The sequence below is a fragment of the Parahaliea mediterranea genome, assembly GCF_003402235.1.
Taxonomy (GTDB): domain Bacteria; phylum Pseudomonadota; class Gammaproteobacteria; order Pseudomonadales; family Halieaceae; genus Parahaliea; species Parahaliea mediterranea.
Window position 1 is genome coordinate 1 of sequence record NZ_QEWO01000004.1, and the last position, 230686, is coordinate 230686.

189 protein-coding genes and 1 pseudogene (1 of these 190 cut by a window edge) are annotated in these 230686 nt (G+C 63.0%); 72 read left to right on the forward strand and 118 right to left on the reverse strand.

Annotated elements, in window-relative coordinates:
• Positions 1-132: 132 nt before the first annotated feature.
• The 5 genes and pseudogenes from DDZ17_RS12410 to lnt form a co-directional block, all read left to right on the forward strand.
• Positions 133-792, forward strand: a pseudogene (locus DDZ17_RS12410) (TRAM domain-containing protein); the annotation flags it as partial.
• 64 nt (positions 793-856) lie between these two features.
• The gene (locus tag DDZ17_RS12415) at positions 857-1888 is read left to right on the forward strand and encodes a PhoH family protein (protein WP_116367283.1); all 1032 of its coding nucleotides are present in this window, start codon (positions 857-859) and stop codon (positions 1886-1888) included.
• Entirely contained in the window at positions 1885-2445 is a 561-nt protein-coding gene (gene ybeY / locus DDZ17_RS12420; RefSeq protein ID WP_116367284.1) for an rRNA maturation RNase YbeY, read from the forward strand. Before DDZ17_RS12415 ends, ybeY begins: the two co-directional genes overlap by 4 nt.
• Complete coding sequence (locus DDZ17_RS12425) at positions 2442-3287, forward strand: HlyC/CorC family transporter (protein WP_116367285.1); 846 nt, start codon at positions 2442-2444, stop codon at positions 3285-3287. The genes ybeY and DDZ17_RS12425 overlap by 4 nt, the downstream gene beginning before the upstream one ends.
• A 3-nt stretch (positions 3288-3290) precedes the next feature.
• Positions 3291-4841, forward strand: coding sequence for an apolipoprotein N-acyltransferase (gene lnt / locus DDZ17_RS12430; RefSeq protein ID WP_116367286.1), 1551 nt, complete (start codon positions 3291-3293; stop codon positions 4839-4841).
• Here lnt and DDZ17_RS12435 read toward each other — a convergent pair.
• From DDZ17_RS12435 to DDZ17_RS12445, 3 genes are read right to left on the reverse strand one after another with little or no spacing between them, the layout of a single operon-like run.
• Positions 4838-5773 (reverse strand): hydroxymethylglutaryl-CoA lyase, encoded by a 936-nt coding sequence (locus DDZ17_RS12435; RefSeq protein ID WP_116367287.1) that lies wholly within the window; start codon positions 5771-5773, stop codon positions 4838-4840. The two genes, lnt and DDZ17_RS12435, sit on opposite strands and share 4 nt — an antisense overlap.
• A gap of 3 nt (positions 5774-5776) precedes the next feature.
• Positions 5777-6931 carry an acyl-CoA dehydrogenase family protein gene (locus DDZ17_RS12440; protein ID WP_116367288.1) on the reverse strand — a complete coding sequence of 385 codons (1155 nt, stop codon included), beginning with the start codon at positions 6929-6931 and terminating at the stop codon, positions 5777-5779.
• A gap of 39 nt (positions 6932-6970) precedes the next feature.
• Positions 6971-8320 (reverse strand): spinster family MFS transporter, encoded by a 1350-nt coding sequence (locus DDZ17_RS12445; RefSeq protein WP_157976614.1) that lies wholly within the window; start codon positions 8318-8320, stop codon positions 6971-6973.
• Between the two features lie 344 nt (positions 8321-8664).
• On the opposite strand from DDZ17_RS12445, the gene DDZ17_RS12450 reads away from it, so the two are divergent.
• The 6 genes from DDZ17_RS12450 to DDZ17_RS12475 all read left to right on the forward strand — a co-directional run bounded on the left by DDZ17_RS12450 (position 8665) and on the right by DDZ17_RS12475 (position 13952).
• Positions 8665-9873: an acyl-CoA dehydrogenase family protein gene (locus DDZ17_RS12450; RefSeq protein WP_116367290.1), complete on the forward strand. Its 1209-nt coding sequence runs from the start codon at positions 8665-8667 to the stop codon at positions 9871-9873.
• A 9-nt stretch (positions 9874-9882) separates the two neighbouring features.
• Positions 9883-10875, forward strand: a complete 993-nt coding sequence (locus DDZ17_RS12455; RefSeq protein ID WP_116367291.1) for a phosphotransferase family protein — start codon at positions 9883-9885, stop codon at positions 10873-10875.
• 19 nt (positions 10876-10894) lie between these two features.
• A complete protein-coding gene (locus tag DDZ17_RS12460; protein WP_116367292.1) occupies positions 10895-11290 on the forward strand; it encodes a DUF6285 domain-containing protein in 396 nt (131 codons plus the stop codon).
• Between the two features lie 28 nt (positions 11291-11318).
• Entirely contained in the window at positions 11319-11882 is a 564-nt protein-coding gene (locus DDZ17_RS12465; protein WP_116367293.1) for a cytochrome b, read from the forward strand.
• A 100-nt stretch (positions 11883-11982) separates the two neighbouring features.
• The gene (locus DDZ17_RS12470) at positions 11983-12762 is read left to right on the forward strand and encodes an SDR family NAD(P)-dependent oxidoreductase (protein WP_116367294.1); all 780 of its coding nucleotides are present in this window, start codon (positions 11983-11985) and stop codon (positions 12760-12762) included.
• A gap of 41 nt (positions 12763-12803) precedes the next feature.
• Positions 12804-13952 carry a CaiB/BaiF CoA transferase family protein gene (locus tag DDZ17_RS12475; RefSeq protein ID WP_116367295.1) on the forward strand — a complete coding sequence of 383 codons (1149 nt, stop codon included), beginning with the start codon at positions 12804-12806 and terminating at the stop codon, positions 13950-13952.
• Between the two features lie 12 nt (positions 13953-13964).
• Here the strand turns inward: DDZ17_RS12475 and DDZ17_RS12480 are convergent, their stop codons facing one another.
• The 6 genes from DDZ17_RS12480 to DDZ17_RS12505 all read right to left on the reverse strand — a co-directional run bounded on the left by DDZ17_RS12480 (position 13965) and on the right by DDZ17_RS12505 (position 19749).
• Positions 13965-14843, reverse strand: coding sequence for an NmrA family NAD(P)-binding protein (locus DDZ17_RS12480; RefSeq protein WP_157976615.1), 879 nt, complete (start codon positions 14841-14843; stop codon positions 13965-13967).
• Between the two features lie 7 nt (positions 14844-14850).
• Positions 14851-15747 carry an AEC family transporter gene (locus tag DDZ17_RS12485; protein ID WP_116367297.1) on the reverse strand — a complete coding sequence of 299 codons (897 nt, stop codon included), beginning with the start codon at positions 15745-15747 and terminating at the stop codon, positions 14851-14853.
• Between the two features lie 14 nt (positions 15748-15761).
• A complete protein-coding gene (locus tag DDZ17_RS12490) occupies positions 15762-16703 on the reverse strand; it encodes a 2-hydroxyacid dehydrogenase (RefSeq protein WP_206613542.1) in 942 nt (313 codons plus the stop codon).
• 3 nt (positions 16704-16706) lie between these two features.
• Positions 16707-17372 (reverse strand): GntR family transcriptional regulator, encoded by a 666-nt coding sequence (locus DDZ17_RS12495; RefSeq protein WP_170150210.1) that lies wholly within the window; start codon positions 17370-17372, stop codon positions 16707-16709.
• Complete coding sequence (eno, locus tag DDZ17_RS12500) at positions 17362-18654, reverse strand: phosphopyruvate hydratase (RefSeq protein WP_116367299.1); 1293 nt, start codon at positions 18652-18654, stop codon at positions 17362-17364. The genes DDZ17_RS12495 and eno overlap by 11 nt, the downstream gene beginning before the upstream one ends.
• Before the next feature lie 78 nt (positions 18655-18732).
• Positions 18733-19749 (reverse strand): phosphotransferase family protein, encoded by a 1017-nt coding sequence (locus DDZ17_RS12505; protein WP_206613543.1) that lies wholly within the window; start codon positions 19747-19749, stop codon positions 18733-18735.
• A gap of 103 nt (positions 19750-19852) precedes the next feature.
• On the opposite strand from DDZ17_RS12505, the gene DDZ17_RS12510 reads away from it, so the two are divergent.
• Positions 19853-20530: an RraA family protein gene (locus tag DDZ17_RS12510; RefSeq protein WP_157976616.1), complete on the forward strand. Its 678-nt coding sequence runs from the start codon at positions 19853-19855 to the stop codon at positions 20528-20530.
• Between the two features lie 16 nt (positions 20531-20546).
• Here DDZ17_RS12510 and DDZ17_RS12515 read toward each other — a convergent pair whose 3' ends face one another.
• Positions 20547-21314, reverse strand: a complete 768-nt coding sequence (locus DDZ17_RS12515) for an SDR family NAD(P)-dependent oxidoreductase (protein ID WP_116367302.1) — start codon at positions 21312-21314, stop codon at positions 20547-20549.
• A gap of 274 nt (positions 21315-21588) precedes the next feature.
• Between DDZ17_RS12515 and DDZ17_RS12520 the strand changes: the two genes are divergently transcribed.
• The 6 genes from DDZ17_RS12520 to DDZ17_RS12545 all read left to right on the forward strand — a co-directional run bounded on the left by DDZ17_RS12520 (position 21589) and on the right by DDZ17_RS12545 (position 29326).
• Positions 21589-23361: a DUF3604 domain-containing protein gene (locus DDZ17_RS12520; RefSeq protein ID WP_116367303.1), complete on the forward strand. Its 1773-nt coding sequence runs from the start codon at positions 21589-21591 to the stop codon at positions 23359-23361.
• 30 nt (positions 23362-23391) lie between these two features.
• Positions 23392-24567, forward strand: coding sequence for an alpha/beta fold hydrolase domain-containing protein (locus DDZ17_RS12525; RefSeq protein WP_116367304.1), 1176 nt, complete (start codon positions 23392-23394; stop codon positions 24565-24567).
• A 24-nt stretch (positions 24568-24591) separates the two neighbouring features.
• A complete protein-coding gene (locus tag DDZ17_RS12530) occupies positions 24592-26145 on the forward strand; it encodes a long-chain-fatty-acid--CoA ligase (protein WP_157976617.1) in 1554 nt (517 codons plus the stop codon).
• A 167-nt stretch (positions 26146-26312) separates the two neighbouring features.
• Positions 26313-26927: a TetR/AcrR family transcriptional regulator gene (locus tag DDZ17_RS12535; RefSeq protein ID WP_116367306.1), complete on the forward strand. Its 615-nt coding sequence runs from the start codon at positions 26313-26315 to the stop codon at positions 26925-26927.
• Positions 26928-27168: 241 nt separating this feature from the next.
• Positions 27169-28764 (forward strand): class I adenylate-forming enzyme family protein, encoded by a 1596-nt coding sequence (locus DDZ17_RS12540; protein ID WP_116367307.1) that lies wholly within the window; start codon positions 27169-27171, stop codon positions 28762-28764.
• Positions 28757-29326, forward strand: a complete 570-nt coding sequence (locus tag DDZ17_RS12545) for a VOC family protein (protein WP_116367308.1) — start codon at positions 28757-28759, stop codon at positions 29324-29326. Before DDZ17_RS12540 ends, DDZ17_RS12545 begins: the two co-directional genes overlap by 8 nt.
• An 11-nt stretch (positions 29327-29337) precedes the next feature.
• Here DDZ17_RS12545 and DDZ17_RS12550 read toward each other — a convergent pair whose 3' ends face one another.
• Together DDZ17_RS12550 and DDZ17_RS12555 are read right to left on the reverse strand one after the other, a co-directional pair.
• Positions 29338-29742 (reverse strand): nuclear transport factor 2 family protein, encoded by a 405-nt coding sequence (locus DDZ17_RS12550; protein ID WP_116367309.1) that lies wholly within the window; start codon positions 29740-29742, stop codon positions 29338-29340.
• 138 nt (positions 29743-29880) lie between these two features.
• Entirely contained in the window at positions 29881-32103 is a 2223-nt protein-coding gene (locus DDZ17_RS12555; protein WP_116367310.1) for a TonB-dependent receptor, read from the reverse strand.
• 606 nt (positions 32104-32709) lie between these two features.
• Between DDZ17_RS12555 and DDZ17_RS12560 the strand changes: the two genes are divergently transcribed.
• The 3 genes from DDZ17_RS12560 (at position 32710) to DDZ17_RS12570 (ending at position 38820) form a co-directional block, all read left to right on the forward strand.
• Entirely contained in the window at positions 32710-35133 is a 2424-nt protein-coding gene (locus DDZ17_RS12560) for a TonB-dependent receptor (protein ID WP_116367311.1), read from the forward strand.
• A 304-nt stretch (positions 35134-35437) separates the two neighbouring features.
• Positions 35438-36610 (forward strand): acyl-CoA dehydrogenase family protein, encoded by a 1173-nt coding sequence (locus DDZ17_RS12565; RefSeq protein WP_116367312.1) that lies wholly within the window; start codon positions 35438-35440, stop codon positions 36608-36610.
• 50 nt (positions 36611-36660) lie between these two features.
• Positions 36661-38820, forward strand: a complete 2160-nt coding sequence (locus DDZ17_RS12570) for a TonB-dependent receptor (RefSeq protein ID WP_116367313.1) — start codon at positions 36661-36663, stop codon at positions 38818-38820.
• 122 nt (positions 38821-38942) lie between these two features.
• Here DDZ17_RS12570 and DDZ17_RS12575 read toward each other — a convergent pair whose 3' ends face one another.
• Positions 38943-40481, reverse strand: a complete 1539-nt coding sequence (locus tag DDZ17_RS12575; RefSeq protein WP_116367314.1) for a long-chain-fatty-acid--CoA ligase — start codon at positions 40479-40481, stop codon at positions 38943-38945.
• Between the two features lie 207 nt (positions 40482-40688).
• Here DDZ17_RS12575 and DDZ17_RS12580 point away from each other — a divergent pair, with 207 nt between their 5' ends.
• The 4 genes from DDZ17_RS12580 (at position 40689) to DDZ17_RS12595 (ending at position 42869) form a co-directional block, all read left to right on the forward strand.
• Positions 40689-41216 (forward strand): hypothetical protein, encoded by a 528-nt coding sequence (locus DDZ17_RS12580; RefSeq protein ID WP_116367315.1) that lies wholly within the window; start codon positions 40689-40691, stop codon positions 41214-41216.
• A 27-nt stretch (positions 41217-41243) separates the two neighbouring features.
• Positions 41244-41555 (forward strand): hypothetical protein, encoded by a 312-nt coding sequence (locus DDZ17_RS12585; protein ID WP_116367316.1) that lies wholly within the window; start codon positions 41244-41246, stop codon positions 41553-41555.
• Positions 41552-42202: an FMN-dependent NADH-azoreductase gene (locus DDZ17_RS12590; RefSeq protein WP_116367317.1), complete on the forward strand. Its 651-nt coding sequence runs from the start codon at positions 41552-41554 to the stop codon at positions 42200-42202. Before DDZ17_RS12585 ends, DDZ17_RS12590 begins: the two co-directional genes overlap by 4 nt.
• A gap of 163 nt (positions 42203-42365) precedes the next feature.
• On the forward strand, positions 42366-42869 hold the full coding sequence (locus DDZ17_RS12595) for a MarR family winged helix-turn-helix transcriptional regulator (RefSeq protein ID WP_116367318.1): 504 nt from the start codon (positions 42366-42368) through the stop codon (positions 42867-42869).
• Between the two features lie 3 nt (positions 42870-42872).
• On the opposite strand, the gene DDZ17_RS12600 is transcribed toward DDZ17_RS12595, so the two are convergent.
• The 3 genes from DDZ17_RS12600 to DDZ17_RS12610 all read right to left on the reverse strand — a co-directional run bounded on the left by DDZ17_RS12600 (position 42873) and on the right by DDZ17_RS12610 (position 46277).
• On the reverse strand, positions 42873-43787 hold the full coding sequence (locus DDZ17_RS12600; RefSeq protein ID WP_116367319.1) for an SMP-30/gluconolactonase/LRE family protein: 915 nt from the start codon (positions 43785-43787) through the stop codon (positions 42873-42875).
• Positions 43787-44992, reverse strand: a complete 1206-nt coding sequence (locus DDZ17_RS12605; protein ID WP_116367320.1) for a CaiB/BaiF CoA transferase family protein — start codon at positions 44990-44992, stop codon at positions 43787-43789. Before DDZ17_RS12605 ends, DDZ17_RS12600 begins: the two co-directional genes overlap by 1 nt.
• Before the next feature lie 184 nt (positions 44993-45176).
• A complete protein-coding gene (locus tag DDZ17_RS12610) occupies positions 45177-46277 on the reverse strand; it encodes a PQQ-dependent sugar dehydrogenase (RefSeq protein ID WP_116367321.1) in 1101 nt (366 codons plus the stop codon).
• A gap of 390 nt (positions 46278-46667) precedes the next feature.
• Between DDZ17_RS12610 and leuS the strand changes: the two genes are divergently transcribed.
• The 5 genes from leuS to DDZ17_RS12635 all read left to right on the forward strand — a co-directional run bounded on the left by leuS (position 46668) and on the right by DDZ17_RS12635 (position 52015).
• Positions 46668-49157: a leucine--tRNA ligase gene (leuS, locus tag DDZ17_RS12615; protein WP_116367322.1), complete on the forward strand. Its 2490-nt coding sequence runs from the start codon at positions 46668-46670 to the stop codon at positions 49155-49157.
• 15 nt (positions 49158-49172) lie between these two features.
• Complete coding sequence (locus tag DDZ17_RS12620) at positions 49173-49721, forward strand: LPS-assembly lipoprotein LptE (protein ID WP_116367323.1); 549 nt, start codon at positions 49173-49175, stop codon at positions 49719-49721.
• A gap of 7 nt (positions 49722-49728) precedes the next feature.
• Positions 49729-50742: a DNA polymerase III subunit delta gene (holA, locus tag DDZ17_RS12625; protein WP_116367324.1), complete on the forward strand. Its 1014-nt coding sequence runs from the start codon at positions 49729-49731 to the stop codon at positions 50740-50742.
• Between the two features lie 297 nt (positions 50743-51039).
• A complete protein-coding gene (gene imuA, locus DDZ17_RS12630; protein ID WP_116367325.1) occupies positions 51040-51744 on the forward strand; it encodes a translesion DNA synthesis-associated protein ImuA in 705 nt (234 codons plus the stop codon).
• 58 nt (positions 51745-51802) lie between these two features.
• Positions 51803-52015 (forward strand): DUF2788 domain-containing protein, encoded by a 213-nt coding sequence (locus tag DDZ17_RS12635; RefSeq protein WP_116367326.1) that lies wholly within the window; start codon positions 51803-51805, stop codon positions 52013-52015.
• A 107-nt stretch (positions 52016-52122) separates the two neighbouring features.
• Here the strand turns inward: DDZ17_RS12635 and lysM are convergent, their stop codons facing one another.
• Positions 52123-52662: a peptidoglycan-binding protein LysM gene (lysM, locus tag DDZ17_RS12640; RefSeq protein ID WP_116367327.1), complete on the reverse strand. Its 540-nt coding sequence runs from the start codon at positions 52660-52662 to the stop codon at positions 52123-52125.
• Between the two features lie 117 nt (positions 52663-52779).
• Here lysM and DDZ17_RS12645 point away from each other — a divergent pair, with 117 nt between their 5' ends.
• The gene (locus tag DDZ17_RS12645; protein ID WP_116367328.1) at positions 52780-53292 is read left to right on the forward strand and encodes an O-acetyl-ADP-ribose deacetylase; all 513 of its coding nucleotides are present in this window, start codon (positions 52780-52782) and stop codon (positions 53290-53292) included.
• A 3-nt stretch (positions 53293-53295) separates the two neighbouring features.
• Here DDZ17_RS12645 and DDZ17_RS12650 read toward each other — a convergent pair whose 3' ends face one another.
• Positions 53296-55176 (reverse strand): DUF885 domain-containing protein, encoded by a 1881-nt coding sequence (locus DDZ17_RS12650; protein WP_241505875.1) that lies wholly within the window; start codon positions 55174-55176, stop codon positions 53296-53298.
• A gap of 451 nt (positions 55177-55627) precedes the next feature.
• On the opposite strand from DDZ17_RS12650, the gene DDZ17_RS12660 reads away from it, so the two are divergent.
• Positions 55628-55963 carry a hypothetical protein gene (locus DDZ17_RS12660; protein WP_116367331.1) on the forward strand — a complete coding sequence of 112 codons (336 nt, stop codon included), beginning with the start codon at positions 55628-55630 and terminating at the stop codon, positions 55961-55963.
• A gap of 60 nt (positions 55964-56023) precedes the next feature.
• Here the strand turns inward: DDZ17_RS12660 and DDZ17_RS12665 are convergent, their stop codons facing one another.
• The 8 genes from DDZ17_RS12665 to DDZ17_RS12700 all read right to left on the reverse strand — a co-directional run bounded on the left by DDZ17_RS12665 (position 56024) and on the right by DDZ17_RS12700 (position 65476).
• On the reverse strand, positions 56024-56371 hold the full coding sequence (locus tag DDZ17_RS12665; RefSeq protein ID WP_116367332.1) for a YidH family protein: 348 nt from the start codon (positions 56369-56371) through the stop codon (positions 56024-56026).
• 9 nt (positions 56372-56380) lie between these two features.
• Positions 56381-57298: a 30S ribosomal protein S6--L-glutamate ligase gene (gene rimK / locus DDZ17_RS12670; protein WP_116367333.1), complete on the reverse strand. Its 918-nt coding sequence runs from the start codon at positions 57296-57298 to the stop codon at positions 56381-56383.
• 244 nt (positions 57299-57542) lie between these two features.
• Entirely contained in the window at positions 57543-57995 is a 453-nt protein-coding gene (locus DDZ17_RS12675) for a protein tyrosine phosphatase family protein (protein ID WP_116367334.1), read from the reverse strand.
• Between the two features lie 54 nt (positions 57996-58049).
• Complete coding sequence (locus tag DDZ17_RS12680; RefSeq protein ID WP_116367335.1) at positions 58050-58745, reverse strand: aspartate/glutamate racemase family protein; 696 nt, start codon at positions 58743-58745, stop codon at positions 58050-58052.
• Between the two features lie 78 nt (positions 58746-58823).
• The gene (locus DDZ17_RS12685) at positions 58824-60074 is read right to left on the reverse strand and encodes a porin (protein WP_157976618.1); all 1251 of its coding nucleotides are present in this window, start codon (positions 60072-60074) and stop codon (positions 58824-58826) included.
• 49 nt (positions 60075-60123) lie between these two features.
• Positions 60124-60555 (reverse strand): CBS domain-containing protein, encoded by a 432-nt coding sequence (locus DDZ17_RS12690; protein ID WP_241505876.1) that lies wholly within the window; start codon positions 60553-60555, stop codon positions 60124-60126.
• A gap of 38 nt (positions 60556-60593) precedes the next feature.
• Complete coding sequence (locus DDZ17_RS12695; RefSeq protein ID WP_193940599.1) at positions 60594-62735, reverse strand: prolyl oligopeptidase family serine peptidase; 2142 nt, start codon at positions 62733-62735, stop codon at positions 60594-60596.
• Positions 62736-62788: 53 nt separating this feature from the next.
• A complete protein-coding gene (locus DDZ17_RS12700; protein ID WP_116367337.1) occupies positions 62789-65476 on the reverse strand; it encodes a bifunctional acetate--CoA ligase family protein/GNAT family N-acetyltransferase in 2688 nt (895 codons plus the stop codon).
• Positions 65477-65588: 112 nt separating this feature from the next.
• Between DDZ17_RS12700 and DDZ17_RS12705 the strand changes: the two genes are divergently transcribed.
• The 3 genes from DDZ17_RS12705 to DDZ17_RS12715 all read left to right on the forward strand — a co-directional run bounded on the left by DDZ17_RS12705 (position 65589) and on the right by DDZ17_RS12715 (position 70155).
• Positions 65589-66515, forward strand: coding sequence for a histone deacetylase family protein (locus DDZ17_RS12705; protein ID WP_116367338.1), 927 nt, complete (start codon positions 65589-65591; stop codon positions 66513-66515).
• 209 nt (positions 66516-66724) lie between these two features.
• Positions 66725-68527, forward strand: a complete 1803-nt coding sequence (locus tag DDZ17_RS12710) for an N-acyl-D-amino-acid deacylase family protein (protein WP_157976620.1) — start codon at positions 66725-66727, stop codon at positions 68525-68527.
• Positions 68528-68688: 161 nt separating this feature from the next.
• Positions 68689-70155: a RimK family protein gene (locus tag DDZ17_RS12715; RefSeq protein WP_116367340.1), complete on the forward strand. Its 1467-nt coding sequence runs from the start codon at positions 68689-68691 to the stop codon at positions 70153-70155.
• A gap of 46 nt (positions 70156-70201) precedes the next feature.
• On the opposite strand, the gene DDZ17_RS12720 is transcribed toward DDZ17_RS12715, so the two are convergent.
• The 3 genes from DDZ17_RS12720 to DDZ17_RS12730 all read right to left on the reverse strand — a co-directional run bounded on the left by DDZ17_RS12720 (position 70202) and on the right by DDZ17_RS12730 (position 72944).
• Positions 70202-70588, reverse strand: coding sequence for a RidA family protein (locus tag DDZ17_RS12720; RefSeq protein ID WP_116367341.1), 387 nt, complete (start codon positions 70586-70588; stop codon positions 70202-70204).
• A gap of 113 nt (positions 70589-70701) precedes the next feature.
• On the reverse strand, positions 70702-71196 hold the full coding sequence (gene ilvN, locus DDZ17_RS12725; protein ID WP_116367342.1) for an acetolactate synthase small subunit: 495 nt from the start codon (positions 71194-71196) through the stop codon (positions 70702-70704).
• Positions 71197-71198: 2 nt separating this feature from the next.
• Positions 71199-72944 (reverse strand): acetolactate synthase 3 large subunit, encoded by a 1746-nt coding sequence (locus DDZ17_RS12730; protein WP_116367343.1) that lies wholly within the window; start codon positions 72942-72944, stop codon positions 71199-71201.
• A 612-nt stretch (positions 72945-73556) separates the two neighbouring features.
• On the opposite strand from DDZ17_RS12730, the gene DDZ17_RS12735 reads away from it, so the two are divergent.
• The 4 genes from DDZ17_RS12735 to DDZ17_RS12750 are packed head-to-tail and all read left to right on the forward strand — an operon-like array spanning position 73557 to position 78165.
• Positions 73557-74576, forward strand: coding sequence for a glycosyltransferase family 2 protein (locus DDZ17_RS12735; RefSeq protein WP_116367344.1), 1020 nt, complete (start codon positions 73557-73559; stop codon positions 74574-74576).
• Between the two features lie 17 nt (positions 74577-74593).
• Positions 74594-75565 (forward strand): lysylphosphatidylglycerol synthase transmembrane domain-containing protein, encoded by a 972-nt coding sequence (locus DDZ17_RS12740; RefSeq protein WP_157976622.1) that lies wholly within the window; start codon positions 74594-74596, stop codon positions 75563-75565.
• Entirely contained in the window at positions 75562-76881 is a 1320-nt protein-coding gene (locus DDZ17_RS12745; RefSeq protein ID WP_116367346.1) for an NAD(P)/FAD-dependent oxidoreductase, read from the forward strand. The genes DDZ17_RS12740 and DDZ17_RS12745 overlap by 4 nt, the downstream gene beginning before the upstream one ends.
• Before the next feature lie 3 nt (positions 76882-76884).
• Entirely contained in the window at positions 76885-78165 is a 1281-nt protein-coding gene (locus tag DDZ17_RS12750; RefSeq protein ID WP_157976624.1) for a UbiA family prenyltransferase, read from the forward strand.
• A 344-nt stretch (positions 78166-78509) separates the two neighbouring features.
• Here DDZ17_RS12750 and DDZ17_RS12755 read toward each other — a convergent pair whose 3' ends face one another.
• Positions 78510-80495, reverse strand: a complete 1986-nt coding sequence (locus DDZ17_RS12755) for a DUF2298 domain-containing protein (RefSeq protein WP_116367348.1) — start codon at positions 80493-80495, stop codon at positions 78510-78512.
• Complete coding sequence (locus DDZ17_RS12760; RefSeq protein ID WP_116367349.1) at positions 80492-82123, reverse strand: glycosyltransferase family 39 protein; 1632 nt, start codon at positions 82121-82123, stop codon at positions 80492-80494. The genes DDZ17_RS12755 and DDZ17_RS12760 overlap by 4 nt, the downstream gene beginning before the upstream one ends.
• 233 nt (positions 82124-82356) lie before the next feature.
• Between DDZ17_RS12760 and DDZ17_RS12765 the strand changes: the two genes are divergently transcribed.
• Positions 82357-83532, forward strand: a complete 1176-nt coding sequence (locus tag DDZ17_RS12765) for a glycosyltransferase family 4 protein (RefSeq protein WP_157976625.1) — start codon at positions 82357-82359, stop codon at positions 83530-83532.
• Here DDZ17_RS12765 and DDZ17_RS12770 read toward each other — a convergent pair.
• Complete coding sequence (locus tag DDZ17_RS12770; protein WP_116367351.1) at positions 83493-85238, reverse strand: glycosyltransferase family 39 protein; 1746 nt, start codon at positions 85236-85238, stop codon at positions 83493-83495. The two genes, DDZ17_RS12765 and DDZ17_RS12770, sit on opposite strands and share 40 nt — an antisense overlap.
• Positions 85239-85491: 253 nt before the next feature.
• Between DDZ17_RS12770 and DDZ17_RS12775 the strand changes: the two genes are divergently transcribed.
• Positions 85492-85947, forward strand: a complete 456-nt coding sequence (locus tag DDZ17_RS12775) for a DUF4124 domain-containing protein (protein ID WP_157976626.1) — start codon at positions 85492-85494, stop codon at positions 85945-85947.
• A 42-nt stretch (positions 85948-85989) separates the two neighbouring features.
• Here DDZ17_RS12775 and DDZ17_RS12780 read toward each other — a convergent pair whose 3' ends face one another.
• The 4 genes from DDZ17_RS12780 to DDZ17_RS12795 all read right to left on the reverse strand — a co-directional run bounded on the left by DDZ17_RS12780 (position 85990) and on the right by DDZ17_RS12795 (position 92182).
• Positions 85990-87084, reverse strand: coding sequence for a c-type cytochrome (locus DDZ17_RS12780; protein WP_116367353.1), 1095 nt, complete (start codon positions 87082-87084; stop codon positions 85990-85992).
• 107 nt (positions 87085-87191) lie between these two features.
• Entirely contained in the window at positions 87192-88223 is a 1032-nt protein-coding gene (locus DDZ17_RS12785) for a toll/interleukin-1 receptor domain-containing protein (protein ID WP_116367354.1), read from the reverse strand.
• Between the two features lie 88 nt (positions 88224-88311).
• A complete protein-coding gene (gene clpB / locus DDZ17_RS12790; RefSeq protein ID WP_116367355.1) occupies positions 88312-90888 on the reverse strand; it encodes an ATP-dependent chaperone ClpB in 2577 nt (858 codons plus the stop codon).
• A 499-nt stretch (positions 90889-91387) separates the two neighbouring features.
• On the reverse strand, positions 91388-92182 hold the full coding sequence (locus tag DDZ17_RS12795; protein ID WP_170150211.1) for a TetR/AcrR family transcriptional regulator: 795 nt from the start codon (positions 92180-92182) through the stop codon (positions 91388-91390).
• Positions 92183-92337: 155 nt separating this feature from the next.
• On the opposite strand from DDZ17_RS12795, the gene DDZ17_RS12800 reads away from it, so the two are divergent.
• From DDZ17_RS12800 to DDZ17_RS12815, 4 genes are all read left to right on the forward strand, one after another.
• Positions 92338-94068 (forward strand): alkyl sulfatase dimerization domain-containing protein, encoded by a 1731-nt coding sequence (locus DDZ17_RS12800; protein ID WP_116367357.1) that lies wholly within the window; start codon positions 92338-92340, stop codon positions 94066-94068.
• Positions 94069-94091: 23 nt separating this feature from the next.
• Positions 94092-95780 carry an acyl-CoA dehydrogenase family protein gene (locus tag DDZ17_RS12805; RefSeq protein ID WP_116367733.1) on the forward strand — a complete coding sequence of 563 codons (1689 nt, stop codon included), beginning with the start codon at positions 94092-94094 and terminating at the stop codon, positions 95778-95780.
• Between the two features lie 53 nt (positions 95781-95833).
• Positions 95834-98113 (forward strand): TonB-dependent receptor, encoded by a 2280-nt coding sequence (locus DDZ17_RS12810; protein WP_116367358.1) that lies wholly within the window; start codon positions 95834-95836, stop codon positions 98111-98113.
• Positions 98114-98188: 75 nt separating this feature from the next.
• Positions 98189-99703 carry a class I adenylate-forming enzyme family protein gene (locus DDZ17_RS12815; RefSeq protein ID WP_116367359.1) on the forward strand — a complete coding sequence of 505 codons (1515 nt, stop codon included), beginning with the start codon at positions 98189-98191 and terminating at the stop codon, positions 99701-99703.
• A 214-nt stretch (positions 99704-99917) separates the two neighbouring features.
• Here the strand turns inward: DDZ17_RS12815 and pgeF are convergent, their stop codons facing one another.
• Entirely contained in the window at positions 99918-100658 is a 741-nt protein-coding gene (pgeF, locus tag DDZ17_RS12820; RefSeq protein WP_241505877.1) for a peptidoglycan editing factor PgeF, read from the reverse strand.
• A 1-nt stretch (position 100659) separates the two neighbouring features.
• On the reverse strand, positions 100660-101634 hold the full coding sequence (gene rluD / locus DDZ17_RS12825; protein WP_116367361.1) for a 23S rRNA pseudouridine(1911/1915/1917) synthase RluD: 975 nt from the start codon (positions 101632-101634) through the stop codon (positions 100660-100662).
• A gap of 138 nt (positions 101635-101772) precedes the next feature.
• Here rluD and DDZ17_RS12830 point away from each other — a divergent pair, with 138 nt between their 5' ends.
• Positions 101773-102654 (forward strand): outer membrane protein assembly factor BamD, encoded by an 882-nt coding sequence (locus DDZ17_RS12830; RefSeq protein WP_116367362.1) that lies wholly within the window; start codon positions 101773-101775, stop codon positions 102652-102654.
• Between the two features lie 20 nt (positions 102655-102674).
• On the opposite strand, the gene DDZ17_RS12835 is transcribed toward DDZ17_RS12830, so the two are convergent.
• Entirely contained in the window at positions 102675-104306 is a 1632-nt protein-coding gene (locus DDZ17_RS12835) for an NAD+ synthase (RefSeq protein ID WP_116367363.1), read from the reverse strand.
• Positions 104307-104461: 155 nt separating this feature from the next.
• Here DDZ17_RS12835 and DDZ17_RS12840 point away from each other — a divergent pair, with 155 nt between their 5' ends.
• Together DDZ17_RS12840 and DDZ17_RS12845 are read left to right on the forward strand one after the other, a co-directional pair.
• The gene (locus DDZ17_RS12840) at positions 104462-106087 is read left to right on the forward strand and encodes a sensor histidine kinase (RefSeq protein ID WP_241505878.1); all 1626 of its coding nucleotides are present in this window, start codon (positions 104462-104464) and stop codon (positions 106085-106087) included.
• Positions 106088-106096: 9 nt separating this feature from the next.
• Positions 106097-107470, forward strand: a complete 1374-nt coding sequence (locus DDZ17_RS12845) for a sigma-54-dependent transcriptional regulator (protein WP_116367364.1) — start codon at positions 106097-106099, stop codon at positions 107468-107470.
• Between the two features lie 3 nt (positions 107471-107473).
• Here the strand turns inward: DDZ17_RS12845 and DDZ17_RS12850 are convergent, their stop codons facing one another.
• From DDZ17_RS12850 to DDZ17_RS12915, 14 genes are all read right to left on the reverse strand, one after another.
• Positions 107474-107941 carry a type IV pilin protein gene (locus DDZ17_RS12850; RefSeq protein ID WP_170150220.1) on the reverse strand — a complete coding sequence of 156 codons (468 nt, stop codon included), beginning with the start codon at positions 107939-107941 and terminating at the stop codon, positions 107474-107476.
• Positions 107931-110726 (reverse strand): pilus assembly protein, encoded by a 2796-nt coding sequence (locus DDZ17_RS12855; protein ID WP_116367366.1) that lies wholly within the window; start codon positions 110724-110726, stop codon positions 107931-107933. The genes DDZ17_RS12850 and DDZ17_RS12855 overlap by 11 nt, the downstream gene beginning before the upstream one ends.
• A gap of 98 nt (positions 110727-110824) precedes the next feature.
• Complete coding sequence (locus DDZ17_RS12860; RefSeq protein ID WP_116367367.1) at positions 110825-111367, reverse strand: hypothetical protein; 543 nt, start codon at positions 111365-111367, stop codon at positions 110825-110827.
• A 13-nt stretch (positions 111368-111380) separates the two neighbouring features.
• Complete coding sequence (locus DDZ17_RS12865; RefSeq protein WP_116367368.1) at positions 111381-112451, reverse strand: PilW family protein; 1071 nt, start codon at positions 112449-112451, stop codon at positions 111381-111383.
• Entirely contained in the window at positions 112435-113034 is a 600-nt protein-coding gene (gene pilV / locus DDZ17_RS12870; RefSeq protein WP_116367369.1) for a type IV pilus modification protein PilV, read from the reverse strand. Before pilV ends, DDZ17_RS12865 begins: the two co-directional genes overlap by 17 nt.
• Positions 113024-113536 carry a GspH/FimT family pseudopilin gene (locus tag DDZ17_RS12875; RefSeq protein ID WP_157976627.1) on the reverse strand — a complete coding sequence of 171 codons (513 nt, stop codon included), beginning with the start codon at positions 113534-113536 and terminating at the stop codon, positions 113024-113026. The genes pilV and DDZ17_RS12875 overlap by 11 nt, the downstream gene beginning before the upstream one ends.
• Before the next feature lie 207 nt (positions 113537-113743).
• A complete protein-coding gene (ispH, locus tag DDZ17_RS12880) occupies positions 113744-114694 on the reverse strand; it encodes a 4-hydroxy-3-methylbut-2-enyl diphosphate reductase (protein WP_116367371.1) in 951 nt (316 codons plus the stop codon).
• Between the two features lie 14 nt (positions 114695-114708).
• Positions 114709-115161 (reverse strand): FKBP-type peptidyl-prolyl cis-trans isomerase, encoded by a 453-nt coding sequence (locus DDZ17_RS12885; protein WP_206613556.1) that lies wholly within the window; start codon positions 115159-115161, stop codon positions 114709-114711.
• Entirely contained in the window at positions 115158-115655 is a 498-nt protein-coding gene (gene lspA, locus DDZ17_RS12890) for a signal peptidase II (RefSeq protein ID WP_116367373.1), read from the reverse strand. Before lspA ends, DDZ17_RS12885 begins: the two co-directional genes overlap by 4 nt.
• 10 nt (positions 115656-115665) lie before the next feature.
• Positions 115666-118470: an isoleucine--tRNA ligase gene (gene ileS, locus DDZ17_RS12895; protein ID WP_116367374.1), complete on the reverse strand. Its 2805-nt coding sequence runs from the start codon at positions 118468-118470 to the stop codon at positions 115666-115668.
• A 16-nt stretch (positions 118471-118486) separates the two neighbouring features.
• Complete coding sequence (gene ribF, locus DDZ17_RS12900) at positions 118487-119419, reverse strand: bifunctional riboflavin kinase/FAD synthetase (RefSeq protein WP_116367375.1); 933 nt, start codon at positions 119417-119419, stop codon at positions 118487-118489.
• A gap of 99 nt (positions 119420-119518) precedes the next feature.
• The gene (murJ, locus tag DDZ17_RS12905; RefSeq protein ID WP_116367376.1) at positions 119519-121123 is read right to left on the reverse strand and encodes a murein biosynthesis integral membrane protein MurJ; all 1605 of its coding nucleotides are present in this window, start codon (positions 121121-121123) and stop codon (positions 119519-119521) included.
• Between the two features lie 9 nt (positions 121124-121132).
• The gene (locus DDZ17_RS12910; RefSeq protein WP_116367377.1) at positions 121133-121750 is read right to left on the reverse strand and encodes an NUDIX domain-containing protein; all 618 of its coding nucleotides are present in this window, start codon (positions 121748-121750) and stop codon (positions 121133-121135) included.
• On the reverse strand, positions 121750-122763 hold the full coding sequence (locus DDZ17_RS12915) for an aspartate carbamoyltransferase (RefSeq protein WP_116367378.1): 1014 nt from the start codon (positions 122761-122763) through the stop codon (positions 121750-121752). Before DDZ17_RS12915 ends, DDZ17_RS12910 begins: the two co-directional genes overlap by 1 nt.
• Before the next feature lie 132 nt (positions 122764-122895).
• Between DDZ17_RS12915 and DDZ17_RS12920 the strand changes: the two genes are divergently transcribed.
• Both DDZ17_RS12920 and DDZ17_RS12925 read left to right on the forward strand, forming a co-directional pair.
• Positions 122896-123297: a hypothetical protein gene (locus DDZ17_RS12920; RefSeq protein WP_116367379.1), complete on the forward strand. Its 402-nt coding sequence runs from the start codon at positions 122896-122898 to the stop codon at positions 123295-123297.
• Positions 123290-123913, forward strand: a complete 624-nt coding sequence (locus tag DDZ17_RS12925) for a class I SAM-dependent methyltransferase (protein WP_116367380.1) — start codon at positions 123290-123292, stop codon at positions 123911-123913. The genes DDZ17_RS12920 and DDZ17_RS12925 overlap by 8 nt, the downstream gene beginning before the upstream one ends.
• A gap of 1 nt (position 123914) precedes the next feature.
• On the opposite strand, the gene sbcB is transcribed toward DDZ17_RS12925, so the two are convergent.
• The 8 genes from sbcB to DDZ17_RS12965 form a co-directional block, all read right to left on the reverse strand.
• A complete protein-coding gene (sbcB, locus tag DDZ17_RS12930; RefSeq protein ID WP_116367381.1) occupies positions 123915-125363 on the reverse strand; it encodes an exodeoxyribonuclease I in 1449 nt (482 codons plus the stop codon).
• Positions 125364-125373: 10 nt separating this feature from the next.
• Positions 125374-126897 carry a fumarate hydratase gene (locus tag DDZ17_RS12935; RefSeq protein ID WP_116367382.1) on the reverse strand — a complete coding sequence of 508 codons (1524 nt, stop codon included), beginning with the start codon at positions 126895-126897 and terminating at the stop codon, positions 125374-125376.
• Positions 126898-127040: 143 nt separating this feature from the next.
• Complete coding sequence (locus tag DDZ17_RS12940) at positions 127041-127850, reverse strand: coiled-coil domain-containing protein (RefSeq protein ID WP_241505879.1); 810 nt, start codon at positions 127848-127850, stop codon at positions 127041-127043.
• 150 nt (positions 127851-128000) lie between these two features.
• Positions 128001-128624 carry a urate hydroxylase PuuD gene (locus DDZ17_RS12945; RefSeq protein ID WP_116367383.1) on the reverse strand — a complete coding sequence of 208 codons (624 nt, stop codon included), beginning with the start codon at positions 128622-128624 and terminating at the stop codon, positions 128001-128003.
• 166 nt (positions 128625-128790) lie between these two features.
• Positions 128791-130437 carry a chaperonin GroEL gene (gene groL / locus DDZ17_RS12950; RefSeq protein ID WP_116367384.1) on the reverse strand — a complete coding sequence of 549 codons (1647 nt, stop codon included), beginning with the start codon at positions 130435-130437 and terminating at the stop codon, positions 128791-128793.
• A gap of 59 nt (positions 130438-130496) precedes the next feature.
• Positions 130497-130787 carry a co-chaperone GroES gene (locus tag DDZ17_RS12955; RefSeq protein ID WP_116367385.1) on the reverse strand — a complete coding sequence of 97 codons (291 nt, stop codon included), beginning with the start codon at positions 130785-130787 and terminating at the stop codon, positions 130497-130499.
• 214 nt (positions 130788-131001) lie between these two features.
• Entirely contained in the window at positions 131002-131418 is a 417-nt protein-coding gene (locus DDZ17_RS12960; protein ID WP_116367386.1) for an FxsA family protein, read from the reverse strand.
• Between the two features lie 49 nt (positions 131419-131467).
• Positions 131468-132502, reverse strand: coding sequence for a DUF481 domain-containing protein (locus DDZ17_RS12965; RefSeq protein ID WP_157976628.1), 1035 nt, complete (start codon positions 132500-132502; stop codon positions 131468-131470).
• Between the two features lie 100 nt (positions 132503-132602).
• On the opposite strand from DDZ17_RS12965, the gene DDZ17_RS12970 reads away from it, so the two are divergent.
• The 3 genes from DDZ17_RS12970 to DDZ17_RS12980 all read left to right on the forward strand — a co-directional run bounded on the left by DDZ17_RS12970 (position 132603) and on the right by DDZ17_RS12980 (position 135274).
• Positions 132603-132920 (forward strand): MGMT family protein, encoded by a 318-nt coding sequence (locus DDZ17_RS12970; RefSeq protein ID WP_116367388.1) that lies wholly within the window; start codon positions 132603-132605, stop codon positions 132918-132920.
• Positions 132921-132984: 64 nt separating this feature from the next.
• Positions 132985-134073: an acyltransferase family protein gene (locus DDZ17_RS12975; protein WP_157976629.1), complete on the forward strand. Its 1089-nt coding sequence runs from the start codon at positions 132985-132987 to the stop codon at positions 134071-134073.
• Positions 134066-135274 carry an acyltransferase family protein gene (locus DDZ17_RS12980; RefSeq protein ID WP_116367390.1) on the forward strand — a complete coding sequence of 403 codons (1209 nt, stop codon included), beginning with the start codon at positions 134066-134068 and terminating at the stop codon, positions 135272-135274. The genes DDZ17_RS12975 and DDZ17_RS12980 overlap by 8 nt, the downstream gene beginning before the upstream one ends.
• On the opposite strand, the gene DDZ17_RS12985 is transcribed toward DDZ17_RS12980, so the two are convergent.
• The 7 genes from DDZ17_RS12985 to DDZ17_RS13015 all read right to left on the reverse strand — a co-directional run bounded on the left by DDZ17_RS12985 (position 135271) and on the right by DDZ17_RS13015 (position 143277).
• On the reverse strand, positions 135271-136293 hold the full coding sequence (locus tag DDZ17_RS12985; RefSeq protein WP_116367391.1) for a phytanoyl-CoA dioxygenase family protein: 1023 nt from the start codon (positions 136291-136293) through the stop codon (positions 135271-135273). The two genes, DDZ17_RS12980 and DDZ17_RS12985, sit on opposite strands and share 4 nt — an antisense overlap.
• A gap of 32 nt (positions 136294-136325) precedes the next feature.
• Positions 136326-137255 carry a glycosyltransferase family 2 protein gene (locus DDZ17_RS12990; protein WP_116367392.1) on the reverse strand — a complete coding sequence of 310 codons (930 nt, stop codon included), beginning with the start codon at positions 137253-137255 and terminating at the stop codon, positions 136326-136328.
• Between the two features lie 33 nt (positions 137256-137288).
• Positions 137289-139148, reverse strand: coding sequence for a sulfatase-like hydrolase/transferase (locus tag DDZ17_RS12995; protein ID WP_116367393.1), 1860 nt, complete (start codon positions 139146-139148; stop codon positions 137289-137291).
• A 23-nt stretch (positions 139149-139171) separates the two neighbouring features.
• A complete protein-coding gene (locus tag DDZ17_RS13000; RefSeq protein WP_116367394.1) occupies positions 139172-139957 on the reverse strand; it encodes a class I SAM-dependent methyltransferase in 786 nt (261 codons plus the stop codon).
• A gap of 128 nt (positions 139958-140085) precedes the next feature.
• Positions 140086-141108 (reverse strand): glycosyltransferase family A protein, encoded by a 1023-nt coding sequence (locus DDZ17_RS13005; protein ID WP_116367395.1) that lies wholly within the window; start codon positions 141106-141108, stop codon positions 140086-140088.
• Complete coding sequence (locus tag DDZ17_RS13010; RefSeq protein WP_157976630.1) at positions 141102-141878, reverse strand: sulfotransferase; 777 nt, start codon at positions 141876-141878, stop codon at positions 141102-141104. The genes DDZ17_RS13005 and DDZ17_RS13010 overlap by 7 nt, the downstream gene beginning before the upstream one ends.
• 139 nt (positions 141879-142017) lie before the next feature.
• Positions 142018-143277, reverse strand: a complete 1260-nt coding sequence (locus DDZ17_RS13015) for an AmpG family muropeptide MFS transporter (RefSeq protein WP_116367397.1) — start codon at positions 143275-143277, stop codon at positions 142018-142020.
• Between the two features lie 161 nt (positions 143278-143438).
• Between DDZ17_RS13015 and DDZ17_RS13020 the strand changes: the two genes are divergently transcribed.
• Positions 143439-144305 carry a sulfotransferase gene (locus tag DDZ17_RS13020; RefSeq protein ID WP_116367398.1) on the forward strand — a complete coding sequence of 289 codons (867 nt, stop codon included), beginning with the start codon at positions 143439-143441 and terminating at the stop codon, positions 144303-144305.
• A gap of 3 nt (positions 144306-144308) precedes the next feature.
• Here DDZ17_RS13020 and DDZ17_RS13025 read toward each other — a convergent pair whose 3' ends face one another.
• Both DDZ17_RS13025 and DDZ17_RS13030 read right to left on the reverse strand, forming a co-directional pair.
• Complete coding sequence (locus tag DDZ17_RS13025) at positions 144309-145007, reverse strand: sulfotransferase family protein (protein ID WP_116367399.1); 699 nt, start codon at positions 145005-145007, stop codon at positions 144309-144311.
• Between the two features lie 75 nt (positions 145008-145082).
• Positions 145083-147452, reverse strand: a complete 2370-nt coding sequence (locus tag DDZ17_RS13030; RefSeq protein WP_157976631.1) for a sulfatase-like hydrolase/transferase — start codon at positions 147450-147452, stop codon at positions 145083-145085.
• A gap of 186 nt (positions 147453-147638) precedes the next feature.
• Here DDZ17_RS13030 and DDZ17_RS13035 point away from each other — a divergent pair, with 186 nt between their 5' ends.
• A complete protein-coding gene (locus tag DDZ17_RS13035) occupies positions 147639-148406 on the forward strand; it encodes a sulfotransferase family 2 domain-containing protein (RefSeq protein WP_157976632.1) in 768 nt (255 codons plus the stop codon).
• 69 nt (positions 148407-148475) lie between these two features.
• Here the strand turns inward: DDZ17_RS13035 and DDZ17_RS13040 are convergent, their stop codons facing one another.
• From DDZ17_RS13040 to DDZ17_RS13185, 30 genes are all read right to left on the reverse strand, one after another.
• A complete protein-coding gene (locus DDZ17_RS13040) occupies positions 148476-151916 on the reverse strand; it encodes a glycosyltransferase (protein WP_116367402.1) in 3441 nt (1146 codons plus the stop codon).
• 82 nt (positions 151917-151998) lie between these two features.
• Positions 151999-152934 carry a peptidylprolyl isomerase gene (locus tag DDZ17_RS13045; protein WP_116367403.1) on the reverse strand — a complete coding sequence of 312 codons (936 nt, stop codon included), beginning with the start codon at positions 152932-152934 and terminating at the stop codon, positions 151999-152001.
• Positions 152935-153121: 187 nt separating this feature from the next.
• Positions 153122-154732: a hypothetical protein gene (locus DDZ17_RS13050; RefSeq protein ID WP_116367404.1), complete on the reverse strand. Its 1611-nt coding sequence runs from the start codon at positions 154730-154732 to the stop codon at positions 153122-153124.
• 94 nt (positions 154733-154826) lie between these two features.
• Positions 154827-155300, reverse strand: coding sequence for a hypothetical protein (locus tag DDZ17_RS13055; RefSeq protein WP_206613545.1), 474 nt, complete (start codon positions 155298-155300; stop codon positions 154827-154829).
• Between the two features lie 89 nt (positions 155301-155389).
• The gene (gene gspD, locus DDZ17_RS13060; RefSeq protein WP_241505880.1) at positions 155390-157624 is read right to left on the reverse strand and encodes a type II secretion system secretin GspD; all 2235 of its coding nucleotides are present in this window, start codon (positions 157622-157624) and stop codon (positions 155390-155392) included.
• Between the two features lie 36 nt (positions 157625-157660).
• Entirely contained in the window at positions 157661-158323 is a 663-nt protein-coding gene (locus DDZ17_RS13065; protein ID WP_116367405.1) for a type II secretion system protein N, read from the reverse strand.
• The gene (gene gspM, locus DDZ17_RS13070) at positions 158320-158883 is read right to left on the reverse strand and encodes a type II secretion system protein GspM (RefSeq protein ID WP_116367406.1); all 564 of its coding nucleotides are present in this window, start codon (positions 158881-158883) and stop codon (positions 158320-158322) included. The genes DDZ17_RS13065 and gspM overlap by 4 nt, the downstream gene beginning before the upstream one ends.
• The gene (locus tag DDZ17_RS13075) at positions 158880-159899 is read right to left on the reverse strand and encodes a PilN domain-containing protein (RefSeq protein WP_116367407.1); all 1020 of its coding nucleotides are present in this window, start codon (positions 159897-159899) and stop codon (positions 158880-158882) included. Before DDZ17_RS13075 ends, gspM begins: the two co-directional genes overlap by 4 nt.
• A gap of 28 nt (positions 159900-159927) precedes the next feature.
• On the reverse strand, positions 159928-160710 hold the full coding sequence (locus DDZ17_RS13080; protein WP_157976633.1) for a general secretion pathway protein GspK: 783 nt from the start codon (positions 160708-160710) through the stop codon (positions 159928-159930).
• Positions 160711-160775: 65 nt separating this feature from the next.
• Positions 160776-161393: a prepilin-type N-terminal cleavage/methylation domain-containing protein gene (locus DDZ17_RS13085; RefSeq protein ID WP_116367409.1), complete on the reverse strand. Its 618-nt coding sequence runs from the start codon at positions 161391-161393 to the stop codon at positions 160776-160778.
• Positions 161390-161767, reverse strand: coding sequence for a type II secretion system protein (locus DDZ17_RS13090; protein WP_170150212.1), 378 nt, complete (start codon positions 161765-161767; stop codon positions 161390-161392). The genes DDZ17_RS13085 and DDZ17_RS13090 overlap by 4 nt, the downstream gene beginning before the upstream one ends.
• A gap of 22 nt (positions 161768-161789) precedes the next feature.
• Positions 161790-162242, reverse strand: a complete 453-nt coding sequence (locus tag DDZ17_RS13095) for a pilus assembly FimT family protein (protein WP_116367411.1) — start codon at positions 162240-162242, stop codon at positions 161790-161792.
• A gap of 46 nt (positions 162243-162288) precedes the next feature.
• Positions 162289-162723 carry a type II secretion system major pseudopilin GspG gene (gspG, locus tag DDZ17_RS13100; protein WP_116367412.1) on the reverse strand — a complete coding sequence of 145 codons (435 nt, stop codon included), beginning with the start codon at positions 162721-162723 and terminating at the stop codon, positions 162289-162291.
• Between the two features lie 63 nt (positions 162724-162786).
• A complete protein-coding gene (locus DDZ17_RS13105) occupies positions 162787-163992 on the reverse strand; it encodes a type II secretion system F family protein (protein ID WP_116367413.1) in 1206 nt (401 codons plus the stop codon).
• A 4-nt stretch (positions 163993-163996) separates the two neighbouring features.
• A complete protein-coding gene (locus DDZ17_RS13110; protein WP_116367414.1) occupies positions 163997-165754 on the reverse strand; it encodes a GspE/PulE family protein in 1758 nt (585 codons plus the stop codon).
• Positions 165755-165875: 121 nt separating this feature from the next.
• Positions 165876-167078, reverse strand: a complete 1203-nt coding sequence (locus tag DDZ17_RS13115; RefSeq protein WP_116367415.1) for an acetyl-CoA C-acyltransferase — start codon at positions 167076-167078, stop codon at positions 165876-165878.
• Between the two features lie 355 nt (positions 167079-167433).
• The gene (locus tag DDZ17_RS13120) at positions 167434-168225 is read right to left on the reverse strand and encodes an SDR family oxidoreductase (protein ID WP_206613546.1); all 792 of its coding nucleotides are present in this window, start codon (positions 168223-168225) and stop codon (positions 167434-167436) included.
• Between the two features lie 37 nt (positions 168226-168262).
• On the reverse strand, positions 168263-169450 hold the full coding sequence (locus DDZ17_RS13125; protein ID WP_116367416.1) for an acyl-CoA dehydrogenase family protein: 1188 nt from the start codon (positions 169448-169450) through the stop codon (positions 168263-168265).
• Positions 169447-170616 (reverse strand): acyl-CoA dehydrogenase family protein, encoded by a 1170-nt coding sequence (locus DDZ17_RS13130; protein ID WP_116367417.1) that lies wholly within the window; start codon positions 170614-170616, stop codon positions 169447-169449. The genes DDZ17_RS13125 and DDZ17_RS13130 overlap by 4 nt, the downstream gene beginning before the upstream one ends.
• Before the next feature lies 1 nt (position 170617).
• Complete coding sequence (locus tag DDZ17_RS13135) at positions 170618-171505, reverse strand: SDR family oxidoreductase (protein WP_116367418.1); 888 nt, start codon at positions 171503-171505, stop codon at positions 170618-170620.
• 44 nt (positions 171506-171549) lie between these two features.
• Positions 171550-172698 carry an acetyl-CoA C-acetyltransferase gene (locus DDZ17_RS13140; RefSeq protein ID WP_116367419.1) on the reverse strand — a complete coding sequence of 383 codons (1149 nt, stop codon included), beginning with the start codon at positions 172696-172698 and terminating at the stop codon, positions 171550-171552.
• Between the two features lie 15 nt (positions 172699-172713).
• A complete protein-coding gene (locus DDZ17_RS13145) occupies positions 172714-173754 on the reverse strand; it encodes an acyl-CoA dehydrogenase family protein (protein WP_116367420.1) in 1041 nt (346 codons plus the stop codon).
• A 31-nt stretch (positions 173755-173785) separates the two neighbouring features.
• Positions 173786-174949, reverse strand: coding sequence for an acyl-CoA dehydrogenase family protein (locus tag DDZ17_RS13150; protein ID WP_116367421.1), 1164 nt, complete (start codon positions 174947-174949; stop codon positions 173786-173788).
• Positions 174950-174958: 9 nt separating this feature from the next.
• Positions 174959-175711 (reverse strand): enoyl-CoA hydratase family protein, encoded by a 753-nt coding sequence (locus DDZ17_RS13155; RefSeq protein ID WP_116367422.1) that lies wholly within the window; start codon positions 175709-175711, stop codon positions 174959-174961.
• A 12-nt stretch (positions 175712-175723) separates the two neighbouring features.
• Positions 175724-176797 carry an NAD(P)H-dependent flavin oxidoreductase gene (locus DDZ17_RS13160; RefSeq protein ID WP_116367423.1) on the reverse strand — a complete coding sequence of 358 codons (1074 nt, stop codon included), beginning with the start codon at positions 176795-176797 and terminating at the stop codon, positions 175724-175726.
• 12 nt (positions 176798-176809) lie between these two features.
• Positions 176810-177610 carry a CoA-transferase subunit beta gene (locus DDZ17_RS13165; protein WP_116367424.1) on the reverse strand — a complete coding sequence of 267 codons (801 nt, stop codon included), beginning with the start codon at positions 177608-177610 and terminating at the stop codon, positions 176810-176812.
• Positions 177611-177631: 21 nt separating this feature from the next.
• The gene (locus tag DDZ17_RS13170) at positions 177632-178504 is read right to left on the reverse strand and encodes a CoA transferase subunit A (protein WP_116367425.1); all 873 of its coding nucleotides are present in this window, start codon (positions 178502-178504) and stop codon (positions 177632-177634) included.
• 107 nt (positions 178505-178611) lie between these two features.
• Complete coding sequence (locus DDZ17_RS13175) at positions 178612-179079, reverse strand: Lrp/AsnC family transcriptional regulator (RefSeq protein WP_116367426.1); 468 nt, start codon at positions 179077-179079, stop codon at positions 178612-178614.
• Positions 179076-179555 carry an Lrp/AsnC family transcriptional regulator gene (locus DDZ17_RS13180; protein WP_241505881.1) on the reverse strand — a complete coding sequence of 160 codons (480 nt, stop codon included), beginning with the start codon at positions 179553-179555 and terminating at the stop codon, positions 179076-179078. Before DDZ17_RS13180 ends, DDZ17_RS13175 begins: the two co-directional genes overlap by 4 nt.
• Complete coding sequence (locus DDZ17_RS13185; RefSeq protein ID WP_116367427.1) at positions 179552-181135, reverse strand: FadD3 family acyl-CoA ligase; 1584 nt, start codon at positions 181133-181135, stop codon at positions 179552-179554. Before DDZ17_RS13185 ends, DDZ17_RS13180 begins: the two co-directional genes overlap by 4 nt.
• A gap of 224 nt (positions 181136-181359) precedes the next feature.
• Between DDZ17_RS13185 and DDZ17_RS13190 the strand changes: the two genes are divergently transcribed.
• From DDZ17_RS13190 to DDZ17_RS13195, 3 genes are all read left to right on the forward strand, one after another.
• On the forward strand, positions 181360-183669 hold the full coding sequence (locus tag DDZ17_RS13190) for a TonB-dependent receptor (RefSeq protein WP_116367428.1): 2310 nt from the start codon (positions 181360-181362) through the stop codon (positions 183667-183669).
• A 311-nt stretch (positions 183670-183980) separates the two neighbouring features.
• On the forward strand, positions 183981-184667 hold the full coding sequence (locus tag DDZ17_RS22435; RefSeq protein WP_157976634.1) for a hypothetical protein: 687 nt from the start codon (positions 183981-183983) through the stop codon (positions 184665-184667).
• Between the two features lie 115 nt (positions 184668-184782).
• A complete protein-coding gene (locus DDZ17_RS13195; protein WP_116367429.1) occupies positions 184783-185592 on the forward strand; it encodes a class I SAM-dependent methyltransferase in 810 nt (269 codons plus the stop codon).
• Positions 185593-185916: 324 nt separating this feature from the next.
• Here DDZ17_RS13195 and DDZ17_RS13200 read toward each other — a convergent pair whose 3' ends face one another.
• The 8 genes from DDZ17_RS13200 to DDZ17_RS13235 form a co-directional block, all read right to left on the reverse strand.
• Positions 185917-187545, reverse strand: a complete 1629-nt coding sequence (locus tag DDZ17_RS13200) for a 3-(methylthio)propionyl-CoA ligase (RefSeq protein ID WP_116367430.1) — start codon at positions 187543-187545, stop codon at positions 185917-185919.
• A gap of 106 nt (positions 187546-187651) precedes the next feature.
• Positions 187652-188488 (reverse strand): MBL fold metallo-hydrolase, encoded by an 837-nt coding sequence (locus DDZ17_RS13205; RefSeq protein WP_241505882.1) that lies wholly within the window; start codon positions 188486-188488, stop codon positions 187652-187654.
• A gap of 5 nt (positions 188489-188493) precedes the next feature.
• The gene (gene fabV, locus DDZ17_RS13210; protein WP_116367431.1) at positions 188494-189684 is read right to left on the reverse strand and encodes an enoyl-ACP reductase FabV; all 1191 of its coding nucleotides are present in this window, start codon (positions 189682-189684) and stop codon (positions 188494-188496) included.
• Positions 189685-189822: 138 nt separating this feature from the next.
• Complete coding sequence (locus tag DDZ17_RS13215) at positions 189823-190866, reverse strand: hypothetical protein (RefSeq protein ID WP_116367432.1); 1044 nt, start codon at positions 190864-190866, stop codon at positions 189823-189825.
• 165 nt (positions 190867-191031) lie between these two features.
• A complete protein-coding gene (locus tag DDZ17_RS13220; protein ID WP_116367433.1) occupies positions 191032-192795 on the reverse strand; it encodes a sugar phosphorylase in 1764 nt (587 codons plus the stop codon).
• Between the two features lie 4 nt (positions 192796-192799).
• Positions 192800-194023, reverse strand: coding sequence for a glycosyltransferase family protein (locus DDZ17_RS13225; protein ID WP_116367434.1), 1224 nt, complete (start codon positions 194021-194023; stop codon positions 192800-192802).
• A gap of 12 nt (positions 194024-194035) precedes the next feature.
• On the reverse strand, positions 194036-194866 hold the full coding sequence (locus DDZ17_RS13230; protein WP_241505883.1) for an HAD-IIB family hydrolase: 831 nt from the start codon (positions 194864-194866) through the stop codon (positions 194036-194038).
• Entirely contained in the window at positions 194863-195831 is a 969-nt protein-coding gene (locus tag DDZ17_RS13235) for a kinase (RefSeq protein ID WP_116367435.1), read from the reverse strand. The genes DDZ17_RS13230 and DDZ17_RS13235 overlap by 4 nt, the downstream gene beginning before the upstream one ends.
• A gap of 163 nt (positions 195832-195994) precedes the next feature.
• Between DDZ17_RS13235 and DDZ17_RS13240 the strand changes: the two genes are divergently transcribed.
• Together DDZ17_RS13240 and DDZ17_RS13245 are read left to right on the forward strand one after the other, a co-directional pair.
• Positions 195995-196978: a diacylglycerol/lipid kinase family protein gene (locus tag DDZ17_RS13240; RefSeq protein ID WP_116367436.1), complete on the forward strand. Its 984-nt coding sequence runs from the start codon at positions 195995-195997 to the stop codon at positions 196976-196978.
• The gene (locus tag DDZ17_RS13245; RefSeq protein ID WP_116367437.1) at positions 196975-197802 is read left to right on the forward strand and encodes a metallophosphoesterase family protein; all 828 of its coding nucleotides are present in this window, start codon (positions 196975-196977) and stop codon (positions 197800-197802) included. Before DDZ17_RS13240 ends, DDZ17_RS13245 begins: the two co-directional genes overlap by 4 nt.
• Before the next feature lie 96 nt (positions 197803-197898).
• Here DDZ17_RS13245 and aceF read toward each other — a convergent pair whose 3' ends face one another.
• From aceF to DDZ17_RS13270, 5 genes are all read right to left on the reverse strand, one after another.
• Positions 197899-199662: a dihydrolipoyllysine-residue acetyltransferase gene (gene aceF / locus DDZ17_RS13250; protein ID WP_116367438.1), complete on the reverse strand. Its 1764-nt coding sequence runs from the start codon at positions 199660-199662 to the stop codon at positions 197899-197901.
• 32 nt (positions 199663-199694) lie between these two features.
• The gene (aceE, locus tag DDZ17_RS13255) at positions 199695-202346 is read right to left on the reverse strand and encodes a pyruvate dehydrogenase (acetyl-transferring), homodimeric type (protein ID WP_116367439.1); all 2652 of its coding nucleotides are present in this window, start codon (positions 202344-202346) and stop codon (positions 199695-199697) included.
• Between the two features lie 297 nt (positions 202347-202643).
• Complete coding sequence (locus tag DDZ17_RS13260) at positions 202644-205508, reverse strand: insulinase family protein (RefSeq protein ID WP_116367440.1); 2865 nt, start codon at positions 205506-205508, stop codon at positions 202644-202646.
• Between the two features lie 3 nt (positions 205509-205511).
• Positions 205512-206594 (reverse strand): AI-2E family transporter, encoded by a 1083-nt coding sequence (locus tag DDZ17_RS13265; protein WP_116367441.1) that lies wholly within the window; start codon positions 206592-206594, stop codon positions 205512-205514.
• Between the two features lie 4 nt (positions 206595-206598).
• Complete coding sequence (locus DDZ17_RS13270) at positions 206599-206832, reverse strand: sulfurtransferase TusA family protein (RefSeq protein ID WP_116367442.1); 234 nt, start codon at positions 206830-206832, stop codon at positions 206599-206601.
• A 169-nt stretch (positions 206833-207001) separates the two neighbouring features.
• Here DDZ17_RS13270 and DDZ17_RS13275 point away from each other — a divergent pair, with 169 nt between their 5' ends.
• Positions 207002-208495, forward strand: a complete 1494-nt coding sequence (locus tag DDZ17_RS13275; protein WP_116367443.1) for a M48 family metalloprotease — start codon at positions 207002-207004, stop codon at positions 208493-208495.
• Between the two features lie 44 nt (positions 208496-208539).
• Here the strand turns inward: DDZ17_RS13275 and nadA are convergent, their stop codons facing one another.
• Positions 208540-209613: a quinolinate synthase NadA gene (gene nadA / locus DDZ17_RS13280; RefSeq protein WP_116367444.1), complete on the reverse strand. Its 1074-nt coding sequence runs from the start codon at positions 209611-209613 to the stop codon at positions 208540-208542.
• 162 nt (positions 209614-209775) lie between these two features.
• Here nadA and DDZ17_RS13285 point away from each other — a divergent pair, with 162 nt between their 5' ends.
• The 8 genes from DDZ17_RS13285 to DDZ17_RS13320 all read left to right on the forward strand — a co-directional run bounded on the left by DDZ17_RS13285 (position 209776) and on the right by DDZ17_RS13320 (position 225524).
• On the forward strand, positions 209776-210276 hold the full coding sequence (locus tag DDZ17_RS13285; protein ID WP_116367445.1) for a nitroreductase family deazaflavin-dependent oxidoreductase: 501 nt from the start codon (positions 209776-209778) through the stop codon (positions 210274-210276).
• Positions 210277-210379: 103 nt separating this feature from the next.
• Entirely contained in the window at positions 210380-210769 is a 390-nt protein-coding gene (locus DDZ17_RS13290; RefSeq protein ID WP_116367446.1) for a DUF6746 family protein, read from the forward strand.
• A gap of 150 nt (positions 210770-210919) precedes the next feature.
• Positions 210920-212626 (forward strand): putative bifunctional diguanylate cyclase/phosphodiesterase, encoded by a 1707-nt coding sequence (locus DDZ17_RS13295; RefSeq protein WP_116367447.1) that lies wholly within the window; start codon positions 210920-210922, stop codon positions 212624-212626.
• A gap of 79 nt (positions 212627-212705) precedes the next feature.
• Positions 212706-214511 (forward strand): two-component system response regulator, encoded by a 1806-nt coding sequence (locus DDZ17_RS13300; RefSeq protein WP_116367448.1) that lies wholly within the window; start codon positions 212706-212708, stop codon positions 214509-214511.
• A 14-nt stretch (positions 214512-214525) separates the two neighbouring features.
• Positions 214526-216505: a S8 family peptidase gene (locus tag DDZ17_RS13305; protein ID WP_241505885.1), complete on the forward strand. Its 1980-nt coding sequence runs from the start codon at positions 214526-214528 to the stop codon at positions 216503-216505.
• Between the two features lie 423 nt (positions 216506-216928).
• Positions 216929-217693, forward strand: a complete 765-nt coding sequence (locus DDZ17_RS13310; protein ID WP_116367450.1) for a hypothetical protein — start codon at positions 216929-216931, stop codon at positions 217691-217693.
• A gap of 188 nt (positions 217694-217881) precedes the next feature.
• Complete coding sequence (locus DDZ17_RS13315) at positions 217882-222351, forward strand: hybrid sensor histidine kinase/response regulator (RefSeq protein WP_116367451.1); 4470 nt, start codon at positions 217882-217884, stop codon at positions 222349-222351.
• A gap of 20 nt (positions 222352-222371) precedes the next feature.
• Positions 222372-225524 (forward strand): triple tyrosine motif-containing protein, encoded by a 3153-nt coding sequence (locus DDZ17_RS13320; RefSeq protein ID WP_116367452.1) that lies wholly within the window; start codon positions 222372-222374, stop codon positions 225522-225524.
• A gap of 103 nt (positions 225525-225627) precedes the next feature.
• Here the strand turns inward: DDZ17_RS13320 and DDZ17_RS13325 are convergent, their stop codons facing one another.
• Positions 225628-226386 (reverse strand): enoyl-CoA hydratase/isomerase family protein, encoded by a 759-nt coding sequence (locus tag DDZ17_RS13325; RefSeq protein WP_116367453.1) that lies wholly within the window; start codon positions 226384-226386, stop codon positions 225628-225630.
• Positions 226387-226496: 110 nt separating this feature from the next.
• On the opposite strand from DDZ17_RS13325, the gene DDZ17_RS13330 reads away from it, so the two are divergent.
• The 3 genes from DDZ17_RS13330 (at position 226497) to DDZ17_RS13340 (ending at position 229347) form a co-directional block, all read left to right on the forward strand.
• On the forward strand, positions 226497-227084 hold the full coding sequence (locus tag DDZ17_RS13330) for a DNA-3-methyladenine glycosylase I (RefSeq protein WP_116367454.1): 588 nt from the start codon (positions 226497-226499) through the stop codon (positions 227082-227084).
• A gap of 94 nt (positions 227085-227178) precedes the next feature.
• The gene (locus DDZ17_RS13335; protein ID WP_116367455.1) at positions 227179-228453 is read left to right on the forward strand and encodes a TetR/AcrR family transcriptional regulator; all 1275 of its coding nucleotides are present in this window, start codon (positions 227179-227181) and stop codon (positions 228451-228453) included.
• 30 nt (positions 228454-228483) lie between these two features.
• Positions 228484-229347, forward strand: coding sequence for an acyl-CoA thioesterase (locus DDZ17_RS13340; RefSeq protein ID WP_193940601.1), 864 nt, complete (start codon positions 228484-228486; stop codon positions 229345-229347).
• Here DDZ17_RS13340 and DDZ17_RS13345 read toward each other — a convergent pair.
• The 3 genes in view from DDZ17_RS13345 to aceK are tightly spaced (each overlapping or abutting the next) and all read right to left on the reverse strand, a layout consistent with a single transcriptional unit that may run on beyond the window.
• Complete coding sequence (locus DDZ17_RS13345; RefSeq protein ID WP_116367457.1) at positions 229344-229898, reverse strand: histidine phosphatase family protein; 555 nt, start codon at positions 229896-229898, stop codon at positions 229344-229346. The genes DDZ17_RS13340 and DDZ17_RS13345 overlap by 4 nt on opposite strands.
• Positions 229895-230602: a histidine phosphatase family protein gene (locus DDZ17_RS13350; protein ID WP_116367458.1), complete on the reverse strand. Its 708-nt coding sequence runs from the start codon at positions 230600-230602 to the stop codon at positions 229895-229897. The genes DDZ17_RS13345 and DDZ17_RS13350 overlap by 4 nt, the downstream gene beginning before the upstream one ends.
• Positions 230602-230686 carry the 3' end of a bifunctional isocitrate dehydrogenase kinase/phosphatase gene (aceK, locus tag DDZ17_RS13355; protein ID WP_116367459.1) on the reverse strand. It continues 1694 nt past the right edge of the window, so only the last 85 of its 1779 coding nucleotides appear in the window; its start codon lies beyond the right edge, outside the window — the gene reads right to left on this strand; the stop codon is at positions 230602-230604. The genes DDZ17_RS13350 and aceK overlap by 1 nt, the downstream gene beginning before the upstream one ends.

Below are 230686 nucleotides of genomic sequence, written 5' to 3' on the forward strand. Positions count from 1 at the left end.
GCATATTCCAGGCGGCGCGTGCCAGAGCTCGGGGATATCGCAACACGGAGACGTTCATGACCATGATCTACCTGATTGCCAGCCCTGCGGGCTCGATCCTGAAATCCACATGAAATGACGAAGAACCACTTTGTGGCGCGCATTCCCGGCATCGAGCGCATCCGCTATACCACGTCCCACCCGGTGGAGTTTTCCGACGCCCTGATTGAGGCCTACGCCGACATTCCCCAGTTGGTGGACCACCTGCACCTGCCGGTGCAGAGTGGGTCAGACCGCATTCTGATGGCCATGAAGCGCGGCCACACGGCCCTGGAATACAAGTCCAAGATTCGCCACCTGCGCAAAATTCGCCCGGATATTTCCATTTCCTCGGACTTCATCATCGGCTTCCCGGGCGAGAGCGAGGCGGATTTCGCCGCCACCATGAAACTGGTGGAAGATATCGGCTTCGACACCTCCTTCAGCTTTGTGTACAGCGCCCGCCCCGGCACCCCGGCGGCGGAATTGCCCGACGATACCAGCGAAGACACCAAGAAGCAGCGCCTGCAAATCCTGCAGACCCGCATCAACCAGCACGCCCAGGACATCAGCCGGCGCATGGTGGGCAAGGCGCACCGGGTGCTGGTCACCGGCGTGTCCAAGAAGGACCCGGGCCAGTTGCAGGGGCGCACCGAGAACAACCGGGTGATCAATTTCGCCTGCGACGACCTGGCGCTGATCGGCCAGTTTGCCGACATTCTGGTGCACGAGGCCCTGCCCAACTCCCTGCGCGGCGAGTTGCTGCCTGGTTGACTGGGACAGATTCCGGGTTATCCTTTGAATTTCAATCTCTTGCCCCCTGTGGCCGACTAACGATTTGAACAGTGAATCCCCGACGCCTCCGAGCGAGGCGCCGACACAACAAAGCCTTTCCCTGGAACCCAATGACCCGCGCCACCTGGCCCTGCTCTGCGGCCAGCTGGACAGCCATCTGCGCCAGATCGAAAAGCGCCTGGGCATTACCATCAACAACCGGGGCAACCAATTCCTGCTGAGCGGGCCCGCCGACCAGGTGCGCGCCGGTGCCCGGCTGCTGCAGCACCTCTATGCCGAGGTCTGCCAGGGCGTGGGCCTGTCGCCGGAATCCCTGCACCTGCAACTGCAGCAGGCCGGCCTGGAATCGCTGCAGGAGTACAGCGCCGGCGAAGGCCAGGTAGAGGCCATCCAGGTCATTCGCACCAAGCGCGCCTCGGTCAAGCCCCGCGGCAAGAACCAGCAGGGCTACGTGCGCGCCATCAAGCACTGCGATATCAACTTCGGCATTGGCCCCGCCGGCACCGGCAAGACCTACCTGGCCGTGGCCTGCGCGGTGGAGGCCCTGCTGGAAGAAAAGGTGCGCCGCATCCTGCTGGTGCGCCCGGCGGTGGAAGCCGGCGAGAAACTGGGCTTTCTGCCTGGCGACCTGAGCCAGAAGATCGACCCCTACCTGCGCCCCCTGTACGACGCCCTCTACGAAATGCTGGGCTTTGAGACGGTCAACAAGTACATCGAGCGCAACGTGATCGAGGTAGCACCGCTGGCCTTCATGCGCGGGCGCACCCTGAACAACTCCTTCATTATTCTCGACGAGGCCCAGAACACGACCCGCGAGCAGATGAAGATGTTCCTGACCCGCATCGGCTTTGGCTCCACCGCCGTCATCACCGGCGATGCCACCCAGATCGACCTGCCCCGGGGCGCCCAGAGCGGCCTGACCCACGTCAGCAACATCCTCACCGACGTGGAGGGCATCAGCTTTACCTGGTTTGGCAACAAGGACGTGGTGCGCCACCCCCTGGTGCAGCGTATCGTCGAGGCCTACGACGCCGCCGAAGACCGCGCCACCCCCCTGGACAAGAGCCGACCGTGACCCTCACCGTGGATATCCAGCGCGCCACCGCCGAGCCTGTACCCGACGAGGACGACATACGACGCTGGATTGACGCCGCCCTCGCCGGCCACCGCGACGGCCAGGACACCGAAATCGCCCTGCGCCTGGTGGACCGGGAGGAAATGACCGCCCTCAACGGCCAGTACCGGGGCAAGCCGCGCCCCACCAATGTGCTGTCGTTTCCCTCCGACCTGCCCGCCGAGCTGGGCCTGCCCCTGCTGGGGGACATGGTCATCTGCGCGCCGGTGGTGGCCGAGGAGGCCCGGGCGCAACACAAGAGCGATGCGGCCCACTGGGCCCACCTGTGCGTGCACGGCACCCTGCACCTGCTGGGCTACGACCATATTGAAGACAGCGAGGCCGAGGCCATGGAAGCCCTGGAAACCCGGGTGCTGGCTGGCCTGGGCTATCCCTGCCCGTACACCGTCACCGACGCCAGCACCGACACCAATAACCGCACCGATACGGCACAACCACCCCGCCCGGACCGCTCGGGCACGACCGCAGACACCGCCAAGGAGCACAGCCCCCAATGAGCGAAGACCGCAACGGCAGCGAATCAGGCGACAAGTCCTGGCTCGAAAAGATCGCCCTGCTCTTTTCCTCGGACCCTCACAGCCGCAACGACCTGGAAGAGGTTCTCACCATTGCCGCTGAGAACGAGGTGATCGATGAGGACGCCCGCAGCATCATGGAAGGGGCGATGAAGGTCAGCGACATGCAGGCCCGGGACATCATGATCCCGCGGGCGCAGATGGTGGTGATCAAGGCGGAGTGCACGCTGGAGGAAATGCTGCCGCAGATCATCCGCTCCGCCCACTCGCGCTACCCGGTGGTGGGCGACAGCCCCGACGACGTGCTGGGCATTCTGCTGGCCAAGGACCTGCTGCCGCAGATTCTGGCCAAGGACAACGACAGCTTCCAGATTCGCGACCTGCTGCGCCCCACCGTGGTGGTGCCAGAGAGCAAGCGCCTCAACGTGCTGCTGCGGGAATTCCGCGAGAACCGCAACCACATGGCCATCGTCATTGACGAATACGGCGGTGTGGCCGGGCTGGTGACCATCGAGGACGTGCTGGAGGAAATCGTCGGCGACATCGAGGATGAAACCGACCACGAAGAAGACCAGTTCATCCGCAAAATCTCCGACGAAGACTACTTCATCAAGGCCCTGACGCCGATTGAAGACTTCAACGAGCACTTCAAGACGACCTTCAGCGACGAGGAATTCGACACCATCGGCGGCCTGGTCATCCAGGCCTTCGGTCACATGCCCGCGCGCAACGAGGTCACCACCATCGACAATTTTGAATTCAAGGTGATCAACGCCGACCAGCGCAAGATCCACAGCCTGCGCATGCGGCCCGTGGAAGACTGAGCGGTGCCGGCCCCCTTGCCGGTGGAGCGCCTGCCGCGCTGGGCGGCGGCGCTGGCCAGCCTGATCGCCGGCGCCCTGGTCACCCTGTCGCTGGCACCCTACAACCTGTGGCCGGCGGGCATTCTCTCCTGCCTGCTGCTGTGCGCCCTGCTGGATGGCACCAGTCTGCGCCAGGCCCTGTGGCGCGGCTGGCTGTACGGCTTGGGCTTCTTTGGCGCCGGCACGTCCTGGGTCTATGTCAGCATCCACGTCTACGGCTACGCCCCGGTGCCCCTGGCGCTGCTGCTCACCGTGCTGTTCTGCGCCGGCCTGGCCCTGTTCCAGCTGATCTTTGCCGGGTGCTACGTGCGCTGGGTGCGGGGCCTGCCGGCCGGGGTCCTGATGGGCTTTCCGGCCCTGTGGGTGCTCTCGGAATGGCTGCGCAGCTGGTTCCTCACCGGCTTTCCCTGGCTCTATCTGGGCTATGCCCATATCGACACCCCGCTGGCGGGCTGGGCGCCGGTAACCGGCGTGTACGGGCTGTCCTTCGCCTGCGCCCTCAGCGCCAGCGGCCTGTACATTGCCTGGCGCAAACGGCGCGCCTCGGTGTGGATTTCCGCCGCCACCGCCCTGCTCGTAACCTGGGTGGGCGGCGCTCTGCTAAAGCCCGTGGAATGGGTGGCGCCGGCCAACGAAACACCGCTGCAGATCGCCTTCTACCAGCCCAATATCCCCCAGCAGCTGAAATGGGAGCGCAGCTACCTGCCGCACATCCTGGGCCAGTACGGCGAGGTGATGGACCCGCTCTACGGCAAGGACATTGTGATCTGGCCCGAGTCCGCCGTGCCGCGCTACTACCAGGACATGCAAGCCTGGTTTGAGCCCCTCGCCCGGCGCGCCGCCAGCGGCGAGACCACCCTGATCAGCGGCGTTCCCTGGCGTGGCGAGCAGGGCGGCGAGTACTACAACAGCGTGGTGGCCCTGGGCAGTGGCGCGGGCGTGTACCACAAACAGCGGCTGGTGCCCTTTGGCGAATACGTGCCACTGGAGGACTGGCTGCGGGGGCTCATCGCCTTCTTCGACCTGCCCATGTCCGGCTTCAGCGCCGGCCACAGCGACCAGCCGCCCCTGCGCGCCGGGCCCTGGCGGGTGGCACCGCTGATCTGCTACGAAATCGCCTATCCCCAGCAGGCCGCCGTGGCGGCGCGCAACGCCGACCTGCTGCTGACAGTGAGCAACGACAGCTGGTTTGGCGATTCCATCGGCCCCCTGCAGCACCTGCAGATGGCCCAGATGCGGGCGCTGGAAAATGGCCGCTACGTGCTGCGCGGCACCAACAACGGCGTGTCGGCCATCATCAACCCCCAGGGCCACATCACCGCCGCCAGCGAGCAGTTTGTGGAAACCGTACTCAGCGGCGAAGCCCAGGTGATGCTGGGCCGCACGCCGTTTACCAGTTTTGGCGTATGGCCGATGGTGGGGGGCAGCGCCCTGGCGCTGCTGGTGATGGCCGCCATCTGGTACAGCCAGCCCGGAGAGCGGCGCCGCCAGCGCCAGGCTGGCACGCCGGGTTAGCGCACCACCTGCTCGCCCCGCAGGCGACCCTTCTCCTGCTGTAGGGTCAGCCAGCGCCAGGCGCGGCCGCCGACACAGGCGCCGGTCAACTCGCCAACCAGCTGCACACTGCGCAGCAGGGCGGATAGCTCAACGCCGGTGCTGAACCCCTCCTGCCCCAGCAGCAATACCAGATCCTCGGTGGCGATATTGCCGCTGGCGCCAGGGGCAAAGGGGCAGCCGCCCAGCCCGCCGATGGAGGCATCGAAGCGGCGAATGCCCGCCCCCAGGGCCGCGTAGGTGTTGGCCACCCCAAAAGCCCGGGTATCGTGGAAGTGGCAGGTGAGGCGCTCGCTGCCGAAGGCGTCAACCGCCTCGGCGGCCAGCGTCTCCACCGCACCGGGCGACGCCGCCCCGATGGTATCTGCCAGCACAATATTGGCTGCCCCGGCTTCCAGCAGGTCGCCGGACAGGCGCATGACTTCTGCGGCGGATACGGCGCCCTCGAAGGGGCACTCCCAGGCGGTTGCCACGTAGGCCTGCACTGCAATGCCCGCCTCACTCGCCCGGGCAAGTACGTCCCGGCTCACCGCCATCGCGTCCGCGGTCGACATGCGGATGTTTTTTTCGTTCATGGTGTTGCTGGCGGCCACCACCAGATTGACCGTGGTACAACCCGCTTCCCGGGCCAGCTCGTAACCGCGCAGGTTAGGCACCAGCACCGAGTAGTCCGCGGCGCCCGGCGGCAGTGCGGCGACCACCTCGTCGGTGCCCGCCATGGCGGGCACCGCCTTCGGCGACACGAAAGCGCCGACCTCCACCGCGCTGATGCCGGTGGCCAGCAGGCTTTCAATCAACTGCACACGCTGTGCCGGCGCCAGCACCCGCGCCTGGTTTTGCAGGCCGTCCCGCGGCCCAACCTCGTTGATTACCACCGATTCGCTGCGCGCCATCGCCTAACCTGCCTGCTCGGTCAAGCCGATGGAGCGGGCGATAATTTCCTTCATCACCTCCGAGGTGCCGCCAAAAATGCGGGTGATACGGGCATCGGCATAGGCCCGGCTGATGGGGTATTCATCCATGTAGCCGTAGCCGCCGAAGAATTGCAGGCACTCATCCACTACCCGCGCCTGCAACTCGCTGGAAAACAGCTTGATCTTGGCGGCGGCATCGCCGGTCAAGCGGCCGTCGTTGAGCAGGGTCACGCAGTGGTCCACATACACCTGGGCAATGTCGATTTCGGTGCGCATTTCCGCCATTTTGAAACGGGTGTTCTGCATGGCGCCGAGGCGCCGGCCAAAGAGTTGGCGCTCCTGGATGTAGTCCATGGTCCAGTCAAAGGCCGCCTGACACGACGCGACATTGGTGGCGGCGGCAATCAGGCGCTCTTCCGCCAGCCCGGCCATCAGGTAGTGGAAGCCCTTTGCCGGGTCACCCAAGACGTTGGCGGCGGGCACCACCACGTTGTCAAAGAACAGCTCGGATGTGTCCTGGCTGTGCATGCCCAGCTTCTTCAAATGACGGCCGCGCGCAAAGCCCGCCATCCCTCGCTCCACCAGGAACAGGCCGATTTCCCGCGGCTTTTGCGGGTTAGTCTTGGCCGCCACCACGACAATGTCCGCCAGCTGGCCATTGGAAATAAACGTTTTGGCGCCGTTGAGCACCCAGTCGTCGCCACGGCGCTCGGCCGTGGCCTTCATGCCGGCCAGGTCACTGCCGGCACCGGGTTCAGTCATGGCCACCGCCAGAATGCTCTCGCCGCGAATGCAGGGTGGCAACAGGCGCTGTTTCTGTTCCTCGCTGCCGTTATTGCCGATGTAGGGCGCCACCAGCGCGCTGTGCAGGGGCAGATAAAACCCGGTCTCACCAATGCGCATCAGTTCTTCGATCTGGATCTGGGTATAGCGAAAATCGCTGACACCCAGGCCGCCATAGGCCTCGTCCGCCCAGGGCAGAAGGTAGCCCTGCTCGCCGGCCTTCAACCACAGGTCGCGGGACACCATGCCCTGCTCCCGCCAGGCAGCCTGATGGGGCACTACCTCCCTCTCCAGGAAGAGGCGGAAGGCCTCGCGGAACATCTGGTGTTCCTCGGTGAAATTACGCTGCTCCATGTCTGTCTCCCGAAGGTGTTCTGATCTGCGCCGCTTCTGTCAGCTCCACTGCTGGGCCTCCAGAATGGCCTCCCGACGCGCCCTGGCACCGTAGAGCATCACCGCCAGCGCCAGCGGCACCAGCACCGCCGCCACCAGGGCGATGGACTTGCCAAGGGCAGCATCGCTCTGGAATACGTAGTCTGTGGTGGCGGCCACCACGGTTGGACCAAGGCCGAGCCCCAGCAGATTGGCGCCGAGGAAGTAGAGCGCCACCGCCTGGCCACGCATCTGGTTTGGGGTCATCAGCTGGATGACGCCACCGGAAATACCGCCCTGAAAGGCGGAGAAGAAAATAGCCAGAGACAGGCAGGCCACTGCCAGGGTCGGGTCGGTCACAAAACCCATGGCCACGGCAAAGGGCAGCAGGCAGGCAGCGGTTATCATGATGACCTGGCTGTAGGCGTCGCTGTTACCACGGGAGAACCAGCGATCGGCGATCAGGCCACCTGATAACAAGCCAACTGTACCGCCAATCATCATCGCCATGCCGGTGATCCAGCCGGCGGTGGAAGGCGCAAAGCCGAAGCCCCGCATCAGGTAGGTCGGCCCCCACACGTTGAGGCTGAACACCACCATGATGTAGGCGGACATGCCCAGAATATGGCAGAGAAAGGCCCGCTTTCTGGCGGCCACAAAGGCCACCACCTCGGCAACCGGAATGCCCTGCCCGGCCGATGCCAGCCCCCCTTTGCGCTCGGGTTCGCGCACCGTGGCCAGCATCAGAACGGCCACCAGCACACCTGGCAGGCCTACCGCCAGAAAGGTCGCCTGCCAGCCTTCGACCCTGCCAATCAGGGGAACAATCACTTCGCCGAGACTCTCCACATAAGCCACCACTTCGGCGCCAATCATGTAGGCAAGGCCGGACCCAATGGTCACCCCCACCGTATACAGGCTGAGGGCCCGGGCCAGCACCCCCCGGGGGAAATAATCGGTGATCATTGAATAAGCCGCCGGCGACAGGCTGGCCTCGCCCACACCGACCCCCACCCGGGCCAGGAACAGGCCCCAGAAACTTTGCGCCAGGCCACACAGGGCAGTCATCACGCTCCATACGGCAATGCCGATGGAAATCAGCCAGCGCCGGCTGTAACGGTCGGCGATGCGCGCCAGTGGCAGGCCCATCACTGCGTAGAACACGGCAAAGGCCATGCCCGCCAGCAGGCTGTACTGGGTGTCGCTGATACCAAAGCTGGCGCGTACCGGTTCTACCAGCAGCCCCATAATCATGCGATCGATGAAGGAGAAGGTCTGGGCCAGCATGAGCACCAGTACCACGTACCAGGGGTACCAGCCGGCGGTCGGCGGGGCCGCAGCCCCGGCCCTGTTATTGTGAATAGCTTCCACCGCCATTCTCCCCGTGTTTAGGATGCTGTCTGCCGCCGGCCTGTCCGGGCAGTTGCAGGCTCTGCCGCTGCCGGCAGAACTTAATGCAGAGAAAACTATTTTAATGATGATTAAATGTCAAGGCGCACTGGCTGCCGCAGCACTCATGGCGCCAGAAAGCGTCGGGCAGCGCTCCCGGCCTCCGCAACGCCACAACTGATGTGAGCCCTGCGGGCAATGCATACCGCCAAAAAATTAGCGCAAACAAAATTAGTTTAATATCTATTAAAATCGATCTACACTGCACAGCGGGCGGCACAACAGGCAAGCTGGCAATAACAACGTCACCACCACAGGATCGCGCAATGACCGACACGACACTGGACTGGGTAGAGGTTCGCTCCCGGGTCAAAACCTTCCTCGAAGAAAAAATCTATCCCGCCGAGCCGGTGCTGCAGGGCAGTGATCGCACCGCAGCCAACCTCGCCATGGCAGACCTGATAGAGCAGGCCAAGGCGGCAGGCTTATGGGCCCTGGGGCACCCGAAGGAGATTGGCGGCCAGGGCATGCCGTTTATGGAGTATGTCTACATCAACGAGGTGGTGGGCCGCTCGGAGTTTGCCCAGAAGGTGTTTGGCACCCTCAGCCACCAGGACTCCATCATGCTCAACGGCTACGCCAGCGAGAAATGGAAGGCCGAGTACCTGGCGCCCCTGGTGAACGGCGACATCTATCCCAGCTTCGCCATGACCGAACCGGATATCGCCTCCTCCGACCCCACCCAATTGCAGACACGGGCGGAGCTGGAAGACGGCCACTGGGTAATCAACGGCCGCAAGTGGTTCACCACCGGCGCCGACGAGGCCGCCTACACCACCATCATGTGCCGCACCGAACCCAATGCACCACCGCACAAGGCCTTCAGCATGATCGTGGTGCCCACCAACGTGCGCGGCTACAACATCCTGCGCGACACGCCGGTGCTGGGCCTGAACACTGGCCACTTTGAGGTGGCCTACGACAACATCCGGGTGCCCGAGGATCACCTGCTGGGCCGGCGCGGCGAAGGCTTTCTGATCGCCCAGAAGCGCCTGGGCCCAGGCCGCATCTTCCACTGTATGCGCTGGCTGGGGCAGGCCCAGCGCGCCTTCGACCTGATGTGCGAACGCCTGCACGAACGCAGCGCCTTCGGCGGTTCCCTGGCCGACAAGCAGCTGATGCAGAAGCACGTCTTCGACAGCCTGTCGGAAATTTCCGCCTGCCGGCAGCTCACCCTGCAGGCGGCGCAGCGCATCGACAGTGGCGACCCGGCCCGGGTCGAAATTGGCGTGATCAAGGTGGTGGGCGCGCAGATGCTGCACAACGTTATCGACCGCGCCATCCAGGTGTTTGGCGCCAAGGGCCTGACCGATGACACCCCTCTGTCGCGCATGTATCGCCACGCCCGCGAGGGCCGCATCTACGACGGGCCCGACGAGGTGCATGTGCAGTCCGTCGCGCGCCAGATTCTAAAGCGGTACACCGAAGGCGGCCCGGGCTGGGACTTTGGCGAACGCGACAGCGAACTGGTCTGACGCCAAACAATGGACAAAGCAACCGTACAGCAGCGACTCACCGGCGCCCTTGCCCGCAGTATCAGCGGCGACTACCACATCGACAGCCTGCGCCTGTTGACCGGTGGCTCCGCCGCCCAGACCTGGCGCTTCACCCTGCATCAGGGCGACGGCGCGGAGGATTTCATCCTGCGCCTGGCCCACGGCGGCGAGCCCTTCGAAATGGGCATCGACAAGCGCATGGAAGCCATCGTGCAATCCCACGCGGTAGCCCACGGCGTACTGGCACCGCAGATCATTCTGGTGATTGAGCCCGAGGACCAGTTGGGGGAAGGCTTTGTGATGAAACGGGTGGAGGGCGAGACCATCCCCCAGAAGATCCTGCGCCAGGAGCGGTTCGCCGCCGCCCGCGCGGGCATGGCCCGCCAGAGCGGCCAGTTGCTGGCCGACATCCACCGGGTGCCGGTGACGGCACTGGACTTTCTGCCGGACCTCAGCGTCGAGCCGCAACTGGCGGCGCTGGAGCGCTTTTACGCCGGCTTTGGCGAAGCCGTGCCCCTGTTCGACTACACTTTTCGCTGGCTGCAGCAAAACCGGCCCGCTGCCACACGTAAAACCCTGGTGCACGCCGACTTTCGCAACGGCAACCTGATGGTGGACGAGAGCGGCATTGTCTCCATTCTCGACTGGGAGCTGGCCCACCTGGGCGACCCGATGGAAGACCTCGGCTGGCTGTGCGTGAATTCCTGGCGCTTTGGCAACCGCTCACTGCCGGTAGGAGGCTTTGGCACCCGCGAGGATCTCTACCGCGGCTACCGCGAAACCGGCGGTGAACTGGACGAGGATGCGGTGTTCTTCTGGGAAGTGCTGGGCGTGCTGAAGTGGGGGCTGATCTGCCTCTACCAGACCGGCGTGCACCTGAAGGGCATCGACCGCTCGGTGAACCGCGCCGCCATCGGCCGCCGCGTTTCCGAGACGGAAATCGACCTGTTGTCCCTGCTCAGCGATGCGCGGGCGCGCTGAGCCCCACTGGAGATTCATCATGCCCACTAATCGACCGGATAGCAGCGAACTGATTGCCAGCGTACGGGAAATGCTGGAAACGCAGTTCCTGCCGAATCTCGACGACAAGAACCTGATCTACCAGAGCCGGGTGGCCATCAATATCCTGAATATCGTCGGCCGCGAACTGGCGAATGGCTCGGCCATGACCGGCGCCGAACAACAGCGGCTGGCGGCGCTGCTGGATCAGGCGGGCGATGCCGACTCACTCAATGCCGCGCTGATAGCACGTATCCGGGCCGGCGACTACGACCAGGGCCCGGAGGCGCTGATGGCGCACTTCCTGGCGACCACGCTGGACAAAATCGCCATCGACAACCCGGGCTACTCGACCTATCGCGAGTATCAGCAGAGCGGGCAATTCAACAATTACTGAGCACGGCGGCATACCACGGAACCTCGCTATGACATCACATCAACCCGGCTACGACCGCACCGCCCGCCTGTTGCACTGGTCGTCGGCGCTGTGCTTTCTGATCGCCCTGGGCATCGGGCTGTACTTCGGCACTCTCGACTACCGCAACAACAAAGCCGACTACGCCAAGTTCGGCGAGGTCATCTACTGGCACAAAACCTTCGGCACACTGGTGTTCGCGCTGGTGTTCTATCGCCTCTATCACCGCTTTCGCCACCCGCCGCCCGCATTGCCTGCCAGTATGCCCGGCTGGATGCGCAGCGCCTCTCACCTCAGCCACTGGAGCCTGTACGGGTTGATTGTGGTACTGGGGCTTTCCGGCCTGGTCGGCTCGGACATTGGCAACTATCCGGTGAAACTCTTCGAACTGTGGTATCTGCCACAGTTCGCCGGGGAGAATCGCCCTCTGGCAGACAGCATACTCAGGGTTCACATCTGGCTGGGCAATACTGCTGCCATACTGGTGGCCATCCATATCGGTGCCAGCCTGTACCACCACTGGATCGTCAAAGACGACGTGCTGCGGCGCATGTGGGCAGGCCCAGGGCGCTAACGCATGCCGATTGGATGATATAAACCGCTGCAGGCTCCTGGCCCTGCTATCACACAGCCAATTCGAACAGACACTCATTCCTCACACAAAGGACAATGTTATGCCACGCGTTAATCTTGAAGGAAGTTCCTCCATTGTTACCGGCGGTGCCTCCGGCATCGGCGAGGCCACCGCGCGCCAGTTGGCTGCCGCCGGCTCGCGGGTGGTCATCGCCGACCTGAACGAAGAGCGCGGCAGGCAGGTGGCGGCGGATATCGGCGGTGCCTTCGCCAGATGCGATGTAACCAGCACCAACGATGCCGATGCCGCCGTGGCCGCCGCCTGTGCCCTTGGCCCCCTGCGGGTCTGTGTCAATTCCGCCGGGCTCGGCGCGCCGGCGCGCACCATCGACCGCAACGGGGTGCCGCTGGACCTGGAGAATTTCACCTTTGTGATCAAGGTCAACCTGATCGGCACGTTCAACATGCTCAGCCGGGCCGCCGCGGCCATGTCCAAAACGGCGCCGATGGATGCCGACGGCAGCCGTGGCGTGATTGTGAACATGGCATCGGCGGCGGCCTTCGATGGCCAGATCGGCCAGGCCTCCTACTCAGCATCCAAGGGCGGCATTGTCGGCATGACCCTGCCCATCGCCCGCGACCTCAGCGCCATTGGCGTGCGAGTAAACACCATCGCCCCCGGCCTGATCGACACCCCGATCTACGGCGAAGGGGAGGCCGCCGAGGCATGGAAAGCCAAGCTGGGAGAGTCGGTGTTGTTTCCCAAACGCCTGGGCTCCGGCGAAGAGTTGGCCTTTGCCGTGATGGAATGCGTCACCAACCCCTACATGAATGCCGAGGTGATCCGCCTGGACGGCGGCATTCGCATGCCGCCGAAATAAGCGCCAATCACCAGCTCACCTCTATTTCAGGACACCAACCTATGGGCCCACTGCAGGGATTCAGAATTATCGAGCTGGCGGGTATTGGCCCCGGCCCCTTCTGCGGCATGCTGCTGTCGGACCTGGGCGCGGAAGTCATCAGCATCGAGCGCCCCACCCGCCATACCGGCAAACGCGATGACGCCGTGTGCATGCGCAACCGTCGCTCGCTGTGCGTGGACCTGAAAAAGCCGGAGGGCGTGGAACTAGTGCTGGATTTGTGCAGCGGCGCCGATGCCCTGTACGAGGGCTTTCGACCGGGAGTGGCAGAACGACTGGGCCTTGGGCCAGAGCCCTGCATGGCGCGCAACCCGGGCCTGGTCTACGGCCGTATCACCGGCTGGGGGCAGAGCGGCCCCCTGGCCCAGAGTGCTGGCCACGACATCAACTACATTGCCCTGTCCGGCGCCCTGCACGCCATTGGCCGGGCCGGTGAGCCGCCCCTGCCGCCCCTCAACCTGGCGGGGGACTACGGCGGTGGCGGCCTGTTCCTGGCGCTGGGCATACTGAGCGCGCTATTGGAAAAAAGCCGCTCCGGCCAGGGTCAGGTGGTGGACGCGTCCATGGTGGAAGGCTCCGCCGCGCTGATGGCCGTGTTCTACGGTCTGCACGGCATGGGCCGGCACAGTACCGAGCGCGGCAGCAACCTGCTCGATACCGGCGCGCCCTTCTACGAAGTCTACGAAACGCGTACCGAAGCCACCCAGGAGCCCCAGTACATTGCCATCGGCCCACTGGAACCGCAGTTCTACGAATTGCTCATCAAGGCCATCGGCGCCGACGAAACGCAGTTCTTCCCCCAGCACGACACCCAGGCCTGGGGCGACCGCAAAGCCCGGCTGGCGGCCATCTTTCGCCAGCGTAGTCGCGACCAATGGTGCCAGCTGCTGGAGGGCACCGATGCCTGCTTCGCCCCGGTACTGTCTCTCACCGAGGCCCCCGACCATCCACACAATATCGCCCGGGGCAGCTTTATTACCGTCGACGGCATTGTGCAGCCGGCGCCGGCACCAAAGTTCAGCCGCAGCCAGCCGGCCACGCCGCGCGCCTCAGCGGCGCCGGGCAGCGATACCGATGCCCTGCTGGCGGAGCTGGGCTACTCGGCGGAAAAATCCGCCGCGTTAAGGGCAGCCGGGGCCATCCCGGGCTGACGCGACAAACGACTAAGCACGCCACAACGCCGCCCGCCGGGCGGAAAATTCACTGAAACAGGTGGGCTCGCGCCCCAGCAACTGGCGCAGTGTCGCGGCGGGGCCGACACCGCCATCCGCCGCCAGGAAGCGATCCAGGCTGGCGAACACGTCCACTTCCCAGTCTGGCAGCCCCGCCCGCTGGTAGCCGGCACGGGCCCTGGCTTCTGAAATTGGCCGGTATTCGATGGCCCGGCCACTGGCGGCGCCGATAATTGCCACGGCCTGCCCATTGTCCAGCGCCTCGGGGCCGTGTAGGTCCAGCACGGTATTTGAGTAAGCTGCGGGTGATAGCAGGACTGTGGCAGCGGCGCGACCGATGCCCTCGGTGTCGATGAAGCAGCTGCGCCCTGCCCCCTGGGCCAGTGCCAATCGCCCGCGCAGCAGCATTGGCCGGTAGAGGCCGGCGAAGTTCTGCATGAAGCTGTTGCAGCGCAAAATGCAGTAGTCGATACCACTGCCGATGAGTTCGGCATCCACCGCGCCCTGCCAACGGCCCATGGCAGATGCGGAGTCCAGCCCCGCCGCCAGGCCCGACAAGCGCACAATGAAACCCACCCCCTGCTGGCGCGCCGCCTCTACAAAGCGGGCGCCGCGCTCCACCATCGCCGCGCCAAAGGGCACCATCAGAAAGGCGCGGTCCACCCCTTCCAGCGCACGCAGCAGTGCATCACTGTCATCCAGCGGCGCGCAGCGCAAGTCGCAGCCAGCCGGCAGCGCCCGGCTGCCGGAATGGGCGGCAATCACACGCACTTCCGCCCGGTTGACGCTGTCATCCAGCAGGCCCGCCAGCACCGCAGAGCCCACCTGCCCCCGCGCGCCCATCACCAGTAAGGTCGGTGCTGCCGCCATCATCGCCTCACCCCGTCAGTACAAAACGCAACAGCAGTGGCAGCGTGAGGAAAGACAGCAGCGTAGAAAGCACCACCATGCCGGCGGTGTCCTGGGGAGACTGCCGGTAACGGATGGCCAGCAGGTAATTGAAGACTGCCACCGGCATTGCCGCCTGCAGCAGCACCACGCCGCGCTCGGTGCCTTCCAGGCCGTAGAGGTTGACCACAGCCAGCCCCAATGCAAAGCCACCGCCCAAGCGCAGGCCCGATACCAGCAGGGCCCGCGGCAGGTTGCCCACCCGCAGCTGGGCCAGCGAGACACCCAGGGTCATCAGCATCAGGGGAATGGTCACACCGCCCATGAGGTTGAGGGTGTTGGCTGCCCATGCAGGCAGCTTGAAACCGAGTACCAGGCTGGTGACGGCGAATGCCGCGGCGTACAGGATGGGCTGGCGCAGCAGTTCCAGCAGGCGCTTGCGTGCCCCGCCAGAGGACTCATCGACAATCAGTATGCCAAGGCTGAACTGGCTGACGGTCATCGCCATGAAGATGCCAAGCCCGAGCGCCAGGCCGGTGTCGCCAAAGGCAAACATGCACAGTGAAAGCCCCATGTTGCCGTTGTTGGGAAACAGCAGGGGCGGCAGGTAAACGCGAACATCCAGCTGCAAAAGGCGCACCAGCACACCACCGACGACCAGCATGGCACCCATTACCGACAGTGCCGCCAGCACCACCCGAGCGAGATCGCCAGGCTGCACGGTGGCCCTGTCCAGCGCCGCAATAAACAGGCAGGGCGCCGCCACATTCATGATCAGGCGGGTGATGAACTGCGAAGGAAAGTCACTGCCGCTGCGCGCCCAGCCGTAACCCACCGCGGCCAGGCCGAATACCGGGGCGACAATGGCGAAGATATCCAGCAGCATGCCCAGCGACCTGTTCAGGCCACGCGAAACTCAAGCTCGCCACCGGCCACGGCGGCCAATGTGTTGCGCGCGGCGATCGACAGGCTGCGGGAGAGGGTCTCGTTGGTGAGCCAGGCCAGGTGGGGGGCAACCACCACGTTGTCCAGCGCCAGCAGGGGATGATCCGCGGCGACGGGTTCCTCGGCAAACACATCCAGCCCCGCCGCCGCCAGATGGCCACTGCCCAGGGCCGCCAGCAGTGCCGCTTCATCCACCAGGGCACCGCGAGCGGTGTTGACCAGCACGGCCCCCGCCTTCATGCGGGCGATACGCTCGGCATTGAGTAGTTGCGCCGATGCATCCGTCAGGGGCAAATGCAGCGACACGACATCGGCACGCGCCAGCAGCTGGTCAAGGCTGACACAGGGCCAGGGCACGTCCTTGGGCGAGCGGGCGGTGTAGATGACATCGGCCCCCAGGGCCTGCAGCACCGGCGCCAGCCGACGGGGCACTTCGCCAAAACCCACCAGGCCCACAGTGCGCCCAGCCAGCTCGCCAAAACCCTCAAGGTATTGCGGCGCCACCGACCAGGCGCCACTGCGGCAGGCCCTATCCAGGCGCACCTGCTGGCGCAGGGCAGACAGCATCAACAGCAGGGCCATCTCCGCCACCGCCTGGCTGTTGGTGCCGGGCATATTGCAAACGGCAATGCCCCGCTGCTGCGCTGCCGCCAAGTCGATGGTGTTTACTCCCACGCCGATTTTCTGTACCAGAGCAAGGCGCGGCGCGGCGGCCATCATCTGCGCCGTCACTGGCTGCAATACATGCCAGATGGCCTGCACATCGGCCAGCAGCGCATCCGGTGGCGCGCCGGCGCTCTCGGGATGCACCAGCACCTCGATGTCCTGCTGGCGAAAGCGGGCCAGTTCGGCCCGCAGGCGGGGCCCGGCATCGTACTGAAACAGTACACGCATCATGATCTAGCGCTCCAGTACGGCGCGGGTAAAGTCGTGGATGTAGTCCATATGGGCCTCCGATGCAGCGCTGGCGGCGGCGCCATCTGCCGCCGCCACGGCCCGGGCTATCGCGGCATGCAGCGCCGCCACCCGGGGCAGGTCTTGTTCGCGCCGGTAATAGTAGTGCCAGAAGCGCCGCGACAGGCCGTGCAGTTGACGCAGCATGGTAGCGGCAAATTCATTGTCGGCGGCGGCAATCAGGGATTCGTCGAGTTCATGATCCAGATGCAGGAAGGCCAGGTAATCGCGCTCGTCGCCGGCCAAATCGAGCGCATCGGCCAACGCTGCAAACTGGGTAAGCTGTTCGCGGCTGGCGCGCCGCGCTGCCATGCCGGCAACGTTCACTTCCAGCAAACGCCGCACTTCCAGCAGGCGCAACTGCTTGCCAATGTCGATCTCCGCCACCCGGATACCGCGCCGGGGCATGATCTCCACCAGGTGCTCGCCCGCCAGGCGCTGCAGTGCTTCTCGCACGGGCGTACGGCCAAGGCCCAGCTCCAGGGCCAGCTCGGCCTCCGACAGCAGGGCCCCTGGCGCCAGCGCCATGGTGACGATTTTTTCTTCCAGCCGGCGGTAGGCGATTTCGGTTTTCGACAACCGGGCGGCATCGGTTACGGCGTTATCGGCCAAAGGGCGCGCCTCCTGCATAGCATGCACGGGTGCCCAGCGCTTCTTCGATACGCAGGGCTTCATTCCACTTCGCCATGCGCTCGGAGCGGGCGAAGGACCCCACCTTCAGCTGGCGTATACCCCAGCCCAGGGCAAGGTGCACGATGGTAACATCCTCGGTTTCGCCGGAGCGGGCGGACACTACGGTGTTCCAGCCCGCCTCCCGGGCCATGGCGTGGGCGGCATAGGCCTCGCTGAGGGTGCCCACCTGGTTGGGCTTGCACAGCAGGGTATTACAGGCCTGCTGGCGCTGGCAGGCGAGAATATTGGCGGTATTGGTCACCAGCAGGTCGTCGCCAACCACCTGCACCCGCGCGCCAAACTCGGCTGTGAGCGCCGCGTGACTGGCCAGGTCACTTTCGACGAACGGATCCTCGATCATGCAAATCGGGTAGTTCGCCAGCCACTGCCCGAGTTGCTGGTACCACTGCCCGGTATCCAGGGTGCGGCTGTCCCGCTGCAGATGATAGCGCCCCTGGTGATAGAACTGGGTGGCGGCAATGTCCAGCGACAGGCCGACCTGGCTCTGCGGGCAGAATCCCGCCTGCTGCACCGCCTCGACCAGGGCGGCAATGGCGGCCTCGTTGCTGTCGAAGGCCGGCCAGTAGCCGCCCTCGTCCGCCACCCCGCAGCGTTTGTTGCGCCGATCCATCAGCTTGCCCGCGACGAGGTAAATCTCCGCCGTCCACTCCAGGGCCTCGCGAAAGCTGCCCGCGCCGAAGGGCACCACCATGAAGTCCTGCAGATCCATACAGCCCTCGGCGTGGGCACCGCCACCGAATATCTGGATTTCCGGCACCGGCAGGGTGCAGGCCTGACTATCGCCGCGCTGCCCGGCCAGGTAGCGCCACAGGGGCTCGCCGCAACCGGCCGCTGCTGCGTGGGCCACCGCCATCGAGGTGGCGATCATGGCGTTGCCGCCGAGCACCTGGCGGTTGCCGGTGCCATCGAGGCGCACCATGCTGGCGTCGATGGCCGCCTGATCGCTGGCATCGCAACCGACCAGTGCCGGTCCGATCACTTGATTAACAGCGTCCACCGCGCCATCCACGCCGTAGCCGCCCAGTCGCGTGCCGCCGTCACGGCGGTCCAGCGCTTCGCCACTGCCGGTGGACGCGCCGGCCGGCGCCATCGCCCGCCCCACTGCGCCGCAGGCCAGGTGGACCTCGGTTTCAACCGTGGGGCGGCCACGGCTGTCCCAAACGGATCGCCCTGTTACTTTGCTGATGGATAGTTCACTCATGGGTATTGATCGCTCTCTCGCGGGTTCGTCGGCTTTGCGCGGCGCGGCCGCGCGCGGTTGTCTGTTCACTGGCGCCGGTCACAGCGACTGGCGCCAGGCGTGTGCCAGCGCGGCCAGATCATCCGGCGGGTTGATAAGGTGGAACGTTGCGAACTGGCGCACCTGTTGCTGCTGCGCGCCCTGCAGGTACTCCACTGGCGATTTGCCATCGACCCGCGCCAGCAACAGCCCCGGCAGCAGGTGGGCGGCGCGGCTGGCCAGCGCGCTTGGTGGCTCCCAGTCCACCGCGGCCAGGTAATCCCGGCAAAGTCGCTGGTAGGCGGCCAGGTAGTCTGGCGTGCCAGCCGGCTGCCACAGACACTTCAACAGCAAGTGGTTAAGGCAGAAGGCGAGGTCGAAGGCGGGGTCACCGATGCAGGCACACTCGGCATCCAGCAGCACCACGCCGCCCTCGCCCACCAGGATGTTCTTCGGGCTGACATCGCCGTGTACCATCACCCGGCGCTCGCCGGATACCGCCTCGGCCAGCCGCAGCAGGTAGGGTGCCAGTGCCGGGTGCCGCTCCGCCGCACCGTGCAGATAGGGCTCAAGACGCAACTGGAAGAACAACTCGCCATTGTCGAAGCGACGCGCCAGGGTCGCATCCCCCGCAGTGGCGCTGTGAATCCGCGCCAACAGTGTGGCCAGTGACGCTACCGCAGGCAGCGCCACGCGCCCTGCGGCCAGTTCCTGCTTCCAGTTTCGATAGTGCTCGGGCGCAAAGTACTGCATGGCAAACACACCGGCCTCGGGGTCGTGACCCAGCACCCGGGGCACCGAGCCGGGTGCAATGGCGGCCGCCTGTTCCAACCAGGCCACTTCATAGGCATTGCGGTGGGTGGGCACCTGCCAGTCCCGCGCCACCCGCAACTGGGCCAGGGCGCGCTTCACACAGTAGTCATGCGGCCCGCTCTGCACCCGCCAGATGTCGGACGCAACGCCACCGGTCAGGGGCTGTGCCCGCACCGGCTCACCCGGCTCCAGCAACCCCATCCCCTGCAGGGCACTGCGCAGGCTGTCGGGCAGTTGTGCCCCGCTGTCATTCCCTTGCTGCACTGCCGCCTCCCTCGCGCGCGCCGTCGATATAGCCAAAAGAGTGGACACGGTAGCAGCCAACCCTGTTAATATGCAACTGATATATCACAACGGAGAGCGAGCAATGAACACCACCAACGCCCTGGTTGCACGGCTGCAGAAGCTGGAGTCGGCGGTTGTAGCCGATGTTATGGACACGATGGGGCTAGAACACCAGGTGCCAGCGCCGGGGCTGCTGCCGGTGCGCCGGCACAGCACCATGGCCGGGCCGGTCATCTGCGCGGCGGGTTCTGACACCGTCAGCGAAGGCCTGCCGACCTTTGCCCTGGACGATGCCATTTACCCCGGTGGCATTCTGGTGATCGACACCGACCAATGCAGCGGCGGTGCCATTATTGGAGACAACATGGTGACCAGCATGGTCAATCGCGGCGCGGCGGGCTTTATTGTTGATGGCGGCATTCGCGATGCGGCGGAATTCGAGCAACTAGAGCAGCCCGTCTTCTACCGCTACACCTCGCCCCTGAACGCACACAAGTACTGGCGACTGACGGCTGTGGAGCAGCCCATTACGTTGCCCGGTGTACGCGGGCCGGTGAACATCAACCCGGGCGACCTGCTGCTGGCCGACGCCGACGGCATCGTTGTACTGCCCATCGCGCACGCTGCACAGATCATCGCCGATGCGGAAATTCACCTGGCCACAGAGAACAGTATCAAGCAGGGGCTGGTGGCAGGGGGCGATCGCAAAACCGTCACCCAGGCCGCCGGGCGCCTGAAGCACGTGCAGCGGCTGGGGTGAGGACGAAACAAACGGGCTAAACAATCGGCAGTGACAGGCCGCCATCCACGGTAACGCAGGTGCCCGTCATATAAGCCGAGGCGTCCGAGGCTAGCAGCAGGATGGCCCCGGTAAGATCCACATACTCACCCAGGCGGCGCTGGGGAATCCGCGCCAGCAGCGCCTGGCCTTTGGGACTCTCAAGGAATTCGCCGGCAAGGTCTGTCACGTAATAGCCCGGCGCTATCGCGTTGACGGTGACACCATAGCGGGCCCACTCCACCGCCATATTGCGGGTCAGGTGCAACAGGGCCGCCTTGGACGCCGAATAGGGGCCGGTGCCCTTTTGTGCCGCCACCCCGAGAATGGACGCGATATTCACCACCCGCCCGGGCTTCTCCGCCGCCGCCAGTCGCCGCACCGCCTCGCGCGCCACCAGCCACGGCCCCTTCAGGTTGGCGGCCTGCACGCTGTCCCAGGTGTCCACGTCCACGTCCAGCAGCGAGGGTTTGGCCACCACTCCGGCGTTGTTGACCACGATGTCCACCACACCCTCGCCCACTGCGCCCTCGAAGGCTTCGCGCACACTGGCCTCCGATGTCACATCCATGGCGTGGGCCTCGGCCACGCCGCCGTCGGCCTGAACCGCCGCTACCGTTTCGGCCAGTTTTTCTACCCGCCGGGCGCACACGATGACGCGCGCGCCAGCCCCCGCCAGCACTTGCGCAAAATGGCGCCCAAGGCCGGTACCACCGCCGGTCACCAGGGCAGTTTTGCCGGTCAAATCAAAAAGAGTGTGAGTCATGGAATCTACCTTTTCTATCAAAGTGGCCTAGCCTAGCGGCTCGGTCAGGTGCAATGTCAGCTGTGGTTTTACGCAGGAAGGCGTCACAGCAAAGCGGTGCCATCTTACCCCGGAGACTGTCGCCAGCCGTCAAAAAAGTCCCGTCAAAAAAATTTTCTAATCTATACTAAAACTTTTTTGTTGATGCTAACATCATGCCATCAACCCCGCTACCTGCCCCGCAGGTCGAGGCGCATAAACACAACACAGCGCCACAGGAGGAGACAAACGCACCATGAAACCCGCAACACTCGGCCACTATGGCCTGCTGCTTGCCTGCCTGGCCGGCAGCACCGCCAGCCAGGCAGCCAACACCGGCCACTGCCCCGGTTACCAGAGCGGCCAGCGCAACCTGTACTGGGGCGACCTGCACGTCCACACCGCCTATTCCATGGATGCCTACGCCTTTGGCACCACCGCCAACCCGGCCGATGCCTTTGCCTTCGCCCGCGGAGCGCCGATCACCCTGGCCGATGGCAAAACCCGCCAGCAACTGCGCCGGCCGCTGGACTTTGCCGCGGTCACTGATCACGCAGAGACCTTTGACGTGATGCAACTGTGCACCGCCGGCCCCGAACAGCTGGACAACCCCTACTGCCGGGGCCTGCGCGCTGGCGCGGGTACCGATCTCAGCCAGTCCCGCAACATTTTTGTTAACTACCTGCTGCCGGTCATCGCCGGCGGCGAGCCCGCCCTGCCCGCCCTGTGTGAGGAGGAGGGTATAGACTGCGACAGCGCCCGCAGCGCCCTGTGGCAACAGAGCCAGCGTTTTGCCAATGACGCAGACAGCCCCTGCGAGTTCACCGCCTTTGTCGCCAACGAATGGTCCGCCACCCCCGGCAGCGCGCACTGGCACCGTAACCTGATTTACAGAAGCGCCGCCACCACCCCCACGGCCATCGATTATGTACGCTACCCAACACCGCTAAAGCTATGGCAGGCGCTGGATGAACAATGTCGCGCGCAGGACGGCTGCGACGTGGTGGCCATTCCCCACAACACCAACTTCGCCGAAGGTGGCGGCTTTGATGTTGAAGCCGAACAGCCCGACACCCTGCGCCTGCGCGCACGCTTTGAACGCCTGGTGGAAATTCACCAGAGCAAGGGCAACAGCGAGTGCATTGCAGAAAACTGGGACAACGCCGACAGCGACTGTGGCTTTGAAAAAGCCTTTCACTCTGCCGCCAGCAAAGAGCGCGCCGCCACGGACCCTGCCTACGTAAAGACCCTGAATCGCGCCTACGTACGGAACATTCTCAGCCGTGGCCTGCAGGCCTATATCGCCAGTGACAAGGCGGCACTCAACCCCTTGCAGCTGGGCTTTGTCGGCTCCACCGATGCCCACGCCGCCACCGCCGGTGCCACTGAGGAAGACGCCTACACCGGAGACGCCTGGGGCGGTGGTGGCTCCGACCCGCGCCGCATCCAGGGCCGGCCGGATTACAACCCGGGTGGACTGGTTGGCATCTGGGCCGCCGAGAATACCCGCGCCAGCCTGTTTGACGCACTGAAGCGCCGCGAAACCTACGCCACCAGTGGCACCCGCATTGCCCTGCGCTTTAGCGCCGACCGGGCGGATGCACCAGACGCCTGCAGCGCCGATTACGACTACAGCAACGCAACCGCCATGGGCGCAACACTTGGCAGCAGCGCAACAGACACGCCAGTGGCGGCGCCGCGCCTTACGGTGCTGGCCAATATGGATCGCACGCCCCTGCAGCGGGTGGAGATTATCAAGGGCACCCTGGATGGGAACGGCGACATCGTGCAGCAGGTCATCACCCTTGCCGACCTCAAGCCAGGCAGCCCAAGCACCTGCAACAGCTGGACCGACCCCGATTTCGACCCCGCCCGGCCCGCCTACTGGTATGCCCGGGTTAAAGAGCTGCCGACCGAGCGCTGGTCAAAGCGACTCTGCGAATCACTCGACAACTGCAATGACGTGCCCGGAGCCGACCGGCTGATCCAGGAAACCGCCTGGAGCTCACCGATCTGGTACCTGCCCTGACGCGCCACACCATCCAAGAAGGAGCCCACCATGTCCGACACCCGCAAGCGCTATACCTATACCCGCACCCCCCACCTGGTGGTTTACCAGGACAAATCCAACTTCAAGGATACCTACGCCGGCGAGATAGATGTGGTGGCCATTCAGTGCCACCTGCTGCGCCCGGATGACAAACCCTCCGACACCCTGGTGGTTTGGTCCCACCCGATTGGTGGCGGCTTTTACCTGCCGATGATGGCGGCCCTGGCCAAGGCCGGCGTGCACACCATGTACTGCGACACCCGCTACCGCGGCGTGGATACCGCCCTGATCATGGAGAAAGTGATCTGCGACCTTGGCGCCGCCATTCGCGATGCCAAGGAACGCCTGGGCTACAAGAAGATCATCCTGGGCGGCTGGAGCGGCGGCGGCTCCATGAGCCTGTTCTACCAGGCCGAGGCGGAGAACCCGACAGTGACCGCAACGCCTGCCGGCGACTCGCCGGACCTGACCAAGCGCAACCTCATTCCCGCCGATGGCATGATGCTGGTGGCCGCCCACCTGGCACGTCACCGCACCCTCACGGAGTGGCTGGACCCGTCGGTGACCGACGAGAACGACCCCGAGAACCGCGACCCGGAACTGGACATCTACAACCCCGACAACCCCAACCAGCCGCCCTACTCCGCGGAATTTCTGGCGCGTTTTCGCGCCGCACAGATCGAGCGCAACCGGCGCATTACGCGCTGGGTGAAGGAGAAGCTGGCCGAATACAAGGCCAACGGCCAGCCCAACCGTGAATACGGCTTTGTGGTACACCGCACCATGGCAGAACCCAAGTGGCTGGACCCGACCATTGACCCCAACGACCGCAAGCCCAACTGGTGCTTCCTGGGCGAACCGGAGGTGGTGAACGACAGTCCGGTGGGCCTGGCGCGCTTCTGCTCGCTGCGCTCTTGGCTGTCCCAGTGGAGTTGGGACGACGCCCGCGCCGACGGCCTTAGCTGCGCAGCCCGCATCTCGGTGCCGGCACTGGTCATTGGCAACACCGCCGACGACGGCATTACCCCCGAGCACACCCAGGGCCTGTACGAGGCCGTGCCTCACAGCAACAAAGAACTGAAATGGATCGAGGGCGCCAACCACTACTACTTCGGCCAGCCGGAAAAAGCCGCCGAAGCCGCCCACACCTGCGCCGACTGGCTGCAGGCCCAGGGCCTGGCGTAAGCCCCAGGCCGTGAGGAAACGATTGTGAGCGAACTCGACATCCGCACCCTGGCCGACATTCCCACCAGGCAGGCCGCGGCCCAGGCCCCGGCCACCGCACTGGAATTTGCCGGCAGCATTGTGACCTACGGCGAGCTTGAACAGCGCAGCAACCAGGTCGCCAACGCCTTTATCAATGACGGCGTAGCCCCCCAGACCAACATCGCCCTACTGGATCGCAACGCAGAGACCTTCTTCTACGTCCTGTTCGGGGCGGCCAAGGCCAACCTCTGCCTGGTGACGGTGAACTTCCGCCTCACCGCCGGCGAGGTGTCCTACATCCTGGAAGACTCCACCGCGCAAATTCTCTTTGTAAGCCGGGAATTCCTCGACATCGCCCGGGACTGCAAGGCCCGTCTGGCGCAGGTGGAAAAAATCGTGGTGCTGGATGGCGACGGCGAGCAGGACGGCGAAATCGGCCTGCGACGCTGGCTGCAGGGGCAGCCCGACACCGCGCCCGCCCACCGTGCACCCTCACCCACGGACCGGGCGGTACAGATGTACACCAGCGGCACCACCGGTCATCCCAAGGGAGTCATGCTCAGTCACCACAGCATGGTGTGCGCCGCCGCCGAGGGCCTGTCCGTGTGGCCGGTGATGCACGAGCCCGACGCCGCCGTGCTGGCCACCATGCCCCTGTTTCACATTGCCGCCGCCAACCTGTGCATTGCCGGCCTGTACGCCGGCGGCCGGGCGGTGATACTCAAGGAGGCCGTGCCGAAAGAAGTCGCCCGGCAACTGGCTGCGGCGCGCATTCGCATTGTGCCCCTGCCGCCGGCCCTGATTCACGCCCTCATCCGCCTACCGGATATCGGCAGCTACGACCTGTCACACCTGGATACCCTGCTGATTGCCGGCTCCGGCATCGCGGTGGAACTGCTGAAAGACGCCCAGGAGGTACTGAACTGTGGCTTTGCCCTGTCCTACGGCATGACAGAATGCTGTGGCGGCATTACCTACCTTGGCCCCAGGGACTGCGTGCACGATGCCGGCCATTTGCTGGCCTCTGCCGGCAAGCCTTTTGGCGGTAACCGGGTACGCATTGTAGACGCCCAGCGCCAGGATCTGCCGGTGGGCGAAATCGGCGAAATCGCCTGCCAGTCGGAACGCCTGATGAACGGCTACTGGCACCGCCCCGAGGCCACCGCCGAGGCCGTAGACGGCCAGTGGTACTACTCGGGCGATGCCGGCTATGTCGACGCCGACGGCTACCTCTACGTGGTCGACCGGATCAAGGACATGGTGGTCAGCGGCGGCGAGAATATCTACCCGGTGGAAATCGAGAACGCGTTGCTCAAACACCCGGCGGTGAGCGACGTGGCCGTCATCGGCGTGCCCGACGAAAAATGGGGCGAAGCCCTGCTGGCCAATGTCATTCTGGAGCCGGGCGCCGCGGTCAGCGGCAAAGCGCTGGTGGACTTTCTGCGCGACTCGCTGGCCGGCTACAAAATCCCCCGACGCTACGAATTTGTCGACGCCTTTCCGCGCAATGCCACCGGTAAAGTGCTGAAGCGGGAGCTGCGCGCGCAGTGGCGGTAAAGCCAATGTGCGGGCCGTCTTTTTAATGCACGCCAAGTTTTTCTATGCGCATTGTGCTACCATTTTGACCACCTACCACCGGCGCTGGCAGATCGCATTGCAGGGGCTTCCCGGCCCCGGGCTACCCACACTGAACGCACCTGCCTGCGCACCGAAAACGGACTCCTATGGCGACCTCTAGCGAAGCGAACTGGCACTTCAACAAAACGGAACAACGCCGACTCAAGCGCGACATTGTGCTGAAAGTCGCCGCCGAGTGCTTCAATGAAAAGGGCATCAGCGGTACCTCCCTCAAGGACGTTGCCCGCAAGCTGAACATTACCGATGCCGCCCTTTACTACTATGTAAAAAACAAGGAAGAGCTGGTCACCCTGTGCTACATGCGCGCTCTGGATCTGGGTGAGCGGGCCCTGGATCGCGCCATGGAAGAAGGCAACACCTGCCTGGAACAACTGCAACTCTACCTGCGCTACCAGCTGGAAGAAGTGTGCGGCGAGAACGGGCCAGTGGCCATCCTGAGCGAGATTCCCGCCCTCAAGCCGGAGCACCAGAAAACCATTCGCGCCCGCTCCAGCGCCCATACCAAGCGCATCACCCAGCTGCTGCTGGCCGGCATCAAGGAGGGCACTATCGCCACCGACGACCCGGCCATCACCTGCGATGCCATCCTCGGCGCCGTGAACTGGACCCCCAAATGGTTCAAGACCACCTCCGGCCCCAGTGGCGAGCAGATCGCCGACGCCTTCATCCAGACTTTTACCCAGGGTCTGCTGCCGCGCTGACCGCAACCTTCCCTCCCCGCCCTGACCCAGGCGGGCGCTTGGGACCGGCCCGCCACAACCCCTGCAACCAGTGAGATTGACCGCTTTCGGTGACAGAAAGTGGCTCGCCTTGCCTGCGCCCCCGCTGACTGCGCTAATGACTGGGCGCACAACCGCTTCAGGCCAAGATTTTAATGCACATTAAATCTGGTTAGTATATATTCAAGTTTTACAATAACAGCACCCACCGGAGGCCCACCGCATGACCTTCGACATCAAGCCCCCCCTGCTACCGGAACTGGTTGCCCTGCACGGGCGCTGGTACCCAAACAAGCTCGCCGTCATTGACGAGCACAGCAGCCTGACCTGGCACGAACTCGATCAGCGCTCCAATGCCGTAGCGAATGGCTTGCTGGCACAGGGCCTCGGCCGCGGCGACGGCGTAGCTATCCTGATGAGCAATCGCGTGGAATACGTGGAAGTGCTTTACGGCGTATTCAAAGCCGGCGCTGTAGCGGTACCGCTGAACCTTGCCGTGAGTGCCAAAGGCCTGGCCGGAATGATGTCCGATGCTGGGACCCGGGCGGCCTTCTTTACCGGACAGGAGTACGAAAAGGTCGCGACACAACTGTCAGGCTTGCCCCAGTTGCAAAGCCGACTGGTGCTGTCTGAAACAGACAGTGCAACGGCGCTCGCGGGCACCACTGACTATCGCGAATGGCGACGCTCTCAATCGACACAGGCACCCCGCGTCACTATCGGCGATGACGATCCCTGCAACATCATCTACAGCTCAGGCACTACCGGGGTTCCCAAAGGAATCAAGCACCTGCACCGGCGCCGCGCCCAGTCCATGTACGAGCTTGCGCTGGCCCACCGCTACCACTACGGCGCAGTGGCCATCTGCCCGATTGGGCTGTACTCCAATATCGCCTGGGCCTCCCTGTTCTGTTCGCTGATTGTTGGTGGCACCTGTGTGATTCAAAAAGCCTTCGATGCCAGCCAGTGGATAGATGCCGTGCGCGAGCACCAGGTAACCCACACTATGATGGTGCCGTTGATGTTCCAGCGCGTGCTGGAAGCCCGGAATTTCAGGCCTGAATCCGTGGCCAGTCTTCAGGCAATTATCTCCGGTGGCTCCCCACTGTATGAGCAACTCAAGCGCCAGGTGGCGGAACAGTTCCGCTGCGCAGTGATCGAACTCTACGGCCTCACTGAGGGCTTTATGACCACCCTGCAGCCCGAGGAAGCCGAGGGGCGGCTAGGCTCTGTGGGCAAGCCGGTGCGGGGCCACGACTATCTGATCGTCGATGACCACGACCAACCGCTACCCTGGGGTGCCACTGGCGAGATTTGCGTACGCTCGGTGCACTGGATGGTCGAGTATCACAACCGACCCGATGCGACCCAGGAAACCAATTACATCGACAACCAAGGTCGACAGTGGCTACGCACCGGCGATATCGGGCGGGTTGACGAAGAGGGCTATCTATACATAGTCGATCGCAAGAAGGACATGATTCTATCGGGTGGTCAAAACATCTACCCCGCCGATATCGAATCGGTGATGGTGACTCACCCGGCCGTGTCCGAGGTAGCCGTGATCGGCATCGCCGACGCTACCTGGGGCGAAACCCCTATCGCCCTGGTGGTGCTGCGCGCTGGCCAGAACTGCCCGGACGCCTCGACACTCACGACCTGGACCAACGAACGCGTGGGGCGCCGACAGAAAATTCGCACCGTCTACTTCCGCGATGATCTGCCCCGCAATCCCAACGGCAAGATTCTCAAGCGCGAGCTGCGCGCTGAGTACGAAACGCAATCCAGCACTGCCCAAAAGGAGCAAGAACATGCCTGATGCAAAACGCCCACTGAAAGCCATCAATAACGTTCACCACACCGCCTATGGCTGCCGCGACGCCGACCAGACCATCTGGTTCTACGAAGAAATCCTGGGACTGAAACTGGCCGCCGCCTTCAGCTCCGAGAATGAACCCGGCAGCGGCAACGAAAACCCCTTCCTGCACATCTTCTTTGAGATGCCCGATGGTAACTACGTGGCCTTCTTCGACGCCCCGGAGACCATTGAGAACGACTGGCTACAGCGCAAGCACAGTTTTGAAATGCATTTGGCCTTTGAAGTGGAAAGCGAAGAGGCCATGCTGGAATGGCAGGCCTACATCAACGCCAAGGGTAAATCCTGCCTGGGCCCGGTCGACCACGGCTTCGTGAAGTCGGTCTATATGTATGACCCTAACGGCATCCAGGTGGAAATCACCGCACGATCCGCGCGTTATGCCGAGTTAATGGCGCATGAGTTGGCCGAGTCCCGCGCCAATATTGAGGACTGGAATCGCAAAAAGCGCGCCTTTAAGGAAGAAAAGTTCGGCGCCGACAACCTCGACAAGCGCGCGGGTTAAACCGCCGCGGCTCAGACCCGCGGCGAATCCTGGGCCGTCATTGCACTTAGCATCTCAGCCATTTTCTGGTGCACGAGGTTGACGGCTTTCAAGGGCCGCAGCATCACCTTGAAGTCGTCTATCTCGCCACGGTTGTTCCAGTGAATGATATCCACGCCATTGATGACAATGCCGTCGATTTCCGTCTGGAATTCCAGCATCGCATCCTGCTCGCCACGAATCTCCCGCAGGTAGCGGAAGCTGTCGTTCCCAAGCACCACAAAGGCAGCCCCGAGGTAGGCTGCGGTCAGTGCCCGGCCGCGCTGGGGGCTGTGCACCACCGGTGAGTGAAACACTGCATCCTCCGCCAACAGAGTATTCAGGCCTTCAACATTCCCGGTTTCGAGCAGCCGGTGCCATTGATCGATAACGTGCATGGGACATTCCTCCTGTAACAAACTGCGAGGGTAGCAGAGATTGCCGGTACCTATCTGCGCAAGCCGAAACCGGCCCCAGCATAAAAAAACGCCGGCGGTGCCGGCGTCAAGCTCTCGGAGGGAGGGTGCAATCGTGCATCAGAAGTTGATGATCAGCTCCACCCCCAGCTCCCGCGGGGGCTGATAGAACTGGGTGATCGGGTTGGCACCGGTCACCACAGCGCCGGAGATGACTTCCTCGTCGGTCAGGTTTTTGCCATACACCGTCAGTTTGTAGCGCTCATCAGTGTCCGTGTAAGAAATGTTGGCGTTTACCAGCGCCACCTCGTCGCGGTAGAAGGCATCGTCCAACGCACGACCCCAGGTATTGTAACGGTCGGTATAGCGCACATCGCCGTGCAGGCTGAAGATGCCAATGCCGGTCACCAGGTCGTAATCCAGCAACAGACTGGCACTGAGCTCCGGTGCGTTGGGCAGTGGCAGGTCAGTCTGGTCTTCGGCGATCAGCCACTGACCGGGAGAAAACTCCAACTCAAAGCCGCCGCAGTTGGAGGGCATGTAGGCGGAAGCGCCATCCGTGTCATCGCAGAAATCATTGTACTCCGCATCCAGGTAGCCCACGTTAAAGCCCACCTGCAGGTTCTCCACCGGCAGTACCAGCAGCTCCAGCTCAACGCCGGCAATTTCCGCCTCGGCGACATTGGTGGTGATGCTTTCTGCCCGTACCGAACCGGGCCGTTGCACGCCCTGCTGCAGATCCTCGTATTCGTTGAGGAAGATGGCCCCATTCACACGCAGGCGCCGGTCCCACCAGTCGCTTTTGATACCCAGCTCATAGGCGGTTACCGTCTCTTCGTCGTAGGGGCCCACCAGTTCCGGCAGGGTGGCGCGGGAGTTGTAGCCACCGCCCTTGTAGCCCTGCGACACCGAGCCATACAGCAGTATGTCGTCCGACAGCTGGTATTCCAGGGCCACCTTGGGCGAGAAGTTGGTCCAGCTGTCGTCTTTCTCGGCAATGAACGATGACGTCACCACACCGTTGGTCAGCGAATCGCTTTCGAGCGTGTAGTTCTTCTCATCACGCGTGTAGCGGCCGCCGACGGTCAGCGTCCAGTCGTCCAGAAAGGTGTAGTCCGCCTGGGCGAATACTGCCGAGGATTCGGAATCCTGCGAGTTGGTGCCGAAGCTGCCGATCACAGCCGGGGCGGTGAACACGCCAACATCGTTCACCTGCTGCCACTTATCCTGGTTGTAATACAGCCCCACCACGTAGTGGAAGTCGTTGCCGATGGTGCTGTCCCAGCGCAGTTCAGCGCTCTGGGTGTCACCCTGGAAGTCACGCTGCACGTTCAGGTTCTGGTTGGGAATAACGCCCGGATTGTCGGTGCCGTCAAAGTCACCCCGGTTGTAATAGTCGAGGTTCCTGTTGCCGAGCACTGCGGTTATTTTGCCGGCGTCCAAGTGCCAATTGGCCTCAACGGTGGTGCCGGTGGTGGTGGTCTGGGTTTCGGGGTCGAAATTCAGCGCCGCCTTGTACACATCGCCCTGGATGGCCTCCACCGCCGTGCTGTGGCCACCCGGGCCAAGCACTTCGTCGTCGGTGTAATCGGCAATCACTGTCACATCAAAGGTGTCGCTGGGCTCGAACTTCAGCGCACCGCGCAGCGACTTAACCTCCTGTGCCATCAGTGTGGTTCCGGTGGTGATGTTCTCCATGTAGCCGTCGTAGTCGCGGTAGGCGCCAGCCAGTTTGGCGGAGAACATATCGTTGGCAAAGCGGTTGCTGTTGACCTGGAATTTGTAGTGCTGCAGGCCGTTCTCGCCGGCGGTGGCGCTCACCTTGCCGCCAAATTCACCAGTGGGGCGGGCGGTGGTGACGTTAATGGTACCCGCCAGGTTGTTTTTACCAAACAGGGTGCCCTGGGGGCCGCGGATCACCTCAATGCGGTCAATGTCGAACATATCCAGCATGGTGCCTGCAACAAAGGGCACATAGACCCCGTCGATAATCATGCTGGTTTTCGGGTCGCTGTTGGGGTCCGGATCGGAGTGGTTCATGCCGCGAATGGAGAACATGGGCACGTTTGGCACCAGGCCCTGGGTCTGCAGGATGATGTTGGGCGCAATGCCGTTGATGGTGGTGATGTCGGTACCGCCAACGCGCTCCACCATGTCGCCGGTAAAGGCCGCCATGGAGATGGGCACATCCTGGATGCTCTCCTCCCGCTTCTGGGCGGTAACAACAACTTCTTCGAGTGTGGGCGCCATCTGGGCCTGCGACTGGCTTGCTGTCAGAGTCAGCAGGGCTGTGGCCAGCAGTGTCAGCGAGTGGCGAGGGCAGAGAAGGACAGGGTAATCCATAGGGTGTACTCCCTTGATCGTTATGGTTATGCAACTGACAGGCCCGTGGGCAGGCCGCCATGACTTAATACTAAATTTATCTTGCGGTGATTAAAATGTATTTAATCCACATTAAATGTCAAGTATTCTTTTTCTCCACATCCCGGGGTCCGACGTCACCGGGCGCCCGAACGGAGGATAAAAATGACACCGGAGAGCACCCTGCGCCTGGCAGCGCGTTTTTTCGATTGCGTGGAAGCCGGGGATATTGATGGATTGATCAGTTGCTACGCCCATGTCGCCGAGTTTCGAAAGTTCGCGTGACGCTTTCACCCGGCATTCGCCGGCGCTTTTTCCTGATCCGGTCGCCTGAGGCCAGCGCTGTCCACTGCGCTGTTCATTGCACTTGTCACTGCGCTTGCCAGCACCCCGAAGGTGAGCTAACCTTCAATCAATTTAAGATATATTAAAATAATTGCGGGGGCCACAAAATCGCGCCATCGAAGCAGGCGGCAATACCCGATACCACCACGCCCACCTGCCTGTGCGCAGGCCGGCTCAACGCCCGGCCACGCCGGGCGGGGGCTCAGGCAAACCACTTTTCATAACGATAACAGGAGAGAAGTCATGCCCTACCCAACCCGCCCCGCCGCCCTTGGCGGGGGCCTCTGCGCCCTTGCCGCCGCCGTGCTGACCACCTCGTTACTACCCGCCCGGGCCGCGGCCCAGGACAGCGCCGGCAACGCCGAAGACCATCGCGTGATCGAGGAAGTGATCGTCAGCGTGCGCTACCGCGAGGAGAGCCTGCAAACGGTGCCAAGTGCGGTAACGGCCTTCGACACCGGCATGCTGGAGGACATTGTGGCACTGGACTTCCAGGACTTGAGCCGCCCGTCGCCGAACGTGAATATCCAGCAGGTGAACCAGTTTCCCAACGCCGCCGCTGTGCACATCCGCGGCATCGGCGACCAGCGCATTGAGTCCACCGAAGAGCCGCGTGCGGGTATCTCCATCGACGGCCTGTTCTTTACCCGGCCGGGTTCCAGCAACATCGACTTCTTTGACCTGGCCTCGGTGCAGATACTGCGCGGCCCCACCGGGGTGAATTTTGGCAAGAACAGCCTCGCTGGCGGCATGGCGGTGGAAACCATCCAGCCCAGCGGTGAACTCGGTGGCAAGGTCGATGTGAACATCGGCAACTACGGCCGCGAGGAATACCGGATGGCGGTGGACTCGCCAAAAATCGCCGATTGGGCCTTCCGCCTGTCCTACCTGTACAAGCAGTACGACGGCCACTTCAAAAACCGCTTTGACGGCACGCCACGCGGTGCCTTCGGTGTACCCGAGGACTTCACCCTGCCCATCGCCAAGGAACTGGGCGCCGAAGACGTCAGCTCCGGGCGCCTGCAGGGTTTGTGGACACCCAGCGACAATGTCGACCTGCGCCTGATCTACAACTGGGTGCGCGACAAGAGCGACCCGACCCCGGGCGATACCGCCTCCGACGACGGCTCAGACCCGCGTTTTCCCGCCCAGTTGGCCTGCATACTGCAGGAGGGTTGCCCGGAACCCGATGACGGCCCCTACCGCCTTGGCCGCGACTACTACTCGCGCTCCGACATTGACCAGGACGCCTTCACCGGCATCCTCAACTGGGACTTCGGCGGTGTGGCGATGACGGCCATCGCCGGCTATATCGAAACCGATGACCTGTTCCTGAACGACTTTGACCAGACCGAGTTTTTCTTCTTCCCGACCTCCCGCGACCAGACCCACGACCAGACCAGCTTCGAGCTGCGCTTTACCAACAGCGACGACAGCGGCAGGCTGGACTGGGTCGTGGGCGCCTTCTATATGGAGCAGGAACATGAACTGACCCAGAACTTCCCGACCCTTGGCTTTACCGCCGGTGATACCTTTTTCGCCACCGCCGACTACACCACCCAGAAAGCCGAGAGCCAGGCGCTGTTCGGCCAGGTGATCTACGCCATTAACGACCGTTTGAACCTGACCGCTGGCCTGCGCTACACCGATGAGCAAAAGGACTTCTACCGCGACCCAGCCATTTCCACACCCGCCATCACCTACGACCCCAACACTCACTTCAGCTACAGCGACGCCCGGGCACTGGCGCGGCAGGATCTGTCGGACGACATACTCAGCGACCTGGACACCGACCACACCGACTACAAACTGGCGCTGGACTACCAGCTGGGTGACAACGCCATGGTGTACGGGCAGGTGGCTACCGGCTTCAAGGCCGGCGAATTTGGCGCCCGCGCCAACTCACCGGAAACCGCCCTGCCCACCGATGACGAAGAGGCGATTTCCTACGAAATCGGCCTGAAGTCGGAACTGTGGGACAACCGGCTGCGCCTGAACCTGGCGGCCTTCTGGGCCAGTTACGAGAACCTGCAATTCGGGGTTTTTGTGCCCAGCGCCAACGTCACCGGCCAGGAGACCCTGAACCAGAACGTGGGCGAGGCCACCACCAAGGGCATTGAACTGGACCTCAGCGCCTCGCTGACCGATCGCCTGACCGTGAACCTCAACGCGGGCTACCTGGATGCCAGCTACGACGAGTTCTGCGCCGACCTCAACGGCGCCAGTGCCTATCCCACCCCGCCCACATCCAGCTGCGGCAGCGTAACCGCCCTGACCGACGGCACCTATCTAGTAGAAGAGGACCAGTCGGACCTGGAACTGTCCCGGGCCCCGAGCTACAACTACCACGTCAGCGGCGAGTACGACCTGCCGCTGCCCGATGGCTGGGGCGGCCTGGTGGCGCTGTTGTCCTACACCTACAGCGACGAGTACTTCTCTGACTCCACCATCAATCACCCCAAGGGCAAGACCGGTGGCTTTGGCACCTGGGACGGCAGCCTGGCCTGGAGCAACAGCAGCCGCGCCCTGCGGGTGGCCCTGTGGGGCAAAAACCTGACCGATGAGGAGGAGGTATCCGGGCTGACCCCCACCGCCAACTTCTTCAACCAGCGCTTCTGGTATCCGCCGCGCACCTACGGCGTGAACCTCAGCTACACCTTCGAGTAGGCACTACCACGTCCGGCAGTCAGCACTGCAGGCTGCCGGACTTCTCGCCCCCTACTTACTCTGCCCCACGCTCCCCTGCTGCCCTTTCGCAGCGGCGGCCCCGCACCAACGTCCACAACACCTGATGCCAGCACGCTCCAGTGTCGCCCACTCTGAAGAGGGAGCAGGAGCATCACCACCGACACCCGCTTGCCCAGCATTTTATTAGCCTATTTTTGTCAATCTAATTGACACACATAAAAAGCAGGCACAGAATCCGTTTATGTCAATCTAGTTGACGACAAACCCAGCCATCGGAGCCCCCATGCAGCCAGCCACCCAAGCCAGTACCAGCAACCTGCAGCAGCGGATAAAAGCCCTGGTTCCCATGATCGAAGCGCGCGCCGAGCAGGTAGAAGCGCAGCGCAAGCCCGACGACGACGTGATTGCCGCCCTCGCCGATACAGGCCTGTTCCGCGCCTTTGTGCCCGCCGCCTTCGGCGGCGACGAAATTGACACCGACACCTTTATCAACCTGGGCCTGCTGGTGTCCCGGGCCTGCACCTCCACCGGCTGGGTCAGCACGTTTTACATGGAACACAACTGGATGCTGGCGCACTTTCCCCGCTCTACCCAACGCGACGTGTTTGGCGGGCGCGGCTACCTGTTGGCGCCAGCCACCATCAGCCCGGGCGGCCACGCCGTTGCCTGTGACGGCGGCTACCGCATCAGCGGCCAGTGGAGTTGGGGCACCGGCATCATGCACGCGGACTACGCCATTCTGAACGCCGTGGTAGAGGGCGAAGAGGACGGCCCGCGCCTGTTCCTGCTGCCACGGGCGCAGGTGCAAGTGCTGGATACCTGGTACGCCGCCGGCATGGCAGGCACGGGCAGCAACGACATCAGGGCAGAGGACGTGTTTGTGCCCAGCGACTACACCTGCCCGCTCAAGGACATGGCCATCGGGCGCGGCGCTGGCCTGCCGGACAAGGGCGCTGCGCGCTATCGCCACCCCATGATGCCGCTGCTGTGTATCGCTGCCGCCATTCCCGCCCTCGGTGCCGCCCAGCGCGCCCTGGCGCTGTTTCGCGCACGGCTGGAAGGCCGCAAACTGTATGGCATGTCCGGCAAGCAGGTGGATCGCCCCTCGGCGCAAATCCTGTTTGGCGATGCCCACGCCCGGGTGCGCGCGGCAGAGCTGACACTGCGTGATGTCGGGCGCCGGCTCTCCGATTGGGGCGAGCGCGCCGACATCTGCCCCATGGAAGATCGCGCCGAGATGCGCCTGAGCGCTGCGCTGGCAGTGCGCGAGTGTCGCGACACGGTGCGCCGGCTGATGGATGCCAGCGGCGCCAGCGCACACCTCAGCGCCCACCCCATGCAACGCATTGCGCGGGACATCAACACGCTGTCCTGCCACACCGTCTTTGACGCCGACATCGGCGCCGAAAATTATGGCCGCCTGCTGCTCGGACTGAAGCCGGCGTCGCCTGTGTAAGCACCCCAACGGGCCCTGCGCCCACCCCTGTACACAAACGGAGAACCATAATGAAAGCCAACCTCCCGCTGTCCTCCCGTCGCCTGGCCCTGGCTGTCGGCGCCCTTGTCACCTGCAATACCACCTCCGCCGCTGTGCTGGAGGAAGTCGTTGTCACCGCGCAAAAGCGCGAGCAGAGCATGCAGGATGTGCCCATTTCCCTGTCGGTAGTTGGCGGTGATGAAATCGCCGACTTCGCACTGCGCGATTTCAGTGACCTGTCTTCGTCGATTCCAAACTTTTACGTCCAGGACACCCCAGGGAACTATTCCATTTTTATTCGCGGCATGGGTTCCACCGCTGGCAACCTCGCCTTTGAACAAACCGTCGGCCTGTTCGTCGATGGTGTCTATGCTGGCAAGGCACGACAGTTCCAGAGCCCTTTCCTCGACCTGGAACGCATCGAAGTATTGCGCGGCCCCCAGGGCGCACTGGTTGGCAAAAATACCAGCGCAGGCGCGGTGAACGTGATCACCGCCAGACCCACAGAGGACCCGGAGATCACCCTGAGCACCAGCTATGAATTCGAGGGCGAGACCGTCAACACCACTGGCATTCTGTCCGGCCCGTTGAGTGATGGACTGTACGGCCGTGTTGCCGCGAGCTACACCAATACTGACAGGGGCTTTACCGAAAACACCCATCTGGGCGGCCATGAAAAGCAGGTAGAAGATACCGTGGTGCGCGGCGTTGTGGCTTGGGACGCTTTGGACCGGCTCGAAGCTGTTGCAAAACTGGAGGTCGGCCGCTCACGTATCGACGGCAACTCCTACGAAACCCTATTGCCAGGCGAAAAACTGGACTACAAGCGCGCCACCGGAGGCTTCCCGGGCATGGGTAGCCGGGACTATAACGACACCGATTCCAACAATGCCTCGCTGACGCTGAACTACGATATCAACGAATTTACCCTCACATCGATCACCGGCTACTCCAGCTATGATTTCGAAAAGTTCGTAGATGCCGACTTCAGTTCGGCGGATCTATTCGGTTCCATCTTCGCCGAGGATTTCACACAAATCTCACAGGAAATACGCCTGACATCACCCGCCAGTGATACCCTGGACTATATCGTTGGTCTCTATTGGCACACCAGTGACTACGAACTCTACCAGTCCAGCGGGATTGATCTGGGACCTTTCGACGGCCGTTCCTACCGTTTTTTCGACCAAGATAACGATGTTTACTCGCTCTACGCCCAAGGTACTTGGTACGTCAGCGATAGCCTCCGCGTCAGCCTCGGCCTGCGCCAGACGGAAGACGACAAAGACGCCGATCAAAAGCGCAGCCTAACCGGCGTTACTCCATCCAGTTGGCTGGACAGCCCGCTTACCGGCAAGCGTGACGAGAGCGAATTCGACCCGTCAATCAACGTGCAATGGGATGCAACACAAGACATTATGATTTATGCCAGTTGGTCGGAAGGCTCCAAGGCCGGTGGTTTTGTCGGCGGCCAGTCGGTTACCGTTCAGAGTGACTTCGAGTTCGAACCGGAAGATGCTGAAACCTATGAGTTGGGCACAAAACTGGTGATGCTGGACAACAGCCTGACGATCAACGCCGCTTACTTCTATACCGAATACACCAATTTGCAGGTATCGAACTATTATGCCCCGACCAACTCTTTCATTACCGGCAACGCCGCATCAGCGACCACCGAAGGGGTGGAGATGGACTTCGCTTGGCTACCACTGGAAAATCTGACCGTTACTGGCTCCGCCTCGTATCTTGATGCCTACTACGACGATTACCCCGGCGCGGCCTGCCTCTGGAACAATCCCGACTGTGACGTTAGCAGTAACAATATTGGCGGCACCTACCTGCCACGTGCCAACCGGGTGAACGGCACACTGACCTTGAACCACGAACAGTTGCTGGGCAACATGCGCCTAGATTCACGCCTAGAACTGGTCTACAACGGGAAGAGGGCGCTGATTGAAACCCTGGCTCCGCAAGGTGTTCAGGGCGGCTTCACCAAAATTAACCTGCGTCTGGCGCTGTCGCCTGAAAGTGACCGCTGGACACTGGCACTGGTCGGTAAAAACCTCACCGACAAGACCACCTTTAGCCACGCCTTCTCAACGCCGCTCGCCTCGGTGCCAGACACCTTTTCAAAAATGGTAGATCCCCCCCGCACTGTGGCCCTACAGTTCGAGTATCGCTTCCTGTGACATGAGCACAGCCCAATAGAGAGCGGCGCGGCGTCTATGCGACACCGCGCCGTGTGTTGAACGGCAGATATCAGGGTCCGTCTAAAACACGGCGGCGGACGGGCTTTACATACTTCTACTTGCTAATGGCCACACCAATCATCGCGCAGCTTCTGCTTGAGAATTTTATTCATCGCGCTTACGGGCAGACTCTCATCGCGAAATTCCACGCTGCGCACGCACTTGTAGTTGGCCAGTTGCTTTCGGCAATGCTCAATGACGGCGGCTTCATCCAGTGAACAGCCTGGCTCGCTGTAGATCACCGCGTGGACCGTCTCCCCCCAGCGCTCGGAGGGAATGCCGATCACCGCGCATTGCAGCACACCCTTGAGCTGGTAGATCACGTTTTCCACTTCGCCGGCGAAGACGTTCTCACCACCGGTCACGATCATGTCCTTGAGCCGGTCGACGATGAACAGAAAGCCGTCGCTATCGAGGTAGCCCAAATCCCCGGTGTGCAGCCACCCCCCTTCGTAGAGCGCTGCGGTGTTCTCCGGCTGGCGCCAGTAGCCCGGTGTGCTGGCGGGGCTGCGCACGCAGATCTCCCCCACTTCGCCTGCCGGCAGGCATTGCCCGTCTGGCGCCAAGATGGCCACGCGGCAGCCGGCCACGGGCCTGCCGGCAGAGCGGCGCTTGGCGGCATTGGCACCGCGGGTGGTGTGATAGGCGTGGGGCAGGCAGGTCACGGTGCCGCAGCACTCCGTCTGGCCGTAAATCTGGATAAATTCCACGCCCGGCAGGGCCGCCTGGGCGCGCTCGAGAATGCCCTCGGGCATCGGCGCGCCACCGTAGCTGACCTTCTTCAGCGAGGTGATATCAAAGTCAGCAAAACGTTCGTGGCGAATCAGCATGTCGACCATCGCCGGTACCAGTGCGGTCTTGGTGATGCGCTGCGCTTGGATGGCGCGCAATGTCAGCTCGGCATCAAAGCGCGGCAGAATCACCAACTTGGCCGCCAGCACGGCAGCTGCAACGCAATTCATGCCGGCCACCAGGTGAAACATGGGCGCGGCAATCAGCAGGTTGTCCTCACTGGTGGTGCCGGTGGCGGCAATCCACTGCAGGGTGTTGAAAACCATGCCCTGGTGGGTCTGCATTACCCCTTTGGAACGGCCTGTGGTGCCGCCGGTATAGAACAGGGCGGCGACTTCCTGCTCGGCCAGGGCAGGGGGCGCAGCGTGGGCCGGTGCCAACAGCGGCAACAGGCCGCCGGGGCAGTCACCACGGCCAATGTAGAGGGTATGACGGATGTCCGGGCATTGTGCCCGGATCGTTTCGACACTGGCCAAAAAGTGCTCATCCACCAGCAGCACGGTGGCGCTGCAATCCTGTAACCAGTCGACAATCTCTGGCTGCGCCAGGCGGATGTTGATCGGCACGATGGTGGCGCCAAGCGCCGGGATGGCAAAGTACAGTGCGAAGTACAGGTCGCTGTTGTGCGCCAGTACCGCCACGCGCTGATCGGCGCCAACCGCCAGCGCGGCCAGCGCAGCCGCCTGCTCCGCCACCAACTGCTGCAGCGCAGACCAGCTCCAGATGCGGTCTTCGAACACCACGGCCTGCCGATCGGGATACAGGCCGGCCGCGCGGCCGAGTTGCTCGTTCAAGGAGAATTGATACATGCAGAGGCGCTCCGTCAGGTTCCCGGTTTCACCGGGTACCGGTTGATTATTATCGGCGGGAACAACGCTCCCCGCCTTTTGCAGACTCTGTCGACACGGTAGCGCTGCGCGGATTTTATGTCAATTTAATTGACATTTATTTGAAGGCGCTGCTAACGTAGCCAGCCATTGTCATATACCTTGGTGGCCGTGCAGGAGCTCAATCCAATGATCGACATTCTCAGGGAGTGGCTTGGCCCCTGGTACCTCTACATCAAGTTTGTCCACGTCACCTTTGTCATGGTCTGGGTGTGGAGCACCGCCCACGCCTACGCCTACTTTGTGGTGCCGGTATTCAAGGCCTGGCGCCGCCATCCCGACGACGACGCCGTCATTGTGCTGCGCGACTGGGTGATGGAGCGCTTTGATCACGGCGTGATCTACGAACATGTGGCCTACCCGATCATCCTGATTACCGGCCCCTTGCTGTACATTGCCGGCGGCTGGAGTACCGCCGCCGACTGGCTGGTGCTGAAACTGGCCCTGGTGGTATTGATCACCCTGCCCATCGAGGTGCTGGACTACCACCTGTCGCACTTCGGTGGCAACAAAGCGAAGATTCGCGCCACGGGCGATAGCGAAAAATACGAAGCCGCCATTCACCAGCACTGGTATTTCCTGCTCTACAGCTCGCCGATGATCATGCCCGCTGCGTTGCTGATCATCTTCCTCGCCATTACCAAAACCCACTTTTGAACACCGCTGACTTCAAGGAGCCAGGCTATGCGCGCACCGTTTTCCGGCAATCCCGCTCGCTACCGGCGGGCCGCCATCCTCATCTCCGCTTACTCGGTACTGTCGGTTTACACCGCCTTTGCACTGATGAAATGGCTGTTGCAGGGCGATACCTGGGTATTTGGCTGGAAACCGCTGCTACTGGTAGCGGTGTTGATACCGCTCTACGCACGCTTCTGCTACCGTTGGATCATGCGTACCGACGCCCAGTACGGGTCCGGCAGCCGCTGGCAACTCATCCCTGCGCAGGTCAAGCTTCCCGAATTCGACCCACATAAGCACAAGGCCAATAGCCCATGAACGTTCTCCATATCGAAGCCAGCCCCCGGGGCGAGCAGTCCAATTCCAGCCGTGTTGCCAATGCCTTTCTGGCGGCCTGCGCCGCGGCCAACCCCGGCCTGGTGGTCGACAGGCTCAATGTCTTTGATTGCAACCTGCCCGCCTTCGGCCGCGAAGGCGCCAGCCAGAAGATGGCCCATATCGCCAAGTTGATGGCGTCGGGCGAAGGTCTGGAAGCTGCCGGTGAATGGAGTGGGGTGCTAGCCGAAATCAAACGCCTGCAGGATGCCGACAAGGTGGTGATTTCCAGTGCCATGTGGAATTTTTCCATCCCCTACCCGCTCAAGCACTATATCGACCTGGTGTGCCAGCCGGGGCTGACCTTCGGCGTGAACGCCAAGGGCCAGTATGTGGGGTTGCTCAAGGGCAAGCCCCTGCAGCTGATTCTGTCCCGGGGCAGCGAGTACCGTACCGGCTTCCCCGGCGCCGACGATGGCATCAAGACCGACTACCAGAGCGCCTACCTGCGGCATATCGGCGCCTTTCTGGGTTTTGGTGAGGTCGGTGAAATCCAGATTCAGCCGACAGATGCCAAAGGACCCCAGCACGCCGCCGGGGTCATCGAGGCGGCCCTGGCCGAGGCCCGCGAGGCCGGCGCCCACTTCTAGCTGACACCCGTCTTCATGCGCCGGCCACGGCATCAGCGGTGAGTTGACCGGGAGCCACCCGGTCAGCTGTCATCTACGCAGCAGTCATCTGATAGTATCGCCTCAAGCAGTGCGTGCGCCGGCGGCGTGGGCGCGCAACGGTAACAAAAGGAGGCAAAGCACGGTGCAGAGCGAGAAAGAACCCAACAGCGGCGCCGGCAGTGGCAAGCAGGCGTATAAAAACAACCTGGCACAACTCATTCTGCGCGCTCTGTACTGGGTGGAAGACGGCATGCACACCAATTACCACCGCCGCGGTGGCGTTCAGCTCACCCACGCCCAGTCGCTGGTGATGATGAACATCGGCGAGGGCATCCGCCGCCCCTCGGCCATCGCGGAACGACTCGGTGTCAGTCGCCAGGCCGTGCATACCAGTATCCGCGAACTCGATCGCCTTGGCCTTATCGACCTTGTGCCGGATCCAGACGATGGCCGCGCCACCATCGCCACCCTCAATCGCAAGGGCGAGCCGGCCCGGGTGCTGGCGATTCAGGTGCTGGAAGAACTGGAAGAGGAACTGGGCCGGCGCATTGGCAAACGCGAGGTCGGCCAGTTTCGCCGGGCACTGGAGAAGGACTGGGGGGCGCCGCCGGAGTTTCCCCTGGAAGACGACAGCAGCAAACGCTGAGGCCTATCGGTTCAGAAAGTTGAGCGGCAGCCCCGCCACCGGCCAGGGCATGGACACCACTCGCCCGCTCGCCGACAGCGTGATGTAAGCCGTTTTCAGCCCTGGCCCACCGAAGCAGATATTGGTGGTGGCAATATCCCCGGTAGGGAAGTGATCAAGCACCCGACCGTCCGCCGCAAACCAGGTGATGCCGCCGTTGAGGATGGTTGCCACGCAGATATTGCCCTCGCCATCCACGGCCAGTGAATCGTAATGCTGCAGCCCCTGCGGGCTCGCCAGGCAATGGCCATTGTGGAAGCCCGCCGGCGGCGCCAGCTCACCCGGTGCGACGATATCGAACGCCCACAGGCGCGCGGCCGTGGTATCCGCCACGTAGAGAGTTTGCTCATCCGGCGACAGGCCGATGCCGTTGGGCGTATCCACCGGAAACGCCGCCTCAACAATCTCACTGCCATCGGGCAGTGCGTAGTAAATGGCGCCCCGGTCCTGCTGGCGGCCATAGCGCTGGCCGAGGTCGGTAAACCAGAAGCCGCCCTGGCGGTCGAACACAATATCGTTGGGGCCACTCAAGGGGTGGCCATTGCAGTGAGTATAGAGCGTGGTGACCGCACCGCTTTGCAGATCCACCCGCTGGATACTGCCGCCGCGATAATTTGCCGCGCGCCCCACCGGGAAGGGCGTACCGTCCACGTCTATCCAGTCGAAGCCGCCATTGTTGCAGACATACACCGCGCCATCGGGGCCAATGGCCGCGCCGTTCGGGCCACCGCCGAGTTCCGCCACCACTTCGACCACACCGCCCGTGGTGATGCGCGACAAGGTGCCGCGCTGGATCTCTACCAGCAGCAGCGACCCGTCCGCCAGGGCAATCGGCCCTTCCGGAAACTGCAGCCCGCTGGCGATTTCCGTAAATGCCATCAGACCACTCCCTCGGTGCGCAGGGCGTCGATCTCCGCCTCGTCCAGCCCCAGCAACTCGCCAAGCACTTCCTGGTTGTGGCTGCCAACGCCCTGCCCGGGCCAGTCGGTGCGCCCCGGCGTGTCCGCCAGCTTGGGCATGATGGCGGGGATGTGCAGCGGCTTGCCGTCGATCTCCACCTGTTCGAACATGCCGCGGGCGTTAAAGTGCGGGTCGCGCATCTGGTCTTCCACGTTGTACACCAGGCCCACTGGCACCCGCTGCGCCTCCAGAACCTCCACCACCTCGGCCGCCGTGCGCCCGGCGCACCAGTCGGCCAGGGCCTTGTCGATCACCTCCACATGGCGCACGCGGCCTTCGTTGTGGGCCATCTCCGGATTCTCCGCCATCTCGGGATGCCCGGCGGCCACCATCAGGCGCTTGAAGATGGAGTCGCCGTTGCCGCCGATAATCACAAACTTGCCGTCACCGCAGGTGTAGGTGTTGGTGGGCACAATGCCGGTGAGCGTTGTGCCGGATGCCTCGCGAATCACGCCGGCACCCGAGTATTCGGGCACCACGCCTTCCATCAGGTTGAACATGGATTCGTACAGGGCCACATCCACCACCTGGCCCTCGCCCGACTGACGCTGGCGCTGCAGCAGGGCCAGGCAGATACCCAGGGCGGCGTGAATGGCGGCGATGGTATCGCCGGTGCTGAGGTTGGGCCGCACCGGCGGCTCCCCCGGGAAGCCGTTGACATAACGAAAGCCACTGACCCCTTCCGTCACCGAGGCGTAGCCGGGCTTGGCGGCATAGGGGCCGGTCTGGCCATAGCCGGAGATACGGGCATAAACCACCCCCGGGTTGACCTGCTTGATGTCCTCCGGGCCCATGCCCCACTCCTCCACCACCCCCGGGCGGAAATTCTCCACCACCACGTCGGCACTGTGCATCAGCTTGCGCGCCAGTGCCCGGCCCTTCTCGCTTTTCAGGTCCAGCGTCACGCTCTTTTTGTTGCGCCCCAGGCTGCGATACCAATGGGACGTACCGTTTTCCACAATGCGCCAGCCCCGAATCGGATCGCCCTTGCCCGGGGGCTCGATCTTGATCACCTCTGCCCCGAAGTAGCCGAGAATAGTGCTGGTGAAGGGCCCGGCCAGCAGCTGGCCGAGTTCGATAACGCGAATGCCATCCAGCGGGCGCTGGGACGGGGTGCTGGACATACTGGTTCCTCCGAACGGGCGGCCTCAACCGAACAACGCCGCGCCAGCCCCGCAGGGGCCGGCAGACTTAGTTATTGCAAAATTATTTTAATATTGATTAAACGCAATACACAAGCCCGGGCTACGTGTTCTTTGTGGCTCCTTCAAAAAGGCTCTCCCGCCCGCCACACTCACTTGCACCCGCTCACAGGCCCACATAACTCACCCGATACACCACCCCGGCGTAATCGTCAGACAGCAACAGGCTGCCATCGGCCAGTGGCTGCAGATCCACCGGGCGGCCCCAGTAGGAGTCGTCCTCGTCGTTGTTCAGCCAGCCGTCGATAAAGGGCCGGTAAGCCACCACCTCGTTGCCCTGAAGCACCGCCATTTTCACCCGGTAGCCGATCTTCTCGCTGCGGTTCCAGGAGCCGTGCTCAACGATGAACAGGTGGCGATAGGCCGCCGGAAAAGACGCGCCTTCGTAAAAATGAACGGTCAGCGGCGCCACGTGGGGGCCGAGTTTTAACACTGGCGCGGTGTAATCCGCCGGGTTCCTGCCTTCGCCAAACTCCGGGTCGCGCACGTCACCGGCGTGGAAGTAGGGGTAGCCGAAGTGCTCTCCGGGCTCGCTCACCCGGTTCAGCTCGCAGTAGGGCACCTCGTCGCCCATCATGTCGCGGCCGTTGTCGCCAAACCACAGCTCGCCGCTGCCTGGGTGCCAGTCAAAGCCCACCGTATTGCGCACACCGCGGGCGTACACCTCGTAACTCTGGCCATCCTCTGCGTAGCGCAAAATGGTGGCATAGGGCTCTGGCTCGTCGCAGATGTTGCAGGGCGCCCCCACCGGCACGTAGAGGTGGCCGTCGGGGCCAAAATCAATGAACTTCCAGCCGTGACGCTTCGCCGTGGGCAGCCCGTCGACGAACTGCGTGTAGGCCAATTCCTTCCCGGAGGCCAGCTGTGCCTCGATATCCGCGTAGCGCCGCACGCTGCTGATCTGGGCCACGTACAGGTCGCCGTCCCGGTAGGCCACCCCGGAGGGCATCGTGAGCCCTGTTGCCATCACCCGCTTGGTATCCGGCCTGCCGTCGCCATCGCTGTCGCTGATGGCGTACACCTCGCCGGCGCTGCGGGTGCCGATAAACAGGGTGCCTTTGTCGCCCAGGGCCATCTGCCGGGCATTGGGCACATCATCCACATAAACCTCGATGGCAAAGCCATCCGGCAGGTTCAGCTGCTGTAGCGGCAGCTCCGCCGCCCCGGCGCCCACCGCAACGCCCGCCGCCATCACCAAACCCGTCATTGCCCCATACCCGCGCACTACAAACTCCTTGAAACCTCGGTGGCCCGGGGAATCCGGGCCGCAATGCCGACAGTATAGCGGCACACGCGCCGCTCCCCTTGCACGCACCCTTGCACACACCCTTGCAAACAGCCCAGCACAACCCCCAACATCGCCGCGCCGGGCAATAGCTGCTAGAATTTGCCGCTTGATTTTTACTCCCGGCCCCCACCCGACCAGTGCGCGCAGCCGGAACTCTCCCCGGAGGCCCCGCGCCCCCATGGACGGGTTCAGAGCCCACCCCGCTTTCATTGGTGGGGGCGGCGCATGCGCAAAGCCCTGCCCGGTTTGGTGCCGGACTGCAACAGGGTTCCCGCCCTACAAGACCGGTAGCGAGACAGCACTCCCACAATGGACCAGCACTACAACGCCCAGACCATCGAACAGTCCACCCAGCAGCACTGGCTGGACAACAACAGTTTCGCCGTCGCCCACGACGATGCCCGCGAAAAATTCTACTGCCTGGCCATGTTCCCCTACCCCAGCGGCCAGCTGCACATGGGTCATGTGCGCAACTACACCATTGCCGATGTGATCGCCCGCTACCAGCGCATGCTGGGCAAGAACGTGCTGCAGCCGATGGGCTGGGACGCCTTCGGCCTGCCGGCGGAAAACGCCGCCATCAAGAACAACGTGCCGCCGGCAAAGTGGACCGCCCAGAACATCGACTACATGCGCGAACAGCTGCGCCGGCTGGGCTTTGCCTACGACTGGGACCGGGAGATCGCCACCTGCAACCCCGAGTACTACCGCTGGGAGCAGTGGTTCTTCACCAGGCTGTTCGAGAAGGGCCTGGCCTACAAGAAAAAGGCCGAGGTGAACTGGTGCGAAACCGACCAGACCGTGCTCGCCAACGAACAGGTGGTGGATGGCTGCTGCTGGCGCTGCGACAACCCGGTGGAGCGCCGGGAGATCGACCAGTGGTTCATCAAGATCACCGATTACGCCCAGCAGCTGCTGGATGACCTGGACCAACTCGACCAGTGGCCGGAGCAGGTGCGCACCATGCAGCGCAACTGGATTGGCCGTTCAGAGGGCGTGAACCTGCGTTTTGGGCTGGCGGATGCAGCGGCCACCGAAGGCGGCGAGATCGAGGTGTACACCACTCGCCCCGACACCTTGATGGGCGCCACCTACCTGGCCGTTGCCCCCCAGCACCCGCTGGCAAAGGCCGCCGCCGAATCCAACCCGGAACTGGCCGCCTTCATTCGCGAGCAGGGCAATGTGAAAGTGGCCGAGGCCGACATGGCCACCATGGAAAAGCTCGGCATGGACACCGGCACAAAGGCCCTGCACCCGATCACCGGGGCTCAAGTGCCGGTGTGGGTCGCCAACTTCGTCTTGATGAGCTACGGCTCCGGCGCGGTGATGTCGGTGCCCGGCCACGATCAACGCGACTTCGAGTTTGCCCGCAAATACGGCCTGCCCATCGTGCAGGTGGTGGCCAAAGCCAGCGACGATGCCGACTACGATGCCAGCACCTGGCAGGACTGGTACGCCGACAAAGAGGGCACGGTGAGCATCAACTCCGGCGCCGGCTATGAAGCGTTCGACGGGCTGGACTGCAAGGCGGCCTTCGACGCCATCGCCAACCACCTGGAGGCCGCCGGCAAGGGCGAGCGCACGGTGAACTTCCGCCTGCGGGACTGGGGCGTGTCGCGCCAGCGCTACTGGGGCGCGCCGATTCCCATCATCAACTGCGCCAGCTGCGGCGCGGTGCCGGTGCCGGCGCAGGACCTGCCGGTGGTGCTGCCCACCGAGGTCGAGTTCCAGGGTGTGGGCTCGCCCATCAAGACAATGCCGGCGTTCTACGAGACCGCCTGCCCCCAATGCGGCGGCGCGGCCCAGCGCGAAACCGACACCTTCGACACCTTTATGGAATCGTCCTGGTACTACGCCCGCTACGCCTGCGCCCGCAACGACCAGCAGATGCTGGATGCCGAGGCCGACTACTGGGCGCCGGTGGACCAGTACGTGGGCGGTATCGAACACGCCATCCTGCACCTGCTGTATGCGCGCTTCTACCACAAGCTGATGCGTGACGAAGGCCTGGTGCACTCAGACGAGCCATTCACCCGCCTGCTGACCCAGGGCATGGTGTTGAAGGACGGTGCCAAAATGTCCAAGTCCAAGGGCAACACCGTGGATCCGCAGGCGCTGATCGACCGTTACGGCGCCGACACCGTGCGCCTGTTCTCCATGTTCGCGGCACCGCCGGAGCAGTCGCTGGAATGGTCCGACTCGGGGGTGGAAGGCGCCAACCGCTTCCTCAAACGCCTGTGGAAACTGGTGCAGGGGCATGTGGAGGCCGGCGCCGCACCGGCACTGGAGGCCGCCGCCCTCAACAACAACCAGAAGGCGGCCCGCCGCAAAACCCACGAGACCATTGCCAAGGTGGCCGACGACTACGGCCGCCGCCAGACCTTCAACACCGCCATTGCGGCGGTGATGGAGCTGTGCAACGAGCTGGGCAAGCTGGATGCCGAGCCCCAGAGCCGCGCGGTACTGGACGAGGGCCTGCGCGCGGTGGTGCTGATGCTGAACCCCATCGTGCCCCACATCTGCCACGACCTGTGGCAGCAGCTGGGTGGCGAGGGCGCACTGCTGGACGCCCCCTGGCCGGCGGTGGACGAGGCCGCCCTGACCCGCGATGCCATCGACATGGTGGTGCAGGTGAACGGCAAAGTGCGGGCAAAAATGTCCGTGGCCGCCGATGCGCCCAAGGACGCCGTGGAGGCCGCCGCCCTGCAGCAGGACAACGTGCAGCGCTTTCTGGACGGTGTCACGGTGCGCAAGGTGATTGTGGTGCCGGGCAAACTGGTTAACATTGTGGCCAACTGATTGCCGGAGCCTGCCATGCCTTATCAACCCCTGCCCCAGCGCCTCGCCCGCTTCGCCCTGCTGTGCAGCCTGTGCACCCTGCTTGCCGCCTGCGGCTTCCAGCTGCGCGGCAACAGCAGCGCCACCGCCCTGCCCGAAAGCTGGCGCAGCCTGTACCTGGACACCGGCAACCCGAACAGCGAATTCAGCCGCGAGGTCATGGCGCGCTTTTCCGCCAACGGCATCACCTGGGTGGAAAGCCGCGACGAGGCGGCCTTTGTGCTGAGCCTGGGGCCAGAGCATTTCAGCCAGCGCAACCTGTCTCTCAACCGCGAGGCCCGGGCGGCGGAATTCGAGCTGACCATGCAGACCCAGTTCGCCGTGCTGCAGCCGGGCAATGCCACCCCCATCATCGAGCCGAGCAGTGCCTCGGTCGTCAAGCAGATGGAAAACGACCCGCGCAACGTTGTGGGCAAGGCCGAGGAAATTCGCATCCTCAAGGGTGAGATGCGCTCCGAGTTGGCCCAGCAGATTCTGCGCCGCATCGGCTTCTTCGCCGCCAACGCCACCCGCCAGGCAGGCTGAGCCCACCGTGCGGCTCTACCCGGAGAAACTGGCCGCCCACCTCCAGCAGCAGTGCCTGCCGGTCTACCTGGTATCCGGGGACGAGACCCTGCTGGTGCAGGAATGCGCCGACCAGGTGCGCGCCGCCGCCCGCGCCGCCGGCTGCAGCGACCGGGAAGTGATTGAGGTCGACGGCAAGGGCTTTGACTGGCAGGTGCTGCTGAACAGCGCCGCCGACATGTCCCTGTTCGGCGACCGCAAGCTGATCGAACTGCGCATTCCCTCCGGCAAACCCGGGGCCGAGGGCAGCAAGGCGCTCTGTGAATACCTGCAGCGCAGCAGTGGCGACGACATTCTGCTGTTGGTGCTTGGCAAAATCGACAAGGCCTCCCAGAACAGCAAGTGGTTCAAGGCTATCGACGCCGCCGGCGCCTGGTTGCAGGTGTGGGAAGTAAAACCCCAGGACCTGCCCCGCTGGCTGGGCCAGCGCCTAGAAGGCGCCGGCCTCTCCGCCGACCGCGACGCCCTGCAATTACTGGCGGACCGGGTGGAGGGCAACCTGCTGGCGGCGGTGCAGGAAGTGGAAAAACTCAAACTGCTGGCGCCAGAGCGGCACATCAGCGCCGACACCGTCACCACCGCGGTGGCGGACAACGCCCGCTTCAACCTGTTCGCCATGGTGGACGCCGCCCTGCAGGGCGATGCGGCGAACAGCCTGCGCATGCTGCACGGGCTGCGCGGCGAAGGCACCGACGCCACCGTGGCCCTGTGGGCCCTGGCGCGGGAAATTCGCAGCCTGTATGAACTGCAGGCGCAATGCCGGCAGGGCTCCCAGCAGCAGGTGCTGCAGCAGGCCATCAAGCAGCGCAAACTGTGGCCGAACCGCCTGGGCCTGGTGCAGGGCGCCCTGAATCGCCACAACCTTGACGCCCTGGGCGAACTGCTGCAACTGGCTGCGGCCATTGATGGCAGCATCAAGGGTTACGCCCAGGGGCGGCCCTGGAACGGACTGGAGCGCCTGGTAGCGCGCCTGGCGGCGTAGGCGCGGCAAGCCCTCGCCCCGCCACCTGCCTGAGCCGTCCCGGCCGCAGCGGGCCGCCATTCTGCAAGCATTCTGTTTGCCCCTCTCGGCAATCTTGCACAGCCATCCACGCAGCCGCCTTGAAGTGCCAGCGTGCCGGCACTCCATTGCCCATTGCCGATTGCCCCACCTGTCGCCCAGGCGGGCACATGCCGTGGAGCGGGACTTTTCACGCCCACCGGGTGCTTGCTTTATGCCTCCGGCGCAACTACTGTATATCCATACAGTTAATCACAGTAGCCCCGGGGGAGCACTGCCATGAACCCAGCCAACAGCCACCTTGAGCACCGCCCGCATCGCCAGAGCGCCTGGCGCGACATCGCACCCGACCTGCCCGGGCTGGGCGGTTCGGCCAACAGCGCGCGCCACCACCCGGCGGGCCTGCCCACTGGCTTCGCGGCGCTGGATGCTGCACTGACGCAGGAGGGCTGGCCACCCGGCACCTGCATTGAAGTGCTCAGCGACAGCTGCGGCATGGGGGCCATGGGCCTGTTCCTGCCGGCCATGGAGAGCCTCACTGGCCAGGGGCGCTGGCAGGCCTTTGTCGCCCCGCCCTTTACCCCCTACGCCCCGCTGCTGAAGGCCCGGGGAGTGGATATTGGCCAGGTGTTGCTGGTTCACCCGCACAGCCGGGCACAGCGGCTGGCCAGCATCGAGCGGGCCCTGCTCAGCAGCACCTGCAGCGTTGTGTTCGGCTGGCTGGGCGCGGGGGATTACCAACCCGGCGAATTGCAGCGGCTGGAGGCCGCCGCGGCCGCCGGCGACACCCTGGCGGTGCTGTTTCGCGCCACCAGCGCGGCTAACAGCGCCACACCCGCCGGCCTGCGCCTGCAGATGAGCGGCTATCGCCAGGTTCACATTGTGCAGCAGCGCGCTGGCAGGGCCGGCCTTGATATCTGCCTGTCGGATGACGACGATCTGCCCCAGCAGCCACAGTTGTGGGAGCTGCCGGCAGCACTTTGACACAGCCCGGCCCGCCCCCGACAATTTGCGGCACAGGCAAACAAACGGAACAGGGCGGATGAAATTCGATGAATGGCTGAGCGACTGGGGCGTTACCCTTGGGGTGGGCGCCCTTATCCTGTTCATGATTTTTATTGTCTGGGACCTCGCCCGCCGCAGCAACGCCGGCAAGTTCGGCACCCTCATCCTCTACATTGGCCTCGCCATGGGCATATTCGGCTTCCTGATCAAAGTGGTCATCACCTACCTGATGGAGCGGGCCGGGGTCTAAGGTGAAGGTCTAAGGTGAGGGTCTAAGGCGAAGGTCTAAGGCGAGGATCTAGCCAAAAAGGCACAGCCGGGGAAATTGCCGGGGGCAGCGCCCCCGGCACAACACATTTACAGAGCGGGAATGCGCAGGCTCTGCCCGGGATAGATCCTGTCCGGGTCCTTGAGCATCGGTTCGTTGGCCTTGAAGATCACCATGTACTTGCCGGCATCGCCGTAGTGGGCCTTGGCAATGGCGCTCAGGGTATCGCCGGCCTGCACGGTGTAGAAGGTCGACTCCCCGGCCGCCGGCGCGGCATCACCAGCACCACCCGCGGCCGCTGACGGCGCGGCGGGGGCATCCACGCTGAGCTGGCAATCCACCTGGGCAATGCCGTGCTGGTTGCCGGCGCACAGTACGATTTTCTCCAGCGCCTCCTGGCTCGGCACCGAGCCCGTCAGGGTGGCCTTGTCGCCATTGACGCCCACCTGCACCTGCTCGCCGTCAATGTCCAGCTCCGCCACCATGCGGCTGATACTCTGCGCGCGCAGTTCGTTCAGGCGCTCCGGAGAAATCTCCACCGGCTTGTTGATGTCCTTGTTATCCGTGCTGCCAAGCACGGCCTCGGTGAGCTTTTCGCCGGCGTCACTTACAAAATCGAATAAACCCATTGCGGTGCATACTCCTGTCCATGAAAAAAGCAGCCGGGCAGCGCCGCGGCCACCATCACTATAGACCAGCCATGCGAAGGAGTAACATAAAAGCCTCACAGGCAAGCAGGTGCAGCCATGTCAGGCATCAAACTGGTACTGGGCGATATCACCACCGCGGAGGTGGACGCCATCGTCAATGCCGCCAACGAACACATGCTGGGGGGCGGGGGTGTGGACGGCGCCATTCACCGGGCCGCGGGGCCGGCGCTGCTGGCCGCCTGCCGGGAGGTTGCCGAGGCCAACGGCGTGCGCTGCCCCACTGGCCAGGCACGCATTACGGCTGCCGGGAATCTCAAGGCCCGCTATGTAATCCACACGGTGGGGCCGGTCTATGCGTTTGTGGATAACCCCGCGCAGCTGCTGGCAAGCGCGTACCGCAGCAGTTACCAGCTGGCGCTGGAACACGGCTGCAAACGCCTGGCGGTGCCGGCCATTTCCTGCGGGGTGTATGGCTACCCGCTGGCCGACGCCGCCCGGATAGCCCTGGGGGTGAGCAGCGAGGCGCCCTACCGCGATCTGGATATCACCTTCTACCTGTTCAGCCAGGCGATTTACGACATCTGGATTGCGGAACTCGGGCGCCGGTAAGTCTCAGGCCTTGCCGCCGCGCTCGATCAGCGCGTCGATCTTCTGCTCAAGGATGGACAGGGGCACCGGGCCGTCCTTCAGCACCTCGTCATGGAAGGCGCGAATGTCGAAATCATCACCCAGCGCTTCCCGCGCCTTTTCCCGCAGCTCCACAATTTTCAGCTTGCCGATCAGGTAGGCGGTGGCCTGCCCGGGCATGGCGATGTAGCGCTCGATGGCCTTGGTGGAATCACCCGGCGAGTTGGGGGTGTTCTCCAGCAGGTAGTCGATGGCCTGCTCCCGCGTCCAGCGCTTGCTGTGAATACCGGTATCCACCACCAGGCGGCAGGCCCGCCACAGCTCCATGGCCAGGCGGCCAAAATCGGAGTATGGGTCCTGGTAGAAGCCCATCTCCTTCGGCAGCTGCTCGGTGTAAAGGCCCCAGCCCTCAGTGTAGGCGGTAAAGCTCGCGTACTTCTGGAACTCGGGAATATCCTTCAGCTCCACCGAAATGGCGCGCTGCATGTGGTGGCCGGGAATGCCCTCGTGATAGGCCAGGGCCTCCATCTGGTACTTGGGCATGTCCATCATGTTGTACAGGTTCGCGTAGTAAATGCCGGGGCGGGAGCCGTCGGCGGGCGGGCCGTTGTAAAAGGCCTTGCCGGCGGACTGTTCGCGGAAGGGCTCCACCCGCTTCACCACCAGTTCCGCCTTGGGAATCAGGCCGAACTGCTCGGGAATGTGCTCGCGCATCACGTCGATCAGGCGGGTGGCCTCGGCCAGGTAGTCGGCGCGACCCTCGTCGGTGTTGGGGTAGTAGAACTGCTTGTCAGTCCGCATGTACTCGAAAAAGTCCACTAGGGTGCCATCGAAACCCACCGCGTCCTTGATGGCGTTCATTGCCTTGTGGATGCGCGCCACTTCCCGAAGGCCAATGTCGTGCACCTCGTCGGCGGAGAGATCCGTGGTGGTAAACCAGCGCAGACGCTCGGCGTAAAAGGCATCGCCGTTGTCGAACTTCCACACGCCATCGTCACCGCTGGCCTTGGCCGCCTGTGCCTCAATCGCCACAATCAGCTTCTCGTAGGCCGGCTTGACCACGTCCACCAGGGCTGTGCGGGCCGCGTCCAGCAGGCGCTGGCGCTCGGCGTCGTCAATTTCCAGTGCCGCCACCTTGCTCTGGAAGTCGGCCCACAGGGTGGCATCCTCACCGGATGCGTCGAAGGGCACCCCACTGATAATGTTCCTGGATGCCTGGACCATGGGCGGGTACTGCCAGTCCGCCAGCAACAGGTTCTGCGCCTCGCGGATCTCCATCTGCTCGATCACTTCGTCAAACCAGGTGCCGACGTTGTTGAGCCGGCCAATGTAGTCCTCGGCATCCTTCACACTCTTTACGGTGTGGATGTTGATGAGGTTGCTGGCCACCTGGGTGTGGGGGCCGCGGTACTGCTGGATAACAAACAGGTGATGGCGGAAATCGTCGCTGGCAATCTGGCGCTGCAAATCCAGCTTGTAGAGGTCGTAGGACAGTTGCTGCGCCGGCGTGAGGGCCGCGCGGTCGAATTCCGCTATCTGCTTCAGGCGCGCTTCAAGGATGGCCCGCTCTTCGTCGTAGTAGGCCTCGGAGTCCGGGTCCCACTTGTCGTTGTTGATCTTGATGCCGCGATAGCTGGCGCTCATCGGGTGACGCGCCATGTCCACCGCGTAGTTTTCATCCAGGAAGGTGCGGAAGGCCGCGCTGACATCCGCATCTGCCTGGGCCGGAGGCGGGCTGATGGCGGGCGCGCTCTGGCCTGCCTGTGGGGCGCTGTCGGCCCCGGCTTTTTGCTCGTCCCGGGAGCAGGCATTCAGCAGCAGGGCTCCCATCCCCGCCAGGGCTACCGCTTGGGCTAATTTTTTCAAAACAGGTCCTCTCGTGTTACACGCTGGGCTTTGTTCGGGATTGCAGGCTGCGCCTGCAAAGTGCAGGCATCATCCCGCAGCGGGCGGGGGATTTCCAGTTTGCCGGGCCCGCTGCGCTGGCGCCCGAAACCGGGGCCGGTTGCGCGCTGCCAGCCCCCCTGAAAAGGCAGAACATGCCGGCGCTCAGCCAGCCCGCAGCCGGCAGGCAGCCAATTCACAGCCGGCCACAACATCATAACCCACTGTTTTTATTGGATTTTATTCCATCCGCAGCGCCATACACGACAATTGTGAAATTATTATGACACCTGCATGACAGTGATAGATGCGCGCCGAAACGCCGCCGTATGATGGTTCCAGACACGGCGGGAAATCGGCCTGCCACAACAACAATGCGCCGCGAGGCGCCTATTCCAGCCGTCACCGACGGCCGCTTTAGGAGGCACGCACCATGAACACACTGATCAGAATCATCGCCCTCTCCGCCCTGCCCCTGCTGGCAGCAACCGCTGCGGCCGAGGTGACCCAGGACTGCATCGTGGAAGGCACGGTGAACAAGCAAAAGGCCCGCGAGGCCGGCAAGGATGTTTACCTGCGTTTTCACTCGGCGAGCCGCGCCAGCAACGATGCCAGCTGCCACCTCAACCGCCAGGGCAGCCGGGTGGTGTTCAAGGAGCCGCGCAACGCCCTGATCGAAAACGCGCCGGACGGCGCCACCGTGCAATACCGCTACACCGAGCTGAACCACCAGCAAGGCCAGTGGACGCTGCTGAACGTATCGCTGTAAAACGCCCGCTCAATACAGCAGAACACCGGCCAAGGCCCTGGTGATGGCCCCCTGCCCCGGTCAGACCAGCGCCACCACCGCGCTGATCACGATATTCAAGCCAATGGAGAGCACGCCGGTGATGTAGAGCACCTTCGGCGCCGAGAGCGAGGGCAGCTCCTCCTCGCCCAGGCGGGCGATAGACAGGCGGGTCTGCCAGAAGGACACCATGGACATGCCCACCACCAGCAGGCACATGCCCAGCAGGGCGCCCTCCGCCAGCGGCAGGGCGGCGTCGTCGACGGCGTCCTCTATGCCGAACTTCTTGATCAGAAAAGCCAGCGCCAGGATGGAAAGCTGGGTGCGCACCCAGGCGAGGTAGGTGCGCTCAATGGCGTAGTAAACCCGTGGATCCTGCAGGTAGGCCACGGTGTGGTGCTAGCCCCGCCCCTTGGGCTTGTTGGGGCCCGCCTGGGAATCCTTTTCGATGTACTCGATGATCTTGCTGGCCACATTGATGCCGGTGGCGGTCTCAATGCCTTCCAGCCCCGGCGAAGAGTTCACCTCGATCACCAGCGGGCCGTGGGCCGAGCGCAGGATGTCCACCCCCGCAAGGTCGAGCCCCATGACTTTGGCGGCGCGAATGGCCAGGCGGCGTTCCTCGGGCTGCAACTTGATCACCTCGGCGGTGCCGCCGCGGTGCAGGTTGGAGCGGTATTCCCCCTTCACCGCCTTGCGCTGCATGGCGGCGATGACTTTCTCGCCCACCACAAAGCAGCGGATGTCGGAGCCGCCCGCTTCCTTGATGAATTCCTGCACCAGAAAATCGGAGCCAATACCACGGAAGGCATTGATCAGCGCCTCGGCGGCTTTTTTGGTTTCTGCCAGCAGCACACCGTTGCCGTGGGTGCTGTTGGTGAGCTTGAGGATCAGGGGGGCCCCGCCCACGGATTCGATCAGGTGGTCGGTGGCTCGCGCCGAGTGGGCGTAGGCAGTTACCGGCTGGCCAATGCCACGCCGGGCCAGCAACTGGTGGGCGCGCAGTTTATCGCGGGAGCGGGTGATGGCGATGGATTCGTTAATGGAATACGTGTGCCCCACCTCAAACTGGCGCAGCACCGCACAACCGTAGGCGGTCACGCTGGCGCCGATGCGCGGGATCACCGCATCGAAGGCCACCGGTTCCACTTTGTCGGCGGAGCGCTGGTAATACACGGTGGGATCATTGGCAGTGATGTTCATGTAGCACTTGAGCACGTCGATAACGCGCACTTCATGCTGGCGTGCCTGGGCCTCTTCCACCAGGCGACGGGTGGAGTAGAGGTTCCGATTGCGGGATAGAATACCTAGTTTCATAACTCTGCCTGTTTGGTGAATGAGCAGCGGGAACCCGGGATCACCGGGAAGCTTTCCACGCCACGTCTGAACAGACTATAGGGGGCGCTTTCAGAGAACGCAAAGCGGGCCCCGCCAGCCACCCGGGAAAGGCGGCGCATTATCCACGAATCAACGCCACAGGCAACGCGCCCTGATGATCTTGCCCACAGGCGGCAAACCCGGCCCGCTTTACCCCGAGCGCATGGCCCGGCCCACGGGCGCCTCAGCCTTCGATGGCGCTGCGCTCCATGGCGATAATGCGCCGCCAGGCCGGGTCCATCTGGGGCAGCCATTGTTGTAGCAGGGGGCTGGTGGCCCGGGCCTCGTCCAGGCCCTCGCGCAGGGTGAGGTACTTGTACATAAAGGCCGACACCCGCATGTTCAGCGCACAGTGCACAAACACCCGGTCATCGCCAAGGGCCGCCATAACGCCAAAAAAACGCTGCAGGTGTTGCTCGCCGGGCGCGTCGAAGGGCACCGGCAGGTGGATGTAGTCCATGCCCAGGGACGACACCAGCGAGCCCTCCTCGGGGATGGCGTTATCGGAATCCGGCATGGCGAGGTTGATCACCGCCGTATAGCCCGCCGCCGCAATCTGCGCGAACTGTTCCCGGGTCGGCTGGCCGGCAGTGCCGATGTTTTCCGTGATGGGGTAGAAATTGAGAATGTCATTCATGCGGTGAAAACCTGTCGTTCAGGGTGGGCAGCAGTGAAGGCGTCACGGCCACATTCAGCAAGCCAGCGCAAAGTCGACGGCTTTCGCGGCGTGTACTGCGGTGGTATCCAGCAGGCGCACTGCGCTGTGCTCCTGCTGCACCAGCAGGCCAATCTCGGTGCAGCCCAGCACCACGGCCTCGGCGCCGCTGGCGGCCAGGGCGTCGATGATGCGCTGGTACTCAAGGCGGGAGGCGTCCAGCACCCGGCCCTGGCACAGCTCCTCGTAGATGATGCGGTGCACGGTGGCGCGGTCGGCGGCTTCCGGCACCCGCGTTGCAATGCCAAACCCGCTGCGCAGGCGCTCGCGGTAGAAGTCCTGCTCCATGGTGAAGGCGGTGCCCAGCAAACCGATGGTGGTGATGCCCTGTGCCGCCAGCACTTCACCGGCGGCATCGGCAATGTGCAGCAGGGGCAGATCCACCGCCGCCTCGATGGCCGGCGCCACCTTGTGCATGGTGTTGGTGCAAATCAGCACGCAGTCGGCCCCCGCCGCCGCCACCCGGCCAGCTGCGTTGACCAGCAGCGCGGTAGCGCCCGCCCAGTCATCCGCGGCCTGCAGGTCGGCGAGTTCCTGGAAGTCGATGCTGTCGAGCACAATGCGCGCGGAGTGCAGGCCGCCCAGCGCTTTCTGCACGCCCTGGTTGATCAGGCGGTAGTAGGTCTGGGTGCTCTCCCAGCTCATTCCGCCCAGCAGGCCGATGGTTTTCATGTGGTTGCTTCCAGCCAATGGCAGACAAGGCAGCACAGCATAGCGGCAAGCCCGGCGGCGTGCACGCGGGTGGCTAGATCAGTAGATGGAAATATCCCACTGGACCCGGAACCGGGTGCCGGTGGCACCGTCCGCGGACACCTGGTCGAAATCCAGGTAGGCTACGTCGAAGGTAAGTTTGTTGCGGTGCCCGTTCAGGAACCAGTTCATGCCCAGGGTATATTCGCGGTTGTTGTCGCCGGCGGTGTCGGTGTCCGGGTCGTACCAGGACTGGCGGCCGAAAATTTCCACCTTGCCGGGCAGGTCTCGCCAGGCTTTGGGGATATAACCCAACTGGACGTAATAACCCACCAGGGTGGTATCGCGCCGGTTCACCCTGTCGTCGATGTGCTTGTAGTGGGCCTCCTGCTCCCAGGACCAGCCGCGGTATTTGAAGGCGGTCTCGAACAGGTACTGGTTGATGTCGTACTGGCCGTCCACGCCGTCTTCAAAGCCGCTGAGCTGCCCCCCGCCGGATGACGAAAACCGCGTGTAGGGGCTGCGATTGGTAACCGCCGCCACCGCCACGGAAGAGACCAGTTCCTCGCTGTAGCCAAGGTCCGAGCCGGAAAAGCCCAGGTCACTGCCGTTGGGATTCCACTGCAGACGCAGCAGGTACATGGGGTGGCTGTCATCGTTTCTCCAGGCGCCGATGCCGTTGCCGGTGAGCACCGATGCCCAGTAGCTGAAATTATTGGCGCCCTCGCCTTCCAGATTGCCGTACAGGGAGACGCCCTGCTGCCGATCCACAGTGAACACGCTGTTCAGCAGGGAGCGATCGACGCCTGTCTGTTTACCGGAAGAAATCACCCGCTCACGCGAAAAGCGCGACTTCCACTGCCCGATTTTGAGTTTCAGGGCGGGGTTCTCTTCGATCATAAAGCGCCCATCCAGCAATTGCGGCGTCTTTAGGTCCTCTTCAAAGTAAAAACGTAACCAGGGTTGCAGGAGGTGGCCACCAAACTTGATACGAGCGCGGTTGACGGTGAACTTGGTGCCCTCCTCCCCATCGAGCCCCTCTTCGCTGGTGGGGTAGTTGTCGAAGGGGTTTACCGCCCGGAACTGGCCGCGAAAGTCCAGTTGTAGCAGGTTGTTGCCATCCGCGCTCTGGAACGACAAGCCCTGGTCTTCCACCACTTCAGCGTCTTCCTCGGCATCTTTCGCTGCCTCCACGTGGGCCGCAAGTGCCTCTGCCTCTTTGCGCAGATGTTCGGCCAGGGGGTGGCTGCCAGCGGATGATGCCGCCGCCAGCGGCGCCCAGGGCAGCGCCGCCACCAACGACAAGCACATTGTTTCGCGCCGCAAGCGCACGGGAACTACAGGTACAAACACTGCCGGCTCAACCCCCGCGCTGGTCGAGCACTTTGCGCCGGCTGTGCTCCATCAGCGCCCACAGCACGTTGTTGGAGCTGACCTGCCCCACCAGCTTGCCCGCCTCAACCACCGGCCGGCGGCGCTGGCGGGTGTCCACCATGGCCTGGGCCACTTCCACAATGCTGGTTTCGGTGGTGCAGGTCTGGACGTCGGCGTCCATCGCATCTTCCACCTGTTTGTGCTCCGGGTCGCCGTCGTTGTAGATAGCCGTCAGCACCGCGCGGATGCAATCCAGTTCCGACAGGATGCCCACCACGGCGCCCTCGCTGTCGGTCACCGTCAGCCCGGTGAGCTTGTACTCCACAATCATCGAAATGGCCGTCACCAGGCTTTCGTCCCGGCGAATGGTCAGGGGCTTGCGGTGCATGCAATCGCGGATCTTGGTGGGGTTAGGCATGGTGGTTCTCCCAGTGAGACAACGGTTGGCTAACGATATCAGTCGGTCGCATCCAGGGTCAGCCCCAGGTGCGCGGCCAGAAAGGTCCACATATCCGCATACTCGCGGATCAGCATGGAGGTGGGCTTGCCCGCCCCGTGCCCGGCGCGGGTCTGGATTCGGATCAGCACCGGGTCGCCGCCGCCCTGGGCGGCCTGCAGGCGGGCGATGTATTTGAAGCTGTGCCCCGGCACCACCCGGTCGTCGGTATCGGCGGTGGTCACCAGCACCGCCGGGTAGTCAGCGCCGGCCTGGATGTTGTGGTAGGGCGAATAGGCGTAGAGCGCCTTGAACTGCTCCGGGTCATCCGATGAGCCGTAATCGTCCACCCAGAAGCGACCGGCGGTAAAGCGCTGGAAACGCAGCATGTCCATCACCCCCACCGCGGGGATGGCCGCGGCAAACAGGTCGGGCCGCTGGTTTACCACCGCGCCCACCAGCAGGCCGCCGTTGCTGCCGCCGTAAATGCCCAGGTGTTCCGGGCTGGTGTACTTTTCCCGCTGCAGGTACTGGGCCGCGGCGATGAAGTCATCGAACACGTTCTGCTTTTGCAGCTTGGTGCCGGCCTTGTGCCAGGCCTCGCCGTATTCGCCGCCACCGCGCAGGTTGGCCTGGGCATACACGCCGCCCAGGTCCATCCAGGCCAGTCGCGTCACCGAGAAGCCCGGCGTGAGGGAAATATTGAAGCCGCCGTAGCCGTACAACAGGGTCGGGTTGCTGCCATTGAGCTTGATGCCCTTGCGGTGGGCAATGAACATGGGCACCTGGGTGCCATCGGCCGAGGGGTAGAACACCTGCCGCACCACAAAATCGTCGGGGTCAAAAGCCAGCTCCGGCGCCAGGGCGACCTCGCTGTCGCCGCTGTCCACGTTGTAGCGATACACGGTGGCGGGCCGGTTGAGGGAGGAGAAACTGTAGTAGGTCACCGGGTCATCCGGCGCATTGGCAAAGCCGGAAACAGTGCCAAGGCCGGGCAGTGAAACCTCCCTCAGGGCCTTGCCCGCAAGGCTGTGAATAGCGACCTTGGCGTGGGCGTCCTGCAGGTAGTCCAGCACCAGTTTGCCGCCCACCAGGCTGGCGCCCTGCAGCACCGGCGCCTGCTGCGGCACAACTTCCCGCCAGCTGCCACCGGCACCCTGTTTCAGATCGTAGCTGACGATACGCCCCCGGGGTGCGTCCAGGGTGGTGCGGAAGTAGGCGGTATCGCCAACCACCTCCACCAGGGAAAAGTCCGCCCGGAAGTCATCCTCCAGCACGATAACCTTGCCGGGCTCGTCGCTGAGGTCGATCACCTCCACGCGATAGCGGTCGTCAGTACCTATCCAGGTGTTGATGAACAGATAGCGACCGCCATGGCCAACCTCGGCGCTAAAACCCCACTCCGGGTGATCCGGCCGCGCGTACACCTGCTGGTCCTTTTCCTGCGCGCTGCCCAGCCGGTGGAAATACACCGCCATGTGGGTGTTCAGGCTCTGGAACTGCTCGCCCTCGGCAGGTTCGGGATAGCGGCTGTAATAAAAGCCGCTGCCGTCCGCCGCCCAGCTGGCATCGGAAAACTTGATCCAGTGCAGTTCGTCATCCAGCACCTTGGCCTTGTCGATGTCCTTTACCCGCCAGGTGCGCCAGTCGCTGCCGCCATCCTGGATACCGTAGGCCACATAGCGGCCATCGGGACTGACCGACACCTCCGCCAGGGCCACGGTGCCGTCCTTCGACCAGCCGTTCGGATCCAGCACCACTTCAGGGTCTACCCCCGGTGCCTTGCTGCGGTACAGCACGGCCTGGTTCTGCAGGCCGTCGTTGCGGCTGTAGAAGTAATAGTCGCCGTAGCGGCGCGGGGTGGAGTAGCGCTCGAAGTCCCACAGGTCGGTCAGGCGCTGTTCGATGACCTCGCGGCCCGCCAGGCCGTCAAGATAGGAGAAGGTCACCGCGTTCTGGGCCTCTACCCAGGCGGCTACCTCGTCCGCCTCCCGCACGTCCTGCTCCAGCCACCGGTAGGGATCCTTCACCACGGTGCCATGGTAATCGTCCTGCTGATCCACCGTTGGCGTAGCGGGGTAGTCCACCGCGGCGGCGGGCAGGGCGCAGGCGGCGGCCAGCGTCACCGCGCTCAGCAGGGTGTGGTTCAGGGGCTTTGACATGCGACTCTCCAGTGCACCAATACGGCCTGAGATGATACCACCGGGGCGCGGGCTCAGCCCTGCAAACGGCGGCTGACCTGCATGATTTCGGCATCGTCCGGGTCGCGGCGCAGGCTAAAACCCAGCCCGCGACACAGCTTCAGCATTTTGCTGTTCTGGGCCAGTACATCGCCCTCCATTTCCTGGAAGCCGCGCTGGCTGGCCAGGGTCATCAGGCGCCGCATCAGTTCGCTGCCAATACCCTGGCGCTGCATGTCGTCGGCCACCGCCAGGGCAAATTCGCAGGACTCACCGCCGGGGTTGGCCACGTAGCGGGCCACCGCCTTGATGCTGGCGTTCTCGGTGTCATCGTGCTCCACCACCACCAGGGCCATCTCCCGGTCGTAGTCGATCTGGGTAAAGCGCGCCAGCATGGCGGGAGTGATGTCGCCCATGCCGTACATAAAGCGAAAATAGCGGCTTTCGGGCGACAGGCCGTCCACAAAGCGCCGCTCGATGGCGGTGTCTTCAGGCCGTATGGGGCGCACCACAAACTGGCGGCCATCGCGGCCGGTGAGGGCGCTGGTCATGCCCGGCGGATAGGGGTGAATGGCCAGGTGGTCGAAGGGCCCGGCCCCCTCGCTGACCGGGCACACCGCCATCCAGGCATCCACCGCCACCAGCCCGTCTTCGTCCACCAGCACCGGGTTGAGAATCAGGCGCTGGATTTCCGGCAGCTCACAGGCCAGCTCCGAAGCCCGCATCAGCACATCTACCAAGGCCTCACGGCGTATGGAGGGCAGGTAGCGGTGGGCCACCAGCAGGCGCTGGGCGGCGCTGCGCTGGATCAGCTCTTCGCACAAAAACACGTTGAGGGGCGGGATGGCCACCGCGGTCTCCGCCAGAATGTCCTCGGCCATGCCGCCGGCGCCAAAGCGGATCACCGGGCCAAATACCGGGTCACGCTCGATGGCGACCACCACCTCCCGGGCGTGGGGGCGCAGTTCCATGGGCTCCACCGTCACACCGTGTACCCGGGCGTCGGGAACACGAGCGCTGACCGCGGCGTGAATCTCCCGGTAGGCGGCGGGCACCGACGCCGCCTCCCGCACGTTCAGGCGCACCCCGCCCACATCGCTCTTGTGGGCAATGTCCGGGGAGTTGATTTTGAGCACTACTGGCAGGCCCAGCGATTCGGCCGCGCGCCGGGCCTCGTCGGCACTGGTGACATTGATGCAGTCGGACACCGGAATATCAAAGGCCGACACCACCGCCCGCGCCTCCAGGCTGTCCAGGTGTACCCGCGCATCGCGCAGCGCGGCGCGGATAATATCCCGGGCGGCCTGTACCCGCGGCGCCCGGTGTGCCGCCAGTGGCGGCGGCGCCTGCAGCAGGGTCTGCTGGTTGCGGTGGTAGGCGGCGAGGTAGCCAAAGCCGTTCACCGCCGCCTCCGGGCTATTGAAGTGGGGTATGCCTTCGCGCTGCAACTTCCAGCGCCCCTCGCGCACCTGGTTCTGGCCCATCCAGCAGGCCAGCACCGGCTTGCGCTTGCCGCGCGTTGCGGCAATTACCGCCTCGGCACAGCCGTTGGGGTCGGTCATGCCCTGGGGGGTCAGCAGCACCACCACGCCATCCACGTTGCGGTCGGCCAGCACAATCTCCAGCGCCTTGCGGTAGCGTTGCGGGTCGGCATCGCCCAGCAGATCCACCGGGTCGGAGGGCGACCAGTGCGGCGGCAGCACCTGGCCAAGGGCCTCGATGCTGGCCTCCGACAGCTGGGCCAGCGGCACCGCCAACTCGGCGGCGCGATCGGCCGCCATCACCCCCGGGCCGCCGCCATTGGTGAGGATGGCAAGGCGACCGCCGGTCACCCGCACGCCGGAGGCCAGGGTATTGGCCGCCGCCAGCAACTCGTTCACCGTGTTGACCCGCACCGCCCCGGCCCGCTCCAGGGCGGCGTTAAAAACCTGGTCGCTACCGCGATGGCCGCCGGTGTGGGTAACGGCCGCCCGCCGCCCGGCCTGGTGGCGGCCCGGCTTGATGACCACCACCGGCTTCAGGCGCGCCGCCGCCCGCAGGCCACTCAAAAAGGCCCGGGCATCGTTCACGCCCTCGATATACAGCAGGATGCTGCGCGTCTGGGCGTCGAGGGAGAGGTAATCCAGCACCTGGCCAAAGTCGACATCGGCGGTGGCACCAAGGGAGGCCACGGCAGAAAAGCCCCGCCCCCCGGACCAGGCCGCATCCAGCAGTGCCGTGCAGAAGGCACCGGACTGCGACACCAGCGCCACCGGCCCGTGGCGCACCTCGCTGTGGGCGAAGGTGGCATTCAGGCCCAGCCGCGGCCGCATCACACCCAGGCAGTTGGGCCCCACCAGCGGGATGTTGGCGGCGCGCGCCAGGTCGACAATCTCCTCCTGCAGTTGCCGACCCAGGGGGCCAACCTCCCCAAAACCGGCAGAAATCACCACCACACCGCCCACCCGCGCCGCCACGCACTGGCGCATCACACCCGGGATGCGCTGCGCCGGAATGGCCAGCACCACCAGGTCCACCGGCTCGCCAATGTCGGTGATGCTGGCGTGGCAGGGCACATCGAGAATACGGCTGTGGCGGCGGTTGACGGGGTAGATCGCGCCTTCAAACCCCGCCGCCTTGAGGTTGTGCAGCACCTGGTACCCCACCGAGCCCTGCCGCGGGCTGGCGCCGATTACGGCCACCGAGGCGGGCTCGAAGATGCGGTATAGGCGGTGTCGTCTCATCAAAGCGCTGCCCGCTTAACCTTGGCGGGCTCCTGTACTAGAGTTAGGCCCAGTATAGACGCCAGAGAATGGGCATTGCTCCCCGCGCTGCCCGAATTGCGGTAAACGCCCCATGACCATTGCCTATATCACCCACCCGGAATGCCTGCAGCACGACATGGGGCCGCAACACCCCGAGCAGCCGGCCCGCCTCGGTGCCATCAGCGACCGCCTGCTGGCCTGCGGGCTCGACATGGCCCTGCGTCATTACGAAGCACCGAAGGTGGATGCCGGCCTGCTCGAACAGGTACACGACAGAGGCTATATCGAGTCCCTCTACCAGCGCGCGCCGGCCAGTGGCCACATCCCGCTGGATGAAGACACCGCCATGAACCCACACACTCTCAGCGCCGCCCTGCACGCCGCCGGCGCCGCGCAACAGGCGGTGGATCTTGTAATGGGTGGCGAGCACAGCAAGGCGTTTTGCGCCGTGCGCCCCCCCGGCCACCACGCCGAGCGGGCCCGGGCCATGGGCTTTTGCCTGTTCAACAATGTGGTGGTGGGCGCCTATCGCGCCCTGCGCGACCACGCCTTAGAGCGGGTAGCCATCCTGGACTTTGACGTACACCACGGCAATGGCACCGAAGACATCGTGGCCGGCGATGAGCGCATTCTGTTCTGCTCGCTGTTCCAGCACCCCTTCTACCCCCACAGCGGCGCCGGGCCGAGCGCCGCCAATGTCATTAACAGCCCCCTACCCGCCGGCAGCGACGGCGCCGCCCTGCGCGCCACCGTGGAGCGCGACTGGCTGGGGCGACTGGCGGACTTTGCGCCGCAGCTGGTGCTGGTGTCCGCCGGCTTTGACGCCCACCAGGCCGACGACATGGCCGGCTTCAACTTTGTCGACAGCGACTATGCCTGGGTGACCCGGCGGCTCTGTGAGCAGGCCGATGCCAGCGCCGGGGGGCGCCTGGTGTCCTGCCTGGAAGGGGGCTACCACCTGCTGGCCCTGGGGCGCTGTGTGGAGGCCCACCTGAAGGCCATGCTGGGCGCGGTGTAGCCGCCGTATCGCCGCCTTATTGCCGCCGCGAGCGCCCCCAGCCCGTCCCAGCGCAAATTGATAAACCAGTCCGCCTCGCGGCCCCAGTGACAACCTTTACCCGCGGTGCGGGAGTGCTAGTCTAGGCCTCTGCCTGGCACAGGGCCGCGCCATCGACACAGGCCGCGCCGGGGCATCTCCAGATAACCATAAGGAACGGAGGAGCGAGCGTGGATGACACTCTCAATACAACACGCAATAAAACCCGCAACAAAACACCCAACAACACGCTGTTTGACACCCTCATCGTCAACGGTACGGTGGTGGACGGCACCGGGGCCCCGGCCCGCCGGGCCGATGTCGCCATCCGCGACGGCCGCATCGCCGCCATTGGCAGCACGCTCGGCGAGGCGCACCAGACCATCGACGCCAGCGGCGCCCTGGTCACCCCCGGCTGGGTGGACACCCACTCCCACATGGACGGCCAGGCCACCTGGGACGCCCATTGCAGCCCCGCCGCCCATCACGGCATCACCACCCTGATCATGGGCAACTGCGGCGTCGGCTTCGCGCCCTGTCGCCCGGACGATAGCGAGCGCCAGCGCATGATCGAGGTGATGGAAGACGTGGAAGACATTCCCGGCGCGGCACTGGCCGAGGGCATCCAGTGGCAGTGGGAGAGCTTCCCGGAATACCTGGATGCGCTGGACCGCAAGCCCCGGGCCATCGACATCGGCGCCCAGGTGCCCCACTGCGCCGTGCGCACCTACGTGATGGGCCAGCGCGGCGTAGACAACGAGCCCGCCACCGAGGACGACGTGCGCCAGATGGCCGCCATCGTGCGCGAAGGCATTGAGGCTGGCGCCATCGGCTTTACCACCTCGCGCACCAAACTGCACACCACCCGCGACGGCCAGGTGATGCCGGGCACCTACTCCGACGCCGGCGAGCTGCTGGGCATCGGCAGCGCCATCGGCCAGATGGGCAAGGGCATCTACGGCCTGGTGTCGGACTTCGACGACTGGGAAGAGGAGATGGCCTGGATGAAGCAGCTGTCCATCGACAACCACTGCCAGGTCAACTTTGTGCTGTTCTTCCGCGAAGAGGCGGATTGGGAGCGGGTGCAGAAACAGCTCGCCTACGTGCGCGAGGCGCGCAAGGACGGCGCCCGCCTGATTCCCCACGTGGGCGCGCGCCCGGTCAACATCCTGATGGGCTGGGACGGCACCGTGCACCCCTTTATGTTCCACCAGAATTACGCGCCCCTGGCCGGCCTGTCGCGCCAGGAACGGCTCGACCAGTTGCACCGGCCCGAGGTGCGCCAGGCCATTTTGAGCGAAACCCCCATCGACACCGGCGGCGACTTCTTCCTCAACGCCATCACCTGCGGCTACGACAACCTCTACGTGATGGGCGATACGCCCAACTACGAGCCGCGCTACGAAGACAGCATTGAATACCTGGCCAGGCAGGCCGGCCTCAGCAACGAGGAATACACCTACAACGCCCTGCTCGCCAACGGCGGCACCACCCTGCTCTACTGCCCCCTGTTCGGCTACGACAGCCGCGACCTGTCGCGGCAGTTTGCCATGCTCAAGGACGAAAACTCGGTGCTGAGCCTGGCCGACACCGGCGCCCACTGCGGCGTGCTGTGCGACGCCAGCGTGCCCACCTACCTGCTCAGCTATCTGGTGCGCGACCGCGCCAGCGGCGGCCGGCTGGGGCTGGAAGAGGCGGTGAAAATGCACACCCACGACACCGCCCGCTGTATGGGACTGGACGATCGCGGCACGCTGGAGCCGGGCATGAAGGCCGACATCAACATCATCGACTTTGACGCCCTGCAGGTGAAGCGGCCGGAAATTATCTTCGACCTGCCCGCCGGCGGGCGCCGGGTGTTCCAGGGCGCCGAGGGCTACCGCTACACCCTGGTGGGCGGCGAAGTCATCATGCGCGACGGCGAACCCACCGGCAGCCTGCCGGGCAAGCTGATTCGCGGCGCCCAGCAGGCGCCGGCGGCTGCGGCTGCCTGATACGCCCGCCCTTTCTCCCCCGGCCCCGCCCAAGCAGGCCCCGCTGCCCGGTGGCGGGGCTCACTCCCGAGTTCGGTAATTCTGCACTGGCCGATTGACGGCCCCGGCAAGTGGGCAAATACTTCGCCGGCATTCACGCATTACACCCCCGAGAGTTATTGATGTCCCAAACCCTGATCGTGATCGACAAGCGCAGCGACTGGGCGCCCTACTACCCCAGCGAGCAGGTCATCACCTTCGCCGACTACATGAACGGCAGCTACCCCCAGGGCCAGGCCCGCACCCGGGTCATCAACCTGAGCCGCAGCTTTGCCTACCTGAGCCAGGGCTACTACTGCTCCCTGCTGGCAGAGGCGCGCGGCCACAAGGTCATCCCCTCGGTGCGCACGCTGAACGACCTCAGCAAACGCGCCCTGTACCGCATCCACCTGGATGACCTCGACCAGGACCTGGACAAAACCCTCAAGGACGCCGATACCAGCGCCGACATCACCCTGCTGAGCTACTTCGGCCACAGCGTGGATGCCCGCTTTGGCGAACTGGCTCAGAAGCTGTTTGAAACCTTCCCCTGCCCCATTCTGGAAATCACCCTGCGCTACCGCCGCCAGTGGGAGATCACCAGCCTCAAGCCGCGCTCACCCAAGGGCCTCGGTGAAGACGAGGAAAACGGCTTTGCCTCGGCCCTGGATGAGTTCAGCCGCAAGGTATGGCGCAAGCAGCGCGAGCAGAAGGCGGCGCGCTACGACCTGGCGGTGCTGGTGGACCCCGCCGAAGCCCTGCCACCCTCGGACGACAAGGCGCTGAAGCGTTTTGTGAAGGCCGGCAAGGAACTGGGCGTGGACGTGGAGCTGATCACCCAGCGCGACTACCTGCGCCTGCCGGAGTTCGACGGCCTGTTCATCCGCACCACCACCAACATCGACCACTACACCTACCGCTTCGCCAAGAAGGCCGAAAGCGAAGGGTTGGTGGTGATTGACGACAGCAACTCCATCCTGCGCTGCACCAACAAGATCTACCTGGCAGACCTGTTCCGCACCCACAAAGTGCCCTCGCCCAAAACCGTGGTGCTGTACAAGGACCAGCCGGGGCAGCTGGATACCCTGGGGGAACAGCTCGGCTACCCCATCGTGGTGAAAATCCCCGACGGCGCCTTTTCCAAGGGCGTGGAGAAGGCAGCCAACCGGGAGGAACTGGATGGCATCTGCAAGCGCCTGTTCCAGCGCTCCACCCTGCTACTGGCCCAGGAGTTCCTGTACACCGACTTCGACTGGCGCATTGGCATTCTCGACCGCAAACCGCTGTATGCCTGCCGTTACTACATGGTGAAGAACCACTGGCAGATTTACCGCCACGGCGACAAAACCGATTCCGGCGGCTTCGACACCCTGCCCACCTTCGAAGTGCCCCCGGCTGTACTGGACGCCGCCGTGCGCGCCACCCGCCCCATTGGCGATGGCTTTTACGGTGTGGATGTAAAGGAGAGCCAGGGCAAGGGTTTTGTAATCGAGGTCAACGACAACCCCAGCATCGACAGCGGCGTGGAAGACAAATACCTGGGGCCGGAGCTGTACAAGATGATCCTGTCCACCCTGCTCAAGCGGATGGAAGCAAAACGGGGGCACTAGTGGGCCCCCGCTCACATCATCAATGCCGGCAGATGCCGGCCAGACTTCAGGCCGCGTTCAGGCGCGCGGTGACCTGAATCTCGATCTTCATGGCGTCGTCCAGCAGGCGGGCCTCGAACACCGTGGCCGCCGGGCGCACCTCGCCCAGCCAGCGGTTCAGCGCCGGCCAGCAGGCTTCGAAATCATCCCGGTTGGGCAGGATGTAGGTCACCCGCACGATGTTGGCGATGCTGCTGCCGGCCTCGTCCAGCGCCGCCTGAATATTGCGAAAACACTGGTCGGTCTGCTCGGCCACATCCTCGCTGACGCTGTTGGCGGCGTAGTCGTAACCGGTCGTGCCGGATACAAAAACGTAGTCGCCATCCACCACCGCGCGGGAATAGCCAATTTTCTGCTCGAAGTCCGAGCCGCTGGAAATCAGTTTGCGAGCCATAGGGGGTCTCTCAGTCGCTATATAGCAGGGTTGGGCAGGCGCGCCGGCGTCGCCAGCGGCCTGTTGGTGTGCTGAAGGTTGCAGGGTCGGTGAACAGCGCAGGCGCCGCGTGGCTACAGCCGCAGCACCTTCTCGCCACGGGCAATGCCGGCCACACCGGAGCGCACCACTTCGAGGATTTCCGCCTCGGCCATGGCCGCCACGAAGGCATCCAGCTTTTCGCCGGTGCCCACCAGCTGGATGGTGTAGACATTCGGGCCCACATCCACAATCTGGCCGCGGAAGATATCCGTGGTGCGCTTGACCTCGTCGCGGGCCGCGCCGCCACTGGCGCGCACCTTGATCAGCATCAGGTCGCGCTCGATGTGGGCGCCCTCGGTCAAATCCACCAGCTTGACCACGTCTACCAGCTTATTGAGCTGCTTGGTGATCTGCTCGATGGTTCTGTCATCACCAATGGTGGTGAGGGTCAGGCGGGACAGGGTGGCGTCTTCGGTGGGCGCCACGTTCAAGGTTTCGATGTTGTAGCCACGCTGGGAGAACAGGCCAACCACCCGCGACAGCGCGCCGGGCTCGTTTTCAAGCAGGATGGAGATGATGCGTCGCATGTTCAGGTCCTCTCGTTCTTGCTCAACCACATATCTTTCATGGCGCCGTTGGGGGCCACGTGCATCGGGTACACGTGCTCCATCGGATCAATGAAGATATCGAGGAAGACCAGTTTGTCTTTCATGGCGAAGGCTTCTTCCATCTTCGCATCCAGTTCATCCAGCTTGCGCACCTGCATGCCCACGTGGCCGTAGGCCTCCATCAGCTTGATGAAATCCGGCAGGGAGTCCTCGTAGGTGCTCATGGCGTGGCGGCCTTCGTACTGCATGTCCTGCCACTGCTTGACCATGCCAAGGTAGTTGTTGCGCAGGTTGATGATTTTCACCGGCAGGTTGTACTGGGTACAGGTGGACAGCTCCTGGATGTTCATCTGGATACTGCCCTCGCCGGTGACGCAGGCCACATCCGCCTCGGGAAAGGCCAGCTTGGCGCCCATCGCCGCCGGCAGACCAAAGCCCATGGTGCCAAGGCCCCCGGAGTTGATCCAGCGGCGCGGGTGGTTGAAGCGGTAATACTGGGCGGCAAACATCTGGTGCTGGCCCACATCCGAGGTGACATAGGCATTGCCGCCGGTGGCCCGAAACAGGCTCTCGATCACCTGCTGGGGCATGATCATCTCGCTCTCGCCGTAACGGCGCCCGCTCCACAGGCCGTGTTTGGCCCGCCACTCGTCAATCTGCTGCCACCAGCGCTCCAGCGCGCCCTGGTCGGGCAGCTCGGCATCCTTGTTGCGCATTTGCGCCACCTGTTCGGCCAGGTCGGTGAGCACCGACTGCACCGGGCCAACAATGGGGATGTCCGCCTGCACCGTCTTGGAGATGGAGGTGGGGTCGATATCGATGTGAATAATCTTGGCACCGGGACAGAACTTGCTCACCGTGTTGGTCACCCGGTCGTCAAAGCGCGCCCCCACCGCCAGGATGACATCGGCGTTGTGCATGGCCATGTTGGCCTCGTACAGGCCGTGCATACCCAGCATGCCCAGGAACTGGCGGTCGGTGCCGGGATAGGCGCCAAGGCCCATCAGGGTGTTGGTCACCGGGTAGTTGAGGTCGCGGGCCAGTTGCGTCAGCAATTCGCTGGCCTCGCCCTGTACCACGCCGCCGCCGGAGTAAATCACCGGGCGCTTGGCCGACAACAGCAGCCGGGCCGCCTTCTTGATCTGCCCGGTGTGACCGCGCTGGGCCGGCGAGTAGGAGCGGATTTTCACCGCATCCGGGTACACGTACTCGAACTTGGCATCGGGCCGCGTGGCGTCCTTGGGAATGTCGATGACCACCGGGCCGGGGCGGCCGGTGGTGGCAATGTGGAAGGCCTTCTTGATCATCGCCGGGATGTCTTCCGGCTTGCGCACCATGAAGCTGTGCTTAACGATGGGGCGGGAAATCCCCACCATGTCGCACTCCTGGAAGGCGTCTTCGCCAATCAGGTGGCTGGCCACCTGGCCAGACAGCACCACCATGGGAATGGAGTCCATGTAGGCCGTGGCAATGCCGGTTACCGCATTGGTGGCACCGGGGCCGGAGGTCACCAGCACCACGCCGGGCTTGCCGGTGGCGCGGGTATAGCCGTCGGCCGCGTGGGTGGCCGCCTGCTCGTGCCGTACCAGCACATGGGGAATTTTGCTCGCCTTGAACAAGGCATCGTAAATATGCAGCACCGCTCCGCCGGGGTAGCCAAAAATAAACTCGACTCCCTCGTCCTCGAGGGCGCGGGCGATCATCTCGCCACCGGACAACATCTCCACACTCTTTCTCCCAGGGCTGTTCAGGCCCAGTCAAAACGCCCCGACGCGTTACCCTCGCCGGTAGCCGTTTCATCGCAACTGTGTGGAGAAGCCTGGAAAGCACCTGGACCGGTGCCCGGCTGGCTACGCCACTCCCTGAACGAGCGAGACACAACGGCGGTTCGTAACCTGCCCGCCTTCGGCTGGCGCCCAAGGTGGCACTCCTCGAAGGCTCTTTTCACAGTGTGCGGGTGAAAAGCGATCACGAACCCGTGTATCGGTCGCCCTGCGGGGTAGCGCAGTGTCTGGCCCCCAGCGCAGCCCATGCGGCCACACTGGATAACGGGACTCACCACCAGCTGCGCGCAAATCATCGCATCGCGGCAGTAGGCCAGGGGCTGAGGGTACTCAGCAGTAGCCGTTACCAAAGGTGAGACAGGCGCGTATTCTTGGTTTACTGCGGCCGTCTGTCAACCCAAACGTGATTTTTGCCCAGCACCGCAACCCGCTTGGCGGGGCTGTCACAGATATCATAAGATAAGCCGTCATTAGAAAGGCAGCGGTTCTTATGCGGCATTGGCGGCCAATCTGCTTACAACAGCCTTCTTATCATAACCAGCAGATAGGCTCGTGATGCCGACCCAAAGTGGCATGCAGCCCCTGGACCTGATTTCCATCATCCTCCCCTGCTTTGACGAAGAAGCCGTTTTGCCGGCGACGCTGGAACGCCTGGACGCGCTGAGCATCGCCCAGAAGGATTGTGATTTCGAGTTCATTTTCATTGACGACGGCTCAACGGATGGCACCAATAACCTCCTACACGCTGCGGCAAGGCGCGATGATCGCTTGCGCCTTATCACCCTGTCGCGAAATTTCGGGCAGCAGATTGCGACAACTGCCGGCATCGATCTTGCCAACGGTGGTGCCGTCGTTCTCATGGACTGCGATTTGCAGGATCCGCCCGAACTGGTAACACAAATGATCGCCCGCTGGCGTGAAGGTTACGATGTCGTTTACGGCACAAGAGCGTCGCGCGAGGGTGAGAGCTGGTTCAAGCGCAGTACTGCCCGCGGTTTTAACCAGGTAATCAACCGGCTGTCTGAAGTGCCCATACCGGCAGACAGCGGCGACTTCCGGCTCATGAGCCGTAAGGTCGTGGATGTCCTCAAGCAGATGCCCGAACGGCATCGATTCCTGCGCGGCATGGTTGCCTGGTCGGGGTTTCGGCAAACATCACTGCCCTACGACAGACCCGGGCGCCTCGCCGGCACCACCAAATATCCCCTGCGCAAAATGCTGCGTTTGGCACTGGACGGCCTGCTGTCCTTTTCCACTAAACCCCTGCAGGCCTCGATTTTTCTCGGCCTGTTGACGGCAGGCCTGGCGGTTCTGGGGATTTTCTACGCGCTGTTTATGCGCCTGTTCACGTCTGCGTGGGTGGAAGGCTGGACAGCACTGATGATCGCCATTTTGTTCATCGGTGGTGTCCAGTTGGTGTCGCTGGGGATTATCGGAGAGTATATCGGGCGCATCTACGCCGAGGTGCAGCGAAGACCCCTGTACATCGTTCGCGATATGGTCGGCTTTGAACGACATGCAGAGGCCGATGCCGGTGTGCATGAAACTCAGCGTGACAGCACCCGGATCCCGTGAAGCCTAGGCTGCAGCTATTGGCCGGCCTGGGTTTGGCCGGTTTCTTTCTCTGGTTGACACTGCGCGGCGTGGATCGCACCAGCGTATTGCAACTAGTCGCCCAGGGTTTCTCCGTGGCCTGGCTGGCCCTGGCACTGGGCTTTCTTGCCCTCGGATATAGCTGCCGGATTTTGCGCTGGCGGCGGATGCTGCAGCCCCTCAATCCAGACTTGGGCATGATGCACTGCGGCATTCCCTTGCTGGCCTCGATGGCGGTGAACAACCTCCTGCCACTGCGGGCCGGGGACATGCTGCGCTGCTTCGGGTTCTCAAACTGGTTACAGGTCCCGTCGGGAGCGGTGCTGGCGACGGTCCTGGTCGAGCGCGCGCTGGACATGGTTGTCGTTATCCTCGCTCTCGGGCTTGCACTCAGGTTCTTTTCGCTGGGGGGCGGTGCGTTGGGTATGGTGCAATACAGTGGCATACTGCTGTTTGCCTTGGCCGCCATATCGCTTTTGCTACTGCTACGCCCCGCGTTGCTGGCCCCGGTTCTGGCCAGGCTGACACGCCTTGCCGGGATTTTGGGGCCCGATCGACAGGCGCGGGTTGAAAACCATTGTCAACCACTGCTTGATACGCTGATCAGGCTTTCAAATCGCGGTGCCATGCCCTGCCTTATGGGGTATTCAGTACTGGCCTGGCTGTTCGAAGGCGCCAGCTACTGGGCGATTGCCCGCTCCCTGTCGACACTCCCCCTACCCGAAGCCGCCTGGCTCGCCATGCCGGTTGGCACCCTTGCGACACTGTTACCCTCTTCGCCCGGCCATGTCGGCACCTTCGATTACTTCGCCCAGTTGGCTACGGTGGCGGTCGGTAATCCGCTGGCGGAAGCGACCGCCTATGTGCTGGTGGTGCATGTGGCGCTGTGGCTGCCCACAACCCTGATCGGAGCGATCTGTCTGCTGATCTGGGTGTGGCGGGGAGCCGCCGCCGGTAACAACCAACGATGAAGCCCAGCGTCGCTGTCATCGGTTCCGGCTTCACTGGGCTGGCCGCCGCCCGCGATCTGGCCCGCGCGGGTCATCCGGTCACGGTCATTGAAGCGGATGGTCATGTGGGCGGCCTCGCGGGAGCATTTCAGCCGGACGAAAACGTGGAGGCGGAACCGCTCGATCGCTTTTACCACCACTGGTTCACCTCCGATCTGGAAGTGATGGCATTGATCAGGGAACTGGGCCTGGAGGATGCGGTTGCCACCGAGGCCAGCCTCACAGGCGTTTACTACAACCGTCGCATCACGCGCTTGTCCACCCCCCTTGACCTGCTGCGTTTTACCGCACTGCCGCCACTGGATCGCCTGCGGCTCGGATGGCTCGCCCTGCGCGCCCGCCGGGTCAAGGACTGGCGCCCTCTGGAGCATCTCACCGCCGCTCAATGGTTGCGCTCCATGGCCGGAGAGCGGGTATATCGCGTGATGTGGGAGCCCTTGTTGCAAGGTAAATTCGGCCGCCACGCCGACGCTATCTCGGCCGTCTGGATATGGAACAAACTGAAGCTGCGCGGCGGGTCGCGAGCCAAGAGCGGTGCAGAGCAGTTGGTTTATGTTCGCGGCTCCTTTGCACGACTGGCCGAGGCCATTTGCGCGGACATTCAGGCACATGGCGGCAGGGTCAAAACCCATTCCGCCGCCACTGAGCTGATCCCGCTGGCGCGCGGCGGCTGGGAGATCCGTGGCCCATGGGGCAGCGAGCGGGCCGCGCGGGTGATCGCCACCACCGCTCCCCCAATCCTGGCTGATCTGATCGACGGCTGGGCCGCACCACACACGCTGGCCTCCCTGCGACGCATCAACTACCTCGCCAATATTTGCCTCGTTCTGGTACTCGACCGCTCGCTTTCATCGACCTATTGGTTGAATGTGAACGACCCAGGATTTCCCTTCGTCGGCGTTATCGAACACACTCGCTTCCAATCACCCGCGCACTATGGCGGGCGGCACATCGTCTATCTTTCCCGCTATCTGCCGCAGGATGACCCGCTTCTCGACCTGTGCGCTGATGATTTTCTCCACTTCGCCATCCCGCATGTGCAACGCATGTTCCCTGCGTTCGACCAGCGCTGGATACAAAGGCATCATGTCTGGCGCGCCCTCTGGGCACAGCCGATCGTCGAACGGCATTATTCGCAGTTCATTCCCCCGGTGGAAGGGCTGGCACCTGACCTCTACCTTTGCTCCATGGCGCAGATATACCCCGAGGATCGCGGCACAAATTATGCCATCCGCGCGGGTCGCGACCTGGCCGCGCGACTGATTGCCGGGGGCTGAAGCGTGGCGGCAAAACCCTTTGTGATGGCCCTGGATCGCGGCCTGACCCGCGCGGCGACCCAGCAGGAGCTTTGGCTGGCGCGTTTTACCGGGGCGGCACCCGAAGCTGGGGAGCTACCCCTCGACAGCAAGGTTGTCACGCTCGCCCAACAGGCTGCATCACAGGGGCGGCCCCTGTATCTGCTGGCTGAAAACCCGCATCTGGCAAGAGCTCTACTGGAAAGAGCCCAACTTGACGCGTGCGTCATCGATCTCAACGGTCTGCGGGGTGACTCCCGGCTCAAGAGCCTAAGGCGCCTTATCGGCGACGACGCGTTTGAATTTGCTGGCGCCGCCCCCCTCGACCAGCCCATCCGCAGGGCGGCCGGGGTAGACGATCCAGTGACACGGTTACTGCGGGTCGACACCGTCCTGGGGCTGTGGCGCAGCTTGCGGCCGCATCACTGGATAAAGAATCTGCTGATTTTTCTGCCCCTGCTCGCGGCGCAGAAGTGGCAGGAATCGTCTGCCCTGGCCCAAGCATCGGCCGCTTTCGGGGTTTTCTGCCTGACCTGTTCAGCCATCTATATCGTCAACGATCTTTTCGATCTGCGGGATGACCGGCGCCACCCCCACAAACGATACCGCCCCCTGGCCGCTGGCCAGCTAAAACCCGCCACTGCCCTGCTGGCCGCCTTACTGCTGCTAGGTACTGGCATCGCCTTGGCTGGGCTGTGGATACCTTCGGGCCATTTTCTTGCCCTGACCCTGACTTACGCGGTGGTGGCACTGCTTTACTCGCGCTGGCTTAAAACGCTGCGCTTCATCGATCTGTTCAGTCTCGGCGCCCTGTACACGCTGCGCGTGGCCGCTGGGGCTGCTGCCATCCATATATGGCCATCGTTCTGGCTGCTCGCCCTGTGCCTTTGTCTTTTTACGTCGCTGGCCTGCGCCAAGCGCGCGGCAGAGCTGGTGCAAGCACAGAAGAACGGTTTGCAGGGGATTTCTCGGCGTCGCTACCAACTACAGGATTTAAAAGCGATAAGGGCACTCGGTGCATTGACTGCCACCGGAGCCTGCGCCGTGTTGATTATCTATACATCCGAGAAAGCGCCCAAACTGTACGCCAATCCGTACGCGGTTGGGCTTGCGGCGCTCCCGCTGATGCTCTGGGTGGTGCATATCTGGCAAAAAGCGACCGCCGGACAAATCCGTGAGGACCCTGTCCTTTTCGCACTGCGGGACGCAAAGAGCTGGCTGCTACTGGCAGTACTTCTTTTGATGTTTGTCCTGGCGCAGCCCTGAACTCAGTCGACGTTGGTGCTACGGCGCCGTGCCAAATACAACAGCCCAGTAAAGGCCAGAAATGCGACCATCAAAAGCCATGGCGACGAACCCGCCGACAGAACCGGTACATCCACGGGGGTGACCGCCGCGGGCGGGATGCTCGGTGTCGGCAGAGGTCCGGTTGGCGTGGGACCCTGCGCCAGTACAGTAGAGCTTAGAGCGGCCAGGCCCACCCCCAAAAACCACTGCTGTGCCCTTCTAAGATAGTTCCCCATCACTGATCACTCCGATAACAAAGTAATGACACCCAAGCCTATCAACCTTCCCCACCCTCTGGCAACGGCTCTGGGGGCACTTGCCAATCAACGGCAAATGTCCGGTTCAATCCGGACAATGCTTCCACCGCTACCTGTATAGACCTCCGAGCCAAGGGCAGCAATGGCATTGCCCTGCAATTTCGGGTAACGCCGCCGTTCCACCTGACCCACAATGGCATAGCGGATGTTATACCTTCGGACAATACGACAACGCAAGACCGGATCTTCAGTGCTATAAAACAACTCTACATGGCGCGCACGAGCATTGGCCGCTTCGCCATCTCCGCGCCACAGCCATTCATGTGCCGCCCAGCCGACGACGGCAGGCAGACCGGTCATCGCGGAAGCACGCGCTGTCTCCCCAAAGGCCTCGCCGCTGGCCTCGACCAACGATTCACCCAGCGCCAGATCGAGCTGGCTGACTGCTTCGACCAGTTCACGCTCATCGCCAAGATAACCGTAACCGTCAAGACCGCGAATCAACCCCGGTGGACTATAAATATGCGCGGCATAGACCAGCGTCGCCATCAAGGGCGCGGCAGCAATCATCGCACCCATCATCCACACCCCGCCGCGCACCACCGCCGGCGCCAGCACCGCGAAACCCGCGATAATGATCAACTGCTGGGCCCGAAAACTCAGCTTGAACATGGTGTTGGCACGGGCGTACTCCAACTCATAGATATCGCGCATGATAACGATTTCGGGGAGGGCTATCAGGAACAGCGCGGCCACCAACAGGGTCGCGCTGAGAATCTGTGGATCACCCAGGCGCCATACACCCAACAACAGCAGCCCGACCAACGGCAGGGCATGACCGTAAACCGCCAGTAGCTGCCAGGCCGGAGTGTGCGCTGGCGCCAACTCAACACCACTGGCAAATGGCACAAAGCTGCCCATGAAGGGGGCAGCCGTAAGAAAGGCCGTCGCCACGGTAACGAGCGCCGCTGCCCCCCATTGATCAAGGCACTGCCACATGGGGGAAGGCTGTCGCGCGACAAGCAGCAATGCAGCGATCAGCGAGATCATTCCGAGGATCGCCACGTCCCAGGAATTGATGCCCATGCAAAGCCCGAGAATCCAGCCAAGCACAACAAGCGAGATGGTATCCGGGGGCGCCCCCGACAGACCGCGTCGGATGATCGTCACTATCACCAGCATGGCGAGAAGAAAAACCGGTGTTGCCACTACATGCGCATGTAAATCTCCCGCGGCAAAGGCATAGGCGGTGAATTCGGTAAACCCCTTGTCAGCCGCGGGTGGATCAAAGCCAATGAAACGCGTTGAGTCCGGGAAATAAAAATCCACCTTCGCTGTCGGCATGACATCGCGAAATAGCGTGTAGAGGACCGAGTGGAAGTTGCCGCCATACAGCGTAACCAGAGCGGCGGCACCGCCGAGAACCCAGCCAATACTGTCGCCACGTGGCTGCACCAACGCCACCGTTAGCCGCCAGGTGGCAAGGCCGGTCAGCCCGAATAAACCGGCCATGGCTATCTGATAGGTCGCCGCGGGGGAAGCGCCCATGATATGGCCCCAGGCAGCAGTCATGGCCTGACCGAGATAGTAGTAATTGATCGTAGCGCCTGCATACCATGCGTCCTGTGGAGGCATGAAATCACTGCGCATCGCTGCGGCGAGGAAGGCCATGTCAGTGAATTTTTCCAACCCCAAAAGATCGGCGCGCGCCAGCCGCTGGGCGAGGCCAAACCAGAACAACGTGGCAAAAGACAGCGCAGCAACCAGTCCTCCACGGCTATCTGCCGATGGCGCGGGCAGCAGAAGGCGCGCCGCAACCAACAGCACCAGGCCCGACAGGGAAACGGCAGGAAAGGGCAAAATCCCCAGGGCCGAGATCAACCAGGGAAACCAGCCAATGAATGACCATGCCAGCAGGATCGCCACCACCCAACCGCCACCGCCCGGCACCAGGCGCAGGGCGAGCGGTCTCGCGGCCCAGGCGCCGATGGCCAGCACGATCATGTAACGCAGTACCAGCACCATCTCTGCCGGAGGCAGGCTGCCGATCATGGCAGGCGTCTCAGCTTGGACGCGAGCGCAGGGGGCTGACAGGCGGCGGGATCCGCGGTCTGTTGCAGAAGAGTCACAAGCGCCTCCTCTGAAAGCCGAGCTTCATTGCGCCACAGGATCACTTCGGGCCGGTCAAAAACCTGCCGCGTTTCCTCCCAGCCGAGCCCGGGGGCAAACAGGGCACCAAACATACTTCGGCGCTCGAACCTCAGCGCTGGCGCAAAACCCAGTTCGCCGTCCGCCAATGCTGCGTAATAGCTGCATATCACGGGGGCGGATTGACGCAAGCGGGGCAGCACCGCCCAGTTGCGACGACTGGCGATCAGCAGCCATCCAGCCCGCGATAGAGGTTCAGCCAGCGCACGGGGCGATATCTCCGCCGCGGTAAGGGGGAGTGTCAGGACAGCCATATCAGCGGTCTGCGCCAGATCATGCGGTTCGATGGCAACGACCTCGTTGGGCAGTGCGCGCGCCAGCAAGGCGCTCTCTGCCAGGATGCGTGCATCGCGACTCCAGTAGATCGACGCCTGGTCGATGCCGGCCATGAGTATCAGTCCCAGGGCGCAGCAGCCCAGCCCACGGACAGTTTGACTGCGGGGATGTTGAACACATCTCCCCAGTGCCGTAGCAGCCAGCAACAGCAGTATGGGTACAATTGGAGCGAGGTAGCGGAAAAATTTTGCTTCCCACCCAACAACAATCGCGGCGTAGCAGGCAGCGAAGGCCAGCCCGGGGGCTGTGTACCGCCACCCCCGTTGCGACATCCCCAACAGGCCCAGCAGCGCCAGGGGCAAACCGACCCAGGCCAACGACGAAGCGAGTTGTGTCAATTCAAACCCGCCCGCCGATACCCCTTCAAATTGCGCAACCCAGAACGCCGGCTGCGTGCCCGTCACAATGGCGCTTTCGTGTCGCATAACGGCCAGCCACTCATCGGTCGCCAGCCACAGCGATGGCGCAGACAACAGGGCAAGCCCCGCCGTCAGCAGCACGCCGGCTGCCACCAGCCGCCACCGAGCGCGATCGACCCGCCCCCCCAGCACCAGAGCTGCCAGTGGAATGATTGACAGCATGATCGCCGTGGTCTTGAAGCCAAAGCCAATCCCCAGAAGGGACGCCGACCAGAGCATCATGCGACGATCCGTGATCTGGCCGGCCAGCCAGCGCGCCGCGACAAGCCATAACACCATAACCAGCAGCACCAACACGGATTCGGTGGTACCGAAATGCGCCCATTGCACCAGTGGTGCAGAACCGGCAAAGGCCGCTGCCGCCACCAGCCCCGCGACCTGACCTGTGATCAGTCGCGCCAGGGCGGCCGCAACGGGGATAGTCGCCACCGACACCAGGGCCGATAGCCAGCGAGCACTAAGGGTCAGGCAAGCCTGGTCGGCGCTGTCGCAAAAGGGCAGCGACAACAAGCGCGGCAACCAGAGTGCCAGGTCGTTGTAAGCGTGAAAGGAGGGGATGACCGATCCCGCAGGCCACAGTTCCAGCGCAGCCCTGACCAGGTTGCCCTCATCAGGGTGCAGTCCACGCCCCTCATCCCAATTCAGCCCGATCAGCCGCAACATCAATCCGAACAGCGTCAGGGCGATCAGGAAACACTGATAGCGCGTGTTATTCAAAGTACTCAGATCCCGACTCTGGCGGGCACAAACAAGAGCAGCGGAACACACATAAGAAAGATGCCAGCGCGTTTTGCACCCAGCGGAAGCTCATTCACACACGTCTGATTATTTCGCTATCCTAGCATGAAAGAAGGTACTGGCAATCTAACCCGGCGCCAGCACACGGAGTGCGATCCAACTGGCAGGCTTTACAGGATCGGGAAGAGGCAGCGGAAGACAGGTCAGACAATTTGAACGAGGATCATATGCGACGGGGGGTTCTGTTGTGCCTTTGCTATTACCTGCCGAATATCTCGGGCCTGACTCTCGCGGCACGGGAACAGGCTCGCTTTCTGTCGAGCAAGGGATACCCGGTACAGGTACTGACATCGCGCGCCCCGGGACAAGCTGCCTGCGAGACCCAGGGTGAAATCCAGATCAACCGCAGTTACACACCAGGCCGGCTGGGCAAGGCGCCCATCATGCCGTTCCTCGCCCGTGACGCCTGGCTGGCGACAAAAGATGTCAGCGTTGTTGTGATCCATTTACCCCACCCGAATGCCGCGATTCTGACCCTTATCTCTCGCCTGCGAGGGCGCCAGGTTTTGCTGCACTATCACTGCTCCCTCTCACGCAAGGGGTTGGCGGCGCAGGTATTGAGAGTTCTGACGGCCGTCCCGCATATTCTGGCGGGATGGCTGGCTGGGAAGGTGCAGGTGGTGTCGGAGGACTATGCCCGCCAGTCGGTTTTTTGCCGCCTCTTCTGGCACAAGTTACGATTTGCCCCTCCGCCCGTTCCGGCCGATTTTCTGGAACCTGTCGAGGCACCTGCAACCCGGCATGCCCCACTACGTGTCGGTTTTGTCGGCAGGCTTGCCCGACAAAAAAACCTGCCGCTGCTATTTCTGGCCTTTCGTCAACTGTGCCAGCGGATGACTCAGCCGGTTGTGCTCGAACTGGTCGGGCCAAGTGACCATGTCATAGGGGAGGCGGGCGTATCCTCACTGTTATCCATGGCAGAAGCTCTCGGTTGCGACATCCGGTATCGCGGCGTGCTACCGGACCAATCCTTGCGTCATTTTTACCGGGAAACAGACCTGCTGGTGCTGCCGAGTTCTGATCGTCAGGAATCCTTCGGACTGGTTCAGGTGGAGGCCATGGTGCAGGGCGTTCCCGTGGTCGCGCTGGATCTGCCCGGCATACGGGAACCGATCAGACAAACTGGTATGGGCTTACTGGTGGCGACCCATTCTGCGACAGCACTGTGTCAGGCCATGCTAACGGTATTGACCGAGGGACCACCACAGCGCCTACCCCCAGAGGAGATCAGGCGATTGTTCGCGGCAGAGGTCAGTTGCGCACCGATTTTGCAGCTTCTTGCATCCGATCAATCCCCGGCTAGCGCGGATTTGAGAAACTCGGCATAGACCAGCGGATCGTAGCAGGAGTCGCGACGGAAAATCCTGACCTGTGGATGGTCGTAAATACGCCAGGGTTCTTGCGACCAGGCATCCCGAAAAGGCAAGCCCGGCAGCGGGTAGCCGCGATCAATGGCCAAGACCAGGGAGAAACAGGCCTCACCCGAGAACAAGGCCCGATAGTGTGCTGCGGTCATGGGGAAGCGCTCTGGCAGACGCGGCATGACAGCAAACTGACGCTCGGACGACAGTATCAAAAAATCGGTCCGCGCTAGCAGCTCCGCCATCCGCTGCGCCTTTTCCGGGCCGTCGGGGTCGGTGATTCCCAAAGTCTGCAAAACAAACCAGTCGTCATGTGAAGGCCAGCGATAGGGCTCCCCCGGCGCGGGCGCGATGATCGCGGGCAGGGGCTCGTCCCAGATGGTTTCGTTGGTCAGAACGGTTCCCCTCGGCAGCGCCCACAGCCAATGCGACGCTACAACCCGTGGATGCTGGCCATCGTGCAGCCGAACGACGCCGCCCCCCCACCAGAGCGCACCAGCCAGCGCCATGTAGCTGGCGTACAGGCCAAGTCGCGGCGGCGCCATTGCCAGTAGCATCGCCATGGGCGCCAGGGCGGGCGCGACATACCGCAACAGGCTGCCGTTATTCACCGTAACGGGGATCAGGAAAAAGGCCGCAAAAGCGGTCAGGGGAATCGCGGCGGCGGGTGAACAGAGGGTGGGGCGCGCCATCAGCATCAACAGCAATCCCACAGCCACCGGCCCGCTGCCGAACAGGGCAAAGTCGCGCAGAAAGGACATGGGGCCATAGCCCGCACTCCATTGCCATCCAGGCGGAAAATCGCTTGCCGTCGCCATGGCCATCAGGGACGAAAAATCCCCCAGCCAATCCCGCGATGGCCAAAGCCCCCAAACACCGGGCCCCTCAAATGCAAACGGATTGATCAGCCGGAAGCAGATCATGGCAAGCGTCAGCATCACCGCGCCCGCGGCCAGTGTTTTGTGGATGCTCAAGCCGCCCCGATAGGCCAGTAGCAGTGCGACTGCCCCGGGTAATGCCAGTACTGCCCCGGTGATTTTAACGGCCAACGCCAGGCCGCCACCGACGCCGGCCAGTGCGGCCATGGCCAGAGGGCCGACCCCGCCAGTGCGCCCACTAGCCAGCGCCATCAACGGCACCGTTGACAGGGCGCAGGCTGTTGTCATCCAGACATCGACGGTATAGAAATTGGCCAGCTGCAATGCACTGGGCATGGCGGCGTAAAGGGTCGCGGCAAACAGTCCCGCCGCGTTCCCTCCCACGAACCGCGCTCCGATAAACACCATCAAAACGCTCAGGGTATCCATGGCCACCGATAGGCAGCGCGCCAGTGCCATGAAGGCAAATCCATCGGTAATACCCAGCATCTGTCCGACCAGCACACCAGCTAGCAGTGGCGCCTCGCCATAGACATAGAAGGTGTCACCCAGATGGGGATTTAGCGGTGAGCTTTCCGAGAACCACCAGTCCGACAGACTCAGCCCACTGTTGGCCGGATCAGACAGTGCACCGAGCATCGCCTGCGCGAGCAAGAACATATGCCGCTCATCGGCATGCAACCCGGCATAATCATCCCAGGTGATGCCCATGAGCCGCAGCTGGGCGGCCAGTGCCAGCACCATGATCAGCGCCAGAGCGGTCTGCCCCCGGTTGTTATCGAAGGTGAAGCGCATGCGTATTGCCAGATGCTCTAGTGGAGATCAAAAATCACTGCCTGCCCAGACACTGGATGTGCCAGGTCGCGGTACTCAAGATCGGCGAACTGAATGCCCGCTTGCACTGACGGTATATAAACACGCCGCGGTCACAATGAGAATAACCAGCCGGGATTGGCCGCGAGCCAGGGAATAGCAACTGCGTTGCGCCTTCTCGGCGCTTACGCTACTTTACGGGCAAAACAGCCAGCAAAAAGGCACATACATGGGCGTGAAAACCACCATATACGGGGCGTTGGGGGTGGCGACAGTGGCCTTATCCCTGGCCGCGATGCAGGCAACCGCCGGCACCACCTACTACCGCTGGCAGGATGAGCGGGGCAACCTTGTGCACAGCGACCGGCCGCCGCCACAGGGCGTATCCTACGAAGTGATCTCTACTGGCGGCCAATTCAAACGGGATGTACCCGCCGACGAGGGCGCCGTCCCCCGGGAGGTCAACCCCAGCATCGACAACCGCTTCGATAAGAAGGCGGTCAAGACCAAAGAACAGATCAAGAAGAACCCGGAGGTGTGCGACCGGGCCCGGGAAAATCTCACCACGCTGGAAACCTGGGACGAGGTCAATGTGAAGGACGACCAGGGCGACATTCGCGCCCTAAGCGCCGAGGAAAAAGAACAGCGCAAGGAAGAGGCCAAGCGTCAGATTGCGCTGCATTGTGACTAGCGGGCGTCACTTGCCCGCCCTGCCCGCCGGCAGAACCCGCCATTACTGCTTCGTCGTCGTCTCGCCGCCGGCAATCAGGTAGGGATAGCCCTGGTTCATCCAGCCAAAAATGCCTTCATAGAGCACCGCTGTGCGGGTGTAGCCCAGCTCTCCAAGCTGCTTGACCACGTAGTCTGCCGCCGCACGCGGACAGGCGCAGTAGGCAACAATCATCACGTCTTTAGGCAGGTCCTGGGTCTTGTCTTCCAGTTCGCTGTAATACGGGAAGGGAATGGAGCCGGCGATATGGGCGCGCTGCCAGGCCGATACCGCACGGGTATCCAGCAGGATCATTCTCTTGTTGGCCTGCAGGGCCTCGAACAGGGATTCCGATGACACATACTGCCCGTCCATCAGTTCGAAATCGGGGTCTTCACCCTGGGGATTTAGCACGTACTCATCGGGCGTTGGCAGGGCCTGCAGCACGGTTTTCTCCGGCGCCAGTTCAGCGGCCCAGCTGCGGATAAACGCGGTAACGTTGTCGATATCGGCAGCCGACAGTTGCGTGCCAAAGGAAGGCATCGGCGTGCCCTCACGCCCGAACTCAATCGCATAGCGAATAAATTCATCCGTGTTGTGCGCCAGCGCCGAGGCATTGCTCAACGCAGGCGCGGTAACCCCCTCGCCCCCGCTACCGTGGCAGGTGGCGCAATGCTGGGCATACACCGACTTGCCCTGCTGGGCATCGCCAGCCACCGGCTCCCGGGACAGCTTGAGGGGATGGTCCAGGCCCGACTGCTGGAACAGCCAGTAGGTCAGGTGCTTAATTTGCTCAAGCGTCATCGGCCCGCCCACTTCGTCCAGATAACCGGCCATCGGTGTGCCCAGGCGGCCATAGGAAATGGGCAATGCCAAGCCCATGGGCACACCGGTAGCCATGAGGCTAGGGCTGCGCAGCGAGGGGGCATGGTCATTAACATGGCCCTGGCGATCCGCTCCGTGGCAGAGGGCGCAGTATTTCTGGTAGTTGGCGGCAGCTTCGTCTGCCTGTTCCTCGGTGAGCGCTTTCGGCGGCTCCGCCTGCTCGTAGATACGCTCGGCGAATGCGGGCAGTGCACTCATCGCCATCATTAACGGTATGACAATCCATTGCATCATAGTCCTACGCTCCTGTAGCAACCTGTTGCCTAACGATATACAGGAAAATGCGGGTCAGTCTCAAGCGTCTTGATGTTGCGCGGCAATTGCCCGTTGTTCACTCCGGCTCATTTACACGGCCGCACGACAGGTACATAACCTTGAATTTTCACGAGTTGCAGGTCAACCGGCCTATGATCGCCACGCCCCTCTGGCGTGAGGACTGCGCTGCCGGCGCCGCGCCAGCTTGCGGTGTAGCGATGCCCACCTTCAATAAAACTGAGGTGGCGCCCATCAATCGCCTGAACGACCGCGCCCTTCACGGGGATGCGATAGGAATCACAGTGTCGCTCTACAAAGATAGTGTCTTGGCGTTGACTGTTCCGGGAATCAACCACCCGCCACATACCGAGCCAAATATCAGCCTCTGCCTCTGCCTCTGCTGTTGCCTGGGGCCGCGCGGGCAACTGCGAGACGCTACCGACTGGCAAGCAGGCCGAATCACTGAATAGCTGAAACAGCGTGGCCCCCGCCGTCACTGCCAGGCCCAAGGCCAGCCAATGCAGCCGGCCGGATTCAAGCACGCCCGCCAGGAGTTGGTCGCCAGCGAGCAGCAGGTGCATCCAAGGTGCCGCCATCAGGCCTGCCAAACCGCCGATGGGAAACAGATACATCAGCTTTCGGCGCTCCTGCGGCGGTATTATGATGCCGGCCTGCTGTAGGCGTTCAGCAATTTGATCGTGAATCTCGGCGGGCTTGACGCCCAGGCGACTAAGCTCCTTTTGCAAGACCAGAAGCTCATTGACCAACGGGCAAAAGTCCGCCGCCTGATATTGAAGAAGTAAGTCGGTGGGGGGAGTGTTGTCGGCAAGTATCGGGATCAACGGTCGATCCGGGTACCTGACGTGAAAGTATTCGATTTCGCGACGTACCCAGTCTGAGCGCGATGCACTGTGCGTCCAGTAAACCAACAGATGATCCGCGACATCAAGGCCTCGCCGGAGCCCGGCCCGCCATTGAACGCCAGGCTTCAGCGATCGATGATCGATAAATACTTGATTGCCAAGCGCCTCCAGCAGCAGGCCAAGACCGGTGACAGCCCGGCGATCAGCACTGCTGTAGGAACAGAATACAGTAGGGCGGTGCCCGGAATCGTTCATGCTCCAGCGCGTCCCTCATAACTTGCTCGACAGACAGAATGAGGATAGCACTCCCGGGGGCACCTGGGCCCCCGGGATAGAGCGTGGATCAACCAGCCCGAAAAGACACTCCGTCGCCAGCGAAGTCCACCACAAGCGTCTGGCCAGGGCTGAACTCCCCTGCCAGCAGGCGCTGTGCCAGCGGGTTCTCCAGTTCCTGCTGAATGGCGCGCTTGAGGGGCCGTGCACCATACACCGGGTCAAAGCCCGCCTCGCAGAGGTGGTCCATAAACGCCGGCGATATATCCAGGCCCAGCTCCCGCTCTTTCAGTCGCTTGCGCAGACCTTCGAGCTGGATTTCGGCAATGCCGCGAATCTGGCTCTGGGCCAGGGGGTGGAACACCACCGTCTCATCGATACGGTTGATGAACTCCGGCCGAAAGTGCTGGCCGACCACACCCATCACCGCCGCTTTCATGCGGTCGTAGTTGTCCTCCCCGGCCAGCTCCTGGATCAGGTCGGAGCCGAGGTTGGAGGTCATCACCACCACGGTGTTGCGAAAATCCACCGTGCGGCCCTGGCCATCGGTCAGGCGGCCGTCTTCGAGCACCTGCAGCAGGATGTTGAACACGTCCGGGTGAGCTTTTTCCACCTCGTCCAGCAGCAACAACGAGTACGGCCGGCGACGCACTGCCTCGGTGAGGTAGCCGCCCTCTTCGTAGCCGACATAGCCGGGGGGCGCGCCGATCAGACGGGCCACGGAGTGCTTCTCCATGAACTCGCTCATGTCCACCCGCACCATGGCCTGCTCGGAATCGAACAGGAACTCCGCCAGCGCCTTGCACAACTCGGTTTTACCCACGCCGGTGGGGCCAAGGAACAGGAAGGAGCCGTTGGGCCGGTTCGGGTCGGACAGGCCGGCGCGGGAGCGGCGAACGGCGTTGGACACCGCCACCACCGCCTCGTCCTGGCCCACCACCCGGTGATGCAGGGCATCTTCCATGCGCAGCAGTTTCTCGCGATCGCCCTCCAGCATCTTGGCCACCGGAATGCCGGTCCAGCGGGAGACAACTTCCGCCACCTCTTCGTCGGTAACCTTGTTGCGCAGCAGGGTGCGCTCGGTGCTCTCGGCTTCCTGGGCGGCCGCCAGTTGCTTTTCCAGTTCGGGAATGCGCCCGTACTGCAACTCCGACATGCGGGTCAGGTCACCGGCGCGGCGCGCGGTTTCCATATCCAGCTTCACCTGCTCCAGTTCGCTCTTGATGTGCGCCGCGCCCTGCAGGGAGGCTTTCTCCGCCTTCCAGATTTCCTCCAGGTCAGAGTATTCGCGCTCGACTTTCTCGATTTCCTCGTTGAGCTGGTCCAGCTGCTTTTTGGAAGCCGGGTCCTTGTCCTTCTTCACCGCCTCGCGCTCGATCTTGAGCTGGATCAGGCGGCGTTCCAGGCGATCCATGGATTCCGGCTTGGAGTCGATTTCCATACGAATGCGACTGGCCGCCTCGTCCACCAGGTCGATGGCCTTGTCCGGCAGCTGGCGGTCGGTGATGTAGCGCTGGGACAGCTTGGCCGCCGCGATGATGGCGCTGTCGGTGATGTCCACTCCGTGGTGCACTTCGTAGCGCTCCTTGAGCCCGCGCAGAATGGCAATGGTGTCCTCTTCATTGGGCTCTTCCACCAAGACCTTCTGGAAGCGGCGCTCCAGGGCGGCGTCTTTCTCGATGTACTGGCGGTATTCGTCCAGGGTGGTGGCACCCACGCAGTGCAGCTCGCCGCGGGCCAGGGCCGGCTTCAACATGTTGCCTGCGTCCATGGAGCCCTCGGCCTTGCCGGCGCCCACCATGGTGTGCAGCTCGTCAATGAACAGGATGATACGGCCTTCCTGCTTGGACAGCTCGTTCAGCACTGCTTTCAGGCGCTCTTCAAAGTCCCCGCGGAACTTGGCGCCGGCCAGCAGCGCGCCCAAGTCCAGCGACAGGATGCGCTTGTCCTTCAGCCCCTCCGGCACCTCGCCGTTCACCACCCGCTGGGCCAGCCCTTCGATAATCGCTGTTTTGCCCACGCCGGGCTCGCCGATCAGCACGGGGTTGTTCTTGGTGCGACGCTGCAGCACCTGGATGGTGCGGCGAATCTCGTCATCGCGGCCAATCACCGGGTCCAGCTTGCCCTGTTCGGCACGCTCGGTGAGGTCGATGGTGTACTTGTCCAGTGCCTGGCGGGACTCTTCTGCCTCCGGGCTGTTCACGACCTCGCCCCCGCGCACTTCGTCGATGGCGGCTTTGAGTTTGGCCCCGGTCACCCCGGATGCCGTCAGTGCCTCGGCGGCGCTGTTCTTGCTGTCCAGCAGGGCCAGCAGCACCAGTTCGCTGGAAATATAGGCATCGCCATTCTTCTGGGCCTGCTTGTCGGCGAGGTTGAGCACGCGCCCGAGGTCATTGGAAACATGCATATCGCCGCCGCTGCCGCTCACCGTGGGCAGGGCATCCAGTGCCGCGCTGACCCGGTTGGCCAACCCGGGCAGATCCGCGCCCACCTTTTGCAGCAACGGGCGGGTTGAGCCACCCTGCTGCTGAAGAAGGGCCGCCAGCAGGTGGATGGGTTCGATGAAGTTGTGGTCTTTGCCAAGCGCCAACGACTGGGCGTCAGCCAGGGCACTCTGGAGCTGGTTGGTCAGTTTGTCCATTCTCATAGCAGGATTCTCCTTGAACGCCCGCTATCGGGTGCGGGACGTTGCAATATCACTGCGGGAGTTATGGGGGTGAATAACCTTAATTCAAGCAAGGGTATTCGGCAAAAAATAGAGGACCGGCGCAAGCACCTTGTTAAAACGCACTAAATCTGAAGTCGTACGCAAGCCTGAAATTGTCGTAGCCTATTTGATACTGCGCTTTTTTATCCGTCACAACTTTCCATGGGAAGCGGAGCTTGCTGGTTCCGCTTTTTAGCTGCCGAGTCAGGGCTCCTGGAGCAGACCATAGATTAGGCTTTCGTGAAAACAGCAAAGGCTTGCCTCAACCCAGGAAGCTGTTACAAGCCTGTTGTGCCTGCTGCTTGTTGACGGTTTCTGCCGTAGCCCCTGCTTGCGCTGACCGTGACCAGCCCCAGAATTTCTGGCATTGAGGTAACGGTGCCCCTGTCGCACCAAAAGGCTTGATAACCAAAAGCGTAAAAACCTAATCAAAAATCGCCTAGAGTACGGACTTAAGCTCGGTCACTAACCCCTCCAACTGCCCTGCCACCTGTTCCAGCCTGGGTAGCAACGCGGTACTGCCACCGGCATTTGTTCCGGTTTCGTTGTCCTCTGGCTTCACCAGGCCATTCAGGAACTGTTCCACTGACTGGTTTGCATACTGCTCTACCTGGTCGTAGGCGCTGCGCAGAAAGATCGTGCGCTGGCCGTATTCGAGCCCGCCATAGAACATGTCCCTGCAAATGTCGATATCCAGGTCGGGGCGCAGCTCGCCCCGCTTCATGGCCTCGCGAATCGTCATGTGGAAATAGCGGGTGTAAGTCCGGTTCAACCGGTTCATCTGCGATTCTTTGTGCAGGTACTCATGGTGGATATCCACGCCGTGATGGATATGGATCATCGTCACCAGTAGCGCATTGTCACTGGTTATAAACTGCAAATGCACCTGCGCAAGCACTTGCAACCGCTCTCTGGTGTCCATGAGGTCGACGATCCGGTCCGCTACCTGCTGTGTCAGATCCCCGTACAACTTCGAGATAACGGCCATCAGCATTTCCTGCTTCGAGGCAAAGTGATTGAACACGGTGCCCTCCGCAACTCCCGACGCATCCGCGATTTTTTTCATTGAGGTCGCGTAATAGCCCTGGGCACCGAATAGATCTGTCGCCGCCGCAAGAATGGCAGAGCGGTTGCCCTTCTTCTGCCTTGTTTTGCCTTTATCTTTATCAATCAAAGGGTTACCCCACATCCGTCGATCCGTTTCCACCAGGGCAACAGCCCCAATATCCGCCATGGCGCCGCGGCGACCTCGCAGGCTTGAAAGTGAGTGTAGCATCAACTATATTGTGGTCGCCATTCAATATAAATATAGTTACGCATCAATTAGATCGTCAGTTCTAAGAGTTCTTCACCGCAAGCGGTCGGTGTCACAAACCAGGAGAGCATGTCATGACCAACACCAAGCCTCTGCCGCGGCTGCGCCGGGCCGCCCACCTGTCCCTTGCGCTGCTGGGCACCGCATCCGGGGGCGCACAAGCAGTCGCTGACGATTCCCGGGTCAACACTGAACTGGCGCAGTTCCAGCAACGCTTTTCAGAAGACGCCGCCCCCACCGAGGTCGCTCCGGGGGTTTATGCGGTGTTCGGGCCGGACTACGCGAACTATTCCGTCGTAGAAGGTAGCGACGGCCTGATCGTCATTGATTCCGGCTGGTACCCTGGAACGACCCGCCCGATCTGGCAGGACATCCAGAAAAAACTGAACAAGCCCGTTGCCGCGCTGGTTTATACCCACCCTCACACCGACCACTTCGGCGGCGCCACGGCCATCCTGGAGGGAGCGAAGCAAGACGTCCCCATCTTCGGCCCGGAAGGCTGGAAGGAGCTGATCTCCTACAATACGCAAAACCTGTACTTCATGGTCTATGAGCGGGTTTATGAGCAGATGGGCATCCTGCTCCCCCGCGGGCCAGAAGGCACGGTAGGTTCGGGCGTAGGCCCCTCCCCCCGCCCTGACGGCAACCCGGTGTTTATCCCTCCGACAGTCACCATCGACAAGCCCATGCGCCTGACCATTGCCGGCGTCGATATCGAGTTCATCCCGTCTCCCGGCGATATCGAATCCAACATGCTGGTCTGGCTGCCAGAAAAGGAGGTGCTGTTCACCGGCGATGTCATGGGCGGAATCATGCCCTACATCGCCACGCCCCGCTTTGAACCGGGTCGCAGTCCGGCCAACTACATCAAGACACTGAGCCGGGGCCTGGCCCTGTCGCCAAAGGCTGTGGTCCCGGGGCATGGTCGCCTGTTACAGGGCGAAGAGGACGTGCGTGATGTAATGCAGTCCAACATCGACCTGATTCGCTTCCTGTCTGACCAGGTCAAGCGCTACGCAGCCAAGGGTTACTCGGCCGACCGGATTATCGACACCCTGGTGCTGCCGCCACGCCTGGCCAACCACCCGGACTTGCAGCCCCATTACCACCGTCTCGACTGGATCATCCGCGGGCTCACCCTGAAGACCGCCGGATTTGTCGGTGATGTCAACGACCTCAGCCGCCTGACTGACAGCGAGGAGTCACGTCGCATGATCGCACTGATGGGTGGCCGGGAGCGCGTCCTTGCCGCCATTGGCGAAGCCATCGATGACAGGGACCCCCGCTGGGCCGCCTCCCTGGCCACCAGACTGCTGGAGCTGGACAACAACGACCGGCAGGCCCGCGACCTGCGCCTGAAGGCATTTGCCGATGTTGCCGCGACGACACGCAGCGCACCCGAGCGCAACTACCTGCTGACCACGATCAAGGAAGAGACAAGCGGCATTGACTGGGCCGAGGTGCTAGGCCCACGGGCTGCCCTGATCGCCGACAAACGCACATCGGGCGACCTGCTTGAAGACATGCGCTACCGCTACCGGGCAGAGGACGCGGGGGAGCAGGCCCTCGAGGTTGCAGTGCAAGTAACCGGCGAACCCGGCTTCTACCGTGTATCGGCGTCCAATGCCGCCCTGGTAACGAGCTACACCGCAGAGCAACCGCAACTGCCACTCATCACCCTGGACCGTGACACATTGATCCGGCTGTGGGCGCGGGAGCTGAGCTGGAACGAAGCCTATGACACGAAACGGGTCACGGTCAGCGACGCGCCTGCCGCGCAGCTCTTCGACCTGATTGACGACTAACAGCGCCGCGACGAGTGAATGCCATGAACAGTATCTCTACATTGAACCAACGTCCCGATTTTCTCGGGGAAACGCACGAAGTGACCAACCAGCCTGCAGCGCTGGAGGACTACAATGCGTACACCGGAGACCCCGTTCTGCAGCACTGGGTCAATACCTTTGGCGGCGAATGGGGAGAGGCGCAGCTGGGTGCCTATGGTGCTGGTGTCGGCGGGCCCCTCCTGGCTGCCGGCTTCGCAGCCAATCACTACAAGCCGGAATTCAACTCCCACGACCGCTTCGGTCACCGGGTGGACAACATCGAGTTTCACCCCGGCTACCACCAGTTGATGCACTTTGCCAAAGAGTCCGGTCACCACAGCTTGCCGTGGCGCCAGCCCGGCGACGGTGCCAATGTGATCAGGGCCGCGATGCTCTTCATGCACACCTACGCAGACCCAGGCAGCAACTGCCCTTTGTCCATGACCTTTGCGTCTGTGCCGGCACTGCGCCATGAACCGGGGCTGCAGGCGCAGTGGATCGACAAGATACTCACTAACGAATACGACCCGCGCAATGTGCCCTTCTTTGAAAAGAACGCACTGACTGTCGGCATGGCCATGACCGAAAAGCAGGGCGGCTCGGATGTTCGTGCCAATACTACCGTCGCGCACCCACTCGGCGAAGACAACGGCATTCCCGCCTATGAACTGGTCGGCCACAAGTGGTTCTGCTCAGCGCCGATGTGCGACGGCTTCCTCGTCCTCGCCCAGACTGACAAGGGCATGGGCTGCTTCCTGGTACCCCGCTGGCGGCCGGATGGGAGCAAGAACCCAATCCAGGTCCAGCGCCTGAAGGACAAGGCCGGCAACGTATCCAACGCCTCGTCGGAAGTGGAATTGCGCGGTGCTTTCGGCTGGCGGGTAGGCGCCGAAGGCAAGGGCATGCAAACAATCCTGCAAATGGTCTCCGCCACCCGGTTCGACTGCATGGTCAGTTCCGCCGCGCTGATGAACCAGGCTGCGCGCGAAGCGCTGTTCCACACCAGCGGCAGGGATGCCTTTGGCAAAAGGCTGCACAAGCAACCGATGATGCAGAACGTTCTGGCCGACCTTGCGCTGGAAGCGGAGGCAGCACTGGCGCTTGCCATGCGCGTCGGCCATGCCATGGACAGGGCTCCGCAGGATGCGCACGAAGCCAGCTTCCTGCGCATAGCGACAGCGATCGGCAAATACTGGATCTGCAAGCGCGCCCCGCAGCACACCTACGAAGCGATGGAGAGCATCGGGGCAGTGGGTGTTATCGAGGACAATGTTGCCGCCCGCCTGTACCGCGAAGCACCCATCAACGCTATCTGGGAAGGGTCCGGCAACATTCAGTGCCTGGACGTACTACGCGTCCTGCAAAGGGAACCTGAAGCGTATCGCGCGCTGCAGCGGGAGTTTGCGAAAGTGCGCGGCCGCAGCGCCGAACTGGACAGGCTGGTCGATGACATCGCGGCACAAGTTGAGAGCGCCCGGCACCGCGAGTACAACGCACGGTCGCTGGTGGAGCATTTTGCCCTGGCCCTCCAGGCCAGCATCCTGCTGGACAAGGGAGACAGTGAAGTCGCCTCTTCCTTTATCCAGTCCCGGATTGCAGGGGTCGGCGGGCATATGTACGGGACCCTCCCCGACACGGTGAACTGCAACTATCTGGTGGATCGAGCATTACCCCGGGTCCACAGAGTGTAAAGAGGAGGCGGGCTACCTCACCTCCAAATTAACAGCCGCAAGAACGTTGAAAAATGACGACAAAGCATAATTATTTTCAGGAGATTGATATGTCTTACCCGGACAACGGACGTACCCACCTGTCAGCTACAGGTGTCCCCCTTCGCCGCTACCTCGTTGTGGCCGTGGCCGCCTGCCTTTCCCCGGTCGCCAATGCACAGCTCGAAGAGGTTGTCGTAACGGCACAGAAACGGGCGGAAAGCCTGCAGGATGTACCAGTCACTTTGCAGGCGTTTTCCAACGATGCACTAGAGGATTTCGGTATTGGTGACACGCAGTCGCTGCAATATGTCACTCCGGGCCTTGTTATCAACAATACCGGCTCGACACCTGCCATCTACTTGCGCGGGGTCGGCACCCGACTGTCATTCCCGGGGCTAGAGCCAAGTGTCGCCACTTATGTAGACGACCGCTATCTGGGGCGTCCGAACGGCACAGTCTTTGAATTCGCGGACATTGAACGCATCGAGGTTCTGAAAGGGCCCCAGGGCACCCTCTATGGCCGCAATGCAACCGGCGGTGCGGTTCGCGTGGTGACACTTGATGTCACCGAGGAACTTGAAGGGAAGATTGTGGGGTCGGCAGGAAACTACGACGCACTCGGCGTATCCGGCACCGTGAATATCCCCGTCACTGACACCCTTGGCGTTCGCTTATCCGGACTGACCCGCCAGCGTGACGGGTTTGCTGACAACCTCGACCCCCGTGGCGCCAGCGAATTGGACGATCAGGACTACCAAGCATGGCGTGCGAAAGTCCGTTGGGATATCTCCGAAACGTGGACAGCGCGTTTTACGTTGGAAGGCAATCAACGAGACGACCTCGAAGGTGCGGATGTGGTGGCCCTATCCCCCCCCGAACTTCACCTAGGCCTGAGCATGGGCGGAATCACGGGCAATGATGTTGACGAAGTCGCCACCGCGACCCGGCGGACCATCGATTACAAGGACACCGCCGCCACCCTGCGCCTGGATGCCGCCTTCGATACGGTAGATTTCGCGGCCATCACCACCTACTGGGACTATGACCAGACCGGCTCGCTCGACGCAGACGGCACCAGTACACGTCTGGTAGACGTAGTCAACACCCCGGTCGAGGGTGACAGCTTTTCCCAGGAGTTCCAGCTTCTATCCAACGCGGCAGAGAACTACGAGTGGATTGTTGGTGCCTTCTATTACGAGGAAACAGTCGATCACTACGATCTGATCCTGGGCCTGCAGGACAATCCGAGGGTCGGCACCAGCGTGTCACAGGGCAACCAGGGCGCAGACACCCAGGCCTACGCCCTGTATGGACAGTTCAGCTACGACTTTTCACCAAACTGGTCCCTTACCCTGGGTGGACGATACAGCGTAGAAGACAAAGACATAAGCGTCATGGCTCCGATTGAGGTGCCAGTCAGTCTGGCACCACATCCCTACGAGGACAGCGACTCCTGGAATGAATTCACCCCCAAGGCCACACTGGAGTACAACTTTGACGCGGGGCTGGTCTACGCCAGTTACGCCCGGGGCTTCAAAAGCGGCGGCTTCAACTACGTGGCCAGCACCAGCAACCCGCTGACCGGCGAACCCCTCGCCCCCCTGGACCCGGAAATCCTCGACATGTTCGAGTTAGGCTGGAAAGCGGAGTTGTTCGACCGCTCCCTGCGGCTTAACGGTGCACTGTTCTACTACGACTACCAGGATTTGCAGGTGACGCGTGCGGTCGCCGACCCCGATACGGGTTCGGTCGTTAATCTGACCGAAAACGCCGCGAACGCCGAGCTCTACGGCCTTGACCTCGACCTCACCTGGCTACCGACGGACGCCCTGATGATCACCATGGGGCTGAACTTGTTGCAATCGGAATACCAGGACTTTGTTGCCGCGGCCAATGTCTATCGTGACAGCTTCACGCCGGGCGCCGCCGGCATGCAGGCCATTGCCTTTGACGCCGATGGCCAAGACCTGCTGCGGGCGCCGGACTGGTCGGCCTTTGTATCGGCAAGCTATGACATCAGCCTGGCCGGCCAGACCTTCCCGCTGGTAGTGACCTACTCCTACAAAGACGACTACAACTTCGACTTTGTCGCCGATCCGAGTACCGAGCGCCTGGTCCAGGAAGGGTATGGCCTGTTGAGCGCCCGCCTGGGGTGGCTCAGCCCAAACCAGAACTGGGAACTGGCCGTGTGGGGCAAGAACCTCACCGATGAAGACGACTACTTTGACGATATCGTCGCCAGCGCCCCGGGGATTCGCGGGTCGCATGGCGCACCGCGGACCTACGGCATCGATATCTCATACTCGTTCTGATACTGCCAGCGCACTATCACCTTGTCCGGGGCAGGCCTCGCGACAGGTGCTGGGCCAGCAAGCCGGGAGACACTTATGAATCTGGTCGAGACCATTGAAGCCTCAGCCGCAAAATATCCACGCAAGCCCATGCTGGTTGGCGAACACCGCCAGTGGACCTACGAGGAAGCCCTGGCGGCAAGTTGGGGGGCTGCCGCCTACCTGCGTTCGCTGGGCGTTAACCGCGGCGACACGGTTTGCATTCTATCGCTAAACATTCCGGAGTTCGTGATTACCATGATCGCGATATGGCGCCTAGGTGCGATCGTGGTGCCGGTGAACCACAAGCTGGCACCCGGGGAATGTGCCTATATCTTCGAGCACAGCAGTACAAAACTGGTACTCGCCTCGGAGACCTTGTTGTCGACAGCGCATGCTTCAGGCGCGAACGTTCAGGTCGTGGCGCTGAATGGGCCCGACAGCAACCCGGATGCGCTGTTCGCTCCAAAAACGCCAGCGGGCGAAGACCATATCTGTCAAGTGGATGGAGAGACGCCAGCGGAAATACTCTACACCTCAGGAACGACCGGCAAACCCAAGGGCTGTATACACACCCATCACAGCCTCCGCTCCACCGCAGTGCTGAGCGCGGTTGCGTTCAGTATGGTACCCACGGACCGGACCCTGATCGCCATGCCCATCTGGCATGCAGCTCCGCTGAACAACTTCACGCTGAGTACGCTGTTCGTGGGAGGTACGCTGGTTCTGCTGCCAGAGTACGATCCCACAGTATTCGTCACCACGCTGGAGGAACAGCAGATATCTGTCTTCTTCGGCTCCCCGGTGTCATACACGCTGCCGTTGCACCTTCCCGGAGGCATCGTAGACTACAGCTTTGCATCGATACGCGCCTTTTTCTATGGCGGCGGACCAATCAGCGCGGAATTGAGCAGGGAACTCGCCATCGCCTACCGGTCAGATAACTTCTACCAGGTCTACGGCATGACCGAAACCGGCCCTGGCGGCACGCTGCTTTATCCACAGGAGCAGCAGGAAAAAGCCGGCTCGATCGGCAATGCGGCACAACCGGGAGTGGACCTTAAACTGGTGAAAGAAGATGGCAGTCCCGCCGCTGCTGGTGAGGTCGGTGAAATCTGGATCCGATCCGACGGTATGATGTCAGGCTACCTGAACGCCCCGGATGCCACTGCACAGGCCGTGGACGGCCGTTGGTACAAATCGGGTGATCTCGCCAGGATAGACGACGACGGCTACATGTTCATCGTGGACCGCAAGAAAGACATGATCATCACCGGTGGCGAAAACGTCTATTCCAAGGAGGTGGAAGACGCTCTCTACACCATTGACGGGGTTCAGGACTGCGCGGTAATCGGCGTTCCCCATCCCGAGTGGGGTGAGACCGTGGTCGCCGTAATCGTACCCGAAACCCCGGATTCCCTGGACCACAGCGCGATGCGCGACGCCCTTACAAGCAGACTTGCCGCCTATAAGATTCCACGGCGTATACAGGAGATGAGCGCCCTGCCGCGAACGCCGACGGGAAAAATACAAAAACATGTAATTCGGGGTCTATTGGAAGAGCAGACGTGAGAAAATTTCCAGCGTACACGATATATGTCACGCCCTGAATTTTAGGGTGAGGCCATCGTTGCTTGCGGAAAGATGATCTTTTTGTACAAGAATAAAGATCGGCGGAAACATCTCTCAAGGACTGCGTATTCGTCGCAAAATTTCAGCTAGCGCGGCTTTACATGTGAATTTGGATCCAGCCAATTCCCACGGATCCGGCAACAAAAAAACCAGGTCAGGCGAAACAAACCACCGACGCCATCCTGCCTGTCTTCCCATCCCTACGATAGGAATAGAATCGCGCTTCATCGCTGAAGGTACACAACCCGCCCCCGCTGATGGCGCTCACACCGACAGATTCAAGGCGCAATCGTGCCAACTGGTAGATATCCGCCAGAAAGTGCCCCTCCCGGGATGAGGGTGTAAAGCAACTGGCTGTCTCCTCACGCTGCGATAGAGCCGCACTGTTGTAAAAAGCCTCGCGCACTTCTGCACCCACCTCAAAGGCCGCCGGCCCGATGGCCGGCCCAAACCAGGCCAGCAGGTCGCCCGGAGCGCAGGGCATGGCGGCCACGGTCGCCTCGAGCACGCCGGCCTGCAGGCCGCGCCAGCCGGCGTGGGCGGCGGCAACGCAGGTGGCGCCGCGATCGCAGAAGAGTACCGGCAGGCAGTCGGCGGTGAGCACGGCGCAGGCGATGTCCGGGTCGGTGCTGATGGCGGCGTCGGCCTCGGGCAGGCCGTGATCCCGGGCGGCCACGACGGTGGTGCCGTGAACCTGGTTCAACCACTGCACCTGTGTGCCGGCGCCCAGGTGGCGCTGCAAAACCGCCCGGTTGGCGGCCACATCGGCAGCGCTGTCACCAACGTGATGGCCGAGGTTCAGGCTGTCGAAGGGCGCGCGGGATTGCCCGCCGATACGGGTGGTAGTGAAGGCGATAAGCCCTGCCGGCGCCGGCCAGTCGGCAGGGATGATCACCTCAGCTATCCCGCCCGGGGTTGGCCGGGTCATCTTCGGCCAGCACGGTGAGCAGGTCCTGGATGTCACTGGGCAGGGGGCATTCGAAGTGCATGGGCTCGCCGCTCTCGGGGTGCTCCAGGCCCAGGGCCTCGGCATGCAGGGCCTGGCGCCGGAAGTTGCGCAGGGTATCGATCAAGCGCTGGGAGGCGCCCTTGGGAATGCGCGGGCGGCCGCCGTACACCGGGTCGCCGATCAGGGGGTACTTGCGGTGGGCCATGTGCACGCGAATCTGGTGGGTGCGGCCGGTTTCCAGGTTGACGGCAATGCGGGTGTGGTGGCCAAAGCGTTTGGCGATGCGGTAGTGGGTGACGGCGGGTTTGCCACCAAAGGACAGCACGGCCATTTTTTTGCGCGAACGCGGGTGGCGCCCCATGGGCGCATCGATGGTGCCGCCGCCGGTCATGGCGCCAATGCACACGGCGCAGTACTGGCGCTTGACGGTGCGAGCCTGCAGTTGATCCACCAGATCATGGTGCGCCTGCAGGGTTTTGGCGGCCACCATCAGGCCGGAGGTTTCCATGTCCAGACGGTGGACAATGCCCCCGCGCGGCAACTGGGCCATGGCCGGTGCGTGGTTCAGCAGGGCGTTGACCAGGGTGCCGTCGGCGTGGCCGGCGGCGGGGTGTACCACCAGCCCCGCGGGCTTGTTCAGCACCAGTATGCTGTCGTCTTCATAAACGATGTCCAGGTCGATGGGCTGGGGCTCCCAGCTCACTTCGTCCTGCAACTCGGCGCTGAGGCTGAGTTGGCCGCCTTCGCGCACTTTGTCCCGGGGCCGGCAGGCGCTGCCATCCAGCAGCAACTCGCCACGCTTTATCCAGCTCTGCAGGCGGGACCGGGAGAAATCGGGAAAAAGCTGTGCCGCGGCGGCATCGAGCCGCTCGCCGTCCAGTTCGGCCGGTATGGTGGCCTGTTCGCGGATGGTGTCCGCCATCTGTCTACCTGCTGTTGTACGGGCCGCCGGGCGGCCGGAATGGGGACAACGGGTGCCCTGTTTAAGCCCTTGCGCCTCTGTGGTTAAATACGCCACCACAGTCCCGTCAAGTCTAACACGCGAGCGGTTGCCAACTTGTTGAAATCACTGAAAATCATTGCCCCCATCCTGCTGGCGGGGGCGCTTGCCGCCTGCTCCGGCAACGACGGCCCCGATATCGCCGCCGACGCCGGCGAGCAACAGATGTACGAGGAGGCCCAGCGCTACCTCAACAACAGCAACTACGACCTGGCGGTGCGCAGCCTGCAGTTGCTGGAGTCCCGCTACCCCTTTGGCAAATACGCCGAGCAGTCGCAGCTGGAAATCATCTACGCCCACTACGGCGCCTACGAGCACGAGGCGGCGGTGGAAGCCGCAGACCGCTTTATCCGCCTGCACCCCCAGCACCCCAACGTGGATTACGCCTACTACATGAAGGGCCTGGCGGCCTACACTGGCGGCCAGGACATCTTCGCGCGCTTTTTGCCCACCGACGACACCAAGCGTGATACCAGCCAGGCCAAGGAGGCCTTCGCCGAGTTCGCCCAACTGGTGTCCCGCTTCCCCGCCAGCCCCTACGCCGCCGACGCCCGGGCCCGCATGGTCTACCTGCGCAACCTGCTGGCGCGCAACGAGATCAACGTGGCCAACTACTACTTCCGCCGCGGCGCCTACCTGGCGGCGGCCAACCGCGGCCGCTATGTGGTAGAGCACTTCCAGCACACCCCCGCCGTTGCCGACGGCCTGGCGGTGATGGCCCAGGGCTACATTCTGCTGGGGATGACCGACCTGGCCCAGGATGCCCTGGACGTGCTGGTGCTGAACTACCCGGACCACCCCTCGCTGGACAAGAACGGCGAGTTCAAAAGCTCCTTTACTCTGGAAGGTGTGCAGCGCTCCTGGGTCAACAAGGCCACCTTCGGCCTGTTTGACCCGCCCGAGCCGCCGCAATTCGACAGCCGGGAGCAGTACGAGGGCTAGGCGGGCATCCGCCAGCCCGGTTAATCCCCCAACGTCCAGCCCGAGGTGATCGGGTAGCGGCGGTCGCGGCCGAAACCGCGCTGGGTGATGCGCACCCCGATGGGCGCCTGCCGGCGCTTGTATTCGTTGAGGTCCACCAGCCGCAGCACACGGTGCACGTCGTCGGCGTCCATGCCGGCGGCAATGATGGCCGAGGCGCTGCAGTCCTGCTCCACGTACATGGCCAGAATGCGATCCAGCACGTCGTACTCGGGCAGGCTGTCCTGGTCCTTCTGGTCGGGGCGCAGCTCCGCTGACGGCGGCCGTTCAATCACCCGCTCGGGAATGCACGGGCCCAGGCTGTTGCGATAGCGGCACAGCTCGTAAACCAGGGTTTTGGGCACATCCTTGAGCACGTCAAAGCCGCCGGCCATGTCGCCGTACAGGGTGGAATAACCCACCGCCAGTTCGCTCTTGTTGCCGGTGGTGAGCACCAGCAGGCCCTTCTTGTTGGAGATGGACATCAGCACCACGCCACGGCAGCGAGCCTGCAGGTTTTCCTCGGTGGTGTCCGGCGCCAGGCCGGCGAACTCCCCGGCCAGTGAGGCCATGAAGGCTTCGTACATGGGCTCAATGGAAATGACCTTGTGCTTCACTCCCAGGGTGCGGGACTGCTCGGCGGCATCCTCCACACTCATCTGCGAGGTGTAGCGGAATGGCATCATCACCGCTTCCACCCGCTCGGGGCCGAGGGCGTCCACCGCCACCGCCAGGGTCAGGGCCGAATCCACACCGCCGGACAGGCCGAGCACCACACCGCGGAAGCGGTTTTTGTTCACGTAGTCACGCACCCCCAGCACTAGGGCATGCCAGGTGGCCGCCAGCTCGTCCAGCGGCGGCGCCACGTCCAGGCCACTGAAGGCCACGTCGCCATCGGCGCAGCTGGCCTGCAGCCAGTATTCACCCTCATCGAAGTTGGGCGCGGCGGCGCACACCTCGCCGCTGGCCGACACAGCGAAGGAGCCGCCGTCAAACACCAGTTCATCCTGCCCGCCCACCTGATTCACATACACAATGGGCAGGCTCGCCGCCCGAGCGCGCTCGCCAACCAGGCGCCAGCGCTCGTCGCGCTTGCCGCGATGGTAGGGGGATGAGTTGATATTGATCATCAGCTGCGCGCCGGCATCGGCCACCTGGCGGGTGGGGCCGGGCTCCCAGATATCTTCACAGATGGTGAGGCCCACCCGAACGCCCTGGATGTCCACTACGCAGGGGGCGTCGCCGGTCTGGAAGTAGCGCTTTTCGTCGAACACCTGGTAGTTAGGCAGACACTGCTTGCGGTACTCGGCCACCACGCGACCGCGGTGCAACACCCCCGCCACGTTGTACAGGGCGCCGGCAATACGCTGGGGGTAACCCAGCACAATCCAGCCATCGCCTGACATGGCGTTGCAGATTTGCTCCAGCGCCTTGGCCACGCGGATTTCAATGCTCGGGCGCAGCAGCAGATCCTCCGGCGGATAGCCACTCAGGGTCAACTCCGGGAACACCACCACGGGCGCGGCACAGTTGGCCTCTGCCCGCTTGAGGGTGTCGATTACCTTTTCGGTATTGACCTCAAAGCCCCCTACCAGGGTGTTCATCTGGGCCATCAGGATATTCAGGGTTGTCATGCTGCCTCTGCCGGTACCGCGCCAGGGGCGTATTCTCCGGGAAAGCGCTGGCCATCGCCAGCCCCGGCCCGGCGTATCAACACAGCCGCGCCCGGTGCTGGTACACTGGCGCCGGCTGCCCCGAGCCGCCCCACTACAACAACAACGGTGCCCTCGTGAACCGGCCAGCCATTCTCACCAACCCCCTCAATCACAGCAGCAACCGGCAGAACACCACCCTGTTCCGCATCTATGTGGCCTATCGCTCGCTGCTGTCAGTGGTGTTGCTGGTGATGCTGATCAGCCCCAATACGCGGCAGCTGGTGGGTGGGGTCAACCCTTCTCTCTACCTGTTCGTATCCATCGCCTACGTTGCCACCAGCGTGGTATTGATGGGCTCGCTGTCGGCCAGCTGGCATCTCAACCGGCGTTTTCTGTTCCTGGTGTTCCTGGTCGATATCGGCGCCATCATCCTGCTCTCCGATGCCAGTGGCGGAATGATCAGCGGCCTGCCGGTGCTGCTGGTGATCACCGTGGCCGCCAGCGCGGTGATGATCAGCCACCGCACCCTCGCCACGCTGGTGGCGGCGCTGGCGGTGCTGGCGATACTGCTGGACACGGTGCGCCTGATCAGCATCGGCAAGCTGGATATCAATGCCCTGTTTCCCGCTGGCCTGCTGGGCCTGCTGCTGTTTGGGGTATCCGTGCTGGTACAGGGCATTGCCCTTCGGCTGGGGCGGGCGGAGGAACTGGCCCGCACCCGCGCCAGCGATCTCTATAACCTGCAGCGCCTCAATGAGCAGATTGTGCAGCACATGCAGACCGGCATTCTGCTGGTGGCCGGCGACGGCCGGGTGCGGGTCATGAACAAGGCCGCCAGCACCCTGCTGGCCCCGGAGCGGCCGGTGGCGGTGGAACAGGGCCGGCAGCTGGCGGAGTACAGCGAAGACCTGGCCCTGCAATACGCCCACTGGCGCGACAGCGGCCTGCACCGGGCACAGCCCTTTCAGGTGCAGGAGGGCGCGCCGCCGGTGATCGCCCACTTTCGCGAACTGCAGCCCGGCAACGACGGTGAAGCGCTGATTTTTGTGGAGGACTACACGCCGGTCACCCAGTACGCCCAGGCCCTGAAACTCACCTCCCTTGGCCGCCTCACCGCCAGTATTGCCCACGAGATTCGCAACCCGCTGGGCGCCATCAGCCACGCCGCGCAGCTGCTGCGGGAGTCGCCCTCGCTGGACACTAGCGACCAACGCCTGGCCGACATCATTCAGGAGAACAGCCTGCGGGTGAACCAGATTGTGGAAAGCGTCATGCAGATTTCCCGCCGCGAGCCGCCCAAGCCGGAATACCTGCTGCTGGCCGACTGGCTGGCAAAATTCATCGGCGACTACCTGGACACCCTCAACCGCCCGGCCAGCGTTACCGTCAACTGCCCCTACCGCGACCTGCTGGTGGAGTTCGACCCAGAAAACCTGCGCCGGGTACTGGGCAATCTGCTGGACAACGCCCTGCGCCACAGCCGCATGGCCACCGGCAGCGAATGCGCCCACATTGAAGTGGCACTGGATTTCCAGACTACCCAGTGTTTCATCGATGTCATCGACGAAGGCCACGGCGTGCCCCCGGGGGATCGCGGTAAACTCTTCGAACCGTTCTTCACCACCGTGGAATCCGGCAGCGGAATGGGACTCTACCTGTGCAAAGAACTGTGTGAAATCAACAATGCCGCCCTCAACTACCAGCCCACGGACAGTGGTGCCAGCCGCTTCCGCCTGGCGCTGAACAAACGCGCCTTATAGACTGGATCGATGAAGCAAACTGTACTCATTGTCGATGACGAACCGGCCATCCGGGAACTGCTGGACATCACCCTGAGCCGCATGGGCCTGGCCACCATCAGCGCCGCCACTCTCGGCGAAGCCCAGCGCCAGTTGCGCGCGTCCCCGCCCAATCTGTGCCTGACCGACATGCGCCTGCCCGATGGCAACGGTATCAGCCTGGTGGAAACCATCGCCGCCGACTTTCCCCAGGTGCCGGTGGCCATGATCACCGCCCATGGCAGTGTGGAAACCGCCATCACCGCCCTCAAGGCCGGCGCCTTCGACTTCATCAGCAAGCCCATTGAACTGGAGCGCCTGCGCAACCTGGTCAGCACCGCCCTGCGCATGGCCGATGCCAGCCACGACCCCGCCCAGGCCGCCACCCCGGAGCGCGGACAGGAACTGATCGGCACCAGTGCCGCCATCACCACCCTGCGCCAGCAGGCCCTGAAGCTGGCCCGCAGCCAGGCGCCGGTACACATTCAGGGGGAGTCCGGCAGTGGCAAGGAAGTGGTGGCACGGCTGATCCACAACCACGGCCCCCGGGCAGCGGCGCCCTTTGTGGCGGTGAACTGTGGCGCCATTCCCCACGAGTTGATGGAGAGCGAGCTGTTTGGCCATGTAAAAGGCAGCTTTACCGGCGCCAACCGGGACAAGCCGGGGCTGTTCCAAGCCGCCGAGGGCGGCACCCTGTTTCTTGACGAGGTGGCCGATCTGCCGCTGGCCATGCAGGTGAAGCTGCTGCGCGCCATTCAGGAGAAGGCTGTGCGACCGGTGGGCAGCAGTGAGGAAGTAGCCACCGATGTACGGGTGCTGAGCGCCACCCACCGCAACCTGGCCCGGGAGGTGGAAGCCGGGCGTTTTCGCAACGACCTGTACTACCGCATCAACGTCATCGACGTGCACGTGCCACCCCTGCGGGAGCGGCTGGACGACCTGCCCGCGCTGGTGGAGCGGATTATCCAGCGCATTGCCGGCGACGGTGACGGGCGGCCGCAGCTGCGCGATGGCGCACTTACCGCCATGCGCAACTACGACTTTCCGGGCAACGTGCGTGAGCTGGAGAACATCCTGGAGCGCGCCTGGGCCCTGAGCGACGGCGAGTACATCAGCGCCGACGACCTGCAGCTGAACCTGCGCCCACCCGCCACGCCAGCCAAAGCGGCGCGGGAGATGGGCGCGGGCATAGACTTTGAGGCCGCCCTTGGCGACCTGGAAGGCTACCTGGAAGACGTGGAGCGGCAAATCATCAGCGCCGCACTGGAACAGTGCCGCTGGAACAAGACCGCCACCGCCAAATTGCTGGGCATCAGTTTCCGCAGCCTGCGCTACCGGCTGCAAAAGCTGAAGCTCGACGAGTAGCGACTACCAGCAGTCCGCCACTGTCCCGGGCGCGGCGCCGCGCTTGCCCCTGTGGTCAATCTCCAGCTCCACGCACAGGCTGTCCCGGCGCTGGCGCAACTGCGCGGCAGCCCTTAGCACATAGGCCCCGGGCGTGACATCCTCCAACGCAATGCGGTAGCTGCGCTGTGGCGCATCGGCCGCAACCTGGGCGCCCTGCCCGTCGATGCTGTAGCTACTATCGCCGCTATCGCCCAGCCCCAACTCCGCAAAGGTTTCGGCATAGCGGCGATGATGGGCAAAAAACTGTTCCTGCCTCGCCCGCAAGCCCTCCAGCGCGGCAATGGCGGTGCTGCGCTTGACCCGCTGCAGTTGCCGTTCGTAGCCGGGCAGCGCCACTCCCAGCAACAGCCCCACAATGCACAGCGCGATGAGAATCTCCAGCAGGGAGAAGCCCGCTGCTGCCGAACACCGCCAGCCCCTAGAGATCATCCCGCCCTGGCTCGCGCCAGTACAGGCGGTAGAGCAGTGGCCCCTGCTGGGGCACCAGTTTGTCTGGGGGTGCAGCGGGTACAGCGGATGCCGGCGATGGCGGCAACCCGGCCCCGGGCAACAGCAGCCCGTCACCAAAACCAAACACCCCATGGGTCATGCCCTCCCCGACCCGCTCGCCTGCTCCCCCGCCTTCCCGCTCGCCAACCTCAAGCGACAGCGCAGTGGCGTCTTTCAATCGCAGACGGTACAGCACACTGTGCCCCACCTCCCCCGCACAGCGCTGGGCCTGGGTGGCAGGTACATAGCTGGTGAGATACACCGTGCCAGCCTCGGTCAGCGGCGAGGACAACCCCTTCTCGCCAGCAGCAGGGAACATCCAGCGCCAGCCTGAACGCAGCTGGTCATCCACGGGCGGTGGCGCCGAGCACATGCCGGCGCCACCCGCAGGGCCCGGCGTTGGCGCTCGCGCACAATCACTGCGATCAGGCAGGTCCGCCGGGCGCAGCAGGGGTGGCGCCACCCTGGGCGCGCCGGGCGCCACCGCATAATCCCGCAGGTAGAACAGCCCGTCCTGCACCGCCGTAGACAGGGGCGCCGCACGGTTGCCGCTGGCTATCAGCACGCCGTCAAAGGGACGACCTTCGGCATCGCGGGAACGCACAATATCCGGCGGGTGAAAAAAGCGCCGGTCGCCACTGGCCCCCGCCTCGCCCAGGGCCGCGAGCCGGGTGACAGACCAGTGCTGCCGCCGATACCCTTCCCCCTGCCCCGGCGGCAAGTCGATACGCCACACGTTGCCGCCACTATCGCCCACGTAGAGCCGGTAGATCAGCCCGCGGCTATCGCGCAGGGCCGCCGGCGGCGAAGGTATGCCATGCTGCAGAGCCGGGTGCTCAAAGCGCGTATCACTGCCGCGGCCAGCCCCGGCGACCGCTTTCCACAGCAACTCGCCGCTGAAGGCATCCACGATAAACAGCGCATTGCCCCGCGTATCTGCCGCGCGGCCAGCATCCTTGCCAATGGGATCGCTGGCGCTGTCACGGCCCCCGTCATAGCCACCACTGAGGATCACCACCTGGCGCGGCCTGCCATCAAACTGCACCCGGCCCACCAGGGGAGTGGCAAAACTGAGCCCCAGCTCCGCAAAGTCGCCGGCGGGCAGGATCTTCCAGCGCAGGACAGGCGCAGCCGCCGGATCGCTCACTTCCAGTGCATAGTAAGCGGCACCACCCCGGCGCAGCCCGAAATACACCAAAGCGCGATCACCGTCGGCAGGCTGAATCTGCCCATCGCCGTTGCGATCCAGCAGCAAGGGCGCCGGCGAGCCGTCCACGCCATAGAAGGCCTGGCTGTACAGCGGCGGAGCACTGTGGCGCTGCGGCTTCTGGGCAGCCAGCAATTCCCGCGGCACAAAGGCGAAGGCCTCTGCGCGGGGCGAGGCAGCTGCACCGTCGCTGCCGTCGAAGGCGTGCAGCAGGCCGCCGCCACTGCCCACAAACACCCGCACCTGCGGCGCGTTGGTGCCGCTTCCTGCGTAGCGTAGCGCCAGGGGTCGGGAATGGAACAGCGCGCCCAGCAGCCAGGGGCGGGACTCGGTGGTGTCGCCGTCACTGTCGAGGTCATCGACGTCCTGCCCCAGCAGCCAGTCTATCCAGGCCAGGGTGTCCCGCTCATTCTCTACCCCCAGTTCACTCGCCAGGTAAGGCAGGGCATCCAGCGTGGCCACATCGGCAGAGAGCGCGACCAGCGCATTGTTGTCCCCCGTTTGCGACTGGGCAGGCGCCAGATAAACCGTGCGGCCCCGTCCATCGTTGACCTGCTGGCGCAGGCGCTGCCCAAAACCACCCAGCCTGACGTAGTCACCGTCCGCACCTTCGGCCCACCCGGGCAAGGTGGCCGGGTCGGTGCCAGCGCTCAGAGCCCGCGGGCTGATGCGCCCCGCCCGGTGGCCCTCATGCACCAGGGCCGCTTCGCCCCTGGCATCCAGATAGTGCCCGCCCATTGGCTGCCCGCGCCTGCTGCCCGCCACCCGGGTTGGCAGCCGGTATTGTTTGAGATTACCGGGCCAGGGGCTTGCTGCGGGCAGCCCCAGCACTGGCAAAAATACTGCGGCTGCCCCGCTTCCTATCGGCGCGGTTAGGCCTGGCTCCGCCAGGCTGTAAGCGCTTGGGCGCAGTTGCGCCAATAGCGCCGTGAGAGCCTCGTCCCAGGCAGTATCTTCAGAACCGCCCACCAGGGCCGGTGCCTGCAACGTCAGCCGCAGGCGGTTGCGTTGCGGGCAGCTATCGCTGTGCCGGCCCACCGTGTTGCCAGGCAGGGCATCCAGCGCGGTGCGCCAGGCGGTTTGCAAGACGGTTTGCAAGGCATCCTCGCCAACCGGGCGGGGGCTGGCAGTGGCCGATGGCGGCGGCTGGCGCAGGCGCTGCAGGTCGGCCAGCAACCTGGCCCGATGTTCGCCCAGGGGGGCGTAAGCGCCGAGCAGACGCGGCTGCCCCTGGCCCACAACCACAACCGCCAGCGCCAGGGTAGGCAGTGCTGGCTCCGCAAACTGCGCGGCCAGTTGCGCCAGTGCGCTGTCCAGGTGAGTGACGGGGCCGGCGGCCTCCTCCCCCATCCAGCGGCGCAGGGCCGGCAGGGGTGCCTGCGGGCCGCAGGTTTGCAGGGTATTGCAGGCAATGGCATAGGCAGAGGGCCGTATCTCCAACGCCAGCAGCAGGTAATCGCCACCCGTGGCCTGGTGGTAGATGTCAATGTCATCCGCCCGCGACCAGGTAGCTGTCATCGTCAGTAAAAGCGCTGCTAATAGCGAAATGGGCAGCGAAACCGGCAGCGCCAACTGACGCTGGATCGTCATCCCCCGTCCTGGCGCCAGCCCCATCATCACGGCTCGCTCGTTCCTACGCCGTGGCGGCGGCCGATTCCCATCGCTACCACTGCCCGGCCGCCGCGCTGGTCGCTGTTGTCCAGTTCGGCATACACCTCAAAAAGCTGGAAACGAAAGGCGGTAGCGCTGAAGGCGGTGGATTCTTTCATGCGCAGCGCCGGGTTGCCCGGCGATGGTATCCGCTCGATGTGCACCTGCGACGTGGCGACGCTCTTCTCCTGCAAAAGGGCAGGCAGTGCCAATGCAGATACCGGGCAGCCCTCTGCCCGGGCGCCATCTGCTCCCGCGCAGCGGCGCTGCCCCAGCGACAGCCCCGGCGCAAAGTGCGCTGGCTGCTCGGCCAGAGCCTGCACCATGCCCATGGCCTGCTGGCGCAGCCGCTCCTGCTGTTGCGCATTGGCGGCAAGACGCTGCTCCAGAGCACTGTGTTGGCTTGCAGTGCTGGCCAGCAGCACCAGCAACAGCAAAAAACACAGGGCCATCGGCAGCACCAGCCCGGCCTGGGTTTGCCAGCGTCGTGCTGGCGCCTGCACTTTCACAGCAGCCTCGCCATCATAGCCGCCGCACCGGCGCTGGCGGGTTAAGGTTGCGCAGGGGCACGGTACTGCTGAACCAGCGGCGCAGGTAGCCGTCGCCATCAAGCCCGCCGGAACTGGCCGCACCGGCAGCACCCGCGCTACCGGATGTGGCCCCGGGGCCCCGGCGGCTGCCCGGCACCGGCCCCAAGCTACGCATCAGCAAAGCCACCCGCACGAGGCGCGCCTTTGGCAAATCAGCGGCGCCGGGGTGATTCGTAAAGCGCTCGACATAGCCATCACCGTCGCGGTCGATGCCAACGCTGAACTGCAGATCCTCCACTCCTTCAACCAAACACTCCGCGGGCCCCATGCTATTGGCGGAAAGCCGTTCCACGCACAGGGCGGGCACACCGTCCCCGGGCTGCGACCAGGGCCGCACAAAGAAGATGCTGGCGTAGGCCTCCCAGTAACTCACCCCCGACCCCGGGCGGCGATCTTCCGCCGGCACGCTGTCACCGCGCGCCAGGTAACGCCAGTCGGCAGTGCCCCCGGCGCTGCGCAGGTACCACTGGGATGCCTCGGCACTGGCAAGCCCGGGGGCAAACACGCCGTTTTGCAGGGTTGCCTGGGCCGCGCTGCGCTTGACGACCAGCACATCGGTGGCGCCGACAATGGCAGCGCCACCCGCCGGCAGGCAGCCCAGCTCATGCCCGTGTACCGTGCGCCGCCCAGTGCCGGCTATGTCGAGGATGAAATCAAGGGCCGGCTCTGGCAGCAGCGCCCAACCCGCCAGAGCCCCACAGCCCGGCGCGCCGGGCACACTCGCCAGCCCTGGCGCCAGCGCAGACGTCAGCGCAGGCGCCGCCAGGCGCCCGAAAAAGCCCGCCATCACCAACTCATGCTGCAGCAGCGACAGGGCATAGCGCCCACTTTGCTGCAGCCGGGCGCCCTCGGCTTCCAGCAGTGACTGGCGCCGGCTCTCCAGATACACCAGAACCAGCCCCGACATCAGTAACAGGCCAAGGGTCATGGCCACCATCAGCTCCACCAGCGACAGCCCGCGCAGACGCCCCGGCTGGCCGGCCTGTTCAGGCGCCGCTGACATAGCTCACCATTCTCAGGGCGCGGCGCAATTCCCCCGCTTCGCCAAAGCCGCCACTGCCCGCCCCGCAGGCACCGGCACCCGCCCCCGCAGCTGCGCCAGCACCGGCAGCCGCACTAGCCCGCCAAACCACCTCCACCGCCACGCCGCTGGCTTGGCGCTGGATGCACACAACACCCCGCACCAGACCGCCATCGGCGCGCGGACCGGAAGCCAGGGGAGCGTGGCCGGCCAGCACACCCCGCCAGAAGGCCGCATCGGCATCGGCGCGTTCAACAGGGTGGCAATCGGCCTGGGTACAGGGCGTGGCAGCCCCCTCGATCCCCCCAGCCTCCGGGGCAAGCGGGCCGGCGGCAATGGGGCTCAGGCTGGCGTAATGTGCCAGTGCCGCGGGGTTGCTGTGCAGGCGCGCCAGTACATCCCGGGCCAGCTGGGTGGCCAGGCTGCGCTGGGCAGCATCGAACAGTTGTTGCTGGGCGAGGCCCTGCAACCGCAGCAGCCCGAGCAGGCCAAGGCACAGCACCAGGAGGGCGATCATCACTTCCAGCAGGCTGGTGCCAGCGTGCGCCGCCGAATTAACTCGCATGGCAACGCCCCCAGTCCCGGGCCACGCGCGCCCGCCCGGCCCGGTTGACCACCAGGCTCCAGCCGGGCGCCTCTGGCTCGGCCAGTGAACAAACAGACAGGGTCAGGTTGCGGCGGGTGGCGCCGTCGGGATAGTAGGAAAAGGGCGCCACCGCATCCCGCCCCTGGCTCGTTGCAATGCGATAGCCTGTGGCCACCGGTGGGTAGCGACGCAGCAGGCTGTCGGCCTGTACCCGGCCATCCGCCGGCGGCAGGCCGTCGATCACCAGCCAGCCACCGGTGTAGCTGCCAGCGCAGGTCAACACGGGCCCCGCGTCTTCCCCCGCCGGGCAGAGGCTTACCGGCTGCTGGCGTGAAGCCGCCTCACTGCGTGCCAACTGGACTGCATCCAGCAGTTTTGCCGCCTCGCTGCGCATGCGCGCGGTTTGCAGCAGCGAGTACATGGACGGCGCAGCCAGCGCCAGCAAAGTGGCGAGCACCGCCACCACAATCAGCAGTTCCATCAGCGTCAATCCACCCATCCGGTGAGCGAGGCTCACTGGACGGGGCTGTAACATCCTTTTCACAGCGCTCCTCCCTGTCAGGGAGGGAGTCTAGGCCGCGTAAAAAGGGCCGCCAGTAATCGGCGCGATATGACGAAAAGCAGCGGCGCTGGCCACATGCTGAAGGGTGCAGAGCAGGCCAGCCAGGCAGGCCATGGAAATAGCTACCTACAGGTTCTTCGCGGCGATGCGCAGTTCCTTGGGCAGGGAGAAAGTGACATTCTCGGGGCGGCCCTGCACTTCCACCGGGGCGCCGGCACCGAGCTGGCGCAGGCGCTCAACCACCGCCTGCACCAGCACCTCCGGGGCGGAGGCGCCGGCGGTAATGCCGATTCGCTGCACCTGCCCCAGCCAGGCGGGGTCGATGTCTTCGGGGCCATCGATCAGGTAGGCGCGGGCGCCCATGCGCTCGGCCAACTCGCGCAGGCGATTGGAGTTGGAGGAGTTGGGCGAGCCCACCACCAGCACCAGGTCGCAGCCAGTGGCCAGTTCCTTCACCGCATCCTGGCGGTTCTGGGTGGCGTAGCAGATATCGTCCTTGCGCGGCCCGGAAATGGACGGGAAGCGCTGGCGCAGGGCGTCGATCACCCGGGCGGTATCGTCCATGGACAGGGTGGTCTGGGTCACGTAGGACAGGTGCTCGGGGTCGCGCACATCCAGCGCGCCCGCCTGGGCCTCGTCCTCCACCAAATAAATGTCGCCGCCGGCGCTGTGGTCGTACTGGCCCATGGTGCCCTCCACCTCCGGGTGGCCGGCGTGACCGATCAGCACACACTCGCGGCCCTCGGCGCTGTAGCGGGAAACCTCCATGTGCACCTTGGTGACCAGCGGGCAGGTGGCATCGAACACCTTGAGGCCGCGCTCCGCGGCCTCGGCGCGCACCGCCTGGGAGACGCCATGGGCACTGAAAATCACAATGCAGTCGTCGGGCACCTCGTGCAGTTCATCGACAAACACGGCGCCGCGCTCGCGCAGATCGCCCACCACGAATTTGTTGTGTACCACTTCGTGGCGCACGTAAATGGGGGCGCCGAACAGGTCCAGGGCCCGGTTCACAATGTCGATGGCGCGGTCTACGCCGGCGCAGAATCCGCGGGGATTGGCGAGTTGAATGTCCATGATCGCGCCCTCCGTCAGTGCAGCTCGGTGGGTTCCACCCGGTGAATATGCACATCGAACAGGATTGTACGCCCCGCCAGGGGGTGGTTGAAGTCCACCGTGACCTCCTCGTCGTCGAAGGCCACAATCAGCCCCGGCAGTTCGCCACCGCCGGCATCGGCGAAGGAGAACACCAGGCCCATTTCCAGCTCCACGTCGTCGTCGAAGTGGCTGCGGGGAATCACCTGCACATTGTTGTTGTTGGGCTGGCCGAAGGCGTCTTCGGGCGCCACGGTGAACACCTGCCGCTGCCCGGGATGCATGCCGAAAATGCAGCGCTCAAAGCCCGGCAGCAGGCTGCCGTCGCCCACCGAAAAATTGACCGGCTCTCCGCCGAAGTTGGAATCCACTTCCGAGCCGTCTTCCAGGCTCACAGAAAAATTGAGGTACACCGTGGTGCCCTCGCTGACGGGTACATCCACCCCTATTCCTCCTCTGGAGCGGCCGCGGGCCGGCCCAGGAAACTGTCGAGTATCAGGCCGATGGCGCCCCCGGTGATGGCCGAGTCCGCCAGGTTGAAGGCCGGGAAGTAGTACCCGGCATAATGCAGGGAAATGAAGTCAACCACATGACCGAGCACCAGCCGGTCCCAGAGGTTGCCGATGGCGCCGCCCAGCACCAGGGCCAGGCTCAGTGCCAGCAGCCACTGCCCCCGCTGCAGGCGATACAGCCACACCACCAGCAGGGCGCTCACCCCCACCGCAATGGCGGTGAAAAAGTAACGCTGCCAACCGCCAGCATCGCTCAGGAAGCTGAAGGCGGCACCGCTGTTGTGGTGCAGGGTGAGGTTGAACCAGGAGAACACAGCCACCGGCCGGGCGTACTCCAGGCTGGCACTGGCCAGGCCCTTGGTGTACTGATCCAGGGCGATCACCACCAGGGCAAGCAGGTACCAGGGCCAGGCGCCCACGCCGTATCGCATCGCAACCACCTCAGGCGTAACGGCGCTGTTCGCCGGGGCCGTCGATGTTCTCAACACAGCGGCCGCAGAGCGTGGGGTGGGCCTCGATGCTGCCCACCTCCGCCCGGCGGTGCCAGCAGCGCTCGCACTTCTCGTCGGTGGCTACCGCCACCTGCAGGCACAGGCCGTCGATCTCGGTGGCTGCGGCGTCCGTGGGCGCCTCGGCCAGCGGCGCTATGGCGGCGCCGGAGGTAATCAGCACAAAGCGCAGCTCCTCGCCCAACTCGCCCAAGGCCGCCAGCAGGTCGTCGTTGCAGTACAGGGTCACGCTGGTGTCCAGCGAGCCGCGCACCTTGCCGGCGGCGCGCTGCACTTCGATTTCCTTGTTCACCGCGTCGCGCACGGCCATGACCTGCCGCCAGTACTCGCGGCCGAGGCGGGCGCCGGGCGCCAGGCTGGCGAGTTGGTCGTACCACTCCACCAGGAACACCGACTCGGCGCGCTCGCCGGGCAGGTTTTCCCAGATTTCCTCGGCGGTAAAGCTGAGGATGGGCGCCATCCAGCGCACCATCGCCTCGGCGATGTGGAACATGGCGGTCTGGGCCGAGCGGCGGGCCACGGAATCCGCCTGGGTGGTGTACTGGCGGTCCTTGATCACATCCAGGTAGAAGCCACCGAGATCGCCGGTACAGAAGTTGTGCAGCTTGTGGTAGATCTGGTGGAAGTGATAGGCCTCGTAGTCTTTCAGCAACTCAGCCTGCAGGGCCGCGGCGCGATCCACCGCCCAGCGGTCCAGCGACAGCATGTCCTCGCCGGGCAGCGCATCCGCGGCAGGCTCAAAACCGTTGAGGTTGGAGAGCAGGAATCGGGCCGTGTTGCGGATACGGCGGTAGGCATCGCCGGTGCGCTTGAAAATTTCGTCGGACACCGCGATCTCGCCGCGGAAATCCGCCCCGGCCACCCACAGGCGCAGGATGTCGGCGCCCTGGTCGTTCATGGCCTTTTTCGCCGGGATGATATTGCCGATGGACTTGGACATCTTGCGCCCCTCCCCATCGACGGTGAAGCCGTGTGTCAGCACCGCCTTGTAGGGCGCTTCGCCATAGGCGCCAATGCCGGTCAGCAGGGAGGACTGGAACCAGCCGCGGTGCTGGTCGGAGCCCTCCAGGTAGAGGTCCGCCGGCGACTGCAGGCCCTCGCGCTGGCGCAGCACGCAGGCGTGGGTCACACCGGAGTCGAACCACACATCGAGGGTATCGCTGACCTTGTCGTAATCCGCGGCCTCAGCGCCGAGAATGTCGGCCGGTTCCAGGTCGAACCAGGCATCAATGCCCTGCTCCTCGATCTTTAGCGCCACTTCTTCCATCAGCTCGCGGGTTCGCGGGTGCAGTTCGCCGCTTTGTTTGTGCACGAACAGCGCGATGGGCACACCCCAGGTACGCTGACGGGAGATGCACCAGTCCGGGCGGCTGGCTAGCATGGCGTCAATGCGCGCCTTGCCCCATTCGGGCAGCCATTGCACTTTTTCCACCGCGTCTTTGGCCGCATCGAGCAGGCCGTTCTGTTCCATGCTCACGAACCACTGCGGCGTGGCGCGGAAGATGATCGGGGTCTTGTGACGCCAGCAGTGGGGGTAACTGTGCTCGTACTGTTCAAAGTGTAGCAGAACGCCGCGCTCGCGCAGCAGTTCGACGATGGCGGCATTGGCTTTCATCACGTGCTGGCCGGCGAAGAATTCAGTCTCCGGCAGGTATACGCCGTTGCCGCCCACCGGGTTGTAGACCTCGATGCCGTATTTTGAACCTACCACAAAGTCATCCTGGCCGTGGGCCGGCGCGGTGTGCACGGCGCCGGTACCGGCCTCGGTGGTGACGTGTTCGCCCAGCACCACCGGCACCTGGCGGTCCAGGAAGGGATGCTGCAGCAGCTGCCGGTCCAGCGCGGCGCCCTGGCAGCGGCCGAGGATCTTCAATTCAGACAGGCCGAAGCGGGTCGCGCAGCTTTCCGCCAGCGCTTGCGCCACCAGCAGGGCGCGGCCCTCGCCCTCAATCAGCACGTAGTCCAGCCCCGGGTGCAGGCTCACCGCCATGCTGGCGGGCAGGGTCCAGGGGGTGGTGGTCCAGATGGGGATGGCGATCTCGCCACTGTAGTCAGTGCCACAGGCGGCGTTGATGGCGGCAGGGTCCACCGCCGCGTAGGCGACGTCGATGGCCGGCGAGTGCTTGTCCTTGTACTCGACCTCCGCCTCCGCCAGCGCGGAACCGCAGTCGGTACACCAGTGCACCGGCTTGAAGCCCTTGTGTAGGTGGCCGTTGTCGATGATGCGACCGAGGGCGCGCACGATGTCCGCCTCGAAGCGGAAGTCCATGGTCAGGTAGGGCCTGTCCCAGTCGCCCTGCACGCCCATGCGCACAAAGTCCTCGCGCTGGCCGTCGATCTGGCGCGCCGCGAAATCGCGGCATTTCTGGCGGAATTCCGCCGGGGTGACCTTCACGCCGGGCTTGCCGACTTTCTTCTCGACGTTCAGTTCGATGGGCAGGCCATGGCAGTCCCAGCCCGGTACATAGGGCGCGTCAAAGCCGGACAGGGTCTTCGACTTGACGATAATGTCCTTGAGGATCTTGTTCACCGCATGGCCCACGTGCAGGTCGCCATTGGCGTAGGGCGGGCCGTCGTGCAGGACGAACTTGGGCTTGCCGGCGGAGGCGGCGCGCACCTGGCCGTACAGGTCCATTTGCTGCCACTGCTTCAGGCGCTGGGGCTCCCGCTGGGCCAGGCTGGCCTTCATCGGGAAGGCCGTCTGCGGCAGGTTCAGGGTGTGCTTGTAATCACTCATGTAACGCGTCTACCAGTCAGTTCGCCGCCAGCCACTGCCGGGCGCGGTCGATGTCGCGGCCGATCTGCTCGCGCAGCTGCTCGACCGAGTCGAATTTGGCCTCATCCCGCAGCTTGTGGCGGAAGGTGACCTCGATATGTTTGCCGTACAGGTTGCACTCGCGATCCAGCAGGTGCACCTCCAGATTGGCCTTGATGCTGTCGTTCACCGTGGGCCGGGTGCCGACGTTGGCCACCGCCGGCGCATTCACCAGCCCGGCGCCGCTCACCGACACCACGTACACCCCGGACAGGGGCGAGCGCAGGCGGTGCAGCTCCATGTTGGCGGTGGGGAAGCCCAGGGTACGCCCCAGCTGGCGCCCGTACACCACCTTGCCGGAAATACTGTAAGGCCGGCTCAGCAATTGCTCGGCAAGGGCGAAATCCGCCTGCGCCAGCGCCTTGCGAATGCGTGTGCTGCTGACCCGCTCGCCCTGCCAGGTGAAGGTCGGGGTGGGCTCGGCCTCGTAGCCGTAGCGCTCACCCTCGGCCTTGATGAAGTCCACATCGCCCTGGCGGTCGGCGCCAAAGCGAAAGTCGTCCCCCAGCACCACGTAGCGCACCCCAAGGCCGTCGACCAACACATCGTCAACGAAGGACTGGGCGCTCTTGTGGCGCAGTTCGTCGGTAAAGCGGATACGCAGCAGGCGGTCCACACCCAGCGCCTGGAGCGCCCGGAACTTCTCGCGGAAGCTCATCAGCCGGGCCGGCGCCTTGAGCGGCGCCAGGTACTCCCGCGGCAGCGGTTCGAACACCATCACCACCGCGGGCAGGCCATAGGCCTGCGCCTTGTCCAGCAGGTGGCGAATCACCGCCTGGTGGCCCCGGTGCACCCCGTCGAAGGCTCCGATCGTGGCCACACAGCCGCGGTGTCTGGGCCGCAGGTTGTGCAGGCCTCGTATCAGCTCCATGCAGGGCACCGCCCGAGTCAAATCAAACTGGCGATTATACGGAAAGGGCGCCGCTTATCCTATGGCGGCAACTGGCAATTTGCCCGGCGCGGGGCCACATCAGCCCCCCCCGCGCGGGGTTCTGAGCTGCTTGAGGCGCGCCCCCAGCGCCACCTGGCACAGCAGGTACACGGCGCCGCCGGCACCGCACACCAGGGCAATGGACAGCGCCCGCTGCAGGGCGCCCTGCGCGGCGAGGTCCCCTGCCGCCGGCGCCAGCAGCCAGGCCACCGCTGCCATCAACGCGGTGGACACCAGCAGCCGCAGCCCAAACCGGCCCCAGCCGGGCTGGAAGCGATACACCCCGTCCGCCAGCAGGCGGCGCAGCAGCAGGCCGGCGTTGAGCCAGGCGGAGGCGCTGGTCGCCAGCGCCAGGCCGACATGGCCAAGGCCGAACCAGAACAGCAGCGGCAGCACGAACAGCACGTTGAAGACCATGTTGGCCGCCATGGCGATAACGCCGATGCGCACCGGGGTGCGGGTGTCCTGGCGGGCGTAGAACCCGGGCGCCAGTACCTTGATCAGCATGAAGGCAATCAGGCCCAGGCTATAGGCCTGCAGGCTGTAGCTGGCCATGCGCACATCGCGACTGCCCAGCTCGCCGTACTGGAACAGGGTCACCAGGATCGGCTGAGCCAGCACCAGCAGCGCCACCGCCGCAGGCACCGCCACCAGCAGAATCATGCGCACCGCCCAGTCCAGGGTGAGGGTGAAGTCCTCGCCCCGCTCCGCCGCCCGGTGGGAAGACAGGCTGGGCAAAATCACCGTGGCAATGGCCACGCCGAACACCCCCAGGGGCAGCTCGGTGAGCCGGTCGGAATAGTACAGCCAGGATACGCTGCCGGTGGGCAGGAAGGAGGCCAGCACGGTATCCAGCAGCAGGTTGATCTGGCTCACCGACACCCCGAACAGGGCCGGCACCATCAGCTTGAGAATGCGCCGCACTCCCTCGTGACGGGTGTCCCACAGCGGCCGCGGCACCAGGTCCAGCCGATACAGCGAGGGCAACTGGAACAGCAGCTGCACCACCCCCGCCAGCGCTACCCCCCAGGCCAGGGCGTAAACCGGCTCGGCAAACCAGGGCGCCGCCACCAGGGCCGCGCCGATCAGCGACAGGTTGAGGAAGACCGGCGTAAAGGCCGGCACCGCAAAGCGCCCGTAGCTGTTGAGAATGCCGCCGCAAAAACCGGTCATGGAGATCAGCAGCAGGTAGGGGAAGGTAATGCGGATCATGTGGCTGACCGCGTCGAACTTGCGCGGGTCGTCGAGAAAACCCGGCGCGAACAGCGCCGCCACCAGCGGCGCGCCCAGCATGGCAAGGCCGGTCACCAGCACCAGGCTGCCCCCCAGCACCCCCGCCACCCGGTTGATGAGGGCCTGCACCGCAGCGTGGCTGCCCTGCTCCCGGTAATCCGCCAGCACCGGCACAAAGGCCTGGGCGAAGGCGCCCTCGGCAAACAGGCGGCGCAGGAAGTTGGGGATTTTGAAGGCCACAAAGAAGGCATCCGCCAGGGCGTTGGCCCCCACCGTGGCGGCAATCACGATATCGCGCACCAGCCCCAACACCCGCGACAGCATGGTCATGCTGCCCACCAGGGCGCTTGAGCGCAGCAATCCGGGGCGCGCGGCGGGCGTGCTGGCGCCGGGCTCGGGGGTGTCGGCCATGGGCGGCGCCTAGCTCCAGCGCTCGCGCAGGGACTCCCCCTGCAGGGCCAGCCATTGCAGGGCAATCAGGGTGTGGCCGTTGGGAATGCGATCCTCGCGCAGCAGTTGCAGGGCCTCGCGCCGGGGGATGGCATGCACCAGAATGTCCTCGCCCTCGCTGTCCAGCCCATGCACCCCGCCCACACCGGCGCGGCTGACCCGGCCACAGAACAGGCGCACCTGTTCGGAACAGGCGCCGGCACTGGGAAAGAAGCGGGCAATCGGCAGCAGTTCGGTCAGCTCGCAGTCGGCCTCTTCCAGCGCTTCGCGGTACACCACCTCGGTGTCGCGCTCGCCGGGCTCCACCACGCCGGCCACCAGCTCCAGCATCCACGGCGAGTCGCCGCCGCGCAGGGCGCCGGGGCGAAACTGCTCGATCAGAATCAGGCTGTCGTCCACCGGGTCGTAGGGCAGCACGCCCACCGCGTCGCCACGGTCGAAGATCTCCCGGGTCAGGGGCGCACTCCAGCCACCGTCAAAGCAGCGGTGCTGCAGGGTGAGGCGGCGCACGGAAAAATGCCCGTCGAAGGCCTGGGCCTGCTCCAGCACCCGCACCGCATCGGCGCCAAAGCGCAGCGAGAACCCCATCAGAAACGCCCCGCGGTGTACCAGTTGACATCGCGGGCGTGGGCGTCCACCTGTTCGGCCACCTCCAGCACCAGGGCGAACAGTGCCATGCGCACCAGCACGCCGTTATCGGTCTGGCGGAAAATGGCGAGGTTGGGGTTGTCGTTCAGGTCGTCGTCCAACTCGCGGGCGGTTTCGCGGGAATCCCGCGGCAACGGGTGCATGATCACCGTATTGGGCTCACAGTGCTGGGTGTAGATGCTCTGGTTGAGCCGGAAGCGCCCGCGGTACAGGTCCGCCTCCTGCTGGGAGCTGAAGCGCTCCTCCTGGATGCGGGTGGAATAGACAATATCGACATGGGCGATGCTGGCCTCCAGGGCGTCGGACTCCAGCACCTCGTGGCCGGCGCCGCGCAGGTCCTCCACGATCTCACCAGGCATGCGCAGCTCCGCCGGCGACACCAACACCACCTGCACGCGCTGGAACAGGCACAGCAGTTTGCACAGGGAGTGCACGGTGCGGCCAAAGCGCAGGTCCCCCACCATGGCGATGCGCAGGCCGTCGATGCCGCGCCCGCGGCCGGCGAGTTCCTTCTTGATGGTGTAGAGATCCAGCAGGGCCTGGCTGGGGTGCTCATTGGCCCCGTCGCCGCCGTTGATCACCGGCACCCGGCTGGCGGCGGCGAACTCCGCCACCGAGCCCGCCGCCGGGTGGCGCATGGCGATCACGTCCGAATAACCGCTGAGTACCCGCGCGGTATCGTAGAGGGACTCGCCCTTGGCGATGGCGGAGTTCTCGATGCCGGTGGTTTCGCGCACCTCGCCGCCCAGCAGGTTAAAGGCGCTGCCAAAGCTGACCCGGGTACGGGTGCTGGGCTCGAAAAACATGGAGCCAAGAATGGCGCCGTCCAGCACCTTGGTGACCCGGCGCCGTTGGGCGTAGGGCTCCATGCGGTCGGCAACGCTGAAAATGCGCTCGACATCGGCGCGTTCGAACTGGGTGACAGAGAGAATGTGACTGCCGGCGAATTGCACGCTGAACTCCGGGGGCTGGCAAACTTGGGGGCATTATAGGGCCTGCCGGGGGCGGATGCCCATGCGCGTGGCTTGTCGTATGATGCCCGGGTGACAAAATAACAACCGATCACCTGTTGCAAGGGAACCCCCATGGATCAACGACTGTTCTTTGTGCTTGGCGACCTTGGCGCCAACATTGCCGGCGGCGCGCTCATCGGCTGGCTGATCTGCCTGCTCACCCCCACGGGGTGGAACATGCTGCTGGTGATGGTGCTGGCCATGCTGCTGGGCATGCTCTTCGCCATTCCCCTGTCCCTGCTGTTTGGCTCGTTCTTTGGCGCCATGGAAGTGATGGTGCCGCTGATGCTGACCGGCATGGTGGCGGGCATGGTCGTTGGCATGCACGCCGCAATGACGCCCGTCGCCGCCTCCCTCGCCCTGCTGGAAGGCGCCGTGTGCGGCCTGGCCTGCATTGTGATGGTGTGGGTAATGAACAACCAGATCCGGGGCTCGCGCGCCCTGCCAATGCCGGGGAGCCTCAAACATGACTGACACCGCAACCCAGGCCAAGTGGGATAAATTGGCGCCCAATTTCGACCTGATGGCCGGCAAGGGCACCGAGGCCCGCTGGCTGCCGGTGAAGCAGCGCCTTTACCAGCGCATGGGCGAAGGGCAAATTCTGTTCATGGCCCTGGGCACCGGGCTGGATATCGCCGCCTTCCCGCCGGGGCGGCAGATTACCGCCATCGACATCAGCCCTGCCATGCTGCAGGTGGCCGAGCCAAGAGTGGCGGGCTACCCCGGCAACCTGCAGGCGCGGGTGATGGACGTGCACGAATTGGACTTCCCCGACAACCACTTCGACCAGGTGTTCACTGCCTGCTCATTCTGCTCGGTGCCGCGGCCGGTGGACGGGCTGCGCTCACTGTACCGGGTGCTAAAGCCCGGCGGCGAGCTGTGCATGTTCGAGCACACCGGCAGCCGCTACTTTCCCTTCAGTGCCATGATGCACCTGATGACCCTGCTGACCGAGAAAGTCGGCCCAGCCATGAACCGGCGCACGGTGGGCAATGTGCAGGCGGCGGGCTTTGAGCTGGAAGCCCTGGATCACGTGTTTCTGGATGTGGTGAAGACCATCGTGGCAAGAAAGCCGGCGGCCCCGGCCTGATTCAGGCCAGCAGCATATCGCCGTAGTCCAGCAACTGGTGCAGCACCTGCGCTTTTGCGGCAGGTAGCTCACCGCTGGCCAGCAGGGCTTCAATCTCGGCGTGGTACTGCTCCAGGGTCAGGCCGCCCCCCGCCTCCGCCTCGGTCAGGCGCTGGTAGCGGAACTCCTCCCACTGGCCGAATTCCTCCTCGCCGAGGGAGTCCGGGTAGTTGCGGGCCCGGTAGCGGAACAGCATCTCCGGCAGGCGCGGGTCTTCAAAGGGAAAGCTCTGGCCGGCCAGCTGCTCCGGCGAGGCCTCGCGCACGCGGGCCATGGTGCGCTTGTCGGCATCGGGGAAGAAGCCACCGCTGTAGAGCATGCGATCCGGGTCAGTGATCGGCGGCCGCTCGCGCTCGGCGTAGATCGCCTGGATCTTGTCGGCAAAGGCCCGCGGGTTGGCATCGCGCTGCCCGCGCAGGACAGTCAGGTTGGCGCGGCAGAGGGCGCCGTCCAGACCGATGCGCGCGGCCACCGCCGGGCTCGCCATTTTGGCGGTTACCAGCAGCGGGCAGCGGTTCAGGTGCACGCTCTTCAGGCCGGGCCGCACAGCCCCTTCCGGCAGCTCCTCACTGCGGGTGTAAAGCAACTGCGCCAGCGCCTCCGGCGTCAAATCCGCCAGCGGCGCCGGGTCTGCGCTTAGGTCGTAACAGATAATCTCATTGCGATTTTTCGGGTGCTCCGCCAGGGGCACAATCAGTGCCGTGTTGTAGCGCTCGGCCCCAAACATGCCGGACACATGCAGCACCGGCTTCATGTTGGCGACATCCAGCAGGCTGGCCACCTTGCGCTTGTCGCGGTGCGCCAGCACGTAGTCGTACAGCCGCGGCTGCCTGTCCCGCACCAACCGGGCCATGGCAATGGTGGCGTGCACGTCGGACAGGGCATCGTGGGCCGCCTCGTGGGCGATGCCGTTGGCGGCGGTCAGCTCCTCCAGGCGGAAGCTGGCAAAGCCATCCTCCCTGAGCGGCCACTCGATGCCCTCGGGGCGCAGGGCGTAGGCCGCCCGCAGCATGTCGATGATGTCCCAGCGGGAGTTGCCGTTCTGCCACTCCCGCGCGTAGGGGTCGAAAAAATTGCGGTAGAGGGTATAGCGGGTAACTTCGTCGTCAAAACGCAGGGAGTTGTAACCGGCGCCGCAGGTGCCGGGCTGGGCCAGCTCGGCGTGGATGCGGGCAATGAACTCGCATTCCGGCACGCCCTTCTCCATCGCTTCCTGCGGGGTAATGCCGGTCACCAGGCAGGCCTGGGGGTGGGGCAGGAAATCGTTGGCGGGCCGGGCGTAGATCACCAGCGGCTCGCCAATGGGGTTCAGGTCGGCATCGGTGCGCAGGCCGGCAAACTGCACCGGCCGATCCCGCGAGGGGTCCGCGCCAAAGGTCTCGTAATCGTGCCAGTAAAAGGTGTCAGGCAAGGTGCAGACCTCAGATCAGCTCGATGGCTTCTTCCTCGATTTTCTTCTGCCAGATTTTCGGGCCAATCTCGTGCACCGAGGTGCCCTTGGCATCCACCGCCACGCTGACCGGCATGTCCTTCACCTCAAACTCGTAGATGGCTTCCATCCCCAGTTCCGGGAAGGCCACCACCCGCGCCGAGGTGATCGCCTTGGACACCAGGTAGGCAGCGCCGCCAACGGCCATCAGGTAGACGGCCTTGTGCTTCTTGATCGCTTCGATACCGGCGGGGCCGCGCTCCGCCTTGCCGATCATCCCGAGCAGGCCGGTGTGCTCCAACACGAAGTCGGTGAATTTGTCCATGCGGGTGGAGGTGGTGGGGCCGGCGGGGCCAACCACCTCGTCGCGCACCGGGTCCACGGGCCCCACGTAGTAGATGAAGCGGCCCTTGAGGTCCACCTCGGCGGGCAGGCCTTCGCCGGACTCGATCAGTTCCTTCATTTTCTTGTGGGCGGCATCGCGACCGGTGAGCATCTTGCCGTTCAGCAGCAGGGTGTCGCCGGGCTGCCACTGGGCGGCCTCTTCCGGGGTCACGGTATCCAGGTTCACCCGGCGCACGGAGTCGCCCGCCTCCCAGCTGATTTCTGGCCACTGGTCCAGATCCGGCGGGGTTTGCAGGGCCGGGCCGGAGCCGTCCAGCACAAAGTGCGCGTGGCGGGTGGCGGCACAGTTGGGGATCATCGCCACCGGCAGCGACGCGGCGTGGGTGGGGTAGTCCTTGATCTTCACATCCAGCACGGTGGTCAGGCCGCCCAGGCCCTGGGCGCCAATGCCCAGCTTGTTCACCGCATCCATGATTTCCAGGCGCAGTTCCTCGGCCCGGTTCTGCGGGCCGCGCTTACGCAGTTCGTGGATGTCGATGGGGTCCATCAGGGATTCCTTGGCCATTACCGCCGCCTTTTCGGCGGTGCCACCGATACCAATGCCCAGCATGCCCGGGGGGCACCAGCCGGCGCCCATGGTCGGCACGGTTTTCACCACCCAGTCGACAATGGAGTCGGAGGGGTTGAGCATCACCATCTTGGATTTGTTCTCGGAGCCGCCGCCCTTGGCCGCCACCTGCACATCCACCGTGTCGCCTTCCACGACCTCCATGTGAATCACTGCCGGCGTGTTGTCTTTGGTGTTTTTACGCGCACCGGCCGGGTCGGCCAGGATGGAGGCGCGCAGCACGTTGTCCGGGTGCAGGTAGGCGCGGCGCACGCCTTCGTTGACCATGTCGGCCACGCTCATGCTGGCATCCCACTGCACATTCATGCCGATTTTCAGGAACACGGTGACAATGCCGGTGTCCTGGCAGATCGGGCGGTGGCCGGTGGCGCACATGCGGGAGTTGATCAGAATCTGCGCCATGGCATCTTTGGCGGCGGGGTTCTGCTCCAGCTCATAGGCTTCGTGAACGGCCTTCACGAAGTCCAGGGGGTGGTAGTAGGAGATGAACTGCAGGGCGTCGGCGACGCTATCGATAAAATCGTCCTGGCGAATGACGGTCATGGCGATTACCTTCTTCGGTTACAGACCCCTCTGGCGGGCGGTCCTGGGCAGCTGAAATTTGGGGGCGCCAGTATACACCCCCGGGCGACGGGCGGGGCGCCAGCTGCGCCCCGGCACTCAACAGGTCTGGCAGGTCAAACAGATCAGGGGGCGCCGGCGGGGCTCTGCATATTGCGCAGCTGGGTCTGCAGGGCAGACAAATCGGCGTTGATCTGGCGGCGGAAGGCGTTGATGGACTTCACCCACTCCTCGTTGCTCTGCACGCGCTTGTTCATTTTCGCCAGCTCCAGGTTGATCTTGTTCAGGCTGTCCGCCACCCGCTCCACCTCGGCGCCGTTGGCCTTGGCGCTGGCCATCAGGCGTTCCATATCGCCGGCCACGCCGCGCAGCTTGGCGAGATCCGCCGCGGCCGCCTTGATCTGGGCCTGGGTTTCACTCAGCGACTTCTCGGCGGCGGCAATCTTGCTGGCATTGCTCTTGCTGCTGCCCTGCAGGGTCTTGTTGGCGCCTTCCAGTTCATCCAGCCGCGCCTTGTTGCGCCGCCAGGCAGAGGCCCACAGCTTGTCCACCTCGGAGAACAGCTCCTTGATCTTCACCGCCATGGCCTGGGTATTCTGGCTCAGGCCCTCGTCGGTGTCCGACAGGCGGTCCTCCAGGTCGGTAATGCGCTCGGTGGCCCGGGCCAGCAGGTGGTTGGACTGCTCCAGCTGGCTCTGCAGCTGCCAGGCCCAACCGCAGGCCACCGCGGCAACCACCAGTGCCAGGGTGATGAAAATACGCCCCCACAGGCCACTGCCACCACCACCGCCGCTACGGGCCGGCGCTGGGGAGGCCTTGCCACGGCCGCCGTTGCTTTTGCCGCTCTTCTGGCTGCTGCGGGAGGTGGCATAGTGCTGTTCGTTGTCCCGGGTGGGAACGATGGACGGAATATGGTCGAGATCGTCTTGAGACATAGCTACGCTGATACCAAAATCGAGCGGCCATTATACATAGGCACCCAGAGTGCAGAAACCGAGCCGGCAGCGGCAAAAATACGCACTTGCCACAAAAAAAGCCGGGGAATTCCCCGGCTTTTGCGACACCCCCAGGGGGCATCCTGGCACTCAGAGGAAGGCCAGCAGCACCCAAAGCAGCGCCGCCAGGGCAATGCTGCAGTGGATCACCCCCTTCACGCTGGTCATCGGGCCGGTCTTGCCGAACAGGGCGTTGGCTTCCAGCAGCAGGATAATCACCGCGCAGGCCACCAGGCCGGTCATGCTCAGGTCGGCAATGTAGAGGTGCTTGGAGCCCAGCATACCCAGCAGCATGGGGCCAGACAGCAGTGTGTTGGTGCGCGACGCAAGCCCCGCCTTGGCGGCCGCTACCGGGCCCTCGCCCGGCTTCATGCCGAGCACAATCTGCTGGTTGGGCCAGATGATCAACCAGACATTCAGGAACATCAGGGTACCGGCCAGCGCGCCAATCCAGATCAGCGACGCGCCAACCACGTTGGCCATGGCACCCACAAAGTGCAACAGCGCCAAGCCGGTCAGGAAGGTGAACATCGCCCCCCAACGGAACCACCACAGCGCCCGGGGCGCCAGCTTTTTCATGGCGTCGGCCTTGGCCTCGGCCTCCGCCTCTTTGAAATATTCCGTCTGGACGAAATTGAAATAGTACAGCATGCCTATCCAGACAATGCCGAACAGGACGTGGAACCAGCGCAATACAAATTCAACGACAGCCATGGTGTTCTCCTTATTAGTTGGGTGTTGCCTTTGGGATTGTACACCTTGCGCAACTCACAGGTGCAACGGCTTTGTGCCGGTTAACCTTGCAGCCGGCACTGCCGCCCAACGAAAAAAGCCCCGCGTCTTGCGAGACGGGGCTTCTTAATGGGACGCGGGACTGCGCTTACATCATGCCGCCCATGCCACCCATGCCGCCCATGTCGGGCATGCCGCCAGCGGCGGGCTTGTCTTCCGGCGCATCGGCGATCATCACTTCCGTGGTGATCATCAGGCCAGCCACGGAGCCGGCCGCCTGCAGGGCGGTACGGGTCACTTTGGCCGGGTCCAGAATGCCCATTTCCAGCATGTCGCCGTATTCGCCAGTGGCGGCGTTGTAGCCGTAGTTGCCTTCGCCCTGGGTGCGGATGTTGTTCAGCACCACAGAAGCTTCGTCACCGGCGTTGGTCACGATCTGGCGCAGGGGGCCTTCCATCGCGCGCATCGCGGCAGCGATACCGGCCTGCTGGTCTTCGTTGTCGCCCTTCAGGTCGGCGATGGCGTTCACGGCACGCACCAGGGCCACGCCACCACCGGCAACCACGCCTTCTTCAACGGCTGCGCGGGTGGCGTGCAGGGCGTCTTCAACGCGGGCTTTCTTCTCTTTCATTTCGATCTCGGTGGCGGCGCCAACCTTGATCACGGCAACACCGCCAGCCAGTTTGGCCACGCGCTCTTGCAGTTTCTCACGATCGTAGTCAGAGGAAGTGTTCTCGATCTGGACGCGGATTTCCTTCACACGCGCTTCGATGGCAGCAGCTTCGCCGGCACCGTCGATGATGGTGGTGTTGTCCTTGTCCATGGTCACGCGCTTGGCGGTGCCCAGGTGCTCCAGGGTGGCGGATTCCAAATCCAGGCCCACTTCTTCGGAGATCACGGTGCCACCAGTCAGGATGGCGATATCCTGCAGCATGGCCTTGCGACGGTCGCCAAAGCCAGGCGCTTTACAAGCGGCCACTTTCACGATGCCGCGCATGTTGTTCACTACCAGAGTGGCCAGCGCTTCGCCTTCCACGTCTTCGGCAACGATCACCAGCGGCTTAGAGGCCTTGGCGACCTGCTCCAGCAGGGGCAGCAGTTCGCGGATGTTGGAGATTTTCTTGTCAACCAGCAGGACGAAGGGCGACTCGTTGTCGGCCGTCATGTTTTCCTGGTTGTTGATGAAGTAGGGAGACAGGTAGCCGCGGTCGAACTGCATGCCTTCTACCACGTCCAGCTCGTTGTCCAGGCCAGTGCCTTCTTCAACGGTGATGACGCCTTCTTTACCGACTTTTTCCATGGCGTCGGCAATGATCTGGCCAACCTGGCTGTCGCTGTTGGCGGAGATGGAGCCTACCTGGGCAATGGCCTTGCTGTCTTCACAGGGGATGGAGGCTTCTTCGATCTTGGCCACGGCGGCGGCAACGGCTTTATCGATACCGCGCTTGAGGTCCATCGGGTTCATGCCGGCGGCGACTGATTTCAGGCCTTCGTTCACGATGGACTGGGCCAGTACGGTGGCGGTGGTGGTGCCGTCGCCCGCCTGGTCAGAAGCCTGGGAGGCCACTTCCTTGACCATTTGCGCGCCCATGTTCTCGAACTTGTCTTTCAGCTCGATTTCCTTGGCCACGGAGACACCGTCCTTGGTCACGGTGGGGGCACCGAAGGACTTGTCCAGGATTACGTTACGGCCTTTGGGGCCCAGGGTGGCTTTTACGGCGTCAGCCAGGATGTTCACGCCGTTCAGCATGCGCTGACGGGCATCGTCGCCGAAGAATACGTCTTTAGCTGCCATTTTCTAGTTCCTTGATCTCTTTACAGTGTCTGAATGCTGAAGGAAGCGGATTGCTCTGCTTACTCTACGACTGCGTAGATTTCGCCTTCGCCCATGATGATCAGCTCTTCGCCGTCAACTTCGATGGTGTTGCTGCCGGCGTACTGGCCGAAAACCACGCGATCGCCCACTTTCACAGCCAGGGCGCGTACGTCGCCGTTGTCCAGGACCTTGCCCTCGCCAACTGCAACAACTTCACCCTGGTTGGGCTTCTCTTTGGCGGAACCGGGCAGAACGATGCCGCCAGCAGTGGTCTCTTCCTCTTCCTTGCGACGAATGACCACACGGTCATACAGCGGACGGATTTTCATTTCTGAATGTCTCCTAGTAACGATGTTATACAGGCCCCCGGCGGGGGTTAGCTTGCTCTATTGGGGCGCTGAAGGGGATTTCAAGGCCCGGATTAGCACTCTTCTCAAGAGAGTGCTAATTCTAGTAACGATTGGCGCCGAGTCAAGGCCGGCAATACGCCAACAGAATGACAAATAGTTATTACAATTCAATGGGTTATAAAAATACCGCCACTCAGTCTTCAACGCGGCGGTAGCTGCCTTCGATCGTTGCGTGCTCGCTGGCATCCCGCTGCGGCGCGTAGGGCTCCGGCTGGGGGCCGGCGAAAAATCGGGCGATGCGCCGGCGCAGGGGGCCAATCAAAACCACCAGGGCGGCGACATCAGTAATCAGGCCCGGCACCATCAGCAGCAGGCCGGCCAGCCCCACCGACATGTCATCCAGCAGCAGGCGCCCGGTGATCACCCGCCCGCCGGTCTGCGCCTCACGCAGGTGCTGGAACAGCCCAAGGCCCTGGCGCTGCAGGATCAGCAGGCCCAGCACCAGGGTGGCAAACACGTACAACAGGGCAGTGAGAACGCTGGTTTTAGCACCGAGCTGAATCAGCGTGGCCAGCTCCAGCCAGGGCAGGAGCATGAAAAATATGCGCATGGCGACCTCCTATACGCCCTTGGTGGGGGCGCCGCGGGCAATTGCAAGGTTACCAGCTGTAATTGAGGCCGATGGACCAGGTCTGGTCCTTCTTGTCCACCGCGTTCTGGGCCGGCAGGTTATCGAAGTCGTACTCCAGTTGGATGGTGGAGCTGAAGTGGCCGTTGATGGGGTATTTGAGGCCGGTGATGGTATCCACCTCAAAATCATCCCCGCTTTCAAAGGCCTGCAGGATGGCATGGCGGTGGAAGAATTCCATGCCCTTGTCGTTGAAGCGCCAGGCAAAGTCCAGGTTCCACAGAAACGCCGGGGTATCGCGGCTGGTGCCATCGCTGAACCGCTCGTCCACGTAGTTCACCGTGCCCTTGCCCAACAGGTCGATGAATTTGGTTTCCAGGAACTGGTAGCCCATCCCCAAACCCACCAGGCTACGCTGGTCGATTTCCTTGAATTCATCCTCCTCGTAGGAGGCGTTGCCAGCGGCAAACCAGCGCTCGGTAAAGAACTGGTCATACTGATAGCCGCCGCGCCACATATCGCGTGCCGTGGCATCCGCCACGGTTTCTTCCTGATAGCGCAGGCTGAGGGTATGGCGGGACTCAATAAAGCGCAGCTCGGAACGGGCATCGATATTCAGCTTGCTGATTTCGTTGTTGCCCGAGGAATCCTCCGCTGCCACATTCACACTGCCCTTCTGGGCCAGCATGGGCGGCGGGTCGTTCACCGCCTCGCCCACCGCCACCACCAGCTTCCAATTGGACAGCACCTCAACACCCTCTTCGCAGTGCAGAAGCTGGTGGTCGTCCTGCACAAACATCCAGCAGTTGTTGAGTTCGCGCCCGCTCAGCTTGAAGTCGTAGTGCTCGCCAGACTCAATGCGCTGGATGTGATACTGGTCAATCACCAGTTCGCCCAGCACCTCGGACGACCACAACAGGTTGCCGTTCTCGATACCCACCAGCGTACCGGGGATGGATTCACCATCGGTGGTGTAGAGTCGGTCGGCCAGCGTCGGCGGCGCAGCCACCGCAAGAGCGATAAGAAAGAGAGGGAAAAACAGCTTGTTGCAGTGGGGAACTTTCAAGATACTCGTCGTTTTGAATCAGTAGGTTTAGCTGTGTCGCTGCACAACACAACGCGAATTGACCGCCACGCAACGCCCGCCTGCAACCCCAGCCCGTGCCGTGGCCAGCAACCGCACCGAACTTAACCAGCGCATCTGGCAGGTAGTGACGTCGATTCCTGAAGGCAAGGTATCCACCTACGGCGACATCGCCCGCTTCGCTGGCCTGCCCGGCGCCGCGCGCCGCGTCGGCTACGCCCTGCGCCAGCTACCAGAAGGCAGCAAAGTGCCCTGGCACCGGGTGATCAACGCCCAGGGCTGCATTTCCTTACCGGCGGGATCTGAGGGGGAGTATACCCAAAGGGAGCGGCTGGAGGCAGAGGGGGTGCGGGTTTGTGGAGGCAAAGTTGCCCTGCGGGAGTTTGGATGGCAGCCGTAGTAACGCCCCGCGCTTGCCTCGAAGCCCTGATTTATACCTCTATGCGCACGTAGGGTTTGCATAGGTGCTCGGCCCCGTTCGATTCACACTCGCCTTGATGGTTGTCTTTTCGCATCTCTTCTATGAGTGGATGTGGTGGCAAGGGGCTTACGCAGTGTTTGGCTTCTACGTGATTAGCGGGTACCTGATGACACGCATTCTGGATGAGGTCTACACAGGCAGGCACAGTGTCATCGCCTACCTTACAAACCGGGCACTACGCATCTATCCGCCTTACCTCGCCTGCCTTATTGTGGCCTCGCTGGTGGCCACCTGGGGCCAACATGCCATGAACCAGGACTTACATAATGGGCTGACGTTGGCGCAAGTCATCTCAGCACCAGACTCCCTGCAATCCTGGCTGGCCAACATCAGCCTTGCGTTCTCACCCCCGTCGGGGACATTCAGCCTGTCACCCGCCTGGAGTCTCCAGGTGGAGCTGTTTTATTACATCGCCATGCTATTGCTCTCGCGCAACCTGCTGGTGGTGGCGATCTGGTTTGCCTGCTCTGTGTGCTATGTCCTGTGGCTCGATGCTGACGGCGCAAGTTTCACCCAGCGCTACGCCAGCATCGGCGGCGCATCCATCGCCTTCTCCAGTGGCAGCCTGGTCTACTGGTTGGCCAAGCTAAGACCGTCGCACCCGCGGTGGCTCGCCCTGGCGCTTGCCGGTTTTATCGGGCACTTACTTCTGGCGCCGGAACTGTGGCAATTTGAAAGGCATTACCCAACTGTGTCGTGGTTCTTCGAGGCACATCATTTCGGACTCTATGGCAACATCTTTTTTGCCAGCCTGCTGATGTACGCACTGGCGGCACATATGGTCACGAACAAGACTTCGCCGGCACAGGCCTGGCTTGGCCGATTAGCCTACCCGGTATTTCTCTGCCATTGGATAGCCGCTGTCATCGTACTGCAGGCTGGCGTACTCTTTGAGGATCGATTTTCTTTTGTGTCTCTTGGGGTCATCGTGACATTGGGCCTGGGAACCTGCCTGTACCAATTTGTCGAAAGGCCCATAGAGACCCATTACCGCAACCGTATACGGCAGAAGGCGCATCAGCGACTACCAGCCATACCCAATACCACACCAGAAGCTGGCAACCATGCCTGATTTGCAGGCTGCGACGATGGCAGGGAAAACGATGACTGGAAGCACCGGGCACGCCACGGACGGCATTGATCTCGCTGCCGGCGTCCGCCGCCCATCGTCCTACCGCTACGAATTAGAGTGCCTGCGCGGACTCGCTATTCTGCTGGTCTTTCTGTTTCACGCCTATGGCGTTACCTGGGGGGCGGAGAATGCGCAGGTGACTCCCGCCAACGCCTGGATTATCGCCGGGAATACCGGTGTGACGCTTTTTTTTGTGCTCAGCGGCTTCCTGCTGAGCCTGCCGTGGTTGCAGGCAGAGGGGGGCAAATCCCGGCCCTCCCTCAGGGGCTTTTACCGGGCACGGTGCATGAGGATCCTGCCTCTGTATCTATGTGCCGTGGCATTGGCCGCACTAATCACCGGGGACTGGGAGGCAGCATCAAGGGCGGCCTTATTTCAGCCGATTGGCTTTGAGATGTTTCCATTCGGCGTCGTCTGGTGGACCCTCTGCACAGAGGTACAGTTTTATATCCTATTACCTTTGGCCTTCTGGTGTGTATACCGCCACCCCGCGCTCAAGACACTGGTAATCCTGATCCTTGGCATCTGGTTAGCGGCCTATCTGTACTGGGCCCTGGCATGGGCGCCCACACAGAGCAAAGTTGGCTGGTGGGCTTCCAAATCCTTGGCTGGGCGTCTGCCGGCCTTTCTGGCGGGGATAGCGTTGGCCTTCTGGTATGCCAGACTGGCGAAGGCAAGCCCGTCATCGCAACTGCCGGTTAGCAGTACGGGCGCGCTGGTGGCCATCCTGGCTGCCATGACTTACCTGCTTTGGCGCAGTGCCACCATTGGCGATGCCGCGGCAGAACGGCAATGGCATATCCATCACACGCTAGAGGCTACATGCTGGGCCGCGTTAATAGCGCTGCTGCTGGTGGCGCGCCCTCTTGGCAGCAGCGTCGTACTCAATCGGCCCATGGCGGTTCTGGGAAAACTGTCCTATTCGATCTACCTGAACCACCTGCCCATCCTGTTCTACCTGATCTATCCGCTCAAGCACACACCCGGGTACGCAGACTCCGCCTGGGCCTATCTCATACAGGCACTGGCTCTCGGCCTGTCCCTGTTTTTGGGATGGATCACTTACCGCTATATCGAGCTGCCATTCTTGCGCCGCAAGGCATCTGGTACTGTTGCTAACACTGCAGTGGCAGGCAGTTAAAACAACACGGGCTGCTGTTTGGCCGGTGCCCGGGATGCGGCAAAGAACCAGGATTCCACCGCATAGCGATAGGCGGTGTGGTGGGGGGCGAAGCCCGTGCGGTGCAGGTTGAACTCATCGAAAAACAAGGCATCGCCGGGCCTAAAACGGGGGTTCTCGGCAGGCGTCGTTTTCTCTATTTCTGCCACCAATCCCGCCCCGACCGTCCAGTCAAATGCCGCTCCCTGCGTCCCCGTCTCGTGTATTACCCGCCTTGAAGCCGGGATAATATCCATGCCGGGGGCAGCCGCATCACCCCCACAATCACTGAGGGCAATCCACATATTCACAGTGCGAATCCCATCACCAAGGAAGCGGCCGTCCTGGTGCCAACCCGCCTGTTGCTGGGGGTTTGGCTTGACCTTGCGCAGCACCCATTTTTTGACGGACAGCAGAGCGTCCTCACCAAAATAATCATGAAGCAACGCCGGCAGCCCCAATTGCCGATACAGTGAAATCAGCTTCAAGGCCATTACCGGGGAATCCACAGCCCACACTGAGCCAGAATCTGCGGGCGCGTTGGCACCAAGTGTGCCGAATTGCACCGGGCCACCGGCCACTGAACGTGATCTGCCATACCAGGTTTTGTCCGCCCCGTCAGCCTGGCCATTTGCCACCGCATGACGCGCCGCCAGTACACGATCAATGCCCTGGCGAAGCTCCTCTGCCTGCGACGGTTTCAATAGCTCCCGGACTATCACGCCACCACTTCCCAGGACCCCGGCGCGCAATGTCTCCACATCCAACGCCGCCGCAGGGATATCCGCAAGCCTGCCCGGCACTGGGGGCTGCTGAACTTCTGCAGGCCAACCCCCGGAGAGCTCGGGCCAGCGCATATGGCGGTGCGCTTCAATACGAAGGTCGAGATTGAACTGGTCTATAAGGGCGTTCTCTCCTGGGGCTGCCAACGACTCCAGCCTTGCAATGGCCGTTGGGTAGTCGTTCCTGCCCAGGGCCTCAACAACCATCGCATCTGACATAGGGTACTCAGGATGAGGGGTGCCTGTATGATTCACTGTGCTCCTCCTGTATTTTCAGGCTCAGCCGGGCTGGCGAGGCGGCGCAAATGTATCTTTGAAGCCTGCGTGGGCAGGTGGCCGAGGAAGTTCAGCGGACGATCGGATACCAACTGCTGATGGCCCCGCAAATCAAGATACTGCGCTCGAAACGCATCCAGGCGCTGTTGTCGTTCGTTGTCGCTGCTGTTGGTGGTTGTCCCGCCGTGCAACTGGTGAAAACTCCCCTCTCCTACCAATTGAACCAACGCACTGCCCTCACTTTCAACAGCTCGCTTGTATAAATCCAGATTAACAAACCCGCCGCCAGGCAGGTCAAATGCCTCGTCCGCACCGCCCAGTTGCAAATACAGATACCGATGAAGGAACAGGCAATTCGACTCAAACATACGATTAAACCAAGTGATTTTATCGGCGCCATTTCGCAGTGGCGTGCCTATCTCGAAGAGCCGATACCCATCTTGCGGCCAATCGATACTGCTTAACAGCCCGTCTTCTTTGGCTTTGTCGTAGCCCTGGCGAATTGTTTCTGGCTGCTCCCCCGGGCCGAGATAAAAATAGCGAGTGGCAACAACAGGTTGATCAAAAGCAGAAAAAGCGCGCATGGCCCAGCGGAAAACACCCGGCGTCACTGCGTGGGCACCGTCAATCATTATGCACAGAATCTCACCTGTGGCGTGGCTCGCAGCAAGGTTGAGCGCAGCGCAGGGTGACGCAGACGCCTCATCAATACGTATTAGCCGCAACTTTAGGCCTGGATAGTCCTCTGCGCTTAACGCCAACGGCTCGGGCGAACCGTTGTCGATGACAATCACTTCGTAGTCCAGGGATTCTCCGTCCAACTGATAGCTGGGCATCAGCGACTGGAGGCTCCTGGGCACTTCTCGTTGCATGTCATAGGCGACGATGATGACACTGAGTTTCATGTACTCTTTCCACTATCAACGGTGCTGCAACAGCTACGGGCAAAGACGCCCGGCGACTGATTCCACACCGTTTTGCAAGTCAGGGTTGGCGCTTTCACGGTTGACAAGGCGCTCATTCAATATCACAGGCACACCCAATTCGCCGGTAAACGCCTGGCCCCCTTTCGCATTCTGCCCCAGGTATGTTGGGCGGCTGTGGCCATCTACCGGCATTTTTGGGTCTTTTGTACTGGTAGCCGCTACGGACTCCCCATTGTAAAACAGTTCCAGCAGCCCCCGCCGAAAGGAAGGTGCACTACTGGAGCGTGTCATGTAATTGCTCACGGTGATTTCTGTACAAACGCCCAATGGCGGCGCCGCCGCTTGCACGGTCATATCCAGCAATGAAAGGCGCAGCATTCCGCCGCTGCGGCGCAGTGACCAAAAGCCCTCTTGCTCCGCCACAACGTCTTCCTCGCCCGCCATCTGCTGCGGGGTCACAGCCACAGCAAAGCTCCAACCTTCACTGCCGGGGCTACGCTGGAAGTCATTACCAACAAGCATTTTGGTACCTCCGCTGGAAGCCAGCTGTACTTCTACCTGACGCAATTCTATGCGCCACTGCTGGTAGGCGCTGCGCATTTTGCCCACCAGTGCGGAATGCTCGCGGCTGTCCACCAGTCGCTCTGTATACGGGTTAGACAAATCAAAAAGTAGATAATCGCCGTTAAAGATTTTGGTAAGACGCCAGTTTCCGCCCTCAGCCAGCATGCTCCAGCTATTGAGAAAGTAGTTTGCCGACTCCCAGAACAATGGCCTGTCGGGAACAGGCTTGCCATGCGCCGCCGCAACAATATCTACAGCCTGCCCCGCTGCAAATTTACCGCCGGCCAGTTGCACCAGCGTGTCCGCATAGTCTTTGTTGGATACGACGCCTTCAACCACGGTGCCAGCGGGAATATGGCCACGCCAGCGCATCAACATCGGGGTGCGCACCCCGCCCTCGGTGAACTGCGCTTTGCTACCTGTAAACGGCAGGTTGCTGGGGTATTCCCTCGCTGTCCCACCGTTGTCGCTGGCAACAATCACCAACGTATTATCCGCCAATCCTTGCTCATCCAGCCTGTCCACCACGCGCCCCACGAGGGTATCGGCATGTTCGACGAGCGCGAGGTAACGCCCCTGGGGCGTATCCGGATGGCGCGCAGCAAAGCGGTCTGCCGGCTCCAACGGTGTGTGCGGCGCATACGTCCAGTAGGTGAGAAACCAGGGAGAGTCACCGGCCTCTCGACTGCCAAGAAAATCCATGACCCGCTGATTCAGGATATCGGACAAGTGCCCGGCATATTGCGAGGGATGACCATCATCTTCCTGCAACCAGGGGTTGCGGTAGGTGGGGCGTGCTTCATGGAGTTCGCCCGCCGGATGCGGCCCCCGCAGAAGAAACTGATCCAAAAAGCCAAAAAATGTGTCGTAGCCCTGAGCGAGTGGCCATGCAGGTGGAGCCACAGAACCGGCATGCCATTTGCCTATGTGGTGGGTGGTGTAGCCAAGCTGCTGAAGACGCTCGGGCAGTGTATCCACCTCTGCCGGAATACCGGCGCCATTGGGGCGAAAACCAAGGGCAGCAGGTTCCAGCCCAGTGAGTATACCGATACGCGTTGCTGTACAGGTGCTGTCTGTGTAGTGGCGATTAAAGCGCGCTCCGGCGGCGGCAATCCGGTCAATATTGGGCGTCAGCCCGGCACCGCCACCATAGGCACCAACATCATTGACTCCAAGATCATCCAGCAGGATAAACAGTATATTGGGAGGCTTGCCCGCTGGCTGCGCGCGCTCTACAGGCTCTCCGCAGGCAACGAGCAATAGGCCGATTAAAACCATCAAGCCAGTTGCGCGGGCAACGGCGCTCATTGTCAACAAGCGCGCTCTGGCCCCTACTGCGCCCCTGCCTGCTTGCCCTGTCCACCCTTGTTTTTAGCGCCGGCCAGCTCCTTGAAACGTCGCGCCTGGCGTCGCGCCTCCAGAAAATGAGAAGCGTGAACATAGAGCTGGCGCAATTTCTGCACATTCTCCTCCTCGCGGGAAAACAGCAGTTTCAGCAGTGCAGCGTCTGGATCAGCACCGCCGGGCTTTCGCAGAACCCCCAGCCCAAAGCCGTGGTTGAACTTGAATATGTCCTGCTGGCTTGCCTCCAACTCCTCGAAAAACCTCCAGGCGCCAAAGTCCTTGATTCTCGCCATCACATCATGGAACAGGACAATGCCACCCGGCTTGACCTTGGGGTACCAGGTTTCAAAATCCTCTTTGACTGCCTCGTAGGTGTGCAGGCCGTCGATGTGCAAAAGATCGATGCTGTCGTCTTCAAAGTGCTGCAATGCCTCATGAAAATACATCTTCATCAGGTAGGAGATGCCACGATAATGTTCGCGGGCGTGGCTCTGAACATCTTTGAAAATAGAGTCGTCGTAGGCATCGGTGTGTTCGTCGCCTTCCCAGCAATCCACCGCGTAGGCAACGCCATCAATGTCGTTTTCTACCATGGCCTGGCAGAAGGTAAAGAATGACAGGCCGTTGTATACCCCGAGCTCCACCACTGTTTTGGGCCGGATGGCTTCTACCAGATCATAGGCAAATGGGAGATGGTCAACCCAGGTACTAAATACCATCCGCTTGGGTTCAAAGCGCTGCAGGGAAGGTGGAAAGTAAAGTAAGTCGCTCATAGTGAATTCAGACAGCAATCGCTATTAATAGTAGGGCAGTGGTGCCAGCCACCACCGGGTAAAGTGGGACAATCTATTGGTTTGGTCTTGGGCCTGGTCTTGGTCTTGGTCTTGGTCTTGGTCTTGGTCTAAGCGTCAGCCACCCTCACCAGGGGCGTTACGCCAGCTTCCTGCGCCACGCGAGCCTGTGAACAATCCACACGCGCCATGGACTGCTGCACAAAGCGCATGGCATTGACGGAAATTTCACCCAGGAACACGGGCTCGGTGTGCGGGCTTTCAAATTCCGCCCCGCGCAGCTTCCGGTACTGGGCTTTGGCCTCGTCAATGTAGGCAGCCCGTTTTTCTGCCGCCTGGCCGCCGGTGGTCACGCCGCCGTGAAACTGGTGGAAGGTGCCTTCGCCAATGCATACCACATGAGTAACCCCGGGCAGTTCACAGGCACGTTTGTAGAAATCCAGGTTGATCAGGCCGCCACCGCTCAGGTCGAACTGCTCATCAAAGCCCTGCAATTCTTGCCACAGGTTGCGCGGCAGGCTGATGCAGTTGCTTTCGCTGTTGGGCAGAAAAAAGCCCGGAGCGCTGGACCCGCTAAAACAGCTGATATCAAACAGGCGGTAGCCATCCAGCGGCCAGTCGATGGACGACAACAGGCGCGCTTCCTCGGCATTGCCGTAACCGCTGTTCACTGCCAACTGCTGTAACTCAGCGCCAAGGTGATAGCCCGGCACAGACACCACACTCCGCGGTGACAGCTGGTGGCCAAGCAGCAGGTTGCGCACCACGCCGGGGGTCAGCATGCGGGCGCCATCAATCATGACGCAAATATGTTCGCCACGGGCCCGGCGAGCGCCAAAATTAATCGCGGTGGCCGGGCTGCACTCGGCGTTTTTGCGGTAGAAATAGCGGAAGTTGGCGGGCAAGTTGCGTGTGAATGCCTCTGCCATGGGTCGGGCGGATTCGTTCTCGACGATAATGACTTCGTAATCCCGTGCCCGCACCCCTCGCTGGTAATCCAGCAGCAGTGAGCGCACGGTCTTTTCCGCCTGCTCTGCCATGTCGTACACAATGACCACGATACTCAGCACAGGCGGGGCAATGACCAGCGACTCGCCCCCGTGATCGGCCCGCTGCAGCAGTTTTCTCAACACTTGGACACCCCCTTTCCGCTCGCCCGCTGTAGCTGCCAGTACAGCCACTTCACTCGCCAGGGCAAGCTGGCCCGCTGTTCTTCAGAAAATTGTTTTAATGATGCTTCGTAGAAGTCGGACGCTTTCGGTTGGTCTGGCAGACGCAACCACTCAGCCAGGGCGGTCGCATCCTGCTGAAAGGCTGCGCTCTCCCGGTCAAAGCACAAGATAGGGAAGCGATAGCGGCGATACTGCGCCAGCAGCGCGCGGTTGTAGTGATACCACAGCGCCAGGGCTTGCTCCCGCGGCATTTCGCTGCGGTGGTGCAACGAGCGCGCGACGGCTTCCGGGTGGCGAAATATGCCCACCACTTCAAGCCGGGGATATACAGCCCGCCAACCGTCAATCAGCAGCAGTGCTCTGGGGTCCTTAAAGCCGAGAACCCCGGCGTCTGCATGCGCCGCCAGCAGAGCACGGGCGGCTGCCTGATGCGCCTCACTCCAGACAGGGCGCGCCGGTGGGTTATCCCAGCTACCCTGGTTATCGCGCAGAACGGCATCGTGGAAATCGACAAAGGCCTGATTCTCGCGATTGCCCTTGCGGTTGTACGGGTTCCAGGTATGGCATTCCCCCAGGAACAGACCGGCTCCCTGCAGGGAGCCGGTGAGGCAACTGGTGCCACTGCGGTGCATACCCAGAATGGCCACCAAGCGCGCGGGGCCAGTTGCCAACGCGCCGGTTTGGTCTACAGTCTGGTCGAGATAAGATTCCGCCCCCACTGCCTGGTTCATGGGCTAGGCGAAGGCATTCGGAGAGTGTCGGTGGGCATCGTAATTATTTTTCAATACCTGTCAGCCAAATTGCACAAAATTGCTGGAAAAATGCCAAGTTTGGCCAGTATATACCATGGCTAACCGGAGATTAAACGCCTCATTTGGTGGTGTCGGCTGCTCGCCAGGGCGCCACCCACAGCAGCATCAACATCCCCGGCAAGGCCAGCACTGCGCAAAGCAAAAAGAACGCCACCCAGCCCGTCTCCTCCACAATCGCCCCGGTGCTGGCATTGGCAAAGGTACGTGGCAGCGCGGCCAGGGCGGTAAACAGGGCAAACTGGGTCGCGGCGTAAGCGCGGCTGGTTTCGCGGGCGATATAGGCGGTAAAGGCCGCTGTCCCCAGCCCGACCCCGAGGTATTCAAAGGCGATGACCATGGCCAGCAGCCACAGGTGCGGTTCGCTGGCGGCCAGCACCGCAAAGCCGAGGATGCTAACCATCTGCACCACCCCGAACACCCAAAGGCTGCGGTTGATGCCCAGGTGAATCATCAACACCCCGCCCAACAGGCCGCCGGCAATGGCCGGCCACAGGGCCGCGTGCTTGGCCACGAGCCCGATTTCTGTCTTGGTGAAGCCCATATCAAGGTAGAACGGCGTCGCCAGCGCCGTGGCCATGTTGTCCCCCAGTTTGTACAGGAACATAAAGGCCAGCACCGCCAGCAGGGCCTGCCAGCCCTTGCGAGACAGGTACTCGCGAAACGGTGCCACCACCGTGTCTGCCAGGCCCCGGGCCATCGGCACCTCCGAAGCGGGCTCGCGCACGACCAATGTCATGCCAACGCCCACCAGCATAAAGGCGGCGGTGATCCAGAAAACACTGCCCCAGGGCATCTGGTCCGCCAGAATCAGGGACAGCGACCCCGGCACCAAACTGGATATCCGATAGGCCTGCACGTGCACCGCATTGCCCAGACCGAGCTCTTCATCCGGCAGGATCTCCCGCCGGAAGGCATCCAGAACGATATCCTGGCTGGCGCTGAACAGGGCAACCGCAAAAGCCACCCAGGCGATCACCAGGGTAGAAGACTGCGGCTGGAAGACCCCCAGCCCACCGATCGACACCAGCAGGGCCAGTTGGGTGGCCAGCATCCAACCACGCCGGCGCCCCAAGCGCCCCAGCAAGGGCGGCCGGTAGCGATCCATAAACGGAGCCCAGAGAAACTTCCAGGTGTAGGGAATGCCCACCAGGGAGAACAGGCCGATTTCGGTAAGGGATACCCCCTCGTCACGCAGCCAGGCTGGCACCAGCTGGTAGAGCACATACAGGGGCATGCCGGAGGCCAGGCCGATGAAGACGCAAGCGAGAATACGCCGGTTGAAGATGGCGGCGCGCCAGCCGGACTGCGATGGCGGCATAGATCGGGGTTCCCGCAAATGTGCTCAGGCAGGGGCATCGCCACTGCCAGTCATGTAAACTACGCCCCGACCGTGCTTGCCCCGCCGGGAACAATACCTTTGGCTGCCCCGTCACTATAAAGGCAACAAACCAACAACCATTCTGATAGAAGCTGAGTGTGATGTATACCGGTTCTAGCGATAGCTGGCTCTCCCCTCCCCCGGTTGCTGTAGGCGGCGTGGGCGGTAGCGGCACGCGGCTGGTGGCAGAGCTGTTGTTGCGCCTGGGCTACGATTTGGGGAACGACCTGAATGAGTCCTTCGACAACCTGACATTCACCCTGCTGCTAAAGCGGCTGGAGCTGTGGCCACCAGAGCGCCACCCTGCGGAAATCGACAAGGCACTGGCCCTGTTCCTGGCGGCAGCCCGGGGCCAGTTGCAAGCCGGGGCTGTGGATATTGACTACCTGGCGAGCCTGACCGCCACATCCCGCCCCACCCACCCGCGAGACTGGCTGCTGGAGCGCGCCCGGCGCCTGGTGCAATCGGTGGAGTCGCCCGAGGCCGCCAGCGACCGCTGGGGCTGGAAGGAACCCAACACCCACATCTTTCTGGACATGCTGAACCAGCGCATACCAGGGCTGCGCTACATCCATGTTGTTCGCAACGGGCTCGACATGGCCTACAGCGAAAACCAGCACCAGCTATTTTTGTGGGGCCGCGCCCTGCTGGGCCTTAACTACCAGCCCGAGTCGGCGGAAGACTCCTTCCGCTACTGGGCCGAAGCCCATCGGCGAGTGATGGCGCTTGGCCGGGACATGGGTCCGCGCTTCCTGCTGCTTAACTTCGACCAGCTGTGCATCGAGCCCGACGAGCAGCTTGCCCGGCTTTGTGACTTTCTGGACATTGACCCAGGGCACGACGAACTCGACACCCTGCGCCAGCGCATCAAAACCCCCAGCTCCATCGGCCGCCACAAGCGGGAGCCCCGCTTTGCCACCCGCCACGACGATATCGCCACACTGCAGGACATGGGCTTTTCGGACTGAGCGTTACCCCCGCGCCGCCCGGCGGTGGGCGCGCATTGCCAGGGCCTCTTCGTACAGCGCAAAATCCCGACCATGCAACGTTCGCACGCTCTCTATCAGCCCCGGTGACAGCAGCTCCCGCGGCGCCTGATTAGCGCGCTGCGGCGTCACATTGTGCCGAAGGTGGGGTAAATTCCGGTGTAGCAGGCGTTCGGACAACTCGTCGAGATCCTCTTCGTAGTGCTCGGTAATGCCGACAAAATCAAACCTTTTCAGCGGGAAGCCCCACAGGAAACGGCTGTAAAGATTACGCAGCGACGGAGCCAGGCAGAAAGCCTCCAGCGACCATTGTTCGGCCTCGAACTGGCGACGCACCGGGCCGGCATGCGGGGGCATCGGCGTATCGCGCCAGTAGTGGTAATGCGACAGCAGCCGATCCAGCGGGTCGCGCAGCCAGGTGACATACTGCACCGTTCGACCGACAGACAGCGTTGCGTATTTCAGCGGCAGGAAATGACCATGAACGCAGGCGACGTGTTTGCGCAGTGCAGGCTTCAGGGGGGCTGTCATGGCGAATGCCACCGCCCCCAGGCGAAGCGGCCACTGCGGCGTGTTCAACGGCTGATCCCCATAGTCGGCGTAAAGCTGGTCGCCGTAAGCCTCTCGCAGCGCCTCATGAAAGCTGGAACCAGCGGTTTTAGGGAGGTGTACAGAAATCAGCATCCCGCGCGCCTGACAGTAAAAATCGCCGCGAAGTGTAGCAGAATCACACCCCCGCCTGCGGTGCTCGGCAACCGACTATTGATCGCTGGTCGCGCGGCCAGCCAGCGAAGCGGCCGGCGAGGCCCGCAGCTTCACAATAAGATGGCTGCCAGCAAAGCCAACCCACTCCCGCCAGGCCGGCGAATTGGCGGTGGCATAGGCCACATAGGGTACCCGAACACCCACCTCGGCAAGCTCCGCCAGCGGGAAGTCCGGAAAATGCCTGGTTAGGGCACGGTCAGTACAAATGGCCGAATCCGAAACCACCAGGGCATGGGCCGCCGCATCGCCCGCCAATGCGAGGTCACCTGCGCTCACCATCACTTCATCGGAGAGCTCCGCACAGCCATCCAGGGTTTTCAGCAGGGTAAAGCGTGCATCGTGATCGATGGCCACAAGGTTAATGCCGCGCGGCAAACGCATGCGATCCCGTTTCGAAATCAGTAGCGACGCGGTGCCGGGGCCAGTGAAGGAGCGAATCGTCAGCGGATAGCGCACGCCGGACTCAGCCTGCGCATCCCGGTGCGTTGCAATATCCGCCGCGCCGTATTGGAGGTAGTTGGCGAGGCGTCTTTGCCGCAGTGCCCCAGCGCGCTCTGACACCGGCGCCTCGGCCAGCGCCTGCAGGTGATGCGCGCTGACCTCAAACGGCTCCTGAAGGGCAGCAACGGCGACTGCCTTTGCCCCGATTTTGCCAAAGAAAGCACAGTAGTCGCCTGTTGGGGCGGATCCATCGAGGATTTTCATCCGCTCGCAGTCATCCACCCAACCGACCAGATCGCCGATGTCTTTTTCCCCCAGGCGGTCAACCAGTGTTTCGCGGGTATCAAACTCGAACTGCAGGGTCTCGATCTCTCCCTCGCTGTCGAAATGCATCAGCATCGGCAGCAGAAATTCGCGCCCATCAATGGCCACATGCCCGCTGCCGGCATCCACTGTGACCCCGCCGCTGGCGGAGGGGAACTGCCACAAGGCATCCAGCGGCTCACGCCAGGCCCGGATCTGCTGCCTGGGGTTCAGCACCGCCAGCCGAAAGTTCTCCCTGGCGCCGGAGGCGAGCAGATCCCGACCCAGTCCGAGTTTCATGTCGGGCCAACCCAGGGCATGCAGAACCGTCGGCCCGGTGTCAAAGGTGGAAGCCGGCACATCATGGGCCCCGGCCAGTTCCTGGGCACCGTCGAACAGCATCAGCAGGTTGCGCCGCTCACCCTGCTTTAGCAGGTCGGTAGCTGTATTTCTGAGCGCTACATGATCAGAAGCCACAACCAGCAGGGTATTGGCAAAAGCCGGCGAACGACGGATGCGCTGGATAAATTGCGCCACCAACTGATCCGAGCAGTGCACCGCATTCAGGATGGGGTTGCTGCCATCACCATACTGGCCTTGGCAGGAGGCCGACGGGTGGCCATTGGGATGGTGGGTATCCAGTGTCAGCGCAAACAAGGCGAAGGGTTCCCTGCCCGCCGCCATGGTTTCGTAGCGCTTGGTGACATGGCCAAACAGCGTATCGTCGTACAGCCCCCAATAAGACAGATAATCCGGATCGGGTAGCGTGGCTTTCAGTTCAGTCAGGCCCTCCACCGAATCAAAGCCGTGGGAATGGTAGAACTTGCCCTTGCCGGCAAATTCCAGTGAGGCACCGCCCAGGAAGGCCGTCCGGTATCCCGCATTGGCCAGCAAATCACCAAGGCATGTTACCCCGGGCAAAAACTGATCCATGCCGTTCATGGAGTTAGGCCCGGGGCTGATCAGGGGCAGGCCACACTGACTGGCCACCATGCCACCAATCGTAAAGCCGGCGCCTTCAAAGCTCCGGATATCGGTAAAGTGCAGGCTTTGCTTTTCAAGCGCCTTCAGGTTGGGGGCAAGGCCAGGAAACAGCGCCTCGTCGAAATAGGTGCGCTCAAAGCTCTCCAGGTAGATAAATACCAGATTCTTGAGGGGGCGGCCCTGAGCCTCCAGATTACCGGGTGTGACGAAAAACTGCTCCAACGGCGCAGTTTCAGCCTGCCCCGCCGCTACCGACGCACCATCGTCCTGCTCGCTGCCGATGCCAAGCGGTAACGCCACCCCATACAGTTCGAGCACCTGCAATGTGGTTGGGTGAACGGCAAGCAGTAGCGGCAGCAATAACACCAGCACCAGGTGCCTGGCAGAGCGCGCTGAACCTACCACCAGAACATGTCTGCACAGCAGCCAGGGCAGCCAGATGGCCAGCACAACGCCCACCGTGGCCATTGCCATGGCGGGCAGGTATTCACGCCAGCCGGCGCCAGAAAAACCCGCCTGAAGATGAAACAGCACCGAACGGTCCACGCCCTGCCCGGTGAAGTAATCGGCGGTTAGGTAAACGCCGGTCAGCGTAATGAGCAGGGAAAAGACGCTTGCAACGACAATCGACTCCATGCGTGTGACTGGTTTGCCCCGAAGGAAAACCAGCGCCGCACAGAGCCCAAGCAGGGGACACCAGACCATCGCGCGACTATACCGACATTTCATTTTTATGTCAGTAATGTTACAAGCAGGCGCACCGCAATGGCAGGCAGGGGTGGCTTGCTATATACTCCGCCACGACTTTCAGCAAGCAATACCATGACGCGCAAAACCTACCCAGACACCTGCTCCGAGGACGATTTTGTCTTCTTTTTGCACATCCCGAAAACGGCCGGCACCTCGGTCGCCAGGATTTTGCAGCCGCTGTTCCCGGAAGAGCAGATACTGACCCACGAGCAGGTCAACGCCGCTCGCAAACACCCAAACCAGATTTTTCAACGTGCTCGCTTTTTGCACGGCCACTTTACGCACGACGTTTACAGCCGGCGACTGGCCAAGCAGCCGACATTTATCCTGACCTTCCTGCGTGACCCGGTGGAGCACTACGTATCCACCTACTTTCACCTGAAGATCGATCCAACGTTTACGTATACAACCCGGATCTGCAAGGACAAGGCGCTGGCGCAGCAAATTCACCAGTTCGTCAATGAGAATCCGCTGGAAGCATTCTTCGAGTATGAACACGCCCACCTGTTTGATAACTTCCAGACACGCTATCTAGTACGGGGGCTGTCGTGTGATTACGCCGGCAAAAGTGACCGTGAATTGCTGCCCATCGCCGAGCGGCTGCTGCTAAACCTGCCCTTCTACGGCATTACCGAGCGCATGGAAACATCGCTACAGGGCATGGCCGATGCCCTTGCCGTTGATAGCAACCTCGCCACGATCGAGGTCAACCGCTCGCGCAACAAGCCCACCGACTTTACGTTGAGTGAAGAATCGCTGGCAGGCATTCAACGCAGAACAGCGATTGACCAGCGCCTGTACCGCCTGGCGCTGATGGCCTTTGAAGACCGCTATCTCTAGTCCAGGCCCTTGAATCAGGGCCGCTAAATCAGAGCCCCTAAATCAGAACTGCCAAGACGGGCGACCAAATCAGGCCGCCCCAGCCTCCCTGAGCGGCTCGCCAAAATCCCTGCGCAGAATGGCCTGAACGGCCCGCGCGGAATAGCGCTCGTCCAGCCAGGCGGGGATGCGCTGCAACTTCTCCGAGGCATTCTCAATGCCCGATTCCAGGCTGATCACCGCCTCAGCAATATCCGCCGCCGTATCGGCGATGTACAGCACCTCATCCGCCTGCGGAATCCCCTCTGCACCCACGGCGGTGGTTACCACCGGAACCTGCCGGGCAAGCGCATCCAGTACCTTGCCTTTGACACCAGCGCCAAAGCGCAGGGGCACCACTACCTGGCGGATGCTGCCATAGAGCGCCTCCAGGTCCTCGTCACTCAAAAAGCCATGCATCGTCACGCCCGCCTGCGATGCCAATGCCTCCACCCGCTCGGGCGCATTGGAGCCCACAATATGAAACTCAACGTGCGGGCACCGGGCGCGCACCAGGGGCAGTATGTCCTGCACAAACCAACAGGCTGCATCAACATTTGGCGGGTGATTGAAACCGCCAACAAACAGGATCCCGCTCCGCTCGGTGTACTCATACTGCACCTCGACAGGCTCTATTGCGTAGAGAGGGATGGCACTCACGTTCAATGCGGGGCGCTCCGCACGAATAGCTTCGACCTCCACCGTTGAGGGGTAGTAGACCTTGTCCACCTTCTCGAAGACGGCAAACTCACGGTCATGCCACTTGGCCGCCTCTTTCTCCAGGGCATCGGCACCCTGCAACGCACCTTCACGCTGGGTGCGCAAGTAGTGCAGGTCGTGCCCGAAAAACACGATTGGAGGCCGCGGCGACAACTTGTCGAGGTGGGGCAGAAATTGCTCGGCCACATGCGGGCGGTGCAGGTAAACGGTGTCGATATAGGCGGCATGCTCGGCCAGCCAGCGGTCGAGCCCCCGGGCCATTGCCTCGCCCACCAGCACCTCCACACCCAACTGCTGCAGCGCTTCGGTATAGGGCTCATGGGGGAAGAAGTTGGCCCCAAGGAATATCACCTTGTAGCCCATCGCCACCATTTCACGGACGTACATAAAGGTTGAGCGCGAGCCAGCATCTTTGTCGTAATGCGGAACGTAGTGATCAATGATCAGGACGCTGCGCTGGCGGCGGGAGCGATCCCGCGCCCAGAACACATGTTCTGCATTCTCGAAATGAAAAGCGTCGAGTTGGCTTCGCCACTTGTCGCGGAAAACCTCGCGGTTACGCACTTGGTACTGTTTAAGGCCTTCGCCCAGATCAGTGCCATTGCTGACACCCTCAAAGTGAATCACCCGGGACGCCGGCTGGTAGACCACGCGATACCCTAGATCGCGCACCGCAAAGGCAATATCAGTGTCTTCGTAATAGGCAGGCGTGTAGCGCGCATCAAAGCCGCCGAGCTGCTGCCAGAGCGCACTGCGAATCAGCAGGCAAGCGCCCGATATATAATCGACATCTTTGACATAGTTATAGGCGGGCTTGTCCGCACTATCGAGCTTGCCGAAATTCCAGGCAGAGGCGTCACGCCATACAATCCCGCCGGCCTCCTGTAGCTTGCCATTAGGGTACAGGAGCTTGGGACCGGTGATGCCAATGTGGGAATCCTCGTCCATCAACCGCACAAGCGTTTCCAGCCAGCCCTCAAGAACCGCTGTGTCATTGTTCAGGAACAGCAGCATCTCGCCGCGCGCCTGGCTGGCAGCGCGATTGCAGTTGCCAAGAAAGCCGAGGTTTTCCTCACCACGCACAACGGTGATGTTGCCGATGCGCTGCTCTATGGACGCGGTGAGGTCGGTAGAGCCATCGTCGGCAACGATGACCTCGTAGGACACTGCGTCGCCGCTGTTCTTCAACACCGATTCCAGGCAATGCACCGTCATCCGGTATTCGTTGTAGACCGGTATGACGATCGATACGCGCGGCGCAGCCTCGGCGGGAAACACCAGCTCAAGAGTGTCCAGCTCCGCACTCAGGCTGCCGAGATCGAACTCATAGGCCTCTGGCACGTAGCCGGGAAAACGGGAGCCAACCCACACCGCAAAATCATCGGGGTTTGATGAAAACAGCATCTGCAGACCCCGCCGCAGACGGTGGAAACTGAAGCTGCGCAAAGACGACACCGGATGTCGCGCCATGTATGCCACGATATTCCACAGCTGGCCCAGCTTGCCTTCATCGCGCCGCGGAATTTCCATGCTGAAGGTCTGGAAATGGTCACGGGCGCGGGTGAGGGCGATATCGTAGCTGGTGACTTCTGCCCGGCGCCGGGTCAGCCATTTGTAGCTGCTGGTCACCGTTCGGCTGATGGCGGCCAATCGGGAGGTTTCATACTCCAGCAGGTATCGCGCGGACTCGGTCAGCTCGTGGAACAAGTGGTTGGCCTTATCCTGCAGAGCCTGGTGGTCCTTGCGAAGCTGGTCGTGCGCATCCAGTTCCCGCTGGTGTTCAGCTGCCAGGCCACTGTGATCCGCCTGCAACTGCCGGTGCGAACCGACTTCCGCCTTATGGGCCTTATCCAGGGAGCGATAATCGGCCTCCAACCGCTTCAACTGCTCCAGGGAAGTATCCCGCTCGCTGGTGCGCTCCCGGGATAGCGCTCGCTCTTCCGCTAGCCGCGCCTCTGTCTCCCGCAACATAGCCAGGCTGCCGAAGGCGCTCGCCATGTCTTGCAGCCGGCTGTGCGCCATTGGGTCCGACTCTGGCAGCGAAGGGCCATCCAGTGCGCCACTTACACAGATGGCTTCGCAATAGGCCTCCAACTCTCGCTGGCAAGGTGTCATCAGCGCATCAGCGGCACTGGCAAGCTGGCTTTGGCTATTGGGCAATGATGCACTGAAGCCCAGGCTCTTTAACTCGCAAGGTGCACCCAGCGCATTCAACCGGGCAAACAAACGCGACATCTCTGCCTGCGGGTCCCGCTGGATGGCATCAAAGCTCACGCAGGCATGGGGCAGGCGCGCACTGAAGGTGATGGCATCGCGGTTGTAGCGTTCCCACAGTGCCAGGCCAAACGCCAAGGGGAAGCCATTGCGCCGATGCAGAGACACAGCCACATCGCGCGGATTACGGTACACATACAGGGCAATGCTGTGCTCCAGCAAGGGCTCCCAGGCCGGCCAAAGCAGCACCATGCGCGGGTCTTTCACGAGCCAGGGCTGGGGCGTCAGGCGAGCCAGAATGTCCTTTTGATCACCTTCATAGGCCCCTGAAGCCGGCAGCCGGTCAGGGGGGGAAAACCAGCTTCCACCAGCGTCAGACAGCATCCGGTCATGCAGGTTGACCACATCCGTCCGCTCAAAAAAGCCAAGGGGGTTTTCACCCTCCTGCGGCGCAAGCTGTTCGTCGGGCTCACCGACATAGAATCCATTCTGCGCTAACGATCCGGCGACCATAGAGGTGCCGGAACGGTGCATTCCCAGTACTACAATATTACTCATCAACACATATCAGCCGTGCGCCGGGGATAGCAGGTACGACAGGCGCAGGCTGCGCAACTTGCAGCCTGCACCTGTGTCGCCTTTATTCTTTTTCGGAGAGGTAGGGTTCCAGTAGTTTGTCGACCGTTTCGTTGTCGATATACACCTCGTCCGTGAAGCGGAAGTTGTCATCGTAGGCTTTAACGGTGAGTTGTTTGTACTCGTTCTCCAGCGCCGCAATTATTCTGTCCTTCACCTCGTCGTAGGGCCTGTCATAGGCCGGCTTGATTTCGTCGAGACGAATGATATGGAAGCCAAACTGACTGCGCACGACATCGGTATAGTCCCCGGGCTCATCGAGCAGGAACACTGATTTCAGGTAGGCGCCATCAACATTGGTGGTTTCACGGTTCAGCCAGGCATCAAACTTGCCACCCTTGCTCTTTGAACCGGGGTCTTCGGAGTACTCTTTGGCCAGTTCTTCAAATTTCTCACCGGCTTTCAGTTTGGCGAGGGCTTCCTGGGCGCGCTTCTCTTCCTTCTCACCATTGCAATTGCGGGGATCGCAACGAATCAGGATGTGAGAGGAACTGCGCTGCTCCAGTACATGCGCATATTTACGCTTCTCTGTTTCATAGCGCTCTTTGGACAGTTCCGTCATATCGGGCACTTCCAGTGTTGCCATGAAGTGCTTGACCATATAAACCTGCTTGGCCTGGCGCAGGCGCATCTCCAAGTCCCAGTAAACATCGCCATCGGCTTCGGGGGTCAGGTCGTCGGCCTGGGCTGCAATCTTCTTGATTGCCAGTACCTGGTTGAGGAGTTCGATCCGATCGCCTCCATCGGTGGCTGCAGATTTGCGCAGTTCTGGTGTCCAGTTCTGTATCACATAGCGGAGTTCATTCTCGCTAATGGAGACACCATCGTCGCTGACAACGATGTTGCTGTCACTCTCCTTCTGCGACTTATCTTCCGCAGAAGCCGGTACAGTAACTGACACAATAAGGCCCAAAAGGAAAAGGCTGGCTAGCTTGCTCACGCTTAGAATCTCCGGTGCAAATCAGGCAACAATAACACGCATTAGAGCCATCTATCGCTGCTAAGTTCTCATCTGGTGGGGTTAAAGCGATACTGCTTCGAATGAAGGCAGTAGATATAAAAAAGCCGACGCCACAAGGGCGTCGGCTATTTTGTTACAGCTCCCGGTTGTTAGACCGGGAAGGGCATCAGGAAGATACCACGAAGCTGTGATCGATGATGCGACCGTAGTTCGCGTCCGGGTTGGACGGGAAAGAACGTTCCCATGCGGTGAAGCCGATCATCGGAACCTGAGCTACGTCGGTAACCGGATCGAAGGTAGCGCTGTTGGGATCAGTACCGTACTGGAATACGGACTGAGCACCACCTTTCGCAGGATCAGCAGTTACATCCAGCTCGGCCCAACCGTTAACGGCGTTAGCCAGTTGAACAGTGTTGGTTACCGCGTAGTTGCTGTCCAGAACCGGGTCAGGAGTCACACCAGCGGAGGCCCATTGAACCACGTTCACTTCGTTACGCAGCACAAAGCCTTCCGGAGTCGCGCTTACGGACGGAGACACAACCAGGCCACCTTCGGCCGGAGTGAAGCTCTGCTCTTCGCGATCGTATACGGTCAGCTCAACGTTAACCGGGATATCGCGGTAGTCACACAGGCTGGCGAAAGTACATACGCCAGTGGAGTCTGTGGTCGCAGTCACATCAGGCAGGGCCCGGATGTAGTCGAACAGGTTCAACATGGTGTACTGGCCAGGGAAGGTAACAACCCAGTCAGTGCGCACGTTAGAGGCCGGATTGGTGGACCAGTCGTTAACGATCATCTGGGCGCCCAGGTCAGGACGAACCACAGTGTCGAACAGGCCACGGTTTACAACGTCGCCAGCCGGAACGTAGGGAGAACCACCGTCCAGGTCGGGGAACAGGTAACCCATGGGGTCAAAGGTGCCAGCCAGAATGGTTTGCTGGTTGGTCAGAGTCGGCACAGTGTTGAAGTCCTGGATGTGAACAGCGTTGCTGCCCATTTCCAGACCGCCTTCGGCGTCACGTACAAAGTAGGACACTTTCAGAGCGTTTTCAGAATCAACAAAGGTGTTCGGAACAACAGCACCATTGCCGCAGTTTTCCGGAGCCAGACCAGTGGTGGTATCACCCTTACACTGGTGGGTGGTGTTAGTAGCAACAACACCGTTCTGTTTCAGGTCAGGCGTTACAGTGCCGGCGTTGTCGTAGGCAGTCGCGCGGTAGAAGTTAGAAGCAACCGCGTTACAGTCAAACGGCACACCATCGCTGCCGTGCAGGGCAGCAGTATCGATCGGCTGCAGGCCGTCGGTCTGACCCATGGCGATAACTTCGATGTAACCTTCTTCAGCACCGGTACGGAAGTCAACGGTGGTGGAGTCGGTCATGTCGTCAGGCATTACGAAACGGCCGTTGGGAGACTGCGGAGCAGTACAGCTGTTGTCGTTGGTGTTGAACGCGATTTCGGTCGGAGAATCTTCGTCCAGTTGAGTCGCGTCGATCCAGCCGGTCCACTCATCTTTCGGAGAGAGGATCAGGTTGAAGTCGAGGGCGTCCATGGAGTCCATGGCACGACGCATACGCAGCTTGACCACCTGGGTGACTTCGCTGGTGTTGGTGATGTGAACACCGGTTACAAAACCGTTTTCCACAGTGTAATAAGGGATCAGAGCGAGGTCGCCGAGCTGGTTGCTGGCAACGGTCGCTTGTGCAACACCGGTGTAGCCAGCGGACGCGGCGGCAACAGCAGCTGCAAGACCCAAGGGCTTGAATGAAGCTTTCATAAGAGGAGACTCCTAATGTGTTTTACGTCACAACCAAAAGTACAGATTGCTAGCGCTATTATTGCTAACTGCAGCTAGCTGTCAACCATAAAGCCTACCTGCCGCTCACGCTGTACCACCACTCACCATCTTCAAGAATCCACTTCTCCAGGATGGTAACCGGCAGCGCACCGAGCGCCCGGGAAGCCTCTGAGGTTGTCTTGGTCGGCCTGGACATGACCCTGACCGACACACTCGCCACAGCTGCTCCGGCATCATAGTTAAGGACTTGAACGCCTGTCAACTCTCTTTCCACGACATAGGAAAAATTTCGCACAAACAGTCGTTTAGGGAATATTTTTCGATAGGCAGGTGAGGAGTACTCCCAGGCCTGATCATAGTTAAGTGCAGACAGTGCCGCCCAGCGCCCGGTCACCCGCTGCACCAGCGCTTCCTCCTGGGCTGGCGCAAGCGCGTCGCGCTCGGCGGCGCCCTCTTCACTGCCTTCTTTATTACTGCAGCCCACTGCCAGTGCGAAGGCGGCAACCGCCAGGGCACCGGCGAACAGTCCTTTCATTTTCTGCAACATACAGATTCTTAACCAATTCAATGACGGAAAAGCGGGCGGATTATACGCGCTGACTTACCACACACAAGCCTGCCCGCCCACTGCGCTAGTTAGTTGGGCGAAACGTCGATCAGTTCCATATTGCGCAGTCTAGAGCGCATTTCCGCACTGACTTCCTGAAGCTCGCTTTCACTCTCAATCACTCTCGGGGTGATGATGACGATCAGTTCGGTGCGACGACTCTCATTGTCAGTGCTGCTGAACAAGGCGCCCAGGCCGGGAATGTCCTTCAGGATCGGAACGCCTGAATTAGTGCGGGCGGCATTATCCTGAATGAGGCCACCCAGCACCACGGCCTGGTCGGAACGCACTGCCACCCGGCTCTGGATATTGCGCTCAAGAAATGAGCGCTGGTTGGTGGCGTCATCGATTTCGCCTAGGTCTGTGACCGACTGGGCGATATCCATGGTCACCAGTCGCCCCGCATTAACCGACGGCCGCACCGTAAGTTTCACACCGGTATCACGATAATCAATGTTCTCGATGATTGAGTCGCTGTTGCCGGCAACGCTGCCGTAGCGACTGGTGCGCACCGGGACCTGGTTACCCACATGGATATAGGCGGTTTGATTGTCTAGCACCATGACCGAAGGGGTCGATATCACATTGATCAGCGAATCCCGGGCCAGCGCGTTGAGTACGGCGGATATATCACCCAAGCTGTTGGTAATAGAGTAGGAAAACCCGGCTTTCGCAGCCGGCCCGGACAGGGCGCCAGCCAGCTGCCCGGAACCGCTGTAGCTATTGCCTATACCATTTTTGAAGGTCCATTCTAGACCGTATTCCAGACCTTCCGTGAGGCTGACCTCCAGAATGCTGGCTTCAATAATGACCTGGGTGGCCACCACATCCAGTTGCTGCAACGCCTCTTTTATCAACTCGTACTGCTTGCCGGAGGCGTAGATCATCAGGCTGTTGTTTTCATCGTCCGCCACCACGCGCACATCTTCGATGGGGGATTCTTCATCGCCGAGGGCCTCGCCAACGTTCATGGCCGACACGCCAGCGCCCAGCTGATCGGTGTTGGTGAAACTGGCAGGGGCGTTGCCGCCGCTGCTGCCGGAGCCACCGCGGGAGGATGAGCCAATGGACTCGATGTTCATCCCGGGCGCCACCCCGCCGCTGCCCTGGCCTGTCGAGGCAGTGCCACTGCTGGTGGACTTGCTGCCACTGCCGCCGCTGTAGATGCTGTTCAGCAGCTCCGCCAGCCGGCTTGCCGTGGTGTTCTGCACCGGATACACGTAGAGCTTTTTGGCAAAGTTTGCGTCGGGGGCCGCATCCAGGCGGTCGATCCAGGTTTGCACGGTGTCCAGGTAGTGCGCCCGCGGGGTCACCACCAGCAGGCTGTTCAGCCGCTTGATGGGTATGATTTTCACCAGCTGGCCAAAATCACCACCGCCTTCTCCACCGCCACCACCGCCGGCGGTGGCGCCCCCCAGCATGCCGTTGAGCACCTCTGCGGTATTTTCAACACCGCTGTGCTCCAGCGGGAACAGGCCCACCGACATGCCTTTCAACAGGTCCACGTCGAAGGTGTTAATCATGTCCATCCAGCCGCTCAGCTGCGCCTGGGTTCCTGCCATCATCAGCAGGTTGCGGGAGTTGTCCACCCGCAGGAAGGCCGATTCGTCTGCCACCGGCTTCAGGATTTCCGCCATGTTCGCGGCACTGATGTAGCGCAGGGGAATGATGGTGGTGGTGTACCCCGCGCCCCGGGCGCCGGGCCCGGACACGCTGGGGTTCATTTTTCGCGCCTGCTGGGAGCCGGTGATCACCAGCCGGCCATCGCTGCCGCGCACCATGAGTACGTTATTGGCCTGCAGCAGGGATTCCAACACGGTCAGCAGTTGGTCCCGCGGGATGGGAGTCCGGGTGCGCAGGGTCACCTTGCCCTGCACGGGGTGGTCGATGATGTAGTCCATGTTGAGGATGTCGCTGAGCACCGCGTGCACCACCTCGGCGAGGGGCGCCTCCTCAAAGTTCAGGCTGACATCCTTGCCCACCAGGCGCACCGGGTCGGGTGCTTCCGGCATCCGGACCTGCCGGTCCGTTCCCTTGTAAATGACGGGCTCCACCCGGTCCCGTTCAGAGGCTGACTGCTCAGTTGGTCGCGCATCCGCAGCCGGCTCGCCGGCGGCGGCCGGTTCGGCCTGGCTACTGGTGCGCACTTCCACCACTGGCTTTTCCGTGGGCATTTCCGCACAGGCAGTCACAACGAAAGATAGCACCACGAGTGATGCGGCATTACGCAGCATGAGGAATCCCTTGGTTTGCGTCTGTTTCATATCCTGGTCCAGTACCTGCGCTTGATGCGCCGGCTATTATTTCGTTACCGCCCTGCCACCAAGCCCCAGGGTTGCCGGGGCCTCGGGGGCCGGTTTTGGGGATTTTCCGGCGGGCGCGGCGGGCTCTGCTGCAGGGTTGGCTGCGCTGCCCCCGGATGGGTTCACCGCTTCGGCCGTTATGGTCATGTTCCGCTTCAGGGGCACTTCTTCGCGGCGCCCCCCGCTTTCGAATACCGCCCGGTCCGGCTCAATGGCACCCAGGCTCCAGCCGGAGACGTCATCGCCCAGCAACAGGCGCTGCTGCTTGCCCTTGACCACGGCGATGATGCCCTGGTGGTCGCCGCTGCCGAACACACCCAGCAGCTTGATGCCGGGCAGGCCCCCGGCTTTTTTCGGTTCCGGGGCTTCCTCTTCAATGGGTACTTCTTCCTGGGGCCTGCGGGCAGCCCAGAACAACGGCCGGGTGCGAATTTCCGCGCTCTCGTTTTGGCCGACGCTGTTCAACGCGAGGATATCCGCCACCTGCAACGACGATGAGGCCGGGTACACCGGGTCGATGGTCGACGGCAGCACGGCCCGCAGCAGAACCCAAAGCACCTGCAGCAATAACAGGCCCGCCAGCACCAGGCCCACCAACTCCACCCGGCGTTCGGTGCGCAGGGGCTCAGCGGTTTCGCGATAACGATCCAGCAGGGTCACGAGCGCACCTTCAGGGCCATCAACTGCATACCGGCGGTCACTGTCTGCCCGGGGTCGCTATTGCGACGGGTGGCACGTTCAGGCCAGATATCCAGCGATTCAATCATCAGGCGCGGGCGATAGGCACCGAGCCCGGCGAGGGCGGCATCAAGCGCGGGCAGGTTGCCGGAAACGGTGACGTCCAGGCGGATCTCTTCGAAGCCTTCTTCACTGTCATCTGGCAGAATCTGGCTGTTGGCCACGCTGAGCCCGGCATCAATGAGAATTTCGCGCACGTCTTTCTGCATGGTTGCGGCAACCGACGCGCGGTCGCGCTCACCGGGATAAACCAGATTGGTGACCTTGCCATCAACCGCCGAGAGCGACTGCTGTAAATCCACCTCGCGCTGGCGCAAGCCTTCCAGGCGGGCCACGCGCGGCTCCAGGTCGTCGATTTCGTCCTGGTAGCCGCCGCGCAGGCCAAGCAGTTGGAACACCAGATAAAGCACCAGCAAGACCGGCACTGCAACGGTCAATGCAACAAAGGCACTGTCCCGGCGGTTGTCCCTGAACCAATTCATCCGGCGGCTCCCGGACGCAATTTAATATTGATGGTGAACTGTTCCTGGCCCGTGTTGCCCAGCCGCGTGATGGCCGCTGGCGAAGACACTTCGGCAAAGGCCTCCACGGCACTCAGGCTCTGCATGACGCCAGCGGCGTCGGTGGCGCGGCCACGCAGGCGGATTTCCGACCCACGCATGGTGAACTGGGTGACATAGGCATCGTCACCCAGCAGCGCGGTAATGCGCGCCAGCTCAAAGTGGGGGTTGGGGAACTGGGCCAGCACTTCGTTCATCTTGCCCGCCGTTTCGTTCGCCGACTGCAGCTCACCGCGGATTTGCTGCGCGGTAGCGGCATCCACCTGCAGGGCCTCCGCCTGGGCCTGCACGCGACGCAACTCCAGATACTTGCCCCCCGCGGCAACCAGCAACATGGCCAGCACCAGCACAACACAGCCGCCGAGCATAAGCCCGATGCGCTGCAAACGCCGCTTGTAACGCTGCAGACGCAGCCCTTCACCAAAGCCGCGCAGCACGATGGGGCGCTCCGGTCCATCGGCCCAGACCTCGACTTCATCCACCTTGTGAATGTCGTAGTGGCTGCCAAGGTAGGTCATGGTGGCGCTCAGCGATGCGATGGCCAGCTGCACTTTTAACGCCGAATCCTCGCGCGATTGCACCGTCCAGCCGGCGGCGGTGTCAGCCGCCGGGAAGGGGCTGCAGGATGCCACTTCTATCTGCATGACGGCATTGATGTCCGCCTCGGCAGCCAGCGGCAATCGCAATGCGCGGCTAAGCACCAGGTCCGCCGGCAGCTGGATGGCCTCGCAATAGTCGGCCCGCCCCGGGTCGACCTGCACTCCCCCGTGAAAGTAGCGTTCGCCATCCGGCCCCTGCAGGCGCACCAGTTCGTCCAGATGTGAGCGCACGGGTGAGCGATCGCCCCAGAGAAACTCGGCCCAGGCGTGCTGCCAGTATTTGCCGATTTCCCTGACATCAAAACCGAATAGCTGCCATTTCTGGCTTGCGTCTAGCATGTCGCTGCGTCTGTGTCCCTGAATCTGTTCAACGTTGGGCAACTACCCGGGGGCTTTCTGTGCGCAGGAACTGCCAGCCAAGGCTGGAACCCGGCGCACCGGACAGCGTCGCCCAGCGCCGACGCAGCCAGGAGCGGCCACCGTAATGCACCACTGCATCCACCCGGTAATGGTTGTCGTTCTGCGCCCCGGCTCCCATGTCTCCGCTTTCTGCTCGCCGGGCCATCACCCGGTCAACCTGTTGCTGGTTGGCACCCTGCACCGCGTTCAACAAATCGTCCGGCGCCGCCGACCAGTTGAACCCGCTTCCACCGGAAACGGCGCGGATGTCATCGCGCAGCGCGTCCAGCAAAACCCGGTTGAAACCGGGCACTTTCAGCATGTCTTCCTGCGTGCTCATGCGGGTCAAAACCGGCCCGTCACCGCGATTTACAGGCGTGCGCAACTGTACCACATTGTGTGCCAGCCGTTGTGCCTCGCCCATCGGCAGCTTGCCGCGGTGGGCGAACAGCTGGGCCAGCAGTTGGGGCGGCGCACTGTAGATATCGATCAGGCCAGACGCCGGTGTCAGTGTAACCTCGACATCCACATCACCCAGGTGGAATGTGGAGCGCATGACGCGCGCCGCCCCTTCCGGACGGGCGTCCTGGGCACGGGTGAACTGGGCCATCATCAATTGCGCGGCGCCATCGCCGGCTGCGTTCACCTTGGCCCGCGCCAAGTGCGCCTGCGCCAGGCGGCTGTCGATACGCCCCTGGTGCACAATGCCCGCCACCAGCAGCGACATTGCTGCCAGAAACCACACTACCATGGCCAGCGCCACACCGGCCTGACGTGCATGTTGACGACTGCAACACCGATAAAATTCCCGCCGCATCAGCCTGGCACCCTGATGACGATATCCGGCCAGTAGCGATCACGGGTTTTAACGCGAAAGCGCACCAGCACCGGCGTGGCATCGTCATCCCATTCGTTGACCCAGGGCTCACCGAACTCGGCGCGATAGGCGATGGCAAAATCCTGCACGCCGTTGATCACCGTTTTGCTGGGCGCCCGGCTCCAGTCGATGTCCTCCGGCAATTCGTTTTCTTCCGACCAGGCGAGCACCAGCTCATCGTCGGCGCGACCCAGGCGCAGGATGAACTTGCCACCGTAGCTCTCGCCAAAGAGCACCGTTGCCCGCCACATGACGATGCCGCTGCCACCGCGCATAAGGGAGCGCCCGGAACCGCCGCTGGAACCGCCAAGCCCCAGGCCATTGCCGCCTTCTACGCCAACCACCGCGGACTCCACCAAATCGCGCAACAGGCTGCTGCCCAGGCGAACCTCATCAACCCGCTCGGTGACTTTTTGCAGCGAAGACTGAGTGCGCCCGAAGGTTCGCAATGCGGTGACGGTTGCCAGCATGATCATGGAAAGAATCGACAGCGCGACGACCACTTCAACCAGGGTGAAGCCACGCGGGTGGGCGGGTTGGCGTATTCGAGCCATCATCGCCGGGTTTTCACTCCCTCGACAATGGAGTGCAGGCGCACCTCTCGCCGGTGGCGACCATCCTGCCAGGCGACCATGACTTCAACTTCCTGCAAAGCGCCCGGCGCCAACCCCTTGGCCTGCGCCGGTAGCGGCGTGGCTTCCACCCACCACAAAAAGCCACCCTCGGTGGTTCCGCCATTGCTGTAGCCGCGATCCGGCACCTGGGACACATCCGCCAGCAGCGACTGCGCCAACTCCACGCCAAAGGCGTAGCGCTCATCGGTGCGGATGTTACGGGACGCGCCACCCGCGGCCTGGTACAAGGCCCCCAGGGCCACCCCGAGGATCGCAATGGCGACCACCATTTCAAGCAGTGAAAAGCCGCCCTGCATGCGGCGCTTAGGGCATTGATGTTCAGTTGGCTGCATAGCGTGCCTGGCTGACAGCCCCGGTCAGCCAGTCCACCTTGACGCTGATGCCATCACCACGCGCCGACTCGATATCGATGCCACCGCCAGAGGCACCGCCCTCGGGATAAAAGCGAATAATGCCGGTACCCTGGCGGTTCAGCTCGCGGGCAGAATGCACCGCCATGCGGACACCCGCAGGCAGTGTGTGGGTTTTGCCATCAAAGGAGAGGCTGCGTTTGTCGGGGCGGACTTCCACATCCTGGGGTTTGCCGGAGGTCACTGCCTTCACCCGGGCGGCGGTCAACACCGTCATGGCCTCGCGAATACCCTCGCGGTACTGCATGCCGGTGTACATGCGGCCCGCCGCCGGCACCACCAGCGCCATCAGCAGGCCGGCAATGGCCAGCGCCACCACCAGTTCCAGCAGGGTAAAGCCGCTGGTTGCCCGCCGGCACATACTCACTCAGGCAACGCTCCAGCGGCCGCGCGGCGCAAAGCACTGCTCAGCGCCAGTTGCCAACATCGCTGTCTTCACCTTCGCCACCGGGCACGCCGTTCTGGCCGTAGGTGAAAATATCCATCTCGGCATGTTCGCCGGGGTATTTGTAGTTGTACTCACGATTCCAAGGGTCCAGCGGCACTTCCTTGGATTTCAGATAGGGGCCGTTCCAGCCGGCGGCGCCCGCCGGCTTGCGCACCAGGGCGTTGAGCCCTTCGGCATTGGAGGGGAAGCGCCCCACATCCAGCTTGTACATCTCCAGCGACTGCTCCAGGTCCTTGATCTGGATGCCGGCGGTTTTGGACTTGGCGCCGCCGAGCTGGTTGAGCACGCGGGGGCCAACCAGGCTCATCAGCAAGCCGAGGATGGCGAGCACCACCAGCAGTTCCATCAGGGTGAAGCCGCGTTGGCGGCGCTGTCGATTCAGGGGTTGCTTCATAGTTGTGTTCCTCGCGGAAGACTCTGAAATTGGATGCCCGCCAGCGCGGGATGAGTAATAGCGCTAGGCCGCCAGGTCGTTCACCGACAGGATGCCCATCAAAATAGCGATGATAATCACCGCGATGATGGCTCCCATGCCAAGGATCAGCACCGGCTCCAGCAGGGTCAGGCCGCGTTTTACGCCGGACTGTACGTGGTCGTCAAACACCTTCGCCAGTTCCAGCATCATCTTGTCGAGGCTGCCGGATTCCTCGCCCACGCGGGTCATCTGGATGACCATCGGGGTAAACATGCCGGTTTCGTCCAGTGCGACCGACATGCGCTTGCCGGCCTTGACGGCCGGCGGCAGCACCTGCAGGGATTCTTTGATCACCGTGTTGTCGACAGTATCGATGGCGATGGAGATGGCCTTCAGCAGCGACACCCCGTTGCCCACCAGCGTGCCAACGGTGCGGGCGAATTTGGACACTTCAAATTCGAAAACGATCCCACCCACCACCGGCAGCTTGAGCATGCTGCGGTGCAAGCTGGCCCTCCCGGCGTCGCTGCGCAGCCAGTTGCGCAGGTAAAACCCAAGGCCAATCGCCAGCAGGGCCAGCAGCCAGCCCCAGTTCTTCACAAAGTCCGCCCCGGCAATCACCATCTGGGTGAGGGCGGGCAGGGCGTCGCCCATGTCCTCGAACAGGCTCTCGAACTGGGGTACTACAAAACCCAGCATGACAAAGATGGACAGCACCGATACCACCAGCAGGATGGCGGGGTAGATCAGCGCGGACACCACCGCGTCACGATTGGCCTTGGCGTTCTCCAGGTATTCCACCAGCCGATCCAGCACGGATGACAGGTGGCCACTGGCCTCGCCGGAGCGCACCATGTTGATATAGAAGGAGCCGAACACTTTATCGTGGGGCACCAGCGCCTGGCTCAGGGACTTGCCGCCTTTCACATCCTTGAGCAGGTCATTCAGCAGGCCGTTCATGGCTGGCTCGGCGGCCATGTCGATCAGCACCTTCAGGGCCCGATCCAGCGGCAGGCCGGCGCGCAATAGCACCGCCAGCTCGGTTGTCATGGACAGCACGTCCTGCCGCCCGGGGCCCTTGCCGCTAGCTCTGGCGCTGTTGGCCGCGGCCATGCCCGGCTCCAGCTTGAGCAGGGTCAGCCCCTGGCTGCGCAACTGGCGAGAGGCGATTTCCAGGCCGTCGGCCTCGATGCCGCCTTCGGTGGCCTTACCGTCGCGGCCTATGGCCTTGTACACAAAATGCGGCATGCGATCAGGCGGCCGGTGCGTTGGGCTGTTCGAAGTGCGCGGCCAGCTGGGCGGCGACCTCGGCGGCCTCCTCCTCGGATTCGGTCTGATCCTGGGTGACGCGCATCACCTCTTCCAGCGAGGTTTTGCCTGCCACCACCTTGCGCAGGCCGTCCTCGTACAGGGTGATCATGCCCTGCCTGCGCGCCGCGGCGTGCAGCAGGGTGGCGTCGGCGCCGGACATAATGACCCGATGCATCTCTTCATCCAGCACGAACAGTTCGTGGATGGCGGTACGGCCAGCATAGCCGGAATCCAGGCAGTGCTCGCAGCCCACCGACTGGTACACGGTGGTCTGGCCCTCGGCGAGGAAGGGGCGCAGGCCGTAGCGGCGAATCGCCTGGGCGTCCAGCTCGATGGCCTGCTTGCAGTGTTTGCACAGGGTGCGCACCAGGCGCTGGGCCAGCACACCGTTGACCGATGAGGTAATCAGGAAGCGCTCCACCCCCATGTCCTCCAGCCGGGTAATGGCGCCGGCGGCGGTGTTGGTGTGCAGGGTGGAAAGCACCAGGTGGCCGGTGAGAGCCGACTGCACGCCAATCTGGGCCGTTTCGGTATCGCGCATCTCACCGATCATGATGATGTCCGGGTCCTGGCGCAGGATGGCGCGCAGGGCGCGGGCAAAGCTGAGCTCGATCTGGGACTGCACCTGAATCTGGTTGACCCCGGCCAGCTGGTACTCCACCGGGTCTTCCACGGTGATGATCTTGAGCTTTTCGGAATCCAGCGAGGCCAGGGAGGCATACAGGGTGGTGGTTTTGCCGGAGCCGGTGGGCCCGGTCATCAGCAGCACGCCGTGGGGCCGGTTGATCAGGGTGGTGTAGCGCGCCAGGGTATCGTCGGAGAACCCCATATCGGTGAGGCTGAGGCGAATACTGCCCCGGTCCAGCACCCGCATGACGATGCTTTCGCCGTGCACGGTGGGGATGGTGGAGACCCGCAGGTCCAGCTCGTGGCCCTTCACCCGGGTCATGATGCGCCCGTCCTGGGGCAGGCGCCGCTCGGCGATGTTCATGTGCGACAGCAGTTTGATACGCGAGGCAATGGCCGGCGCCAGGCTGGGCGCGGGGGCGTCCCGCGCCTCCTGCAGCACGCCGTCCACGCGGTAGCGCAGGTGCAGGCCGTCTTCAAAGGGCTCGATGTGGATGTCCGAGGCGCCCATGTCCACCGCGCGGTGGATGATCTGGTTGACCAGCCGGATCACTGGCGCTTCCGAGGCCAGATCCCGCAGGTGTTCAATGAACTCGTCGTCGCTCTGGCCGCCGAACTGGTCCAGCAGCGCCTCGTCGTCTTCGCCCTGCTCTGCTTGCAGGTAGCGCTGCAGGGCCTTGTTGATGTCCGACTCCAGTCCCAGCTCCAGCGCCACGGGCTTGTCCAGCGCCATGCCCAGCGCCTTGGCGATGAAGGGGTCCTGCGGCACGGTGGCGGCGAAGGTCACCAGCTGGTCGGCGGCAGCCACCGGCACCACGGCATTGTTGAAGAGGAATTCCTGGGAGACGCCGTCGAGGCGAATGGCCTCTTCAGGGTAGTCGCTGGCGGGGCGCAGGGGAATGTCGAGCTGCTCCGACAGGGCCCGGGCCACATCTTCGTCGGAGACCAGGCCCAGCTTGATCAGCACCTGGCCGAACAGGTCGCCCATTTCGTTCTGGGCCAGCAGGGTGCGCTCTACATCGCGCTCGGAAATTTTGCCCTGCTGCACCAGCAGCTCGCCGATCTTGCTCATTACACGCCGTCGTTACATTTATAGTGAAGGCCCGGGGTTTAACCGCCGGGCCCGCAAACGGCGCCATTGTAGCATGCAAAGGCGGCCCCCCGCGCCAGGCGGGAGGCCAGCGGGTTCGGGCTCAGGCGACCTCGAACAGCCCCGCCGCGCCCATGCCGCCGCCAATGCACATGGTGATCACCACATAGCGCACGCCCCGGCGCTTGCCCTCGATCAGGGCGTGGCCGACCATGCGCGCGCCGCTCATGCCAAATGGATGACCAATGGCGATGGCGCCGCCGTTAACGTTCAGTCTGTCGTTGTCGATGCCGAGTTGGTCGCGGCAGTACAGTACCTGACAGGCGAAGGCCTCGTTGAGTTCCCACAGGCCAATGTCGTCCACGGTCAGGTTGTGGCGCTGCAGCAGCTTGGGCACGGCAAACACCGGGCCAATACCCATTTCCTCCGGTGCACAGCCCGCCACGGCCAGGCCGCGGTAAATGCCCAGCGGCGCCAGGCCCTGGCGCTCGGCCAGCTTGCTGTCCATCACCACGCAGGCAGACGCGCCATCAGATAGCTGGGAGGCATTGCCGGCGGTAATGAACTGGCCCTGCTTGACGAACTGGCCATCCTTGAACACCGGCTCCAGGCTTTGCAGGCCCTCAAGCGTGGTGGACGGGCGGTTGCCCTCGTCCTTCTCCAGCGTCACCGTCTCGTAGCTGGTTTCTTTTGTTTCTTTGTTGAACACCGCCTTGGTGGTGGTCATCGGCACAATTTCATCGTCAAAGGCACCCGCTGCCTGCGCCTTCGCCGTGCGCAGCTGACTCTGCAGGGAGTACTCATCCTGGGCATCGCGGGAGATGCCATAGCGCTCGCTGACCACCTCGGCGGTCTCGATCATCTGGATGTAGGCCTTGGGCGAGATGTCCAGCACCGTCTTGGAGACATTGCGGTAGCTGTTTTTGTGTTTGGTTTGCACCAGCGAAATGGACTCCAGGCCACCGGCCACCGCCACGTCGTACTCGTTGCAGATAATGCCCTTGGCGGCGGTGGCGATGGTCATCAGGCCGGAGGAGCACTGGCGATCCATGGTCATGCCGGAGGTGGTGTCCGGCAGGCCGCCGGCAATGCCACACAGGCGGCCGAGGTTGTAGGCCTGGGTGCCCTGCTGGGCGGCAGCGCCCATGATCACGTCGTCGACCATGGCCGGGTCGATACCGGCGCGCTCAACCGCCGCGCGCACCACGTGGCCGCCCATGGCGGGGGCTTCGGTGTCGTTGAATGCGCCACGGAAGGCTTTGCCGATCGGGGTGCGGGCGGTGCTGACGATGACTGCTTCTCTCATTGGAAACCTCTGTTTCTCTGGTGATTACGTTTCAGTTTGTGAAAAATTCCCGTTAATTTGCTGCGCTGGTGGCCCGGCGGCTGGAGGCTGGGAGCGCAGGCGCGGCGTGGGCGCCTTTGGGAAACGGCCATTGCTACGCCAGTCGCGCCGGCCGCTGCGCAACTCGACCATTTTTGCTGCGCAAAAATCGGGACTCGGCCAATGCTCGCGGAAAACTCCGTCGCGACTGGCTACGCAAAGCATGGCCTGACTGTTTCCCAAAGGCGCCTACGCCACACCTGGTCAACCCTTGTGCCAACTCCGGGTATCTTCCCCGGCGCGACCGGGGACAGGGCTCCACCTGGCAACTTGGCTACTACGCCCGCTGACTCGAACAGGACACAATCTCCCCGGTCATGTAGCCCGAGTAATCCGACGCCAGGAACATCATCACATTGGCGACTTCCCACACTTCCGCTGCGCGGCCGAAGGCTTCCTTCGACGCCAGTTCTTCCAGCAATTCCATCGGCGTTGTCTTTTTCAGGAATTCGTGAAAGGCAATGGACGGTGATACCGCGTTGATGCGCACACCGTGGTCGGCGGCTTCCAGCGCCGAGCAGCGGGTGAGCGCCATCACACCGGCCTTGGCGGCGGCGTAGTGGCACTGCTCCTTCTGGGCCCGCCAGCCGAGGACGGAGGCGTTATTGACGATGACGCCGGCGCCCCGGGGCTGCATTTTCTTCAGCATGGCGCGGGTCATGCGCATGGTGCCGGTGAGGGTGATATCGAGCACGCGGCTCCACTCGTCGTCTTCCATGTCCACCAGCAGCTTGGTGCCACCCAGGCCGGCGTTGTTGATCAGCACATCAACGCCGCCCATGTGGGTCTCGGCGTCGTCGATCAGGGCCTGCACGTCGTCTTCCACGGTCACATTGGCCACTTTGCCGTAGACCGCGTCCAGGCCAGTCTGCTCTTTGAGGGTGGCCACGGCTTTCTCCAGCCGGCCCTCGTGAATGTCGCTGATCATCACCGCGCGGGCGCCCTCTTCGGCGGCGCGGGTGGCGGCGGCAAAGCCGATGCCGGCGCCAGCGGCCGCGGTGATCAGCACGGACTTGCCAGCCAGCAGGTTGTGGCCCTTAACGTAGGGTGGGGGTTCTTTCAGTGCCATAGTGTGGTCTCTCTTTATCCTCGCGGCTTGCTCTGCTCTAACCTCGCGGTTCTCTTGGCATGCCAAGCGCGCGCTCTGCAATGATGTTGCGCTGGATCTGGTTGGTGCCGCCGTAGATGGTGTCGGAGCGGGTGAACAGGTACATGGACTGCAATCGATTCAGTTCGTAGGGCGCCTCATCCAGTATCTCGCTCTCCTGGCCCAGTACGTCCATGGCCAGCTTGCCCAGGTTGCGGTGCCAGGTGGCCCAGTACAGTTTGTAGATCATCGCCTCTTTCTGCAGGCTGCCGTCGCCACCACCGGAGAGCATGCGCATACTGTTGTAGCGCAGGATCTTCAGGCCCACGTGGGCATCGGCAATGCGCTGGCGCAGGGCCGGGTTCTTTGCCGCACCGTTGTCCTTCGCCAGTTTGACGATGGCGTCAAACTCGTTCTGGAACAGCATCTGCTGGCCCAGGGTGGACACGCCGCGCTCAAAGCCGAGCAGGCCCATGGCCACCTTCCAGCCATCGCCGGGGGCACCGACGATATCGGCGGCATCGCATTCCGCATCGTCGAAGAATACTTCGTTGAACTCACTGGTGCCGGTGAGCTGCTCGATGGGCCGCACGGTTACACCGGGCTGGTCCATGGTCACCAGGAAGAAACCGAGCCCCTTGTGGCCCACCGACTGCGGGTCGGTGCGGGCAATCACAAAGCAGTACTCGGACTCGTGGGCCAGGGAGGTCCAAACCTTCTGGCCGTTGATGCGCCACTTGCCTGCCGCCTCGTCGAATTCGGCGCGGGTTTTGACGTTGGCGAGATCGGAGCCGGCGCTGGGTTCGGAGTAACCCTGGCACCAGAACACTTCGCCGCGCAGGATGCCAGGCAGGTATTTCTGCTTCTGCTCGTCGCTGCCAAAGGCAATGATGGTCGGCCCGGCCAGGGTTTCGCCGATATGGCCGATACGCCCGGGGCCACCGGCGCGGGCGTATTCTTCGTTGAAGATCACCTGCTGCTCGATGCTGGCGCCACGGCCGCCGTATTCTTTCGGCCAGCCGATGCAGGTCCAGCCGCCCTCGGCCAGTTTGCGCTCCCAGGCTTTGCGCTCGGCCACCCTATGATGCTCGTCGCCGGGGCCGCCCCGGTGGCGCACACACTCGAATTCACCGCAGAGGTTGTCCGCCAGCCACTGGGCGACCTCTTCGCGAAACTGCTCGTCTTGCGGGCTGAAGCTCAGTTTCATGCCGCCGCCTCCCCGTCCAGAATCTGCTGCGCCAGCCGCTCCCGGTGGAAGGCGGCGTCGCCGAGGAAGGTCTCGGTGGACTTGGCGCGTTTGAAGTAAAGCTGAATGTCGTACTCGGCGGTGAAGCCGACGCCGCCGAACAACTGGATGCCGCAGCCGGCATTGAAGAAGTAGGCGTCGGAGCACCAGGCCTTGGCCACGCTGGCCGCCTCGGCCAGTTCCGCCCCCAGGGCGCCGCCGCTCAATGCCTCGTCGGCCACGCAGGCGGCGTAGTACAGGGCCGAACGCCCCGCTTCCACCTTCACCATCATGTCGGCGGCTTTGTGCTTCACCGCCTGGTAGGAGGCAATCACCCGGCCGAACTGCACCCGCTCCTGCAGGTAGTCCACGGTAATGTCCAGCGACTGCTGGGCGCCACCCACCTGGTCGGCGGCAATGGCCACCCGGGCCAGGTCAAGCACGCTCTGCAGCGGCCCCCAGGCCTTGCCGGCCTCGCCCATCAGGGCATCCGCCGCCACGCTCACACCGTCCAGGGTGATCTCGGCCTGCTTGCGGGTCTGGTCCATGGTGGGCAGCCAGCGCCGGGTGATGCCGGCGCTGTTGGCATCCACCACAAACAGGCTGACACCCTCATCGCCGGTGCTGCCAGGAGCGCGCGCCGCCACTATCAGGATGTCGGCGGTGTGGCCATCGCTCACGTAGCGGTAGCTGCCTTGCAGCACAAAGCCTTCGCCGCTGGGGGTACAGGTGGCAGTGATTGCATCGCTGCCCCAGCCACCGTTGGCCGCGGCGTAGGCCAGCGTGGCCGTTTTACCCGCCACAATCGCCGGCAGGTACTGTGCCTGCTGGGCGTCGCTGCCCGCCAGCCGCAGGGCGTTCACCCCCAGGCACACCGTCGAAAAGAAGGGTGAACAGAACAGGTAGCGCCCCATCTGTTCCAGCATGGCCACCAGTTCCACGTAGCCAAGGCCCATCCCGCCGTGTTCCTCGGGGATGTGAATGGCCTGCCAGAACATCTCCTGGCATACCCGCTCCCACAGGGCGGCTTCAAAGCCGGCCTCGGTGTTCATGGCCGCACGCACCGCTTCGCTGGTGGACACCTCAGCCAGAAAATCCGCGGCGGTATCGCGGATCATCTGCTGCTCTTCGGTGAAGGCAAACTCCATATCAGGTTCCCCAGACTTTCTGCGCCGGCACTTCGTTTGCCATCAGTTTGGCCACGGCGTCTTTGAGCTCCGAGGGCTGCCACTGGCCCTGCTTGTCCAACCCTTCGGTGGTGCGCCAGCCGTCGCAGATGCAGATGCGACCGCCTTCGGATTCGAACACGCGGCCGGTCACTCCGGCGGATTCGCCAGAGGCCAGAAAGGCAACCAGCACGGAGACGTTCTCCGGCGCGAAGTGGTCGAAGCTGCCGTCCTCGGGCTTGGCCATGCGCTGGGCCATTTCCGGCACGGCGTTGGTCATGCCGGTACGGGCGGAGGGGGCGATGGCGTTGGCGGTAATGCCGTAGCGCGCCAGTTCCGCCGCCTGGTTGAGGGTGAGGGCGGCAATGCCGGCCTTGGCCGCGGCGTAGTTGGACTGGCCGATGGAGCCCTGCAGGCCCGCGCCGGAGGTGGTGTTGATGATGCGCGCATCCACCGCGTGGCCTTCTTTGGACTGGCCGCGCCAGTAGTGCACCGCGTGGGAACTGATGCAGAAGTGCCCCTTGAGGTGGACCGCCATGATGGTGTCCCACTCCTGCTCGGTCATGCTGGCAAACATGCGGTCGCGGTTGACACCGGCATTGTTGACCACAGCGTGCAGGCCGCCAAAGGTGTCGATGGCCTGCTTTACGGCGTTCAGGCTGTCGTCGTAGTGGGTGATGTCGGAGGTATTCACCGCCGCTTCGCCGCCGGAGGCCTTGATTTCATCAACAACCCTGGCTGCCGCCTCCTGGTTGATGTCGTTGACGATGACTTTGGCGCCCTCGCCGGCCAACACCTTCGCATGGGCCGCACCGAGGCCGCCGCCGGCACCGGTGATGATAACGACTCGTCCTTCGCAAATTCCGCTCATTGTTTCTGATCCTGTATTCGACCTTGACTCATTGCCTGCGTGGGTTACAAGCGCTCCAGAATGGTGACGTTCGCCTGACCGCCGCCTTCGCACATGGTCTGCAGGCCGTAGCGGCCGCCAGTGCGCTCCAGTTCGTGCAGCAGGGTGGTCATCAGCTTGGTGCCGGTGGCGCCCAGCGGGTGACCCAGGGCAATCGCGCCGCCGTTCACGTTCATTTTCTCGTGGGGGAAACCGGTTTCCTTCATCCACGCCATGGGCACCGAGGCAAAGGCCTCGTTCACTTCCGCCAGATCGATCTGGTCCAGCGTCATGCCGGCTTTTTTCAGGGCGTATTCGGTAGCCGGGATTGGCGCGGTCAGCATCCAGATCGGGTCGGCACCGCGCACGCTCATGTGGTGAATGCGGGCGCGGGGCGTGAGGTTGTAGCGCTTCAGCGCCGCCTCAGACACGATCAGCATGGCGGATGCGCCATCGCAGGTCTGGCTGGACACGGCGGCGGTGATGGTGCCGCCCTCGGCCAGCGGTTCCAGCTCGGCCATTTTCTCCATGGAGGTCTGGCGCGGGGTTTCGTCCATCGCCAGGCCGTTCAGCGGCGCAATTTCGCGGTTGAAGCGGCCTTCTTCAATGGCGCGCAATGCGCGGGTGTGGGACTCCAGGGCAAAAGCCTCCATTTCCTGGCGGCTGCAGTTCCACTTCTCGGCAATCATCTGGGCGGAGTTGAACTGGGACACCGGCGTGTCGCCGTAGCGCGCCACCCAGCCCTGGCTGCCGGAGAAGGGGTCTTTAAAGCCCAGCGGCTCGGCGGCCAGCATGGCGGAGGAAATGGGAATGCTGCTCATGGTCTGCACGCCGCCGGCCACCACCACGTCGTTCACGCCGGCCATGATCGCCTGGGCGGCAAAGTGAACGGCCTGCTGGGAGGAACCGCACTGGCGATCGACGGTGGTGCCGGGCACTGCATCCGACAGGCCCGCGGCCAGCCAGCAGGTGCGGGCAATGTCGCCGGCCAGGGGGCCGATGGTATCGACACAGCCGAAAATCACATCGTCGTATTCACTGTCGGGGATGCCGTTGCGCTCGGCCAGCACTTTCAGTACGTGGCCACCGAGGTCGGCGGCGTGAACTTCGGCAAGGCTGCCGCGACGGCGGCCGGTGGGGGTGCGTACGGCATCGACTATATAGGCTTCTGGCATGGTCTGATCCTCTGTTTAGAAGGTGGTTCCGGCGCCCAGGGCGACGCCGTCGGCAAAGATGTGCTCTGCCACCCGTTGTTTGTGGAAGCCGGTATCACCAAAGGTGCCGGCCATGGCCCAGGCCTTCTTCATGAAGATGTGCAGGTCGACCTCCCAGGTATAGCCCATGGCGCCGTGCACCTGGATGCTGTTCTTGGCCGCCAGGTTGGCGGCTTCGCAGGCCACCAGCTTGGCGTGGGATACCGCCACCTGCGCCGCCTCGCCGCGGGCCAGGGCGTAGGCTGCGCGGGTTACCGGCGCCTTGGCATATTCCAGGCGCACGGCAACGTTGGCCATGTGGTGCTTGACGGCCTGGAAGCTGCCGATCACCTTGCCAAACTGCTGGCGCTCGCTGGTGTATTGCACGGAGATGTCGATCATGCGCTGGGCCAGGCCCAGGGCCTGGGCCGCCGCCCCAAGGGCGCCGCGATCCAGCACCGCCTGGTACAGGGCTGCGGCCTGCTCGCCGCTGGCCGCCGGCAGCACGCCCGCGGCAATGTCGATGGCGTACAGGCGCCGCGAGGGATCGACGGATTCATTGAATCGCGCACTGAACTGATCCGGCGTGAGCAGGTACAGCGCCTGCGGCTCGGCCCACAGCAGCAGGCCGGCCTGCGCGGCATCTTCGGCCAGGCCGTTGTCGCTGCAGCCTACGGCCACGCGGGTTTCACCGGCGGCGATTTTGGGCAGCCACTCGGCGGCGGCCTGGCCACCCAGCTGGCTGATGACCGGCACCGCCACCAGGGCGGTGTTGACCAGCGGCTCGGGCAGCGCCACGTAGCCACATTCCTGGGCCAGCAGAACAAAGTCCAGCTCGTCCATACCCAGGCCACCGTGCGCTTCCGGCACGGTGATGCCGGTCAGGCCCATTTCGGCCAGCTGCTGCCACAGGCCGTCATCGCGGCCGCTGTCGCTTTCCCAGATGCCGCGAATGCGCTCGGGGGTCACTTCGTTGACCAGAAAGTCCCGCACCGAGTCGCGGAACAGGAGTTGGTCTTCGCTAAAGGTAAAGTCCATATCGAATCTCTCTATCTACTGCCGATTCCTACTACCTCGGCATTCCCAACATACGCTCGGCGATAATATTTCTTTGAATTTCATTAGTACCGGCGTAGATCGGCCCGGACTGGGCAAACAGCCAGCCGTCCAGCCAGGTGCCCACGTCGCCGGCGTCCGGCGCATGGGGCAGCAGCTCGGCGCGGGCGCCCAGAATGCTCATGGCGGTGGCGTGCATGGCCTGGTCCAGTTCCGACCAGAAGATCTTGTTGGTGGAGGACTCGGCGCCGATCTTGCCGCCCTGGGTCAGGCGGCAGGCGGTTTCATAGGTAGTGAGGCAGTAGCTCTCGGCGTCCATCCAGGCGCGCATTACGGCATCGCGCACCGCCGGGTCGCGGTCGGCGCTGGCCTGGTTGGCTTTATACAGTTCCACCAGGCGGCGGGCGGTTTCCTGGAAGCGGGCCGGCGAGCGCAGCATCAGGCCGCGCTCAAAGCCGGCGGTGGCCATGGCCACGCTCCAGCCGGCGCCTTCGTCGCCGAGGCGATTGGCCACATCCACTTCCACATTGTCGAAGAAGATTTCGGCAAAGCCCGGCAACCCGTCCAGCTGCGGGATGGGGCGCACGGTGATGCCGGGGGTGTTCAGCGGCACCAGGATGAAGGTCAGGCCGCGGTGGCGCTCGGAATCCGGGTCGGTGCGGAACATGCCGAACAGCCAGTCCGCCCACACGGCGCGGGTGGACCAGGTTTTCTGGCCGTTGATGATGTACTTGTCGCCGTCCTTGCGGGCGGTGGAGCGAATCGCCGCCATGTCGGAGCCGGCATTGGGCTCGGACCAGCCCTGGGCCCACACCTCTTCGCCGTTGGCCATCTTCGGCAGGATGCGCGCCTTCTGCTCCTCGGTGCCGTATTCCATCAGGGTCGGGCCCAGCAGGAAGATGCCGTTCTGGTTGACCCGCAGGGGCGCCCGGGCGCGGTAGTACTCTTCTTCGAAGATCAGCCACTCGATCAGGTCGCAGGCGCGCCCGCCTAGTTCTTCGGGCCAGGTCACCATGCCCCAGCGGCCCTTGTTGAGGGTGGCCTCCCACTCGCGGTGCTGTTGGAAGCCCTCCTCGGTATCGAAGGTCTTCAGGGGCTCGGCGGGAACGTGCTCGGCGAGCCAGCTGCGCACTTCCTCGCGAAAGGCGTTTTGTTGGTCGGTGTAGTTCAGGTTCATCGTCTGGCCTTAAAACTTCGCGTCGCGTTTTTCCACAAAGGCATCCCGGGATTCCTGGGAGTCGCCCACGGTGTAGGCCTCCAGGGTGAAGCCCTGCTCCCAGCGGTACTTGTCTTCCAGGTTGCCGTCTTCAATGCCGGTGAGGGCCTCCTTGGCCAGCTTGACCATGGCCGGGGACTTCTCGGCGATTTTCGCCGCGATTTCGCGGGCGGTATCGCGCAGCTGGTCCTTCGGCACCACCTTCTCCACGGCGCCCAGGCGGTAGGCCTCGGCGGCGTCGATGAATTCGCCGGTGAAGTACATGTAGCGCACCTTCTGCACCGGGAACATGCGCTGCAGGTGCGCACCGCCGCCCATGGCGCCGCGGTCGATCTCCGGCACGCCAAAGCGCGCGCAGTCGGAAGCCACCAGGATGTCGGCGGCCCCGGCCATGCCAATGCCGCCGCCCAGCACAAAACCGTGCAGGGCGATAATCACCGGCTTGGGGTTGCGGTGAATGGCGCGGAAGGTTTCGTAGTTGCCCTTGTTCACCGCCACGATGCGCTCCGGGTGGGCGGCCAGCTCCTTGATGTCCACACCGGCGCAGAAGCCCTTGCCCTCGGCGGCAATCAGGATGACGCGCACGGCATCGTTGGCGCCCAGGGCGTCGATCTCGGCGGCCACGGCCATCCAGCCGGCGCTGTCGAAGGCATTCACCGGCGGCTTGTCGAGAATCATCTCGGCGATGCCGCCCTCGATGGTGGTTTTAAATACGGCTGTCATAGTGTGTCCTCGTCAGGCCGCGCCGGCGCGCTGCGCCAGTGCGGTGAGTCGTTGTTCCGCCTCGCGGGCAATGCCGCTGATCAGCGCTTCGCAGCTGAGCAGCTCGTCAATCACCCCCGCCACCTGGCCGCTGGGCAGCACGCCCTGCTCCGGGCGGCCGTCCACCATGGCCTTCTGGATAATCATCGGCGCATTGGCGGACATGATGGCCTGGGCGGCGGTAAGGTCGCCCGCGCCGCTCATGGCCACGGCGGACTTCAGCAGGCTCAGCAGGCTGGCGCCGGTGTGCTTGCGAAAGGCCAGGCCATTGCGAATGGCGATCAGCAGTTTTTTCAGGCCGCCGGCTTTTTCCAGCTCCGCCAGCAGTTCGTTCATGATCATGCGCTGGGGCAGGCCGTCCATCGCCTCGGAGCGGATGATCTGGGCCGGGTCCTTGCAGGCCAGGTAGCGCTGCAGGGTGGCGTCGGGCACCGGGCTTTCCTTGGTCAACAGGAAGCGGGTGCCCATGGCGATGCCATCGGCCCCCCAGGCCAGGGCCGCCACCAGGCCACGGCCGTCCTTGAAGCCGCCGGCGGCCACCACCGGCACCTTCTCGCCCACGGCGTCGATCACCTGGGGAATCAGCAGGGTGGTGGGCACGGCGCCGGTGTGGCCCCCGCCTTCCCCGCCCTGCACGGTGACCACATCGGCGCCCAGTTCCACCGCCTTGATGGCGTGCTTGGGCAGGCCCACGGTGGGCATGCACACCACACCGGCATCCTTCAGCTTGCGGATGAATTCCGGCCCCGGCGAGCGGGAGTAGCTGACCGCCTTGACGCCGTGGCGGATCACCATGTCGACAATGTCCGCCGCGTTGGGCTGGTACATGTGAAAGTTCACACCGAAGGGTTTGTCGGTGAGCGCCTTCACCCGCAGGATGTCGCGCTCCATTTCCGCCGGTGGAATGGTGGCGCCGGCCAGAAAGCCAAAGCCACCGGCGTTACAGCTGCCGGCCACCAGGTTCGGGTCTGCCACCCAGCCCATCGCGGTTTGCACGATGGGGTAGCGGCAGCCGAGCAGTTCGGTCAGGCGTGTGTTGAGGTTCATGCTGCCAGGCCCTTAGCTGCGAACGCCGGGAGGGTTGTCCTTGATCTGGTAGGCCCGCTGGTTGTGGGGGTCCAGCGCCTTGATGATGGCCAGCTGCTCCTCGGTGGGGGCGGCGGTAGTGGGCACTTCATCGGGCACCGCAATGGCAAAGCCGGTGTTTTCCAGCACTTCTTCCACGCTCACCCCAGGGTGCAGTGACAGCAGGCGCAGCTGGTGGTCGGGGCCGCCGAAGTCCATCACGCAGAGGTTGGTGATAACGCGGTGAATGTCCACATCGCTGAGCGCACGGCCCTTGGGCAGGCGCGCCGGGTTGTAGCCGATGGAGGAGACAAAATCGCACTCGCCATCAATGAACACGCGGTTGTTGTGGGCCGGCACAAAGAAGCTGTTGCGGTGGCAGATGGAGTTGCCCGGGAAGCCGCGCGCGCCCAGCATCATCACTTTGGGCTGGGCGTAGGTGCCGCCCAGGGCCGAGGTGTTGGTCTGGCCGAAGCGGTCGATCTGGGTCGGGCCGAGCATGGCGTGGCGCTTGCCGCTCCACACGTTGTCGAAGATGCGCGAAAAGCCCATCCAGCTCTCGTTGGCCTGCACAAAGTCATCGCCGCGGTTGCCCAGCGGGTTCGGCTCGGACAGCATGAAGGCCTCCGAGTCGGTCATCATCAGGTCCGGGTTGAAGGTCTTCATGGCCAGGCTCGCGCCCAGGCGCGGGATTACGCCGATGCCGGTGGCGAGTTTTTCGCCGTCGTCGCGGAAGGCTTCGGCGGCGGCCACGATGCACAGTTCAGCCAGGGTGTAGTCGGTTGCTGCAGTCATTGAACAAGTCTCCTTGGCTGATCAGTAAACGGGCAGGGGCAGTGCGCGGATGGCATCCAGGCCGCCAACGCGCTCCTGGTACTCGGCTTCGGTGGCCGCCAGGAACTGCTCGGCATAGGCGGCAAAGCCCCCTTCCTTGGCGCTGCCGTTGTAGGCCTTGAAGTGGGGTACGTCGAAGCCGTACTGGGGGTTGCAGGAGGTGGGGTGGGCGCCGCCGGGGATTTCCACCACCGCATCGGTGATGCTGCGCTCCCAGAACACCTGGCGCGCGCGCGCCGGGTCCTGGAAGTAGGCGGTATCAACCACCTCTTCGCAGGACACAATGGTGTTTTTGGCGGCGCGGGCCATCCAGTCGTCCAGGTAGTGATCCGGGCCTTCGATCTGGCACACGCCGCGCGCGTCGGCGCGGTCGGCGTGAATCAGGGCCACGTCCAGGTTCAGTGCCGGCATGGCCACCCACTCCTTGTCGTCGTAGGGGCTGTCGATCACTTTGATATCGGGGTTGTGGGTGAGGATGTCAGTGCCAAGGCCCACTTCGGTGGGGATGAAGGGCAGGCCCCAGGCCGCGGCGCGCAGACCCAGCAGCATCATGCCCTCGTCCACTTCCATCACCTCGATGGCGCCGCTCTGGCGGGCCTGGCGGAAGTAGGGCTCCAGGGGAATGAAGTCCAGCGAGACAAAGGCGAAGATGACTTTTTTCACCTTGCCGGAGGCGCACAGCATGCCCACATCGGCACCGCCGTAGGCGACGATGGTGAGGTCTTTCAGGTCCGAGCGCAGGATTTCCCGCACCAGGGCCATGGGCTTGCGCCGGGGGCCCCAGCCGCCAATACCCACGGTCATGCCGTCTGAGATTTGCGCCACTGCCGCGGCGGCCGAAATGCGTTTATCCATAACAGTTCCTTTCTCTACCAGTGCCGGCGACAGGCTGCCGGCGATTGCTTAATTCTCGTTGCGCTTTTTGCGCCCTGCTTTCAGTTTTGACTGTTGCCTACCGGGTGCTAGCGCACAATCCGCGCCATGCGGTAGTCGTGCTTTATAAAGTTCACGCCCAGGGTGCTCTCGGTGCGGCGCACGCCGGGAATGCCGCTGATATGGCCGTGCACAAACTCGGCCAGGTGTTCGTTGTTGCGCACCATGGTGATGGCCAGCAGGTCCGAGCGGCCGAGCATTTCACCGACAAAACCCAGCTCGGGGATTTCGGCCAGCCGGCTTGCCACCTCGCTCACCTGGTGGCTGCGCTCCACCTCCACCCAGATGTAGGCCAGGCTGGCATCGCGGAAGCGGTCGATGTTGGTCACCGCGGTGATGCGAATGAGTTTTTCCTCTTCCATGCGCTTGACGCGGCTGCGCACGGTGCCTTCGGTCACCCCAAGCTCGGCGGCAATCTGCCGGTTGCTGACCCGGGCGTCGCGGCTCAGGCGCTCGACGATGGCGCGATCCACCTCGTCCAGTTGCCGGCGGCTCACAGGGGCACCCAGTCCGGCTGGTTTTTCAGCACGTTCACCGCCAGCGAGGGGGTCAGCCGGCGCACACCGGGCAGGGCCGCCAGGCGGTCGCTCAACAGCCGGTGCAGGGCGGCCTGATCCTCGGCCACCACCAGGGCCTCGATGTCGTGGGTGCCCACCACCACATTCACCGAGAACACTTCCGGGATGGCGGCCAGCTCGCGGGCCACGCTTTCCGGGGTGCGGCTTTCCACCTGCACCCCCACTGCCAGCAGCAGGTTGTAGCCCGCCGCCTCGATGTCAGTCACCGCCACCACCCGCATGGTGTTGGACTCTTCCAGCCGGCGCACCCGGCTGCGCACAGTGGCTTCGGTCAGGCCCAGGGCCTTGGCCAGGGCGCGAAAGGGCATGCGCCCGTCTTCGCGCAGCAGGGCGATGATGCGGTGATCCACCTCGTCCAGCTGCGGGTGGAACTCGGTCACTGCCGCGGTGTTCACGCGCTCTCCGCCGCGGCCAGGTCCCGCAGCTCGTTCTTCAGCACTTTGCCGCCGGCGTTCATGGGGAAGGCCTCCAGAAAGCGCACCGAACGCGGCACCTTGTAATTGGCCATGTTCTCCCGGGACCAGGCGATCACCGCCGCCTCGTCAATGTCGGCACCGCTGCTTTTGACGATGTAGGCCCGGGCCACTTCGCCCATGCGCTCGTCGGGCACGCCAATCACTGCCGCACGGGCCACGCCCGGCATGCTGCACAGGGCGTTCTCGATTTCCGCCGGGTAGCAGTTGAAGCCACCGACAATAAACATGTCCTTGATGCGATCGGTAATGCGCACGTAGCCGTCGGCATCCATCACCCCCACATCGCCGGTTTTCAGCCAGCCGTCGGCGGTGATGGTGTTGGCGGTTTCCTCGGGGTTGTCGAGGTAACCCTGCATCACGTTGAACCCGCGGAACCAGATTTCGCCCTCCTCCCCCGGCGCCACGGTGTTGCCCTCGCCGTCCACGCATTTCATCTCCACCCCGTCCATGGCACAGCCGGAGGTGTGGGATATGCGCTCGGCGCTGTCGTCGGCGCGGCAGATGGACACCACCCCGCAGGATTCGGTGAGGCCGTAGGCGGTAACCACCACCTCAAAGCCGAGCACCTCGCGCATCTGCTCCACCAGCTTCACCGGCACCGGCGCGGCGCCGGTCACCGCCAGGCGCAGGCTGGACAGGTTGTAGTCGTCGCGCTGGGGATGGGCCAACAGTGACTGGTAAATGGTGGGCGGGCCGGGAATCATCGACACCTGGTCGCGCTCGATCTGGGCCAGCACGGCGTCCAGGTCGAAGTTGCGCACCGGCAGGATTCTGGCGCCAGTGATAATGGCCGCCAGCCAGCCGGCCTTGTAGCCAAAGGAATGGAAAAACGGGTTGATAATCAGGTAGTTATCGTCCGCACACAGGCCAACGGTGGCGCTCCAGGTTTCGAAGGCGCGGATGTTCTGGCCGTGACTGGTTACCACGCCCTTGGGTTTGCCGGTGGTGCCGGAGGTGAACAGGACGTCCAGGGTATCGGCCGGGGTGAGCGCGGCGGCGCGCGCCTGCACATCGGCCTCGCTCACCTCGGCGCCACGGGCCATGAAGGCCTCCCAGTCGAGCTGGCCGGTGCCGCTGCCTTCCAGCAGCACGGTGCCCTCGAGCGCGGGCAAGTCCTCGCCGGCCAGCAGGGCCGGGTAGCGAATGCCGAGAAACTCCGGCACCGTGAACAGCCATTTGGCGCCGCTGGCGCGCAGGATATAGGCCGCCTCACTACCCTTGAGGCGCGTATTCAGGGGCACCAGCACACCGCCGATGGTCTGGGCGCCCAGGGCCGCCACAATCCACTGGTACATATTGGGCGCCCAGATGGCGATGCAGTCGCCTTTGTTAAGGCCCATGGCCGCCAGGGCCCTCGCCGCCTGCAGGCGGGCCGCGTTGAGGCCGGCAAAACTGAGCGCCGTCGCACCGTCGCGAATGGCGATGCGCTCGCCATGCTCGGCGGCGGCCTGTGCCACCACCTCGGGTACCGTTCTCTGATTCGCGTTCTGGCTTGGCATGCGCGGGGCTCCCGGGCCGGCTGGTGGGCTGAAGTGGGGCAAATATAGGAGGCCACTCCGGGCCCAGCAAGCACAATGCGTAAATTTTTTGCTTAATTCCTACGCATAGTGCAACTATTCGACTCCAGCTGCTTAACCTTGCCGTGGCAGCTCTGGCACTATGCCCACCGGCTATATAGCCAGCCGAACCGCCGGCTGCATAAACACAACAAGGAGCACGCTGTATGAACCTGAACACCGCCCGCACCGGGCTCGCCACCGCCGTTGCACTGGCCGCCGGCCTGCTGGCCCCGGCCGCCACCGCGTTGGCCCAGGGCCTGGAAGAAGTGATTGTGACCGCCCAGAAGCGCAGCGAATCACTGCAGGACACCCCCATCTCCATCAATGCCTTCAATAGCGAAGCCATTGAAAGCATGGGCCTGACCAACATGAAAGACGTGGGCCTGGCTGCCCCCAGCCTGCAGACCCCGGCCTACCCCACCACCAGCAACAACCTGGCCTTCTTCATTCGCGGTATCGGCAACGCCGACTCCATCATCCTGACCAAGGACAACACCGTCGGGGTGTACTACGACGGCGTTTACGCCGGGCGCACCACCGGCGTACTGGCCGACCTGGCCGACCTGGAGCGGGTGGAAATCCTGCGCGGGCCCCAGGGCACCCTGTACGGCCGCAACACCACCGCCGGCGCCATCAACTTTGTTACCAGCAAGCCCAGCGGCGAGTTCGCCCTGGACCAGACCCTGAGCCTTGGCAACTACAACTACCAGCGCTCTGTCACCAGCATCGACCTGCCGGAAATCGTCGGCGTGAAATCCCACATCTCCGCCGTGTTCACCGACCGCGACGGCTGGGTGGACAACGACGGCGCCGGCAAAATCCCGGGGCAGGAGTACGAGGACTTCTATCTCGAAGACAAGAAGGGCTTTCGCCTGGCACTGCGCTACGACCAGATCGACCGACTGCTGGTGGATTACACCTTCGACTATTCCGACATGGAAACCACCTCGCCCTACTTCCAGTACTCCGGCCCCACTGGCGCAGGCATCAGCGCGGCGGGCGGCGACATTGTGGCGAGCTACCAGGACCGCCTGGAGCACACCTACGACGCCAAGACCGGCCAGCGTCGCGCCTACCAGCTGCCGCGCACCGTCACCAAAACCCGCGGCCAGTCCCTGAGCGTCAGCTACGACATCAACGACTTCCTGACCTTCAAGTCCATCACCGGCTTTCGCGCCTTCGATGACGACCTGTCGCAGAACTTCGCCGACTCCTTCGGCGGCGCCTCCGGCCTGCAGGTGAACACCATCACCGAACACGAGCAACTGACCCAGGAATTCCAGCTCACCGGCGCCACCGAGCGCTGGAAGTACGTGGGCGGTTTGTACTACCTGAAGGAAGACGGCACCTCCGCCGAAATGCAGTACCTGGACCGCGCCCTGGTGCAGAGCACCGGCCTTGTCGCCTTCGACAGCAACGGCCCCTGCGTTTCCGGCGCCTTTGGCGCGCCGCCGCCGGTGTGCAACGTGCTGGACCCCTTCTTCTACCCCGCCTACCTGGGTGAATTCACCGTGAAGAGCGAGGTGGAATCCTACGCCGCCTTCGGCCAGGCCACCTGGACGCCCGACATCCTCGACGACCGCCTGGATGTCACCCTGGGCGCCCGCTACACCCAGGACGATCGCAGCGCCACCCGCACCAACGACGGCCTGCTGTGGAACGCCTTTGGCCCGGGCAGCAACGACTCCGACATCAGCCACCCCGACTGGAGCGCCACCGCCGACTACCGCTGGACGGAGAACTTCTCCACCTACGTGAAAGCGGCCACCGCCTTCCGTTCCGGCGGCTCCAGCCCGAAGGCCCTGGACTTCTCCGAAACCTTTGACGAGGAGACCCTGATCAGCTACGAGCTGGGCTGGAAATCCGAGCTGTGGGACAACCGCATCCGCTTCAACGGCGCGGTATACCAGACCGAGATCGACGACATCATCCTCGACTACCTGCCGGACCCAGTGAACAACCCGAGCATCGTCAGCATCTTCAACTCCGGCGAGGCGGAAATTCGCGGGGTAGAGTTCGACCTGCTGATGGCCCTGACCAACAACTTCCAGATTGGCATCAACTACGCCTACATCGACTCGGAAATTTCCGACGCCATCTTCCCGGACGGCTCCGATCGCACCGACACCACCGTGCTAGTGTGGGCACCGGAAAACGCCTACAGCGTAGTGGCGGACTACAACGTGCAGCTGGGCAACCTCGGCGAGCTGAAGGCCCACCTGGACTACGCCTGGCAGGACGAGCAGTACGCCCTGGCCAACACCGACGCCGGCGAAGTGATTGTGCCGGACTTCGGTATCTTGAACGGCCGCCTCAGCCTGGACTATGTACAGATGCTGGGCGGCGAATGGCAGTTTGCCGTGTGGGCCAAAAACCTGACCGACGAGGACAGCGTGAACTACCGCATCGGCCAGACCTCCACCACCTACCTGCAACCGCGCACCTACGGCGTGGACTTCCGACTGCGCTACTGATTCACAGCGCACTCATGCAAAAGGGGCCTGCGGGCCCCTTTTTATTTTGGAAAACCAAATTATCTGGCTGGGATGGATGGCTTACAATTTTATAAACAGATGATCACTAGTTGCGCCGTAGAATTCAGTGGAACAATGGCAACAACTTCTCAGCTTTATGCAATGCACGAATACCCGTGCGTACAATACGCCCTTCTTCTGCAGTCTTCTCGGCGGTTGGAGATCGCAGAGGAACGAGCTACTGCTTTCGACTCCTAAGACCAGAATGTTAGACTGAGAGTAATAGGTGCAATTGAAAGTATGGAATTTGAATGTTAAGGGAATTGGCAGCAGTAATACTAATTTTGATTGCGGCTTACTCAAATGCAGCATTTTCCACATCTATTGCGCGCTGTGTTAAAGAAATTCCATTGACAGAGAATGAAACTCTTGAATTAGAGAGACTTATCGCCGTCTATATCGGAGAGAGCCACAGTCAAAATGAACGAAAAATAATTTCATCGATATATCATGAAGAGCGATCTGTAGTTTTTCATTATTCCCCTCATGATAGAAAAGCAATACAATCTAAATACGGCTCAGCCCTAGTAAGCAGCTACACGGTACGATGTAGTAAAATAGACTCTGGCCAGCCTTGGGAATGCCAACCTCCGAACATCCGCCGAAAATTAGAAACTGATAACGGTTTTATTGAAATAAATTCCGACAACCTTTCCTTTAAAGAGCTTGACAATATCCTTGATTTTGTAAAAAGTGTTACGATCCGTGATATTGAAAAGGCGTTCAAATCACAAGGACTCCGCACTCCAAAGATTAATGATAAAAACCTTAAAGACTACAAATCCGTAACATTTATTGGAAAGAGCGAACAGGATGATAGGGAGTACTTTTTCTCATCCGGTAAAGAAGAGGGGTATTTGTTCTTCCTAAAGAAACGCCGTTCTCTATTCCCGCTAAGGAAATACAAGATCTTCGGAGTTGCAGTCGCCGCCCCTTGATCTAGTTTCAGCTTGTGACTAATTTCAGCTTTGAGGACTCAGCGACCAAGTGAGAAGGCACTAGACGCGTTCCTTCTTTGCTATACTGACTCGACGCCAAAAGCGGAAAATAGCTATGGTTGCCAGAAAAAGTATAACAGCAATCTATAACTCTATTGGTGACGGCTACGATGTTACTCGGAAAGCAGACCCAGAAATCGTATCCACTCTAGCAGATATGATTAGGCCATCCCTGCATGGTGAGTATCTGGACGTTGCCTGTGGTACAGGGAATTACACGACGGTTCTTTCTGCTCTCGGTGGCAATTGGAGTGCCATTGATCAATCCGAAGTTATGTTGGCCAATGCACGACCAAAATCGGATAGCGTGTCGTGGTATCTCATGGATGCAATGAAGCTGGAGTTCAGTTCTAATTTCTTCGACGGCTCCACCTGTACGCTCGCAATACACCACTTTCCAGAAATTGATCTACCATTTCGTGAAATTGCTCGCGTGCTCAAGCCCGGCGCGAGGTTTGCAATCCTCACTGCATTTCCGACTCAAATGATGCGGTATTGGCTCACTGAGTACTTCCCTGGAATGATGGAGAAGGCTTGTGAGCAGATGCCAGATAGGGAGCAGGTAATAAGCTCGTTATCGCGGGCCGGGCTGATAGTCGAGGAGTTCAGGCCTTTTGAGATCACACCCGAGCTACAAGATTTTTTTCTCTACAGCGGAAAGCAACGGCCAGAGATTTACTTGTCTGAGTCAGTGCGTGCCGGAATCTCGTCATTTAGGAATGGATTTTGCGATCCAGAGGAACTGCGTGATGGACTGGCACGTCTTGAGAGGGATATCGCTGGCGAGAACATCTCTAATGTTATGAAACGATATAGCCACAATGATGGCGACTATATGTTCATCCTTGCCCGGAAGCCAGTTTGAGCTTTTTCGGTATCTGCTTTGGTGGGCTCGGGACGTTCGAATGATGTGGTGATCGTGTCTGCTTTGAGGACGATGGGGACCGGGCCGAATGCGCCACTTATAGCGGGCTACAAAAGCCTAAACTATCAATTCAACACCCCTTCGTTGAATTCAGCAGCGGAAACATCGCTGATGAAAGTCAATGCAGCCAGATGTTTCAGATACCCAATTATTTTGAGCGATGATGCGGCGAACGCGATAGCAAACTACGGCCGCGCCAGGCAGCGGCCGTAGTTGCAGAACTGAGGTACAGGGCAGGTACGGGCGTGGCCGCCCGTCGTCGCCTCAGGCGTCGGGGAAGGTGTAATCCTCGAACTGCTTGCGCAGCTCCACCTTCTGGATTTTACCGGTGGCCCCGTGGGGCAGGCTGTCGACAAACTGCACTGCGTCGGGCGTCCACCACTTGGCGATCTTGCCGTCGAACCAGGCGAGCATTTCCGCCTCGGTGAGGTCTTCGCCGTCCGGGGACTTCACTACAATCAGCAGCGGCCGCTCGCTCCACTTGGGATGGTAGTGGCCGATCACCGCGGCCTCTGCCACTTTCGGGTGGTCGGTGGCGACATTTTCCACTTCGATGGAGGAAATCCACTCGCCGCCGGATTTGATCACGTCTTTGGTGCGATCAGTGATGGCCATGTAGCCGTCCGGGTCGATGGTGGCCACGTCGCCGGTTTCGAACCAGCCGTCGCTGTGGGCGCTGCCGCCCTCCAACTTGAAGTAGCTGGAGCAGATCCAGGGGCCGCGCACCATCAGTGAGCCGTAGGCCACGCCATCCCAGGGCAGTTCGTCACCCTGTTCATCCACGATTTTCATTTCCACCCCGAACACCGGGCGGCCGGCCTTCAGGCGCAGTTTGGCAAAGGCGTCGGGGCTGTACTTCTCGCGGCTGTCGGCGCTGGCGTTGATGCTGCCCAGGGGGCTCATTTCGGTCATGCCCCAGCCCACACGGGATTCCACACCGTACTTTTCGAAGTCTTCCATAATGGACAAGGGGCAGGCCGCGCCGCCCACCACCACCCGCTGCAGGGAGTCGATGGTTTCGCCGCTTTTCTTCAGGTAGGCCAGCAGGGCCAGCCACACGGTGGGCACGCCGGCGGACTGGGTCACGCCTTCTTCGTTGATCAGCGCCGCCAGGGTGGCGCCGTCACCCACTTTGGCGCCGGGGAAGACCATTTTTGACCCGGCCATGGGGCAGGAATAGGGAATGCCCCAGGCGTTGACGTGGAACATGGGCACAATGGGCAACACCGCGTCCTGGCGCGACAGGCCCAGGGCGTCGGGCATCATGGATGCATAGGCGTGCAACAGGGTGGAGCGGTGGGAGTAAAGCACCCCTTTGGGGTTACCGGTGGTGCCGGAGGTGTAGCACAGGGCGCAGGCTTCGTTTTCATCCAGCGCTGGCCAGTCGAAGTCGCTGCCCTGCCCGGCCAGCACGTCTTCGTAGCACAGGAGGTTGTCCACCTCGCCGGCGGGCATGTGCTCGGCGTTGGTGAGGGCAACCCAGCCCTTCACGCCGGGGCACTGGTCGGCAATAGCGGCCACCAGCGGCATGAAGTCGGGGTCGAAAAACACGTACTGGTCTTCGGCGTGGTTGATGATGTAGACCAACTGCTCCGGGAACAGGCGCGGGTTGATGGTGTGGCACACAAAGCCCGAGCAGCTCGCCGCGTAGTAGGTTTCGAAGTGGCGGTAGTCGTTCCAGGCCAGGGTGGCAATGCGGTCGCCGCGCTGCACATTCCAGCCGGCCATGGCGTTGGCCAGCTGGCGCACCCGGGCAAAGGCGTCGCGGTAGGTGTAGCGGTGGCGCGGGTTGTCCTTGGTCACCGACACAATTTCGCCGCCGCCATTGACGCGCTCGGCATGGTGCATGATGGAGGTGACCGTGAGTGAGGTGTTCATCATCAGGCCGTTCATGGGTATCTCCTGTTTTACTGGTATTGTCAGGTGGCCCCATTATTGTTGTTCGGGCCGCTGATGACTGTCAGGAAGGCGACGCAATCACGCCGCCGGTGGTGCCGGGTTAGGCCGAAGTGGCCGGCTCCCAGCTGCCGTCCTCGTGCTGTGTGGCCCGCTGTTCCTGGCGCAGCTTGATCAGGTGGGCGGCCATCGACAATTTGGCCCACTCGTGGCGGCTGCTGTCCACGTCGTCGTAAACCACTTTCACCAGGGCGTCGGCATCGGCCCGGCCCAGTTGCTGCAAACCTGCCAGCACTTTGCGCTCGCGCCGCAGGCGGTGCTCCACCAGTTGGGCCACCTCGGCCCGGGGGTCGGCAATCACATCGCCGTGGCCGGGGGCAATGCACTGCAGGGGGTAGTCCAGCAGCAGTTCCAGGGAGGCGATGTAGGCCTTCATGTCGCCCCCCGGCGGCACGATCACCACGGTGGAGCCCTTCATGATGTGATCGCCGGCGAACAGCATGCCCTCCTCTTCCAGCAAAAAGCAGAAGTGGTTGCTGACGTGGCCGGGGGTGTGCAGGGCGCGCAGGCTGAATTCCGGGGTTTGCAGCACAAAGTCGTGTTGCAGTTGAACGGTGGGCGCAAAGGTATCGTCCTGGAAGCGGTCATCCGCCGGCAGCGCCCCCAGCACCTCGGCGCCGGTGGCGGTGGCCAGGGCCTGCCAGGCGGGGGAGTGATCCGGGTGGGTGTGGGTGCAGACGATCCAGCGGATTTTGCCGGCCCCCGCTGCCAGTATGGCCTCGATGTGCTCCTCGATGGCCGGGCCCGGGTCCAGCACCGCCACCTGCTCGTGGCCAAGCAGGTAGGTGTTGGTGCCGGGGCCGGTCATCATGCCCGGGTTGGGCGCCACCAGGCGGCGCACCCGGGGGCTTAAGGCGTAGGGAATGCCGTGTTCGAGCATGGCAATCAGGCCAGGTTGCTGATTGGCACCACAGGGTCCACGTCGGCCTCGTAATCGACACCGTCGATCTCAAAGCCGAACAGGCGCAGAAACTCCCGCCGGTAGCCGTCAAAGTCGGACTCGGTGGTTAGGTTCTCGGTGCTGATGCGATCCCAGATATCCGCCACCGCCTGCTGTACGGCCGGCGCCAGTTCCTTGCCGTCGGCGCGCAGGCGCCCTTCCTGATCCCGCTGCGGCGCCGCATTGTAGAGGGAGTCGCGGAACAGGCCATCGACCTGCTCGATGCAGCCTTCGTGCACGCCCTGTTCCTTCATGACCTTGAACAGAATAGCCAGGTAGATGGGCATGGCCGGAATGGCCGCAGAGGCCTGGGTTACCACGGCCTTGAGCACCGAGACGCGGGCATCGCCACCCTTGGCCGCGAGCCGCTCGCGAATGGCCACCACCCGCTTGTCCAGGTCCTTCTTGGCTGCGCCGATGGTGCCGTGCCAGTAGATGTCCCAGGTGATCTTCTCGCCGATGTAGGTATAGGCGGTGGTTTTGGCGCCCTCGGCCAGCACACCGGCCTCGTCCAGGGCCTCGATCCACATCTGCCAGTCTTCACCGCCCATCACCGCCACGGTGTTGTCGATTTCCTCCTGGCTGGCGGCCTCCAGGTGAAAGTCCTGGATCTCGCCCTTGTCGGTGTTGACGCCCTTTTGCACCGTGTCGCTGCCGATGGGCTTGAGGGTGGAGCTGTGTACCACCCCGGTCACCGGGTGCTGGCGGCGCGGGGCGGCCAGGGAGTAGACCACCAGGTCCACCTGGCCGAGGTCGGCCCTGATGGTATCGATGGTCTTTTGTTTGATCTCGTCGGAGAAGGCATCGCCGTTGATGCTTTTGGCGTAGAGGCCGTCGGCCTCGGCGTACTTGTGGAAGGCGGCGGAGTTATACCAGCCGGCCGTGCCGGGCTTTTTCTCGGTGCCCTCTTTCTCGAAGAAGATGCCGAGGGTGGCGGCACCGGCGCCGAAGGCGGCGCTGATGCGGGAGGCCAGGCCGTAACCGGTGGAGGCACCGATCACCAGCACCTTTTTGGGGCCATTGTCGATGGGCCCCTGGGCCTTCACGTAGTCGATCTGCTGGCGCACATTGGCGTCGCAACCGACGGGGTGGGTGGTAGTGCAGAGGAAACCGCGAACGCGTGGCTTGATAATCATGGTGCGTGACTGACATCCCGTTTGAAAGTGAAGCCAGGGGGGCGCCAAGCGCGCCCACCCCGGGACGGCAAAGTCTAGCACGGGGATGCCCTGCGGGCAGTCCCCTAACGCGCGCAGCCTCTTTGCGCAGCCATACCCCTAGCGCAGACGCCCCATTCCCAGTCCGGCCAGCAACAACACCCCCAGCAGCAGGAAGGGCAAAGGAACGGCCGGCACAGGGCGCACGTCCTGGTGGGGAGCGGGGGCAGGTTCCGGTTCAGTCACCACCCCCCGCAAAATCACGTAGCCCGGGGCCCCGCCCTGGCCCGCCTCACCATTACTGTGGCGAACATAGATCGGTACGGGGAGCCCCGGAACATCCTGGCGCTCGCCGCCGGTAACGGTGGGGGCACCTGCCCCGCCGGTGCCCGCCGCATCGCCGCGGCCGGTGAAGCCGGGGGCGCCGGTGCCACCGTGCTCGGGCGTGTCGGGCTGGTACAGGCTGCCGTCGGGGTGCACCTGGCACACCTGGTTCAGTTGACCCGGGGCGATACTGGCTGACATGAACAGGGGGTTGACGTAGCCCGCGCAGTTGCCGCCCACGCCCCCCGCGCTGGCGCCCTGGGCGGGTGTGCCGGCGAAAACGAGTTGGCTTGTTTCGGTGTCCAGGGCATAAGCACCCCCACCCCCGCCGCCGCCAGCACCGCCCAGGGCCTGCACGCGGCCAGCGCCCGCAACAACGCTGCTGGTGCCGCCGGCGCCACCGCCGCCGCCGGAAATCAGGCCCATGTCGGCATAGCCGCCGGAGGACGGGCTGCCCGGGTCGCCAGCGGGGTCGCCGGCACCGCCCGCCCCCGCCGGGGTGGGCTCGGGCGGGAATTCGCCGTTGGACTGGCCGCCGCCCTCGCCACCATCGCCCACGACAATGGTGATCACCTCACCGGGAGTCACTGCCAGGGTCTGGGTGACCTGCTCACCCAGGGCGCCATCGCCCCCCGCAGCACCGGTGGCGGTGGTCTCGCGAATCACGGAGCCGAAAAACACAAATGCAGAGGACGACGCCGAACCGCCGCTGCCACCACCGCCATCCCCGCCGGCGACCTCCAACTCGAGTTCCGATACGTTGTCGGGCACCGTGTAGCTGTAGGTGCCGGGCGTATCGAATGTCTCGCTGAATGCTTGCCCCCAGACAGCAGCGGGCATCACAAGGCTGATTAGTGCAGCAGCGCGTAGCATGATGCTCAATGGATTCCCTCCATAAAAACCGTTGATCGGATAGAGGCTGCATTGAACCAGCCCAAGCTCAAGGGACCTATGGCAGTGTGGACCAACTCCGGGAATTATTACAATTTTTATACATTTACCCGCTCAATAGTGGTTGGGCAGGTTGCTGATCCACAAAGTCTGGTAGGGCGCCAGCATCAATTGCTGGTCGTGATGCTCGAATACTTCGCCGCTGATCAGGTCCTGCCAGGCGTGGGCGTCGATCAGGTTGATGTCCATCAGGTTCAGCGGCTGGGGCTCGGCACTGATGTTGGAGAGACAGAAGATGCTCTGGCGGCGGTCCAAGCTCTGGCGCCAGACGCCGAAAATGGCGCTGCCCAGGTGCAGGGTGAACTGGGTGGCGTTGGGGTGAAAGGCGGCCTGCCTGCGGCGGATGGCCAGCAGGGCTTTAAGGCGGGCAAAAATGCGGCTGTGGCTGCTGCGCGGATCATCCAGCACAGCCTGCAGGTGCGCCAGGCGCCACTGGTGGCGATTGATGGCCCGGGCATGGCCGGTGTTCTCCACCCGCTGGTGGTCGTTGTGGGTGCCGAGCAGGCTGTGCAGGTAAAGGCCGGGAATGCCCTCCAGGCCAAGCATGATGGCGTGGGCGCAGACAAAGCGCTCCAGCGCCCAGCCATCGGGGCCGGCCACGGTGCCCTGCAGGGCATCCACCAGGGCAATGTTGATTTCGTAGGGGCGGCTGGCGCCGTCTTCCAGCGCCCGGTAGGACACATGCCCGCCGAAGGACTGCATGGTGGCAATCAGACTGTCCAGTTCGTCATCCGACAGCAGCCCCTCCGCCGGGCGCAGGCCAATGCCGTCGTGGGAGGCAATGAAATTGAAGTAGGCGGTGCCATTCTGGGCCGGCGGCATGCTCATCACCCACTGTTTGAGATAGCCGCAATCGCCGGTCACCAGGGTATTCAGCAGCAGCGGCGGCAGGGAGAAGTTGTAAACGCAGTGGGCCTCGTTGGCGTTGCCGAAATAGGCCAGGTTCTCGCGGTTGGGGATGTTGGTCTCGGTGATCAGCACCGCATCGGCCCGCGCGTGCTCCACCAGGGTGCGCAGCAGGCGCACCACTTCGTGGGTCTGCTCAAGGTTCAGGCAGCTTGTGCCGGGCACCTTCCACAAAAAGGCCACCGCATCCAGGCGGAAGAGGCGCACGCCCTTATCGAGGTAGTGGCGCACGATGCTGACAAACTGTTTCAGTACATCCGGGTTGCGAAAATCCAGATCCACCTGGTCGTGGCTGAAGGTACACCAGACGTACTGGGTGCCCTCGCTGGTTTGCACTTCCTTCAGTAGCGGCGAAGTACGCGGGCGCACCACGGCGGACAGGTCATCCGCCGGCGAGGCGGTAAAAAAATAGCCCCTGCCGGGCGCCTGCCCCTTGAGGAAGTTCTCGAACCACAGGCTGCGGCTGGAACAGTGGTTGATCACCAGGTCGGCCATCAGGTCGTAACCCTCGGCAATGGCGCCAATGTCGCCCCAGTCGCCCAGCGCCTCGTTGACGCTGGAATAATCCAGCACCGCAAAGCCATCGTCGGAACTCCAGGGGTAAAAGGGCAGAATGTGCACCGCGCTCAGCAGCCCGTCACTGTGCTCATCCAGAAAGCGCTTGAGGGTCACCAGCGGTTTTTCGCCCTCGGCCAGCAGGCTGTCGCCATAGGTGATGAGGACGGTATCGCACTGGCTCCAGTGATTAGTGTGCTGGGGCGGGGGGCTCTGCTCGGCCGCCAGGCCCATCAGCGCCAGCAGTTCCCCGGCCAGGGTGGCAGGCGCTACCGGCAGGGGCACATCACGATAGATGGACTGCAGGTGTTGCTCCACCCTGTCGCGCAGGGTGGGCAGGTTATCGCCTTGCTGCATCAGTTCACCCCGCGTAGTCGCTGTTGTCCTGCTCCACCGCGTCCAGCAGGCGTTCGAGAATGTCGGGGATGGCGCTCTCCACCCGGCTCCAGCTGGGAATGAAGGGACGCTCCATGGGCCGGGCCAAAAAGGCTTCGCCGGCCTTCATAATGTTCTCCGCAAACAGTTCCACGGCCTTTTCCTCGTTGTGAATGTCGAGGGTGAGCCCGTTCATCACCGCGTCGTTGTGGTAGGTCTCCACAAAGTCCAGGGCAATGCGGTAGTAGGTGGCCTTCAAGGAGCGGAAGGTCTCGGTGTTGAAGGTGACGCCGCGGGTGGCCAGCTTGCGAAACAGGGCCTTGGCGATATCGGTGGACATTTTGGACAGCCCCTGGCTGGCATCCTCCGCCGACAGGTCCTGATGCTTGTGATCGTACACATCGGCGATGTCCGCCTGGCACAGGCGGTTGTTGGCGTAGTTGCGGTACATCTCCGACAGCACGCCAATTTCCAGCCCCCAGTCGCTGGGGATGCGAATGTCGATGAGCACGTCGCGGCGGAAGGAAAACTCCCCCGCCAGCGGGTAGCGGAAGCTGTCCATGTACTCGATGAATTCCATGTCGCCGAGGGTTTTCTTCAGGGCGCGCAGCAGCGGGGTTACCAGCAGGCGGCTCACGCGCCCGTTGATTTTGCCGTCCGCCACCCGGGCGTAAAAGCCCTTGCAGAACTCGTAGTTGAACTGGGGGTGGGCCACCGGGTAGATCAGCCGCGCCAGCAGGGCGCGGTCGTAGGTGAGAATGTCGCAGTCGTGCAGGGCAACCGACTCCGCCCGCTGGGACGCCAGGGTGTAGCCCATGCAGTACCAGACGTTGCGCCCCTTGCCCAGTTCCCGCGGCGCCAGGTCAAAGCGCTGCAGTTCTTCGTCCAGCGCGCGCAGCCGCGGGCCGTCGTTCCACAGCACCCGGTGGTGCTGCGGCAGGCGGGAGAAAAACGCCAGCGCGCTGCGGTACTGACTTTCGTCGGCCCGGTCCAGCCCCACCACAATCTGCGAGAGGTAGGGCACCTGCCGCAGGTGATCGACAATCCCTGGCAGGGCCTCGCCCTCCAGCTCCGAGTAGAGCGAGGGCAGAATCAGCCCCATGGGCCGGCGCCTGGCAAAGCGCACCAGCTCCGCTTCCATGGCCTCCAGCGGCCGGTCGGCCATGTTGTGCAGGGTGGTGATGATGCCGTTCTGGTAGAAGTCACCCATGGTCAGTTCTCCTTATTTGCCATTGCCGACGGGGCCATCCAGCCAGCGGGCCACACCTTCGGCCCAGCCGGCCGGGCCCATCGCGCGGCTGCGTATCACGCCCTCCGAACGTTGCAGGCTGGGGAAGGCATGGGCGGGGGAGCGCACCAGCAGCGCGGTTTCGGCCGCTTCCAGCATGGCGCTGTCGTTGCCGCTGTCGCCGGCGGCCAGATCCGTTACCGGTGCCGGGAAGCAGCCGCGCAGCCAGCGCAGGGCGCGGCCCTTGTCGGTGTTGCCGCTCACGGCGAGAAAGCGCCCGCCCTGCAGCACCGTGGCCCCGGCTGCTTCGAGGTCTGCCCGAAAGCGCTGCTTGCGCGATTCGCGGCCAATCCAGTGCACCGGTTCGCTGTATTCGCGCTGGTTAGCCTGGCGGGCCCGGGCCTCGGGCAGGCCGGTCAATGCCATGATGCCCCGGGTGCCAAGGCGGAAGAAGCTGGAGAACTCGCCGGAATAGGCGGCCTCCATGGATGCCAGCAGCTCCAGCCAGCGCGAGCGCGGCGGCGCGAATTCGCGCACCCAGTAGCCGTCGTAGGCGCGGGTGCCGGCGGGCGCCTGGGCAAAATACCCCTCGGGGATGAACACCGCCGCGCCGTTTTCCACCACAAAGGGGTGGCGGTTGCCCAGCTCGCTGCGCAGCTGTTCGATCTCCGCCCGGGTTTTACTGGTTACCGGCATCACGGGAATGCCCATGCGCTCCAGCGCGCGCAGGCGCGGCATGGCGTCGGCGTAGCTGTAGTTGTGGTGGTCGAGCAGAGTGCCGTCGAGGTCGGTAAACACCAGCCGGGTGGCTGCGGGTATCGTCACCGGGTACCTCCGACGAGGATGTGCCGCTGGTCATCCAGCGTGAACAGTTCGTCCACGCAGCCCGGCAGGGTGGCCAGTGACCATTCGGTGAGGCGCTGATAGTGCTGGATGAAGCGGGCCACCTGGGCCGGGGTCATGCTGTGGTCCCGAGTGCTGCAATCCAAGGCGCCGTGATCCGAGGCGCTTGGGTCAAGCGCGCCGCTGCCCAGGCGCTGGCGCAGCTTGTCCTCCTGCTCCTGGCGCCAGCGCTGCACGCAGGCAAAGGACGGGGCCGCCAGCATCACCCACACATCCACCAGGGCATGCACTGGCCCAAAGTCCCGCGCCAGCACGGCGTTCACCGCTACGCGCCAGCGGCCGTCGGGATCCTCCGCGCGCTCAAGGTCATTCACCGGTGCCAGCAGGGCATCGTCGGGCTGGGCATCCACCCCCAGGCACCACCCTTCAAACAGCACAATGTCCACCGGCTGGTTGACAGTGAGCCACTGTGTTGGCGGGCTGCGGTCATCCATGGCCTTGTCAAAGCGCGGCAGGTGCAGCGGGTGCTGCTCGCTCAGGTCGCCGGCCTTCAGGCGCTGCAGGCAACGCTGCATGAGCGGCATGTCGTGGGTGCCGGGCACGCCGCGGGTGGCCAGCAGCGGGTGCACCGCCGCGGCCAGGGCCTGGCGCTCGGCGCGGGTGAGGTAGAAGTCGTCCAGCGACAGGCTGACACAGTGCAGGCCACCCGCCGCCAGGGCATGGGCGAGGTAATCCACCAGAGTGGTTTTGCCCGAGCCCTGGCACCCATTAATGCCCACCATCAACGTCCCCTGCGCACCCTTGTGGTGCAAGCACAGGCGCGTTACCAGCGGGTCGAACCACTTGCGGGCAGTGGCCAGATAGGCCGCCCCCAACTGGTGCCGCCGCAGGAAGTCCGCCTGCCAGGCGAGGGGGGGCGCTGCGGGCGCTTCAGCCACCGGTGTCATCTCCTTCTCGCTGTCTTGCCATACACGGTATTCCAAGAGCAGTTTTCATGCCAATCGGTGCCGGCCTGTACGCGCGCCTCTCGGCCAGGCGCTCAACGACACGCCCAGACAACACGCTCAAACGGCGCTGGCAGGAGCATGCCAATTGGGTTAATTTCAGGCCATGAGTACACCCGATGCCACGGCCCTGTCGCTGACCGAACCCCACCTGCCGCTGACTGAGCGACCCATCTACATTGTCAGCAACAGCGGCTCGGGCCACCAGGACAGTGACAAAAGCCGGGACATCATTGCCTCGGTGCTGGAAGCGGCCGGCCGCCAGTTTGAGTTTATTGCCATCAGCGATGGCGCGCGGCTGCCCGCCACCGCGCGGGACACGGCGACCCAGGCGCAAAAAGACGGTGGCATTGTGGTGGTGGCCGGTGGCGATGGCACCTTGAATACCGTCTGCCAGGCGCTGGCCGGCACCGGCATTCCCCTCGGGGTGATCCCCCAGGGCACCTTCAACTACTTTGCCCGCACCCACCAGATTCCCGAAGACACCGAGGCCGCCGCCCGCAGCCTGCTGGATGCCACCATCCGGCCGGTGCATGCCGGCTTTCTCAACGACCAGCTGTTTCTGGTGAATGCCAGCCTGGGCCTGTACCCGCGCCTGCTGGAAGACCGCGAGGCCTACAAAAGCCAGCTCGGGCGCAGCCGGGTGGTGGCGCTGATCTCGGCCCTGGCCACTCTCAGCCGGGCCCACCGGGTGCTGACTGTAGAGGCGGAGGTGGCCGGGCAGCGGCGCGCCCTGCGCACCGTATCACTGGTGGTTGGCAACAACGCCCTGCAGTTGGAGCACATCGGGGTGGACCTCGGCGACGCCCTGCACGGCGGCAAGCTGGCGGCGATGGTGGTGCGCCCCATCGGCACTCTGGCGCTTTACGGCCTGCTGTTGCGCGGCATGGCAAGGCGCCTGGGCAGCGCGGAGAACCTGGAAAGCTTCGCCTTTACCGGCATGCAGATCTGCCGCCGGCGCCAGCGCAGCATCAAGGTGGCACTGGACGGCGAGGTATCGCGGATGCGGCTGCCGCTGCGCTTTCGCGCCGCCCCCAACGCCCTGCCCCTGCTGGTGCCGCACACCACCACGGCCACGGCGGCAGAGTGAACACCGTACTGCACCTGTCCGACCCTCACTTTGGCACCGAGCAGCCGGCGGTGCAGCGCGCCCTGCTGGATTTTGCCGCTCGCCAGGCCCCCGAGGTGGTGCTGCTCAGCGGCGACATCACCCAGCGCGCCCGGCGCTCCCAGTTTGCCGCTGCCCGGCAGTTTATGGCGGCGCTGCCCGCGCCGGTAGTCGCAGTGCCTGGCAATCACGACATCCCCCTGTTCAACCTCGCCGCCCGCCTGCTGAACCCCTACGGCAACTACCGGCGGGCGCTGGGCGAAAACCTGGCCCCCACCTTTGAGAGCGCGTCGCTACTGGTGCTGGGGGTGAACTCCAGCCGGCCGGCGCGCCACGTGGACGGCGAAGTCTCCGCCGAACAGGTGGCGCAGGTGGCTGCGCGCCTGCGCCGCGCCGATGCCGGCCAGCTGCGTATTGTGATGCAGCATCACCCGGTTCGCGCGCAGGAGCCGTCGGATCTCGACAACCTGCTGATCGGGCGCGACGTGGCCGTGCCGGCCTGGGTGGACGCCGGCATGGATCTGCTGGTGGCCGGCCACATTCACCTGCCCTACGTGCAGCCACTGGCAGGCAGCGGACAGCGCCAGGCCTGGACGGCCCAGGCCGGCACCGCACTGTCGCGCCGCGTGCGCGGGGCGGTGCCCAACTCGGTGAACCTGATTCGTTACGATGCCGCGGGCAACGCCGCCAAAACTGCCTGCCGCCACCGCCGCTGCTGCGTGGAGCGCTGGGACTACAGCGAACAGGACGGCGCCTTTACCGTGGTCGCACAGCACGACCTGGCCTTTACCGACACCGCAGGCTGATCGACTCAACTGCCAATCCGGCGTCAGCTGCAAATAAAGCCCAAAAAACAGGGGCGCCGATTGGCGCCCCCGATAATGCAGCAACAGCGTTGCGGCCTAGAACAGCAGCTTGCGAATGTCGCCGAGCAGGCCCACCAGCTGGGTGCAGAAGCGGCCAGCATCGCCGCCGTTGATGACCCGATGGTCGTAGGACAGACCCACCGGCATCAGGGTGCGCGGCACAAATTCCTGCCCGTTCCACACTGGCTTCACATCCGCCCGCGACACGCCAAGGATACCCACCTCCGGCGCGTTGACGATGGGGGTAAAGCCGGTGCCGCCAATGCCGCCCAGGCTGGAGATGGTGAAGCAGCCGCCCTGCATGTCGGCCGGCTTGAGTTTGCGGTCGCGGGCCTTGCCGGCCATGTCCAGCACCTCCTCGGCCAGCTCCCACAGGGACTTCTGGTCGACGTCGCGAATCACCGGCACCAGCAGGCCCGCCGGGGTATCCACTGCCATGCCGATGTGGATGTACTTTTTGTACACCAGGCTTTCGCCATCGACGGACAGGGAGGCGTTGAACTTGGGATTGTCCCTGAGGGCCACGGCGCAGGCCTTGAGCAAAAAGGGCATGGGCGTCAGCTTGGTGCCGCGCTTTTCCGCCTCGCCCTTCAGCTCCTTGCGGAAGGCTTCCAGGTCGGTGATGTCCGCCTCGTCAAACTGGGTCACATGGGGCACGTTCAGCCAGTTGCGCTGCATGTTGGCGGCGGTAACCTTGTCCATCTTGCTGCGCCCCACCACCTCCACTTCGCCGAAGGCGGCAAAGTCCACCTCGGGCACCGGCGGGATACCGGCACCACCGGTGGCAGCCGGGCCGGTGCTTAGCGCGGTTTTGACAAAGGCCTGCACGTCTTCCTTCAGGATGCGCTGGCGAGGGCCGCTGCCGCTGACCCGATCCAGCTCCACGCCCAGTTCGCGGGCCAGTTTGCGCACCGCGGGGCCAGCGTAAACCGGGCCGCCCTTGCCCTTGTCCGCATCGCCTTTGGCAGCGGGGGCCTGGCTGGCCCGGGCCTGGGCTTTCGTTGCAGGGGCCGGCGCGCTGGCGGCGGATTTGGCCGGCGTGCTGTCCTTTTCGCCGTCTTTTGCACCGTCCTTTGCACCGTCCTTTGCGCTGTCGTTCGCACCGTCTTTTGCACTGTCATTGGCGCCGGCCGGCTGGCTGGCGCCGCTGACCTTGAGCTTCACCAGGTCGTCGCCCTGGCGCACGCTGGCGCCTTCCTTCACCAGAATCTCCAGCACTTCGCCGGCATCGGTGGAAGGTACTTCCATGGAGGCCTTGTCGGACTCCAGCACCACCAGCGAGTCGCCCTCGGCCACGGTATCGCCCACCGCAACGCTGATTTCGATCAGGTCCACGGCGTCGTCGGTGCCGATATCCGGCACGCTCACCACCACCTCGCGCTGGGCGCCGTCCTGCGCCGATGCGGCTGAGGCCTCGCCGTTGCCGGTCTCGCCATCGTCGCCAGCGCTCTCGTCCTGGGCGCTGGCTTCGCTGCGCGGCTCTTCGCCAGTATCGCCCTGGCTGTCGCTGTGCTCGGGGCTTGCGTTGGCGCTCTCACCCTCGCTGGCGCCCTCGCCCTCACTGTCGCTTTCCAGCACCAGAATGGCGGAGCCCTCGGCCAGCTCGTCGCCCACCGCCACCAGTATCTCGGCCACGGTGCCGGCGTGACTGGCGGGGATTTCCATCGACGCCTTGTCGGACTCCAGCACGATCAGGCTCTGCTCCACCTCGATGGTGTCGCCCACCGCCACCAGTATCTCGATGACCTCGGCACCCTCGGCACCGCCGATGTCCGGTACATTCACTTGTTGTTTTGCCATGACTGTCTCCTTGTATTCGGGTCGCTATCGGTTCAGACGGACAGCGGATCCACCTTGTCGGGAGACACTCCCAGGGCGCGCATGGCTTCCACCACTACCCCGGCCTCCAACTGGCCTTCGTCGACCAGCGCTTTCAGCGCGGCCACCACGATGTATTCCCGGCTCACCTCGAAGAAGCGGCGCAGTTTGGCGCGCGTGTCGGAGCGCCCGAAACCGTCGGTACCCAGGGTGACGTAGCGCCCCGGCACAAACTCCCGCAACTGGTCGGTGTAGGACTTCATGTAGTCAGTGGCCACCACAACCGGCCCCTCGTGGCCTTCAAGCTGCTCGGTAATATAAGGCACCCGCGGGGTGTCCTCCGGGTGCAGCATGTTCCAGCGCAGGGCGGATTTACCCTCGCGCTGCAGTTCGTTGACGCTGGTGAGGCTCCAGATATCGGACTGCACTTTGTAGTCCTGCTCCAGGATGTCCGCCGCGGCTTCCACTTCGCGCAAAATGGTGCCGGCACCCATCAACTGCACCCGCAGGCCCTTTTTCTTCGGCCCGCGCTTGAGCAGGTACATGCCCTTCACAATGCCCTCTTCCGCGCCCTGGGGCATTTCCGGCTGCAGGTAGTTCTCGTTCATCGTGGTGATGTAATAGAACTTGTTTTCGCCCTCCTGGTACATGCGGCGCAGGCCGTCCTGGACGATCACCGCCAGCTCAAAGGCGTAGGCCGGGTCGTAACTGACGCAGTTGGGAATGGTGCTGGCCAGCAGGTGGCTGTGGCCGTCCTGGTGCTGCAAGCCCTCGCCGTTCAGGGTGGTGCGCCCGGCCGTGGCGCCAATCAGAAAACCCCGTGCCTGGCTGTCGCCGGCGGCCCAGGCCAGGTCGCCAATGCGCTGGAAGCCGAACATGGAATAGAAGATGTAGAACGGCACCATCGGGTAGTTGCTGGTGCTGTAGGAGGTCGCCGCCGCCAGCCAGGCGGAGAAGGCGCCGGCTTCGTTGATGCCCTCTTCCAGAATCTGGCCCTTCTTGTCCTCTTTGTAGAACATGATCTGGCCAGCGTCCTGGGGCGTGTAGCGCTGGCCCACCGAGGAGTAAATGCCCAGCTGGCGGAACATGCCCTCCATGCCGAAGGTGCGGGCCTCGTCGGGCACGATGGGCACCACGCGCTCGCCGATTTCCTTGTCCTTCACCAGGGCGGAGAGAATCCGCACAAAGGCCATGGTGGTGGAAATCTCCCGCTTGCCACTGCCTTTGAGCTGGTTGTCGAAGGTGGCCAGGGCCGGGGTGTTGAGCAACTCCGGCTTGGCACGCCGCGCCGGGATCAGGCCGCCCAGCTCTTCGCGGCGCTGCTTCATGTAGCGCATTTCCGGGCTGTCCGGGGCCGGGCGGTAGTAGGGCACATTCTTCAGCTCGGCGTCGGAGATGGGAATGCCAAAGCGGTCGCGGAAGGCCTTGAGGCTGTCCATGTCCAGCTTTTTCAGGGAGTGGGTCTCGTTGTTGGCCTCCCCCGCCTCACCGGTGCCGTAACCCTTCACTGTCATCGCCAGAATCACCGTGGGGCGCTCGTGCTGGGCCACCGCCTCGGCATAGGCGGCGTACACCTTGTAGGGGTCGTGACCGCCGCGGTTGAGGTACATGATGTCGTCGTCGGACAAGTCTTCCACCAGCTTGAGCGTTTCCGGGTATTTGCCGAAGAAGTGCTCGCGGGTGTAGGCGCCGCCATTGTACTTGTAGTTCTGCAGCTCGCCGTCGCAGACCTCATCCATGCGCTGTTGCAACAGGCCGGATTCATCGCGCTCCAGCAGCGGGTCCCACTTGCGGCCCCAGATGACTTTTTTCACATCCCAGCCGGCGCCGCGGAACACGCCTTCCAGCTCCTGGATGATTTTGCCGTTGCCGCGCACCGGGCCGTCCAGGCGCTGCAGGTTGCAGTTGACCACAAAAATCAGGTTGCCCAGCTTTTCGCGGCCGGCCATGGAAATGGCGCCCAGGGATTCCGGCTCGTCGCACTCGCCATCGCCCATGAAGCACCACACGTTGCGGTCGCTGTGGTCCAGCAGGCCGCGGCTCTGCTGGTATTTCATCACATGGGCCTGGTAGATCGCCTGGATGGGCCCGAGCCCCATGGACACCGTGGGGAACTGCCAGTAGTCGGGCATCAGCCAGGGGTGGGGGTAGGAGGACAGGCCATTGCCGTCCACCTCGCGGCGGAAGTTGTCGAGTTGCTCTTCCGACAAACGCCCCTCCAGGTAAGAGCGGGCGTACATGCCCGGCGCACTGTGGCCCTGGTAGAACACCAGGTCGCCGGGGTGGCCGTTGTTGGTGCCGCGGAAGAAGTAGTTAAAGCCCACATCGTAGAGGGTGGCGCTGGAGGAGAAGCTGGAGATATGCCCGCCCAGGCCCTCGTCGTTGTCGTTGGCGCGCATCACCATGGCCAGGGCGTTCCAGCGCACCAGCGAGCGAATGCGGCGCTCCATGAACAGGTCGCCCGGCATCAGCTTTTCGTCGGCCGGCGCGATGGTGTTGCGGAAGGGGGTGGTGATTGCCGGCGGCAGGCGCACGCCGGTCTCGGTGGCGTGCTTGGCCAGTTCCCGCAACAACCAGCTGGCCCGATCCGGGCCGCTGTATTTCAGTACGGCATCCAGTGCTTCCAGCCACTCCCGGGTTTCAATGGGATCCTTATCTTCGGTCATAAGCGGTATCGCTCCTGTGTCATTGTGCCGGCCGCTGCGCGAAACACTAAATTCTAATTTGACACTCAAGTGCCGCAACGCGTCCCGGAAGTATAGGCGACGGGGATGTTTTTGCCTAAATAATAACCGGCCTCGCGCACCGGAATGTAAAAATACTACCGCATGACGCAGCGAATTGGAACATTGGTTCCATTTTAGAATGATTAAAACCTGCCCAACCGTCGAAAAAAAGCCCCGCGCTGCGGGGCAACGCGGGGCTTTTCGCCATTTTTGCTGTAGTAAATTTACATAAGCGCCCTACTCGATCACGTAGGCCGCATGCCCGTCCTTAATGGCCGCAGGGTGCTGGAAAACCCTGTCCGCGCCAGCCGGCAGTTTGCCCCAGCGGCCTGGCGCCACAGCCTGCAGGGAGCGGTTGTGGTGCTGGAACTCGCGCTGGTAATAGGCCTGCCAGCCCGCCAAATCCAGCGCCTGCACCGCGCTGGCCAGCTGGCTGCGGCCATCAAAGGCGTACTGCTTTTTGGCAATGGACTGCCAGAAAAACTCCGCCCGCTCCCAAAGGTTCTTGTCTGGCTTGGTGATTTCGTGAACCAGGGCTGCCTGGTGACGCGCGAACTGCTCCGGCGTCACCGCCTCCGGCACCGCTGCCATAAAGGCCGCCATGGCCGCCGCCACATCGGGCGCCGAGGCGCTGGGCGACTGGATCAGCAACACCAGCCCGGGTACGTCCAACTGCGCCCAGGGCAGGGCCGCCACCACGTAACCCAGCTGCTGCTCGGTGCGCAGCTGCTGGAAGAAGCCGGACTTGATGATCTGGCCGGTGAGGGCCGTGGCGGCCCGGTCGGGCCAGGTTGCCCCGGCACCCTGCAGGTACCAGGCAATCACCGCATCGTCATGGGGCACATCGGCGGCCAGTTGCAGGGCCTCACCGGCGGCCAGTTTGAGCACTTTGAGGGGCGGCAGTGCCGGCGCCGGGCCTTGCGGCAACAGGGCCGCCAGCTGCGCCACCACGGTGTCGCCCTGGGCCGGCAGGTAGTTGCCGTACATGAGAGTTTCGGCGCTGGCCCCGCGCCAGAAGGCCTCGGCATAGGCCTGCACATCTGCCAGTGTCATGCCCTGCAGGGCGGCGATCAGGTCCTGCTCGCCCCACTCGCCATACAGCAGCGCCTCGCGCAGGTCGTCAATCACCTGGTTCGAAGGTCGCTTGGCCACGGTGTTCTGCAGGCCGCGAATCATATCGGCGCGAATATTGGCAAACCGTGCCGCATCGAATTGGGGCTTCTGCAGGGTGTCCAGCAGGCGCGCCAGCAGCAGCGACTGTTTGTCGGTATAGCCGCTGATGCGCAGGCTGATGCCCTGGGCATGCTTGTACAGGTCGAAGTTGAGCCCCGCCAGCAGGGCCGGGTAGGTAAATTCGTTCACCGCATCGCGCAGCAGGGCGGTGTAGAGTACCGCACCGGCGGTTTGCCGGGCACTCTGGCCCACCTCAGGGGAGCGGAAGTTGATGTAGATGCCCCCCTTGGGCAGCCGGAACTGTGCATCCTGCAGGAACCACAGCGTCTGGCGGCCCTGCTCAAGCACCCGCTGGGGCACGTCCGGCACCGGCTCCTGCAGCGCAACCAGTTCCACGTCTTCGGCGATGAATTCATTGGGCGCCGGCAGGTGCAGGTTCGGCTCGGCCTGCGGGCTGAGCCAGCCGGCCCGGGCGGCGGCGTTCACATGCCGCCTGGCATAAGGTACCTCGTAGTGGCTGGAGACCTGATCCGTCTGCACGCCCTCATCGGTGAGTGTCACCAGGGCGTTTTCCGGGGTGACCGAGGCCAGCAGCTCGCCCAGCAGGGCGGGCTGGTAGTCGCGCATCAGGTAAGGGCCCTGCAGCACATCCTCCGGCTTGAAGTAGTGCATGCCGCTGGCCAGGCTGCTCACGTAGTTGATCGGCTCCGGGTCTTCCTTGAAGCGAAAGCGCAGGGCCGCCAGTTGCGCCTGTTCATCGTACAGCCTTTGCTGCGGCCCCTGCTCGCGCAGCATGTCGAGGTAGGCAAAGAGGATTTGCAGCACGCGCTGGTACTGGGCAACGCCGCGCTCGGTCAGGTTCACGTTGACGCTGAACAGGGCGCCGCCACGCCAGCCAAGGCCCGAGCCGGCCGACAGGCTTTCCGCCAGGCCCTCTGCCTTGAGCTGCGACAGCACGCTGCCCTCCCCTTCGTGCCCCACCAGGTTGCCGAGGTAGGACAGGGGCTGCACTTCGTAATCGCTGCGGTAGTCCGCCACCGGGAAGGACACATCCAGCTGGCGCAGGGTGGCCTGCGGCTTCACGGTCACCAGCATCGGCAGCTGCTCGGCGGTAAACAGTGGCGCATCAATGGCCGGCGGCTGGTAGTCGCGATTGGGCACCGGCGAGAACATGGGTGTGACCAGCGCCTCAAGTTCGTCGAGGGATTCCCTGCCCAGCACCACCAGGCGCATGGCATTGGCCGAATAATGCTGGTGGTAGAAGGCCAGCAGTTCGTCGCGGATGCTGGCGCCGGGGCGATCCGCCAGGCTGTCCAGGCTGCCCACGGCAAACTGGCTGAAGGGGTGCGCCGGGTTCATGACTTCCTGCAATACGTCCAGGCCGCGCCGGGGGTCGCTCTTCAGCCCCATCTGGTACTCGGCCTCAACCGCGTTCTTCTCCCTGTCCACATACTCGGCATCAAAGCGCGGCGCAATGAAGAACTGGGCAAAGCGGTCCAGCGCCTGGGGCAGGTAGGCGGCATTGATGTCGAAGAAGTAATTGGTGTGCTCGAAGCTGGTGTAGGCGTTGCGGGAACCGCCGTGCTCGGTCACAAACTCCTCGTACTCCGCCGGGTCGGGGTACTTGTCGGTGCCCAGGAACAGCATGTGCTCCAGAAAGTGCGCCAGGCCGCCGCGGCCAGCGGGGTTGTCACCGCTGCCGACCTCGACATCCAGGGCGGCGGCCGCCTTGGGGGTGTTCGGGTCCGACACCAGCAGCACCTGCAGGCCGTTGTCCAGCGTCAGCAGGCGGTAGGCATGCTTGTCGTTGGGGCTCTTGGCCGGGGTGATCGCTGCACTGGGCGCGGGGCCGGTGGCGCAGGCCGCCAGCAGCAGGGAACACACAAGCAACAGGGACAGCAGGCCCCGCCAGAGGATTTTCACCGGCATGTTTTACTCCGTGGTTTGTTGAAGGGGCGGCGCATCGTCCGCGCGGGTGGGCCAGGCATGGATAATGGCCTTGATGAGGGTGGCCAGGGGAATGGCGAAGAAGACCCCCCACAGCCCCCAGATGCCACCGAAGAACAGCACCGCAATGATGATGGCCACCGGGTGCAGGTTGACGGCCTCTGAAAACAGCAGCGGCACCAGCACATTGCCATCGAGCGCCTGAATCACAAAATAGGCCAGCACCAGGTAATAGAAGTCGTTGCCAAAGCCCCACTGGAAGTAGGCCACCATAACAACCGGCAGCGTCACCAGGGCCGCGCCGATGTAGGGAATAATGACCGACAGCCCCACCAGCAAGCCCAGCAGGGCCGAATAGCGCAGCCCCATCCAGGCAAAGCAGATGTAGCTGGTGGCGCCCACGATGAGGATTTCCAGCACCTTGCCGCGGGCGTAGTTGGCCACCTGGGTATTCATTTCACTCCAGATCCGCCGCAGCAGGGGGCGCTCCTGCGGCAGGAAGCTGCCACACCAGGCCAGCAACTGCTGGCGATCCTTGAGAAAGAAGAACACCAGGATGGGGATGAGGATCATATACACCAGCACCGTGAGAATGCCCGGAATGCTGGCCAGCGAACGGGTCACCAGGGCCTGGCCGAATTCGGCGATTTCCGCCTGGGCCACCCCCACCACCTGATTGAGCTGGGCCTGGCTGAAAAATTCCGGATAGCGCGCCGGCAGCACCCCCAGCAGCTGCCGGCCCTGGTCGAGCATGCGCGGCATTTCGCCGGCCAGCGCCAGCATCTGGCGCCAGGCCATCGGCAACAGGCCGAGGAAGAACCCGAAGAAGGCCCCCACAAACACCAGAAAGGCCACGCTCACCCCCACCCACTGGGGCAGGCCGTGGCGCTGCAACTGGGCCGCCAGGCCCTGCATAAGATAGGCCAGCACAATGGCCGCCAGCACCGGCGCCAGAATGTCGCCCATGGTCATCAGCAGCACCACCGACAGGGTCAGCAGCACCAGCAGCAGGACGGACTCCTCCTCGAACAGGTAGCGGCGGTACCACTTGCGGAAAATCTCCAACATCGAATCAGGCCTTCTGCAGCAGGTGAATGTAGAGACCGTCGCGATCCTCGGATTGCAGCAGATGATGGCCAGACTGGCGGGAGAAGGCTTCAAAGTCGCGCAAGGATCCCTGGTCTGTCGACAGCACGCGCAGCTGCTCGCCGCTGGCCAGGGCATTCAGTGCCCGCTTGGCCATCAGCAGCGGCATGGGGCACTGCAGGCCAGTGGCGTCCACTTCCTGCACTTCGCTTTGAGACATCCAGGGGCTTCCAGTTATTCGGGCGCGCCCAGTATAGCCATTCGCCCCTGCACACCCAACAGAGCCTGAACTTTTTGCCGCCCGGCGACTCACAATCAACAGCTGCGCGGCCCTGGCTGCGTATCCCCGTGCCCGGTGCATGGCGTACAATGCCCAACGACCTGAACCCATGGGACTGACTTCTCACGTGCTGTTTCGCGGTAACCCTGCCCGCCTTCTCGCCCGACGCCTCGGCCCCGCGCTGCTGGCCGGGGCGGTGTGCCTGCCGGCGCTGGGCCAGGGTACAGAAAACCTGAAGCTGCCCAACCTGGGCGAGGCCAGCACCAGCCTGTTCTCCGCCGAGTACGAACACCAGCTTGGCCGCACCTGGCTGCGTATTTTCCGCAGCCAGGTGCCCACCATGAACGACCCGCTGCTGTTCGAGTACCTGGAAAACCTCATCTATGAACTGGTCACCCACAGCGAGCTGAAGGACCGCCGCATCGAACTGGTGGTGGTGGACGACCCCAACATCAACGCCTTTGCCGTGCCCGGCGGCGTGATCGGGGTGAACAACGGCCTGCTGCTGTACGCCCAGAGCGAAGACGAACTGGCCACCGTACTGGCCCACGAGATTGCCCACCTCAGCCAGCGCCACTTCTCGCGCCGGGTGGAGTTTGCCCAGAACCAACAGCCCCTGAACCTGGCCGCCATGCTGGCCGGCTTTGTGCTGCTGGCGGCGGGCGGCGGCGACGCCGGCATGGCGGCCCTGTCGGCAGCCCAGGCCGCGGCCCAGGATTCCGCCCTGCGCTACAGCCGCAGCAACGAGGCAGAAGCAGACCGGGTGGGCATGCAGACCCTGGCGGCGGCGGGCTTTGACCCCCACGCGGCGCCAGCCATGTTTGAGCGCATGCTGCAGGCCACCCGCTATGCCGGCGGCAACCGGGTGCCGGAATTTTTGCGCACCCACCCCCTCAGCGAAAACCGCATTGCCGACACCCGCAACCGCGCGCGCCAGTACCCCGAACAGGCCGCCGAGGTGAACCTGGACTACCAGCTGATGCGGGCGCGCGTCACCAATCAACTGGCAGACACCCCGGAAGAAGCAGTGCAGAAGTTTCGCAGCGAACTGGATGGCACCAGCCGCTCCCACGAGGCGGCCCAGTACGGTCTGGTGCTGGCCCTGACCGATGCCGGGCGTATTGACGAAGCCGCCCTGCAGCTGGATGGCATCTGGTCCAGCAACCCGAGCCGCCTGGAATATATTATTGCCGACGCGGAAATCGACATTGCCCGCAACGAGCCGGGCAAAGCGGCCGAGAAGCTGGCCCAGCGACTGAAGCGCTCACCGGGCAACCACCCCCTGACCATGACCTACGCCAAGGCACTGATGCGCAACCAGCAGGCTCATGTGGCGGAAGAAGTGCTGGTTGAGCAGAGCAAGCGCAAGGCCAACGACCCGGGCCTGTGGTATCTGCTGGCCGAGGTGCAGGGGCTGTCCGGGAATATCGTCGGGCTGCACCAGTCCAGAGCCGAGTACTTCATCCTGAACGGCATTCTGGACGAGGCGGAAAAGCAGCTGAACTACGCCCTGAAACTGGCCACCAAGGACTACCCCACCACCGCCAAAATCCAGCAGCGCCTGCGGGATGTGGCCGAGCTGCGCCAGCAGATGGAAGGCTAAACGGGTTTAGGGGCAGGGCCGCGGCGCGGCAGCCCGGTCAATCCTCAGGCGTTACCCTTGACCTGCAGTTTGAGATCCGCGGCGAAGTCCAGCATGCGCCGCAGCGGCACCATGGCCTGCTCCCCCACCGCAGGGTCAACGAAAATTTCATTGTCAGTGCGATCGAACACGCCGGCCAGGCTTTCCAGTTCGTTCATGGCCATCCACGGGCAGTTGGCGCAGCTGCGGCAGGTCGCCCCGTTGCCGGCGGTGGGGGCAATGATGAACTCCTTGCCCGGCGCCAGCTGCTGCAGTTTGTAGAAGATGCCCTGGTCCGTGGCCACGATGAATCGCTCGTTGTCCATTTCCTGGGCGGCACGAATGATCTGGGTGGTGGAACCCACGCGGTCGGCCAGCTCCAGCACCGAGGCCGGCGACTCCGGGTGCACCAGCACCGCCGCGTCCGGGTAGACCTTTTTCAGGTCGGCGATGCCCCGGGCCTTGAACTCTTCGTGCACAATGCAGGCGCCGTCCCACATCAGGATATCGGCACCACTTTCACGGCGCACGTAGTCGCCCAGGTGGCGGTCGGGGGCCCAGATGATTTTCTCGCCCTTGGCGGCCAGGTGCTCGGCCACATCCAGGGCAATGCTGGAGGTGACCACCCAGTCGGCCCGCGCCTTTACTGCCGCCGAGGTATTCGCGTAAACCACCACCGTGCGATCCGGGTGCTGGTCGCAGAAGGCGGAGAACTCATCGATCGGGCAGCCAAGGTCCAGGGAGCAGGTGGCTTCCAGGGTCGGCATCAGCACCCGCTTCTGGGGCGTCAGAATTTTCGCGGTTTCGCCCATGAACTTGACCCCGGCAACCACCAGGGTGTCGGCCGGATGGTCGTGCCCGAAGCGGGCCATCTCCAGCGAATCGGATACGCAGCCGCCGGTTTCCTCCGCCAGGGCCTGGATGGCCGGCGCGGTGTAGTAATGCGCCACGATCACTGCATTCTTTTCTTTCAGACGCTGCTTGATGCGCGCCTTGAGCGCCGCCTCCTGCTGCGGCGAGAGCTGGCTGCGCTCGGCGTTATCCAGATGGTACTGCACCTGCTGGCGAATGGTTTCCAGTTTTTCGGACGCTAGACTCATGGGGGATACTGCGGGGAAAATCGCGATGGGATAATGCCCGATTCTACCACAGATTGGCGCGCTGGAAATTCTGCCGTAAAGTAGGTGGCCATCCGCGCTGGCAGGCGGCATTGCCGAACCTTCATCACCCACAGAAATAAACACACTAATAAAAAGGATGCCATGAGCCAGTTCGACTACGTGAAAACCCGCCGCGAGGACGTGCGCCCTATCTCTGACAAACAGGTGCCGCTGGTGCGCTTCTTCCTGAAATGGGCCACCCGCCTGCAGGTTGCCGGCTTTCGCGCCAGCAAGGGTCGCATCATGAACACCTTCCCCGGCGGTTTCCCGGTGTGCGTGGTGACAACCCTGGGCGCAAAGAGCCGCAAGCCCCGCCGCATTGCCCTGATCCACTTGCCCATCGGCGAGGACAAACTGCTGGTTGCCTCCCAGGGCGGCATGCCGCGCAACCCCGCCTGGTACTACAACATCCGGGCCAACCCCGAGGTGCAGATCATGGTGGACGGCGAAGAACACGCCTACCTGGCACGCCAGGTGAGCGCCGAGGAAAAGGCCGAACTGTGGCCCCACCTGTGCTCGCTCTACCCCGATTTTGACGAATACCAGGCACGCACCGACCGGGACATTCCCGTGTTTCGCTGCCGCCGCACCAACGCCGGCTGAATCGGCGATATTCACCAACCCGCTTGCAACCATTGCGCCGCTCGCCGCCCTCCCCTATCGTGCGCGGGCAACTTCCCACGCCACAGCACCCAGCGAGGACACCATGATCTGCTCACTACGCCGCGCGGCCATCGCCGCTTCCCTGTTATTCAGCATGGCCTCCAACAGCAGCCACGCAGAACAACGCTTCGATCACTTCCAGGGCGCCCCCGCCGCCTCGGTCGCCGAGGCGCTCAGCAACTTGGAGGTATACAACGAGTACCTGCAAACCCTGCTGGACAAGGACCAGCAACTCAGCGATGCCGACATGGGCAAAATTCACCAGCTCAGCTACACACTGGAAAACGCCATCCAGAAGCTGCAGGAAGAGTTGAACGGGATTGCCGCCAGCCTGGAAGAAGTTCACCTGGGCTCCGAGCAACTGCAGCGCGAGCGGGTGCTGGAAAACGGCCAGGACTACCTCAAGCGCAGCCGGGCGGTAACCGGGCGTTAGGCTGGCCCGCACAAATATTTCACAAACAAGTACTAGAATTAATTTAAGAAGCTGCGTATAACCCCATGTAATATAACAATTTAGCAGGCGCCGAATGGCGGCGCCTGAACAAGGCCGGAACAGGCCCGGGGCGACCATTCAGGGGCACAGGTGGAACAGCACACCGTTCTGATCATTTCCGATAATCCGGCGGATGGCGCCGTGCTGTCGGCCTGCCTGCGGCGCGCCCTGCCCCGCCGCTTTCACCTTGCCAGCAACGACAACCTTGAACGCCCCCTGGAAGCCCTGCTCGACCCGGCCCTGGATGCCATCATCCTCGCCGAAGGCCCGGAGTCTGAATACCTGCTGCGCCTGGCGCAAAAGCACTTTGTGCCGGCGCCCATCATCCTTCTGCTGGACGAGGTTGACGAGCACACCGCCACCCGCCTGAAAGAGTTTGGCGCCCAGGACTACCTGCTGCGCGGCCAGTTGCAGGATGCCCTGGTGCACCGGGTGCTGGACTACAGCATCCAGCTGAAGCAGGCGCGCCTGACCATTGAGCAACTGTCCAACCGGGACAGCCTCACCGGCGCCCTCAACCGGGCCGGCTTTCGTGCCCACCTGGAGCGCGCCGTGGAACGCTCCAGCCGCTACAACTTCACCACCGCCCTCCTCTATATCAACATCGATCGCTTCGCCAACATCAACGACCACTACGGCGAAAGCAACGGCGACGCGCTGATCCAGACCCTGGCCCGCCGCCTCGGCAACAAGCTGCGCAACACCGACAGCCTGGCGCGGTTGGGCGGCGACGAGTTTGCCATCGTGCTGGAGGATGTTGGATCCGCCGCGGATGTGGAACTGATTGTGGGCAAGATGCTGACCTCCCTGTCGGCACCGGTGGTGATCAATGACCAGCAGGTCTCCATTGATTGCAGCATCGGCGCCGCCCTGTTCCCGGACGACGGCGCCGACATCGCCGACCTGATCGACGCCGCCCGCAACGCCATGCAGCAGGCCAAATCGGTGCAGGGCAGCAAGTACATACGCTTCAGCAGCCAGATTCTGTTCGATGTCACCGGCAGCAACACCCTGGCCGCCGAGTTGCGCACCGCGGTGCGCAAAAACCAGTTTGAGCTGCACTACCAACCGCGGGTCGACCTGCAAACGGGACTGCTGGTGGGGCTGGAAGCCCTGCTGCGCTGGAACCATCCGGAACGCGGCCTGATCTGCCCCGGCGAGTTCATTAAGGAATGCGAAGACATGGGACTGATGAGCACCATCGGTTACCAGGTCATCCAGCACGCCTGCCACGCCCTGAACTGGCTGCAGGACCAGGGCCTTGAACACGTGGACGTGGCGGTCAACGTGTCCTTCAGCCAGATGCAGGACGAACGCTTTGTAGGCGTTGTTAAGGACATTCTGCAGCGCACCGACACCGACCCCAACAACCTCGAATTTGAGCTGACCGAAAGCACCATTCTGAAAAGCCCCGGTGCCATTAAAACGCGCATGGACGAGCTGCGCCTGCTGGGGATTTCCTTCTCGCTGGATGATTTTGGCACCGGCTTTTCGCAGCTGTCGCACCTGACGGAACTGCCCATCTCCGCACTGAAAATAGACGGCGCGTTTGTGCGCGAGCTGCCGCACAACCCACAGCAGGTTGCCGTCAGCAGCATGATCATTGAAATGGCCCAGCGCCTTGGCATGAAGGTGATTGCCGAGGGCGCCGAAACCTATGAGCAGGTGAGCTTCCTGCGCGCGCAGGCCTGCCACCAGGTGCAGGGTTTTTACTACAGCCCGGCAATTCCCCTGCAGCAGCTGCCCCGCTTCGTGCAGGAGCAGCGATTCAAACGCCGTGAACGCATCCCGTCCTGAGCCGCCCTCCGTTGCGCTGGGTTTAGCCCGGCGTAAGTGGTAGCCTAACTGCGAAGCGAAAAGGCGCGTTCCAGCACTCATGTCATCCAGCACCCCTTCCAGGCTCCGCGCAAAGGTCCTTGTCAGCGACGACGACATCAACGTGCGCCTGCTTACCCGACAGTGCCTGGAAGCCGAGGGCATGGCGGTGGTGGAAGCCAGCAACGGCCCGGAAACCATCGACGTGTTTGTGCGCGAACGGCCAGACCTTGTTTTCCTGGATGTGGAAATGCCCGGCATGAGCGGACTGGAAGTGTGCAAGCGCATCCGGCAGATGCCCCAGGGCGAATCCATCCCTATCATGATTGTGACCGGCTCCGACGATCGCCAGTCCATCGACCAGGGTTTTGAGGCAGGCGCCACCCAGTACAAGACGAAGCCGGTGAACTGGTCGCTGCTGGGGCGCGATGTGCAGTACATGCTACGCGCCAGCAACGCCTTTAACGCGCTGAAACGACAGGAAGACCGCCTGCGCTACCTGGCCTACTACGACCCACTCACCAGCCTGCCCAACCGGCGCAGTTTCAATGAACAGCTCAACCGTATTCTCAAGCGCAGCCAGCGCCGCGGTTCCAACGCCGCGCTGATGTTCATCGACCTCGACCACTTCAAACGCATCAATGACTCCATTGGCCACGGCCGCGGTGATCGCCTGCTGGTGGAAATTGCCAAGCGCTTGAGCAGTGAGTTACGCGAGGACGACGCCATCAACTACATCGCCGAGAATCACAACGGCGAAGCGATGGATGCCGCCACCGAAATTGCCCGCCTGGGTGGAGACGAGTTTACCGTTGTGCTCTCCGACGTACCGGACACCAGCCATGTGGAGAGCGTGGCTAAGCGTATTCTACGCAGCCTGTCAGAACCCATCGCACTGCAGTCGCACAACCCGGTAGTGACCCCGAGTATCGGCATTGCCCTCTACCCGCAGGACGGCACCGACCCCGACAGCCTGGTGCGCAATGCAGACACGGCCATGTATGCCGCCAAGGCCGAGGGGCGCGCCTGCTACCGCTTTTACAACGAAGACATGAACGCCAAGGCGGTCGAGCAACTCAAGATGGAAGAAGAGTTGCGCCACGCCATGGGCAACCAGGAACTGGAGCTGCGCTACCAACCACAAATCGCCACCGACAGCGGCAGTGTTGTAGGGCTGGAAGCACTGCTGCGCTGGAAGCACCCGGTGCGCGGGATGGTGCCGCCCAGCGAGTTCATCCCGGTGGCAGAGCGCACCGGGATGATCATTGAGCTTGGCGAATGGGTCATTGAAGAAGTCGCCCGCCACTGTGCCTACTGGGATACCCTGAAACTGCCGGAATTCCGGGTGAGCGTGAACATCTCCTCCATCCAGTTCAACCAGCGCGACCTGGCCACACGGGTGTCACACATCCTCGCCGCCTCGGGTCTTAGCGCTTCGCGCCTGGAGTTGGAGCTCACCGAGAGCGCCATCATGACGGACGCACCAACCAACATCGCCAAATTGCGCGAACTGAAGGCACTGGGGCTTGCGTTGGCGGTTGACGACTTCGGCACGGGTTATTCCTCCCTGAGCTACCTGAAGCGCTTCCCCATCGACACACTCAAAATCGACCAGAGCTTTATCACTGACCTCGGCAGTCCTGATGGCGCAGCCATTGTCGATGCCATACTCGCCCTGTCCAGCTCCCTCAAGCTGCAGGTGATTGCCGAAGGTATCGAGACTGAAGACCAGCTTGGCTACCTGCTGCGGCGCAACTGCCATTTGCTCCAGGGCTACTACTTTTCGCGCCCGATTTACCCGGAAGATGTTCCCACCTTGCTCAAGCAGGACTTCGGCCCGGTACTGCAACGACTCGCCAGCGCCTAGCCGCGGATCAGATGATGCCACGCTTGCTCTACGGCCTTGCCGGCGCAACCTTGACGCTGCTGTCACTGGCACTGGCACTGCCGCCAGCGACTGCCCGGGCGCAGGCCGACGATACCCCCCTGATGCGGGTGATGCTGCAGGGAGAGTCCGCCAGCCAGCTCAGTGCCTTGGTCAAGCAGCGCGGTGGCATCGTCACCCACGAGCTGCACATCATCAACGCCGTTGGCGCCAGGGTCACCCGCCAACAGCTTGACGGCATCCTGCAGTCACCCCTGGTGTCGCGCCATATTGACGATTTGTCCATCCGGCCCGAGGAAGAGACCGAGGAGCAGTGCAACGTCGGCGCCGGCCTGGAACTGGAAATCGGCCCCGATGCCCTGCGTTGGCCGCTGTATAACAAAGGCTCGGCGCCGGTCAGCCTGAACCAACTGGCCCTGGCCTGGCCAGCGCAGATGGGCGAGTTGCAGGGCCTGTACTACAACGGCGCCCCCCTGGCCTATAAAAAAGCCAGCGGTGGCGATAGCATGGAACTCAGCCTGGACGCCACTGCAACCCGGCTGGCGCCGGGCGACAGCGCCCTGCTGGCCCTGCGCTTTGACGGCAGCAGTGCCTCCGTCAGCCAGCAGGATATCGACCTCACCGCCCGCTTTGCCGAGGGTTGCAACACCGAGCTGATTCCCGGCTATGCCCACTACGGGAACGATACCTATTACCCCAGCGTGGTGGGCGCCTCCGCCCTGCACCGGCTCGGCATTACCGGCCAGGGCGTGACCGTTGCAGTGCTGGACTCCGGGCTGTGGGAGCACGTCTCACTCAGCCACGACACCCGGGGCCGCTACCGGGTGAAGGGCCGTTACGATGCCATTGCCGACCGGCAGGGCCAGGAGGTTTTCGACGAGAGCGGCCACGGCACACACATGACCAGCGTACTCGCCCACAGCGGCCCCGTGCTTGCCAAGGGGCAGCCCGACGGCAGCTTTATGGGCATAGCGCCGGATGTCGACATTGTGTCGGTGAAGGCCTTCAATCGGTCGGGGCAAGGTGATTTTCTCGACATCGTTCGCGGCATACAGTGGATTGTGGACCAGCGCGAGGCACTGAATATCCGGGTGCTGAACCTGTCCTTCGCCGCCCGGCCGCGCTGGCCCTACTGGCTCGACCCGATTGACCAGGCGGTGATGCGCGCCTGGCAGGCGGGCATCACCGTGGTTGCCGCCGCCGGCAACGACGGACCGGAGCCCATGACCATCGGCTCCCCGGGCAACCTGCCCTACATTATCACCGTGGGCGCCGTGACCGATTCCTGGACGCCGGATGATCGCAACGACGACTACATCCCAGACTTTTCCTCCCTGGGGCCCACCCCAAGCGCCCACATCAAACCCGACATTGTGGCCCCCGGCGGCCATATCGCCGGCATTACCCGACCGGGCTCCACCCTGACCATTGAACACCCCGACTACCTGCTGAGCAGCGGCGAATTTGTCATGACCGGCACCTCCCAGGCCAGCGCCCTGGTCAGCGGCATTGTGGCCCTTCTGCTGCAGCTAGAGCCGGATTTGAGCCCCGACGACATCAAGTGCAAGCTGACCTCCAGCGCCGAGCCCGCCATCAACCGCGACGGGCGCTTTGCCTACAGTCCCTTCCAGCAGGGATACGGCTACATCAATGCCAGCCGGGCCGTTACCCTGGGCAAGCGTGGCTGCGGCAACGTCGGCCTGGACCTGGCCCAGGACATCGACAACCAGCAGCACTACGAAGGGCCCGCCATCATCAACGATAGCGGCGTGGCCACCCTGCCTGGCCTTGAGGCCCTGTACAGCGGCGAGGCTACAGAAAAAGGCATGAGCGACAACCGCCGCTGGGGGGTAAAAGCCCATATCGAGCGCGCCGGTGGCCCCGCCGACGGCCAGTCCCCGATTGACTGGCCCAGCATGTACGAGGAAGAACGGACCGCCATCCAGCGCCTGTCCCGCCCCCCAGGTACCCTCTAGGGGCGCCGGGGGCCGGGGGCCGGGGGCCGGTAAAAAAACCAAAAAAATAGCGCAATCAGGCGCACTCCATATTTTCTTTTATTTTCAATAGCTTAAACACAGAACCTGGCCGCACAACCTGCCGGAGCCGTCCTGTGCCGCCAGGCCTAACCCAAAATGGGCATATACAGTCCTTCTACACCCCAACACCAATCCGTATAACAAAGTCAAACAGCGAAACAAAAGGCTGTGAACCGCATCTCAGGGACGGATGCAAAGTAGAGACACGGGTCACAGAATGGCCTGTCAGGATGGTTTGCAAGACAACTCAAGTATTGGTGGGGCAGCACAATGAAAACTTCTTCTCTGGTGAAATCTGTACGTCTGGCTGTCGGCGCATTGTTCTGCGCGACTTCTTTTCAAGCGCTGTCTGCAAGCCCCGTTTTGCAGGGCGAAGCAACCTCCAGTGCTGCTGCCACGCAGGTTCACCAGGTAACACACAGCCTGGCAGCCAACGCGACTTACACCTCCAACGCGGGTTACAAGTGGGGTCGCACCGCCGATGCAAAGCCAGCCATTGCCCACTGGGCACGCCAGTCCGCCTCCCGCGGTGAAAGCTACAAGTGGGGCCAGGACGGCCAGTCCGATCAGCTGGGCTATGCCAACACTGAATCCACCGCTTACACTTGGGGCACCGAGAACTTCGCCAAGCAGTCTGGCTACAAGTGGCGCATCAATTCCTTCGCCGACCAGGCCGGTTACAAGTGGCGCATCAACTCCTTCGCCGACCAGGCCGGCTACAAGTGGCGCATCAATTCCTTCGCTGACCAGGCCGGCTACAAGTGGCGCATCAACTCCTTCGCTGACCAGGCTGGCTACAAGTGGCGCATCAACTCCTTCGCTGACCAGGCCGGTTACAAGTGGCGCATCAATTCCTTCGCTGACCAGGCTGGCTACAAGTGGCGCATCAACTCCTTCGCTGACCAGGCCGGTTACAAGTGGCGCATCAATTCCTTCGCTGACCAGGCCGGCTACAAGTGGCGCATCAACTCCTTCGCTGACCAGGCCGGTTACAAGTGGCGCATCAACTCCTTCGCCGAGCAGGCTGGTTACAAGTGGCGCATCAACTCCTTCGCCGAGCAGGCTGGTTACAAGTGGCGCATCAACTCCTTCGCCGAGCAGGCTGGTTACAAGTGGCGCATCAACTAAGCGGTGGACGGTAGGGCCCTGCCCGGCCTTACCCGACGCCTTAGCGAAAAGCCCGTCCAACAGGACGGGCTTTTTGCGTTTAGAAGCCCCAGTCATTTCAACGGCCTGGTCGGCCCACATAAAGTAGTTTCAACAAATCCAATCCATTAGACTCGTCCAGTCTGGTCTACCGTATTGGAACGCAGGAAATGAACTATCTGCTGACACTGCTGTGTCTACTGCTGTGCAGCGCCCGCGTCGGCGCTTCAGCGGCTGAGGCAGATGTCACCATCAGTTTTCATCCTGCCGTGTTTGCCAATGACCTGACGCAGAAGACCGTCAGCCAGATTTTCCAGGACTCCACCGGCGCCATCTGGTTTGCATCACTAGAAGGCCTCAATCGCTACAACGGGCACGAACTGGAAAACTTCCGGTACTCGCCCGGCAGCCCGGACAGCCTGAGTTCCGACCATGTTACCGGCATCACCGAAGACAAAAACGGCACGATATGGATCTCTACGGTCGGCGGCGGCCTAAACCGCTTTGACCCCGCGAAGAACACGTTTTCTGCTCAGTACCTGGATCGTAACAACCCGGATGGACTGCTTTCCAATGATGTCAATACGGTCTTCACCGACAGCGCCGGCCAGATCTGGCTCGGCCATGCCAATGCGTTTTCCTCCCTCGACCCGCAGACCGGCAAGTTCAGTCACTACACCCTGAACGACAAACTATCTGCCCCCTTCGGTGACATCATCAGTTTTTCCCAGTCTGCCGACGGCAGAATCTGGATTGCCGCCACCGATGCCGGCATTCTGGTTCTCGACCCAAAATCTCGGACGATCACACCAATACAGCGCGATGCGACGGGGCGTTTCCCCCCAACCGAGAATATCATCGACACAGCCATCGACAGTCGCAACCGGCTCTGGATTGCGAGCACCACCAACGGGGTCGGGTTCCTGGACCTGAATACCGGCCAACGCCGCCACTTCCAGTACCAGGCGTCGAACGTTAACTCGCTTCCCTCCAACGCGGCGTTCAAAATATTCGAGGATCAGAACGGCTATATCTGGATAGGCACCCAGGAAGGGCTTTGCTACTTCAGCGACCGCAGCGACAGCTTCACCCGGATCAACACCAACAACGCCAACCTGCCCAGCGACCCTATCTACAGTATTTTCCAATCAGCGGAAGGGCAGTACTGGATAGGCACCTACGATGGCCTGGCCACCGGAACCCGGCTTATCTTCCCCACCTACAACGAGGCCAACACCAACCTCTCCAGCGACTCGGTCAATACCTTCGCCGAAACCGGCGATGGCAGCTTCTGGGTGGGCACCGACAACGGCCTCAACCGCCTTCGCCCGGATCACCAGAACTTCGAGTGGATCAACCAGTACACCTTCCCCAGCATCTCCAGCGGCAAGGTCATGAGCCTGCTTGGCGAGGACGACGCCATCTGGGTAGGCACCTTCGATGAGGGCTTGAACCGCATTGACCTCAACAACAACCAGGTTGAGGTGTTCAGAAAATCCGCCAGCGGCAACAACACCATTCCCGCCAACGGCATCACCTCGATTATCCGCGGCAGCGACCAGCGGATATACATCGGCACCTTTGGCGGCGGGCTGAGTGTCTACAACGAAGCCCAGAAAACCTTCACCAACTACCAGCACAACCCGGCAGACAGAAATAGCCTGAGCAGCAACAAGGTCATTGCGGTCTACCAGGATTCCCTGGGCTACGTTTGGGTGGGCACCGAGAACGGGCTCAACGGGTTCGACCCGAAAACCGGGCAGTTCGTCCGCCTGTTCTCGGAGCGCGGCAATCCCGACAGCCTTTCCAATGACATGGTCTGGGCCTTCTATGAAGACCCAAGAGGCAACCTGTGGCTTGGCACCAACGGCGGCGGCCTGAATCGCTGGAGCCGGCAAGACAGGCAGGCCATGAACAATCACTTCGACAAATACACCAACAACTCGGGCCTGCCCAGTTCTCATATCTACGGCATACAGCCGAGCCAGGACGGCGGTATCTGGCTGTCGCACAACAACGGCGCCAGCCTGCTCAACCCGAACTCTGGCCAGGCGCGCCATTTTGGCATCCGCGATGGCCTGCAGGATCGGGAATTCAACCTGGGCGCCTCGTACCGCGCCAGTGACGGCAGTGTGTACTTTGGGGGCAACCGCGGCTACAACCTGATCAACAGCGAAAACTACACCCATGAAACCACACCGCCCAAGGTCAGCATTTCCGAAATACGGATAATGAACCAGCGGGCGGTGTTCGATGAGCCTTACAACAGCCTGGACCAGGTCAATCTGGGCTATCGGGACATCATGGTCTCCTTTGAGTTTTTTGCCGCCCATTACACCAACCCCGGGCTTATCAAATACGCCTACAAACTTGACGGCATTAACACCGACTGGGTGATCTCGGAGTCATCGCGCATTGCAACCTTCACCACCCTGCCGGCAGGGGAGTACACCTTGCGACTGGCCGCGGCCACCCCCAGCGGCGTGTGGAACTGGGACGCGGTGCAATTGCCCATCAGCGTATCGCCTCCCCCCTGGCTGAGCAGGCCCGCGTACGTTCTCTACACCCTGATTGGCCTGGTGCTGCTTTGGATTCCGTTCTACCGCAACAAGCGGCAGGCCATGCTGTCCAGGAACCGTCAGATCGAGCTTGAAGCGAAAGTCGCCGAGCGAACCCAGGATCTGGAAGAGGCGAGAAAAATCGCCGAGCGCGCCAACAAAGCGAAATCCGAATTTCTTGCCACCATCAGCCATGAAATCAGGACCCCGCTGCACGGCATGATTGGCATGACCGACCTGCTGTTGCACACCAAACTCAGCTCCCAGCAGCGAAAGTTTGCCGACGCAGCGCGCAACAGCGGCGAGTCCCTACTGAACCTCATCAATGAAATTCTGGATTTCTCGAAAATCGAAGCCAAGAAGATCGTCCTGGAAAGCACTGCCTTTGACCTGCCCAAACTCGTGGAAGACGTGTGCTTTCTCCAGGCAAGCATGGCGAAGCGCAAGCAGATTGATCTGCTGCCCATCATCAACTTGCCGTACCAGGTTGAGTGCCTGGGCGATCCAACCAAAATCCGCCAGATACTGACCAACCTGGTCAACAATGCCATAAAGTTCACCCACGAAGGCTATATCCGCATTGAGGTCTCATTCAGCGCCGCAGCCGGGCAAGCTCCAGATATTGCTACCTTCAACATAAAGGACACGGGTATCGGCATGGATGCCAACACGCTGGCAAAAATTTTCGATCCCTTTACCCAGGCCGATGCCAGTACAACGAGAGAATACGGCGGTACCGGCCTTGGTCTGACGATATGCCAGCAGTACATCGACCTGATGGGTGGCGACATTGCGATCCAGTCAGCGCTGGGAGAAGGGACTGACATCCAATTCTCCATCCCGCTGGAGGTTACAAAGACGGGTGACTTTGCAGGGCACACTGCATTTTCTTCCGCCCTTGTGGTGTGTGCCAATGATAATCGCCAGCGTATGGTGTGTACTCAACTTGAACGGCTTGCCATACGCCCCGTGAGCGCCCCCACACTCGACCACTCCACGCTGTCCCACACTGGCGGGCAGTTGGTGATGGTTGATCCGTCGGCATCTGCACTTGATCACAACGCACTGAACACCCTGCAATCGATGTCGAATGTGATTCTTATCGCCTCTGAGGAAGCCCTTGATGAGTCGTTGCACCAATGCGCGTTCCCGCTATTGGAACCGCCCATTACCTTGGACAATTTATTGCGCGCAGTGGAAGAGGTCAGTGGTGCAGACAGTACCCGCACCGGGCCTTCCGCGATTGCCAAATCGCATCACTCGGCAAGAATACTGGTTGCAGAAGATGTAGAAACCAACCAGAGGATTGTCCGTGAGATGCTGGAGTTGCTCGGCCATGAAGTGGTCATTGCAGAAAACGGTGAGAAAGCCGTTGCAGCGTTTCGCGCGCAGAAAATTGACCTGGTGTTTATGGATTGCCAGATGCCGGTGATGGACGGCTTCAGAGCTTCGAAGGCTATCCGCGAATATGAAGAAGACCAGAGCCTTGAAAAAACGCCTATTATTGCCCTCTCGGCCGGCGCTTCTGGCAACGACAAGGCCCTGGCCCGGCAGGCCGGTATGGACCACTACCTCTCCAAGCCCTACACCTTTGACGATTTGTCCGAATCCATCGAGGCCTATTGCCATACCTACCACGGCAACGCCGTTGCCCTGGGGCCTCGCCGGATCATTACCGACCCGGCACAGGGGGCCGATGCGGCACCGGAGGACAGCTCCAACCTGGTGATAGGGTCGGCCATCGACAACATTCGCTCGCTGGAAACACAAACGGGCCGCGACATATTGCCGGTGGTGTTCGATGGCTATAGCCGCCAATTCGAGGAAAAACTCATTGAGCTGCGCAGCGCCAATGAACAGGGCGCGATGACGCAGATCTATCAGGCGTCCCATGCCATCAAATCGATGAGCGCCAATATCGGCGCCGCCATGGTCAGGAAGATCGCCGGCGAGATCGAGGAAAAATCCAAGGCCAACAGCGCTTACGATTACGCCTACTCGATCGATAACCTGGAGGATGCCCACTACGAATTCAGCCAGTTCTTCCGGCAACAATTCCTGAAAAACACAGGAACCGACTAGACAACCAAGAATCCACAGCCTTGACAGATACCCGCTTGTACCGACGCTCCACCACGCTCAGGGCAATCGCCCTGCTCCTGCTGTTGGTCGCCGGCAGCGGACACCGGTTCGTGCTGGCCAGCAACGCAGGTGAGCAGTTCCACATTTCTCCCACTGGGTCTTCGAGCACACGGTCGCACAGCACCATACTGGCGATCGTAAAGGCACAAAGCGGGCTGGTCTGGGTGGCCGCAGCGGGCGGCGTCGCTGTCTACGATGGACACCGGGTCACCTCCTACACCGACTGGATCGACAGCGACGGCAGGCATCGCGCGCTGAACGTCTCGGCCATGGCGCAAACCCGTTCGGGCATCCTCCTTCTGGCAACCCACGGCAGCGGGCTGCTCGCCTTTGACCCGGCCACCAACGGCTTTGTACCGGCCCGCCAGAAGATTCCGCTGAATACCACGGCCGATGATGAGAACATCACCCGCGTGTTTGTCGATGGCCGTGGAAACGTTTGGCTTGGCCTGGACTCTGGCCTGGTAACATCCCTTGATGAAGCCGCCGGGCTGCCGGGAAGCTACGCCAAACTCGATAGCCCGGTGGCGGACATCACCGAGGAAGCTGACGGCACCGTCTACGCCCTGGGTACCGATGGCCAGCTCGCAATCTTTAGCAGGGCCCACCCCACGCCCGCCATCGTCGACCTCAAGGCCCTCTGCCAGCCGTCCCTGCACAGTCTGACGGCCATTCACCCCCTGTCCGGCTCAACCGTTTTGTTGGGCACGCGGGGCGATGGCCTGTACCTGCAAGACCTCAGCAAGGGGAAGTGCCGCAAAGAAGGGCTGAGTGATGCATTGGCCGGCGTCATCGCCGACACCGTGGTGCATGACATTGTGTCAGACACCACCGATGACTCGCTGTGGATAGGCACCGACCGCGGACTGTTCCACCGCAACGCGGGGCAGGCCAGCAGGTTCCATCAGCGCAATTCGGATATCAGCAACAATGAAGTCACCAGCCTGCTCAGCGCCGACAGCGGGCTGCTGTGGATTGGCACCTACGCGGGGCTGAACATTGGCACCCGGTCACTGTTCGAGAGTGTTACCGCGCACAACCAGCCGCTGTTGAGTACCGTGTTTGCCATAGACGGCAATGACACCCTTGGCACCTGGATAGCGACCTACGACAACCTCTTTCGCGAAGACCCGACAACGGGCCAGCTGACGCCCATCGACCAACTGTTCCCTGGTCTCGATGCGGCGTCACTGGGCATCATGAGCCTCCATGTGCATCAGCGTTATCTTTATATCGGCACCAGAAACAGGGGGCTGGTGGTGCTGGATACCGAGCGGCGGCGGCGCTCTGCCTATCACAGCCAAAGCGTGCCCGGCCTGCCCAGCAACTCCGTCAGCGCCATCCTCACCACCGACGCCGGTGAACTGCTGGTGGGCACCCACGGCGCCGGGCTGGCGGTGATCACCCTGTGGCCAGGCGCAACCAGGCGCACCGCTGTGGTCGATACCGCCGATGGGCTTCTCCACAACAACGTCACCGCGCTCTTTCGGCATTCCGATGGCCGCCTGTTTGTCGCCAGCGAGGGCGGCCTGCAGGTTTTTCATCCATCCACCGGAGCCTTTGACGATGTTATTTTCACCGGTGAGTCGCCGGGCCACGGTACTGTCGCGGCGCTGTCCCTCACCGAAGACAGCCACGGCTGCCTCTGGATTGGTACCTACCGGCAGGGCCTGTTTCTCCTCGACACCGGCCACGGCCCGGGCCAGCTCACCGCGCGCCCGGTAACAACCGGCGCACCGATCAGCAAAACGGTGTATGCCCTGCAGGCGGACAACAGCGGCGCTGTGTGGGCCTCCACCAACCGGGGCCTTAGCCGCATCGGGCCCGATTTGTCGGTGCACAATTTCCGCTACAAACACGGGCTCCAGGGGCCGGATTTCGAATTCGGCGCCTCGTATCAAGCCACTAGCGGCCAAATCTATTTTGGCGGCAGCCACGGATACAACCGCTTTGACCCCGCCGCCTTCAGCCTTAGCAGCCAGCCGGCGCCCGTCGTGCTGACCGGTATCACCATTGCCGGCAAGGCCCGGGCGCTGCACACCACCGCGCAACAGCCCGCCAGCATCGAGCTATCGCATGCGGATTACTACGTCACCTTCGACTTCAGTGCGCTCGACTATGTCGACCCCGACAGCAACCTGTACCGCTACAAGCTCGAAGGCTTCGACCCGGACTGGGTCAGCATCGGCAACCGCAGCAGCGCCACCTACACCAACCTGCCACCGGGGAACTACCAGTTTCGGGTGCAGGCCGCCAATTCAAACGGCGTCTGGAATTTCGACGGCGCCAGCCTGGCGCTGTATGTCAGCCCTCCGCCGTGGCGCCAGTGGTGGGCCTGGTGCCTGTATGCGGCCGCCCTTTTGCTGCTTGGCCGCCAGGCCAAGCGCAGCTACGACAGGCACATTATCCACCGGGCCACCCAGCAACGGGCCACGGCGCTGGCACTCACCGCCGACAGGGCCCTGGACGATGCCCAGGAACAGCTGGAGGAACAGGCCCAGTTGGTAGAGGCGATTCACCAGTTCAACCTCGTCAGGCTAACCCTGCTGCGCGAATGCCTTGCCCGGCAGGCCAAAACGCTGCCACCACCCGAGTACGCCGCGCTGCAACGCCATATTTGCGGCCGCCTCAGCGCCATGCAGTGCCTGGAGCAGGCCCTGCGCTATTGCCACGAGGAGCTACTGGCCAACCTGCACAGCTACACCAACGACCTGGCGCAGCAGTTGGAGGCGGCCCATAGCGCCGGCGAGCGCATTGTGCTGGTGAACGACCTGCCAGAACAGCTCCTGCCCGCCAGCGCGGCCCTGCCCCTGTCCATCATCCTGTACGAGTTGCTGGAAAACGCCTACGCCCACGCCTTTGCCGCCTTCCCTGAGGGGGGCATTGTCATCGTCAGGGCGCATTATGGTGATGCCGCAAAGGGCGAGGCGGCCCTGTTCGAGATTGTGGATAACGGCGCCGGTTTACCGCCGGCCGTTGCCATCGACACGCCCGCTTCGCCAGGCCTTGCCACCGTGGCGGAGCTGGTTCGCTCGCTGGGTGGAACGCTCAGCGTGCAGCGCAGTAAGGGAACACACTACAGCCTGCGAGTGCCCGCCATCGGCCGGCCGTAGGGGGCGTTCACTCGGCAGCGACAGCCGCTGCTGCGCTTTTTGGCTGGCAAGGTGTAAGCACCGCTAATACCTCGCTATGCGATGCTACGTGATGCCAACCCCATCAACGCCCAACAAAATGCGGCGCGCGCTTCTCCTTCTGGGCGGCAAAGCCTTCCTGCAGGTCTGCCGAGTCACGGCACTGGGCCACCAGGGCATCGGCGCGGCCAGCATCCAGACTGCCGGCGGCCACCCCGGCAATGATTGCCTTCATGGACTGGACCGCCAGCGGCGCTAGGCTCGCCAGTTGCTCGGCGAAAGCCGTCACTTCGTCGTCCAGGCGCTCCCGGGGCAGGCGAAAATCCAGAAAGCCGATGTCCAGCATGCCCTGGCAATCCAGTGTCTCTGCCGCCAGCAACAGGCGCTTGGCCGCGCTCACCCCCAGGCGCTGCACAAAGCGCTGGATGCCGCCAACGGGATAGCACAGGCCAATAGCCGCCGCCGGCACCCGCAGGCGGCTGCCCTCCACGCCAAAGCGAAAATCGCAGCTGAGCGCCAGCTCCACGCCGCCGCCAAACACGTTGCCATTGATGGCGGCGACGGTGGGAATGGCCAGCGCCGCCAACTGGTCGGTGGTTTCCTGGAACAGCTCGCCGGAAATCCGGCCACTGTTGAGTTCAGCCAGCGAGGCCCCCGCACAAAACGTCTTGCCGCCGGCACCGCTAACCACCAGCACGCGCGGCGCATTGGGCCCGTGCAGCCCGGCAAGAATATCGCGGATGGCGTACAGTTCGTCGCCGCCCAGGGCGTTGTGCCGCGCGGGCACATTCAGCAGCAGCCGGCCTACCTGGCCATTCTGTTGGTAGTGGATGGTATCGGTCATTGTCAGCCCCTTATCAACGCCGGCGGATTTTCCCACAGGGCATGGCCCTTCGCCACGCCCTGTGGACACCGCCCGTCCCTCCACACCATACTTGCCACAAACAGGAGACGATGACGATGACCCAACGCTGTGGCTGGTGCGGTGATGACCCGCTGTATGTGGACTACCACGATACCGAATGGGGTGTGCCAGTGCGCGACGACGCCACCCTGTTTGAATTTCTGATGCTCGAGGGCGCACAGGCCGGGCTGTCCTGGATCACGGTGCTGCGCAAGCGCGAGGGCTATCGCCGCCTGTTCGCCGGCTTTGATGCGGTCAAGGTGGCAAAATTCACCGACGCCCAGCTGGAAAAACGCCTGGAGGACCCGGGCATCGTCCGCAACCGGCTCAAGGTGTTCGGGGCCCGCACCAACGCGCGGGCCTTTCTGGAAACCCAGGCCGCCTTTGGCAGCTTCAGCCATTACCTATGGAACTTTGTGGACGGCAAGCCAATCCAGAACCGGTGGAAGCGCCTGCAGCAGGTGCCGGCTACCACCCCCCTGTCGGACACCATCAGCAAGGACATGAAACGCCGCGGTTTCACCTTTGTCGGGTCCACCATCATCTACGCCCACATGCAGGCCACCGGCATGGTCAACGACCACACGCTGGACTGCTTCCGGCACAGCGAATGCGCCCAGCTTGGTACAAGCCCCTGAGCCGCCGGACTGGACAGCGACAAAAATAATACCTAAAGTTTGAATTTTAGACGAGGAAGTATGGGCGAGCTGCTTTGCAGGCTGCCCCAACGGCATGAGCCAGGATAAACCCAGCGCCTCACCCTTCAACCGCTCCGCCCAGCACGACGCCAAGCGGACGGCGATACTGTCCCAGGCCGCCAGGCTGTTCAACTACAAAGGGTCCCGCGCCACCACTCTGCAAGACATTGCCGCAACCCTGGGCCTGACCAAAACCAGCCTGTACTACTACGTTAAAACCAAGGAAGAGCTGATCTACCAGTGCTACATGGCGGCGCTGCAGCATCACCTGCGGCAGATGGATGTCATCGAGGAGCAGCACAGCAGTGCGCTGGAGCGCGTTCGCGCCTTTTTCCTGTCGCACTTCGACAACTGGCTCAGCGCCCATGAGGGGCGCGGCCCCTATATCGCCGCCCTGCTGGAAATTGCCTCCCTCAAGGGGCCGCATCGCAAGGAAGTGGAAGCCACCTACATCGCCATGTTCAAGCGCCTGCGCCAGTACCTGCGCGACGGCGCCAGCGACGGCAGCCTGCGGGCGCTGGAGAGCACCTCCGCCACCCGCGCCATCCTGGGCTCGGTGGACTGGGTTTTTTCCTGGCTGCACACGGTGGAACGCGACCAGGTTATGGCAACCGCCGAGCAGGCCTTCAACGTACTGCATCACGGCCTTTACGCCGGCGCCGACGACTACCAGGCGAGCGCCAGCGAGCCGGGCTCGGCCCCCAGCGCCTATGTGCACGGCTTTGACCGTGAAGAGCAGAACCGCCTGAAGCAGCAGGCCTTCTTTCGCGCCGGCACCTGGTTCTTCAACAAACAGGGCTTCAACGGCACCTCGCTGGATGAGATTGCAGAGCACCTGAATGTCTCCAAGGGCGCCTTCTACTATCACATCAAGAACAAGGAAGACCTGCTCTACCACTGCTATCGCTACTCCCAGGACGCCATCGACCGCATTTACGGTGAAGCCCGCCAGTTGCCGGGCACCGGCCTTGAGAAAATCGCCCAGAGCTGCCGGCAGGTTTTTCGCGTGCAGAACTCCGACGACGGGCCCCTTATTCGCTACAACACCATTACCGCCCTGCCGATGAAGCGCCGCAAGGAAGTCCTTGAACGCACGGATGCTTCCAGCGCCTGCTTCGGGGACTTCATCCGCGAGGGCATGCAGGACGGCACCGTGCGCCAGGTGGCGCCCTTCATCGCCCAGCAGCTTATTTCCGGCGCCACCAACGCCTCCATGGAAATTGGCCTGTGGCGCCGGGTGGACGACCTGGACAGCGCCGCCAACGACTACTTTGATATTTTCTACAACGGCCTGGTGCCCCGCGCCTGAGCAAATCCCCGCCCACCGATGGAGCCCCCTTTGAACACGTTGCTCGAGAAATTGATTCGCCAGCTGGAAGTAGAGCGCATCGACCGCTTCTTGTTTCTCGGCAAGAGCCCGAAATTCCCACCGCGGGTGTTTGGCGGCCAGGTGCTGGCCCAGGCGCTCTACGCCGCCAGCCAGACGGTGAACAGCGAGCGCCTGGTGCACTCCATGCACGGCTACTTCCTGCGCCCTGGCGACCCGGCCAAGCAGATCATCTACGATGTGGACCCAATCCGCGACGGTGGCAGCTTTACCACCCGCCGGGTGGTGGCCAAGCAGGATGGCGTGGCCATCTTCAATAGCGCTCTGTCATTCCAGGCCGAGGAGGCAGGGCTGGAGCACCAGGCCAGCGCGCCCCAGGTCACCGCGCCGGAAGGCCTGGAAACCGATGCCCAGTACTGGACGCGCATGGCCGAGGAACGGCCGGGCCTGGTGCACGATGGCATGATGATGCAGCCGATTGAACGCCGCCCGGTGGAGCGGCGCGACCTGGAACAGCCCCAGCCCACTGAGCCGGTGCAGCACTACTGGTTTCGCGTGCCCACGGACATTGGCGACAACCCGGTGCGCCACCAGATGCTGCTGGCCTACATGTCGGATTTTGCCCTGCTCGGCACTGCCATGCTGCCCCACCCCTACAGCGGGCGTACCAGGGGCATGCAGGTGGCGAGCCTGGATCACGCCATCTGGTTTCACCGCCGGGCGCGTGTGGACGACTTCCTGCTTTACACCATGGACAGCCCGGCAGCCGGCGGGGGCCGCGGTTTCAGTCGCGGCAGCTTCTACACTCGCGACGGGGTGCTGATTGCCTCAACGGCCCAGGAATCCCTGCAGCGCCTGCCCCGGGACGAGGGCTAGTTCACCACCGTCTGCAGACTGCGCCCGAGTGACACCAACTGCAGCCGCCCGGCCTGCAGGCAAAACTCGGTGACCGAGGCATTATCCGGCCAGAAGCACAGCACCTCGTCGCGCCCCTCGGCCTCGGCAACCGCCGCGTTAATCACCAGAAAATGGGTAAAAACCAGGGTGGGCCGGGCGAGGCCTTCAAGGGCATCAACCAATCCCTGGCGCCATTGCCACAGGGCGGCCGGCTGGCCCGGCCACTGCTGTTGCATAAACTGGCGCAGCCACGGCTTGCGCTGCTCCATGGCCACCGGCACCGGCACTTCCCGGTAGGCGGGCTCAATCGCTACAGACAGGCCACTGGCAGCCGCCAGCGGCGCCGCGGTTTCCAGCGCCCGGGCCTTCGGGCTGCTGAGAATCTGCCAGTCATCCGCCCCCAGGCGCAGCAACAATGCCTGCGCGGTGTCACTGGCCTGCTGCCGGCCGCGCTCGCTCAGGCCCGGGTCTTCATGCTGGCCCCACTCGGCCGCAGCCTCGCCGTGGCGCACCAGCAGAATGCGCGTCACCGGTAGGTCACCAGGTTCTCGCCCGCTTCCCTGCCCATCATCTGCAGGAAGGAGCGGTCATTGAAGTAGGACAGGGACACCTTGTCGCCGCTGTAAAACAGCTGGGTGACAGAGCAGTTGAAAATCGGTTCGTAGAAACGGTAGGTATGCTCGCCCCCCAGCCCCAGCACCTGGGCCACCGCAGTGGCGATGGTGCCGCCAGAGGTGAACACTGCCACCGTCTTGCCGGCACCCTGCTCGGCCATCAGGTCGCGAAGGGCGGCGCGCACGCCACCGGAATAATCCGCCCAGCTCTGGATGCCAGGGTGCTGGCAAGCCGGCGATACCCAGTGATTGAACACCGCCTCGATCACTTTCTGGTAATCCTTGCTATCGCTCAGGCCCTTGTCCATCAGCGCTTTCAGGCGGGGATTGCTGTCCACCAGTTGCGGCACCAGGTGTTCAACCTGCTCATCGTTGCGCACCTCGTTAAAGCGCGCATCAATACGGTGGCTTACCTCCCGGGGCTGGCTGGCCAGTGCCAGTTGGGTCGTCTCCCGCTGGCGCAGCAGGTCGCCGCTGTAGGCGGCGTCCAGGTGGATGCCGTTGTCCGCCAGATAGCGCCCCATGGCGCTGGCCTGGCGACAGCCGAGGTCGGAGAGTTTGTCGTAGTCGTCGGCGCCAAAGGAGGCCTGGCCGTGGCGAATCAGGTACAGGGTCGCCATTACACCGCCTCCGCCACGGCTGCTGCTTCACGCGGGAAGCGCAGCTTGCGCCGATAGGGGAAGAAGTCCTCGATATGCCCCTGG

Coding starts and splice junctions, on each gene's coding strand:
- DDZ17_RS13055 (WP_206613545.1), bottom strand. CDS start 155,300: ATGTTGCAGAAAATGAAAGGACTGTTCGCCGGTGCCCTGGCGGTTGCC.
- DDZ17_RS13120 (WP_206613546.1), bottom strand. CDS start 168,225: ATGGCACTGAAAGAACCCCCACCCTACGTTAAGGGCCACAACCTGCTG.
- DDZ17_RS13185 (WP_116367427.1), bottom strand. CDS start 181,135: ATGCCAAGCCAGAACGCGAATCAGAGAACGGTACCCGAGGTGGTGGCA.
- murJ (WP_116367376.1), bottom strand. CDS start 121,123: ATGGCCGACACCCCCGAGCCCGGCGCCAGCACGCCCGCCGCGCGCCCC.
- DDZ17_RS12570 (WP_116367313.1), top strand. CDS start 36,661: ATGAAAGCCAACCTCCCGCTGTCCTCCCGTCGCCTGGCCCTGGCTGTC.
- DDZ17_RS13195 (WP_116367429.1), top strand. CDS start 184,783: ATGGTTGCCAGAAAAAGTATAACAGCAATCTATAACTCTATTGGTGAC.
- DDZ17_RS12780 (WP_116367353.1), bottom strand. CDS start 87,084: ATGATGCAATGGATTGTCATACCGTTAATGATGGCGATGAGTGCACTG.
- DDZ17_RS13025 (WP_116367399.1), bottom strand. CDS start 145,007: ATGCTGATTTCTGTACACCTCCCTAAAACCGCTGGTTCCAGCTTTCAT.
- DDZ17_RS12480 (WP_157976615.1), bottom strand. CDS start 14,843: ATGGCGGCAGCACCGACCTTACTGGTGATGGGCGCGCGGGGGCAGGTG.
- DDZ17_RS12835 (WP_116367363.1), bottom strand. CDS start 104,306: ATGACAACCCTGAATATCCTGATGGCCCAGATGAACACCCTGGTAGGG.
- DDZ17_RS12875 (WP_157976627.1), bottom strand. CDS start 113,536: ATGGAACTGCTGATTGTGGTGGCGGTGCTCGCCACTTTGCTGGCGCTG.
- groL (WP_116367384.1), bottom strand. CDS start 130,437: ATGGCAGCTAAAGACGTATTCTTCGGCGACGATGCCCGTCAGCGCATG.
- DDZ17_RS12510 (WP_157976616.1), top strand. CDS start 19,853: ATGAACACCACCAACGCCCTGGTTGCACGGCTGCAGAAGCTGGAGTCG.
- DDZ17_RS13105 (WP_116367413.1), bottom strand. CDS start 163,992: ATGCCGCATTTTGTGTACAAGGCCATAGGCCGCGACGGTAAGGCCACC.
- DDZ17_RS12465 (WP_116367293.1), top strand. CDS start 11,319: ATGACATCACATCAACCCGGCTACGACCGCACCGCCCGCCTGTTGCAC.
- lysM (WP_116367327.1), bottom strand. CDS start 52,662: ATGGGTTTATTCGATTTTGTAAGTGACGCCGGCGAAAAGCTCACCGAG.
- DDZ17_RS12605 (WP_116367320.1), bottom strand. CDS start 44,992: ATGTCCAGCACCCCGTCCCAGCGCCCGCTGGATGGCATTCGCGTTATC.
- DDZ17_RS12845 (WP_116367364.1), top strand. CDS start 106,097: ATGAAGCAAACTGTACTCATTGTCGATGACGAACCGGCCATCCGGGAA.
- DDZ17_RS12485 (WP_116367297.1), bottom strand. CDS start 15,747: ATGCTGCTGGATATCTTCGCCATTGTCGCCCCGGTATTCGGCCTGGCC.
- DDZ17_RS13300 (WP_116367448.1), top strand. CDS start 212,706: ATGTCATCCAGCACCCCTTCCAGGCTCCGCGCAAAGGTCCTTGTCAGC.
- fabV (WP_116367431.1), bottom strand. CDS start 189,684: ATGATTATCAAGCCACGCGTTCGCGGTTTCCTCTGCACTACCACCCAC.
- DDZ17_RS13130 (WP_116367417.1), bottom strand. CDS start 170,616: ATGGAGTTTGCCTTCACCGAAGAGCAGCAGATGATCCGCGATACCGCC.
- DDZ17_RS12945 (WP_116367383.1), bottom strand. CDS start 128,624: ATGGCTGTCGTTGAATTTGTATTGCGCTGGTTCCACGTCCTGTTCGGC.
- DDZ17_RS12455 (WP_116367291.1), top strand. CDS start 9,883: ATGGACAAAGCAACCGTACAGCAGCGACTCACCGGCGCCCTTGCCCGC.
- aceF (WP_116367438.1), bottom strand. CDS start 199,662: ATGGCAAAACAACAAGTGAATGTACCGGACATCGGCGGTGCCGAGGGT.
- DDZ17_RS12520 (WP_116367303.1), top strand. CDS start 21,589: ATGAAACCCGCAACACTCGGCCACTATGGCCTGCTGCTTGCCTGCCTG.
- DDZ17_RS12855 (WP_116367366.1), bottom strand. CDS start 110,726: ATGACAGCTACCTGGTCGCGGGCGGATGACATTGACATCTACCACCAG.
- DDZ17_RS12960 (WP_116367386.1), bottom strand. CDS start 131,418: ATGCGCATATTTTTCATGCTCCTGCCCTGGCTGGAGCTGGCCACGCTG.
- DDZ17_RS13020 (WP_116367398.1), top strand. CDS start 143,439: ATGTATACCGGTTCTAGCGATAGCTGGCTCTCCCCTCCCCCGGTTGCT.
- DDZ17_RS13200 (WP_116367430.1), bottom strand. CDS start 187,545: ATGAACGGCCTGATGATGAACACCTCACTCACGGTCACCTCCATCATG.
- DDZ17_RS12620 (WP_116367323.1), top strand. CDS start 49,173: ATGCCTTATCAACCCCTGCCCCAGCGCCTCGCCCGCTTCGCCCTGCTG.
- DDZ17_RS13140 (WP_116367419.1), bottom strand. CDS start 172,698: ATGCCAGAAGCCTATATAGTCGATGCCGTACGCACCCCCACCGGCCGC.
- DDZ17_RS13265 (WP_116367441.1), bottom strand. CDS start 206,594: ATGTTGGAGATTTTCCGCAAGTGGTACCGCCGCTACCTGTTCGAGGAG.
- DDZ17_RS13270 (WP_116367442.1), bottom strand. CDS start 206,832: ATGTCTCAAAGCGAAGTGCAGGAAGTGGACGCCACTGGCCTGCAGTGC.
- DDZ17_RS12550 (WP_116367309.1), bottom strand. CDS start 29,742: ATGCACGTTATCGATCAATGGCACCGGCTGCTCGAAACCGGGAATGTT.
- DDZ17_RS12610 (WP_116367321.1), bottom strand. CDS start 46,277: ATGACGGGTTTGGTGATGGCGGCGGGCGTTGCGGTGGGCGCCGGGGCG.
- DDZ17_RS12555 (WP_116367310.1), bottom strand. CDS start 32,103: ATGGATTACCCTGTCCTTCTCTGCCCTCGCCACTCGCTGACACTGCTG.
- DDZ17_RS12675 (WP_116367334.1), bottom strand. CDS start 57,995: ATGAATGACATTCTCAATTTCTACCCCATCACGGAAAACATCGGCACT.
- DDZ17_RS13015 (WP_116367397.1), bottom strand. CDS start 143,277: ATGCCGCCATCGCAGTCCGGCTGGCGCGCCGCCATCTTCAACCGGCGT.
- gspM (WP_116367406.1), bottom strand. CDS start 158,883: ATGAATTGGTTCAGGGACAACCGCCGGGACAGTGCCTTTGTTGCATTG.
- DDZ17_RS12910 (WP_116367377.1), bottom strand. CDS start 121,750: ATGGGGTTCTCGCTGCGCTTTGGCGCCGATGCGGTGCGGGTGCTGGAG.
- ileS (WP_116367374.1), bottom strand. CDS start 118,470: ATGAGTGATTACAAGCACACCCTGAACCTGCCGCAGACGGCCTTCCCG.
- DDZ17_RS12955 (WP_116367385.1), bottom strand. CDS start 130,787: ATGAAAATCCGTCCGCTGTATGACCGTGTGGTCATTCGTCGCAAGGAA.
- DDZ17_RS12475 (WP_116367295.1), top strand. CDS start 12,804: ATGGGCCCACTGCAGGGATTCAGAATTATCGAGCTGGCGGGTATTGGC.
- DDZ17_RS13085 (WP_116367409.1), bottom strand. CDS start 161,393: ATGATGGCTCGAATACGCCAACCCGCCCACCCGCGTGGCTTCACCCTG.
- gspG (WP_116367412.1), bottom strand. CDS start 162,723: ATGAAGCAACCCCTGAATCGACAGCGCCGCCAACGCGGCTTCACCCTG.
- DDZ17_RS12450 (WP_116367290.1), top strand. CDS start 8,665: ATGACCGACACGACACTGGACTGGGTAGAGGTTCGCTCCCGGGTCAAA.
- rimK (WP_116367333.1), bottom strand. CDS start 57,298: ATGAAACTAGGTATTCTATCCCGCAATCGGAACCTCTACTCCACCCGT.
- DDZ17_RS12590 (WP_116367317.1), top strand. CDS start 41,552: ATGAACGTTCTCCATATCGAAGCCAGCCCCCGGGGCGAGCAGTCCAAT.
- DDZ17_RS13205 (WP_241505882.1), bottom strand. CDS start 188,488: ATGCTCGAACACGGCATTCCCTACGCCTTAAGCCCCCGGGTGCGCCGC.
- leuS (WP_116367322.1), top strand. CDS start 46,668: ATGGACCAGCACTACAACGCCCAGACCATCGAACAGTCCACCCAGCAG.
- DDZ17_RS12680 (WP_116367335.1), bottom strand. CDS start 58,745: ATGAAAACCATCGGCCTGCTGGGCGGAATGAGCTGGGAGAGCACCCAG.
- DDZ17_RS12720 (WP_116367341.1), bottom strand. CDS start 70,588: ATGGCTCGCAAACTGATTTCCAGCGGCTCGGACTTCGAGCAGAAAATT.
- lspA (WP_116367373.1), bottom strand. CDS start 115,655: ATGCGATACGGCGTGGGCGCCTGGCCCTGGTACCTGCTTGCCCTGGTG.
- DDZ17_RS22435 (WP_157976634.1), top strand. CDS start 183,981: ATGTTAAGGGAATTGGCAGCAGTAATACTAATTTTGATTGCGGCTTAC.
- DDZ17_RS13145 (WP_116367420.1), bottom strand. CDS start 173,754: ATGGACTTTACCTTTAGCGAAGACCAACTCCTGTTCCGCGACTCGGTG.
- DDZ17_RS13150 (WP_116367421.1), bottom strand. CDS start 174,949: ATGAACCTGAACTACACCGACCAACAAAACGCCTTTCGCGAGGAAGTG.
- DDZ17_RS13075 (WP_116367407.1), bottom strand. CDS start 159,899: ATGCTAGACGCAAGCCAGAAATGGCAGCTATTCGGTTTTGATGTCAGG.
- DDZ17_RS13170 (WP_116367425.1), bottom strand. CDS start 178,504: ATGGATAAACGCATTTCGGCCGCCGCGGCAGTGGCGCAAATCTCAGAC.
- DDZ17_RS12540 (WP_116367307.1), top strand. CDS start 27,169: ATGACCTTCGACATCAAGCCCCCCCTGCTACCGGAACTGGTTGCCCTG.
- DDZ17_RS13080 (WP_157976633.1), bottom strand. CDS start 160,710: ATGGTAGTGTGGTTTCTGGCAGCAATGTCGCTGCTGGTGGCGGGCATT.
- DDZ17_RS12940 (WP_241505879.1), bottom strand. CDS start 127,850: ATGTCTCAAGACGATCTCGACCATATTCCGTCCATCGTTCCCACCCGG.
- DDZ17_RS13215 (WP_116367432.1), bottom strand. CDS start 190,866: ATGCCCGCTGCTGTCTGGGGGCAAGCATTCAGCGAGACATTCGATACG.
- DDZ17_RS12755 (WP_116367348.1), bottom strand. CDS start 80,495: ATGATCGGCAGCCTGCCTCCGGCAGAGATGGTGCTGGTACTGCGTTAC.
- DDZ17_RS13110 (WP_116367414.1), bottom strand. CDS start 165,754: ATGAGCAAGATCGGCGAGCTGCTGGTGCAGCAGGGCAAAATTTCCGAG.
- DDZ17_RS13000 (WP_116367394.1), bottom strand. CDS start 139,957: ATGAGCGACTTACTTTACTTTCCACCTTCCCTGCAGCGCTTTGAACCC.
- DDZ17_RS12535 (WP_116367306.1), top strand. CDS start 26,313: ATGGCGACCTCTAGCGAAGCGAACTGGCACTTCAACAAAACGGAACAA.
- DDZ17_RS12580 (WP_116367315.1), top strand. CDS start 40,689: ATGATCGACATTCTCAGGGAGTGGCTTGGCCCCTGGTACCTCTACATC.
- DDZ17_RS12735 (WP_116367344.1), top strand. CDS start 73,557: ATGCCGACCCAAAGTGGCATGCAGCCCCTGGACCTGATTTCCATCATC.
- DDZ17_RS13155 (WP_116367422.1), bottom strand. CDS start 175,711: ATGACAGCCGTATTTAAAACCACCATCGAGGGCGGCATCGCCGAGATG.
- DDZ17_RS12460 (WP_116367292.1), top strand. CDS start 10,895: ATGCCCACTAATCGACCGGATAGCAGCGAACTGATTGCCAGCGTACGG.
- DDZ17_RS13260 (WP_116367440.1), bottom strand. CDS start 205,508: ATGCCGGTGAAAATCCTCTGGCGGGGCCTGCTGTCCCTGTTGCTTGTG.
- DDZ17_RS12815 (WP_116367359.1), top strand. CDS start 98,189: ATGAATCTGGTCGAGACCATTGAAGCCTCAGCCGCAAAATATCCACGC.
- clpB (WP_116367355.1), bottom strand. CDS start 90,888: ATGAGAATGGACAAACTGACCAACCAGCTCCAGAGTGCCCTGGCTGAC.
- gspD (WP_241505880.1), bottom strand. CDS start 157,624: ATGAAACAGACGCAAACCAAGGGATTCCTCATGCTGCGTAATGCCGCA.
- nadA (WP_116367444.1), bottom strand. CDS start 209,613: ATGAGTCTAGCGTCCGAAAAACTGGAAACCATTCGCCAGCAGGTGCAG.
- DDZ17_RS12565 (WP_116367312.1), top strand. CDS start 35,438: ATGCAGCCAGCCACCCAAGCCAGTACCAGCAACCTGCAGCAGCGGATA.
- DDZ17_RS13350 (WP_116367458.1), bottom strand. CDS start 230,602: ATGGCGACCCTGTACCTGATTCGCCACGGCCAGGCCTCCTTTGGCGCC.
- DDZ17_RS12770 (WP_116367351.1), bottom strand. CDS start 85,238: ATGCGCTTCACCTTCGATAACAACCGGGGGCAGACCGCTCTGGCGCTG.
- DDZ17_RS12545 (WP_116367308.1), top strand. CDS start 28,757: ATGCCTGATGCAAAACGCCCACTGAAAGCCATCAATAACGTTCACCAC.
- DDZ17_RS13135 (WP_116367418.1), bottom strand. CDS start 171,505: ATGAGCGGAATTTGCGAAGGACGAGTCGTTATCATCACCGGTGCCGGC.
- DDZ17_RS12575 (WP_116367314.1), bottom strand. CDS start 40,481: ATGTATCAATTCTCCTTGAACGAGCAACTCGGCCGCGCGGCCGGCCTG.
- DDZ17_RS13010 (WP_157976630.1), bottom strand. CDS start 141,878: ATGAACCAGGCAGTGGGGGCGGAATCTTATCTCGACCAGACTGTAGAC.
- DDZ17_RS12435 (WP_116367287.1), bottom strand. CDS start 5,773: ATGGCGCGCAGCGAATCGGTGGTAATCAACGAGGTTGGGCCGCGGGAC.
- DDZ17_RS12715 (WP_116367340.1), top strand. CDS start 68,689: ATGTCCCAAACCCTGATCGTGATCGACAAGCGCAGCGACTGGGCGCCC.
- DDZ17_RS12600 (WP_116367319.1), bottom strand. CDS start 43,787: ATGGCATTTACGGAAATCGCCAGCGGGCTGCAGTTTCCGGAAGGGCCG.
- DDZ17_RS12795 (WP_170150211.1), bottom strand. CDS start 92,182: ATGGCGGATATTGGGGCTGTTGCCCTGGTGGAAACGGATCGACGGATG.
- DDZ17_RS12490 (WP_206613542.1), bottom strand. CDS start 16,703: ATGATGCGTGTACTGTTTCAGTACGATGCCGGGCCCCGCCTGCGGGCC.
- DDZ17_RS13125 (WP_116367416.1), bottom strand. CDS start 169,450: ATGAAACTGAGCTTCAGCCCGCAAGACGAGCAGTTTCGCGAAGAGGTC.
- DDZ17_RS12700 (WP_116367337.1), bottom strand. CDS start 65,476: ATGAGACGACACCGCCTATACCGCATCTTCGAGCCCGCCTCGGTGGCC.
- DDZ17_RS12745 (WP_116367346.1), top strand. CDS start 75,562: ATGAAGCCCAGCGTCGCTGTCATCGGTTCCGGCTTCACTGGGCTGGCC.
- DDZ17_RS13160 (WP_116367423.1), bottom strand. CDS start 176,797: ATGAACCTCAACACACGCCTGACCGAACTGCTCGGCTGCCGCTACCCC.
- DDZ17_RS12525 (WP_116367304.1), top strand. CDS start 23,392: ATGTCCGACACCCGCAAGCGCTATACCTATACCCGCACCCCCCACCTG.
- DDZ17_RS12515 (WP_116367302.1), bottom strand. CDS start 21,314: ATGACTCACACTCTTTTTGATTTGACCGGCAAAACTGCCCTGGTGACC.
- DDZ17_RS12635 (WP_116367326.1), top strand. CDS start 51,803: ATGAAATTCGATGAATGGCTGAGCGACTGGGGCGTTACCCTTGGGGTG.
- DDZ17_RS13040 (WP_116367402.1), bottom strand. CDS start 151,916: ATGAGTAATATTGTAGTACTGGGAATGCACCGTTCCGGCACCTCTATG.
- DDZ17_RS13115 (WP_116367415.1), bottom strand. CDS start 167,078: ATGAGAGAAGCAGTCATCGTCAGCACCGCCCGCACCCCGATCGGCAAA.
- DDZ17_RS12560 (WP_116367311.1), top strand. CDS start 32,710: ATGCCCTACCCAACCCGCCCCGCCGCCCTTGGCGGGGGCCTCTGCGCC.
- DDZ17_RS12800 (WP_116367357.1), top strand. CDS start 92,338: ATGACCAACACCAAGCCTCTGCCGCGGCTGCGCCGGGCCGCCCACCTG.
- DDZ17_RS12690 (WP_241505876.1), bottom strand. CDS start 60,555: ATGCCTAACCCCACCAAGATCCGCGATTGCATGCACCGCAAGCCCCTG.
- rluD (WP_116367361.1), bottom strand. CDS start 101,634: ATGGCGGACACCATCCGCGAACAGGCCACCATACCGGCCGAACTGGAC.
- DDZ17_RS12695 (WP_193940599.1), bottom strand. CDS start 62,735: ATGTCAAAGCCCCTGAACCACACCCTGCTGAGCGCGGTGACGCTGGCC.
- ispH (WP_116367371.1), bottom strand. CDS start 114,694: ATGGACATTCAACTCGCCAATCCCCGCGGATTCTGCGCCGGCGTAGAC.
- DDZ17_RS12990 (WP_116367392.1), bottom strand. CDS start 137,255: ATGAAACTCAGTGTCATCATCGTCGCCTATGACATGCAACGAGAAGTG.
- imuA (WP_116367325.1), top strand. CDS start 51,040: ATGAACCCAGCCAACAGCCACCTTGAGCACCGCCCGCATCGCCAGAGC.
- DDZ17_RS13290 (WP_116367446.1), top strand. CDS start 210,380: ATGATCTGCTCACTACGCCGCGCGGCCATCGCCGCTTCCCTGTTATTC.
- DDZ17_RS12985 (WP_116367391.1), bottom strand. CDS start 136,293: ATGTCAGATGCGATGGTTGTTGAGGCCCTGGGCAGGAACGACTACCCA.
- DDZ17_RS12995 (WP_116367393.1), bottom strand. CDS start 139,148: ATGAGCGCCGTTGCCCGCGCAACTGGCTTGATGGTTTTAATCGGCCTA.
- DDZ17_RS13165 (WP_116367424.1), bottom strand. CDS start 177,610: ATGACTGCAGCAACCGACTACACCCTGGCTGAACTGTGCATCGTGGCC.
- DDZ17_RS13330 (WP_116367454.1), top strand. CDS start 226,497: ATGACGATGACCCAACGCTGTGGCTGGTGCGGTGATGACCCGCTGTAT.
- DDZ17_RS12645 (WP_116367328.1), top strand. CDS start 52,780: ATGTCAGGCATCAAACTGGTACTGGGCGATATCACCACCGCGGAGGTG.
- DDZ17_RS13035 (WP_157976632.1), top strand. CDS start 147,639: ATGACGCGCAAAACCTACCCAGACACCTGCTCCGAGGACGATTTTGTC.
- DDZ17_RS13090 (WP_170150212.1), bottom strand. CDS start 161,767: ATGCAGGGCGGCTTTTCACTGCTTGAAATGGTGGTCGCCATTGCGATC.
- DDZ17_RS13225 (WP_116367434.1), bottom strand. CDS start 194,023: ATGGGTGACTTCTACCAGAACGGCATCATCACCACCCTGCACAACATG.
- DDZ17_RS12935 (WP_116367382.1), bottom strand. CDS start 126,897: ATGACCGTCATTCGCCAGGACGATTTTATCGATAGCGTCGCCGACGCC.
- DDZ17_RS13335 (WP_116367455.1), top strand. CDS start 227,179: ATGAGCCAGGATAAACCCAGCGCCTCACCCTTCAACCGCTCCGCCCAG.
- DDZ17_RS12865 (WP_116367368.1), bottom strand. CDS start 112,451: ATGTCAGCGGCGCCTGAACAGGCCGGCCAGCCGGGGCGTCTGCGCGGG.
- DDZ17_RS12585 (WP_116367316.1), top strand. CDS start 41,244: ATGCGCGCACCGTTTTCCGGCAATCCCGCTCGCTACCGGCGGGCCGCC.
- DDZ17_RS12925 (WP_116367380.1), top strand. CDS start 123,290: ATGACTGACACCGCAACCCAGGCCAAGTGGGATAAATTGGCGCCCAAT.
- DDZ17_RS12805 (WP_116367733.1), top strand. CDS start 94,092: ATGAACAGTATCTCTACATTGAACCAACGTCCCGATTTTCTCGGGGAA.
- DDZ17_RS12785 (WP_116367354.1), bottom strand. CDS start 88,223: ATGAACGATTCCGGGCACCGCCCTACTGTATTCTGTTCCTACAGCAGT.
- DDZ17_RS13095 (WP_116367411.1), bottom strand. CDS start 162,242: ATGTGCCGGCGGGCAACCAGCGGCTTTACCCTGCTGGAACTGGTGGTG.
- DDZ17_RS12980 (WP_116367390.1), top strand. CDS start 134,066: ATGCCTGATTTGCAGGCTGCGACGATGGCAGGGAAAACGATGACTGGA.
- DDZ17_RS13235 (WP_116367435.1), bottom strand. CDS start 195,831: ATGACACCGGTGGCTGAAGCGCCCGCAGCGCCCCCCCTCGCCTGGCAG.
- DDZ17_RS12470 (WP_116367294.1), top strand. CDS start 11,983: ATGCCACGCGTTAATCTTGAAGGAAGTTCCTCCATTGTTACCGGCGGT.
- DDZ17_RS13285 (WP_116367445.1), top strand. CDS start 209,776: ATGAGCCAGTTCGACTACGTGAAAACCCGCCGCGAGGACGTGCGCCCT.
- DDZ17_RS12425 (WP_116367285.1), top strand. CDS start 2,442: ATGAGCGAAGACCGCAACGGCAGCGAATCAGGCGACAAGTCCTGGCTC.
- DDZ17_RS13030 (WP_157976631.1), bottom strand. CDS start 147,452: ATGGAGTCGATTGTCGTTGCAAGCGTCTTTTCCCTGCTCATTACGCTG.
- ribF (WP_116367375.1), bottom strand. CDS start 119,419: ATGGAGCTGATACGAGGCCTGCACAACCTGCGGCCCAGACACCGCGGC.
- DDZ17_RS13240 (WP_116367436.1), top strand. CDS start 195,995: ATGAGTACACCCGATGCCACGGCCCTGTCGCTGACCGAACCCCACCTG.
- DDZ17_RS12850 (WP_170150220.1), bottom strand. CDS start 107,941: ATGATCTCTAGGGGCTGGCGGTGTTCGGCAGCAGCGGGCTTCTCCCTG.
- DDZ17_RS12685 (WP_157976618.1), bottom strand. CDS start 60,074: ATGTGCTTGTCGTTGGTGGCGGCGCTGCCCTGGGCGCCGCTGGCGGCG.
- aceE (WP_116367439.1), bottom strand. CDS start 202,346: ATGACCGAAGATAAGGATCCCATTGAAACCCGGGAGTGGCTGGAAGCA.
- ilvN (WP_116367342.1), bottom strand. CDS start 71,196: ATGCGACGCATCATCTCCATCCTGCTTGAAAACGAGCCCGGCGCGCTG.
- DDZ17_RS12920 (WP_116367379.1), top strand. CDS start 122,896: ATGGATCAACGACTGTTCTTTGTGCTTGGCGACCTTGGCGCCAACATT.
- DDZ17_RS13220 (WP_116367433.1), bottom strand. CDS start 192,795: ATGCAGCAAGGCGATAACCTGCCCACCCTGCGCGACAGGGTGGAGCAA.
- DDZ17_RS13305 (WP_241505885.1), top strand. CDS start 214,526: ATGCCACGCTTGCTCTACGGCCTTGCCGGCGCAACCTTGACGCTGCTG.
- DDZ17_RS12440 (WP_116367288.1), bottom strand. CDS start 6,931: ATGGAGCAGCGTAATTTCACCGAGGAACACCAGATGTTCCGCGAGGCC.
- pilV (WP_116367369.1), bottom strand. CDS start 113,034: ATGCGAGTTAATTCGGCGGCGCACGCTGGCACCAGCCTGCTGGAAGTG.
- DDZ17_RS12810 (WP_116367358.1), top strand. CDS start 95,834: ATGACGACAAAGCATAATTATTTTCAGGAGATTGATATGTCTTACCCG.
- DDZ17_RS12705 (WP_116367338.1), top strand. CDS start 65,589: ATGACCATTGCCTATATCACCCACCCGGAATGCCTGCAGCACGACATG.
- DDZ17_RS12660 (WP_116367331.1), top strand. CDS start 55,628: ATGAACACACTGATCAGAATCATCGCCCTCTCCGCCCTGCCCCTGCTG.
- DDZ17_RS13275 (WP_116367443.1), top strand. CDS start 207,002: ATGGGACTGACTTCTCACGTGCTGTTTCGCGGTAACCCTGCCCGCCTT.
- DDZ17_RS13190 (WP_116367428.1), top strand. CDS start 181,360: ATGAACCTGAACACCGCCCGCACCGGGCTCGCCACCGCCGTTGCACTG.
- DDZ17_RS13325 (WP_116367453.1), bottom strand. CDS start 226,386: ATGACCGATACCATCCACTACCAACAGAATGGCCAGGTAGGCCGGCTG.
- DDZ17_RS13050 (WP_116367404.1), bottom strand. CDS start 154,732: ATGAAAGCTTCATTCAAGCCCTTGGGTCTTGCAGCTGCTGTTGCCGCC.
- DDZ17_RS13315 (WP_116367451.1), top strand. CDS start 217,882: ATGAACTATCTGCTGACACTGCTGTGTCTACTGCTGTGCAGCGCCCGC.
- eno (WP_116367299.1), bottom strand. CDS start 18,654: ATGAGTGAACTATCCATCAGCAAAGTAACAGGGCGATCCGTTTGGGAC.